Annotated in this window: 184 protein-coding genes, 2 tRNA genes, 9 pseudogenes and 1 CRISPR repeat array (2 of these 196 only partly in view); of the genes and pseudogenes, 76 read left to right on the top strand and 119 right to left on the bottom strand. The window is 71.1% G+C overall.

Going from position 1 to position 230,686, the window contains the following annotated elements; genetic code table 11:
- On the top strand, window positions 1-332 hold the final stretch of the coding sequence (locus BJY18_RS01230) for a quinone-dependent dihydroorotate dehydrogenase (protein WP_184776956.1). It extends 700 nt beyond the left edge of the window; the window shows 332 of its 1,032 coding nt (coding positions 701-1,032); its start codon lies beyond the left edge, outside the window; the stop codon is at window positions 330-332.
- Here the strand turns inward: BJY18_RS01230 and atzF are convergent.
- The 9 genes from atzF to BJY18_RS01185 form a co-directional block, all read right to left on the bottom strand.
- Complete coding sequence (atzF, locus tag BJY18_RS01225) at window positions 301-2,043, bottom strand: allophanate hydrolase (protein ID WP_221457474.1); 1,743 nt, start codon at window positions 2,041-2,043, stop codon at window positions 301-303. The two genes, BJY18_RS01230 and atzF, sit on opposite strands and share 32 nt — an antisense overlap.
- A gap of 635 nt (window positions 2,044-2,678) precedes the next feature.
- Entirely contained in the window at window positions 2,679-3,674 is a 996-nt protein-coding gene (gene pspM, locus BJY18_RS01220) for a phage shock envelope stress response protein PspM (RefSeq protein ID WP_184776953.1), read from the bottom strand.
- Between the two features lie 34 nt (window positions 3,675-3,708).
- On the bottom strand, window positions 3,709-4,569 hold the full coding sequence (locus BJY18_RS01215; RefSeq protein WP_184776951.1) for a PspA/IM30 family protein: 861 nt from the start codon (window positions 4,567-4,569) through the stop codon (window positions 3,709-3,711).
- 229 nt (window positions 4,570-4,798) lie between these two features.
- Window positions 4,799-5,257 (bottom strand): helix-turn-helix domain-containing protein, encoded by a 459-nt coding sequence (locus BJY18_RS01210; RefSeq protein WP_184776949.1) that lies wholly within the window; start codon window positions 5,255-5,257, stop codon window positions 4,799-4,801.
- Between the two features lie 100 nt (window positions 5,258-5,357).
- Complete coding sequence (locus tag BJY18_RS01205; protein WP_184776947.1) at window positions 5,358-5,822, bottom strand: CinA family protein; 465 nt, start codon at window positions 5,820-5,822, stop codon at window positions 5,358-5,360.
- Complete coding sequence (pgsA, locus tag BJY18_RS01200) at window positions 5,822-6,460, bottom strand: CDP-diacylglycerol--glycerol-3-phosphate 3-phosphatidyltransferase (RefSeq protein WP_184776945.1); 639 nt, start codon at window positions 6,458-6,460, stop codon at window positions 5,822-5,824. The genes BJY18_RS01205 and pgsA overlap by 1 nt, the downstream gene beginning before the upstream one ends.
- A gap of 80 nt (window positions 6,461-6,540) precedes the next feature.
- Window positions 6,541-7,980, bottom strand: coding sequence for a 30S ribosomal protein S12 methylthiotransferase RimO (gene rimO / locus BJY18_RS01195; protein WP_184776943.1), 1,440 nt, complete (start codon window positions 7,978-7,980; stop codon window positions 6,541-6,543).
- A gap of 67 nt (window positions 7,981-8,047) precedes the next feature.
- Complete coding sequence (locus BJY18_RS01190) at window positions 8,048-11,692, bottom strand: AAA family ATPase (RefSeq protein WP_184776941.1); 3,645 nt, start codon at window positions 11,690-11,692, stop codon at window positions 8,048-8,050.
- Window positions 11,693-12,592: 900 nt separating this feature from the next.
- Window positions 12,593-14,638: an acyltransferase family protein gene (locus BJY18_RS01185; protein ID WP_184776939.1), complete on the bottom strand. Its 2,046-nt coding sequence runs from the start codon at window positions 14,636-14,638 to the stop codon at window positions 12,593-12,595.
- 147 nt (window positions 14,639-14,785) lie between these two features.
- Between BJY18_RS01185 and BJY18_RS01180 the strand changes: the two genes are divergently transcribed.
- Window positions 14,786-15,304 carry an amino-acid N-acetyltransferase gene (locus tag BJY18_RS01180; protein WP_221457473.1) on the top strand — a complete coding sequence of 173 codons (519 nt, stop codon included), beginning with the start codon at window positions 14,786-14,788 and terminating at the stop codon, window positions 15,302-15,304.
- Window positions 15,305-15,495: 191 nt separating this feature from the next.
- Here BJY18_RS01180 and BJY18_RS01175 read toward each other — a convergent pair whose 3' ends face one another.
- Entirely contained in the window at window positions 15,496-15,903 is a 408-nt protein-coding gene (locus tag BJY18_RS01175) for a hypothetical protein (RefSeq protein ID WP_246458731.1), read from the bottom strand.
- A gap of 44 nt (window positions 15,904-15,947) precedes the next feature.
- Window positions 15,948-18,290 carry a DNA translocase FtsK 4TM domain-containing protein gene (locus BJY18_RS01170; protein ID WP_312873696.1) on the bottom strand — a complete coding sequence of 781 codons (2,343 nt, stop codon included), beginning with the start codon at window positions 18,288-18,290 and terminating at the stop codon, window positions 15,948-15,950.
- On the opposite strand from BJY18_RS01170, the gene BJY18_RS37660 reads away from it, so the two are divergent.
- From BJY18_RS37660 to BJY18_RS37335, 5 genes are all read left to right on the top strand, one after another.
- Window positions 18,280-18,543 carry a hypothetical protein gene (locus tag BJY18_RS37660; RefSeq protein WP_312873695.1) on the top strand — a complete coding sequence of 88 codons (264 nt, stop codon included), beginning with the start codon at window positions 18,280-18,282 and terminating at the stop codon, window positions 18,541-18,543. The genes BJY18_RS01170 and BJY18_RS37660 overlap by 11 nt on opposite strands.
- Window positions 18,544-18,725: 182 nt before the next feature.
- The gene (locus tag BJY18_RS01165) at window positions 18,726-19,553 is read left to right on the top strand and encodes a lysophospholipid acyltransferase family protein (protein ID WP_184776933.1); all 828 of its coding nucleotides are present in this window, start codon (window positions 18,726-18,728) and stop codon (window positions 19,551-19,553) included.
- A 34-nt stretch (window positions 19,554-19,587) separates the two neighbouring features.
- Window positions 19,588-20,202, top strand: a complete 615-nt coding sequence (wrbA, locus tag BJY18_RS01160) for an NAD(P)H:quinone oxidoreductase (RefSeq protein WP_184776931.1) — start codon at window positions 19,588-19,590, stop codon at window positions 20,200-20,202.
- A 48-nt stretch (window positions 20,203-20,250) separates the two neighbouring features.
- Complete coding sequence (locus BJY18_RS01155) at window positions 20,251-21,195, top strand: EamA family transporter (RefSeq protein ID WP_184776929.1); 945 nt, start codon at window positions 20,251-20,253, stop codon at window positions 21,193-21,195.
- Between the two features lie 104 nt (window positions 21,196-21,299).
- Complete coding sequence (locus BJY18_RS37335; RefSeq protein WP_281393621.1) at window positions 21,300-21,422, top strand: hypothetical protein; 123 nt, start codon at window positions 21,300-21,302, stop codon at window positions 21,420-21,422.
- Here BJY18_RS37335 and BJY18_RS01150 read toward each other — a convergent pair.
- The 6 genes from BJY18_RS01150 to thyX form a co-directional block, all read right to left on the bottom strand.
- Window positions 21,409-23,106 carry a ribonuclease J gene (locus BJY18_RS01150; protein ID WP_184776927.1) on the bottom strand — a complete coding sequence of 566 codons (1,698 nt, stop codon included), beginning with the start codon at window positions 23,104-23,106 and terminating at the stop codon, window positions 21,409-21,411. The two genes, BJY18_RS37335 and BJY18_RS01150, sit on opposite strands and share 14 nt — an antisense overlap.
- Window positions 23,103-24,116 (bottom strand): 4-hydroxy-tetrahydrodipicolinate synthase, encoded by a 1,014-nt coding sequence (dapA, locus tag BJY18_RS01145; protein ID WP_184776925.1) that lies wholly within the window; start codon window positions 24,114-24,116, stop codon window positions 23,103-23,105. The genes BJY18_RS01150 and dapA overlap by 4 nt, the downstream gene beginning before the upstream one ends.
- A gap of 103 nt (window positions 24,117-24,219) precedes the next feature.
- The gene (locus tag BJY18_RS01140) at window positions 24,220-25,701 is read right to left on the bottom strand and encodes a serine/threonine-protein kinase (protein ID WP_184776923.1); all 1,482 of its coding nucleotides are present in this window, start codon (window positions 25,699-25,701) and stop codon (window positions 24,220-24,222) included.
- Between the two features lie 85 nt (window positions 25,702-25,786).
- Complete coding sequence (locus BJY18_RS01135; RefSeq protein ID WP_184776921.1) at window positions 25,787-27,019, bottom strand: Nramp family divalent metal transporter; 1,233 nt, start codon at window positions 27,017-27,019, stop codon at window positions 25,787-25,789.
- 111 nt (window positions 27,020-27,130) lie between these two features.
- Window positions 27,131-27,526 (bottom strand): ACT domain-containing protein, encoded by a 396-nt coding sequence (locus tag BJY18_RS01130; RefSeq protein ID WP_184776919.1) that lies wholly within the window; start codon window positions 27,524-27,526, stop codon window positions 27,131-27,133.
- Window positions 27,526-28,278 carry an FAD-dependent thymidylate synthase gene (gene thyX / locus BJY18_RS01125; RefSeq protein WP_184776917.1) on the bottom strand — a complete coding sequence of 251 codons (753 nt, stop codon included), beginning with the start codon at window positions 28,276-28,278 and terminating at the stop codon, window positions 27,526-27,528. Before thyX ends, BJY18_RS01130 begins: the two co-directional genes overlap by 1 nt.
- 130 nt (window positions 28,279-28,408) lie before the next feature.
- Between thyX and BJY18_RS01120 the strand changes: the two genes are divergently transcribed.
- On the top strand, window positions 28,409-28,921 hold the full coding sequence (locus tag BJY18_RS01120) for a toxin-antitoxin system HicB family antitoxin (RefSeq protein WP_184776915.1): 513 nt from the start codon (window positions 28,409-28,411) through the stop codon (window positions 28,919-28,921).
- Between the two features lie 14 nt (window positions 28,922-28,935).
- The gene (locus BJY18_RS01115) at window positions 28,936-30,018 is read left to right on the top strand and encodes a DUF4097 family beta strand repeat-containing protein (RefSeq protein ID WP_221457472.1); all 1,083 of its coding nucleotides are present in this window, start codon (window positions 28,936-28,938) and stop codon (window positions 30,016-30,018) included.
- A 1,099-nt stretch (window positions 30,019-31,117) separates the two neighbouring features.
- On the opposite strand, the gene BJY18_RS01110 is transcribed toward BJY18_RS01115, so the two are convergent.
- Complete coding sequence (locus BJY18_RS01110; protein ID WP_184776914.1) at window positions 31,118-32,332, bottom strand: winged helix-turn-helix domain-containing protein; 1,215 nt, start codon at window positions 32,330-32,332, stop codon at window positions 31,118-31,120.
- A gap of 50 nt (window positions 32,333-32,382) precedes the next feature.
- On the opposite strand from BJY18_RS01110, the gene BJY18_RS01105 reads away from it, so the two are divergent.
- A complete protein-coding gene (locus tag BJY18_RS01105; RefSeq protein ID WP_184776912.1) occupies window positions 32,383-32,943 on the top strand; it encodes a GNAT family N-acetyltransferase in 561 nt (186 codons plus the stop codon).
- On the opposite strand, the gene BJY18_RS36570 is transcribed toward BJY18_RS01105, so the two are convergent.
- Window positions 32,933-33,400 carry a GtrA family protein gene (locus tag BJY18_RS36570; protein WP_312873694.1) on the bottom strand — a complete coding sequence of 156 codons (468 nt, stop codon included), beginning with the start codon at window positions 33,398-33,400 and terminating at the stop codon, window positions 32,933-32,935. The genes BJY18_RS01105 and BJY18_RS36570 overlap by 11 nt on opposite strands.
- Before the next feature lie 156 nt (window positions 33,401-33,556).
- Here BJY18_RS36570 and BJY18_RS01095 point away from each other — a divergent pair, with 156 nt between their 5' ends.
- Window positions 33,557-34,072, top strand: a complete 516-nt coding sequence (locus BJY18_RS01095) for a YqaA family protein (RefSeq protein ID WP_184776910.1) — start codon at window positions 33,557-33,559, stop codon at window positions 34,070-34,072.
- 65 nt (window positions 34,073-34,137) lie between these two features.
- Here BJY18_RS01095 and BJY18_RS01090 read toward each other — a convergent pair whose 3' ends face one another.
- The 12 genes from BJY18_RS01090 to BJY18_RS01035 all read right to left on the bottom strand — a co-directional run bounded on the left by BJY18_RS01090 (window position 34,138) and on the right by BJY18_RS01035 (window position 47,719).
- Window positions 34,138-34,605 carry a tetratricopeptide repeat protein gene (locus BJY18_RS01090; protein ID WP_184776909.1) on the bottom strand — a complete coding sequence of 156 codons (468 nt, stop codon included), beginning with the start codon at window positions 34,603-34,605 and terminating at the stop codon, window positions 34,138-34,140.
- Window positions 34,602-35,351 carry a 4-hydroxy-tetrahydrodipicolinate reductase gene (dapB, locus tag BJY18_RS01085; protein ID WP_184776908.1) on the bottom strand — a complete coding sequence of 250 codons (750 nt, stop codon included), beginning with the start codon at window positions 35,349-35,351 and terminating at the stop codon, window positions 34,602-34,604. The genes BJY18_RS01090 and dapB overlap by 4 nt, the downstream gene beginning before the upstream one ends.
- Window positions 35,348-36,712, bottom strand: coding sequence for a M16 family metallopeptidase (locus BJY18_RS01080; protein ID WP_184776907.1), 1,365 nt, complete (start codon window positions 36,710-36,712; stop codon window positions 35,348-35,350). Before BJY18_RS01080 ends, dapB begins: the two co-directional genes overlap by 4 nt.
- Window positions 36,713-36,844: 132 nt before the next feature.
- Window positions 36,845-39,094 carry a polyribonucleotide nucleotidyltransferase gene (locus BJY18_RS01075; RefSeq protein WP_184776906.1) on the bottom strand — a complete coding sequence of 750 codons (2,250 nt, stop codon included), beginning with the start codon at window positions 39,092-39,094 and terminating at the stop codon, window positions 36,845-36,847.
- A 232-nt stretch (window positions 39,095-39,326) separates the two neighbouring features.
- The gene (gene rpsO, locus BJY18_RS01070; protein ID WP_184776905.1) at window positions 39,327-39,596 is read right to left on the bottom strand and encodes a 30S ribosomal protein S15; all 270 of its coding nucleotides are present in this window, start codon (window positions 39,594-39,596) and stop codon (window positions 39,327-39,329) included.
- 129 nt (window positions 39,597-39,725) lie between these two features.
- Entirely contained in the window at window positions 39,726-40,433 is a 708-nt protein-coding gene (locus tag BJY18_RS01065) for a 2'-5' RNA ligase family protein (protein WP_312873693.1), read from the bottom strand.
- A 6-nt stretch (window positions 40,434-40,439) separates the two neighbouring features.
- Complete coding sequence (locus BJY18_RS01060; RefSeq protein WP_184776904.1) at window positions 40,440-40,913, bottom strand: helix-turn-helix domain-containing protein; 474 nt, start codon at window positions 40,911-40,913, stop codon at window positions 40,440-40,442.
- Window positions 40,914-41,079: 166 nt separating this feature from the next.
- The gene (locus BJY18_RS01055) at window positions 41,080-42,048 is read right to left on the bottom strand and encodes a bifunctional riboflavin kinase/FAD synthetase (RefSeq protein ID WP_184784330.1); all 969 of its coding nucleotides are present in this window, start codon (window positions 42,046-42,048) and stop codon (window positions 41,080-41,082) included.
- Window positions 42,049-42,089: 41 nt separating this feature from the next.
- Window positions 42,090-43,004: a tRNA pseudouridine(55) synthase TruB gene (gene truB / locus BJY18_RS01050; protein ID WP_184776902.1), complete on the bottom strand. Its 915-nt coding sequence runs from the start codon at window positions 43,002-43,004 to the stop codon at window positions 42,090-42,092.
- 427 nt (window positions 43,005-43,431) lie between these two features.
- Window positions 43,432-44,751 carry an MFS transporter gene (locus tag BJY18_RS01045; protein ID WP_246458729.1) on the bottom strand — a complete coding sequence of 440 codons (1,320 nt, stop codon included), beginning with the start codon at window positions 44,749-44,751 and terminating at the stop codon, window positions 43,432-43,434.
- A gap of 495 nt (window positions 44,752-45,246) precedes the next feature.
- Window positions 45,247-46,584 carry an MATE family efflux transporter gene (locus BJY18_RS01040; protein WP_184776898.1) on the bottom strand — a complete coding sequence of 446 codons (1,338 nt, stop codon included), beginning with the start codon at window positions 46,582-46,584 and terminating at the stop codon, window positions 45,247-45,249.
- A 127-nt stretch (window positions 46,585-46,711) separates the two neighbouring features.
- The gene (locus BJY18_RS01035; RefSeq protein ID WP_184776897.1) at window positions 46,712-47,719 is read right to left on the bottom strand and encodes a DHH family phosphoesterase; all 1,008 of its coding nucleotides are present in this window, start codon (window positions 47,717-47,719) and stop codon (window positions 46,712-46,714) included.
- Window positions 47,720-47,744: 25 nt separating this feature from the next.
- Between BJY18_RS01035 and BJY18_RS01030 the strand changes: the two genes are divergently transcribed.
- Window positions 47,745-48,782 (top strand): TRM11 family SAM-dependent methyltransferase, encoded by a 1,038-nt coding sequence (locus BJY18_RS01030; protein ID WP_184776896.1) that lies wholly within the window; start codon window positions 47,745-47,747, stop codon window positions 48,780-48,782.
- 167 nt (window positions 48,783-48,949) lie between these two features.
- Here BJY18_RS01030 and rbfA read toward each other — a convergent pair whose 3' ends face one another.
- The 6 genes from rbfA to rimP form a co-directional block, all read right to left on the bottom strand.
- Complete coding sequence (gene rbfA / locus BJY18_RS01025; RefSeq protein WP_184776895.1) at window positions 48,950-49,426, bottom strand: 30S ribosome-binding factor RbfA; 477 nt, start codon at window positions 49,424-49,426, stop codon at window positions 48,950-48,952.
- Window positions 49,427-49,459: 33 nt separating this feature from the next.
- A complete protein-coding gene (locus tag BJY18_RS01020; protein WP_184784329.1) occupies window positions 49,460-49,753 on the bottom strand; it encodes a DUF503 domain-containing protein in 294 nt (97 codons plus the stop codon).
- Window positions 49,754-50,046: 293 nt separating this feature from the next.
- Window positions 50,047-53,007: a translation initiation factor IF-2 gene (gene infB, locus BJY18_RS01015; protein WP_184784328.1), complete on the bottom strand. Its 2,961-nt coding sequence runs from the start codon at window positions 53,005-53,007 to the stop codon at window positions 50,047-50,049.
- An 88-nt stretch (window positions 53,008-53,095) separates the two neighbouring features.
- The gene (locus BJY18_RS01010) at window positions 53,096-53,485 is read right to left on the bottom strand and encodes a YlxR family protein (protein WP_184776894.1); all 390 of its coding nucleotides are present in this window, start codon (window positions 53,483-53,485) and stop codon (window positions 53,096-53,098) included.
- Window positions 53,486-53,487: 2 nt separating this feature from the next.
- On the bottom strand, window positions 53,488-54,534 hold the full coding sequence (nusA, locus tag BJY18_RS01005; protein ID WP_184776893.1) for a transcription termination factor NusA: 1,047 nt from the start codon (window positions 54,532-54,534) through the stop codon (window positions 53,488-53,490).
- The gene (rimP, locus tag BJY18_RS01000) at window positions 54,531-55,046 is read right to left on the bottom strand and encodes a ribosome maturation factor RimP (RefSeq protein WP_184776892.1); all 516 of its coding nucleotides are present in this window, start codon (window positions 55,044-55,046) and stop codon (window positions 54,531-54,533) included. Before rimP ends, nusA begins: the two co-directional genes overlap by 4 nt.
- A 134-nt stretch (window positions 55,047-55,180) precedes the next feature.
- Between rimP and BJY18_RS00995 the strand changes: the two genes are divergently transcribed.
- Window positions 55,181-56,119, top strand: coding sequence for a ferritin-like domain-containing protein (locus BJY18_RS00995; protein ID WP_184776891.1), 939 nt, complete (start codon window positions 55,181-55,183; stop codon window positions 56,117-56,119).
- Window positions 56,120-56,163: 44 nt separating this feature from the next.
- On the opposite strand, the gene BJY18_RS00990 is transcribed toward BJY18_RS00995, so the two are convergent.
- From BJY18_RS00990 to BJY18_RS00970, 5 genes are read right to left on the bottom strand one after another with little or no spacing between them, the layout of a single operon-like run.
- On the bottom strand, window positions 56,164-56,841 hold the full coding sequence (locus tag BJY18_RS00990; protein ID WP_312873692.1) for a hypothetical protein: 678 nt from the start codon (window positions 56,839-56,841) through the stop codon (window positions 56,164-56,166).
- Window positions 56,842-56,875: 34 nt separating this feature from the next.
- Window positions 56,876-57,883: an aminotransferase class V-fold PLP-dependent enzyme gene (locus BJY18_RS00985; RefSeq protein WP_184776890.1), complete on the bottom strand. Its 1,008-nt coding sequence runs from the start codon at window positions 57,881-57,883 to the stop codon at window positions 56,876-56,878.
- A 23-nt stretch (window positions 57,884-57,906) separates the two neighbouring features.
- On the bottom strand, window positions 57,907-58,698 hold the full coding sequence (locus tag BJY18_RS00980) for an isocitrate lyase/PEP mutase family protein (RefSeq protein WP_184776889.1): 792 nt from the start codon (window positions 58,696-58,698) through the stop codon (window positions 57,907-57,909).
- A 44-nt stretch (window positions 58,699-58,742) separates the two neighbouring features.
- Entirely contained in the window at window positions 58,743-59,339 is a 597-nt protein-coding gene (locus BJY18_RS00975; protein WP_184776888.1) for a GPP34 family phosphoprotein, read from the bottom strand.
- Window positions 59,336-60,811, bottom strand: coding sequence for an ArnT family glycosyltransferase (locus BJY18_RS00970; protein ID WP_184776887.1), 1,476 nt, complete (start codon window positions 60,809-60,811; stop codon window positions 59,336-59,338). The genes BJY18_RS00975 and BJY18_RS00970 overlap by 4 nt, the downstream gene beginning before the upstream one ends.
- Window positions 60,812-60,978: 167 nt before the next feature.
- Between BJY18_RS00970 and BJY18_RS00965 the strand changes: the two genes are divergently transcribed.
- The gene (locus tag BJY18_RS00965; protein WP_184776886.1) at window positions 60,979-62,199 is read left to right on the top strand and encodes a sensor histidine kinase; all 1,221 of its coding nucleotides are present in this window, start codon (window positions 60,979-60,981) and stop codon (window positions 62,197-62,199) included.
- Complete coding sequence (locus BJY18_RS00960) at window positions 62,196-62,846, top strand: response regulator (protein ID WP_184776885.1); 651 nt, start codon at window positions 62,196-62,198, stop codon at window positions 62,844-62,846. Before BJY18_RS00965 ends, BJY18_RS00960 begins: the two co-directional genes overlap by 4 nt.
- Window positions 62,847-62,996: 150 nt before the next feature.
- Here the strand turns inward: BJY18_RS00960 and BJY18_RS00955 are convergent, their stop codons facing one another.
- Window positions 62,997-63,569 carry a TetR/AcrR family transcriptional regulator gene (locus BJY18_RS00955; RefSeq protein WP_184776884.1) on the bottom strand — a complete coding sequence of 191 codons (573 nt, stop codon included), beginning with the start codon at window positions 63,567-63,569 and terminating at the stop codon, window positions 62,997-62,999.
- Between the two features lie 46 nt (window positions 63,570-63,615).
- Here BJY18_RS00955 and BJY18_RS00950 point away from each other — a divergent pair, with 46 nt between their 5' ends.
- Complete coding sequence (locus BJY18_RS00950; RefSeq protein WP_184776883.1) at window positions 63,616-64,383, top strand: oxidoreductase; 768 nt, start codon at window positions 63,616-63,618, stop codon at window positions 64,381-64,383.
- Between the two features lie 88 nt (window positions 64,384-64,471).
- Here BJY18_RS00950 and BJY18_RS00945 read toward each other — a convergent pair whose 3' ends face one another.
- Window positions 64,472-65,224: an IclR family transcriptional regulator gene (locus tag BJY18_RS00945; protein ID WP_312873691.1), complete on the bottom strand. Its 753-nt coding sequence runs from the start codon at window positions 65,222-65,224 to the stop codon at window positions 64,472-64,474.
- Between the two features lie 106 nt (window positions 65,225-65,330).
- Here BJY18_RS00945 and BJY18_RS00940 point away from each other — a divergent pair, with 106 nt between their 5' ends.
- The 9 genes from BJY18_RS00940 (at window position 65,331) to fahA (ending at window position 74,165) form a co-directional block, all read left to right on the top strand.
- Complete coding sequence (locus tag BJY18_RS00940) at window positions 65,331-65,825, top strand: nuclear transport factor 2 family protein (RefSeq protein ID WP_184776881.1); 495 nt, start codon at window positions 65,331-65,333, stop codon at window positions 65,823-65,825.
- Window positions 65,826-65,861: 36 nt separating this feature from the next.
- The gene (locus BJY18_RS00935; protein WP_184776880.1) at window positions 65,862-66,695 is read left to right on the top strand and encodes an SDR family NAD(P)-dependent oxidoreductase; all 834 of its coding nucleotides are present in this window, start codon (window positions 65,862-65,864) and stop codon (window positions 66,693-66,695) included.
- Window positions 66,688-67,482, top strand: coding sequence for an SDR family NAD(P)-dependent oxidoreductase (locus BJY18_RS00930; RefSeq protein WP_184776879.1), 795 nt, complete (start codon window positions 66,688-66,690; stop codon window positions 67,480-67,482). The genes BJY18_RS00935 and BJY18_RS00930 overlap by 8 nt, the downstream gene beginning before the upstream one ends.
- Window positions 67,479-68,897 (top strand): FAD-dependent oxidoreductase, encoded by a 1,419-nt coding sequence (locus BJY18_RS00925; RefSeq protein ID WP_184776878.1) that lies wholly within the window; start codon window positions 67,479-67,481, stop codon window positions 68,895-68,897. The genes BJY18_RS00930 and BJY18_RS00925 overlap by 4 nt, the downstream gene beginning before the upstream one ends.
- Window positions 68,898-68,929: 32 nt before the next feature.
- Window positions 68,930-70,276, top strand: coding sequence for an MFS transporter (locus tag BJY18_RS00920; protein ID WP_184776877.1), 1,347 nt, complete (start codon window positions 68,930-68,932; stop codon window positions 70,274-70,276).
- 36 nt (window positions 70,277-70,312) lie between these two features.
- Window positions 70,313-70,846 carry a MarR family winged helix-turn-helix transcriptional regulator gene (locus tag BJY18_RS00915; protein ID WP_184776876.1) on the top strand — a complete coding sequence of 178 codons (534 nt, stop codon included), beginning with the start codon at window positions 70,313-70,315 and terminating at the stop codon, window positions 70,844-70,846.
- A 129-nt stretch (window positions 70,847-70,975) separates the two neighbouring features.
- Entirely contained in the window at window positions 70,976-72,175 is a 1,200-nt protein-coding gene (locus tag BJY18_RS00910) for a homogentisate 1,2-dioxygenase (protein WP_184776875.1), read from the top strand.
- Window positions 72,172-73,002, top strand: coding sequence for a hypothetical protein (locus tag BJY18_RS00905; RefSeq protein WP_312873690.1), 831 nt, complete (start codon window positions 72,172-72,174; stop codon window positions 73,000-73,002). The genes BJY18_RS00910 and BJY18_RS00905 overlap by 4 nt, the downstream gene beginning before the upstream one ends.
- Entirely contained in the window at window positions 72,999-74,165 is a 1,167-nt protein-coding gene (gene fahA / locus BJY18_RS00900; RefSeq protein ID WP_184776874.1) for a fumarylacetoacetase, read from the top strand. The genes BJY18_RS00905 and fahA overlap by 4 nt, the downstream gene beginning before the upstream one ends.
- Before the next feature lie 22 nt (window positions 74,166-74,187).
- On the opposite strand, the gene BJY18_RS00895 is transcribed toward fahA, so the two are convergent.
- Window positions 74,188-74,817 carry a CoA transferase subunit B gene (locus BJY18_RS00895; RefSeq protein WP_184776873.1) on the bottom strand — a complete coding sequence of 210 codons (630 nt, stop codon included), beginning with the start codon at window positions 74,815-74,817 and terminating at the stop codon, window positions 74,188-74,190.
- The gene (locus BJY18_RS00890; protein ID WP_184776872.1) at window positions 74,814-75,524 is read right to left on the bottom strand and encodes a CoA transferase subunit A; all 711 of its coding nucleotides are present in this window, start codon (window positions 75,522-75,524) and stop codon (window positions 74,814-74,816) included. The genes BJY18_RS00895 and BJY18_RS00890 overlap by 4 nt, the downstream gene beginning before the upstream one ends.
- A gap of 154 nt (window positions 75,525-75,678) precedes the next feature.
- On the opposite strand from BJY18_RS00890, the gene BJY18_RS00885 reads away from it, so the two are divergent.
- Window positions 75,679-76,440: an IclR family transcriptional regulator gene (locus tag BJY18_RS00885; RefSeq protein ID WP_184776871.1), complete on the top strand. Its 762-nt coding sequence runs from the start codon at window positions 75,679-75,681 to the stop codon at window positions 76,438-76,440.
- A gap of 10 nt (window positions 76,441-76,450) precedes the next feature.
- Here the strand turns inward: BJY18_RS00885 and BJY18_RS00880 are convergent, their stop codons facing one another.
- Window positions 76,451-76,822, bottom strand: coding sequence for a winged helix-turn-helix transcriptional regulator (locus BJY18_RS00880; RefSeq protein ID WP_184776870.1), 372 nt, complete (start codon window positions 76,820-76,822; stop codon window positions 76,451-76,453).
- A gap of 135 nt (window positions 76,823-76,957) precedes the next feature.
- Here BJY18_RS00880 and BJY18_RS00875 point away from each other — a divergent pair, with 135 nt between their 5' ends.
- From BJY18_RS00875 to BJY18_RS00850, 6 genes are read left to right on the top strand one after another with little or no spacing between them, the layout of a single operon-like run.
- The gene (locus BJY18_RS00875; protein WP_184776869.1) at window positions 76,958-77,971 is read left to right on the top strand and encodes an Lrp/AsnC family transcriptional regulator; all 1,014 of its coding nucleotides are present in this window, start codon (window positions 76,958-76,960) and stop codon (window positions 77,969-77,971) included.
- Window positions 77,968-78,861 (top strand): polysaccharide deacetylase family protein, encoded by an 894-nt coding sequence (locus BJY18_RS00870; protein WP_184776868.1) that lies wholly within the window; start codon window positions 77,968-77,970, stop codon window positions 78,859-78,861. The genes BJY18_RS00875 and BJY18_RS00870 overlap by 4 nt, the downstream gene beginning before the upstream one ends.
- Window positions 78,858-80,153, top strand: a complete 1,296-nt coding sequence (locus BJY18_RS00865) for an MFS transporter (protein WP_184776867.1) — start codon at window positions 78,858-78,860, stop codon at window positions 80,151-80,153. Before BJY18_RS00870 ends, BJY18_RS00865 begins: the two co-directional genes overlap by 4 nt.
- Complete coding sequence (locus BJY18_RS00860; protein WP_184776866.1) at window positions 80,153-80,950, top strand: SDR family NAD(P)-dependent oxidoreductase; 798 nt, start codon at window positions 80,153-80,155, stop codon at window positions 80,948-80,950. The genes BJY18_RS00865 and BJY18_RS00860 overlap by 1 nt, the downstream gene beginning before the upstream one ends.
- The gene (locus BJY18_RS00855; RefSeq protein ID WP_184776865.1) at window positions 80,937-81,947 is read left to right on the top strand and encodes a ketopantoate reductase family protein; all 1,011 of its coding nucleotides are present in this window, start codon (window positions 80,937-80,939) and stop codon (window positions 81,945-81,947) included. The genes BJY18_RS00860 and BJY18_RS00855 overlap by 14 nt, the downstream gene beginning before the upstream one ends.
- The gene (locus tag BJY18_RS00850) at window positions 81,944-83,095 is read left to right on the top strand and encodes a M20 family metallopeptidase (RefSeq protein WP_312873689.1); all 1,152 of its coding nucleotides are present in this window, start codon (window positions 81,944-81,946) and stop codon (window positions 83,093-83,095) included. The genes BJY18_RS00855 and BJY18_RS00850 overlap by 4 nt, the downstream gene beginning before the upstream one ends.
- Window positions 83,096-83,126: 31 nt before the next feature.
- Here BJY18_RS00850 and BJY18_RS00845 read toward each other — a convergent pair whose 3' ends face one another.
- From BJY18_RS00845 to BJY18_RS00835, 3 genes are all read right to left on the bottom strand, one after another.
- On the bottom strand, window positions 83,127-84,380 hold the full coding sequence (locus BJY18_RS00845; protein WP_184776864.1) for an LCP family protein: 1,254 nt from the start codon (window positions 84,378-84,380) through the stop codon (window positions 83,127-83,129).
- A gap of 155 nt (window positions 84,381-84,535) precedes the next feature.
- On the bottom strand, window positions 84,536-85,216 hold the full coding sequence (gene dprE2 / locus BJY18_RS00840) for a decaprenylphospho-beta-D-erythro-pentofuranosid-2-ulose 2-reductase (RefSeq protein WP_184784324.1): 681 nt from the start codon (window positions 85,214-85,216) through the stop codon (window positions 84,536-84,538).
- On the bottom strand, window positions 85,111-85,482 hold the full coding sequence (locus BJY18_RS00835) for a hypothetical protein (RefSeq protein WP_184785063.1): 372 nt from the start codon (window positions 85,480-85,482) through the stop codon (window positions 85,111-85,113). Before BJY18_RS00835 ends, dprE2 begins: the two co-directional genes overlap by 106 nt.
- Before the next feature lie 261 nt (window positions 85,483-85,743).
- Between BJY18_RS00835 and BJY18_RS00830 the strand changes: the two genes are divergently transcribed.
- Entirely contained in the window at window positions 85,744-86,355 is a 612-nt protein-coding gene (locus BJY18_RS00830) for a TetR/AcrR family transcriptional regulator (protein ID WP_184776863.1), read from the top strand.
- A gap of 72 nt (window positions 86,356-86,427) precedes the next feature.
- Entirely contained in the window at window positions 86,428-87,954 is a 1,527-nt protein-coding gene (locus BJY18_RS00825) for an MDR family MFS transporter (protein WP_184784323.1), read from the top strand.
- Window positions 87,955-88,087: 133 nt separating this feature from the next.
- On the opposite strand, the gene BJY18_RS00820 is transcribed toward BJY18_RS00825, so the two are convergent.
- On the bottom strand, window positions 88,088-88,363 hold the full coding sequence (locus BJY18_RS00820; RefSeq protein WP_184776862.1) for a WhiB family transcriptional regulator: 276 nt from the start codon (window positions 88,361-88,363) through the stop codon (window positions 88,088-88,090).
- A gap of 642 nt (window positions 88,364-89,005) precedes the next feature.
- Here BJY18_RS00820 and BJY18_RS37930 point away from each other — a divergent pair.
- Window positions 89,006-89,053: pseudogene (locus BJY18_RS37930) on the top strand (hypothetical protein); the annotation flags it as partial.
- A gap of 99 nt (window positions 89,054-89,152) precedes the next feature.
- Window positions 89,153-89,830 carry an RNA polymerase sigma factor ShbA gene (shbA, locus tag BJY18_RS00815; RefSeq protein WP_184784322.1) on the top strand — a complete coding sequence of 226 codons (678 nt, stop codon included), beginning with the start codon at window positions 89,153-89,155 and terminating at the stop codon, window positions 89,828-89,830.
- Between the two features lie 187 nt (window positions 89,831-90,017).
- Here shbA and BJY18_RS00810 read toward each other — a convergent pair whose 3' ends face one another.
- The gene (locus BJY18_RS00810) at window positions 90,018-90,866 is read right to left on the bottom strand and encodes a LysR substrate-binding domain-containing protein (RefSeq protein WP_184776861.1); all 849 of its coding nucleotides are present in this window, start codon (window positions 90,864-90,866) and stop codon (window positions 90,018-90,020) included.
- A 97-nt stretch (window positions 90,867-90,963) separates the two neighbouring features.
- Between BJY18_RS00810 and BJY18_RS00805 the strand changes: the two genes are divergently transcribed.
- The 8 genes from BJY18_RS00805 (at window position 90,964) to BJY18_RS00770 (ending at window position 102,617) form a co-directional block, all read left to right on the top strand.
- Window positions 90,964-91,998, top strand: coding sequence for a bile acid:sodium symporter family protein (locus tag BJY18_RS00805; protein ID WP_184776860.1), 1,035 nt, complete (start codon window positions 90,964-90,966; stop codon window positions 91,996-91,998).
- A gap of 92 nt (window positions 91,999-92,090) precedes the next feature.
- Complete coding sequence (locus tag BJY18_RS00800; RefSeq protein WP_184776859.1) at window positions 92,091-93,929, top strand: helix-turn-helix domain-containing protein; 1,839 nt, start codon at window positions 92,091-92,093, stop codon at window positions 93,927-93,929.
- Between the two features lie 103 nt (window positions 93,930-94,032).
- On the top strand, window positions 94,033-95,307 hold the full coding sequence (locus BJY18_RS00795) for a hydroxymethylglutaryl-CoA reductase, degradative (protein ID WP_184776858.1): 1,275 nt from the start codon (window positions 94,033-94,035) through the stop codon (window positions 95,305-95,307).
- A gap of 9 nt (window positions 95,308-95,316) precedes the next feature.
- Window positions 95,317-96,270 (top strand): hydroxymethylglutaryl-CoA lyase, encoded by a 954-nt coding sequence (locus BJY18_RS00790; RefSeq protein ID WP_184776857.1) that lies wholly within the window; start codon window positions 95,317-95,319, stop codon window positions 96,268-96,270.
- 46 nt (window positions 96,271-96,316) lie between these two features.
- Window positions 96,317-98,371 carry a hydantoinase/oxoprolinase family protein gene (locus tag BJY18_RS00785; RefSeq protein ID WP_184776856.1) on the top strand — a complete coding sequence of 685 codons (2,055 nt, stop codon included), beginning with the start codon at window positions 96,317-96,319 and terminating at the stop codon, window positions 98,369-98,371.
- A 25-nt stretch (window positions 98,372-98,396) separates the two neighbouring features.
- Window positions 98,397-100,544, top strand: coding sequence for a hydantoinase B/oxoprolinase family protein (locus BJY18_RS00780; RefSeq protein WP_184776855.1), 2,148 nt, complete (start codon window positions 98,397-98,399; stop codon window positions 100,542-100,544).
- Between the two features lie 31 nt (window positions 100,545-100,575).
- A complete protein-coding gene (locus BJY18_RS00775; RefSeq protein WP_184776854.1) occupies window positions 100,576-101,832 on the top strand; it encodes a CaiB/BaiF CoA transferase family protein in 1,257 nt (418 codons plus the stop codon).
- The gene (locus tag BJY18_RS00770) at window positions 101,832-102,617 is read left to right on the top strand and encodes an enoyl-CoA hydratase/isomerase family protein (protein ID WP_184776853.1); all 786 of its coding nucleotides are present in this window, start codon (window positions 101,832-101,834) and stop codon (window positions 102,615-102,617) included. Before BJY18_RS00775 ends, BJY18_RS00770 begins: the two co-directional genes overlap by 1 nt.
- 44 nt (window positions 102,618-102,661) lie before the next feature.
- Here BJY18_RS00770 and BJY18_RS00765 read toward each other — a convergent pair whose 3' ends face one another.
- The gene (locus BJY18_RS00765; protein ID WP_184776852.1) at window positions 102,662-104,479 is read right to left on the bottom strand and encodes a flavin-containing monooxygenase; all 1,818 of its coding nucleotides are present in this window, start codon (window positions 104,477-104,479) and stop codon (window positions 102,662-102,664) included.
- Between the two features lie 163 nt (window positions 104,480-104,642).
- On the opposite strand from BJY18_RS00765, the gene BJY18_RS00760 reads away from it, so the two are divergent.
- Complete coding sequence (locus tag BJY18_RS00760; RefSeq protein ID WP_184776851.1) at window positions 104,643-105,848, top strand: sigma-54-dependent transcriptional regulator family protein; 1,206 nt, start codon at window positions 104,643-104,645, stop codon at window positions 105,846-105,848.
- 79 nt (window positions 105,849-105,927) lie between these two features.
- On the opposite strand, the gene BJY18_RS00755 is transcribed toward BJY18_RS00760, so the two are convergent.
- The 8 genes and pseudogenes from BJY18_RS00755 to BJY18_RS00725 all read right to left on the bottom strand — a co-directional run bounded on the left by BJY18_RS00755 (window position 105,928) and on the right by BJY18_RS00725 (window position 113,533).
- On the bottom strand, window positions 105,928-106,932 hold the full coding sequence (locus tag BJY18_RS00755) for an SDR family NAD(P)-dependent oxidoreductase (RefSeq protein WP_312873688.1): 1,005 nt from the start codon (window positions 106,930-106,932) through the stop codon (window positions 105,928-105,930).
- 46 nt (window positions 106,933-106,978) lie between these two features.
- The gene (locus BJY18_RS00750) at window positions 106,979-107,653 is read right to left on the bottom strand and encodes a hypothetical protein (protein WP_246458725.1); all 675 of its coding nucleotides are present in this window, start codon (window positions 107,651-107,653) and stop codon (window positions 106,979-106,981) included.
- A 64-nt stretch (window positions 107,654-107,717) separates the two neighbouring features.
- Window positions 107,718-107,948 (bottom strand): annotated as a pseudogene (locus BJY18_RS37925) (DDE-type integrase/transposase/recombinase); the annotation flags it as partial.
- 51 nt (window positions 107,949-107,999) lie between these two features.
- Window positions 108,000-108,323, bottom strand: a complete 324-nt coding sequence (locus tag BJY18_RS00745) for an IS3 family transposase (protein ID WP_184776850.1) — start codon at window positions 108,321-108,323, stop codon at window positions 108,000-108,002.
- Between the two features lie 41 nt (window positions 108,324-108,364).
- Complete coding sequence (locus BJY18_RS00740; RefSeq protein ID WP_184776849.1) at window positions 108,365-108,685, bottom strand: transposase; 321 nt, start codon at window positions 108,683-108,685, stop codon at window positions 108,365-108,367.
- Window positions 108,686-108,823: 138 nt separating this feature from the next.
- Complete coding sequence (locus tag BJY18_RS00735) at window positions 108,824-111,880, bottom strand: non-ribosomal peptide synthetase (protein WP_184776848.1); 3,057 nt, start codon at window positions 111,878-111,880, stop codon at window positions 108,824-108,826.
- Between the two features lie 34 nt (window positions 111,881-111,914).
- A complete protein-coding gene (locus BJY18_RS00730) occupies window positions 111,915-112,280 on the bottom strand; it encodes a VOC family protein (protein ID WP_184776847.1) in 366 nt (121 codons plus the stop codon).
- Entirely contained in the window at window positions 112,277-113,533 is a 1,257-nt protein-coding gene (locus BJY18_RS00725) for a cytochrome P450 family protein (RefSeq protein ID WP_312873687.1), read from the bottom strand. Before BJY18_RS00725 ends, BJY18_RS00730 begins: the two co-directional genes overlap by 4 nt.
- A gap of 208 nt (window positions 113,534-113,741) precedes the next feature.
- Here BJY18_RS00725 and BJY18_RS00720 point away from each other — a divergent pair, with 208 nt between their 5' ends.
- From BJY18_RS00720 to BJY18_RS00710, 3 genes are read left to right on the top strand one after another with little or no spacing between them, the layout of a single operon-like run.
- Window positions 113,742-114,335, top strand: a complete 594-nt coding sequence (locus BJY18_RS00720; RefSeq protein ID WP_184776846.1) for a PadR family transcriptional regulator — start codon at window positions 113,742-113,744, stop codon at window positions 114,333-114,335.
- Window positions 114,332-115,966, top strand: coding sequence for a DHA2 family efflux MFS transporter permease subunit (locus BJY18_RS00715; protein WP_184776845.1), 1,635 nt, complete (start codon window positions 114,332-114,334; stop codon window positions 115,964-115,966). Before BJY18_RS00720 ends, BJY18_RS00715 begins: the two co-directional genes overlap by 4 nt.
- Window positions 115,963-117,153, top strand: coding sequence for a cytochrome P450 (locus BJY18_RS00710; protein WP_184776844.1), 1,191 nt, complete (start codon window positions 115,963-115,965; stop codon window positions 117,151-117,153). Before BJY18_RS00715 ends, BJY18_RS00710 begins: the two co-directional genes overlap by 4 nt.
- Before the next feature lie 10 nt (window positions 117,154-117,163).
- Here the strand turns inward: BJY18_RS00710 and BJY18_RS37655 are convergent, their stop codons facing one another.
- The 10 genes from BJY18_RS37655 to BJY18_RS00660 all read right to left on the bottom strand — a co-directional run bounded on the left by BJY18_RS37655 (window position 117,164) and on the right by BJY18_RS00660 (window position 130,835).
- Entirely contained in the window at window positions 117,164-118,363 is a 1,200-nt protein-coding gene (locus BJY18_RS37655; RefSeq protein ID WP_184776843.1) for a cytochrome P450, read from the bottom strand.
- Window positions 118,360-119,814, bottom strand: a complete 1,455-nt coding sequence (locus BJY18_RS37650) for a prenyltransferase/squalene oxidase repeat-containing protein (protein WP_184776842.1) — start codon at window positions 119,812-119,814, stop codon at window positions 118,360-118,362. Before BJY18_RS37650 ends, BJY18_RS37655 begins: the two co-directional genes overlap by 4 nt.
- The gene (locus tag BJY18_RS00695) at window positions 119,811-120,626 is read right to left on the bottom strand and encodes a hypothetical protein (protein ID WP_184776841.1); all 816 of its coding nucleotides are present in this window, start codon (window positions 120,624-120,626) and stop codon (window positions 119,811-119,813) included. The genes BJY18_RS37650 and BJY18_RS00695 overlap by 4 nt, the downstream gene beginning before the upstream one ends.
- A complete protein-coding gene (locus tag BJY18_RS00690; RefSeq protein ID WP_184776840.1) occupies window positions 120,623-121,489 on the bottom strand; it encodes a class I SAM-dependent methyltransferase in 867 nt (288 codons plus the stop codon). Before BJY18_RS00690 ends, BJY18_RS00695 begins: the two co-directional genes overlap by 4 nt.
- Complete coding sequence (locus BJY18_RS00685) at window positions 121,483-122,730, bottom strand: cytochrome P450 (RefSeq protein WP_312873686.1); 1,248 nt, start codon at window positions 122,728-122,730, stop codon at window positions 121,483-121,485. The genes BJY18_RS00690 and BJY18_RS00685 overlap by 7 nt, the downstream gene beginning before the upstream one ends.
- A 152-nt stretch (window positions 122,731-122,882) precedes the next feature.
- Complete coding sequence (locus tag BJY18_RS00680) at window positions 122,883-125,591, bottom strand: helix-turn-helix transcriptional regulator (RefSeq protein WP_184776838.1); 2,709 nt, start codon at window positions 125,589-125,591, stop codon at window positions 122,883-122,885.
- A 116-nt stretch (window positions 125,592-125,707) separates the two neighbouring features.
- Complete coding sequence (locus BJY18_RS00675) at window positions 125,708-126,010, bottom strand: hypothetical protein (protein ID WP_184776836.1); 303 nt, start codon at window positions 126,008-126,010, stop codon at window positions 125,708-125,710.
- 355 nt (window positions 126,011-126,365) lie between these two features.
- Window positions 126,366-127,007: an FMN-binding negative transcriptional regulator gene (locus BJY18_RS00670; RefSeq protein WP_184776834.1), complete on the bottom strand. Its 642-nt coding sequence runs from the start codon at window positions 127,005-127,007 to the stop codon at window positions 126,366-126,368.
- Window positions 127,007-128,524 (bottom strand): FAD-dependent oxidoreductase, encoded by a 1,518-nt coding sequence (locus BJY18_RS00665; RefSeq protein ID WP_246458724.1) that lies wholly within the window; start codon window positions 128,522-128,524, stop codon window positions 127,007-127,009. Before BJY18_RS00665 ends, BJY18_RS00670 begins: the two co-directional genes overlap by 1 nt.
- A 154-nt stretch (window positions 128,525-128,678) precedes the next feature.
- Window positions 128,679-130,835, bottom strand: coding sequence for a HelD family protein (locus BJY18_RS00660; RefSeq protein ID WP_184776830.1), 2,157 nt, complete (start codon window positions 130,833-130,835; stop codon window positions 128,679-128,681).
- 93 nt (window positions 130,836-130,928) lie between these two features.
- Between BJY18_RS00660 and BJY18_RS00655 the strand changes: the two genes are divergently transcribed.
- Window positions 130,929-131,501 carry a PadR family transcriptional regulator gene (locus BJY18_RS00655; RefSeq protein ID WP_184776828.1) on the top strand — a complete coding sequence of 191 codons (573 nt, stop codon included), beginning with the start codon at window positions 130,929-130,931 and terminating at the stop codon, window positions 131,499-131,501.
- A 60-nt stretch (window positions 131,502-131,561) separates the two neighbouring features.
- Here BJY18_RS00655 and BJY18_RS00650 read toward each other — a convergent pair whose 3' ends face one another.
- The 6 genes and pseudogenes from BJY18_RS00650 to BJY18_RS36555 all read right to left on the bottom strand — a co-directional run.
- Complete coding sequence (locus BJY18_RS00650) at window positions 131,562-132,383, bottom strand: family 16 glycosylhydrolase (RefSeq protein ID WP_184776826.1); 822 nt, start codon at window positions 132,381-132,383, stop codon at window positions 131,562-131,564.
- A gap of 16 nt (window positions 132,384-132,399) precedes the next feature.
- Complete coding sequence (locus BJY18_RS38220) at window positions 132,400-140,205, bottom strand: SDR family NAD(P)-dependent oxidoreductase (protein WP_184776824.1); 7,806 nt, start codon at window positions 140,203-140,205, stop codon at window positions 132,400-132,402.
- On the bottom strand, window positions 140,202-145,568 hold the full coding sequence (locus tag BJY18_RS38215) for a type I polyketide synthase (protein ID WP_446680357.1): 5,367 nt from the start codon (window positions 145,566-145,568) through the stop codon (window positions 140,202-140,204). The genes BJY18_RS38220 and BJY18_RS38215 overlap by 4 nt, the downstream gene beginning before the upstream one ends.
- A gap of 55 nt (window positions 145,569-145,623) precedes the next feature.
- Window positions 145,624-150,237 (bottom strand): annotated as a pseudogene (locus BJY18_RS38210) (type I polyketide synthase); the annotation flags it as partial.
- A gap of 32 nt (window positions 150,238-150,269) precedes the next feature.
- Window positions 150,270-155,420, bottom strand: a complete 5,151-nt coding sequence (locus BJY18_RS00630; RefSeq protein ID WP_184784316.1) for an SDR family NAD(P)-dependent oxidoreductase — start codon at window positions 155,418-155,420, stop codon at window positions 150,270-150,272.
- 233 nt (window positions 155,421-155,653) lie between these two features.
- Window positions 155,654-170,287: pseudogene (locus BJY18_RS36555) on the bottom strand (type I polyketide synthase); the annotation flags it as partial.
- Between the two features lie 281 nt (window positions 170,288-170,568).
- Between BJY18_RS36555 and BJY18_RS00620 the strand changes: the two are divergent.
- Window positions 170,569-171,378, top strand: coding sequence for an SDR family NAD(P)-dependent oxidoreductase (locus tag BJY18_RS00620; protein WP_184776819.1), 810 nt, complete (start codon window positions 170,569-170,571; stop codon window positions 171,376-171,378).
- 10 nt (window positions 171,379-171,388) lie between these two features.
- Here BJY18_RS00620 and BJY18_RS00615 read toward each other — a convergent pair whose 3' ends face one another.
- Window positions 171,389-172,033 carry a hypothetical protein gene (locus tag BJY18_RS00615; RefSeq protein ID WP_184776817.1) on the bottom strand — a complete coding sequence of 215 codons (645 nt, stop codon included), beginning with the start codon at window positions 172,031-172,033 and terminating at the stop codon, window positions 171,389-171,391.
- Between the two features lie 22 nt (window positions 172,034-172,055).
- Between BJY18_RS00615 and BJY18_RS00610 the strand changes: the two genes are divergently transcribed.
- Window positions 172,056-173,315, top strand: a complete 1,260-nt coding sequence (locus BJY18_RS00610) for an IS701 family transposase (protein WP_446680338.1) — start codon at window positions 172,056-172,058, stop codon at window positions 173,313-173,315.
- Between the two features lie 3 nt (window positions 173,316-173,318).
- On the opposite strand, the gene BJY18_RS00605 is transcribed toward BJY18_RS00610, so the two are convergent.
- Together BJY18_RS00605 and BJY18_RS00600 are read right to left on the bottom strand one after the other, a co-directional pair.
- Window positions 173,319-173,948, bottom strand: coding sequence for a hypothetical protein (locus tag BJY18_RS00605; RefSeq protein ID WP_184776815.1), 630 nt, complete (start codon window positions 173,946-173,948; stop codon window positions 173,319-173,321).
- An 11-nt stretch (window positions 173,949-173,959) separates the two neighbouring features.
- Window positions 173,960-174,340, bottom strand: a complete 381-nt coding sequence (locus tag BJY18_RS00600) for a CPCC family cysteine-rich protein (protein ID WP_184776813.1) — start codon at window positions 174,338-174,340, stop codon at window positions 173,960-173,962.
- Window positions 174,341-175,108: 768 nt separating this feature from the next.
- On the opposite strand from BJY18_RS00600, the gene BJY18_RS00595 reads away from it, so the two are divergent.
- Window positions 175,109-175,902 (top strand): IS5 family transposase gene (locus BJY18_RS00595; protein WP_184776811.1). Its coding sequence is split into 2 segments (ribosomal slippage): window positions 175,109-175,448 and window positions 175,448-175,902, totalling 795 coding nucleotides; the frame shifts between segments, so codons are not numbered across the junction.
- Window positions 175,903-176,076: 174 nt separating this feature from the next.
- Here BJY18_RS00595 and BJY18_RS00590 read toward each other — a convergent pair.
- Window positions 176,077-176,906 (bottom strand): annotated as a pseudogene (locus BJY18_RS00590) (transposase family protein).
- A gap of 145 nt (window positions 176,907-177,051) precedes the next feature.
- Here BJY18_RS00590 and BJY18_RS36550 point away from each other — a divergent pair.
- Window positions 177,052-177,242: pseudogene (locus BJY18_RS36550) on the top strand (IS3 family transposase); the annotation flags it as partial.
- Between the two features lie 259 nt (window positions 177,243-177,501).
- Here BJY18_RS36550 and BJY18_RS00585 read toward each other — a convergent pair.
- On the bottom strand, window positions 177,502-178,482 hold the full coding sequence (locus tag BJY18_RS00585; protein ID WP_246458720.1) for a GlxA family transcriptional regulator: 981 nt from the start codon (window positions 178,480-178,482) through the stop codon (window positions 177,502-177,504).
- A 53-nt stretch (window positions 178,483-178,535) separates the two neighbouring features.
- Here BJY18_RS00585 and BJY18_RS00580 point away from each other — a divergent pair, with 53 nt between their 5' ends.
- The 5 genes from BJY18_RS00580 to BJY18_RS00560 all read left to right on the top strand — a co-directional run bounded on the left by BJY18_RS00580 (window position 178,536) and on the right by BJY18_RS00560 (window position 183,717).
- Window positions 178,536-179,816 carry an APC family permease gene (locus BJY18_RS00580; protein WP_312873684.1) on the top strand — a complete coding sequence of 427 codons (1,281 nt, stop codon included), beginning with the start codon at window positions 178,536-178,538 and terminating at the stop codon, window positions 179,814-179,816.
- An 86-nt stretch (window positions 179,817-179,902) separates the two neighbouring features.
- Entirely contained in the window at window positions 179,903-180,400 is a 498-nt protein-coding gene (locus tag BJY18_RS00575; protein ID WP_184776809.1) for a hypothetical protein, read from the top strand.
- Window positions 180,401-181,458: 1,058 nt separating this feature from the next.
- Complete coding sequence (locus tag BJY18_RS00570; protein WP_184776807.1) at window positions 181,459-181,896, top strand: Rv1443c family protein; 438 nt, start codon at window positions 181,459-181,461, stop codon at window positions 181,894-181,896.
- A gap of 355 nt (window positions 181,897-182,251) precedes the next feature.
- Complete coding sequence (locus BJY18_RS00565) at window positions 182,252-183,043, top strand: alpha/beta hydrolase (protein WP_184776805.1); 792 nt, start codon at window positions 182,252-182,254, stop codon at window positions 183,041-183,043.
- Complete coding sequence (locus BJY18_RS00560) at window positions 183,043-183,717, top strand: SAM-dependent methyltransferase (protein ID WP_184776803.1); 675 nt, start codon at window positions 183,043-183,045, stop codon at window positions 183,715-183,717. Before BJY18_RS00565 ends, BJY18_RS00560 begins: the two co-directional genes overlap by 1 nt.
- Window positions 183,718-184,118: 401 nt before the next feature.
- Here BJY18_RS00560 and BJY18_RS00555 read toward each other — a convergent pair whose 3' ends face one another.
- From BJY18_RS00555 to BJY18_RS00540, 4 genes are all read right to left on the bottom strand, one after another.
- Entirely contained in the window at window positions 184,119-184,622 is a 504-nt protein-coding gene (locus BJY18_RS00555; RefSeq protein ID WP_184776801.1) for a choice-of-anchor M domain-containing protein, read from the bottom strand.
- Window positions 184,619-184,849 carry a hypothetical protein gene (locus BJY18_RS00550; RefSeq protein ID WP_184776799.1) on the bottom strand — a complete coding sequence of 77 codons (231 nt, stop codon included), beginning with the start codon at window positions 184,847-184,849 and terminating at the stop codon, window positions 184,619-184,621. Before BJY18_RS00550 ends, BJY18_RS00555 begins: the two co-directional genes overlap by 4 nt.
- A gap of 146 nt (window positions 184,850-184,995) precedes the next feature.
- Entirely contained in the window at window positions 184,996-185,838 is an 843-nt protein-coding gene (locus BJY18_RS00545; RefSeq protein WP_184776797.1) for a helix-turn-helix domain-containing protein, read from the bottom strand.
- Window positions 185,828-186,109, bottom strand: coding sequence for a hypothetical protein (locus BJY18_RS00540; RefSeq protein WP_184776795.1), 282 nt, complete (start codon window positions 186,107-186,109; stop codon window positions 185,828-185,830). The genes BJY18_RS00545 and BJY18_RS00540 overlap by 11 nt, the downstream gene beginning before the upstream one ends.
- A gap of 424 nt (window positions 186,110-186,533) precedes the next feature.
- Here BJY18_RS00540 and BJY18_RS00535 point away from each other — a divergent pair, with 424 nt between their 5' ends.
- Entirely contained in the window at window positions 186,534-187,835 is a 1,302-nt protein-coding gene (locus BJY18_RS00535) for an NsdA family TPR-like regulatory protein (protein ID WP_312873683.1), read from the top strand.
- Window positions 187,832-188,716, top strand: coding sequence for a phosphotransferase (locus tag BJY18_RS00530; RefSeq protein WP_246458715.1), 885 nt, complete (start codon window positions 187,832-187,834; stop codon window positions 188,714-188,716). Before BJY18_RS00535 ends, BJY18_RS00530 begins: the two co-directional genes overlap by 4 nt.
- Window positions 188,717-189,001: 285 nt before the next feature.
- Window positions 189,002-189,397: a CRISPR direct-repeat array (repeat unit 29 nt; unit sequence CGGATCATCCCCGCGTCCGCGGGGAGCAC).
- Between the two features lie 73 nt (window positions 189,398-189,470).
- On the opposite strand, the gene cas2e is transcribed toward BJY18_RS00530, so the two are convergent.
- The 6 genes from cas2e to BJY18_RS00500 form a co-directional block, all read right to left on the bottom strand.
- The gene (gene cas2e / locus BJY18_RS00525) at window positions 189,471-189,881 is read right to left on the bottom strand and encodes a type I-E CRISPR-associated endoribonuclease Cas2e (RefSeq protein ID WP_184776791.1); all 411 of its coding nucleotides are present in this window, start codon (window positions 189,879-189,881) and stop codon (window positions 189,471-189,473) included.
- A complete protein-coding gene (cas1e, locus tag BJY18_RS00520) occupies window positions 189,878-190,831 on the bottom strand; it encodes a type I-E CRISPR-associated endonuclease Cas1e (RefSeq protein ID WP_312873682.1) in 954 nt (317 codons plus the stop codon). Before cas1e ends, cas2e begins: the two co-directional genes overlap by 4 nt.
- On the bottom strand, window positions 190,828-191,127 hold the full coding sequence (locus BJY18_RS00515; protein WP_246459110.1) for a type I-E CRISPR-associated protein Cas6/Cse3/CasE: 300 nt from the start codon (window positions 191,125-191,127) through the stop codon (window positions 190,828-190,830). The genes cas1e and BJY18_RS00515 overlap by 4 nt, the downstream gene beginning before the upstream one ends.
- The gene (locus BJY18_RS00510; RefSeq protein ID WP_184776787.1) at window positions 191,064-191,942 is read right to left on the bottom strand and encodes an IS3 family transposase; all 879 of its coding nucleotides are present in this window, start codon (window positions 191,940-191,942) and stop codon (window positions 191,064-191,066) included. The genes BJY18_RS00515 and BJY18_RS00510 overlap by 64 nt, the downstream gene beginning before the upstream one ends.
- An 11-nt stretch (window positions 191,943-191,953) precedes the next feature.
- Window positions 191,954-192,259 (bottom strand): transposase, encoded by a 306-nt coding sequence (locus tag BJY18_RS00505; protein ID WP_184776784.1) that lies wholly within the window; start codon window positions 192,257-192,259, stop codon window positions 191,954-191,956.
- 1,811 nt (window positions 192,260-194,070) lie between these two features.
- Window positions 194,071-194,144, bottom strand: a tRNA-Ile gene (locus BJY18_RS00500).
- A 202-nt stretch (window positions 194,145-194,346) separates the two neighbouring features.
- Here BJY18_RS00500 and BJY18_RS00495 point away from each other — a divergent pair.
- Window positions 194,347-194,556 carry a hypothetical protein gene (locus BJY18_RS00495; RefSeq protein ID WP_184776782.1) on the top strand — a complete coding sequence of 70 codons (210 nt, stop codon included), beginning with the start codon at window positions 194,347-194,349 and terminating at the stop codon, window positions 194,554-194,556.
- Window positions 194,557-194,591: 35 nt separating this feature from the next.
- On the opposite strand, the gene BJY18_RS00490 is transcribed toward BJY18_RS00495, so the two are convergent.
- A complete protein-coding gene (locus tag BJY18_RS00490) occupies window positions 194,592-194,774 on the bottom strand; it encodes a hypothetical protein (RefSeq protein ID WP_184776780.1) in 183 nt (60 codons plus the stop codon).
- Window positions 194,775-194,935: 161 nt separating this feature from the next.
- Here BJY18_RS00490 and BJY18_RS00485 point away from each other — a divergent pair.
- The 3 genes and pseudogenes from BJY18_RS00485 to BJY18_RS00475 all read left to right on the top strand — a co-directional run bounded on the left by BJY18_RS00485 (window position 194,936) and on the right by BJY18_RS00475 (window position 197,366).
- Window positions 194,936-195,008: transfer RNA gene (locus BJY18_RS00485), tRNA-Asn, on the top strand.
- Between the two features lie 521 nt (window positions 195,009-195,529).
- A pseudogene (locus BJY18_RS00480) lies at window positions 195,530-195,904 on the top strand (LacI family DNA-binding transcriptional regulator); the annotation flags it as partial.
- Between the two features lie 205 nt (window positions 195,905-196,109).
- Window positions 196,110-197,366, top strand: a complete 1,257-nt coding sequence (locus tag BJY18_RS00475; protein WP_184776778.1) for an IS256 family transposase — start codon at window positions 196,110-196,112, stop codon at window positions 197,364-197,366.
- Between the two features lie 194 nt (window positions 197,367-197,560).
- Here BJY18_RS00475 and BJY18_RS00470 read toward each other — a convergent pair whose 3' ends face one another.
- The gene (locus BJY18_RS00470; RefSeq protein ID WP_184776776.1) at window positions 197,561-198,154 is read right to left on the bottom strand and encodes a TetR family transcriptional regulator; all 594 of its coding nucleotides are present in this window, start codon (window positions 198,152-198,154) and stop codon (window positions 197,561-197,563) included.
- A gap of 132 nt (window positions 198,155-198,286) precedes the next feature.
- On the opposite strand from BJY18_RS00470, the gene BJY18_RS00465 reads away from it, so the two are divergent.
- Both BJY18_RS00465 and BJY18_RS00460 read left to right on the top strand, forming a co-directional pair.
- Window positions 198,287-198,664 carry a nuclear transport factor 2 family protein gene (locus BJY18_RS00465; RefSeq protein WP_246458712.1) on the top strand — a complete coding sequence of 126 codons (378 nt, stop codon included), beginning with the start codon at window positions 198,287-198,289 and terminating at the stop codon, window positions 198,662-198,664.
- Window positions 198,661-199,497: an NAD(P)H-binding protein gene (locus BJY18_RS00460; protein WP_184776772.1), complete on the top strand. Its 837-nt coding sequence runs from the start codon at window positions 198,661-198,663 to the stop codon at window positions 199,495-199,497. The genes BJY18_RS00465 and BJY18_RS00460 overlap by 4 nt, the downstream gene beginning before the upstream one ends.
- Here the strand turns inward: BJY18_RS00460 and BJY18_RS00455 are convergent, their stop codons facing one another.
- Complete coding sequence (locus tag BJY18_RS00455) at window positions 199,498-200,193, bottom strand: GntR family transcriptional regulator (protein ID WP_184776770.1); 696 nt, start codon at window positions 200,191-200,193, stop codon at window positions 199,498-199,500.
- A gap of 109 nt (window positions 200,194-200,302) precedes the next feature.
- Between BJY18_RS00455 and mhpA the strand changes: the two genes are divergently transcribed.
- From mhpA to BJY18_RS00440, 3 genes are read left to right on the top strand one after another with little or no spacing between them, the layout of a single operon-like run.
- Entirely contained in the window at window positions 200,303-201,880 is a 1,578-nt protein-coding gene (gene mhpA, locus BJY18_RS00450; RefSeq protein WP_184776767.1) for a bifunctional 3-(3-hydroxy-phenyl)propionate/3-hydroxycinnamic acid hydroxylase MhpA, read from the top strand.
- Window positions 201,881-201,910: 30 nt separating this feature from the next.
- Window positions 201,911-202,783 (top strand): fumarylacetoacetate hydrolase family protein, encoded by an 873-nt coding sequence (locus BJY18_RS00445; protein ID WP_184776765.1) that lies wholly within the window; start codon window positions 201,911-201,913, stop codon window positions 202,781-202,783.
- Window positions 202,784-202,798: 15 nt separating this feature from the next.
- Window positions 202,799-203,728 (top strand): VOC family protein, encoded by a 930-nt coding sequence (locus BJY18_RS00440; RefSeq protein ID WP_184776763.1) that lies wholly within the window; start codon window positions 202,799-202,801, stop codon window positions 203,726-203,728.
- Window positions 203,729-203,926: 198 nt separating this feature from the next.
- Here BJY18_RS00440 and BJY18_RS00435 read toward each other — a convergent pair whose 3' ends face one another.
- A complete protein-coding gene (locus BJY18_RS00435; protein WP_184776761.1) occupies window positions 203,927-204,367 on the bottom strand; it encodes a MarR family winged helix-turn-helix transcriptional regulator in 441 nt (146 codons plus the stop codon).
- A gap of 285 nt (window positions 204,368-204,652) precedes the next feature.
- Between BJY18_RS00435 and BJY18_RS00430 the strand changes: the two genes are divergently transcribed.
- Complete coding sequence (locus BJY18_RS00430) at window positions 204,653-204,838, top strand: hypothetical protein (protein WP_184776759.1); 186 nt, start codon at window positions 204,653-204,655, stop codon at window positions 204,836-204,838.
- A 54-nt stretch (window positions 204,839-204,892) separates the two neighbouring features.
- Here the strand turns inward: BJY18_RS00430 and BJY18_RS00425 are convergent, their stop codons facing one another.
- Window positions 204,893-205,834, bottom strand: coding sequence for an NADP-dependent oxidoreductase (locus BJY18_RS00425; protein ID WP_184776757.1), 942 nt, complete (start codon window positions 205,832-205,834; stop codon window positions 204,893-204,895).
- A gap of 122 nt (window positions 205,835-205,956) precedes the next feature.
- On the opposite strand from BJY18_RS00425, the gene BJY18_RS00420 reads away from it, so the two are divergent.
- On the top strand, window positions 205,957-206,523 hold the full coding sequence (locus BJY18_RS00420) for a TetR family transcriptional regulator (RefSeq protein ID WP_184776755.1): 567 nt from the start codon (window positions 205,957-205,959) through the stop codon (window positions 206,521-206,523).
- Between the two features lie 47 nt (window positions 206,524-206,570).
- Here BJY18_RS00420 and BJY18_RS00415 read toward each other — a convergent pair whose 3' ends face one another.
- The 3 genes from BJY18_RS00415 to dnaG are packed head-to-tail and all read right to left on the bottom strand — an operon-like array spanning window position 206,571 to window position 209,824.
- On the bottom strand, window positions 206,571-207,338 hold the full coding sequence (locus BJY18_RS00415; protein ID WP_184776753.1) for a trans-aconitate 2-methyltransferase: 768 nt from the start codon (window positions 207,336-207,338) through the stop codon (window positions 206,571-206,573).
- 52 nt (window positions 207,339-207,390) lie between these two features.
- Window positions 207,391-207,912 (bottom strand): hypothetical protein, encoded by a 522-nt coding sequence (locus tag BJY18_RS00410; protein ID WP_184776751.1) that lies wholly within the window; start codon window positions 207,910-207,912, stop codon window positions 207,391-207,393.
- A 1-nt stretch (window position 207,913) separates the two neighbouring features.
- A complete protein-coding gene (dnaG, locus tag BJY18_RS00405) occupies window positions 207,914-209,824 on the bottom strand; it encodes a DNA primase (RefSeq protein WP_512699125.1) in 1,911 nt (636 codons plus the stop codon).
- A 52-nt stretch (window positions 209,825-209,876) separates the two neighbouring features.
- Between dnaG and BJY18_RS00400 the strand changes: the two genes are divergently transcribed.
- Window positions 209,877-210,815, top strand: coding sequence for a sigma-70 family RNA polymerase sigma factor (locus BJY18_RS00400; RefSeq protein WP_184776748.1), 939 nt, complete (start codon window positions 209,877-209,879; stop codon window positions 210,813-210,815).
- Here BJY18_RS00400 and BJY18_RS00395 read toward each other — a convergent pair.
- Window positions 210,799-211,161, bottom strand: coding sequence for a VOC family protein (locus BJY18_RS00395; RefSeq protein WP_184776746.1), 363 nt, complete (start codon window positions 211,159-211,161; stop codon window positions 210,799-210,801). The genes BJY18_RS00400 and BJY18_RS00395 overlap by 17 nt on opposite strands.
- 31 nt (window positions 211,162-211,192) lie before the next feature.
- Window positions 211,193-211,978: an oxidoreductase gene (locus BJY18_RS00390; RefSeq protein ID WP_184776744.1), complete on the bottom strand. Its 786-nt coding sequence runs from the start codon at window positions 211,976-211,978 to the stop codon at window positions 211,193-211,195.
- Between the two features lie 101 nt (window positions 211,979-212,079).
- Here BJY18_RS00390 and BJY18_RS00385 point away from each other — a divergent pair, with 101 nt between their 5' ends.
- Complete coding sequence (locus BJY18_RS00385) at window positions 212,080-212,691, top strand: TetR/AcrR family transcriptional regulator (protein ID WP_184776742.1); 612 nt, start codon at window positions 212,080-212,082, stop codon at window positions 212,689-212,691.
- Here BJY18_RS00385 and BJY18_RS00380 read toward each other — a convergent pair.
- From BJY18_RS00380 to BJY18_RS00325, 12 genes are all read right to left on the bottom strand, one after another.
- Complete coding sequence (locus BJY18_RS00380) at window positions 212,654-213,220, bottom strand: carboxymuconolactone decarboxylase family protein (protein WP_184776740.1); 567 nt, start codon at window positions 213,218-213,220, stop codon at window positions 212,654-212,656. The genes BJY18_RS00385 and BJY18_RS00380 overlap by 38 nt on opposite strands.
- 68 nt (window positions 213,221-213,288) lie before the next feature.
- Complete coding sequence (locus BJY18_RS00375; RefSeq protein ID WP_246459100.1) at window positions 213,289-215,028, bottom strand: glycosyl transferase; 1,740 nt, start codon at window positions 215,026-215,028, stop codon at window positions 213,289-213,291.
- A gap of 77 nt (window positions 215,029-215,105) precedes the next feature.
- On the bottom strand, window positions 215,106-216,179 hold the full coding sequence (locus tag BJY18_RS00370) for a serpin family protein (protein ID WP_184776738.1): 1,074 nt from the start codon (window positions 216,177-216,179) through the stop codon (window positions 215,106-215,108).
- A 138-nt stretch (window positions 216,180-216,317) separates the two neighbouring features.
- Entirely contained in the window at window positions 216,318-217,613 is a 1,296-nt protein-coding gene (locus BJY18_RS00365; protein WP_184776736.1) for a deoxyguanosinetriphosphate triphosphohydrolase, read from the bottom strand.
- A gap of 42 nt (window positions 217,614-217,655) precedes the next feature.
- Window positions 217,656-218,309 (bottom strand): YdcF family protein, encoded by a 654-nt coding sequence (locus BJY18_RS00360; protein WP_184776734.1) that lies wholly within the window; start codon window positions 218,307-218,309, stop codon window positions 217,656-217,658.
- Between the two features lie 70 nt (window positions 218,310-218,379).
- Complete coding sequence (locus BJY18_RS00355; protein WP_184776733.1) at window positions 218,380-218,985, bottom strand: response regulator transcription factor; 606 nt, start codon at window positions 218,983-218,985, stop codon at window positions 218,380-218,382.
- Complete coding sequence (locus tag BJY18_RS00350) at window positions 218,982-220,196, bottom strand: sensor histidine kinase (protein ID WP_184776732.1); 1,215 nt, start codon at window positions 220,194-220,196, stop codon at window positions 218,982-218,984. The genes BJY18_RS00355 and BJY18_RS00350 overlap by 4 nt, the downstream gene beginning before the upstream one ends.
- Before the next feature lie 23 nt (window positions 220,197-220,219).
- On the bottom strand, window positions 220,220-220,960 hold the full coding sequence (locus BJY18_RS00345) for an ABC transporter permease (protein ID WP_184776731.1): 741 nt from the start codon (window positions 220,958-220,960) through the stop codon (window positions 220,220-220,222).
- Window positions 220,957-221,883, bottom strand: coding sequence for an ABC transporter ATP-binding protein (locus BJY18_RS00340; protein WP_184776730.1), 927 nt, complete (start codon window positions 221,881-221,883; stop codon window positions 220,957-220,959). The genes BJY18_RS00345 and BJY18_RS00340 overlap by 4 nt, the downstream gene beginning before the upstream one ends.
- A gap of 69 nt (window positions 221,884-221,952) precedes the next feature.
- A complete protein-coding gene (locus tag BJY18_RS00335) occupies window positions 221,953-222,618 on the bottom strand; it encodes an SDR family NAD(P)-dependent oxidoreductase (protein ID WP_281393743.1) in 666 nt (221 codons plus the stop codon).
- Between the two features lie 130 nt (window positions 222,619-222,748).
- Window positions 222,749-224,137 (bottom strand): glycine--tRNA ligase, encoded by a 1,389-nt coding sequence (locus tag BJY18_RS00330; protein ID WP_184784309.1) that lies wholly within the window; start codon window positions 224,135-224,137, stop codon window positions 222,749-222,751.
- 102 nt (window positions 224,138-224,239) lie between these two features.
- On the bottom strand, window positions 224,240-224,902 hold the full coding sequence (locus tag BJY18_RS00325) for a class F sortase (RefSeq protein ID WP_184776728.1): 663 nt from the start codon (window positions 224,900-224,902) through the stop codon (window positions 224,240-224,242).
- A 210-nt stretch (window positions 224,903-225,112) separates the two neighbouring features.
- Here BJY18_RS00325 and BJY18_RS00320 point away from each other — a divergent pair, with 210 nt between their 5' ends.
- Window positions 225,113-226,003, top strand: coding sequence for an IS982 family transposase (locus tag BJY18_RS00320; protein WP_184776727.1), 891 nt, complete (start codon window positions 225,113-225,115; stop codon window positions 226,001-226,003).
- 145 nt (window positions 226,004-226,148) lie between these two features.
- Here the strand turns inward: BJY18_RS00320 and BJY18_RS00315 are convergent, their stop codons facing one another.
- A complete protein-coding gene (locus tag BJY18_RS00315) occupies window positions 226,149-226,799 on the bottom strand; it encodes a class F sortase (protein ID WP_312873679.1) in 651 nt (216 codons plus the stop codon).
- On the bottom strand, window positions 226,792-227,946 hold the full coding sequence (locus BJY18_RS00310) for a hypothetical protein (protein ID WP_246458710.1): 1,155 nt from the start codon (window positions 227,944-227,946) through the stop codon (window positions 226,792-226,794). Before BJY18_RS00310 ends, BJY18_RS00315 begins: the two co-directional genes overlap by 8 nt.
- 573 nt (window positions 227,947-228,519) lie before the next feature.
- Here BJY18_RS00310 and BJY18_RS00305 point away from each other — a divergent pair.
- Together BJY18_RS00305 and BJY18_RS00300 are read left to right on the top strand one after the other, a co-directional pair.
- On the top strand, window positions 228,520-228,828 hold the full coding sequence (locus BJY18_RS00305; protein ID WP_246459095.1) for an ArsR/SmtB family transcription factor: 309 nt from the start codon (window positions 228,520-228,522) through the stop codon (window positions 228,826-228,828).
- Window positions 228,825-229,247 (top strand): Fur family transcriptional regulator, encoded by a 423-nt coding sequence (locus BJY18_RS00300; protein WP_184776726.1) that lies wholly within the window; start codon window positions 228,825-228,827, stop codon window positions 229,245-229,247. Before BJY18_RS00305 ends, BJY18_RS00300 begins: the two co-directional genes overlap by 4 nt.
- 64 nt (window positions 229,248-229,311) lie before the next feature.
- On the opposite strand, the pseudogene BJY18_RS00295 reads toward BJY18_RS00300, so the two are convergent.
- The 3 genes and pseudogenes from BJY18_RS00295 to BJY18_RS00285 all read right to left on the bottom strand — a co-directional run.
- A pseudogene (locus BJY18_RS00295) lies at window positions 229,312-229,902 on the bottom strand (TIGR03943 family putative permease subunit); the annotation flags it as partial.
- Window positions 229,903-230,349: 447 nt separating this feature from the next.
- Window positions 230,350-230,532: pseudogene (locus tag BJY18_RS38205) on the bottom strand (TIGR03943 family putative permease subunit); the annotation flags it as partial.
- Window positions 230,529-230,686, bottom strand: the final stretch of a protein-coding gene (locus tag BJY18_RS00285) for a permease (RefSeq protein WP_184776725.1). 862 nt of this gene lie beyond the right edge of the window; 158 of the gene's 1,020 nt are visible here — the last part of the coding sequence; the start codon falls outside the window, past its right edge; the stop codon is at window positions 230,529-230,531. The gene BJY18_RS00285 and the pseudogene BJY18_RS38205, both read right to left, overlap by 4 nt.

The raw sequence follows: 230,686 nt of genomic DNA, 5'->3' as shown, positions 1-230,686 counted from the left end.
GCCTCGACCACGGCGTCGCCGGGATCATCGCGACCAACACCACGCTCGCCCGCACCGGGGTCGACCCGGCCGAGGCCGCGCTGGCCACCGAGGCCGGCGGGCTGTCCGGCCGCCCGCTCACCCCGCGTTCCGTGGAAGTGGTGCGCTTCGTGCACGAACAGACCGGCGGGCGGCTGCCGATCATCGGGGTCGGCGGGATCCTCGGCCCGGACGACGCTCGCCGGATGCTCGACGCGGGCGCGAGCCTCGTGCAGCTCTACACCGGCTTCGCCCTGCACGGGCCCGGCCTGGTGCGCCGCGTCAGCCGGGGGATCGCGGGCCGTCCGTGCTGACGAACCGCAGGTAACCGCGCCACGACTCGTACCGGTCCAGCCCTTCGGCGCCGTCGGCCGGATCGCACCGCACGGCGAGCGGCGTGCTGCCGTCCTCCAGCTCCACCCGTCCGAGCAAGAACGGTGCCGGCAGCTCCGCGGCGAACCGCCCGAAAGCCGCCGGGGACAGCCGCCAGCGTTCCCCGTCGAGCGTGGCCGCACCGGGCAGCACGCCGGGTTGCGCGGGGACTGTCCCGGCGAGCAGCACCATGCGGTAGCGCTCGGCGGTTCGGACCGGGCCGAGGAACCGGGCGCCACGCAACCGGTCGTGCAGCGGCTGGCCACGCAGATGCGCTCCGAACACCACGACGTCGGCGCCCTCGGCCGGGTACGGCTCGGCGGCCTGCTCGCCGGTCAGCACGGCGGCCAGGTCGATCCCGACCTGGTCCTCGAAGGCCCGGGTGACCACCGTGACCCCGTAGGGGCTCCGGTCCCCCGGCGCCACCGGGACGGTGACCGCGGCGAGATCGAGGACGTTCACGAACGTGCTGTACCGGCCGAGGCGGGCACTGACACCGACCGGATCGGCCAGCGCGTCCACGATGTCCGGGTGATCCGGAACGGTCGGCAGCAGCAACGCCTCGTAGCCGGCCAGCACGCTCCGCGCGGCGGCCCGGAGGCCGGCGACCCGGCCCCAGACGCCGGCCAGCTCGTGCGCCGGATGGCGGCCTGCCGCGGCCACGATCGCCGAAACGGTCGGGTCGGCACCCTCCGGGCCGCCGGCGAGCACCTCTCCCGCCGACGCGTACCGCTCCGCGACCAGCGCGCTGCCGTAGAGCAGCTCACCGGCTTCGAAGAACACCGTGAGGTCCACGGGCTCCAGCACCGCGCCGGACGCCTCCAGCGACGCCACCGCGACGTGGAACGCCTGCCTTGCGGGCGGAGTGAGCGCGGAAAGCGCTGCCGTGTCGGGAATCGCCACCCGCGGCCGGTCCCCCGCTGCCAGCCGGAGATCCGACGGCCACGCGCGGACGGCCGGGTCCTGACCGTCCGGACCGGTCATCGCCGCGAGGGCCCGCTGGCCGAGGGTGAGGCTGCGCGCGAACACCGAAACGCAGTCGAAGGACGGCGAAGCCGGGTACACGCCGGTGCGCGGCACCAAGCCGATCGTCGGTTTGAGACCGACCACCGCGTTGAGCGCCGCGGGGACCCGGCCGGACCCGCCGGTGTCGGTGCCGAGCGCGAGGTCGGCGATCCCGAGGCCGACGGCCACGGCCGATCCGCTGCTGGACCCGCCGGCGACCTTCGCCGGGTCCAGCGCCGAACCGGGCACGCCGTACGGGCTGCGGGTGCCGGTCAGGCCGGACGCGAACTGGTCGAGGTTCGTCTTCCCGAGCACCACGGCACCGGCGCCGGTCAGCCGTGTGACCACCGTGGCACTGGTCACGGGCGTCCGCGAGAAACCCGGGCAGCCCGCGGTCGTGGGCAGGCCGGCGAGGTCGATCAGGTCCTTGACCGCGAGCACCGTGCCGGCGAGCGGGAGGTCCTCGCCGGCCCGCACACGCTCGTCGACCGCCTTGGCGTCGACGAGTACCTCGTCCATGGTGCGCAGGCAGATCCAGGCTTCCGGACGTTCGGCCGCGGCGAGCCGTTCGAACGCGGCGAGCACGCGTTCGTGCGCACTGGGCGGCGGAGCGGCGATCGGCGGGGGTTCCGGCGGGAGTGCGGTCACGGGGCGTCCTTTCCTCGGCGGGAACGGAGGAGTCCACTGTGTACGTCCGGCTCCGCGGAATCAGCCCACGGCACCGGATCTGGCGGGTGCCACCACTGACGTCATGGAAAAAACGTTAGACCGCACGCGTTTCCGCCACCAGCTTCGGATGATTACGCGAGTGTTGCGGTACCCGCCGGAGAATCGGCGGCCATCACGCACTGTCGCCCGCGGCGCGACCGCCGTGGGCTGACCGGTGAACCAAACTCGGCCATCCGGACGGCGTTTCGCCCTGCCGCACCACTAGCGCCGGACCGAGACCACGCACGATGCGCTGATCCGCTGATCTGCGTGGTTTCCGTCAAATTCCGCCAGGCCGGCGCCCGGGAGCCGTGGCAACGGCGCGCCGACGCCGAATGTCCGGGCGCACTGGCGTGAGCCGTCCCGAACCTCCGGGCACACCGCCGTGAGCCGTCCCGAACCTCCGGGCACACCGGCGTACGCCGTCCCGAACCTCCGGGCACACCGCCGTACGCCGTCCCGAACCTCCGGACACCCGCGCACGCCATCCGACCCCACGAGCACGCCCGCGCACGCCGTCCCGAACCCTGGGGCACACCCGCGCTCGCCACCCCGGCCCGGCCGCGCCGTCTGGTTCAGCCGAGGTCTTTCAGCGCCATCGCCAGACCGGCGAGGCGGTCGGTGGCGTCAGTGAGGGATTCGCGGGACGTGCCCATTCCCGTGCTGCTCGCCGCGACCGCCTGACCGGCGGCGGCGACCAGCCCGCCGTAGCCTTCCACGCCGTCGTCCAGCTGCTCCCGCAGCTTGGCCACGGCGGCGTCGAGGGCGGGGCGTTCCCGCTGCGGGGCGGAGTTGCGGCCGCGTTCGATGGCCTGGACCCGGCCGGCCAGCGCCCGCAATGCCAGCGCCGCCTCGTCCGCGGTCCGGCGGGCATCGGCCACCGACACGTCGGACACCGTGGTGGTGCCCAGGGAGCTGGGCACCGACAGCTGCCGCAGCAGCTCGCCGAGGGAGGCTTCCGATTCGGCCAGGTGCTCCATCGGTTCGCGGGCCACCGAACCGGCCGGCGGAAGCGGCGGTGGCGCACTCGGCGCGGCCGGCAGCTCCAGCTTCTTCAGCTGCCGCAGCCGCAACCCGGTCCGCACGCTGAACGTGCCGAACACCAGCGTGCCGAAGCCGGCGAGCACGGTCTGCCCGATCTCGGCGCCGGACACCCCGCCGATCAGGCCGGTGCCGGCCAGCACTGTGAGCACGCCGAGCAGGATCGTGACGAGCACCCACAGCGTCAGCACCCGCGAGGTGCGGCGGATCCGGCGCTGGTGTTTGGCGGACGGCTCGTTCCAGCGCTGCCACTTCGCGCGCGCCTCGGCCATCGCCGGGATCTGCCCGGCGACCGAGGAGAACGTGCTGGGCACGCTGGAACGCCGCGGCACCGGCGGCGGGGTGGGGGCGGGCCGGTGCTGGAACCGGCCCGCCTGCCCTGCGGTGTTCGTGCCGCCCTGACCGCCATTTTCGGACGGGGGGAAGTACCGCTGCAGTTTTTCCTGAGCCCGCTGGGCGTAGTCGGGCAGCCGCTCGACGTACTTCTCGATCCGGGCACCGAACTCGTCGAAGTCCCGCCGTCTGTTCATCGAGCCCCCCTGCGGTGTACTGCCCCTGACCGGGTCAGGCCGGGTTCTTGCCCTGCTCCGCCTGCACGCGAGCCTGGATCTCGCGCTGGATGTCCGGGCTCGCGGGGGCGTTCGCCGCGTCCGCGCCCGCCGCCTTCGCGCCCGCGCCACCGTCGGTGACCTGCGCGACCGAATTGCCCTGCATCGAGGCGCGGATCTGCTCCAGCCGCGAGTGCCCTGCCATCTGCGTGGCCGACTCCTGGACCTCCATCATCCGGCCCTGTACGGAGTTCTGCGCCAGCTCGGCCGAGCCCAGTGCGGTGGTGTAGCGCTTCTCGATCTTGTCGCGGACCTCTTCCAGCGACGGGGTGTTGCCCGGCGCGGCCAGCTGGCTCATCTGGTTGAGCGAGTTGGAGACCTGCTCCTGCATCTTCGCCTGCTCCAGCTGCGAGAGCAGCTTGGTGCGCTCGGCCAGCTTCTGCTGCAGCATCGTGGCGTTGCGCTCGACGGCCTGCTTGGCCTGCGAAGCGGCCTGCAGCGACTGGTCGTGCAGGGTCTTGAGGTCCTCGATGCTCTGCTCGGCGGTGACCAGCTGCGCGGCGAAGCTCTCCGCCGCGGTCTCGAACTGGGTGGCCTTCGCCTCGTCGCCTTGGGAACGGGCCTCGTCGGCCAGCACCAGCGCCTGGCGGGTCGACGCCTGCAGCTTCTCCACCTCGCCGAGCTGCCGGTTGAGCTTCATCTCCAGCTGCCGCTGGTTGCCGATCACGGAGGCGGCCTGCTGCGTCAGCGCCTGGTGGTTGCGCTGCGCCTCCTCGATGGCCTGCTGGATCTGTACCTTCGGGTCGGCGTGCTCGTCGATCTTCGACGAAAACGCCGCCATCATGTACTTCCAGAACTTCACGAACGGGTTGGCCATCTCCTCCGCCTGCCTTCTTGCGTCCCACGGGCCTTGAATGATCTCGGGGTGGGGCGTCGCTCCCCAGCTACACAACGTTCCGACCCCGGCGTCGGGTTCCATCGTGTCAGGTCGGGCCCGGGCGTTCCAGGCGACCCCGGGGGAATTCAGGGACGACCCTGAGCGGACCCCGCTCATGCGCCGACGGCCCCGGGTCACTTCCCGGGGCCGTCGGACTGCGCGAAGCTCGCTACGCGGCGATCGTGGACGCGAGCTTGGGCGCCCCGATCGTGGTCCGCAACGTGGTGTTCATCCGCGGCGCGGGCTGCAGCCGCAGGTCGGAGAGGTCGTCGCCGACCAGCTCGGACACCAGCCTGCCACCCTCGAACCCGGCGGACCCGGCCGGCTCGCGCTCCGGCACGGACTCACGCGAGGTGGCCTCCACCTCCTCGACCGGGGTGACCTCGACCGTGTCGAGAGCCGACACATCGGCCGCGACCTTGTGCAGCAGGTCGCCGAGCGGAAGCTCCAGCGCCTCGCAGATGGAGGCCAGCAGCTCGCTGGAGGCTTCCTTCTGACCGCGCTCGACCTCGGACAGGTAGCCGAGGCTGACCCTGGCGGCGCGGGAGATGTCACGCAGCGTTCGACGCTGGTTGGTGCGGGCATGACGGAGCCGATCACCGATCGCCTCACGCAACAGCACGGTCATCACGCGCCTCCCTTCCCGAACTGGTACCTCCTACGTTACCCAGAGCGGCGGCCCGGGCGCAGGACTTGGAGCATGCGTACGCCAAGGGCGAACGCTCCGATCAGTGTAGATGTTCCCCGAGCAAGGCGAACGCGGCGCGCACCGCGGCCGCCCTGATCGACGGCCGGTCACCGGGCAGGGCCAGCTCGCGGACCACCGCGGTGCCCGGCCCGCACAGCCCGGCGTACACCGTGCCGGGTGCGGCACCGTCCTGCGGATCCGGCCCGGCCACGCCGGTCAGGCCCAGCCCCCAGGTGGCCCCGCAACGGTCGCGGGCACCGGCCGCCAGCTGGGCGGCCACCTCGGGGTGCACGGCGCCGTGCTCGGCCAGCAGCCGCTGGTCGACCCCGGCCAGCACGGTCTTCAGCTCGGTGGCGTACACGACCAGCCCGCCCCGCAGCACCGCGCTGGCGCCGGGCACCTCGGCCAGGGTGGCGCACAGCAGCCCGGCGGTCAGCGATTCGGCGGCGGCGACGGTTTCCCCCCGCCGGGTGAGAGTGGCGACCAGTTCCCGTGCGCCGGTCATCAGGCGCCCGTCACGCGGCGCCCCGCGGCCCGCAGCCGGAGCGCGCGGACCAGGTAGTCCACGCCGGTGACCACGGTCAGCGCCACGGCCAGGCCCATCAGCACCCAGCGCACCGGATCGGCACCGGCCGGCAGCGGCAGCAGGTAGACCACGATCGCGAGGATCTGGGTCATCGTCTTGGCCTTGCCGCCGCGGCTGGCCGGGATCACGCCGTGCCGGATCACCCAGAAGCGCAGCAGCGTCACCCCGATCTCACGGACCGCGATCACGATGGTGACCCACCAGGACAGCTCGCCGAGCACGCTCAGCCCGATCAGCGCGGCACCGATCAGCGCCTTGTCCGCGATCGGGTCGGCGATCTTGCCGAAGTCGGTGACCAACCCGTAGCGGCGGGCCACCCAGCCGTCGACCTGGTCGGTGGCCGAGGCGATGGCGAACAGCCCGGTCGCGATCGCGCGCCACGTGGTGTCCACGCCGCCGCCCAGGAACAACGCGACCACGAACAGCGGGACCAGCACCAGCCGCGAGATGGTCAGCAGGTTCGCCAGGTTCAGCGTCGGCACCGGGGTGGTCGCGGGCACCTGGGCACCGGCCTCGGCCGCTCCGGAAGCCGACGGGGCTGCGGAACCTGAGGGCACCGGGGACTCCGGCGGCACAGCGGAGCCGGACGTCGCCGAGGCGCGGGGCAAGCCCTCGCCGGCGTCGCTCGGGGCGGCATTCACCGGTCCGCGTCCGATACCGGCCGCACGATCAGGTCGACACCGGCGGAGTCGACGACCTCGCAGCGGACCAGCTCGCCCACCGCCACCTTCGGCGCGTCGAGCAGCACGCATTCGCCGTCGACCTCGGGCGCCTGGTGCGCCGCGCGGCCGACCGGATCCTCGCCGTCCTCGCCTGCCTGCTCGACCAGGACGTGCACGACGGTGCCGATGCGGTCCTCGGCCCGCTGGGCGGTCAGTTCCTCGACCAGCGCCGAGATTCGCGCGACCCGCTCGGCGACCTCGGCCGGTTCGAGTTTTCCGTCGAAGGTCTCGGCCTCGGTGCCGTCCTCGTCGGAGTAGCCGAACACGCCGACCGCGTCGAGCCGGGCACCGGTGAGGAACCGCTCCAGTTCGGCCAGGTCCTCCTCGGTCTCCCCCGGGAAGCCGACGATCACGTTGGTGCGGATGCCCGCCTCCGGCGCCCGTTCCCGGATCTGCTCGGTGAGCGCGAGGAACGAGTCGGTGGAGCCGAACCGGCGCATCCGGCGCAGCACCCGCTCGCTGGAGTGCTGGAACGAGAGGTCGAAGTAGTCCGCGACCCCTGGCGTGTCCGCGATGGCCTGGACCAGCTGCGGCCGGGTCTCCGCCGGCTGCAGGTAGGACACCCGCACCCGCTCGACGCCCTCGACCTCGGCCAGCCGGGGCAGCAGCCGCTCGAGCGCGCGCGTGCCGTCGCGGCCGAAGTCCTTGCCGTAGGAGGTGGAGTTCTCGCTGACCAGGAACAGTTCCTTCACGCCGTGCTCGGCCAGCCAGCGGGCTTCGGCGACGATCTCGTCCGGCTGCCGCGACACGAACGAACCGCGGAACGACGGGATCGCGCAGAACGAGCAGCGCCGGTCGCATCCGGAGGCGATCTTCAGCGCGGCCACCGGTGCGTCGTCCAACCGGGTGCGCAGCACGCGCGGGCCCCAGCCGTGCTGCGCGTGCCCCGGCACCTCGACCTCGGGGGCCGCGGCGGGCCGCTGCACCGGGCTGATCGGCAGCAGCTTCCGGCGGTCGGACGGCGTGTGCGAGGCGAGCGCGCGGCCGGCGACCACGTCGTCGAGACGGTCGGACAGCTCGGCGTAGTGATCGAAGCCGAGCACCGCGTCCGCCTCGGGGAGGCTTTCGGCCAGCTCGGTGCCGTAGCGCTCCGCCATGCACCCGACCGCGACCACCTTGCGGCCGGTATCGGCCGCGGCGAGCAGCGTGTCGACCGAGTCCTTCTTCGCCGACTCCACGAACCCGCAGGTGTTCACCACGACGACGTCGGAGTCCCCGGGATCCCCGGACAGCTCCCAGCCTCCGGCGGCGAGCCGGCCGGCCAGTTCCTCGGAGTCGACCTCGTTGCGGGCGCAGCCCAAGGTCACGAGGGAAACTCGTCGGCTGCCGGCTGGCTCAGTGGTGGGAGAAGGCACGACGTTCAGGGTAGCCGCCGCTTCCCGGCACCCCGGCGACGGCGTCACCCACCACCCGCCGCGCTGCTCACGAGCCGGTGGGGACGTCCGCGACGGTCAGCAGGGTCAGCTCGGCGTCGGTCAGGGAGTCCATGTCGACGTCCGGTCCGGCCAGCCGCATCGCCTGCGCGCGGATGGCCCGTTCGAGCAGGCCACGGGCGGACCGGCCGTTGGCGAAACCGGAGCCACGGTCCAGCCCCGCCAGCAGACCGGGCAGCGCCTCGGCCAGATCGGGTGCGAGCCGGTAGCCCTGTTTGCCCGCCATCGCGGTGAAGATGGCCGCCAGCTGGGTGTCGTCGTAGTCGGCGAAGTGCACCGTGGCACCGAAGCGGGACCGCAGGCCCGAGTTGGCGTCGAGGAAGCGGTCCATGTCCGCCGGGTAGCCCGCGGCGATCACGATCAGGTCCTCGCGGTGATTCTCCATCTGCACCAGCAGCTCGGCGATGGCCTCGGTGCCGAAGTCGCCGCCGTTCGAGTAGCTCTGCACCAGCGTGTAGGCCTCGTCGATGAACAGCAGCCCGCCGATCGCCCGCTCGCACACGTCGCGGGTCTTCGGCGCGGTCTGGCCGATGTACTCGGCGACCAGGTCCGGCCGGGCCACCTCGACCAGGTGCCCCGACGGCAGCACACCCAGCTCGCGGTAGACCTGGCCCATCAGCCGCGCGACCGTCGTCTTGGCGGTGCCCGGATTGCCGGTGAACACGAGGTGGCGGCTGCGTGCCCCGACCGGCAGCCCGGCCTGACGGCGGCGCGCGTCCAGCCGGGTCTCCGCGACCAGCGCGCGGACCTGCGCCTTGACCTCGTCCAGGCCGATCATGCCGTCCAGCTCGTCGAGCAGATCGTCGAGACCGCGCCGTGGACCGGACTCGTCGGTGACCGCGACCCCGGCCTCGCCGGGCAGGTCGGCGGCCACGAGCACGGCCAGCTCGTCGGCCGGGGTGTCCGGCGCGGCGGCCAGCCGGGTGGACTGCTTGCCGATGGCGGCCTCGAGCAGCCCGCGAGCGGACCGGCCGTTGGCGAACCCACGGCCACGCGGGATCCGCCGGATCGCCTCCGGCAGCGCCGCGGCGAGGTCGTCGGCGAGGCGATACCCCTGACCGCCGGCCATCAGGGTGAAGATCCCGGCCAGCTCGTCGTTGGAGTAGTCCGGGAACTCGATCCGTCCGGCGAAGCGCGAGCGCAGGCCCGGGTTGGACTCCAGGAACTCGTCCATCTGCTTCGGATAGCCGGCGACGAAAACCACCAGGTCCTCGCGGTGGTTCTCCATCTGCACCAGCAGCTCGGTGACGGCCTCCCGGCCGTAGTCGTCGTTGTCGTCGCGCACGAGGTTGTAGGCCTCGTCGATGAACAGCACGCCGCCCGCGGCCCGCTCGCAGACCTCGCGGGTCTTCGGCGCGGTCTGGCCGGAGTACTCGGCCACCAGATCGCCCCGGCCGACCTCGACGAGGTGCCCGGACGGCAGCACACCCAGCTCCCGGTAGATCTGCCCGACCAGCCGCGACACGGTGGTCTTCGCGGTGCCCGGGTTCCCGGTGAACAGCAGGTGCCTGCTGCGTACCGCGACCTTCATGCCCGCTTCCCGGCGCCGCGCGTCCACGGCCATCTCGTCCACCATGGACCGCACGCGCTGCTTGACCGAATCGAGGCCGATCATCGCGTCCAGCTCGGCCAGCAGCTCCTCCAGGCTCCGCCGCGGACCGGCGTCGTCCACTGCGGACACGCCGGACTGCCCCGGCCCCGGCAGGTCCGCGGCGACCAGCACGGCCAGATCCTCGGTCCGCGCACCCGGCTCGGCGGTCAGCCGGCTCGACTGCTTCCCGATCGCCGCCTCCAGCAGCACCCGCGCGGACCGGCCGTTGGCGAACCCACGGCCACGCGGAATCCGCCGGACCGCCTCCGGCAGCTCGGCCACGAGGTCGTCCGCCAGCTCGTAGCCCTGGCTCTTCGCCATCGCGCCAAAGATCTTCGCCAGCTCGTCGTTCGAGTAGTCCGGGAACTCGATCCGCCCGGCGAACCGCGAGCGCAGCCCCGGGTTCGATTCGAGGAAGGTGTCGATCTCCTTCGGGTAGCCCGCCGCGAACACCACCAGGTCGTCGCGGTGGTTCTCCATCTGCACCAGCAGCTCGGCGACCGCTTCGCGGCCGTAGTCGTCGTCCTCGTCGGTGACGAGGTTGTAGGCCTCGTCGAGGAACAGCACCCCGCCGACCGCCTTCTCACAGGCCGCGCGGGTCTTCGGCGAGGTCTGGCCGAGGTACTCGCCGACCAGGTCGGTGCGGGTCATCTCGACGACGTGCCCCTTGGGCAGCACGCCGAGCGCCTGGAAGATCTTGCCCAGCAACCGGGCCACGGTCGTCTTCGCGGTGCCGGGGTTGCCGGTCAGCAGCAGGTGCCTGCTGCGCACCGCGACCTTCATGCCCGCTTCCCTGCGCCGCGCGTCCACGGCGAGCTCAGAGGTCAGCGCACGGACCCGCTCCTTCACAGCGTCGAGCCCGATCATCGCGTCCAGCTCGGCCAGCAGCTCCTCGATCGGGGTGCCACCGCGGGTGCCGGCCGCGGCGACCAGCGGTTCGATGTCCTCGTGCGTGATCACGACCCGGCCGCCGGCCGCGCCCCGCGCGATCGCCTGCCGGGACGCGGCGTCCAGCAGCGCCTCCACCCCCCGCGCGCTGGGCTCCCGGGACAGCTGCGCCAACCGGTCACGCACGTCCGGCAGCACGCTGAAGGACCGTTCTCCGGCCAGGACGTCCAGCAGCGCCGCGGCATGCGCCGCGTGGTCGAACCGGGGCAGCCGGTACTGGAGCACGTTCTGCAGCACGTCCGGCGCCTCGGTCGCCAGCTGCTCGAGCACGCGCTCGGTACCGCCGAGCACGATGAGCCGGCAGCTGTCTTGATCGTGCGCGTAGTTGCGCAGCACGCGCGCCATCCCGGCGGCGTCCTCGGCGAAGAGCGCGTCGGCCCGTTCGGCCAGCAGCAGGGTGGGGCCGTCCTCCAGTTTCGCGATACGGCCGGGCACCACGTGTTCCAGCGGATCGTCGCCGGCGTCCGCGAGCAGCCCGTGGCTGTCGAGGAATTCGGTGCGGTCGAACTCGACCTCGGCCTGCTCCAGCGCGTGCTCCAGCGACCGCGTGAACCGGCGCTGCCCGGTGTTCGGCTCCCCGACGAGCAGGACGATCGGATTCGGCTGTTTGGTACCCGCCGACGTGCGCGCGGCCTCCCGCTGCTCCCACTCCGCGTGCGCGATCTTCCAGGCCGCGCGGGCCTGTTCGTACTGGGCGTACTCGCGCTCGTACTGCTCCCGCTCTTGGCGGTCCTCGCTGCGCTGGCGCATCCGGTTGCCCGCCGCGAGCAGATCGAGCGTGACCGACCGGCTGTGCCGGGCCAGATCGTCCAGCACACCCTTTTTCTTCTTGCCGGACGAAGGTTTCTCGGGCGGCTCCGGTTCGACCGGCGCGGGTTCCCCCGGACCGTTCTGCGTACCGTGCCGGCTCGCGTCCGCCCAGGCGATCACCCGGGAAGCCCGGGACAGGAACTCCGCGGCGGACTCGGCACCGCAGACGAACGCACCCTCCCGCCCGGATTTGTCGACCCGGACCGGCGGCTGCGGCGCGCGCTGGTCCGGCGAAGGCGCCTGCCCGCGGGCGACCCCATCCGCCGACGCGGCGGCGGGCGGCATCGTGGTGGGCGGCGCTTGGGTTGGCGGTGCCTGGGTGGCGGGCGCGGGGGCGGCGGGTGCCGGAGCGGACCAAGGACCGCTTGGCTGGCCGGGATTTCCCTGCGCAGCTGGAACTCCCGGTGCACCGGGGCCGCCCTGCGGGCCGGACGTGTAGCCGGCGGCCGGGTACTGACCGGCTTGCCAGCCCGGGTAACCCTGCGGGACCGGTTGCTGCCCGCCCGGCGGCGGGCCGCCCTGCGGAATCGGCGACGGGCCGCTCGGAGGGGCGCTCGGCGGCCCCGGCTGTTGCCCACCCGGCGGCATCGGTGAGCGGCCACCCTGTCCCGGCACACCCTGTCCCGGCACACCCTGTCCCGGACCGCCCTGCCACGGATGGCCCTGGGCCGGACCACCCTGACCTTGAGTGCCCGGGCCCTGGTTGCCCGGCCACGGAGTTCCCTGACCCGGATATCCACCCCGCTGGCCCGGCATGGAACCGCTGTGCGGCCCGGGATACTGCCCGCCCGGCCCGGGTTGCCCCGGTTGCGCGCCATAACCGTCCGGTCCCGGCTGCCCTGGTCCTCGCGGGCCCGGCTGCGCGTTGTACCCACCCGCGCCCGGTGCCGGAGGCGGCGGCGGGACCGGGCGCGCCGCCGCCCGGTAGGCCGGATCCGCGGGTGGCTGGGTGTACTGCCAGGTTCCGTCCGGCGCTCGCCGTTGCCAGGGGCGGCCCGGCAGCAGCAGCCAGGGCGCCCCGTCCGGACCGGCCAGTGCTGCCGTGCGGCCGGCCGCGGCCTCGGACTGTGCGGCCAGGAATGCGTCCCACCCTGCGCGCGTCATGGAAATCCGCCTCCCCCTCAGTACGTCACGGGCAGGCGGCCTGCCCGTACCCCATTGTGCCGGACCCGGGACTGACCGTGATCACCACCGCAGAGCTTGCTGCATGTCCCGCTGGACGATCGGCGCCAAGGTGGTCTGGAAGGTCGCGGTGACGTGGTTGTCGTCCATGTAGACCAGGACGTTGCCGACGACCGCGGGGCAGGTGGTCTTCTCGCAGAAGTAGTCCGAGAAGTCCAGGAAGGACACGTTACGCGGCACGTCGCGCACGGCGGTGTAGGACGGCGTTCCCGGCAGTGCCGAGGCGCGCGCGGGAGTGCAGGAAGGGTCCTCCGGACTGCGCTGGGCCACGCAGGCGGCCATGTTGAACCCGAAGCGCGGGTTGTCGCGCAGGGCGACCACCGGGATGCCCGCCCTGTCCATCGCCGACCACTGGTCCACGAAGCCCTTCGGCGTGGTCTCGGTGATGCCGGCGTGGGTGTTCACGCTCGCCAGCGTGACGACGGCGTCCGGGTGCCTGGCCACGATCTCGTCCGCGGCCGCCTTGTTCCAGTCGATGCACCCCTGGTTGCCGGGCATCAGATCGGCCGTGACGGAGAACGGGCAGGCCCCCTTGAGCATCGAGGTGACCTCCCAGCCCGCCGACTGCACCAACGGCAGGTACGCGGCGATGTACTGCTGGATGTGCGAATCACCGACGAGCACCACGCGTTTCTTGGGCGTGCCCTGGGGCTTCTGCGTGCAGACCTTCAGTTCCTGGTTGCGCGGCGAGATCGTGCACTTGTCGTCGGTGATGCCCGCCCAGTCCTCGGGCAGCGCGAGCGTCGGCGGCACGATGGACGGCGTGGCCGAGCCGCGGTAGACGAAGTCCGGCGCCTGCGCGACCGCGCCCGGGTGGTCCGGATCGTCCAGTGCGATCTCGAAATTCGCCTGTGCGCTGGTCACGCCCTGCCAGATCCCGCTGCCGATCAGCACCGGCGCCAGCGCGAGCACGCCGAACCGGTAGGCACCCCAGCGTTTGGCCGTGCCGATCTTCGACAGCCGGATCGGGTTCTCGATCAGGTGGTAGGTCAGCACCGACAGCACGAAGGACACCCCGAGTACGACCGCGCCGCCGAGCAGCCCGACCGCGACCCGGTCGCGGGCGACCAGGTAGAACACCAGCACCGGCCAGTGCCACAGGTACAGCGAGAAGCTGATGTTGCCGAGGTAGCCCAGCGGTTTCGAGCTGAGCCAGCGGTCCGCGCCGAGCCGGCTGCCGGTCTGGCCCGCCACCAGCACCAGGGCCGCGGACAGCGTCGGCCACAGCGCGATCCAGCCGGGGAACACCGAGTCGACGCGCAGCACGATGCCGCACAGCACCAGCCCCGCCACGCCGATCCAGCCGAGCGCGATGCGCAGCAGCCGCGGCAGCGTGACGTAATCGAGGAACATCGCCATCAACCCGCCGAGCGCGAACTCCCACACCCGCGTGAGGCCGTGGAAGTACGCCAGCGGCTGGTCGACGGCGGTCAGGTACACCGAGTACGCGATCGACGCGGCGAAGAGCACCACCAGCAGCACGTTGATCGTGCGGCGCAGCGACCAGCCCAGCCGGCGCACGAGCAGGCCGAGCCCGACGAACAGGATCGGCCAGAGCAGGTAGAACTGGCCCTGGATGGACAGCGACCAGAAGTGCTGGACCACGCTCGCGCTGTTGTGCTGGGCGAAGTAGTCCACCGAGTCCGCGGCCAGCTGCCAGTTCTCGTAGAACAGTGCCGAGGCGAAGACCTCGCGGATGGTCTGGAACCAGCGGTCCGCGGGCAGCAGCAGCTGCGAGACCACCAGCACCGTGAGCAGCACGGTCATCGCGGCCGGGAAGAGCCGTTTGATCATCCGGCCCCAGGTGGCCCGCAGCTCGATCCGGCCGCGCAGCAGCGCGCGGTAGAGCTGGCCGGTGATCAGGAACCCGGAGACCAGGAAGAACACGTCGACGCCGCCGGAGATCCGGTCCAGCCAGACGTGGTAGACGACGACCAGCAGCGAGGCCAGCGCGCGGACGCCCTGCAGTTCGGGGCGGAACCGGGCCTGGGCGTCCCGCGGGGCCGGCCGCCCGGGCTGTTCGGGCGCGACCACGGTGGTCCCGGACATCGACTTCCTCCCAATGCCGGGGGCGGACCGGCGTGCTCGGACACAGGGGCGTGCGGCCCCTACCTATACGTGACCGCACGCGACGACGGGCGTCCGGGGTCCCCCGGAAGGAGCCGCCACGTTCACCCGGGCGCGGTCCTGGATATCTTGACAGGTGTGCCCCACGAGTCCACGCCCCCGGCGGTCCGGCGCGCCCGGATCGCCGACGTCCGCAAGATCAAAGCCCTCGTCGACGCCGACGCCGGCCGCGTCCTGCTGGAAAAAGACCTGGTCACCCTCTACGAGGCCGTGCAGGAGTTCTGGGTCGTGACCGACGCCGACGCCGTGCTCGGCGCCGCCGCCCTGCACGTGCTGTGGGAGGACATCGGCGAGCTGCGGACCGTCGTGGTGGACAAGGCCGCGCGCGGCCGCGGCATCGGGCACGCGCTCGTCGGCCGGCTCGTCGAGGAGGCCCGTGAACTCGGCCTCCGGCGCTTGTTCGTGCTCACCTTCGAGACGTCGTTCTTCGCCGGCCACGGTTTCGCGCAGATCGACGGCGCCCCGGTGCCGCAGGAGGTCTACGAGGAGATGCGGCGTTCCGCCGACCCGGGTGTCGCGGAGTTCCTCGACCTGCCCTACGTCAAGCCCAACACCCTGGGCAACTCGCGCATGCTCCTCGAGTTCTGAGGAACCGGAAACCTGAGGGACACCGACCATCTGCTCAGCACCACCCAGGCGCGCGGGGCTGCCGTCGCGGATCACCAGCCAGCGCCAGGCCTGCTGGTTGCCCGGTGTCGGCGCCAGCTCGGGGCAGTCGGCGAGCACGGCGTCGGCCACCGTCCGGTCGAGTGTGCGGGCGTACCGCTGGGAAACTCCGCTCACTCCGTCAGGCGAAGCGTGATCCGGTCCCCCGCCGGGCTCACGTCGACCAGCCGGACGGCCGTCGCGGAATAGGTGGTCTCGCGCGGGCCCGGCCGCCCGGTGTGCAGCTGCACGCTGGTGCGTTCGCCCTGCCCGGGCTCGGCCAGTGCGACCGTGACGACGGCGTCCCCGGGCGCGAAACACTGCAGCTGCGGCGGGCACCGCGAGTCCGAGACGAGCCCGGCGTAGCGCACCGTGAAGTCGCGCCCGGCGAGCCAGGCCTCCTGTCCCTGGCCGAGCACCACGTTCCGCCCGGGTTCGGCGGTGAGCTGCTGATGCGTCTGCGCGAGCGCGACGGAGCCGCCCGCACCCGCGACGAGCACCGCGGTCGCACTGACGAACAGAGCGAGTCTCCTGGCATCCATGAGGTCAGGACGGGACGCCGGCAGCGATGGGTTGCACGGCCGGTTCAGCCGTCCTCTTCGTCGCCGGCCGACGGCGGGTCGCCGCCGCGGATCATGAACAGGACCGATTCCAGTTCCTCGGGTTTGATCAGGACATCGCGGGCCTTCGAGCCTTCGGAGGGGCCGACGATGGCGCGGCTTTCCAGCAGGTCCATCAGGCGACCCGCCTTGGCGAAGCCGACCCGCAGCTTGCGCTGCAGCATCGACGTGGACCCGAACTGGGAGGTGACCACGAGCTCCGCCGCCTGCAGCAGCACGTCCAGGTCGTCGCCGATGTCCGGGTCGATCTCCTTCTTCTCCCCGGCCTTCGCCGCGGTCACGCCCTCGGTGTAGTCCGGCTGGGCCTGGTCCTTGGCGTAGGTGACGATCGAGGCGATCTCGTCGTCGCCCACGAACGCGCCCTGGATGCGGACCGGTTTCCCGGCACCCATCGGCAGGTAAAGCGCGTCGCCCATGCCGATCAGCTTCTCCGCGCCGGGCTGGTCCAGGATGACCCGCGAATCGGTGAGCGACGAGGTGGCGAACGCCAGCCGGGACGGCACGTTGGTCTTGATCAGGCCGGTCACCACGTCCACCGACGGGCGCTGGGTGGCGAGCACCAGGTGGATGCCCGCGGCCCGGGCCTTCTGGGTGATCCGCACGATCGCGTCCTCGACGTCCCGCGGGGCGGTCATCATCAGGTCGGCCAGCTCGTCGACGATCGCCATGATGTAGGGGTAGGGCTGGTACTCGCGTTCGCTGCCCGGCGGCGCGGTGATCTCCCCGGATTTCACCTTGGCGTTGAAGTCGTCGATGTGGCGCACCCGGTTGGCCTGCATGTCCTGGTAGCGCTGCTCCATCTCCTCGACCAGCCAGGCCAGCGCGGCGGCCGCCTTCTTCGGCTGCGTGATGATGGGCGTGATCAGGTGCGGGATGCCCTCGTACGGGGTCAGCTCGACCATCTTCGGGTCGATCAGGATCATCCGGCACTCGTCCGGCGTCGAGCGCGCCAGCAGCGACACCAGCATCGAGTTGACGAAGCTCGACTTACCGGAACCGGTCGAACCGGCCACCAGCAGGTGCGGCATCTTCGTGAGGTTGGCGGTGACGAACTCGCCCTCGATGTCCTTGCCGAGGCCGATCACCATCGGGTGGCCGTCCTTGGCCGCCTTGGCCGAGCGCAGTACGTCGCCCAGGCGCACCATTTCGCGGTCGGAGTTGGGCACCTCGATGCCGACCGCGGACTTGCCCGGGATCGGCGCGAGCAGCCGCACGTTGTCGGTGGCCACCGCGTAGGCGATGTTCTTGGTCAGCGCGGTGATCTTCTCGACCTTCACGCCGGGGCCCAGCTCGACCTCGTAGCGGGTGACCGTGGGGCCCCGGGTGAACCCGGTGACCTGGGCGTCGATGCTGAACTGCTCCAGTACGCCGGTGATCGCCTCGATCATCGCGTCGTTGGCCTTGCTGCGGGACTTCGGCGCGTCGCCCAGCTGCAGCAGATCCGGCGGCGGGAGCTGGTAGTCGCCCTCGACGGTCCGGGTGACGGTGAGTGCCGGTTCGGGCTCCTTCTTCGGCTTCTTCTCCGGCACCTCGGCCGGCTTGGCCGCGGGTTTCGGCGGCCGGATCGGCTGGGGCGGTTCGGCGAGTGCCGCGTCCAGGTCGAGCTGCTCGGCACCATCCGAGCTGTCCGCGCCGGCCTGACGCCGCCGTGCCGGCTTGCGCAGCCGCACCGGCTTCGGATCGGTCTCGGTGATCTCGTCCGGTTCGGCCGCGGCTTCGCCGTGGGCGGCCTCGTAGTCGGCCAGCTCCTCCTCGTCGAGGCCCCAGGTGCGCAGCCGGTGCGGGATCTCCCGCACCGGCGTGGCGGTGAACACGAGCACGCCGAAGATCAGCGCGAGGATCAGCAGCGGCACCGCGACCCACATGGTGACGCCCTTGGTCAGCAGCCCGCCGGAGAACGCGCCGAGCGCGCCACCGGCGTACATCCGGGCGTCGTTGGTCTCCGGGAGCGCGGTGAAGATGTGCAGCATCCCGAGCACGGACAGCACGACGAGCAGGGTGCCGATGACCATCCGGGGCCGGGTCTCCGGCCGGGGTTCGGACCGCATCAGCGCGACCGCGACCACGATCAGCACCAGCGGCAGCGTGACCGCCCCGGCGCCGAGCACGGTCCGGGCGGCCACTTCCACCGCGCCGCCGATCGGCCCGGCGGCCCGCCACCACACGCCGACCGCGGCGACGATGGCGAGCGCGATCAGTCCGAGGGCCAGGCCGTCCCGCCGGTGCGCGGGTTCGAGCTCCCGGGTCCGCCCGACCGTGCGGGCGAGCGAGCCCAGTCCCCTGGCCGTCAGGTTCCAGGTGCCGCGCACCCCGCGTCCGAACGCACCGGACGACCGCCCGCGCCGAGCCGCCGGACGACGCGCCGACGTACGCGGACGGCTACCCGACGACCGCGCCCCGGACCGGCTTCCGGACGACCGGGCGGCCGACGACTTCGACGCCCCCGCCGAACGCCCCCCGGACGCCTTCGCCGGCGTCCGCGAACCACGCGCCGACGCCTTCCCGCCGCCACTGCCCGTGCTCCGCTTCCTCGTCGCCGACCCAGCCATACCCCCACGGTAACCGGCGAACCGCAATAGTCCCATGCGCCACTCGCACCGCACGCGAAACAATCGTCCCGATCCGGACCGGCGTTGCGCAGCTCCCGGCTGCGACCTGCGACAACAGTCGCGGAAGCTTCCTTCTGTGCAGACGGTGCGAACCAGGTCGTTCGCAGTGATCTGCCGCCATGAAATGCTTTGCGCATGTTCGCGCTGCATCAGGACGATTCTCCGGCTCCGCGCCGGGCACCGGCGATCTGGCGGACCATGCTGAACGTCGACCGCGGGCTGGTGAACCTCGTCGGGAAGCTGTCCGTCTCCGGGGCGGTGCCGTCGCGGTTGCGGGGGCGGCCGCTGCTCATGGCGGCGAACCACATCGGCGTGTTCGACGCGATGGTGCTGATGGCCGCGTGCAAGCGGATCGGCATCAATCCGAGGTTCATGCTGGCCGGCGGGATCCTGGACGCGCCGGTGATCGGGCCCGCCCTGCGGGTCAGCGGGCATCTGCGGGTGGATCGCGGCCAGGCGACCACCGCGGTCGGCCAGTTCGCCGAGGCCGTCGACGCGCTGCGTGACACCCGGGAGCCGATCATCGTCTACCCGGAGGGCCGGATCAGTCACGATCCGGGACTGTGGCCCGAGCGCGGCAAGACCGGCGCCGCCCGGCTCGCGCTCGCCGCCGGGGTGCCGGTGATCCCGATCAGCCAGTGGGGTGCGCACGAGGCGGTCTACTGGGGCACCGAAACCGTCAACGGACCCGCCGATCTGGTGCCGCTCGCCCGGTCCGGGCTCAGTGCCCCGCTGCGCCGGCCGCGGTTCCGGGTGCACTTCGGCGAGCCGGTGGACCTGTCCGGGGTGGAGCCGGAACGGCCGGGGGCCGGGGTGCGCGCGCACGCGAAGATCATGCAGGCGATCACCGACGGGCTGGTGCCGCTGCGGCGCGACGAACCGGTCCGCCCCCGGTTCCACGATCCGACGCGGCCCACCGACACCGTCAGCCCCTGGAAACCCGGGCCGGCGTCCGGATCCTGAGACCACCCGGCGTCCCTCGCTAGAGTCGCACGACGTGAGCACCCGCATTCTCGTCGTCTACTACAGCGTCACCGGCAACACCGCCGCGCTGGCCACCGCACTCGCCGAGGGCGCAGGCGAGACCGGTGCCGAGGTCCGTGTCCGGACCGTGCCGGAAACCGCGCCGCCGGCCGCGGTGGCCAGCAACCCGCGCTGGCAGGCGTGGGTCGAGGACGGGCCGCACCACGACCTCGCCACGCTGTCCGACCTGGAGTGGGCGGACGGGATCGCGGCCGGCAGCCCGACCCGGTTCGGCGGCCCCGCCGCCCAGCTGAAGTCCTTTTTGGACAGCACCGGCGGCCTGTGGGCGCAAGGAAAACTGGCGGACAAGGTGGCGACGTCGTTCACCACGGCGTCCACCGCGCACGGCGGCCTGGAGGCGACCGTGCTGGCCACGAACAACATCTTCTACCACTGGGGCGCGATCGTGGTCCCGCTCGGCTACGGCGATCCGCACCTGAAGGAGTCCGGCAACCCGTACGGCGGCTCGTTCGTCTCGCGCAGATCGGCCGCGCCCGACGAGCTGGCGCTCGGTGCGCTGCGGCGCCAGGGCCACCGGCTGGCGACCATCACCACCCGCCTGGTCGCCGGGCGTGATTCCCTGGAATAGCGGGGAAACGGTTTCGGCGCCGGGCCGGGGAGCCGTACCGTCGCCCCGGTGACCACCGAACTGCCTGTCACCGCCGCGCCCGGGGAGGATCACCGCGGCCGCGGCATACTGCTCGTGCTGCTGGCCGCGGTCTTCTTCAGCACGTCCGGTTCGCTCGGCAAGCCGGCCATGGTCGCGGGCATGACGCCGGAACAGGTGGCCGCCATCCGGATCGGCGGCGCCGGGCTCCTGCTGGCGGCGGGTACGGCGATCCTCGCGCCGCGTTCGCTGCGTGTCCGGCGCGGGGAATGGCCGATGCTGCTCGCCTACGGGTTGCTCGGCGTGGCCGGCACGCAGCTGATGTACTTCATCGCCACCGACCGGATCCCGGTCGGCATCGCGATCCTGCTGGAGTTCATGTCGCCGGTCCTCATCGCGCTCTGGGTGCGGGTGGTGCGCCGGACCCGGCTGCCCGGCGCGCTGTGGGGCGGGATCGCGCTGGCCATGGCGGGCCTGGCCCTGGTCGCGCAGGTGTGGCAGGGCGCGGTGCTGGACGCCCTCGGGCTGCTCGCCGGGCTCGGTGCGGCGGTCTGTTCGGCGGGGTACTTCCTGATCGGTGAGCGCGCCGTCGCGCGGCGCGACCCGCTCGGCCTGGTCACCTGGGGCATGGTGATCGGCGCGGTCATCGTGGGTGCGCTCGCTCCACCGTGGACGGTGCACTGGTCGCTCGCCGCGCGCAGTGTCCCGTTCGGGCCGTGGACTCCCCCGGTGTGGCTGCTGCTGGCCGCACTGGTGCTCGCGCCCACGGTGATCTCTTATCTGCTGGGCATCTCCGCGCTGCGGCACCTGCCCGCTTCGGTGGCGAGTGTGCTCGGGCTCGTCGAACCCGTCGCGACCGCCGCGTTCGCCTGGGCACTGCTGGGTGAATCGCTGGCCTGGCCGCAGGCCTTCGGTGCGCTGCTGCTGCTCGCGGGGGCTTACGTGGTCCAGCGGAAGTCCGCCGGGATCACCTGACTCATCCCTGCGGAGGAGACCGGAACCAGTCTCGCGCCGGATGTGCGCACCGCCGCGGCACGCCACACTCGAGTCCTACGCCCGATCCCGGACAGGAGGCCACCGTGCTCCAGCAGAACCGCTCCGAGCAGCGCCGCGCCCGGCGCGCGCTCGCCCGCCAGACCGCCATCGTGGTGTTCGCTCTCGCGCTGGCGGCCGGGCGGGGAGCCCGCGTCAGACCGGGATGACCGTGGGCACGATCATCGGGCGGCGGCGGTAGGTGTCGGCCACCCAGCGCCCGACCACCCGGCGCACAGCCTGTGCGATGCGGTGCGTGTCGGTGATGCCCTCGGACTCGGTGCGGGCCAGCTCCATCTCCACGAGCGGGACCACGCTGTCGAGAGCCTTCGGGTCGTCGGAGAATCCACGCCCGGAAATGGTCGGGCTGCTCACCGCGCGGCCGGTGCTGGAGTCGACCACGACGGTGATCGCGATGAAGCCGCCCTCGCCGAGCACCAGCCGGTCCGACAGTGTCGACTCGCCGACGTCACCCACGGACAGGCCGTCCACGTACACGTGCCCGACCTCGACCCGCCCGGTGCGGGAGGCCTTGCCGTCGACCAGGTCCACGACCACGCCGTCCTCGGCGATCACCACGTTCTCCGGGGCCACCCCGGTCCGCGCCGCGAGCTCGCCGTTGGCACGCAGGTGCTTCCACTCGCCGTGCACCGGCATCACGTTGCTCGGCCGCACCGCGTTGTACAGGTAGAGCAGCTCCCCCGCCGACGCGTGCCCGGACACGTGCACCTTGGCGTTGCCCTGGTGCACCACGTTCGCGCCCAGCCGGGTCAGGCCGTTCACCACGCCGAAGACCGCGGTCTCGTTGCCCGGGATCATCGAGCTGGCGAGCACCACCGTGTCGGCGGCCCGGATGGAGATCTGCCGGTGCTCGCCGCGGGCCATCCGGGACAGCGCGGACAGCGGTTCGCCCTGCGAACCGGTGGAGACGAACAGCACCTTGCTCTCCGGCAGGGTGCTCGCCTGGTCCATGTCCACGAGCAGGCCCTCGGGTACCTCCAGCAGGCCCAGCTCCGCCGCGATGCCCATGTTGCGCACCATCGAACGGCCCACGAACGCGACCCGCCTGCCGTGCCGCTCGGCGGCGTTCAGGACCTGCTGCACCCGGTGCACGTGGCTGGCGAAACAGGCCACGATCACCCGCTGCCCGACCCGGCGGATCACGTCGTCGAGCACCGGGCCGATGTCCCGCTCCGGCATCACGAACCCGGGCACCTCGGCGTTGGTCGAGTCCACGCAGAACAGGTCCACGCCCTCGTCGCCGAGCCGGGAGAAGCCGGCAAGGTCGGTCAGCCTGCCGTCGAGCGGCAGCTGGTCGAGCTTGATGTCACCGGTGTGCAGCACGACTCCGGCCGGGGTGCGGATGGCCACCGCCAGCGCGTCCGGGATGGAGTGGTTGACCGCGAAGAATTCCAGGTCGAACGCGCCGACCTTGCGCCGTTCACCCTCGCGCACCTCGATCAGCTTCGGCCGCTGGCGGTGCTCCTTGGCCTTGGCCGCGAGCAGCGCGTTGGTGAACCGTGACCCGTAGATCGGCAGGTCCGGGCGCAGCCGCAGCAGGAACGGGACGGCGCCGATGTGGTCCTCGTGCCCGTGCGTGAGCACGAGCCCGTCGACGTCGTCGAGCCGGTCCTCGATCGCACGGAAGTCCGGCAGGATCAGGTCGACACCGGGCTGGTCGTCCTCGGGGAAGAGCACCCCGCAGTCGACGATCAGGAGCCGGCCGTCGTATTCGAAGACCGTCATGTTGCGCCCGACCTCGCCGATGCCGCCCAGCGCGACGACGCGCAGCGCGCCCTCGGGCAGTGCGGGCGGAAGGTGGGCCGGACCGGGTCCGGGGGGAAGTGAGCTCACCGGGGCAAGGTCCCAACGCTGGTGTGTGAAGTGGGGGCCACGTAGGCCGCCTGAGAATCCGCTTGTGCCACCCGTGCACCATGCCAGTCCGAGGCCGCGGTGTCCTCCAGCGGCACGCCGCCCTGGGCGAGATCGGCCGTGATCAGCTGCTGCTGCTCGTCGGTCGCGGGCACGACCGGCAGCCGCGGATCGCCGATGTCCAGCCCGCGCAGCCGCAGCGCCGCCTTGACGAAGGTGACCCCGCCGACCCGCGAGAACGCCCGCAGCACCGGCAGCATCCCGCGGTGGTTGGTGCGCGCGGTGGAGGTGTCGCCGCTTTCGTAGGCGTCGATCATCGCCCGGATCCGGCCGGCCACCACGTGCCCGATCACGCTGACCACCCCGGCCCCGCCGACCGAGATCCACGGCAGGTTGAGGCCGTCGTCGCCGGAGTAGTAGGCCAGCTGGCTGTTGGCGATCACCTCGGAGCCGGCGATCAGGTCGCCCTTGGCGTCCTTGACCGCGGCGATCCGCGGGTGCTCGGCCAGCCGCAGCAGCGTGTCCACCTCGATCGGCACGATCGAGCGCGGCGGGATGTCGTACAGCATCACCGGCAGCTCGGTGGCGTCCGCGACGGTGGTGAAGTGCGCGTACACCCCGGCCTGGCTGGGCCGCGAGTAGTACGGCGTGACCACCAGCAGGCCGTGGGCCCCGGCTTCGGCGGCGGCACGCGCCTGCTCGACGCTGTGCGTGGTGTTGTTGGTACCGGCCCCGGCGACCACCGTGGCACGCTCGCCGACCGCCTCCACGACCGCGCGGATCAGCGTGGCCTTCTCCGCGTCGCTGGTGGTCGGGCTCTCCCCCGTGGTGCCGTTCACGACCAGGCCGTCGTTGCCCAGGTCCACGAGGTACTCGGCGAGTTCCTGCGCCCGCTTCACGTCCAGCGCGCCCTCGCGGTCGAAGGGCGTGGCCATCGCGGTGAGCACGCGGCCGAAGGGGCGGCCCGGCGCGGCGGAGGGTGGGGTCGGCATGGTCATGACGGTACCTCGTCCGGCCGGCGAACCCGGCCCGGACCTGGCGGGTCCGGAGAATTTCCGTTCCCCGCGGGCGGGGGACGGAACATCTCGCGCGCGGCTATTCGACCTGGGTGGTGATCTGCGCCGGGATCTGCCCGTTGTCCTGCCGGGTGAGCACGCAGTAGAACCCCCGGCTCGGGTCGGTGGTCTCGTCCTGGGGCTTGAGCTCCCATTCCTTCTGGGTCGGCACGATCGCCCGGTAGGTGAGGCTCCCGCGCTGCTGCTCCGGCACCACGTCGGAGTGGAAACTGAGCCGGCAGCGCGCTTCCGCGGCCGCGCTGGCCTCGTCGAGTCCCGGGTAGGCGGCGACCTTCGCGTCTTCGCTGCCGAACCCGCTCGAGCTGTCGACGGGCAGCAGGTTGTGCGAGTCGTACACCTCGAGCGTGTGGTTCTTGTCGCAGTCGCCGGTGCTGTCGCTGCTGATCACCACACCGGGCTGGACCACGACGTTGTAGCAGAGGTCCGTGGTGGAGATGGAGAGCTTGAGGTACCCGTCCGTGCCATAGGTCACCGTGTCGAGCTGCTGCGCGTCCTCGGACGGCGACCAGACCGGCAGGCCCAGGAAGAACCCGCCGACGAGCGCGACGACCGCGAGTACCGCGCCCGCGACGACCCACCGGCGGGTGTTGCGCGGACGCTGCGGCGACTGTGCCATAGCGGGCAGCGCGACAGTGCCCGGAGGGGGTGTACGCCGGTCGTTCCCGGACGCGGTGGCCAGCAGCGCACGGGCCTGGCCCGCCGTGAGCCGCGCTTCGGGCTGTGCCACGAGCAGCCCGGCGACCACCGCGGCGAGCGGGCCCTGCACCCGGGTCGGGTAGGGCGCCTCGGTCATCACCGCGTGCAGTGTCGCGGCGGTGGTGGGACGTTCGAACGCGACGATGCCCTCCACCGCGAAGAACAGCGTGGCGCCGAGCGACCAGAGGTCCGATTCGGGCATCGCTTCGCGGCCCTCGACCCGCTCCGGGGCCATGAAAGCCGGGGAGCCGACGAGGGTGCCGGTGGCGGTGAGCCGCGGATCGTCGACCGCGTGCGCGATGCCGAAGTCGGTGAGCTTCACCCGGCCGTCGGGGGCGACCATGATGTTGGCCGGCTTCACGTCGCGGTGCACGATCCCGGCGGCGTGCGCGGCCTGCAGCGCGGACAGCACCTGCTCCCCGATCACCGCGACCTGCGGGGCCGGCATCGGGCCGTACTGGCGCACCAGGTCCGCGAGCGTGGGTGCCTCGACCAGCTCCATCACGATCCACGTGGCGCCGCCGTCGGTGACCACGTCGAACACCGTGACGACCGCCGGGTCGTTGAGCCGCCCGCCTGCCCGGACCTCGCGCAGCACGCGCTCGGAGATCGCCGCCCCGTCCCCGCCCCGCTCCGGGGACAGCCGCAGTTCCTTGATCGCGACCGGCCTGCCGATCACCTGGTCCTGCGCTCGCCAGACCACTCCCATGCCGCCCCGGCCGAGTTCGGCGAGCAGCAGGTAACGGCCGGCCACCACACGGGCGCCCGCGGCCGGGTCGTAGGGGCGGGTCTGTTCGTCAGTCACGGGGTGGGGCTCCTCAGTCGGGTTCGCGCAGATGCTAGTCCGACCGCACGGCCGCGGTGCGGGTTCCGCCGGATCCGCCCCGGGTTCAGCCGGCGAAAGTGAGCCCGATCAGCACCACGTTGAGCACGATGATCACCGCGGCGACCACGCCGGCCAGCACCGTGGTGAGGCGCCGGTTGACCTGCTCCCCCATCAGCGCGCGGTCCGCGGTGAGCCGGATCAGCGGCACGAGCGCGAACGGGATGCCGAACGACAGCACCACCTGCGACACCACCAGCGCGGCACTCGGATCGGCCCCGGCGGCGAGCACCACCACCGCGGGGATCAGCGTGACCAGCCGCCGCAGCAGGATCGGGATCCGCTTGCGCAGCAGGCCCTGCATGATCATCGCGCCCGCGTAGGCACCGACCGAAGTGGACGCCAGCCCGGAGGCCAGCAGCCCGATCGCGAACAGCAGCGCCACACCCGGGCCGAGCGCGACAGCGACCGCCCCGTGCGCCCCCTCAATTGTGTCGACCCCTTGCTGTCCTTGCAGATTCGCCGCGGCGACCAGCAGCATGCCGAGGTTCACCGCGCCGGCGAGCAGCATCGCGAACCCGACGTCGTACCGGGTGGCGCGCAACAAGCCGCGCCGGCGTTCCGGTGGCACCGCGCCGTGCCGGTCGCGGACCAGCCCGGAGTGCAGGTACACCGCGTGCGGCATCACCGTGGCGCCCAGCATCGCCGCGGCGATCAGCACACTGCCGCTGCCGCTGAAGCGGGGCACGAGCCCGTGCGCGATCCCGGCAGCCGACGGCGGTGCCACGAACAGGCTCGCCAGGAACCCGACCGCGATCACCGCGAGCAGGCCGGTCACGACGCGTTCGAACGGGCGCTGGCCACCGCGGTCCTGCACTGCCAGCAGCACCAGCGAGACCAGCCCGGTGATCAGCCCGCCGGCCAGCAGCGGAAGCCCGAAGAGCAGGTGGAGCGCGATCGCGCCGCCGACCACCTCGGCCAGGTCGGTGGCCACCGCGACCACCTCGGCCTGTGCCCAGTACGCCAGCCGGCCCGGACGGGACAGCCGCTCACGCAGCGCCTCCGGCAGCGACCGGCCGGAGACCAGCCCGAGCTTCGCGGAGAGGTACTGCACCAGCACGGCCATCAGGTTGGCCGCGACGATCACCCAGACCAGCAGGTACCCGTACCCCGCGCCGGCGCTGATGTTGGCGGCGACGTTACCCGGGTCCACATACGCGATGGCGGCCACGAACGCCGGGCCGAGCAGTGCGCTGCCCGCGCGCAGCCGGGACAACCGGCCCGCTTGCGCCACCGCCATTCCGCCCCCACCCCACTACTGTCGCGCTGCCTAAACCAAAGTTTAGGCTTGCCGAACTTCGGCGGGCAAGGGTGTGCTGCGCCACCGCTACGGGTGCTGTCGTGGAGGCGGTCAGCCGGGGAGGGCCACGTCGTGGCCGGAGTCCCGGAACGCTTGGACGGCGCGGTCCAGCTCGTCCGCCCGGACGAGGATGTGGTCGGTGTCGAATGTGGACAGTGAGAACAGCGCGACCCCGGCGGCGGCCAGCTCGGACGCGAGCGCCGAGATCACGCCGGTGAGCGTGAACCCGAGCGGCCCGCGCACGCTGAGCAGCCGCCAGCCGCGCTCGACGGTGCCGCCTTCCGGTTCCCGCTCGGCGTGGCAGATGACCGACAGCTCGTGCGGCGTCCGCGTCACGGAGACCAGGAACGGGCCCGGGGCGAGCAGCTCGGCGGGCACCGGGGCGTCGGCGGGCAGCCGGACCACCGAGTACGCCCCGCGCTGGACATCGATCGCGAGGCGCTTCATCAGCCTTCGAGAACCTTCGGGCTGGAGGCGACCTCGGTGCCGTCGGGCAGGGTCGAGATCGTGAAGTCGGCGAACACGTTGGCCGCCGCCTTCTGCAGCTGCCGGAGGCATTCCACGGCCAGCGCGCGGATCTCGACGTCGGCGTGCTCGGTCGCGCGCATGGCGACGAAGTGGCGCCAGGCGCGGTAGTTGCCGGTCACGACGATGCGGGTTTCGGTCGCGTTGGGCAGCATCGCGCGGGCGGCCTGGCGCGCCTGCTTGCGGCGCAGCGTGGCACTCGGCGCGTCGGCGAACTTGTCCTCCAGGCCGGCCAGCAGCTCGGTGTAGGCGTCCACGCTCGCCTGCGCGGCCTTGACGAACTTCTCGTGCAGCTCCGGATCGTTCGCGATCACGTCCGGCTCGACGAACGCGGCGTCCCGCTCGGGCACGTACCGCTGCGACAGCTGCGAGTAGGAGAAGTGCCGGTGCCGGATCAGCTCGTGGGTCAGCGAGCGCGAGATGCCGGTGAGGTAAAACGTCACGGAACCGTGCTCCAGCACGGAAAGGTGCCCGACGTCGATGATGTGCTCGAGGTAGCCGGCGTTGGTCGCGGTCTTCGGGTTCGGCTTCTTCCAGGACTGGTAGCAGGCGCGGCCGGCGAACTCGGCGAGCGCCTGCCCCCCGTCGGCGTCGGTCGACCACGGCACTTCCTCCGGCGGGAAGAACTCCGTCTTCGCGATCAACTGCACTTGGGGCGACACGGTCTCGGCCACGACACCACTCCCTCTTTCCTCGGCGACTCCGCGGGCAGCCTAACCGCCGGGACGGCCACGGTCCGGGAGCGGGGCGGCATGACACCACGGTGACTTGACATGGCGTCATATGTGACGTCATAGTGGCGTCATGGACTTGACGCCGTACCTCTCGAACCTCCGCGAGGACCTCGCGAACACGGCCTCCGCCGGGGATGAGCAGACCCGGCGCGCGGCCACCCTGCTGTCCTCGGCTCTGGAACCCTCGGCCCGGCTCGTGCTGATGAACGCGCTGTCCGATCTCGCCGCCGAGGTGACCGCGGCGCTGCCCGGCCAGGTCGTGGACGTCCGGCTGGACGGCCGCGACGTGCGGGTGGTCGTCACCGGCGCGGAGGAACCGCCGTCGCCGGGTCCGCACCACTCCGCACCGCCTCCGCCGCCACTCGACGGCGGCGACATCTCGCGGATCACGCTGCGGCTCGTCGAGCAGATGAAGGCCCAGGCCGAACAGGCCGCGGCCGCGCAGGGTATTTCGCTGAACACGTTCGTCGCGCAGGCCGTGCAGGGGGCACTCGGCCAGGCGCAGCAGCACCAGCAGCGTCACGAGCGCTGGAACCAAGGCAGCCGCACCGAGACCAAGCTGCACGGCTGGGTCGAAGGCTAGAAGGGGGCACCACCATGGGCGAGAACCGGGAAGACCAGGGGAACGACACCGAGGCGGCCGCGGACGCCGCCGAACCGCGGGCCGGCGAGACCACCGGCAGCACCGCGGCGGGAGACGAGCCGAGCGACGGAGCGCGGGCGGAGGACGCGTCCGGAACGGCCTCCGTCACCGAAGAGTCCACTTCGGACAGTGGTGGCTCCACTTCGGACGCGGGACCCTTTGTGCGGCTTCAGGACTTCGACGCGGGCGGTCCGCTGGAGCTGGACCTGGGCGTCACGATCGGACGGGTCGAGGTGCTGCTCGACCGGGAGTCCGGGGCTTCGGTCCGGCTGCAGCACGACACCGGCGAGCAGCCGTCGTGGGTGAACGGGGTGAGCACCCTGCTGTCGTGGGTCGGTGAGCGGTTCGGGGACCAGCTCGGGGTCGCGCCGCAGACCTCCGCGGGCGACGCGGTGCGGCAGGCACGGATCGAGAAGACCGGCAACCGGCTCGTGGTCCGCGCGGCCAAGGCGTGGCAGCTGCGGAACGTACCGGTCTCGGTCACCGTGCACGCGCCGGTCGGATCGCACGTCGAGGTACGTGCAGGGTCGGCGGACGTCGTCGTGTCCGGAACCGCGGGCCGCGCGGACCTGCTCACCGGCTCCGGTGAGGTGTCACTGGAACGCGCCGACGGCACGGCGATCGTGCGCACCGGCACCGGTTCGGTGAAGCTGGGCCCGACGCTGGCCGGTCTGCAACTGCGCACCGGCAGCGGTTCGGTGGAGGCGACCTCGGTCGCCGGCTCGGTGACGGTCGCGACCGGCACCGGCAGCGTCTGGCTCGGCACCGTCGCGGGCGAGGTGATGGCGCGTACTGGCAGTGGTGACCTGTCGGTGGCCGACGGAGCGTCCGGCTCGCTGGAACTCATCACCGGCTCCGGCGAGGTGCGCGTGGGCATCCGCGAAGGCGTACGCGCCGAGGTGGAACTGGCCTCCGCGACGGGCCGCGTGTCGAGCGAACTGGACGTGACGAGCGCACCCCCGGAGGGCGACGTCGCCCTGCACGTCCGCGCCCGCACCGGCACCGGCAACGCCGTCGTGACGCGCGCCGCCGGCTGACCACCACCGCCACCACCACGCCCGGCGACCACCCCGCCCGCAGCGACCGGCACCCGAACCACGCCCGGCACCCGCGCGGACGGCCACAGGGGGAGGCGGCGGGCCACACCGGACGGCTCGGTGTGGCCCGCCGCTTCGCACCGTCGTGGGGTCGGTATAGGCGGGATCGGTGCAGGCGGATTCGACACCCGCGGGGCTCGGCACCCGCGCACCCGGGAACCACGGACCCAGCACCCGCGGGGCTCGGCATCCGCGGGACTCGGCAACCACCGGACCCGGCACCCGCGCACCCAACCCACCGGGCTCGTCACCCGCACACCCAGCACCCGCGGACTCGGCAACCACACACCCAGCACCCACCGGACCCAGCACCCGCGCACCCAACCCACCGGGCTCGACACCCGCACACCCAGCACCCGCGGACTCGGCAACCACACACCCAGCACCCACCGGACCCAGCACCCGCGCACCCAACCCACCGGGCTCGACACCCGCACACCCAGCACCCGCGGACTCGGCAACCACACACCCAGCACCCACCGGACCCAGCACCCGCGCACCCAACCCACCGGGCTCGACACCCGCACACCCAGCACCCGCGGACTCGGCAACCACACACCCAGCACCCACCGGACCCAGCACCCGCGGACATCCTGCCGGTGCTCACGCAGGATGCCCGCGCGAAGCCCCGCCGCACCATGCCGGTTCACACCGTCGCCCGCTCGGCTTCCGCTCAACCACCCGGTTCACGCTGCCGCCCACCGGACACGCACGTGACGCCACCCGCCCACACGGCTTTCGCGGCAGCCACCACTTCATGCCACCCGCCTGCTCGGCGTTCGCAGCCACCCGCCGATTCACGCTGTCACCCCACGGACACGAACCTGAGGCCATCACCCACACCGCTATCGCAGCGACCTGCCACTGCGTGTCACCACCCGCACGCAACACACCACCTCGTGCCGCCACTCGCAGCGGCCCGGAGATTCGTGCCGCGCCCTGCCGTCCGGAGTGCGCGCCGCTTCCGTCGTCCCGCCCGAGTCATCCGGCGTTCTCGCCCCGAGCCGAACCAATCCGGGACCGACCCGTGGCCGCTGGATCAGGAGACCAAACGTCGCAACGATGTGGCCAGGTTTCCTCGGTTCCCCACCGTGACGGTGTCCAGGCCCAGCCACTGCGCCATGTGCCGGAGTTCGCCCGCCAGTTCGGTGGTGACCCGGGGGACGTCGATGTCCGGTTCGCCGAAGGCTCCCTGTACGCGCAGCGTTCCGGCGGCGCGGTCGGACTTCAGGTCCACCCGGGCCGGCAGCGCGCCGTCGAGCAGGAACGGGAACACGTAGTACCCGTACTCCCGCTTCGGCTCGGGGACGTAGATCTCGATGCGGTACCGGAAGCCGAACAGCCGCTCGGTGCGGCCGCGTTCCCAGATCAGCGGGTCGAACGGGCACAGCAGCGCCCGCCCCGGCACCGCCCGCGGGGTGCGGGCCTCGGCGTGCCGGTAGGCGGTCGCCCGCCAGCCCTCGACCCGGACCGGTTCCACAACGCCTTCCGCCACCAGTTCGCCGACCGCGTGCCGCGTCACGTCCGGCCCCAGCCGGTAGTAGTCACGCAGATCCGGTTCGGTGCCGATGCCCAGTGCGCGCGCGGACCGCTCGATCAGGCCCCGCGCCCCTTCCTCCACGCTCACCCGCCGGGACAGGACCTCCGGCGGAACCACCCGTTCGGTGAGGTCGTAGAGCCGCTCGAACGACCGCCGCGTGCCGGTGGACAGCTCGCCGAGCCCGAACAGGTACTCGCACGCCTTCTTGACCACCGAGCGTTCCCACCACGCGCCCGGCCCGCGCCGCTCCCCTTCGGTCTCCAGCGCCCGCTCGATCGCACCGGCGCCGATCGGCCCCCGTTCCTTGACCACCGCCAGCACGTCCTCCAGCAGGCCCGGCACGGTCTCCACGACCTCGGTGTAGTGGCGCCACCAGCCGTCCCGCTTCGCACCCGAGCGCAGCAGCGGCCAGTCCTCGACGGGCAGCAGGCTCGCCTCGTGCGCCCACGATTCGACCAGCATCCGCGGCCGCCGGGGCCGGTGCGCCCAGGCCGCCTCGTCGACGAGTGCCGGATCGTAGGCGCCCAGCCGCGAGAACAGCGGCATGTAGTGCGCGCGCACGGCGACGTTGACCGAATCCAGCTGCAGCAGCTGAACCCGCGACAGCACCCTGGACAGGTGCCGCCGCGTCGGGGCCGAGGCGGGTCGGGGGTCGGCGAACCCCTGGGCGGCCAGCGCGCTGCGGCGGGCCACGGAAAGGCTGATCGTCTGCATGGTGCCGCCATGGTGCCAGCCACCCCCGACAGTTTCGGTACATTGCCCGCGTGAGTGCCGCCGAAGTCCGTCCCGCGACCCCGTCCGACGCCGTGGAGATCGCCCGCATCCAGAGGCTGACGTGGCGGGCGGCCTACACCGATCTGCTCGGCGCCGACGCCCTCGCCGACCTCGACGCGGCCGACCTCGAAGGCACCTGGGCGGAGACGATCGGCTACCCGGACTCCGCGGTGTACCTGGCCACCGAAGGTTCGTTCACGGTCGGCTACTGCGTGGCCGGTCCCGCGCCACACGACGAAGCCGCCACCGCCGCCGGCACCCTGCCCGAAGACGCCGGGGCGACCGGCCTGATCGCTTCGCTCGTCGTCGAACCGCGCTGGGGACGCCGGGGGCACGCCGGTCGCCTGCTCGCCACCGCCGCCGAGGGGCTGCGCGCCGAGGGCCTCACCCGGGGAATCACCTGGGTCGCCCAATCGGATCACGCGACGCTCGGGTTCTACCGGCGCGCGGGCTGGACGCCCGAAGGCACCGTCCGCACCCTCGACACCGGACGCGGCACGCTGCGCGAGGTCCGGCTCACCGGCACCCTCGAGCTGGAGCTCACCCGCTGACCGGCTCCGCGAACACCACCCAGCGCATCACCGCGTACATGAACACGCCCTCGCACGCCCCGGCGATCAGCCGCGACAGGTGGTATTCCACGCCCAGTGCGGAAAGCCCGGCGCCCAGCCCGAGCAGGAATGCCGCGTAGTTGATCCCGATCGCCACGCCGTACCGCACCGCCTGCCGCCCGACCGGTGCGTGCGAACGGAAGTTCAACGCCCGGTTGAGCACGAAGCTGAGCCCGAAGGCCAGTACGTAGGACAGGCTGATGGCCAGCCACAGCGGCCAGCCGAGCCCGCCGTGGAACAGCGTGAGCAGCAGCAGGTCGACGCCGAAGGTGCAGCCGTTGATGACCGCGAAACCCAGGAAGCTCGGTGCGACGATCCGGGACAGCCCGAACGGGAGGATCCCGACGACCGCCACGCAGTATCCGGCGAAACGATCGGCGGAACGGAGGTCGGGCACGCCCCCGATCCTGGCAGCGGAAGGTGTCCGGGATCGGTCCGGCAGGTGAGCACCGGTGGTCGGCACCCGCGGGAATACGGGGGCTAACCCCCGTGACCTTTTCGTGACGGCTGCTAGCGTGGAGACCAGGATCACTCGACCGGGGGGGGAGGCGCGATGGGCTGGCTGCTCGTGACCCTCGGCGTCGCCTTCGGTTCCGCCATCGTGCCCCTGGTCAACGCCGAGCTTTTCGTTCTCACGCTGTGCGCGAGCCAGCAGAATCCGCACTGGCTGTGGCTCGGTGGCGCGGTCGCGATCGGACAGATCGCCGGCAAACTGCTGTACTACCTGGCCGCACGCGGCAGCATCCGGCTGCCGAAGTTCCTGCACGACCGGGTGCACGCGGAGCGTCCGCTCACCCCGCGCCGGGTGCGCTGGCAGCAGCGCACCAAGCTGATCCGCTCGAAGGTGGAGGCCCTGCGCGAACGCTGCCAGCGGCATCCGCACTGGATGACCACCACCTACGGGATCAGCTCGGTGGTCGGGCTGCCGCCGTTCATGGCCACGAGTGTGCTGGCCGGCGTGGTGCGGATGCGGCTGGCCACCTTCCTCGCCGCCGGGCTCGCCGGCCGCTGGGTGCGGTTCAGCCTGCTCGCGGCGGCACCGGCGGTGTTCACCGGCTGGCTGCACTGATCCGCTGACCAGCGGCATCAACCCGATCCGACGTGCCGTGCAGGCCTCGCGGACCGCGTCAACCCCTACTTCGGGGACGACCCCTGTTTTCGCTCGGCTCCTTCGAGTTCCACGGCCTTGCGCATGGTCGCGCGGGCACGGCGGCGGTCGCCGGCGACGTCGTAGGCGTAGGCCAGCCGGTACCAGCCGCGCCAGTCGTCCTGGTCGGCTTCGACCTCGGCACGACGTTGGTCGAACCAGCCGTCCGCCGCGTCGCGGTCCACCCGGCCGGACGGCCGGCGCGGCAGGTCCGACACGTCCGGCAGCCCGCCCTCGGCGTCCAGCCGCCGCGACAGGCGCTGGATCTGCGCGCCGGAACGCCACGTCACGACGATGATCCAGACACCCAGCAGCGGAAGCAGGAAAACCCCGATGCCGAGCGCGATTCCGGCCGCGGTGCCGGTGCCGATCAGCGCCACCGCCCGCTCGGCCAGCAGCACCAGGTACACCACCAGCGCCGCGGTCAGCAGCAGCGCGAGATTGCGGGCCTTCACAGGTCGAGCACGTTCTCCAGGCCGACCGTGAGGCCGGGGCGGGACACGACGGTACGCACACCGAGCAGCACGCCGGGCATGAACGACGAGCGATCGATGCTGTCGTGCCGGATGGTCAGCGTCTCCCCCTCGCCGCCGAACAGGATCTCCTCGTGCGCCACCAGCCCGGGCAGTCGGACCGAATGCACCCGCACGCCACCGACCTCCGCGCCGCGCGCACCGTCCACTTCGGACGTGGTGGCGTCCGGACCCGGTTCGAGACCGGCAGCGGCGCGGGCCTCTCCGATCATCCGCGCCGTGTGCGCCGCGGTGCCGGACGGGGCGTCCGCCTTGCGGTTGTGGTGTAGCTCGACGACCTCCGCCGAGGCGTAAAACCGCGCCGCCTGCGCCGCGAACCGCATCGCGAGCACCGCGCCGAGCGCGAAGTTCGGCGCGATCAGCACCCCCAGCTGCGGTTTCGCGGACAGCAGCTCCCGCAGCTCGGCCAGCCGTTGCTCGGTGAAGCCCGTGGTGCCGACGACGACGTGCACGTCGTGGGCGATCAGGTGCCGCAGGTTGCCCATCACCGCGTCCGGGTGGGTGAAGTCCACGACGACCTGGGCGTCTCCCAGGCCGGCGAGGTCGTCGCCGGCGTCGAGTGCGGCCGCCAGCTCCAAGCCCTCGGCTTCTTCCACGGCGTTCACCACCGTGGCGCCCATACGGCCGCGCGCGCCCAGCACGCCGACGCGGATCGGGGACTCGGTCATGACGCAATCACCTCGTGCAGTTCGTCGGGCAGGTCGTCGGCGTGAGCGTACGGCCCGACCACCGCGGCGGCAGGCGCACCGCCGGGACGGCGCAGCAGAGTGCGAGCGAGCGCACACACGTCCTCGGTCGTCACTGCGTCGATCCGCGCGATCGTGTCGTCCACGCCGAGGTACCGCGCGTAGTTCAGCTCGTTCTTGCCGATCCGGGACATCCGCGAGGCGGTGTCCTCCAGGCCGAGCACGATCCCGCCGCGCAGCTGGCCCTGGGCACGCGCCACCTCGGCGTCGTCGAGGCCGTCGGTGGCGACCTGCTCAAGCAGCTCCCGGATCACGCCGGCGACTTGGCCGAGACGCTCCGGCTGGCAGCCCGCGTACACCGACAGATGACCGGTGTCGGCGTAGCTCGCGACCGACGAGTACACCTGGTAGGCGAGCCCTCGGCGTTCCCGGATCTCCTGGAACAGCCGGGAACTCATGCCGCCGCCGAGCGCGGCGTTGAGCACCGACAGCGTGAACCGGCGTTCGTCGTGGCGGGGCAACGCGGGGAAGCCGAGCATCACGTGCGCCTGCTCGGTGTCGTCCGGGTGCAGCGCCAGCTTCGGCGCGGTGCGCAGCCGGGCGCGGCCGGAGCGCGGGGCCACCGGCGTGCCGGTTCCGCCGAGCCGGCCGGCCAGTGCCCGCCGGACCAGTCGCAGCACCTGCTTGTGCTCCACGTTCCCGGCGACCGCGAGCACCATCCGCGGCAGCGTGTAGCGGCGGCGGTAGAACCCGCGCAACGCCACCGGGGACATCTCGGTGATCGACTTCTCGGTGCCCAGCACCGGACGGCCGAGCGGGTGATCGCCGAGGATCGCGCCGACGAACGTCTCGTGCAGCAGGTCCTCGGGATCGTCGTCCCGCATCGCGATCTCCTCGAGCACGACGCTGCGTTCGGTGTCCATGTCCCGGTCGGTGCACAGCGCTTCGAACACCACGTCGGTCACCAGGTCGAGACCGAGCGGCAGGTCCGCGTCGAGTACCTGCGCGTAGTAGCAGGTGTGCTCCTTCGCGGTGAACGCGTTGAACTCACCGCCGACCGCGTCGATCTCCTCCGCGATCCGGGTGGCGTCGCGGGTGCTGGTTCCCTTGAACAGCAGGTGTTCCAGGTAGTGCGCGGCACCGGCGACCGCGGGCGGCTCGTCGCGCGAGCCAACCCCGACCCACAGCCCGACGGTCGCCGAACGGGAGGCCGGAACGTGCTCGGTGATCACCCGCAGACCGCCCGCGAGGACACTCCGCCGGACGACCGCACCGTCCGCGGTGGACTCGAGCGTGCGGGTGGTGCCGACGGGCTGCTCGTGCCCGGAAACCTGCCGTGCCATGGATTCCTTTGCATCGCGTACACCGAAGGCCCCCACCCCCGCGCCCCGTGAGTGGCGAAGCCGGTTCTCACCGGCCTCAGCACTCACGAGGCACGTACGGGTCAGGGGCCTTCGTGGGGTTCTTCGGTCGGACTACTTGGCCTCGGCCTTGTCCGCCTGCTCGGCACCGCCTCCGGCGGGCTTCTCGGCGTCCTCGTCCTGCACGACGATCAGGCTGATCTTGCCGCGGTTGTCGATGTCGGCGATCTCGACGCGGAGCTTGTCGCCCACGTTGACCACGTCCTCGACCTTGCCGATCCGCTTGCCGTTGCCCAGCTTGGAGATGTGCACCAGGCCGTCCTTGCCCGGCAGCAGCGAGACGAACGCGCCGAACGCGGCCGTCTTCACCACGGTGCCGAGGAAGCGCTCCCCGACCTTCGGCAGCTGCGGGTTGGCGATCGCGTTGATCTTGCCGATCGCGGCCTCCGCGGACGGGCCGTCCGCCGCGCCGACGTAGATCGTGCCGTCGTCCTCGATCGAGATGTCCGCGCCGGTCTCCTCGGTGATCGAGTTGATCATCTTGCCCTTCGGGCCGATGACCTCGCCGATCTTGTCCACCGGGATCTTCACCGACGTGACGCGCGGGGCGTACGGGCTCATCTCGTCCGGGGCGTCGATCGCCTCGGCGAGGACCTCGAGGATGGTGTAGCGGGCGTCCTTGGCCTGCTTCAGCGCACCCGCGAGCACCTCGGACGGGATGCCGTCGAGCTTGGTGTCCAGCTGCAGCGCGGTGATGATGTCCTTGGTGCCGGCGACCTTGAAGTCCATGTCGCCCAGCGCATCCTCGGCGCCGAGGATGTCGGTGAGCGCGACGTAACGCGTCTCGCCGTCGACCTCGTCCGACACCAGGCCCATGGCGATGCCCGCGACCGGTGCCTTCAGCGGCACACCGGCGTTGAACAGCGACATGGTGGACGCGCAGACCGAGCCCATCGAGGTGGAGCCGTTGGAGCCCAGCGCCTCGGAGACCTGGCGGATCGCGTACGGGAACTCGTCCCGCTTCGGCAGCACCGGCAGCAGCGCGCGCTCGGCGAGCATGCCGTGGCCGATCTCGCGCCGCTTCGGCGAGCCGACGCGGCCGGTCTCACCGGTGGAGAACGGCGGGAAGTTGTAGTGGTGCAGGTACCGCTTCGTGGTCTCCGGCGACAGCGAGTCGATCTGCTGCTCCATGCGGAGCATGTTCAGCGTGGTGACGCCCAGGATCTGGGTCTCGCCGCGCTCGAACAGCGCCGAACCGTGCGCCCGCGGGATCACCGCGACCTCCGCGGACAGCTGGCGGATGTCGGTGAGCCCGCGCCCGTCCATGCGGATCTTCTCGGTGAGCACGCGCTTGCGCATGATCTTCTTGGTCAGCGCCTTGAACGCACCGCCGACCTCCTTGTCGCGGCCCTCGAAGACCTCGCCCTCACCCAGGCCGAGCTTGGCCAGCACGGTGGCCTTGACCTCGTCGGTCGCGGCGTCCCGGTCCTGCTTGCCGGGAATCTGCAGCGCCTTGGCCAGCTCCTCGTCGGCGATCGCCGCGACGGCCTCGTAGAGGTCCGGCTGGTAGGCCGGGTAGACCGGGAAGTCGCCGGTCGGCTTGGCGGCCTCGGCGGCCAGGCGCTGCTGCGCCTCGCACAGGGCCTTGATGAACGGCTTCGCGGCTTCGAGGCCCTCGGCGACCGAAACCTCGTCCGGCGCCTTGGACCCGGCGGCGATCAGGTCGAGGGTGTGCTCGGTGCCCTCGGCCTCGACCATCATGATCGCGACGTCGTCACCGACGATCCGGCCGGCGACGACCATGTTGAAGGTCGCCTTCTCCAGCTGCGGCCAGGTCGGGAACGCCACCCACTGGTCCTCGATCAGCGCGACGCGCACGCCGCCGACGGGACCGGAGAACGGCAGGCCGGCGATCTGCGTGGACGCGGACGCGGCGTTGATCGCCAGCACGTCGTACGGGTCGTCCGGGTTCAGGCTCTGCACGGTGATGACGACCTGGATCTCGTTGCGCAGGCCGTCGGCGAAGGACGGGCGCAGCGGCCGGTCGATCAGCCGGGCGGTGAGGATCGCGTCGGTGGACGGGCGGCCCTCGCGGCGGAAGAACGCGCCGGGGATGCGGCCGGCGGCGTACATCCGCTCCTCGACGTCCACGGTGAGCGGGAAGAAGTCGAAGTGCTCCTTCGGGTGCTTCGACGCCGTGGTCGCCGACAGCAGCATGGTCTCTTCGTCCAGGTAAGCGACCACGGAACCGGCGGCCTGACGGGCCAGCCGGCCGGTCTCGAACCGCACGGTGCGGGTGCCGAACCGGCCGTTGTCGAGCACGGCCTCGGTTTCGTGCACGGTGACTCCGGTGGAGTCGGTCATAGGGTCTGTCTCCTCTTTGTTGCCTTCGTTGGGCGCGAGTCTCCCACCCTGGGACCCGGTTCACCCGAGGACGCTCGAGGATGCTGGCCGGTCTTCGATCGAAGCCCCCGGGTCCGCACCCGGGAACCACTACCGAGGACCGGCGGAGTAGGTCCTCCAGCGCGCTCGCGCCGTGGGGTGGTGCTTGCGGCGAGGGGGAGCGACCGGACCGGTCACTCCCCCTCGCGGCGTGCTATCGACGCAGGCCGAGCCTCTTGATCAGGTCACGGTACCGCGCCACGTCCATCTTCTCGGTGTAGTTCAGCAGCCGGCGGCGACGGCCGACCAGCAGCAGGAGACCACGCCGGGAGTGGTGATCGTGCTTGTGCATCTTGAGGTGTTCGGTGAGGCCGGTGATGCGCTTGGTCAGCAGGGCGACCTGGGCCTCGGGGGATCCGGTGTCCGAGTCGTGCAAGCCGTACTCGGCCAGGATCGTCTTCTTCTCATCGGTGGACAGCGCCACTGGTGTTGCTCCTCGGGTTGATCAGTGCCGTGGGGCCCGCACCGCGCCACGCGGCCGGGTAGCCGGTCTCGGCCGCCACGGACTGCAGCCGGACCCGTTCGTCGAGGTTACCAGCCGTGCGGGGCGCTCTTACGCGCGGTGCAGGCCGAACCGGCCGACCGTGCGGTACGGCCGCCCACCGCTCGCCATCAGGACGACCTCGCCTGCCGTCCAGGTCCGGCTGCGGAAGCCGGCCAGCCGCTGTGCCCACTGCCGGGCCGGGCCCGGATGTTCACGGGGGTGGCGCGCCAGCGTCAGGTGCGCGCGGTAGGGCCGGTCGTCCCCTGCCCCCGCCGCGAGCGCGAGAGCGTCGAGGCCTTCGCCAGCGGCGGCCAGCCAGAGGACGCCGGGGAAGGTGCCCGAGCCCCGCAGCCGGACCTCGACGGCCGGGCGCCCGTCCAGCACCCGGGCGAGCCAGGCGGTGACCTCGGCGGGGTCGGCCTCGCCGTGGAAACCGAGGGTGATGTGCCATCCGGCCGGATCGGTCCAGCGGAGCCGCCCGGAGGTGGCGGGGCCGGGAGTGCCGAAGTCCGGAGGGCCGGGGTGGGGTGGAGTGCCGCGGTCAGACGGGCTGTCGGCTTGCGGTGGGGCGTCGGCATGCGGCGAAGCACTGGAGTGCGGCGATGTGCCTGCGCGTGGTGGGCCGCTGGGGCGGGACGAAATACCGGGAGACGGTGCGACGGCCGCACCGTCTCCGGCGTTCGCCGGTCCGTTCTCCGCTTCCCCGGCTTCGCGCAGTGCTGCCTGCACCGACGCCGCCACGTCGAGCGGCAGGCGCAGTGCGGAGAACAGCAGCACGGGGGGCTACTGGCCGGCGCCGGCCCGGCGCAGCAGGTCGGCGATCGCGGGGAAACCATCGTCGAGCAGCTTCGCGGCTTCGCTCAGGTTCTCGTCCTCGGCGACGTCGCGCAGGACCGCCAGTGCGGCCTGTTCGTCCGAGCCCACCGGGATGTTGTCGCGGCCGACCGTGGGCCGCGAATCACGCACGTCCTCGAGCGCGACCTGCATCGCGTCTCGGTCGCCCGCGGCGACCTCGGGCACCAGGATCTTGCGTTCGAGCATGATCATCCGGGCCAGCACCACCGGGTTGCCGATCTTCGCCCGCCTGCCGCTCATCACCTGGCTCAGCATCGGCGCGCTGATCCCCAGCACCTCGGCCAGGAAAGCCTGGGACACGTCGAAGGCCACCACCAGCCGGCGTACCCGATCACCCAGCGGCTCGCCGTACCACTCCCGCTGCAGCGCGATGTTCCGCTGGACGATCTTGTGGTCCTCCACCAGTTCCGCTCCCCTAGCCCCGTGTCCGGCCTCGACACGCCCCTCGCACCGGCTCGGTGCCGTCGGCGGCCGCCCGGGTCATCTTGCCATCCGGATCGCCCGCGGCGGGCCGGAACGTCCCTTTCCACCCCTCGGTCACGCCCTTCCGGCCCGACCGGGGGACGGTTCACCCGAGTGCGTCGCGCGTGCGCGCCACGTCGTCGTCGATCTGCTTCACCAGGTCCGCCGACCGGCCGAACCGCTCCTGGTCGCGCAGCCGGGTGACGAAGTCGAGTGCCACGTGCCGTCCGTAGAAGTCCTCGTCGACGTCCAGCACGAACGCCTCCACGGTGCGTTCCCGGCCGGAGAAGGTCGGGTTCGTGCCCACCGACACCGCGGCACGCAGCCGTCTGCCCGGATCGGACAGCCGGCTGAACCACGCGGTGTAGACGCCGTCCGCCGGAACCGCGGCGAACCGCGGCGTGGACAGGTTCGCCGTCGGGTAGCCGAGTTCGTGGCCGCGACGGTCACCGCGGACCACGATGCCCTCGAGCCGGTGCGGCCGGCCGAGCGCGTCCGCCGCGGCCACCACGTCGCCCGCGTCGATGCACGAACGCACATAGGTGGAGGAGAAGGTGATGTCGGTGCTGCTCCGCGCGTCCCCGCCGGACTCGGCGAGGGAACGGCCCTGCAGCTCGGCACCGTAGGCGACGAAACCGAACCGGCGGCCGAGCTCACGCAGCAGGGCGACGTTGCCCGCCGCCTTGGCGCCGAAGGTGAAGTTGTCGCCGACCAGCACCGCGGCCGCGTGCAGCCGGTCGACCAGGACCTCGTGCACGAACTCGTGCGGGCTCAGGCGCGAGAGCTCCAGGGTGAAGGGCAGTACGCAGAACACGTCCGCGCCGAGCCCCTCGACCAGTTCCGCCTTGCGCCGCAACGAGGTCAGCTGCGCGGGGTGGGTGCCGGGGCGCAGCACCTCGGAGGGATGCGGGTCGAACGTGACCACCACGCTCGGCAGGTCCCGCTCGGCGGCCGCGGCCACCGTGCGGGCGATCAGTTCCTGATGCCCGCGGTGCACGCCGTCGAACACGCCGATGGTGACCACGCACCGTCCCCAGCCGCCCGGAAGGTCCCCGAGCCCACGCCACCGCTGCACTGCCGTCAACTCTCCCCGCACCGGTACCCTTTGGCCCCACCCTAGGCGGGCAGCAGGACCACCACCGAACGGGTCACTCCCTCGGTGTCCGAGGCCAGGGCCAGCACGTGCCCGTCGGGGGCGAACAGGCCGTAGGTGCCGTCGATGCCGGCGGCCGGGATGCGCCGCCCGTACTGGATCGCGCGCGCGGTGGCCGCGTCGAGATCGCGGCGGGGAAAGGCCGCGGCGACCGCGGCGTCGAGGTCCAGCGACAGCTCGGGCGTGTCCTCGAGCTGGTCGAGGGTCCGTGCCCTGGCGAGCGTGAACGGCCCGACTGTGGTGCGGCGCAAGGCTTTCAGGTGTCCTCCGACGCCGAGCGCGGCGCCGAGGTCGCGGGCCAGCGCACGGACGTAGGTGCCCGAGGAACACTCCACGACGGCGTCGAGTTCGATCCGGTCGTCCTCGCGGCGCACGGCCAGCACGTCGAAACGGTGCACAGTCACCGGCCGCGGCGGGAGGACCACGTCTTCCCCGGCACGCACCCGGGCATAGGCCCGCTTGCCGTCGATCTTGACCGCGGACACGGCGCTGGGCACCTGCTGGAGCTCACCGGTCAACGCGGCGACGCCGTCGGTGATCCGCGCGTCGGCGACCGCGGCGACGTCCTCGGGGGTGGCGGTGGACAGGGTCTCGCCCTCGGCGTCGTCGGTGGTGGTGGCCTGGCCGAGCGAGAGGGTGGCGAGGTAGGTCTTGCGGTCGAGCGCGAGGTGGCCGAGCAGTTTGGTGGCGCGTTCGATGCCGAGCACCAGCACCCCGGTGGCCATCGGGTCGAGCGTGCCGGCGTGGCCGACCTTGCGCGTGCCCATGATCCGCCGGGCCCGGGACACCACGTCGTGCGACGTCATCCCGGCCGGTTTGTCGACGATGAGCAGTCCGGGCGGCGGAGCGGGGCGGCGCGGTTCCTTCGGGCGAGACACGGGCGGCACCCTACCGACCGGCTGGTGCGGCCCCGATCGGTGACCGTCCGTCACCCGATCGGCGGCTGCCGGGTGCTGCTTCCGACTGTGACGATCCTGCTACGGGCTGCAAGGAGGGGCAATGGCGCACTGTTCTTACTGTTGTCTGCCGGTCGCGCTGACGAAGACGCGCAGGCTGCCGAAGCACTATTCCGATTCAATCGAGTTCCTGGGCTGGGCGCAGGTCGAATGCAAGGGGTCCGGCACAGCCAGATACGACTCCTCCGTCCGCGCGTGTCGCCGGAGAAGAAGCCGCCAGGCCTGTCCGCATCCCCACTGCGGCCGAAAGCTCACCTTGAAGAAGAACGGCAAATTCCCCGTGCACGACAACCTGTCCGGAAAGGAATGCCGGGTGTCGGAAGACAACCGGACCTGACCGACCCGGGTCTCAGGCCGCCAGCCGGACGGGTTCCGGGAGCCGGTCCCAGCGGTGCCGCCGGATGCGGACCGGGACCTGCTCGCCCCGGGCCTCGGCGGCGAACAGGTGCGCTCGGGCACGCCGCCACCAGGTCAGCATCCGCCAGGTGCCCAGTGCCAGTACCGCGACCACGGCCAGCAGCGACAGCCGGAAGTCGCCGCCGGTGAGCTGGAGCAGGACGCCGACCAGCAGGGCGGTCACCGTGGTGGCCACGAAACCCCCGACGTTCACCACGCCGGTCGCGGTGCCGACGCGGTCGAGCGGGTTGTAGTCGCGGGCGAGGGCGAACCCGATCATCGACGCCGGACCGCCGAGGGCCAGGAACGCGAACGCGGGCACCAGCACGCCGACCGGCAGCGGGCCGCTCCAGCCGAGCAGCACCGCCCACACCACCGTCGCCCCACCGAGGTAGCCGCCGACCAGCGGCATCCGCAGCGACGGGCGGCGGCCGATCAGCGCGCCCAGCACCGGGCCGCCGGCCATCGAGCCGAAGACGAACACGGTGAGCAGCGCGCTCGCGGTCGCGGCGGGCAAACCCTGTCCCTGCACCAGAAACGGCACACCCCACAGCAGGGTCAGCACGTTCGGCGCGAACATCGTGCTGAAGTGCACCCAGAAACCCAGCCGGGTGCCCGGCACCGACCAGGCGGCACGGACGGCCCGGCCCAGCTGCGCCGGCCGCACCGCTTCCCGCACCGGTTCAGGTTCGCCGGCCGGGGTGTCCCGCACCCGCAACGCGACCGGCACGGCGTACAGCAAGGTGACCGCACCGACCGCGATGAAGGTGAACGTCCACCCCGGACCGTCGAGCAGCAGGGTGAGCGGGACGGTGGCGGCGAGGTTGCCGACGTACCCGATCGCGGAGGTGAAGGAAGTCAGCAACGCGTACTGCCGGCCAGGGAAGTGCGCGGCGACGAGCCGCAGCACACTGACGAAGGTGAGCGCGTCGCCCAGCCCGAGCACGCCGCGGGCGAGCAGGCCGAGCCCGTAGGTGTCCGCGACGCCGAGCAGCAGCTGCCCGCTGCCGAGCACGAGCACGGCGGTGAGGAGCACTCGCCGCGGCCCGTACCGGTCCACCAGGACGCCGGTGGGGATCTGCATGGCGGCGTACACGCCCACTTGGAGCACGGTGAAGGTGCCGAGCGCCGCGGCCCCCACCCCGAACCGGTCCGCCGCCTCGAGCCCGGCGACGCCGAACGAGGTCCGGTGGAACACGGCAAGCAGGTAGACCAGGACAGCGGTGAGCCAGATGAGCCAGGACCGGGCAGTAGCACGACCGGCGGGCGACAAGGGTTCCTCCACAGGGCAGACAGGCGTCGGACAGTCGTCGGGTACGGGAATCGGGTACGGAGACCGGGCAGGAAAAGACGACGACGCTGCCGCCCCGTTGGTTGTATCGCCTTGACCGGCCCGATACATAGCCGTTATCCGGGTGGCATTCACCACACGGGCCGGGACGGTGCCGCGGCTTTCGCGCCGGCTGGAGCGGCGCCGTTGTGGAGCAGCCGGAAGCCTCCCGGCGAACGCGCGCAAGCCACCACGCGGAACCACGTCCACCGCACCGCGGCAGGTAGCTACGGCGCACAGCCACTTCCGGCGAAGCACCGATGCACTCGGACGCCCGGTGGCCTACCGGGCAGGCGGGCCAGCTACCCGCACCCAGCTGCAACAGCACCGATCTACCCAGACACCCCACCGGCCCACCGAGGCAGCCCGCCACCTACCCACACCCGACCGCAACAGCCCGGGACCCGGCGTGCGTCACGGCCCGGTGGCCGGGTCCGGTCAGGTGGCCCGGATCGCGCCGGTCACTGCCCAGTTGCCGGAGCGCCAGCGGGCCACCACGGCGGCCAGGCGGAAGACCATGAACAGCGAAAGCCCGCTCCAGATGCCGGTGAGGCCCCAGTCGAAAGCCAGCGACAGCCAGATCAGCGGCAGGAACCCCAGACCCGCGCTGACCAGCGTCGCGGTGCGGAGGAAGGCGGCGTCGCCGGCGCCGAGGAGGACACCGTCCAGGGCGAAGACGACTCCGGCGATCGGTTGCAGTGCCACGAAGAACCACCACGCGTGCGGTATTTCGCCGAGGACTCCGGGATCGGAGGTGAACGCATGCGGCAGGGTGCTCCACAGCGCGGCGAACACCACGCACAGGAAACAGCCGAAAACCAAGCCGTAGAGGGCGATCTGCGTGGCGATACCCCGCGCCTGCCGTGCCGCCCCGCCGCCCAGCGCGGCGCCCACGAGCGACTGCGCGGCGATCGCGACCGAGTCGAGCACGAGCGACAGGAACGTCCACAGCTGCAGCACCACCTGGTGCGCCCCCACCGCCTCGGTCGAGGTGCGGGCGGCCACCGCGGCGGCCGACACGAAACACGCCTGGAACGCCAGGCTCCGCAGCACCAGGTCCCGGCCGAGACTCAGCTGTGCCCGCATGACCCCGAAATCCGGACGCAACGGCACGCGTTCCCGCGCCAGCGCGACGAAGAACAGCGTGGCCGACACGATCTGTGCGACGACGTTCGCGATCGCCGAGCCTTCCAGCCCCAGCCCCGCCACGTACACCAGCAACGGGCACAGTACGGCGGAAATCCCGTTGCCCGCCAGCACATACCGCAACGGGCGCGCGGCGTCCTGCACCCCGCGCATCCAGCCGTTGCCCGCCATCGTGACGAGGATCAGCGGCGCGCCGAACAAGGCGATCCGCAGCCATGACACGGCGGCCGCGGCGATCTCGTCGCTGCCGGACAGCGCACGTGCGACCGGCCCGGCCAGCGCCTGCCCCGCGACCAGCAGCACCAGCCCGACGAGCACGGCGAGCCAGGTGGCCTGCACGCCCTCGCGCACCGCGTCGGGCCGCCGCCCCGCACCGTGCAGCCGGGCGGTGCGCGAGGTCGTGCCATAGGACAGGAACGTGAGCTGGGTGGAGATCTGCGACAGCACCACCCCGCCGAGCGCGAGCCCGGCCAGCGGCAACGCGCCGAGGTGGCCGACCACGGCGGTGTCGACCAGCACGTACAACGGCTCGGCGGCGAGCACGCCGAGCGCGGGCACGGCGAGCCCGAGCACACGGCGCGCCGGAACACGCTCGGCAGGTTCCACGACGGACGGGACGCTTTCAGACACGGGACGAGCCTAACGACCACCTCCGACAATTCCCGCCACGCGGACGCCAGGGAAGCCGGATTCGCAGGTCTCGGAGGTCTCGGAGGTCTCGGAGGTCACAGGCCGGGCAGGACCGGCACGGCGCGAATCACGGCAGGCGCAGCAGCGGTGCCCGGTCCAGTGCCTTCCGGAGCCGGTCCAGCACCTCCTCGGCACTGCCCGCCACCGTGCAGCCCGCCGCCATCCGGTGTCCGCCGCCGCCGAGCTCCGCGGCCGCCGCGGACACGTCCACGTCGCCTGCCGAGCGCAGCGAGACCGTCCACACCGGACCGTCCCCGGTGGACGCGGTTTCCTTCAGCACGGCCGCGACCCCGGCTTCACGGGTCGTGCGGACCACGTCGATCACCGACTCGACCTCCTCGATGCGGACGGTCGCCACGGAGGCGGCGCCTACGACCGTGTGCACGAAACCGAAGCCCTGTGCGGCTTCCGGTTCGAGACGGGCCTGCGCGAGCACGGTGGACAGCATCGGCAGCCACGCGAACGGGTGGTCGTCGACGATCCGCCGCGCCACCTCCGCCGGGTCGGCGCCTGCCTCCAGCAGGTGGGCCGCGATCCGGTGCGTTTCCGGGCTCGCACGACGGAAACCGCTGGTGTCGGTGACGATTCCGGCGTACAGGCTGCGCGCGGCCGCTTCGTCCAGCTCGGCACCCATCGCCTCGATGATCCGGGTGACGAGCACTGCCGTCGCTTCCGCGGTCTCGTCGACCACGTGGTGGGTGCCGTAACGGGTGTTGGTCGCATGGTGGTCGACGACGAGCACAGCGTCCGCCGCCGTCACCCGTGGCGCCAGCCGGCCCAGCCGTGCCGGGGTCGGGGTGTCCAGTGCGACCAGCAGGCGGTCTGCCGGGGGCAGGTCCGCGACGCGGGTCAGCAGGCCGTCGACGTCGAGCCAGGCGAGCGTTTCCGGGGTCTCGTCGGGCTCGCCGAAGGCGACGCGGACCCGGGCGCCGCGGCGGTGCAGCACGTGGCCGAGGGCCAGCGCACTGCCGAGTGCGTCCGCGTCCGGCCGCACATGGCCGAGCAAAGTCACGTCCGTGGCCCCCGCCAGCAGCGCGGCCGCGGCCTCGATGTCCTGCACCAGAGAAGCTGTCACAGCGCGTCACGCTACGCTCTGCGGGATGCCTGAGTACGTGATCCTCGTTCTTCCGTCCGCCAACCGGGTCTACGCCGCGTCGGCGCCTGCGCTGCTGCGTGCCGAGCTCGAGCTGTTCGGCACGGCCGGCCTGCGCGCCTCGGTGTCGGCGATCGAGGAGGTCGAGCTGGGCGGTGTCGGCTACGTGAAGTTCGCTTGTGCCGAACCGCTGGACGAGCCGGACCTCGCGCTGCTGTCGAACCTGTCGTCGCTGTACGCGTTGTTCGAGCTGCGCGACGGCCTGCTGGCTCCGGTGCCCGTGCGTCCGCTCGCGGAGACGGACTCGGATCTGCTCACGATCCAGAAGTACGCGGGCAAGACGAACGAGCAGTTCACCAAGCTGCTGCTCAACCTCACGCTGCTCGCCACCGCGGCTCCCGCGGACTGGCCGGGCCGGCCGCTGCACGTTCTCGATCCGCTGTGCGGCCGCGGAACCACGCTCAACCAAGCGATGATGTACGGCTTCGACGCGACCGGCCTCGACGTCGACAGCCGGGATTTCGAGGCGTACGAGCAGTTCCTGAAGACCTGGTTGCGGACGAAGCGGGTGAAGCACACGGCCGATTCGGGACAATTGCGTCGCAACAAGACCAGGCTCGGCCGTCGCCTCGACGTCGAGTACGCCTTCGACAAGGCTGATTACAAGGCCGGCCGCACCCGCCGTCTCACCTACTTCAACGCCGACACCCTCACCACTGACGAGCTGCTTCGGCCGTCTTCGGTGGACCTGGTGGTCACCGACGCGCCGTACGGCGTGCAGCACGGCAGCCACCGCGACGCGGGCCTCGCTCGCAGTCCGCGCGATCTCCTCACGGCCGCAGTGCCGGTCTGGACACGCGTACTGCGACCAGGCGGTGCCATGGGGATCTCGTGGAACACCCATGTGCTGCCTCGTGAGGAACTGGTGACGATCCTGGCGCGCGCGGGTCTCGAGGTGCGCGAAGGTGGCGCGCACGAACAGCTTGCGCACCGCGTGGATCAAGCGATCGTGCGTGATCTCGTGGTGGCGGCCAAGCCGGCCTGACCGGCGTACCGCGCCCGGGGAGGGTCACGGCCGGCCACCGGGCGGACGGGGCATCCGGGGGTGGCGCACCCATCGGGGTGGTGCGCCGGGGGCGGGCGGCGACGCGCGCCGCGGCACCACTCGGCAGGGTGTCGCGTCGCACGACGGTGGAGCTGTGTTGCGGTCCTTCAGCCCCGGGTCTCCTCTTCGGCGGGTTCCTCGTCGTCTTCCTCGGTACGCGGGGGCTTGTACGGGTCTGCTTCGCCGGCGTGCTGGGCGCCCGTCGCCTGGCGCGCCACTTCGGCGTCGGCCTCGCGGGCCTTCGCGAGCAGCTCTTCGATGCGGCGTGCGTCGTCCGGGATGCTGTCCGCGACGAAGGTGAGCGTGGGGGTGTAGCGGACGCCGGTGCCGTGGCCCACCTTGGTGCGCAGGACACCGCGGGCGGCTTCGAGGGCGGCGGCGGCGCTGGCGAAGTCCGGTGCCGCGTCGACGCTTTCGCCCAGCACCGTGTAGTAGACCGTGGCGTCGTGCAGGTCCGCGGTCACCCGGGCGTCGGTGATGGTCACCGCGCCCAGCCTCGGGTCCTTGACGTCGTGTTCGATCGCCGAGGCCACGATCTGCGAGATCCGCTTGGCGAGCTTCCGGGCCCGAGCGGGATCGGCCATGGCTGAGGTCTCCTTCTTCGAAATCCTGTGGTTCTAGTCGTCCGGGCCGAGCAGCCGGCGGCGTGCCGAGAGGAGTTCGAACTCCGGCCGCGAGGCCACGAACCGCTCGCACGAGTCGAGCACGTCCCGGACGTGGTCGCCACCGGCGGCGACCGTGGCCACCCCGATGAGGGCGCGCCGGTGCAGGTCCAGGTGTCCGGCCTCGGCCACCGACACCGTGAATCGTTTGCGCAGTTCGGCCACCACCGGGCGGACCAGGGATCGTTTCTGCTTGAGCGAATGCACGTCGTCAAGCAGCAGATCGAGTTCCAACGCCCCGACGAACACACTCACCTCACAAGCACACTCGGCCACGGCCGAAGCCAGCAGCACTCCCCCCGGCCCACCACAACGGCTCCAGCGAACACCTGGCCCACCACGACCGCGGTCAACCAGGAGACTTACCTCCCTGCCCAACCACGCCGGCAGTCGGCCGGGAGGCGCACCCCCTAGCCGACCACGGCGGGGGTCCAGGGGGCTTGCCCCCTGGCGGGGGTTTGGGGATTCGACCCCCAAGAGACACCGTAGAGGTGGGAGGGGTGAGCGCTTTCCGCGAACACACCCCTCCCCCAAACCAACCTCTACGCCCGCGGCTTTTCCCGCTGTTCGTAGGTCTCGATCTGGTCGTCGACCTTGATGTCGCCGTACGAGCCCAGCGTGAGGCCGCACTCGTAGCCTTCCCGGACCTCCACCACGTCGTCCTTGAACCGCCGCAGCGAGCTGATCGGCAGGTTCTGCGCGACGACGGCTCCGTCGCGCAGGAGGCGGGCCCTGGCGTTGCGCCGGATCTCCCCGGACATCACCAGGCACCCGGCGATCGTGCCGATCTTGGAGGACTTGAAGACCTCGCGCACCTCGGCGCGGCCCAGCTCGACCTCCTCGTACTCCGGCTTGAGCATGCCCTTGAGCGCCTGCTCGATCTCTTCGATCGCCTGGTAGATGACCGTGTAGTACCGGACGTCGACGCCTTCGCGGTTGGCCCGTTCGGTCGCCTTGCCCTGTGCCCGGACGTTGAACCCGAGCACGATCGCGTCGGACGCGGTGGCCAGGTCGATGTCCGATTCGGTCACTCCGCCGACGCCGCGGTGCACGATGCTCAGCTCGACCTCTTCGCCGACGTCCAGCTGCAGCAGCGCCGCTTCGAGCGCTTCGACGGTACCCGAGTTGTCACCCTTGATGATCAGGTTGAGGCTGCTCGTCTCCTTGAGCGCGGAGTCGAGGTCCTCGAGGCTGACCCGCTTGCGGCGTGCCGCGTTGAGCGCGTTGCGGGTGCGGGCCGACCGGCGCTCGGCGATCTGCCGGGCCACGCGGTCCTCGTCGACCACCAGGAACGTGTCGCCCGCACCGGGCACCGAGGTGAACCCGATGACCTGGACCGGACGCGAGGGCAGCGCCTCGGTGACGTCCTCGTTGTGCTCGTCCACCATCCGGCGGACGCGGCCGTAGGCGTCGCCCGCGACGACGGAGTCGCCGACGCGCAGCGTGCCGCGCTGCACCAGCACCGTGGCCACCGGGCCGCGGCCGCGGTCGAGGTGCGCCTCGATCGCGACACCCTGGGCCTCCATGTCCGGGTTGGCCCGGAGGTCCAGTGCGGCGTCCGCGGTCAGCAGGATCGCTTCCAGCAGGCCGTCGATGTTGATGTTCTCGCGTGCGGAGATCTCCACGAACATCGTGTCGCCGCCGTACTCCTCGGCGATCAGGCCGTACTCGGTGAGCTGCTGCCGGATCTTGTCCGGGTTCGCGCCCTCCTTGTCGATCTTGTTGATCGCCACCACGATCGGCGCCTTCGCGGCCTGCGCGTGGTTGATCGCCTCCACCGTCTGCGGCATGACGCCGTCGTCGGCCGCCACCACGATCACCGCGATGTCGGTCGAGTTGGCACCGCGGGCACGCATGGCGGTGAACGCCTCGTGACCCGGGGTGTCGATGAAGGTGACCAGCCGCGGGTTGCCCTCGAGCTCGGTCTCGATCTGGTAGGCACCGATGTGCTGGGTGATGCCGCCGGCCTCGCCCTCGCGGACCTTGGTCTTGCGGATCGTGTCCAGCAGGCGGGTCTTACCGTGGTCGACGTGACCCATGATGGTCACCACCGGCGGACGGATCTGCAGGTCCTCCTCGTCACCGGCGTCCTCGCCGTAGGTGATGTCGAAGGTCTCCAGCAGTTCGCGGTCCTCCTCCTCGGGAGAGACGACCTGAACCCGGTAGTTCATCTCGCCGCCGAGCAGCTCGAGGATGTCGTCGGACACCGACTGCGTCGCGGTCACCATCTCGCCGAGGTGGAACAGCACCTGCACCAGCGAAGCCGGGTTGGCGTCGATCTTCTCGGCGAAGTCGGTCAGCGAGGCACCACGCGGCAGCCGGATCGTCTCGCCGCCACCCTTGGGCAGGCGGACGCCGCCGACGCTGGGCGCCTGCATGTTGTCCATGTACTCCTGGCGCTTCTGCCGCTTCGACTTGCGGCCCCTGCGCGAGGGTCCACCGGGACGACCGAAGGCACCCGCGGTGCCACCGCGGCCACCGGGACCGCCACGGCCGCCGCCGCGGAAACCGCCGCCGGCCGGTGCGCCACCGCCGGGACGGAAGCCGCCGCCACCGCCGCCGCCACCGGGACCGCCACGGAAACCGCCGCCGCCACCGCCACCGGGGCCGCCGCGGAACCCGCCGCCGCCACCACCGGGACGACCGCCGCCACCCGGACGGCCACCGCCGCCGGGGCCACCACGGCCGCCGCCGCCCGGTCCGCCCGGACCGGCCGGACGGGCACGGCCCGGCATCATGCCGGGGTTCGGCCGCGGGGGCATGTTGCCCGGGCTCGGCCGGTTGCCACCGGTGCCGCCGGGACGCGGGGCCGGCCGGTCGCCGCCGGAACCGCCGCCGGGACGCGGCCGGGCGTCACCGCCCTGACCGGGGCCGGGGCGCTGGGCCGGGGGACGCGGGGCCGGGGAACCGGACCCGACGCCGAACGGGTTGTTGCCGACCCGCGGGGTGCGCGGACCGGGCTTCGGGCCGGCGGGCTTGGGACCCTGCGGCTTCGGGGGCACGACCGAACCGGGCGCTGCGCCGGACTGGCCGTCCTGCGGCTTCGGCGCCGGCTGCGCGGCCGGGGCCTCGTTCGCGCTCGCGGCCGGGGCCTGCTGCGCCGGGGACGGCGCGGCGGGCCGGGGGCCGGGACGCGGGCCCGGGCGGGCGCCCGGTCCGGCCGGCTTGGGTGCCTGCGGTCCCGGCTTCGCCGCGGGTGCCGACGGCGCGGCGGACGCGGCGGGCTGGGCCGCCGTGTCCTGCTGCGGGGCCGGCGTGCGCGGAGCGCTCGGGGCCGCCGGTGCCGCCGGAGCCGGCGGCGTGGGCCGCGGACCGGGGGTGGGACCGGACTTCTTCCCGCCCTTGGCGGGGTACGCGTCGCGCAGCCGTCGGGCGACCGGCGCCTCGACCGTGGACGACGCGGATTTCACGAATTCGCCCTGCTCCTTGAGCTTGGCGAGAACTTCCTTGCTGGTGATGCCGAGCTCCTTCGCGAGCTCGTGTACACGGGCCTTGCCTGGCACAGCTCTCCTCATCCAGGGGAGGCCAGGCGGTGACCCGCTGACCTCGTCCTTACCGTCGCGCGTTCATGGCTTCAGCTTCACGGCTGACTCATGACGGGTCGACCTGCTTCCTTGTTTCCTGCGATTGCGGGGTGGTCCCGCAATCGTTGTCCGCGGCGAACGCCGCGTGCTCGCGGAGGCCGGCGGCGTCGAGCGCGCCCGGGGCCCGCAGGGCCCGGGGAAACGCTCGCTTCCGCTCGGCGCGGGCCAGGCAGCCCGGTTCGGGGTGCAGCCATGCTCCCCGGCCCGGCAGCCGCCGACCTTCGTCGGCGACCAGCCGCCCGTCCACCGCGACCACGCGCAGCAGTTCACCGATCAGTGCCCGCTGCCGGCAACCGACACACGTGCGTACCGGGAAGGACCGGTCACGCTGGTGCTCGGCTGTGCTGACGCTTGCCCGCCGCGGGCGCTGAACCACTGATGAGTCTAGCGCCTGCATCCTCACTCGGAGGAACCGGTGGCCGCGGCAGGCCGCGGTTGCCCGGCGTGGTCTTGCTCACCCTGCGGTTCGGCGGGGGCGGCATCACTGCGGATGTCGATCCGCCAGCCGGTGAGCCGGGCCGCGAGCCGGGCGTTCTGGCCCTCCTTGCCGATGGCGAGGGAGAGCTGGAAGTCCGGCACGACGACGCGGGCGGTCTTCGCCCGTTCGTCCACGACCGTGACCGACACAACCTTCGCGGGCGACAGCGCATTCCCGACGAACCGGCCCGGATCCTCGGACCAGTCGATGATGTCGATCTTCTCGCCGGCCAGCTCGCTCATCACGTTGCGCACGCGCTGGCCCATCGGGCCGATGCAGGCGCCCTTGGCGTTCAGGCCGGCCACGGTGGAGCGGACCGCGATCTTGGACCGGTGCCCGGGTTCCCTGGCCACCGCCGAGATCTCGACCGACCCGTCGGCGATCTCCGGGACCTCGAGCGCGAACAGCTTGCGCACGAGGTTCGGATGCGACCGCGACAGCATGATCTGCGGACCGCGGTTGCTGCGGGACACCCCGACCACGAACGCCTTGATCCGGGCACCGTGTTCGTAGGACTCGCCGGCCACCTGCTCGGCCTGCGGCAGCACGCCCTCGGTGTCCCCGACCTGGACCATGACCATGCCGCGGGCGTTGGCGCGCGCGTCGCGCTGCACCACGCCGGCCACGATCTCGCCTTCCTTGGCGGAGAACTCGCCGAAGGTCTTCTCGTGCTCGGCGTCGCGCAGCCGCTGCAGGATGACCTGGCGGGCGGTGGTGGCCGCGATCCGGCCGAACCCCTCCGGGGTGTCGTCCCATTCCTCGTCCACCTCGCCCTCGGCGGTGAGGCTGTGCGCGAGGACGCGGACCAGCCCGGTCTTGCGGTCGACGTCGATGCGGGCGTGCGGCTGGTGCCCGTCGGTGTGCTTGTAGGCGGTGAGCAGCGCGGTCTCGATGGCTTCGATCACCGTGTCGAAGGGGATGTCCTTGTCCCGTTCGATCGCCCGCAGTGCGGCGATGTCGACGTTCACTTCGGCTCCTCCCCCGGCGTTCCGGCCTCGGTCAGCAGTTTCAGGTCTTCGGCGGGAGGCTGCTTGAACTCGACCTCCACCACCGCGGTGGCCACCGACTGGTAGGCCAGGTCACGCAGCCGGCCCTCGGCCAGCACCCGGACGCTGCGTTCGCCCGCGGACCCCACGCGCGCCAGGTACTCGGCGCCCTCGACCGGGCTGATCCGCACGAGCCGGAAGCGGGCGCGCCGCCAGTGCCGCGGCCGGGTGAGCGGCCGGTCCAGGCCCGGTGAGGTCACTTCGAGCGTGTAGGCGCTCGCGAGCACGTGCTCGTTCTCGTCGAGGGCGGCCGACACCGTGCGGCTGACCTCGGCGACCTCGTCCAGTCCGACCCCGTCGTCGGAGTCGACGACGACCTTCACCAGCTGCCGGCGGCCGGCATGGCGCACCTCGAGCGAGTCGAGGTCGAAACCCGCGGTCGTGACGGCTGCGGCCACGATCGGCTCCAGCCGGCTGGCGAGTTCGTTGGGCACGTAAAGCACTCCTGTTCGGCCGGGGTGACGCGGGCTGGTCACGACGGTGGTCGGTGAGGGACCAGCTTATCCTGCGTCCCCGCCGGGACGCGCGAGCGGCAGTGCCCCGGGCGGGCCTGGCAGGATGGGCCGACGTGACCGCAACACCGACCGAGCGCTCCCGGCGCGGCGTGCTGCGCCTGGGTGCACTGGGTGCACTGGCCGCCGCCACCGTGCCGCTCGCCGCCTGTTCCGGCGGCTACGACCAAGAACCCGATCCGCTCGCCCCGCTGCTGGCCGCCGCGGACGCCGACGCCACCGCCGCCCGGAAGCTGGCCTCCGGCGCCGGCGGGCAGCTCGCGACCCAGGTCGCGGACGCGCGCGCGGCACAGGCGGCCGCGCTGAAGACCGAGGTGGACCGGCTGAACCGGCCGAAGAAGGAAGCCACGCCCGCGGCCCCGCCGGACGAGCTGGGCGGATTCAAGCAGCGACTGGCGACCGCCCGCACGCAAGCGGAGAACCTCGTGCCGGGGTTGCCCGCCTACCGGGCCGGGCTGGTCGCGGCGGTCGCCGCCGGCTGCGCCAGCCTGCAGCGGCTCGGCGCGGCCCTCGGGCCGGGCAACGATGCGAAGCCGGTCACGGCGCCGTCCGGGACGGTGCCGGAGGACGCCGTGGAGTCGCTGCAGAAGGCGCTGTCCAGCGAGCACGCCGCGCTGTGGGTGTACGGGCTCGTCACGGCGTTCCTGCCCGGCGACTTCGGCGAAGCGCTCAAGGCGGGGCGCGCCGAGCACACCGCGCGCCGCGACCTGGTCACGCAGATGATCACTTCGGCCGGCGCCACGCCGGTCGCGCCGGAGGCGGCGTACGTGCCGCCGAAGCCGGTCACGGACACGGCGTCGGCGGCCGCGCTGGTCGCCAGCGCGGAAGCGGATTCCGCGGCCGCGTGGCTGGGCGTGATCACGCACACCGATGACAGCGGGCTGCGCGGCATGGCGGTGCAGGCCCTCGTGGCCGCTGCCCGCCGCGGCACGCCCTGGCGCCAGGAAGCGGGCGAAAGCCCGGCTGCGGTCGCGCTCCCCGGTCAATCCTCGTGAGTGGTTCGTGATCTGACCGGCTCGCCACTCACGGGTCAGCCGAGTCAGCGTTGTTTGGCGGAGAGTTTCAGTGCGTCCTTCGCGATGCGCTGGAGCAGCGCCGGATCCTGGTGCCCGGCGTAGAAGTCGGCGAGCACGATCGTCACGTCGGTGCCGGTGGCCTCGGATTCGTACTCGGCCTTGTCGCCGCTGAGCTTCGGCGCGCCGGACCCGTGGTAGGTGCCGTCGCGCACGAGGTCGCTCACGTTCCCGGTGCCGTCGGTGTCGGTCAGCTGCTTGAGCGCGGTCGCCTGGGCGGCGGTGGGCATGGTCACCACGGCGACCGAGACGAGTGCCTTCGCGCTGCCGGACGGCGCCGTGTACAGCGCGCGGGACAGCGAGGTGCAGGGGTTCTCCTGGAAGTACTTCTTGGCGCCGCTGTAGGAGTTGTCCGCGCAGTCGGTGGCCTTGACCGGCCCCTCCACGAGTTCGAAGGCGAACCCCTGGCTCTGCGCGGACGGCTGGGCGACCGGCTGCTCCGGCGTGCTGTCGTGCCGGACCAGGTACCAGACCAGCCCGGCCACCACGGCGATCACGACCAGCCCGCCGCCACGCAGCAGCAGCGTGCGACGGTCGGCGGGACGCGAGCCGGGCGGCGGACCGGACGGCGGGCCCGGCCGGGCGGGCACCGCCGCGAGCGGTGCCGTGTCCGAGGGGCTGGCGGGATAGTGCGGGTTGGCCACGGGCCCATACGGTAGTTCACCGCCCCAGGCGGGCTCAGCCGAATGCGCCGAGAACGCGTTCGACGTCGTCAGGGCTGTTGTAGAGGTGGAATCCGATCCGGACGCGGCCGTCGCGCACACCGGCCACGACGCCCGCTTCGGCGAACCGCGCGGCGTCGGCCTCCAGCGCCACGATCGCGCTCCCCCGCTCCGGCAGCCCCAGCTTGCCGAGCAGGGTGTCGGCGAGGGCGACGTTGTGGTCCCGGACCGCAGCGAGGTCCAGCGTGTCGACGTAGTCGAAGGCTTCGGCGGCCCCGACGTGCGCCAGCCAGATCGGCGAGAGGTCGAACGCGCGGGCGTCGGCGGCGAGCCGCAGCGGCATCCCGTACACCGTGGTCCACGGATCTTCGCCCGCGTACCAGTTCGCCGCGACCGCGGTGGTCCGCTCGTGTGCCCGCGGGTGCACGGCGAGCCAGGCGCAGCCGCGCGGGGAGAACAGCCATTTGTAGCCCGCGCAGACCACCCAGTCGGCCCACGCGACGTCGAGCGGCAGCCATCCGGCGGCCTGGGTGACGTCCAGCAGCACCGGCACGCCGGCCGCTTCGGAAGCGGCCCGCAGCGCGGCGAGGTCGGCGACCCGCCCGTCCGCGGACTGCACCACGCTCACCGCCACCAGGTCGTGTCCCTCGACGTGCCGGGCCAGCTCTTCCAGCGGCACCTCGGTGACCTCGGCCCGCTGCGCGAACGGGAAGGTGACGCTGGTGAACTCGCGTCCGGCAGCCAGCACCCGGGCCCCCGGCCGCAGCCCGCCTGCGACGCAGGCGACGAGCTGGGACACCGACGCCCCGATCGCGACCCGCTCGGCCGGCACCCCGGCCAGCCGCGCGAATCCCTGCCGCGACCGCGTGACGACGTCGTCGAACCCGCCCGGAGTGTCCTGGCCGCTTCGCCACCGCCGCACCGCCCGCTCGACCGCGTCGGCGACGCGCGCGGGCGGCACTCCGATGCTGGGCGTGTTCAGATATCCGGCGGGAACGGCGAATTCGGCTCCGAAGGCAAGCATGCCGCCGACGTTACCGGGGTGCGTCAGCGATGCCCCGGGTGCTCCGGGTGCTCCGGCAGCAATGCGGCGACGTCACCGTAAGCCGGTGGCGGCACCGGCAACGGCTCGTCCTCTCGTACCGCCGCGACGGTCGCCAGCGCGGCGGCCAGAGCGACCCGGTACGGCGTCGACCCCAGGCTCACCCGCGCGACACCGAGCGACGCGAGCCCGGCGAAGGTGGTTTTTCCCGGCAGGTGCAGGACATTCAGCGGTACGTCCACCGCGGCCACGACGGCGGACACGTCCTCCGGCGCGGCGATTCCCGGGACGAACACGCCGTCCGCGCCCGCGTCGGCGTAGGCCCGGGCACGGGCGATCGCGTCGGCGACGGAACCGGCGTTCAGCCACAGCGGATCGGTGCGCGCGTTGAGGAACACTCCCGGGACCCGCGCCCGCACCGTTCGCAGAAGGGCGCACTGGAGCGCTACCGGCGCGAGAGTGCCGTCGGCGCGGCCGTCCTCGAGGTTCACGCCCGCGACCCCGGCGTCGGCCAGGTCCGCGACGAGTTCGGCGACCTCGCCAGAGTCGGCGCTGAAGCCGTCCGCGAGGTCGACGCTCACCAGCACGTCCAGCGGGGTCACGGCACGGGCCAGGGAGACCGTCGCCGCGCGGGAATCCGGTGCCCCGTCGGCGAATCCGCCGGCCGCGGACACGCCGAGACTGCTCGTCCCGATCGCCGGGTGGCCGGCGGCGGCCAGCGAGGCGGCCAGTCCGAACTCCCACACGTTCGGCAGCAACAGCGGATCACCCGGCACATGGAGGGACGCGAAACTCATGGGAGTGACGCTACCGCCGGGACACTTCCATCACGATGGAAGTATCACCCGGCCATCATCGCCCACCGCCCGCGTACCACTTTCCGCAACGCCGGGACCACCGGAACGGCGAACTCCGCCAGCCGCGCCGAATGTCGACGTGCTGTCCGCCGGGACACCCCGACGCCGGCAACCGCGGCGAGCGCCAGCAGCGCGGCGGACGCGGCGTCCACTTCGGACAACGGGCTCGTGAGCGCCCGCTCGGCCCGTTCGTGCACCGTACGGACCAGCTCCGCATCCGCGACGGTGCGGGTGTTCCGGCGCAGCACCGCGGTGGTGTGTGTGGTCAGCACTCCGGCCGCGGACAGCTGGAGTTCCACCGACCGCAAGGTGTCCATGGTCGCGTGCCGCAGCAGCGAGCGCCACGGCCAGGCCCCGCGCCCGCGGACTTCGGTGAGCAGGTCGTCGAGCACGAGGTCGCCGGTCGGGCCCTGGCCGGCCGGCTCGGCGTGGCCATGGGCGTCGCGAAGACGGCCCCGGAACACCAGGTCGGTGGCCGCCGCCGCACGCACCAGCAGCGCGGTGCGGCGGCGGTTCCCGATCCGGCCTCCCTCCGGAGCGCAGGCCAGCAGATAACCACTGGCGGGCAAGGAAAGGTTCATCGGCTCCGGACCTCCGGCCAGATCGTGTCCCAGGACGGCCCGCGCCCGCTGCACAGCCAGATCAGGCCGGGCGCCACTTCGGTCACCGAGGAGAAGTACCGGCGCAGCACCGCCGGGTCCTCCCCCACGTACAGCACGTTCCGCGCGGAATCCGGTGGCCGGTCGAAGTACCAGTACCCTCGGTGTCCACTGTAGACCTCGTGGATCCCGTACCGCGGACCGTAATACTCCACCGACGCAGCGAACGGGTAGATCCCGGCGAACACCGCCGTCTGCTCGCGCACCGGTGTGCGGAGGGAGAGGTAGGCCTGCCCGACTCCGTCGGCCAGCTGCTGTTCCACGGTCTCCCCCTCGGCGAACACCGTGCCGAGCGGAATCGGCCCGAAGGACGTGGCTTTCACCGAGGACGGCCAGACCGGCAGCCCGGCCACGGTCACCACCGCGGAGACCGCGAACGCGAGACCGACCGGGGTTTTCCACCAGCGCACCAGCTTCCGCCGTGACAGCTCGGTCGCGGCCGCCGCGAACGGCAACGCGTAGAGGCTCATCAGGTAGTACGCCCGGCCGTGGGTGAGCACCACGACGGCCACCACGAGCAGCAGCGCCACCGCGAGGTAGCGGTACGGCCTCAGCTCCGGCGACCGCAGCAGCCGCCACATGCCGTACACCAGGGCCAGGGCCCCGATGCCGATTCCCGCGCCGAGCAGCCCGTCGCGGGCGAAGGCGAGGTAGCCGGGGAACTCGGCCGCGACGACGCTGCCCATCTGCGTGTACGGCCAGCCGTGCGTCGCCTGCCAGACGAGCGCCGGGATCGTGGCGACGAGCGCGATCAGCGCACCCAGCCACAGTTTCGGGCGGCCGGCCAGTCCTCGCGGGCCGAGCACCAGCGCGGACGCCAGTACTGCGCCCCACAGCCCGGGGATGAGGAACTTCGTCTCCAACGAGACCGCCGTGACCACCCCGGCCCAGATCAGCAGCCCGTCCCGCCGGGTGCGGGTCCAGCGCACCAGCAGGAACACCACGAGCGTCCAGAAGAACGGGTCCAGTCCGTAGGTGCCGACCCAGTGGCTGATGATCACCAGCCCGGACGTCGCGTACGCGCCGGCGGCCATCACCTGTGCCGCGCGGCCGCCACCCAGTTCGCGGGCGATCAACGCGGTCACCACGGCACCGGCGGCGGCCGCGAGCGCCATCGGCAGCCGGAACGCGAGCAGGGAACCGGGGAACCAGCGGTCCAGCGTGCCGGCCAGCAACGGCACGAGCGGTGGCTGGTCGAAATACCCCCAGCTCAAGTGATCTCGACCGGCCACCAGGAAGTACAGCTCGTCGAACCCGTGCGCGTAGCGGACACTCGTGGCCACCAGGACCGCGGCCAGGCACGCCGCGACGGACAGCACCGGCAGCCGGGCGAACGGCGGGGCGCCGCGGGCTTCGGCGACGACTTCGACGGGGTGGGTCTCCTGGCTCGTCATGGCTGCCAGTGCACCGCGGCGGACCGGTGCGGGATAAGCGTGCCCGGTAGCCATCCGGAGCGACGAAAGTGGACAGCCGCACGGCTGTCCGCAACTTTCGTCGACTCCGGAGGTCCGGCCGGTGGCATTCGCCCGCGACGACCCGCGCCGGCGGCTACCGTGAGCGGATGACCGGATCCACGGGCGAGGGCGGGCTCTGGCGCAAGCCGTCCGACGCGATCTGGCTCGCGGCCACCGCCCTGGTGTTCATCGGCATCGACGCCGGGCTCTTCCTCGCGTCCGGACCGACGACCGGAGCGCTCGGCCCGTACGCCGCGCTGGTCCTGATGATCGGCTGCGATCTGGCGCTGCTCCTGCTGATCCGGTTCCCGAACCTGGTCGCCGGGCTGCTCGTCGCCGGATCGCTGGCGATGCTGGCCTCGGACCTGTTCTCGCCGGGCCTGCTGCTCCCGGCGGAAAAGCCGACGTTGATGACCGTGCCCACGGTCACCCCCGTGGTGCTCAGCCAGCTGGCCTGCCTGGTCGACCGGCGGCGGCTGCTGTGGATCGCCGGAGTCCTCGCGGTGCTGGCGACGCGGCCGTGGGACCCGGCGTGGAACACCACCCCGTTCGGTCTGCTGAGCACCGCGCTGCCGGTGGCGATCTCGCTGTACTTCGAGGCGCGGAGGCAGCTGCTGCGGTCGTTGCGTGACCGGGCCGAACGCGCCGAACGCGAGCAGCATCTGCTCGCCGAACGAGCCCGCGCGGAGGAACGACGCCGGCTGGCGGGCGAGATGCACGACGTCGTCACCCACCGGCTGAGCCTGATGGTGCTGCACGCGGGAGCGCTCGGCGTGGCCTCCGGGGACGCGGCGGTCCGCTGCGCGGCGGAGGACATCCGACGGGAAGGCGCGCACGCGCTCGACGAACTGCGCGACCTCGTGGGCGTCCTGCGCGACAATGCCGCCGCCGAGCCGAAACCGCCGGCTCTCTCGCCCGCGGGTGACGTAGCCGATCTGGTCGCGGAGTCCGCCGCGGTCGGCATCACCACCGAGCTGTCGGCGACCGGGGATCCGTCCGTGCTGTCGCCGACCGTCGCCCGGACCGCCTACCGGGTGGTGCAGGAGGCGCTGACCAACGTGCGCAAGCACTCGCCGGGTTCCTCGGTCACGGTTTCGCTGCGCTACCACCCGGGCGGGCTGGACGTGTGCGTGAGCAGCACCCGGTCCGGGCGGGCACCGGATCCGGCGCTCGCGGGCAGTGGCTCCGGGGCCGGGCTGAGCGGGTTGCGCCAGCGGGTCGAGCTGGTCGGCGGGGTCTTCGAAGCGGGTCCGTTGCCCGGCGGCGGGTTCCGGACGGGTGCGATACTGCCCGCCTACGTCCCGACCACGGAAGGTGCTGCCCGGTGATCACGGTCGTGGTGGCCGACGACGAGCCGATGGTCTGCGCGCACCTGCGCACGATCCTCGGTTCCTCCGGAGACATCGAGGTCGTCGCGCAGGCCCAGGACGGCGCCGAGGCGGTGGAGGCGGTGGTCCGCCACCGTCCCCGGGTGGTGCTGATGGACCTGCGCATGCCGGGTGTCGACGGGCTCACCGCGATCGGGCGCATCACGGCGCTGCCGGACCCGCCCGCTGTCGTCGCGCTCACGACGTTCGACGCGGACACCTACGTGATCCGTGCGCTGCGCGCCGGCGCCGCGGGGTTCCTCGTGAAGTCGACGCCGCCGGAAGACCTGATCGGGCTGGTCCGGGTTGCGGCCGACGGGCACACGGTGCTCTCGCCCACGGCGGCCCGCCGGCTGGTCACCCTGTCCGCGGGCACCCGCGAACGCGGCGAAGACGCCCGCCGCCGCACCGCGGCCCTGACCGAGCGCGAACGTGACGTGCTGTCCTGCCTCGGCGAAGGACTGTCCAATGCGGACATCGCAGGCCGCCTGCACCTCGCCGAGGCGACGGTGAAGAGCTATGTCTCGCGGATGCTGGTCAAACTCGGCTGCACGAACCGCACCCAGGCCGGCCTGCTCGCGCACGAGGCGGGACTGGTCAGCCCCTGACGCAGGACAGCGCCCTCCCGGCTGCGAGCACCCCCACCGCACCCGGAATCGAAGCACCCCGCCGCCCTGTCCGAGCCGCGCCCCCGCTGATCACCTCGTGAGTGGCGAGCCGCACTCGCCACTCACGAGGACGAAGGGGCCGGAGGTCGTTCACGACTTTCGTAAGCCGAAGAGGAGGTCGTGGGCGACGTCTCGGGCGGCGCGGTGCCGGTCCTCCTCCGTGCCGCCCAGGTGAGGGGCACGGGCGGCGGGCATGGTCAGGGCGCTCAGTGCCAGCCGCGCGCGCATGCGGCTCTCCACGTCCTGGGCCGGGGCGAGCAGCTGGGCGAGCTCGTCCAGCCGGGTCAGGACCTCCGCGGCGGCGGGAAGGCCGCGGAGCGCGTGTTCGTTCACCCGTGCGCACACCAGCACCGCGCCGTCGGCTCCGGCGAGCAGGGTGGCGAACCGGTCCAGCGCCGTCCGGCGGGTCCGCCGCGGGGCCGGGGCCGGGCGGAGGCTCGCGGCCAGCGCGTCGAGGTCCGGGACGAGCCGGTCGTAGGCGCTGGTGAGCAGGTCTTCCTTGCTGCGGAAGTGGTGGTAGACCGCCGGCCGGGTGATGCCGAGACGGTCGGCGACCTGGGCCAGCGTGGTCCGCTCGTAGCCCTGGGTGGTGAACATCTCCAGCGCGGTGGCGTGAATGCGGTCCCGGGTGCCGGTGCGCCGGCCGTCCGCGGAGGGGGTCATGTCCCGAGGATAGCTGACTTACACGAAAGTAAGGTACCTTGCCGGCATGGACACTGATCAGCTCACCGGGCGCCGGGTTCTGGTGACCGGCGGAAGCCGGGGTCTCGGCGAGGCGGCCGTGCGGCGGTTCGCCGCCTCGGGCGCCACTGTGCTGGCCGCCGCGCGTTCCGAACCACCCGCCGACCTGCCGGCCACGTACGTGCGCGCCGACCTCTCGACCGCGGCCGGTGCCGCCGACCTCGCCCGCGACGTCACCGATCTCGTCGGCGGCATCGACATCCTGGTCGACAACGCCGGTGCGGCCTCGGCCCCGGCGACCGCGCTCGAGCGGCCGGAGGACTCCTGGACCGCCGACCTCGACCTCAACCTGCTCAGTTCGGTCCGGCTGGACCGTCACCTGGTCCCGGGCATGGTCGAACGCGGGGAAGGAGTGGTCGTGCACGTCTCCTCGATCGCTTCGCACTATCCGCAGCCGAGCCAGGCCTCCTACGCAGCGGCGAAAGCGGCGCTCAACTCCTACAGCCGCGCACTGGCCGCCGAAGTCGGCCCGCACGGGGTACGGGTCGTGTGCGTACTGCCCGGATTCATCCCCACTCCGGGCGCGCTCGCGCACCACCGCGAGATGGCCGAAAGCCGTGGTGTGAGCCTGGAGGAACTACACCGCGAGCTGGCCGCCACCCTCAACGTCCCGATGGGCCGCCCCGGCACCCCCGAGGACGCGGCCGAGCTGATCGTGTTCCTCGCCTCCGGCCGGGCCGGCTGGCTGACCGGGGCACAGTTCCGGGTGGACGGCGGGATCATCCCCACCGTCTGACGTTCTCCTCGAGCAGCGTTCCGGGCCGCCGCCTACCTGAGCAGCGTTCCGAGCCGACGCCTACCTGAGCAGCGTTCCGAGCGGCCGCCTACCTGAGCAGCGTTCCGAGCCGCCGCGCCGCGCCGACCACCAGCTCGCCGAGGCGGTCGGCGTCCGGGGCCTCGAACAGGGACAGCCCGATGCTCGTCGCCGCGGCGTCCCGGCCGGCCGGGACCACCGCGGAGATCCCGGTGATGCCCGGGGCGATCTCCCCGGTCGACACCGCGTAACCGCGCGTGCGGGCGCGGGCGATCTCCTCGCGTTCCCCCGCCACCGGCGCTTCGGCGGCGAGCATCGCCAGCCCCGCCGAGCCGCGGCCGATCGGATCCAGCTGGCCACTGCGGAACGACACGTGCATGCGTGCCTGTCTCGGTTCCACGATCATCAGCATCCGCACCTGCTCGCCGTTCTCGCGGACCACCAGGTGCGCCGAAGCGCCCCCGGCGTCGGAGAGCTCCTCCAGCACCGGCCGCGCGAGCGTGCGCAGATCCTGCTCCACCGGCTCGGCCAGGCGCACCAGGCCGGCGCCGAGCGAGATCCGCTTGAACCGATCGCGCCGGCACAGGTGGTGCGCCTCCAGCGTGCGCACCAGCCGGTGGGCGACCGTGCGGTGCACCCCGATGCCCTCGGCGATCTCGGTGAGTGTGAGCCCACGGGGATGATCCACGAGCAGCTCCAGCACCTGGAGGCCGTGGTGCAGGGTCTTGGACTGCCCACTGCGCGGCTGCCCGTTCTCGGACAGCCCCTTCTCGGACGGCCCGTTTTCGGACAGCTCGGCCTCGGCTTCCCCGGTCCCGGACACACGACTCCCTTGACGACGGCTCGGCGTGCGACCTACTGTTTCTCCATATCGCACGATGCGTGCGAATATAGCACGCACATCCGGACGGGACAACGGAGGTTCCGGCATGGCAGACAGTCGCCCCACCGGATCTGCGGCTGGGGTCCCGGCCGAAGTCTCGGCAGAGGTCCCGGCCGAAGTCCCGCCCGAGGTCCCGGTGGCGGACGTGCTCGCCGTGCACCAGTTGTACGGGCGGCAGAGCCACGCGATCGACTCCGGCCGGGCCGCCGGCTGGGCCGCCACGTTCACCCCGGACGGGCGGTTCCGGTCGCCCAGCTATCCGGAACCGGCGACCGGTACCGCCGCGCTCACCGCGTTCGCCGAGCGATTCCATGCCGGCTGTGCCGAATCCGGCGAACGGCTGCGGCACGTCGTGTCCACAGTGGATGTCCGAACCGGACAGAACCCGGACACGGTGCACGCGCTGGCCTACCTGCAGATCGTGGGCACCCCGGCGGGCGGCGTGCCCCGGCTGCACCGGATCACCGTGCTGGACGACGAACTCGTCCGCACCGCTGCCGGCTGGCGAGTCCGTCGCCGCACCGTCCACCGCGACAGCTGATCCCGCACCACCGTCACGGAAAACGCAAGGAGCACCATGAGCAACACCGAAGCGACCGGCCCCGGCCGGGTGCTGCACCAGCCGATGACCGCGCACTACCCGGAGATGGCGGGCAAGGTCGCGGTGATCACCGGCGCCGCCCGCGGGATGGGTGCCCGGTTCGCCGCCGGACTGGCCACCCGCGGGGTACACGTGGTCGCGGGCGATCTCGACGACGCGGCGATGACCGCCACCGCGGACGAGCTGAGCGCCGCGCTGGCCGCGGAGTCCGTCGCGGACGAGCCCGGCCGGATCGTGCCGTCCACACTGGACGTCACCCGCGCCGAGGACCACGTGGCGCTGGCCCGGCGGGCGATCGACGAGTTCGGCCGGATCGACTTCTGGGTCAACAACGCCGGGATCTTCCCGTTCGCCGAGGTCCCGGACGTCACGCCGGAGCAGATCCGCGCCACCCTCTCGGTCAACGTGGAAGGGGTGCTCTTCGGCGCGCAGGCCGCCGCCGCGCGAATGCGTCCGGGTAGCGCGATCGTCAACATGGCCTCGGTCTCGGCCGTGCGCGTGCGCCGGGGACGCGCGGCGTACTGCAGTTCCAAGGCCGCCGTCGCCCACCTCACCGAATCGCTCGCGGTGGAACTGGGCGACCAGGGCATCCGGGTCAACTCCATCGCACCGGGCTACATCGACACCGAGATGACCCGCTGGATCCAGGACGACGCCCCGGCACTGGAGAAAGCGCTGGCCGCGGTGCCGCTGCACCGGATCGGCTCGCCGGAAGAGGTGTTCGGCGTCCTGCTGTTCCTGCTTTCCGACAGCGCACGGTACGTCACCGGGCACAGCCTCGCCGTCGACGGCGGCTCGCGCCATGTCTGACGCCGTCGAGACCGTGCGCTACCCGGACGTCGTGCTCGTCACCGGTGCGGCGAACGGGATGGGCCGGGAGCACGCGCGCGCACTCGGCGAACGCGGGGTGCACGTGTGCGTGGCGGATCTCGCCGACGCCGGTCCGGTCGCCGAGGAGATCGTCGCAGCCGGCGGAAAGGCCACCGCATATCGACTTGACGTCACGGACCCAGCACAGTGGACGGACGTGGCCGGCCGGATCCGTGCGGAGCACGGCGAACTGGGTGGTCTGGTCAACAACGCGGGCATCTCGCGGCGGCTGGAATTTCTCGACACCACCGCCGCGGTCTGGGACCAGGTCCTGGCGGTCAACCTGTCCGGACCGTTCCACGGAATGCACGCGATGGCGCCGCTGATGCGCGAGTCCGGCGGCGGATCGATCGTCAACATCTCCTCGGTCTCCGGCCAGATCGGCTACTTCTCCCCCGCCTACTCCGCCAGCAAATGGGGCCTGACCGGACTGTCCAAATCCGCCGCAGGCAATTTCGCGCGCTGGGGCATCCGGGTCAACTCCGTCCACCCCGGACTCGTGGACACCGGCCTGCTCGGCGGAGCCGATTCCTTCGTCGCGTCCGCACTGGACAGTGTCCCGTTCGGACGGATGGGCACTCCGCGGGAAATCACCGACGTGGTGTTGTTCCTGTTGTCCGGCCGTTCGAGCTACCTGACCGGCAGCGAGGTCACCGCGGACGGCGGGCTGGTCTCCAACGGGCTCTACCACCGCATCGTCGCCGGAGCCGGAGGTGACCTCGGATGAGCACGGACGCGACGGCCGACGTCGTGGTGATCGGCGGCGGCGGAGCGGGCCTGGCCGCCGCGGTGTCCGCGGCCGAGCACGGGGCTTCGGTCCTGCTGTTCGAGGCCGAACGGGAGATCGGCGGCTCCACGCAGCTGTCCGCCGGAATGCTCACCGCCGCAGGCACCAGCGTGCAGGCGGCGCTCGGTGTCGAAGACAGTCCGCAACGGTTTCTCCAGCACTACCTCGATCTCAACCACTGGCAGCTGAAACCCGGGCTGGTCAAGGCGTTCTGCCGTCAGGCCGGGGCCGCCGTGGAGTGGCTGATCGAGCTCGGGGCGGACATCCCGGCGAAGTTCTCCCACGACGCGCACACGCCGGGACTCACCCGCGCGGGTGTCGAGGACGTGTGGCGCGGGCACGTGCCGAAGGACCAGGGCTACGGACTCGTACAGGTGCTCGACCGCGCCCGGCGGCGGGCCGGGGCCGAGGCGGTGCTGAACACGCGCGTCGAGCGGCTGCTGGTCGAGCACGGACGGGTGACCGGCGTCGTCGCCGACGGCGTCGAGGTGCGGGCAGGCGCGGTGGTCGTCGCCAGTGGTGGGTTCGCGCAGGATCCGGCACTGCGCAGCCGCTACTATCCCGACGCCGACGCCGCGGGCGAGGACCTTTTCGTCGTCGCCGCACCCGGTTCCCGCGGGGACCACTTCGCGTTCGGCGACCAGGTCGACGCCGCGATCACCGGCGAGGGCTGGGGTCTTCTCCTGCCCACCGCGTATTTCCAGCGCCTGCACCACTGGCAGTCCGGTTTCCCGCCGCGGTCGCGGGTCCTGGTCGGCTCCCACGGCCGACGGTTCATGGACGAGGACGCCTCCTACGCGGTGTCCAGCGGGATCATCTCCGCACAGGACGGTCCGGTGTGGATGGTCTTCGACGACCGCGCCCGCCAGGGCCTGCCGCCCGGTTACGCGCACTGGAACGCTGGGCACGTGCGGTCCGAAGCGGACTCCGGCCGCACGCTCCGCGCCGGCACGCTCGAAGAACTCGCGGGGAAGATGGCCGTACCCGCCGCCGCGCTCCAGGCCACTGTGGACCGGTGGAACGGTCAGCTTCCCGCCGGCGGCGAGGATACGGAGTTCCTGCGGCACGAAAGCCTCGCCGCCAAGGGCGCGACCGAGCCGCCCACCGAGATCGCCACCGCACCGTTCTACGCCGCGCGCACCCTGCCGGCCGAGCTGGTCTGCACGCACGCCGGGCTGGAGATCGACGCCGGCGCCGCGGTGCTCGACGCGCTCGGCAACCGGGTACCCGGGCTCTTCGCCGCCGGCGAGGCCGGCGCCGGGGTGCTGGGCCTTCGTTACGTGGGTGGCGGCAACGCCGTCGCGAACGCCGTCACCATGGGCCGGATCGCCGGCCGCGCCGCCGCCGCGGGCTGAGCCCGCCCGTCTTCCGCTCTGAGGAGAATCCGATGACCGTCCCCGCCGGGGCCCCCGCCGTCACCGCGGCGGACTCACCGCTGGCCCGCCGCACCGTCCGCAAGGTCGGGCTGCGCGTGATGCCGCTGATCGGCCTGCTGTACGTGTTCAACTACATGGACCGGGCCAACATCGGCTACGCGCAGCTCGGCATGGCCACCGAGCTGACCATCACCGCCGCCACGTTCGGTGTCGCGTCGGCGATCTTCTTCCTCGCCTACGTCGTGTTCGAGATCCCGAGCAACATGGTCATGAACAAGGTCGGCGCCCGGCTGTGGCTCGGCCGGATCGCGGTCAGCTGGGGCATCGTCACCGTGCTGACCGGGTTCGTGGCGAACGTGACGCACCTGATCCTCGCGCGGATCCTGCTCGGCATCGCCGAGGCCGGGCTGTTCCCCGGGCTGCTGCTGTACCTCACGTTCTGGTTCCGCGGCCGCGAGCGTGGCCGGGCGATCGCCACGCTCGCCCTCGCCCAGCCGATCGCGCTGATCCTGGGCAGCCTGTTCGGCGGTTGGATCCTCGACCACGTGCACTGGTTCGGGATGAGCAGCTGGCAGTGGGTGTTCATCCTGCAGGGCGCGCCCGCGGTGCTGATCGGCATCGCGACCTTCCTGTGGCTGCCGAACAAACCGGCCGACGCGAAGTTCCTCACCCGCGAGGAGCGCGGCTGGCTGCAGGCGGAGATCGACCGCGAATACGTTCCGGAGCAGAAGGAGACCTTCCTCGGCCAGCTGCGTGCCGTGCGCGACGGAAGGGTGCTGCACCTGGCCGTCTCGAACCTGTTCATCGCGTGCGGGCTGTACGGGCTCACGTTCTTCCTGCCCCTGATCGTCAAGCAGCTGGATCCGAAGTACTCGTCCACGAACATCGGGCTGCTGGGCGCGATCCCGTACCTGGTCGGGGCGGTGGGCATGGTGCTGCTGGCGCGCAGCTCCGACCGCACCGGGGAACGGAAGGGGCACGTCATCGCGCTGGTACTGGTGGCCGCGCTCGGCTTCTTCGGCGCGATCCAGTTCACGTCGGTGCCGGTGCTTTCGCTGATCAGTCTTTCCCTGGCGGCGGTCGGGGTGCTCGGCTACCTGGCGCCGTACTGGGCGATGGCCGCACGCGTGCTGTCCAAGGAACACACCGCGGTCGGGCTGGCGGCGATCAACTCCATCGCCGCGCTGGGCGGGTTCTTCGGCCCGTACGCGATCGGGCTTGCGGCCACCGACACCGACGTCACGATCGGCCTGTACTTCCCGATCGGCTGCCTCGTCCTGTCCGCGGTGATGCTGGTGTTCCTGAAGGTGCCGCGCGAGGCGGGTACCCGGACCCGGACCCGGAAGAAGCAGTTGTGACTGTGACACGGTGCCCGGCCGGTTTAGGGTGCCCGCATGGACCCCGACCGGCCGGACCCGGACTCGCTCGACTTCTGGTCGTTCATCGCACTGGCCAACCGCAGGCTGTCGCGGGAGTTCGGCTTCCGCCACCAGCTGGCCACCGAGGTGCTGCTCACCCTGAACCGGGCCTCGACCGTGGTGACCTACGACCTGGAGGCCGCGGTGCACCGGCCGCGCGGGCGGTCGTGGGCGGCGTTCCGGGTGCTGTTCGTGGTGTGGCTGGCCGGACCGCTCGAGCCGTCGGCCGCGGCGCGGCTCGCCGGGATGAGCCGGGCGGCGGTGTCCAATCTCGCCAAGACCCTCGTCGCGGACGGCCTGCTGGCCCGCTCCCCCGGCGAACGCGACGGCCGGTCCGTGCGGCTGTCGCTGACCGAGGCCGGGCAGCGCGAGATGCTCGAGGTCTTCGAGACGCAGAACGAGCGCGAGGCCGGCTGGGTGGAGGTTCTCACCGAGGACGAGCAACGGGCGCTGGTCCTGTTGCTGGGCAAGCTGATCAGCGCACGGGCGGGCTTCGCGACCCGGCGCTGACCCTTCCGCCCCGTCCGGCCCCGGGCTAGGCTGAGCCGGAAAATTAGTACACACATTGATCAGTTTTTCCGGCCGGTTCCGGTCGCACCCACCGGCTTTCCGCGCACTTCCCTCGTCAGGAGGCGATCCATGGCCTACTACCGCAGCGTGGGCAGCGTGCCACCGAAGCGGCACACCCAGCACCGCACCCCCGAAGGCACGCTCTACTCCGAAGAACTGATGGGCGAGGAAGGCTTCTCGTCCGATTCGTCGCTGCTCTACCACCGCGGCGTTCCCTCGGCCATCGTCGACGCGACCGCGTGGGAGCTGCCGGACCAGACCCGCACCGAGAACCGGCCACTCAAGCCTCGGCACCTGAAGCTGCACACGCTCTTTCCCGGCCAGGACTGGAAGTCCGCGGACGTGGTCACCGGGCGGAGGCTGGTACTGGGCAACGGTGACGTCCGCATCTCCTACGTCGCCGCCGGCGCGCCTTCTCCCTTGTATCGCAACGCGATCGGTGACGAGTGCGGATACGTCGAGTCCGGCGAGGGGAAGGTGGAAACGGTCTTCGGCGCTTTGTCCGTGCGGGCCGGCGACTACGTGCTGCTGCCCCGCGCCACCACCCACCGCTGGATTCCGGCCGGTGCGGAGCCGTTGCGCGTCTACGTGATCGAGGCCAACTCGCACATCGCCCCGCCGAAGCGGTATCTGTCGCGCTACGGCCAGCTGCTGGAACACGCGCCGTACTGCGAACGCGACCTGCACGGCCCGGCCGCACCACTGCTGGCCGAGGGAACCGACGTCGAGGTCCTGGTGAAGCACCGCGGCGCACGAGGCGTGACCGGCACCCGCTACGTGTACCCGACGCACCCGTTCGACGTCGTGGGCTGGGACGGGCATCTGTACCCGTACACGTTCAACGTCTCCGACTTCGAGCCGATCACCGGGCGCGTGCACCAGCCGCCGCCGGTGCACCAGGTGTTCGAGGGCGACAACTTCGTCATCTGCAACTTCGTGCCACGCAAGGTCGACTACCACCCGCTGGCCGTACCCGTGCCGTACTACCACTCCAATGTGGACTCCGACGAGGTGATGTTCTACTGCGGCGGCAATTACGAGGCACGCAAGGGTTCCGGCATCGGCCAGGGCTCGATCAGCCTGCACCCTGGCGGGCACAGCCACGGCCCGCAGCCCGGCGCGGTGGAACGCTCGCTCGGCGCGGAGTTCTTCGACGAGCTGGCGGTCATGGTCGACACGTTCCGCCCGCTCGAGCTCGGCGAAGGCGGATCCGCGAGCGAGGATCCCGGTTACGCCTGGACCTGGGCCGGGCGAGGGCCGCTCTCGTGACCGGCGAGCCGTGGACCCGTGGCTTGTTCGACGACGCCGCGGTGTTTCCGCCCGGGCTCGCCCCGCTGCCGGACGCCGTCGCCGCGCACGATCACCACACCACCGCGTGGTACGCGGACATGGTCGGCCCGCTGGTGGTCTCCGCATCCGCGCTGGACGAACTCGCCGCAGTGCTCACCGGCCGAGGACCATCGCCGGCGATCGTGGTCACCGTGCCCGCCGGTCCGGACGGAATTCCGGACGTACTCGCGAAAACCGCCGACCTGCCGGTCACGTTGGAGGGGCTGGAGATCGCTGTGCCGCAGGGAGTCGACGCATCCACACTTCGGTGCGCTGTGGACAGTCTGCCCGTTCCGGTCGCTGTCGAAATCCCCCGCGACGAACGACGTGTCCCCTTGCTGCACGCGCTGTCCGGCACGGGCCACCGCGCGAAGTTCCGCACCGGCGGCACATCCGCCGAGGCCTACCCGGACGAAGCAGAGCTCGCCACCGTGATTCGCGAAGCCGCGAAGGCGGGCGTCGCGTTCAAGGCGACCGCCGGACTGCACCACGCGATCCGCAACACCGACGCGGAGACCGGATTCGAACAGCACGGCTTTCTGAACCTGCTGCTCGCCACCGAAGCCGCCGCACGCGAAACATCGGACGAGGAAGTCCGCTCACTGCTTGCCGAACGCGACGCGGCGACGGTCGCTGCCCGAGTCCGCGAGCTGCCGCCGCAGCGGCTGCTCCTCGCCAGGAAGCGGTTCACCTCGTTCGGCACCTGCAGCGTCACCGACCCCCTCACCGACCTGACTGACCTCGGCCTGATCGGAGCCCCCGCATGACCGTGCCCGCCGACTCCTTGTTCGGCCCCGAAAACCTGCCCTACGGCGTGTTCTCCCCCGCGGGCGGCGACCCTCGGGTCGGCGTCCGCGTCGGCGACGACGTGCTGGACCTCTCCGTCGCGCTGGGCGAGGCGGTGTTCGCCGAGCCGACGCTGAACGCGTTCATGGCGCAGGGCTACGAACGCTGGGTCGCTGTGCGCCGGCGCATCCAGGACCTGCTGGCCGGCGAGGTACCCGCCGCGGCGCTGCACCCGGTCGGCGAGGTCAGCCTGCACCTGCCGTTCGAGGTCGCCGACTACGTGGACTTCTACGCCTCGGAACACCACGCGTCGAACGTCGGGCGGCTGTTCCGGCCGGACGCGGAACCGTTGCTGCCCAACTGGAAACACCTCCCGGTCGGCTACCACGGCCGGGCCGGGACGGTGTACGTCTCCGGTACCGACGTCGTGCGCCCGAGCGGGCAGCGCACAGGTCCGGACGGACCGGCGCCGGTGTTCGGCCCGAGCACGCGGCTGGACATCGAGGCCGAGCTGGGCTTCGTGGTCGGCACCGGCACCCCCGCGAACACCCCGCTGTCGCCGGACGACTTCCCCCGGCACGTGTTCGGCGCGGTCCTGCTCAACGACTGGTCCGCGCGCGACATCCAGGCCTGGGAGTACGTGCCGCTCGGACCGAACCTGGGCAAGAGCTTCGCCACGTCCGTCTCGCCGTGGGTGGTGCCGATCCTCGCACTGGCCGAGGCCCGCGTCCCGCTGCCAGGGCAGACCGATCCGGAACCGTTGCCCTACCTGGCCGAGAGCGCACCGTGGGGGCTGGACATCGAGCTGACCGTGCGGTGGAACGGCCAGGAGGTCTCGCGCCCGCCGTTTCGCGAGATGTACTGGTCGCCGGCGCAGATGCTCGCGCACCTCACCGTGAACGGCGCGTCCGCGCGCACCGGCGACCTGTACGGCTCGGGCACGATCTCCGGCCCCGGCCCGGCCGAGCGCGGCTCGTTCCTCGAACTGTCCTGGGGCGGGCGCGATCCGCTCACGGTCGGCGGCGAGCCCCGCACCTTCCTGCAGGACGGCGACGAGGTCGTCCTCGAAGGCACCGCCACCACCCGCTCCGGGGCGAAGCTGGGCTTCGGCGAGGTCCGCGGTCGCGTCCTCCCCGCGCGCTGACCCCGCCGTTGCCGCGGCGGGGTCAGGCGGCGAGCGGGGCGCCGGTACGGGACCGGACGTCGTCGGCCGAGACGCCCGGGGCGGTCTCCACGAGGCGGAGTCCGGCGGGCGTGACGTCGAGGACGGCGAGGTCGGTGATGATCCGGTTCACCACGCCCGCGCCGGTCAGCGGGAGCGTGCAGTGCTCGACGATCTTCGGGCTGCCGTCGCGTGCGGTGTGGTCGGTGAGGATCACCACGCGGCGGGCTCCGGCGACCAGGTCCATCGCCCCGCCCATGCCCTTGACCAGCGCGCCCGGCACCGTCCAGTTCGCCAGGTCGCCGTTCGCGCCGACCTGCAGCGCACCCAGCAGCGCCAGGTCGAGGTGCCCGCCGCGGATCATCGCGAACGATTCGGCGGAGTCGAAGAAGCTGGCGCCGGGCCGCAGGGTCACCGTCTGCTTGCCAGCGTTGACCAGGTCGGCGTCCTCCTCGCCTGCCCACGGGAACGGGCCGAGGCCGAGGATCCCGTTCTCACTGTGCAAGGTCACCCGCAGACCGTCCGGCAGGTGGTTGGCCACCTGCGTAGGGATGCCGATGCCGAGGTTCACGTAGTCGCCGTCCCGCAGTTCGCGGGCGCCGAGCGCGGCCATCTCATGGCGGGTCCAGCTCATGCCGCGGCTCCTTCCCGTTCCCGGACGGTGCGCTTCTCGATGGGCTTTTCCCGCTTCGTGGCCGCGATCAGGCGTTGCACGTACACGCCGGGCGTGGCGACGTGCTCCGGATCGAGGTAGCCGTCGAGGAGGACCTCGGCCTCCACCGCCGTGACGCGGCCACAGGTGGCCACGAGCGGGTTGAAGTTGCGGGCGGCGTAGCGGTATCCGAGGTTGCCCGCCAGGTCCGCGGTGTGCGCGTGGACGAGCGCGAGGTCCGCGACGATCCCGCGCTCCTGCACGTAGGTCACGCCGTCGAACTCGGCGTGAGGCTTGCCTTCGGCGACCGGGGTGCCCACGCCGGCCTTGGTGTAGAACGCCGGGATGCCCGCGCCGCCTGCCCGCAGCCGCTCGGCGAGCGTGCCCTGCGGCGCGAACTCGACCTCGACCGTGCCGTCGAGGTACTGCTGGGCGAAGAGCTTGTTCTCCCCGACGTAGGAGGCCACGACCCGGCGCACCTGCCGGCTCTCCAGCAGGATGCCGAGCCCGAGACCGTCGACGCCCATGTTGTTCGAGACGATCGTCAGCTCGCGGATGCCGGAGTCCCGGACGGCCTCGATCAGGTCGAACGGGTTGCCGGTCAGGCCGAAGCCGCCGACAGCGATGGTCAGCCCGTCCGCGAGGACCCCGTCGAGCGCCTCGGCGGCGGCGCGATACTTCACCGGCACAGCATCCGCTCCTTCGTCCGTTGAATGGTCGGTACCGCGATCCAACCCAGCGGCCCGGAAAGCCGTCAACTCACTGCGGAAAACGCTGCGGAAACCTCTCGTACACCGAACACCGGCGCTGCCGACGTTCACTGAGTGGACGTATCGTGACGGGATGCCCCCGGATCACGTCGTCGGCCGCGTCTCGGCGGTGCTGCGTGCACTGTCCACCCACCGGGGCGGCGGGTCGACCTCCGAGCTCGCCCGGTCGTGCGCCCTGGCCCGCCCGACCGTGCACCGCCTGCTCTCCGCGCTGGCCGACGAGGGCTACGTGGACCGTGACCGGCACACCGGACGCTGGTACCTGGGACCCGAGCTGTATCTGCTGGGCGAGGCGGCCGCGCCGCGCTACGACGTGACCCAGCAGGCGCGGGCGAGCGTGCACCGGCTGGCCACCGCGACCGGCGAGAGCGCCTTCTTCTCCGCCCGGCGCGGCAGCGAAACGGTGTGCCTGCTGCGTGAGGACGGCGACTTCCCGATCCGCTCGTTCGTGCTGTACGAGGGTGCCCGCTTCCCGCTCGGCGTGGTGTCCGCCGGACTGGTCGTGCTGGCCATGCTGCCCGACCGCGAGGTGGCCGACTATCTGTCCACAGTGGACCTCGCCGCGGACTGGGGAGCGGCACACCGGACGAGCGAGATCCGCGCCCGGCTGGACCGGACCCGCGAGGACGGCTACTCGACCAACCCCGGCCTGGTCGTGGAAGGCAGCTGGGGCATGGCGGCCGCGGTGTTCACCCCGGCGGGCGAGCCGGGCTGGGCGCTCACCCTGACCGGGGTGGAGTCGCGGTTCCGTCCGGACCGGCGCCGCGAACTCGGTGCCTTGCTGCTGAAGGAAGCGCACCTGCTCACGAACCTGCTACACACCCGGCACGGCTGACCGGCGGAGCTCACGCCGAAGCCGGAGTGTGCTCCGCGTCGAACGCGGCCCGGGCGGCGGTCACCTGGTCCATGTGGTGGCGGGCCCAGCGGTCGAGCATGTCGAGCGGTTCGGCCAGGTCGCGGCCCAGCGGCGTCAGCTCGTACTCCACCCTCGGCGGGATCACCGGATAGGCCGTGCGCACGAGGATGCCGTCACGGACCAGGCTGCGCAGCGTCTGGGTCAGCACCTTCTGCGAGATACCCTCGACCCGCTTGCCGACCTGGGTGAACCGCAGCGGGCCGGCCCGCAGGGCGCCGACGATCAGCACCGTCCACTGGTCGCCGATCCGGTCGAGCAGCTGACGGGTCGGGCAGTCCCGGTCGTACGGATTTCCCAGCACGGTGACCTCCTCGCTTTCCAGAGGAGAGTAACAGTCGCGCCTGCACCCACGCAGCTGCGGGGAGTCAGCGCGAATGCAGCTTTCCTGCAAACCAGACCCTTGACATGACGATTTCCGCCACCAAAGATGGGTCGCATGCAGAACGAGGGCAGAAGCAGCGATCTCGACCGGCGGATCGTCGCGGCGTTGCAGCTCAACGGGCGGGCCTCGTGGGGTGCCGTCGCCCGGCATGTGGGCGCGAGCGAGTCCACGGTCCTGCGGCGGGCCGGGCAGCTCACGGAGAGCGGGCAGCTGCGGGTGATCGGCGTGGTCGACGTCCTGCGCTGCGGCCTCGGCGTACCGGTGCTCGCGCGGCTGCGGTGCCGGCCGGGCACCGCGGCCGCGGTCGCCGACACGCTGGCCGCCCGCCCGGAGGTGCGCTACGCGAGCGTGCTGTCCGGCAGCGCCGACTGCTCGGCCGAGTTCGTGCTCCCGTCCTACCGCGACCTGGCGCGGCTGCAGGTCACCGGGCTGTCGTCCGCCGAGAACGTGCTCGACGTGGAGACGTTCGCGGTGATGCGCACGTTCACCTCCAACCACGACTGGGATTCCGGCGAGCTGGCCCCCGGCGCGGCGGCCGACCTGCGGGGCGGCGAGGTGCGGCCGTTCGAGGAACAGCACTGGGAACATCCGCCGGAGCAGCTCGACGAGCTGGACCTGGCGATCTGCGCCGCGCTCGGCGAGGACGGCAGGCTGTCGTTCAAGGAGGTCTCCCGCCAGGCCGGCACGAGTGAGTCCACGGTGGCCCGGCGGGTGGATTCCCTGGTCCGGCGCGGCTGCCTGCGCTTTCGCACGCTGGCCGAGCCGGCGATGTTCGGCTACGCCGTCGAGTTCATGCTCTGGCTGTCGGTGCTGCCCGCCGAGCTGGACCGCGCCGGACAGCAGCTGGCCGCGCACCCGGGCACCAAGTACCTGTCCGCCACCACCGGGCGATTCAACCTCGTCGGACAGCTCGTGCTGCGGCACTACGGCGAGCTGTACCGGCACACCACCGATGTCGTCGGCGCGCTGCCCGGGCTCCGGGAGGCCGACGTCACCTTGCAGGTTTCGACGCTCAAACGCGCGTGGGCACCGACCCCCGCCTCCGCACCCAGCATGGAGGAGACATGACCGACCAGCCCTGGCTGTGGGACGAGGCGACCTGGCGCGGGCACGTGGACCACGTCCGCGCCGGCCGTCCGCTGCGGCCTTCCGCATGGCCCGGCGGCGCGAAGGTCGCCGTCGCGCTGTCGTTCGATTCCGACCACGAGACGCCCGCGCTGCGCGACGGCGAGGTGCTGCCCGGCAAACTCGCACAAGGCGAATACGGCGCCCGCGTCGGCGTTCCGCGGCTGCTGCGGCTGCTGGCCCGCTACGAGGCACCGGCGTCGTTCTTCATGCCGGCCGTCTCCGCCTTGCTGCACGACGGCGAGGTAGAGTCCTATGTGGACGCCGGACACGAGGTGGCGCTGCACGGCTGGATCCACGAGCGCAACACCGCGCTGACCGAGACCGAGGAACGCGATCTCGCCTTCCGCGCGGCCGACGTCCTGGAACGACTCGCCGGCACCCGACCGGTCGGCATCCGCACGCCGTCCTGGGACTTCTCCGCCAGCACCCTCGCCATCACCCGCGAACTGGGCCTGCGCTACGACTCGTCGCTGATGGCCGACGACGACTGCTACGAGCTGCTGGAGCACGGCGAGCCGACCGGCGTCGTGGAGCTGCCGGTGGAGTGGATCCGCGACGACGCGCCGTACTTCATGATGGACCGGTTCGCCTCGCTGCGGCCCTACACCCCGCCGCGCGGGGTGCTCTCGCTGTGGCAGGACGAGTTCGACCAGGCCTACGCCGAGGGCGGGCTGTTCCAGCTCACCATGCACCCGCACATCATCGGGCACCGGTCGCGGATCGCCGTGCTCACCGAACTGCTCGACCACATCAGTGGCCACGATGGCGTGTGGTTCGCCACCCACGCCCAGGTCGTGGACCACGTCCTCGCCTCCGCGGAGCAGCCATGACCACCGCTTCGTCCACTTCGGACGCCGCAGTCTCCCATCGGCTCACCACACAGCAGCGCAAGGCGATCGTCGCCGGCGCGGTCGGCAACACGGTGGAATGGGTCGACTGGGCCGTCTACGCCACGTTCGCACCGATCTTCGCGAGCCAGTTCTTCGCCAGCGGTGGGCAGACCACCGCGCTGCTGTCCACTTTGGCCGTGTTCGCGGTCGGTTTCGTGATGCGGCCGATCGGCGGTGCGGTGCTCGGCGCGTACTCCGACCGCTACGGCCGCAAGAAGGGTTTGACCCTCACCATTTCGCTGATGGCCGCCGCCTCGATTGTCATCGCGGTGTGCCCGACCTACGCGCAGATCGGGGTGGCCGCGCCGATCGTGCTGCTGCTGGCCCGGCTTGTGCAGGGCTTCTCCGCCGGTGGTGAGTTCGGCTCGTCCTCGGCGTTCCTGATCGAGTCCGCGGCACCGGGACGGCGCGCGTTCGCCGGTTCGTGGCAGCAGGTTTCGGTGGGCCTGGGCTCGCTGATCGCGGCGCTGCTCGGCACCATCCTGAACAGCACGCTCTCGGAGCCCGATCTGCACGGCTGGGGCTGGCGGCTGGCCTTCGCCGTCGCCGGGCTGCTCGGGCTGGTCGGGCTCTGGCTGCGCCGTTCGGTGCACGAGACCGAGGCGTTCGGCAAGCTCGGCTCCGCGCCACGGCGCAACCCGCTGGTCGCGATGATCCGCGACTATCCGGGTGCCGCGTTGCGGGTGGCCGGGGTGACCATCGCGGGCACGCTGATCTACTACGTGTGGGTCACCTACATGCCGACCTACGCCCACCTCGCCACCGGGATCCCGCTGAAGACCGCGTTGCTGGCCAACACCCTGGCCATGGTCGTGTTCATCGTGCTGCTCCCCTTCGGCGGGCTGCTGTCCGACCGGATCGGCCGCAAGGCGACGATGACCGCGTTCGCGGCGGGTTTCGTGGTGTTCGCCTGGCCCGCCTTCCACTTCCTGGCGAACGGGTTCTGGAGCGTCTTCGTGATCGAGCTGATCGGGCTCGTGCTGATCGTGGGCTACTCGGCCAACTGCGCGGTGATCATGGCCGAGCAGTTCCCGGCCGAGGTGCGCACGACGGGGATCGGGCTGCCGTACGCACTGGCCGTGGCGATCTTCGGCGGCACCGCGCCCTACGTCACGACGTGGCTCAACGCCAACGATCTCGGCGATCTCGTGTGGGTGTACGTGGCGGTGGCCGCAGTCATCGGGGTCGCGGTCTACCTCACCATGCCCGAGACCAAAGGGAAGGAACTGTAGTGCGCACAGTGCTCGTCACCGGCGCCGGCGGCGGCATCGGCGCGGCCATCGCGGCACGGTTCGCCGCGGCCGGCGATCACCTGGTGCTCTCCGACCTCCGTTCGGCCGAGCTGTCCACTGTGGCCGGTGAACTCCGCGACCGGCACGGCGCCGAGGTCACCGAGCTGCCCGGGAACCTTGCCGACGCGGAGTTCGCCGAGGAGCTGGTCCCGCGCGCGGGAGCGGTGGACGTGCTCGTGAACGCCGCCGGTATCTACCCGGCGACTCCGTTGCTGGAGATGACCGCAGCCGTCTGGGATCAGGTGCAGGACGTGAACGTACGGGCGGCGATGCTGACCACTGTCGCGTTCGGACGGTCCCACGTGCGGGCCAGGAGTACCGGCGCGGTGGTCAACGTCTCCTCGGGCGCGGCCACCCGGGCTCGTCCCGGCGCCTCGCACTACGCCACGTCGAAGGCCGCGCTGGAAATGGTCACCAAGGCCTGTGCGGTCGAGCTGGGCGCACACGGGATCCGGGTGAACGCGGTCAGTCCCGGTTTCGTCACAGTGGACAGTTCCGCGAACCCGGTCACCGAGGATTACGCCGCGGCGGTTTCGGTGAACCCGTTGGGGCGCCGCGGTGAGCCGCGGGAGATCGCCGACGCGGTGTTCTGGCTCGCCGGTCCGGAAGCAGGCTGGATCACCGGCGCCATCCTGCGCGTGGACGGCGGTTCCACCGCGGGCGCGGCCGGACTGCCACTGCACTGGTCCGGTGAAACCTCCGTGCAGCAAGGAAAGGAAACGGATGCCCGAGTCTGAAGCCCGCCGCCCCTACACCGTGGTCGGCGGGGGCGCGATCGGCGGGACGATCGCCTTCCACCTCGCGCGCGCCGGCCATCCGGTGTCCATTGTCGACACCGATGCCGCCCATGTCGCCGCGATCACCGACCGGGGTATGACCCTGCGCGGCCCCGAGGGCGAGGAAAGCGTGGAACTGCCCGCGTTCCTCCCCGGCGAAGCACCACCTGAGCTGGGACGCGTCCTGCTCGCGGTGAAGGCACAGGCGACCGAGGACGTCCTGCCCTGGCTCGAATCCCGGCTGGCGCAGGACGGGTTCGTGGTTTCCCTGCAGAACGGCCTGAACGAGCGGCTGATCGCGTCGTTCGTCGGCGAGAACCGTACTGTCGGCGCGTTCGTGAACCTCTTCGCGGACGTGGTGGAACCGGGGGTCGTGCGAGACGGCGGGCTGGGCGCTCTTGTGGTCGGCGAACCCGCCGGCCGGATCAGCGACCGGGTCGAACAGGTCGTCGCCGATCTTCAGGCCTGGGGCCCGGCGAAGGCGACCGCCAACGTCGAGGGCTACCTGTGGGCGAAGCTGGGGTTCGGTGCCATGCTCACCGCCACCGCGCTGGCCGACGCGCCGATGGCCGACCTGATCGACCGGCACCGCGGGGTGATGTACGCGCTGGCCGCGGAAGTCTTCGCGACCGCAGGCGAACGGATCCTCGAGCCGTTCGACCAGTTCGACCCGACCGCGTACCTGCCGGATGCGGCCGGTCGCGAGGAGGCGACCGACCGGCTGGTGGCCTGGTTGCGCACCCAGCCCAAGGACCGCAGCGGCATCTGGCGGGACATCGCGGTACGCCACCGCCCGGTCGAAGTGCACCACCACTACGCGCCGGTGCTGGCCGAGGCCGAAAGCCGCGGCGTGGCGGTTCCGTTGCTGCGCGCGATGCTGCAGCGGCTGCACGAAGTCGAGACCGGTGCCGTGACGATGTCCGAGAGCCACCTGGCGGAACTGGAGCGTGGACTGTGACCGGGATCCGCGAGCTGCACGAGTGGGTGCAGGACCATCGCGACGAGCTGCTGGCCGACCTCGCCACGTACGTGGGGATCGAGACTCCCAGCGACGACAAGGAAAGCCTCGACCACGGACTGTCCTGGCTGGACGGTTGGCTGCGGGATCGGCTGGGAGAGCCCGCGAACACCCGGCACGTCGACGGCGGCCCGCACGGCGACATCAAGGTCTACGACCACCCCGGCAGCGGCGAGCAGCCCATCCTCCTGCTCTGCCACTACGACACGGTGTGGCCGCTGGGCACGCTCGCCGGCTGGCCGTTCACTGTGGACGGTGACCGTGCCACCGGGCCGGGCATCTTCGACATGAAGTCCGGCCTCGTGCACGCGGTGTGGGCACTGCGGGCGCTCGATGCGGCCGGGCTCCCCCGTCCGGCGGTACGGCTGGTCCTCAACGGCGACGAGGAGCTGGGCAGCCCGGCCTCCCGACCGGTGATCGAAGAAGCCGCCGCCGGCACCCGGGCCACGCTGGTGTTCGAAGCGAGTGCGGACGGCGCGGTGAAGACCGCGCGCAAGGGCGTCGGCCTGTTTCAGGTCCACACCACCGGCGTCGAGGCGCATGCCGGTCTGGACCCGGCCAAAGGCGCCAGCGCGATCGACGAACTCGCGCGGGCGATCCTGGCCCTGCACGCCTTGTCCGACCGCGACGCGGGCACGACCGTCAACGTCGGCGTGATTTCCGGTGGCAGCAGGCAGAACGTGATCGCCGGCGCCGCCTCCGGCGAGATCGACGTGCGCGTGTCCAGCGCGGACGAGGCCGACCGCATCGATGCCGGGCTCGCCTCGCTCACCGCGCACGACCCGCGCTCCACGGTGCGGGTGGAAGGCGGCTGGAACCGGCCGGTGATGGAGCGTTCCGAGGCCATCATCGAGCTGTACGGACTCGCCAGGGACCTCGCCGCCGAACTCGGCGTCACGCTGCGGGAAACCTCCGTCGGCGGGGCGAGCGACGGCAATTTCGTGGCCGCACTGGGGTATCCGGTGCTCGACGGCTTCGGCGCGATCGGCGACGGCGCACACGCCCGGCACGAGCACATCAGCGTGACCGGGATGCTGGAGCGGACCGCGCTGGCGGCTGCCGTGCTGCACCGGCTCGGCACCTCCTGACCGGAGCGGACCGCTTCTTCCGGCGGGCCGGTCAGTGCACACAGCCGGTGGCACCCGAGGCCACCGGCTGCTGTGGGGTTCCGGATCCAGGTGTGCCGGACCCGGAGGTTCCCGAACCGGGCGTGCCGGACAGGGCCGCGACCGGCGTTTTCGTCACCGCGATCGGCCGCACGCCGCCACGGGCCGGGCTGCCGGTCTTTCCCGAGGCGGACGCGCCCGGCGAGCTGAGCCGTTCCTGCACGAACTCCCGCACCCGGGCCGGGTCCACCTGCACAGCGTCGCCGTCGGCCGGGGTGGCCAGCGACAGGCTCTGCACCGGAATGGTCGCGAACGCGATCGACCCCGAACCGAGCCCCTGCAGCTGCCGGGCGAAACTCAGCAGGTCCCAGCCGTCGTCCAGCACGAGCGACCCCTGCACCGCGCCGATCAGCCCGGAAAGCCGCCCGGGGTCGGTGAACGTGCCGGTGTCGAGCACGTTCTTCGCCATCCCGGCCAGGAACGCCTGCTGCCGCGCGATGCGGTCGAGGTCGCCGTTCGGCAGCCCGTGCCGCTGACGCACGAACGCCAGCGCCTGCGCACCGGTGAGCGTCTGCTCCCCCGCCGGGAAATACGCACCGGAGTACGCGTCGTGCACCGGCTCCTGCAGACACACCTGCACGCCGCCGACGGCCTGGCTCAGCGCGGCGAAACCAGCGAGATTGACCGCGGCGTAGTGGTTGATGCTCAGCCCGGTGAGCTTCTCCACGGCGCCGATCGCGGACTTCGCGCCCTCGGCGTCCGCGGCCACCTCCAGCTGCGGTCCGCTCAGCCCACTCGCCTGCAGCTGCCCGCGAGCCTCCGCGCGGGCCCGGCTGTACGCGGAGTTGATCTTGTGCTTGCCGTACCCCGGGATGTCCACATAGGAATCCCGTGGTATCGAGATAGCCGTCGCCGCGGCCCCGCCCGCCGGCACGTGCACCACGATCATGGTGTCGGTGGTGTCCCCGCCGTCGTCTCCGCTGCCCGCGTGCAGGGCATCGAGCACGTGCTGTGGCAGCGGCCGACCATGGGGGTCAGTGCGTGAGTCGAGGCCGGCCAGCAAGATGTTCTGGGCGACCGGCAGCGGTTCGCCGGTCGGTGCCTCGGGCAGCTGCGCGGACGGCGGGATGACGTCCGCCGTGGCCAGGCCCGCGTCGAGCCGGTGCAGCTGCGCCCACGCGTACCCGGTCACCCCGAGTACCACCGTCGACACCACACCCAGCACGACCCGTCCGCTCACGCGGCGACCACGGGAGGTGAGCAGCACGACCGTTTCCCCTTGCTTCCCGCCGGATTTTCGGTTCCCTCTTTCGAGGATCACCGCGTTGGCTGGGAAAACCCTGAGAAACCTGTCGTGAAGGTGTGATGGTGCCCATTCGGCCGAGCGTTCGCGACAGCAGGTGCTCCCGCGGGCACGGGCGGCTACCGCGGCATCCGGCGCCAGATCGCGCGCGGCACGAAGCGCAGCGCGGCGAACACCGGGCGCAACACGGCCGGCACCCAGACGACCCCGCGACGGCGGCGGAGAGCAGCCACCGTCGCGTCCGCGACCTGATCGGGGGTGCTGGAGAACGGCGCGGGCGTCATGCCCTCGGTCATCCGGCCGATCACGAACCCGGGCCGGACGAGGAGCAGGTGCGCCCCGGTGCCGTGCAGCGCGTCCGCGAGACCGGAGGCGAAGCCGTCGAGCCCGGCCTTCGCGGAGCCGTACACGTAGTTCGCACGCCGCACCCGCACCCCGGCGACCGAGGAGAACACCACCACGCTGCCCGAACCCTGTGTGCGCAGCAGTTCCGCCGTGTGAGTGAGCACGGAAACCTGGGCCACGTAGTCGGTGTGCACGATCGCGGCGGCGTGCGCGGCATCGGCCTCGGCGCGCGCCTGGTCACCGAGGATGCCGAAAGCCAGCACCACCACCTCGAGCGGCCCGTGCGCAGCCACGACACGATCGAGCAACCGACGATGCGCGGCGAGGTCGTCGGCGTCGAAGTCCTCGGTCACGACGGCTCCCGCACCGGCCTCCCGCAACCGCGCAACCGGCCCGGCCAGGTCCGCCCCAGGCCGCGCAGCCAGCACGAACGTCTTCGCACCACTCGCCCGCACGTCACGGGCTTGACCACCATCGCCGCGCGGTCCGCTGCCCCGCCCGCCACCGTCGACGGCTTGCCCACGGTCACCACCCGCGCCGCCGTATCGCCCGCCGTCTGCGCCACGCTGACCACGGTCGCCGACGAGCTCGCCACCAGCGCCACTGCCTGACCCACCAGCCGCACCGCTCGGCCCACGGTCACCACCCGCGCCGCCGGCCAGCCCGCCACCCCCGCTGCCCTGGCCACGGTCACCGTCCCCGGCGCCGACCACCCCGCCATCCGCACCACTGGACGCCGGACCGTCGCCGAGCGGTGCTGCGGCTCGCCGCGTCTTTGTTTCACCGCCGTTGTCCTGCCGTGCCGATTCGTGGGCCAGCCTGATCGCCACTGCCAGCCCGATTTCACTGCGTCCGCCGAGTATCAGCACCGTTCCGCTCACGGGCGGTGAGTCTGCCAGTGGGCTCCGGCCGCACCTCGGCGTGTCCTGCTTCACAGTCTGCAATTTTGCAGTTCATGCAAGATCATCGGTAGCCTGTCCGTATGTCCACGCCTCCGGCCGGCCTGCGCGAGCGCAAGAAGCTCGAGACCCACCGCACCCTCTCGGCCACCGCGGTACGGCTGATCGGCGAATATGGTCTGGACCAGGTCACCGTCGACGACATCGCCGCGGAAGCCGGGGTCTCCACCCGCACCTTCTTCAACTACTTCGCGTCCAAAGAGGACTCCGTACTGATTCCGCACGCGGACCGCGAGCAGCGGATGACGCGGATGCTGGAGCGGTTCGCCGCCCAGCCGCCGGAGCTGGGCTCGCTGGCCGCGCTGCTCGCCGCGAGCCGCGCGGACCTCGTGGAGATCGACCGCGACCCGCGGGAATGGCTGACCCGGCTGCGGATCGTCCTGGACAACCCCGGGCTCACGCTGCGCGCGCTGGCGCTGGACGCGGAGACGTTCGCACCGCTCGCCGCGGCGGTCGCCCGGCGCAGCGGGACCGATCCGGCGAAGGACGTGTTCCCCACGCTCGTGCTGTCCCTGCTGGGCGGCACGATCTCCGCCACCCTGCGGCTCTGGTCCGAATCGGACGGAACCCGGCCGCTGGTGGAGCTGTTCGACGAGGCCGCGGCACTGGCCACCGGTCTCGCCGGCCCCGCCTGATCCCCCACCTCACCACGTTCGGAGAGAACCGCGATGACCGTTTCCCAGGAGAGACCGCCCGCCCCGGCCACGATGAGCCGGGGGCAGGTGTTGCAGGCGATGTCCGGGCTGATGATGGGCATCTTCGTCGCCATCCTGGCCGGCACCGTGGTGGCCAACGCGCTGCCGCGGATCGTCTCCGAGCTCGGCGGCTCGCAGTCCTCCTACACCTGGGTCGTGACCACCGAACTGCTCGCGATGACCGCCACCGTTCCGTTGTGGGGCAAGCTCGCCGACCTCTACAGCAAGAAGCTGCTGATCCAGGTGTCCCTCGGGCTGTTCGTGGTCGGTTCGCTGATCGCCGGGCTGGCGCCGAGCATCGAGGTGCTGATCGGCAGCCGGATCGCCCAGGGCATCGGCGGCGGCGGGCTGACCGCGCTCGCCCAGGTGATCATGGCGGCCATCGTGTCGCCACGCGAACTCGGCAAGTTCTCCGGGGTGTTCGGCGCGGTGTTCGCGGTGGGCACGGTGGCGGGCCCGCTGATCGGCGGCGTGGTCGTGGACACCGCGTGGCTCGGCTGGCGCTGGTGCTTCTTCCTCGGGATACCGTTCGCGCTCGCCGCCATCCTGCTGCTGCAACGCACGCTGAAGCTGCCGACCGTGCGCCGCGAGGCCACAGTGGACTACCTGGGGGCGTTCCTGATCATGCTCGGGGTGTCCACCCTGCTGGTCTGGTCCTCGCTCGCCGGGTCGCAGTTCGCCTGGGGCTCCTGGCAGACCGCGGTGCTCGTGCCGGCCGGGGTGCTGGTGCTCGCGCTCGCCGGGTGGGTCGAGTCGAAGGTGCGCGAGCCGGTCGTCCCGCTGGCGTTGTTCCGCAACCGCACCGTCTCGCTGGCCACCCTCGCGAGCTTCCTGGTGGGAGTGGCGATGTTCGGCGGTACCGTGTTCCTGTCCCAGTACTTCCAGCTGTCACTGGGGAAGTCGCCGACGGTGGCCGGGCTGATGAGCCTGCCGATGATTTTCGGCCTGCTGGTGTCCTCGACCGTGTCCGGCCAGCTGATCAGCCGGACCGGCCGGTGGAAGCCGTTCCTGCTGGCCGGCTCGGTGCTGATGGCGGCGGGGCTGGCCCTGCTCGGCCTGGTCGACGCGCACAGCAGCGTGCTCGAACTGAGCCTGTTCATGTTCGTGCTCGGGGTCGGCGTGGGCATGCTCAACCAGAACCTCGTGCTGGTGACCCAGAACGACGTGCCCGCCGCGGATCTGGGCGCGGCCACCTCGACCCTGTCGTTCTTCCGCAGCCTCGGCGGATCGATCGGGGTGAGCGCGCTCGGCGCGGTGCTGGCCAGCCGGGTCGGCACGCTCATCACCGAGGGCCTGGGCCCGGCCGCGGCGCTGCCCGGCGGTGGCAGCGGCAAGGTGCCGGAGCTGAGCACGCTGCCGGAGCCGATTGCGGCGGTGATCCGCGAGGCCTACGGCGTGGCGACCAGTGATCTGTTCCTGATCAGCGCGCCGATCGCACTACTGGTCGTCCTCGCCGTGGCGTTCCTGCGGCACCAGCCGTTGAAAACGCGCAGCGGTATGGAACGGCTCGCCGACGAGGCCGCCGGAGCACCGCGGTAAGCACAGAGAAAACGCCCGGGCGGCGATCGTGTGCACGATCGCCGCCCGGGCGCGTACCGGGCCGGTTTCGAATTCCGGTTTCCGGTGAAAGTAACGCTCGCCCTCGCCGCCGGGAATGGTCACCGGCCGGGTTTCAGGCGGCTCGATGTCCGGCGGTTCGCTCTCCGGTGCCGGTACGGACCAGCTTCCGGCGCTCCAGCTCGGTGGTGCCCCCGAAGATGCCGTTGGCCAGGCCGTTGTCGAGAGCGTAGGAAAGGCACTCCTGGCGGACCGGGCAGCGCGCGCACACCGCCTTCGCCTGGGCGACCTGCCGGGCCCCGGGGCCCACATCCGAAATCGGGAAGAACAGTTCCGGGTCCTCGTCCTGGCACGCCGCACGGGCGAGCCAGCTGGTGGTCGTGAGTTCCATTGTCGCGTTTCACCTCCTCTCTCATTGTCGGAGCACGTCAAACAAGTTGTCCGGGCGCGCGACGAACCGCGGTTCGTGATGCGCTCGGTGGTTTTTCGGCCGGACCGCCCCGGGCAGGGGGCAGCGCCTCGACCGACTGCCCAAGTTACCACCGATCGCCGCCGCCGCGTGGATTTTCGATTCAGGTCACATCGTGTCGGCACGGCGTGTGCTTGTCCGTCCACCCACCCCGCACCCACAGCGGTTACTCGGGTAGTTCCGGCATCACACACGGTGTCGAGATCGGATCGTTACATCTCGCCGCCGGTTCGGCGCACCTGTCTCTTCGGGTCAATCAGGGGAGGTGTGCGTGGCGGGGTTCGACGAGTTCTTCCGTGCCGAGTACCCGCGGCTGGTGGCGTTCCTGTGCGCGGCAGGCCTGCTCCCGGACCCGGCGTGCGAGGCGGCGGCCGACGCGTTCGTCCCGGTCGCCGCGACGTGGCCACCATCGGGTGATCCGCGGGTCACGGTGCGGCTGGCCGCACTGCGTCTCGCCGACGGCGCCCCGCCCGGGAGCTCGCCGTCGGGCCGCCTGGCAGCGGTCGTCGAGCAGCACGCCCTGGGGTCGAGCTGCTCGCGACGCTGCCGGGCACGCAGCGCCTGGTGCTGGCCTGGTCACTCGGCGGGTTCGGGAACGCCGCCATCTCCGCCGCGCTGGACATGCCCGGCGCGACCGTCCGCTCGAACCTCCGGCACGCACGGGAGCGGCTGAAACGCCGTCTCGGTCCCGCCCATCCGGAGGAGGCCCTGATGGCCGCGCTGAGGGAAGCGGACACCGCACTCACCGACGCCCTGCGCGCCGCGATCGACCTGGAGGGCACGCTTTTCCGGGTCCACCGCGATGCCGCGGTACCGCGGCCGTCGGACGGCTGGCCCCGCCTCGACGGCCCGGTGGACGCCGCGGTGGCGGGCGACCCGGAGGCGGTTTCCCGGTTGCTCGCCGCGGTGCACCCCCTCGTCGTGCGGTACTGCCGGGCCCGGATCGGCGGACTGGCCCGTGGTTACGCCGCCGCCGACGACCTCGCCCAGGAGACGTGCCTTGCCCTGCTGACCGCGTTGCCCGGCTACCGCAGGCAGGGAAAGCCGTTCCTGGCCTTCGTCTACGGCATCGCCCAGCACAAGGTCGCCGACGCCCACCGCACGGCGGCCCGCGACCGCACCGAGCCGATCCCCGATCCACCGGAAGCGGCCGACCCGGCGGACGGCCCGCAGGAGCGGGCACTGCGCGGGGAACTGAACACCCAGCTGGCGCGGTTGCTGCGCGTCCTGCCGGACCGCCAACGCGAGATCGTCCTGCTGCGAGTGGTACTGGGCCTGTCCGCGGAGGAAACCGCGGAAGCAGTGGACTCGACCCCCGGCGCGGTCCGGGTCGCGCAACACCGCGCACTGTCCCGGCTGCGAACGGAACTCCCGCGCGGCGGGCTTTAGTGCCGGCGAAGCGGAGTGGTCGCAGCAGAGCGGAGCGCGCGGCAGTGCGGAATCGCGGCAGCAGAGCGGAATCGCGGCAGCAGACGAAAGCCATAGCGAGCGGCCCCGCACTACCGGCCCCACTCCACCCACCCCGCCACCGGTCAGGCCCCGATTCCCCGGCAGGGGCATCACCTCGGCGCTTTCCCTAGTCGTCGCCGAGTCGTGCCGTCACGAAGTCCGCCAGTGCGGCCACCGGGCCCTCCACGAGGTCGCGGGACAGCAGCACGAAATCGACGTCACCCGGGTCGGGCAGGCCTTGTCCGACGGGCAGTTCGACGAGGTCGTCGGGGACCAGGCTGCGGGCGTGCACTGTGATGCCCAGTCCGGCGGTGGCCGCGGCGCGCAGGCCGGTCAGGCTGGAGGTGAGGCAGGCCGCGCGCCATTCGAGGCCCGCGCGTTCCAGTGCCTCGACCGCCAGCCGCCGGGTCACCGACGGCATCGGGTACTGCACGAGCGGTACCGGCTGACCGGGCTCCAGCGTGGTCGCCGGGGAGCCGATCCACACCAGCGGCTCGCGGTGCAGCACCCGCCCGGGCCCTGACACGCCCGGGCGGCGTTTGCCGAGCACCAGGTCCAGCCGGCCTTCGGTGAGCCGCTCGGCCAGCACGTCGGACAGCTCGACGTGCAGCTCCACATCGACGAGCGGATGGCTCTGCCGCAGCCGGCGCAGGATCTCCGGCAGCACCCCGAGCGCGAAGTCCTCGGAGGCGCCGAACCGGACCCGGCCACGCACTTGCGTGCCCCGGAAGTGCCGGGCCGCGCGGTCTTCGGTGTCCACAATGGTCTGCGCGAAGCCGAGCATCGCCTGCCCCCGCGCGGTCAGGTCGACCGCGTGCGTGTCCCTGGCGAACAGCAGTCCGCCCGCCTCGCGCTCCAGCCGCCGGATGTGCTGGCTGACAGTGGGCTGGCCCACCCCCAGCCGCCGCGCGGCCGCGGTGAAACTCCGGGTTTCAGCGACGGCGAGGAAGGAGCGGCACAACCGGGGGTCCAGCATGCGGCCGAGGTTATCGGATTTCGCAATGGCAGTCAGTACGGTCATCGGTGTTCCGAATGACCGGGCGGCACCGGACAATGGCGGGGAAAGGAGCTCCATGACCACCGTGCTCGCGTCACTCACCCGCCTCGTCACCGCCGTGCTGGCGAAGCTGCGGATCGACCCGTTCATCGCGGCGATCCTCGCCACCGTGGGCATCGCGTCGCTGCTGCCGGCCACCGGCGGGGCCGCGACCGGCTTCGGGATCGCCTCGAAGATCGCGGTCGGGCTGCTGTTCTTCCTCTACGGCGCCCGGCTTTCCGGGCAAGAGGCGCTGGACGGGATCCGGCACTGGCGGCTGCACGTCACGGTCCTCTGCGCGACGTTCGTGCTCTTCCCGCTGCTGGGTCTGGCCGCGTCGGCGCTCTCCCCCGGCCTGCTCACCTCGCCGCTCTACACCGGCGTGCTGTTCCTCTGCCTGCTGCCCTCGACCGTCCAGTCCTCTATCGCGTTCACGTCGGTCGCGAAAGGCAATGTGGCCGCGGCGATCTGCAGTGCGTCGCTGTCGAATCTGCTCGGCATCGTGGTGACCCCGCTGCTGGTCGCGCTGCTGCTGTCGACCGGCGGTCCGGGTGTGAGCGGTTCGGCGGTCCTCGACATCGTGCTGCAGCTGCTGGTCCCGTTCGTCGCCGGCCAGCTCGCCCGCCGCTGGATCGGCCCCTGGGTGCAGCGGCATTCGGCCCCGCTGAAGCTGGTCGACCGCGGCTCGATCCTGCTGGTGGTGTACACCGCCTTCAGCGCGGGCATGGCCGAGGGTATCTGGCACACGCTCGACGTCGGCCCGCTGCTCGTCCTGGCCGGGGTCTGTGTGGTCCTGCTGGCGGTGGTGCTCGGGGCGACCGGCGGCGGTGCGAAGCTGCTGGGCTTCGACCGCGCCGACCGGATCACCATCGTGTTCTGCGGTTCGAAGAAGAGCCTGGCGAGCGGCCTGCCGATGGCGACTGTCCTGTTCGGACACTCGGAGGTCGGGCTGATCGTGCTGCCGCTGATGCTGTTCCACCAGATTCAGCTGATCGTGTGCGCCGCGATGGCCCGGCGGTACGCCCGGCGGGCTCCGGCCGAGGAGCCGGAGGGGCTGGTCGCCGCGGGCTGAGAGCATCGCCGCGGCAACGCGGCCCGGCCGCGCGGGCCGGCTGGGTATCGTGCATACACGGCAAAGACGGTACGGCGACGAGGTGGACGGACATGACGAGCGCGATCCCGGCCGACGTCGTGGTCGCCCTGCTCGGCGCGGCCTCGGCCGAGCGTCCCGAGCGGGCCGGAGAGGTGGGCGAGCTGCTGGCCGGGGCCGGACTGCCGGACGAGGACGTCGCCCGGATCTCCGCCGAGGTGCGCAGGCTGAAGGCGGGTTCGGCGCGCTGGCGGCGACGCGGCCAGGAGCTTTCCGCACTGTTCTCCTCGGCCCGGGAGCTCGCCCAGCTGCGTGACGTGGACGAACTCCTTTCCCGCCTTGTCGAACGGGCGCACGACCTCGTCGGCACGGACGTGACCTACCTGTCCGAGTTCGACGCCGGCAGCCGCGAACTGCACGTGCGGACCACGCTCGGCACGGTCGCCCCGACGTTCCCCGGGCTGCGGGTGCCGCCGGGCATGGGACTGGCCAGCATGGTCGTCGAGGGCCGCAGGCCGTGCTGGACCTCGAGTTACGCGGGGATGACCCAAGCGCCGCACGAGTCCGGGATCGACGCCGCCGTGCGCGCCGAAGGTCTGGTCTCCCTGCTCGGTGTCCCGTTGCTCGCCGGCGAGGAAGTGATCGGGGTGCTGTTCGCCGCGAACCGGTTCGAACACGCCTTTTCGCCGGAAGAGATCTCGCTGCTGTCGGCCTTCGCCGACCACGCGGCAGTCGTCCTGCAGACCGCACGGTTACTGGCCCGCACCCAGGCGGCCGCGGAAGAAACCCGGCGCGCGTACGGCGAACTGGCCCGGCACGTCGAGGCGATGGAGCGGGCGAGCGGCGTGCACAGCGACCTGACCAGTCTGGTGCTGCAGGGTGGAGACGCCGGCGAAGTCGCGACCGCGCTGGGCCGGGCACTGCGCTGCCGGGTGTCCATTCTGGACGAAACCGCCGCGGCGAAGGACGAGGCGGTACGGCGGAGCCGGCGCAGCGGCCGGTGCGTGACCGCCGACGGCGGCGCGGTCGCTGTCGCCGTGATGGCCGGTTCGACGCTGCTCGGTGCGCTGGTGCTGGAAAAGGGCGAGGTCGAGTTCGGTCCGGTCGAACGCCGTACCGCCGAGCGAGCCGCCCAGATCACGGCGCTGCTGCGGCTGAAGCAGGACGCGCTGAGCGAAGCCGAACAGCGGGTCCGCGGCGATCTGCTCGCCGACCTGGTGTCCGGCGATCCCGATCGCCTCGCCGACGTCGCCGGCCGGGCACGGGCCCGCGGGATCCGGCTCGAGGACCTGCGCTCGGTCGTCGTGCTCGCGGTCCCCACCGACCAGCAGCGGCAGGCGGCCCGGGCCGCCCGGCGTGGCGCGGCGCTCGTCGGCGAGCATGCCGACCACATCGTGGCGCTGACCGTGGACGAGGATCCCGCGGCAGCCGGGCGCGCGGTGCACGCCGTGGTGCGCGAAGCGCTCGGCGCGCCGGTGCTCGCCGTGGCCGGCGCGGTTCGCGAACTGCCCGCGGGCCTGGGTGCGGAAGTCGAAGCGGCTGAGGCCTGTGCGAGGGCGCTGCCCGCGCTCGGGCTGTCCGACACCGCGGTCACCACCGACGAGTACCTGCCCTACGCCGCGATGTTCGGCCCGGACAACGCGCGGGTGCCCGCGTTCGTCCGCCGCGTCGTCGGCCCGGTGCTCGACTGGGACGCCGAGCACAGCGGCACCCTGCTGCCGACGCTGGCCGCCTACCTCGGTCACCGGATGAGCCCGGTGGCCGCCGCGCGCGCCCTCCACGTGCACAAGAACACCGTGCTCCAGCGGCTGGAACGAGTGGGCGAACTGCTCGGCACGGACTGGCAGGACGCGGACCGGCTGTTCCGACTGACCGTCGCGGTCCGGCTGGCCCACCTGACGGTCGGTACATAGCCAACCCTGCCAGTATGGACGGTCGGTCCGTTCCGAACCGGACGGTTCGCCCTTAGCGTCGTGCCCCGTATCCACCAGCCACAGCGAAGTGGGAAGGGGTGCCATGACGCGCACCAGCCGTATCCCGGGACTGCGTGACCTCCCGGTCGAGTCCCGGCGCGGGCGGGCCGCTGAAGCGGCCGGCCTCGCCCCGGGGGTTCTCGCGGCTCTCGATCCGCAGCAGGGCATGGGGCTCGGGCTCGCCGACCAGATGATCGAGAACGTCATCGGCGTCCTCGGCGTACCGCTGGGGGTGGCGACCAACTTCGTCGTCAACGGCCGGGACGTCCTGGTGCCGATGGCCACCGAAGAGCCGTCCGTGGTCGCCGCGGCCAGCAACGCCGCGAAGCTGGCCCGGGAGCACGGCGGGTTCCACACCTCCTCGACCGCGCCGATCATGCAGGCACAGATCCAGCTGCTCGAGGTCGCCGATCCGGAAGCCGGCCGGGTCCGGCTGCTCGAGGCCCGCGAGGAGCTCATCGCGCTGGCGAACGCCCAGGACCGCAAGCTCGTCGAATTCGGCGGCGGAGTCCGGGACCTGTCGGCCCGCGTGGTGACCTCGCGCGCCGGCCGGTACGTGGTCGCGCACCTGCAGGTCGACGTGCGGGACGCGATGGGCGCCAACGCGGTCAACACGATGGCCGAGGCGGTCGCCACCCGGGCCGGTGAGATCGCCGGTGGCCGTCCGCTGCTGCGGATCCTGACGAACAAGGCCGATCTCCGGCTTTCGCGGGCCCGTGCGGTGTTCGACGCCGACCGGCTGGGCGGCCCGGCGGTGGTGAACGACCTGGTGCACGCGGCCGCGCTCGCGGAGGCCGATCCGTACCGGGCCGCCACGCACAACAAGGGCATCATGAACGGCATCAGCGCCGTGGTGCTGGCCACCGGCAACGACACCCGCGCGGTCGAGTCCGGCGCGCATTCGCACGCGGTGTCCCCGGGAGGGCAGTACACCTCGTTGTCCCGCTTCGAAAAGGACACCGAGGGCAACGTGGTCGGCACGCTGGAGCTGCCGATGCCGGTCGGACTCGTCGGCGGCGCCACCAAGGTGCATCCGGTCGCGCAGGCCTGTGTCGCGCTGCTCGGGGTCACCACCGCGGCCGAGCTCGCGGAGATCGTGACCGCGGTCGGGCTGGCACAGAACTTCGCCGCCGTGCGGGCGCTGGCGACCGAGGGCATCCAGCGCGGGCACATGTCGTTGCACGCGCGGACGATCGCCACCACCGCCGGTGCGACGCCGGAGGAGGTACCCGCTGTCGTGGCCCGGCTCGTCGCGGACCGGGCCGTGCGGGCCGAGCACGCCGAACGGGTCCTCGCCGAACTGCGCGGAAAGGCCTGAGGGGGCGCGATGACGAGCGCACCCTACGGCGTCGACGCGCTGCCGGGGCTGCCCGGCGCGGTCACGATCTGCGAGGTCGGACCGCGGGACGGGCTGCAGAACGAGCAGCTCCTCGTCCCGGCCGAGGTCAAGGCCGAGCTGGTGGAACGACTCGCCGACGCGGGCCACACGGTGATCGAGACGACGAGCCTGGTGCACCCGAAGTGGGTACCGCAGCTGGCGGACGCGGAGGAAGTGCTCGGCCGGATCCGGCGGCGGCCGGGGGTGCGGTACCCGGTGCTGGTGCCCAACCGGCGCGGCCTGGAGCGGGCGCTCGACCTCGGCGTCACCGACATCGCCGTGTTCGCCTCGGCCACCGAGACCTTCGCCAAGGCCAACCTCAACCGGACCGTCGACGAGTCGCTGGAGATGTTCGCCCCGGTGGTCGCCCGCGCCCGCGAGGCCGGGCTGCCGGTCCGCGGGTACCTGTCGATGTGCTGGGGCGATCCGTGGCAGGGCGAGGTGCCGATCACCCAGGTCGTCGCGGTCGCCACGCGGTTGCTCCGGCTCGGCTGCACCGAGCTGAGCCTCGGCGACACGATCGGCGTGGCGACCCCCGGCCGGGTCGTGGCGTTGCTGCGCGCGCTGACCGCGGCCGGCGTCCACATCGGACAGATAGCGGTACATTTCCACGACACCTACGGACAGGGCCTCGCCAACACACTGGCCGCGTTGCAGAACGGCGTGACGACCGTCGACGCGTCGGCCGGCGGGCTCGGCGGCTGTCCGTACGCGAAGAGCGCGACGGGCAACCTCGCCACCGAGGACCTGGTGTGGCAGCTCGACGGTCTCGGCATCCACACCGGAATCGATCTGGCCAAGCTCGCGGAGACGAGCGCCTGGCTGGCGCAGCGGATCGGCCGCCCGGTCACCGCCCGCAGCGTGCGGGCACTGACCGGCGCCGGTTCCCCCGCCGGGCACTGAACCCGTCCGCAAGCACATCTCGAGGCAGTCAAAGGAGACAGCGACCATGACCCTTCACGTGGGCATCGACGTCGGTGGCACGTTCACCGACGCGGTGGCGATCGCCGACGGACGAGCGATCCGCGGCAAAGCGTTCTCCACCAAGGACGTGACCACCGGCATCCTCGACGCGCTGGCGGTGCTGCAGGAGCGCGCGGGCCTGGACGAGGACGAGTTCTTCGCCCGGGTGGACCGGTTCGTCCTCGGCAACACCATCGTCACGAACGCCGTGGACGAGCAGAAGTACGCGGCCGTCGGGCTGCTGACCACCCAGGGCTTCCGCGACACGCTGCGGATCGCGCGCTCGGCCCGCACCGACGAGCGCGACCCGCACCGGATGGCTCCCCCGCCGGACATCGTGCAGCGGCGCCGGATCGTCGAGGTCGCCGAGCGGATCGACGCGCACGGCGAGGTGCTCGTGCCGCTCACCGAGGACGCCATCGGCACCGCGGTGGACGCGGTGCTGGCGACCGGCGCGGAAACGCTGGCGGTCTGCCTGCTGTGGTCGTTCCGCAACGCCGCGCACGAGAAAGCGATCGGCGACTACCTGGACAAGCACCATCCGGACCTGCCCTACACCCTCTCCAGCAGCCTGACCCCGGTCTACCGCGAGTACGAGCGCATGGTCACCACCTCGCTGGACGCGGCGGTGAAGCCGATCGTGGCCTCGCACTTCGAGCAGCTCGCCGAACGGCTGCGCGGCAAGGGCCTGCGGACCCGGGTGCAGATCATGCAGGTGCACGGCGGGTTCCTTTCGGTGGAGGAAACCGGCAAGGCGCCGATCTCGATGTTCAACTCCGGTCCGGTCGGCGGGGTCACCGGCGCGCGGCTGCTGGGCAAGCAGCTCGGCCGCCGCCGGGTGCTCACCGCCGACATGGGCGGGACGAGCCTGGACGCCGCGGCGATCCTGGACGAGGAATTCCGCCTGCTGCCCCGTGCCGAGATCGGCGGCCTGCCCACCAGCCTGACCGCGGTGGACATCGAGACCATCGGTGCCGGCGGCGGCAGCCTCGCCTGGGTGGACGGGCGTAACCTGCTGCGCGTCGGCCCGCACAGCGCGGGTTCGGTGCCCGGGCCGGCCTGCTATGGCAAGGGCGGCACCCGGCCAGCGGTGACCGATGCCGCGCTCGTGCTGGGGCTGATCAACCCGGACTACTACCTCGCCGGCACGGTGCCGCTTTACGAGCAGCAGGCGCGGGACGCCGTGCGCAAGGAGGTGGCCGAACCGCTCGGCCTCACCGAGGATGCGGCCGCGGAAGGCATCTACCGGCTGGCGACCTCGCAGATGTCCAACGCGCTGCGCAAGATCACCGTCAACCGCGGGCACGATCCGCGCGAGTTCACCCTGGTCGGCTTCGGCGGTGCCTGCGGGCTGTTCGCGGCCGCCATCGCCGCCGAAGCCGGGGTCCGCGAAGTCGTGATCCCGCGCAATGCCGCGGTGTTCTCGGCCTACGGCCTGATGCACGCCGATTCGGTGTTCTCCGCAGTGCAGACCAGCCCGTGGACGATGGACCAGCCGGCCGCCGCGCTGGACAAGGAGTTCGCCACCCTCGAAGAGCGGGCGCACGCCTGGTTCGAAGCCGAGGGAATCCCCGGGGACCGCCGGGAACTGCACCGCGAAGCCGACATGAAGTTCCTCGGCCAGATCTTCGAGGTCACCACGAGCCTGCCCGCCGGCACGTTCGGCGAGGGCGACAAGGACGCCCTGCGCGCCCGGTTCGTCGCCGACTACGAGGAGGAGTTCGGCGCGGGCACCGCCTGGACCGAGGCGGAGATCCTGCTGGTCAACTCCCGGGTCCGGGCGATCGGGCGCAGCGAGGCGCAGACGGTGGAAGCCGGCGGCGACGGCGACGAGCGGCACGAACTCAGCCGCCGCAGCGTGATCGAGCCGCTCACCGGCGAACGCACCGAAATCGACGTGCACCGCGGCTTCGGCGCGCTCGGCCGGGCCGAGGGTCCCTGCCTGCTGGAAGAGCCCGACACGACCGTCTACGTGCCGACCGGGGCCACCGTCGAGCTGACCGGCGCCGGCGACTTCCTGCTGCGCCTCGCCGACCGCTGATCCCTCGCCGCGAAGGAGAATCCGAATGACCACCCACCAGCTGCCCGAGGGGTACGACCCGGTCACCCTCGAAGTCATCCGCATGCGCCTGGACTCCATCGTCGAGGAGATGGGCATCGCGATGATCCGCTCCTCCGGTTCCCCGGTGATCACCGAGGCCGGGGACTTCAACACCGCGCTGTTCGACCCCTCCGGGCGCATCTACGCCTACTCCGACTACGTCCAGTTCCACATCGGCTCCGGCAGCGTCGCCGTGCAGAACCTCGTCAAGGCCATCGAGGGCGAACCACTCGCCCCCGGCGACGCGTTCATCTCCAACGATCCGCACACCGCCGGCGCGAGCCATCCGCCGGACACCAACGTCATCTCGCCGATCTTCCACGGCGACGAGCTGATCGGCTGGGCGCAGTCGCAGGCCCACCTGGTCGACGTCGGCGGCATGACGCCCGGCGGGTTCGCCCCCGGTGCGCACGACTGCTACGCCGAAGCGCTGCGGCTGCCGCCCGGGGTGAAGGTCTTCGAACGGGGTGAGCCGGTGGAGTGGGTCCGCCGGATCCTGCTCAACAACGTCCGGGTGCCCGCGCTGTTCTGGAACGACGTGCGCAGTCTCGTGGCGAGCAACAACACCGGGATCCGCCGGCTGCTCGGCACCGTGGAGGAGTTCGGCCTCGCGCGTTTCCGCGACTACACCAGGCTGTCGTTCGAACTGGCCGAGCAGGTCGTGCGTGACCGGATCGCCCGCATCCCGGACGGCACCTACACCGCCGAGGAGTGGACCGAGCACAACGGGCACGTCGACGGGCTTTACCGGATCGCCTGCTCGATGACCAAGCGGGCGGACGGGATCTCCTTCGACTTCACCGGTTCCAGCGAGCAGACCGACGGCTTCGTCAACTGCAGCTACGGTGCGCTCGTCGGGAGTGTCGCGAGCGCCGTCGTCCCGATCCTCGCGTGGGACGTGCCGTTCAACGAGGGCGTCATGACCGCGTTCGACATCGTCGCCGAACCGGGATCGATCGTGAACCCGCGTCCACCGGCCCCGATCAGCAACGGGCACCTCACGACCGGGGCACGCGTCAGCCGTGTCATCACGAAACTCATGAACCAGGCGTGCCGCGGAAGCTCCGACGAAGCGGTACGCGAGCGCACCCAGGGCGTGTGGGGCGATTCGTGGACCGGCGGCATCTCCGCGGGCACCACCGACGAGGGCGACTACTTCGTGCTGTTCAACATGGACGGCGGCGGGATGGGAGCCGGTGCCCAGCCCGAACGCGACGGCCTGGACTGCGCCGGGATGATGACGCAGGTCAACAACATGCTGCCGGACGTCGAGATGAACGAGATGCTGTACCCGGTGCTGTACCTGTGGAAACAGCTCAACATCGACAGCGCCGGGCACGGGGCCCACCGCGGCGGTCTCGGACTGCGCTTCGCCTGGACCCTGCACGGTGCGCAGGAGGTCACGCAGACAGTCTTCGCTCCCAGCGCCCAGGTCGTCGCCGACGGCTTCGGCGGCGGGCTGCCCGGCGGCGGCAGCGGCCACGAGGTCTGGCGTGCGACCGACGTCGCGCGCCTGTTCTCCGCCGGCGAGGTCCCCACCCGGGATTCCGTGCACACCGACGAACGGGAGCTGCTGGCGATCAACCAGCAGTCGGTCACCATCAGCCGCGGCGACGTGCTGGTGGAGTGGATCGCCGGTGGCGGCGGATACGGCGACCCGCTGCTGCGTGACCCGCGACTCGTCGCCGCCGACGTGCGCGACGACTACGTCACCGACGAAACCGCGCGGCACACCTACGGCGTGGTCGTCACCGAGGACGGCGGCGTGGACGAAACCGCCACCCGGCAGGCCCGCGCGGCGGTGCGTGCGGCGCGCGTCGGCGGCACGCCCATCCAGCAGGTCTCCGATGCCGTGGCGGCAGGGGCTTCCGCACCCCGCCGGGACGCCGACGGATGGTACGTCCCGGCGAGCGGTGCTCGGCTGGGCACCGGCGACGACTGGCGCGGCGAGGCACGGAAGGTCACCCACGTCGCTGCGGAGCGGCTCGCCGAGCACGGCGTCCGGATCCGGCCCCGTGAGGAAGGCGCGCGCGTGCTGATCGACGAGTACTACAGCCCGGCCTGCGGCACACTGCTCGAAGCCGGCGTCCGGGTGGACCCGGCGGCGAGCTGACGACCGGCACCTAGGAGATCAAGAGGCGAAGATGACCATCAACGAAGACGCGCTCGCGGGCGCGCTGCCCGGCGGTTCGCTGCGCGGCATCGTGGTCCTGGACATCACGCGGGTCGTGGCCGGACCGTTCTGCTCGATGCAGCTGGCCGACCTCGGGGCCACGGTGATCAAGATCGAGAACCCCCGGGACCCGGACTACGCCAGGGATTTCCCGCCGATGCTCGGCGGTGACGGCGGTGCTGAAGAGGGAGCGGAGTTCAGCGCGTTCTTCGCGCAGTTCAACCGCAACAAGCTCGGGCTGACCATCGACCTGTCCACCGGCGAGGGCAAGGAGCTGCTGAAGAAGCTGGCCCGGCGGGCCGACGTGCTGGTGGAGAACTTCCGTCCCGGCACGATGGACAAGCTCGGCGTCGGCTATGACGTCCTGCGGCGGGAGAACCCGCGGCTGGTGTACACCGCCATCTCCGGGTACGGGCAGACCGGCCCGTACCGGCGCCGGCCTGCCTACGACAACAGCGCGCAGGCCACCGGCGGGCTGTGGTCGATGAACGGCTTCCCGGACCGGCCACCGGCCCGGGTGGGCACCATCATCGGCGATCTGTCCGCCACGCTGTACGCAGTCATCGGCACCCTCGCCGCCCTTCGCCACGCGGAAAAGACCGGTGAAGGCCAGCTGGTCGACGTCTCGCAGCAGGACTCGGTGCTGAGCCTGACCGAGAACGCCGTGGTGTCCTACACCGTCGAGGGCAAGGTGCCCGGACCGCTGGGCAACGAGCATCCGTTCGTCAAACCGTACGAGCTGTACCCGTGCAAGGACGGATTCGTGTTCTTCGGCGGGTACACCGACAAGTTCTGGCGGTTGTCCTGCGAGCTGTTCGGCACCCCGGAACTCGCGGAGGATCCGGAGCTCGACACCATGGCCAAGCGGTTCACCGCGGAGGTCTACGAACGCCGGGTCCGGCCGATCCTGCACGAGTGGTTCGCGGAGAAGACCAAGACCGAGCTGGAGGAGATCGCCGGGGACGCGGTCCCGCTCAGCGCGGTCCGGAACATCGGCGAGGTCGTCGAGGATCCGCAGATCGCGGCACGGGACATGATCGTGGACGTGGAGTACCCGGAGTTCGGCGAACTGCGGATGTTCGGCTCCCCGATCAAGCTCGGCGCCACCCCGGCGCGGCCGCGCGGGCTCGCGCCCCGGGTCGGCGAGCACACCGCCACGGTGCTGCGGACGCTGGCCGACGTCGACGAGCAGGGGCTCGCCGACCTCCGCGCGAGCGGGGCGGTCTGATGGCCGGCATCACGCTGGAGCGGGACGGCGCGGTGGCGGTCATCCGGTTCGATCGCCCGGACAAGCTGAACTCGCTGACGCTGGCGATGTACGAAGAACTCGGCGCGGCCTTCGCCGAGGTCCGCGACGACGACGCGCTCGCCGTCGCGGTGCTCACCGGCCGGGGCGAGCGGGCGTTCTGCGTCGGAGCCGACCTGACCGAATCGATTCCCGCGCTCGCCGAGGGCCGGTTCGACATCTCCGAATGGGACCCGGCGCACCAGAAGCACACGCGGCTGTTCAAACCCGTGATCGCCGCGGTGAACGGGCTCTGCCTCGGCGGCGGTTTCGAGATCATGCTGTCCACGGATCTGCGCGTCGCGGCCGACACCGCGGAGTTCGGGCTGCCGGAGAGCGGCGTCGGCGTGGTACCCGCGGGCGGCACGCTCACCCGGCTGCCCCGGCAGATCCCGTACGTGTGGGCGATGGAGCTGATGCTGCAGGGAGACCGGATCCCCGCGGCACAGGCGTTGCGGTACGGGCTGATCAACGAGATCGTCCCGGCGGCACAGCTGTTCGACTCCGCGATGGAACGCGCGCACCGGCTGGTGGCCAGGAGCGGCACCGCGCTGGCCACGATCAAGGAAGCCGTCCTCCGGCTCGGCGATCTCCCGCAGGAGCAGGCTTTCCACAGCGAAGCCCACTACGGGCAGCAGGCGTTCACCGCGCCGGACGCACGCGAGGGGCTGGCCGCCTTCGCGCAGCGCCGGCCACCGGACTTCCCGTCCCGGCGCGGCGCGCGCTGACCACGGTGGTGGCCTGCCCCGGCAGGCCACCACCGTCTGTCCACTCAGGACAAGTGGTGGACTTCCTGCGTGCCGTACACCGGCGTCGGCAGGCCCTCGTAGCGCGCCTTGAGCTGCAGTGCGAGGTAGAGCGAGTAGTGCCGGGACTGGTGCAGGTTGCCGCCGTGGAACCACAAACCCGGCTGCTGGGTGGGTTTCCACATGTTGCGCTGTTCGCCCTCCCACGGTCCGGGGTCCTTCGTGGTCTCCGAGCCGAGACCCCAGCACTTGCCGACGCGGTCGGCCATCTCCTGTCCGCACAGGTCGGCCACCCAGCCGTTCATCGAGCCGTAGCCGGTGGCGTAGACGACCAGGTCGGCGTCCAGTTCGGTGCCGTCGGCGAGGACCACCCCGGTGCGGGTCAGGTGGTCGACCTGGCCGTGCGCGAGCTTGATCCGCCCACTGGCCACCAGCTCCGCGGCACCGACGTCGATGTAGTACCCCGAACCGCGGCGCAGGTACTTCAGGAACAGCCCGGAGCCGTCGTCTCCCCAGTCGTGCTCGAAACCGGCCTCCTCCAGCCGTGTGTAGAAGTCCGCGTCGCGTTCGGCGATCCGCCGGTAGATCGGGATCTGGAACTCGTGCATGATCCGGTACGGCAGCGAGGCGAACGTCAGATCCGCCTTCTCCGTGGTCATCCCGCCCTGCACGGCCCGCTCCGAGTAGAGGTCGCCGAGGCCGAGGTCCATCAGGGAGTCCGAGCGCACGATGTGCGTGGACGAGCGCTGCACCATGGTCACGTCCGCGCCGTGCTCCCACAGCGCGGCGCAGATGTCGTGCGCCGAGTTGTTCGAGCCGACGACCACGGCCTTCCTGCCCTCGTACGCCTCCGGTCCGGAGTGCTGCGAGGAGTGGTGCTGCTCCCCCTCGAACTCGTCCATCCCGGGGAACGAGGGCAGGTTCGGCTTGCCCGACATCCCGGTGGCGAACACGACGTGCCGCGGCGTGAGCACGACCTCCACCCCGGCCCGGTCCACCACCACCCGCCACTGCCGCGCGGTCTCGTCATAGGTCGCGGAGGTGACCGCCGAGCGCGTCCAGTACGGCACCTCCATCACGCGGGTGTACATCTCCAGCCAGTCCGCGATCTTGTCCTTCGGCGCGAACACCGGCCAGTTGTCCGGGAACGGCAGATAGGGCAGGTGGTCGTACCAGACCGGATCGTGCAGGCACAGGCTCTTGTACCGCTTGCGCCACGAGTCGCCCGCCCGGTCGTTGCGCTCGACGACCAGCGCGGGCACGCCGAGCTGGCGCAACCGCGCACCCAGCGCGATACCGCCCTGCCCACCACCGATGACCACGACGTAGGGCTGGCGCTCGTAGCCGAGTTCGGCTTCCTCGGCCTCGCGTTCGTCGGCCCAGGAACGGCGGTCCTCGACCGCACCGTGGCGCGCGCCCCGGGGCCGCAGGTCGCCTCGCGGTTCGGGGAAGTCCTTCAGCTCACGCAGGGTTGTCAGCAGGGTCCAGGCACCCTCCTCCTTGAGCCGCAGATGGCCCTTGCCACGGCCGGCGGCCGTTTCGAACTCGATCCACGCCTCGACGACCCCGCCGGCCTCCGCCGGCGGCTCGGTGGTGCGGAAGCCGGACGGGTCGACGCCGTCCAGGCAGGTGGTCAGCAGGTCGGCGACCCCCTCCCGGCCTTCGACGGTCTTGAGGTTCCAGGTGAAGGAGACCAGGTCCCGCCAGAAGCAGTCGAGCGCGAACAACGCGGCCGCGGCCCGGACGTCACGTGCCGCGAGCGCCGCCTCGAAGCGGCCGAGCCAGGCGTCGACGCGGGCCTGGGGCGAGCGCTCCAGCTCCACGGGATCCAGCGTGTGGGTCATCGCAACTCCTCACCGACGGTGTTCGGGCTGGTGCTCCGATGACACGCCCGCGGCCCGTCCGGCGGCAAAGGTTGCACCGAATTGCACGAGCCGGGCCCTTCTCAGGGTTCCGGCCCGCGATTTATGCTGGTCCGGCTGACGCGACGGTGCGGGAGGTGAGGCGATGCGCAGCGCCGTCCCGCCGGGCCGGAACCTGTCCACCCACGCGCGTGACCTGGTCCGCATGCACGAGGCGGTGCTGGGTGGCGGGCAGCCACCGGTGCGGCCGCGCGCGGTGGTGTCGCAGTCCTGGTCGCGCATGCTGCGGCTCGGCCTCACCGCCGACGGAGTGAACCGGCGCGCATGCCTCGGCGAGGAGGAGATCGTGCGCCGTCGCCACGGGTCGCCGCTGCGCGACGTGGTCGACGGGCTGGGCCAGATCATCGGCGCGACTTCGGATTCCGCGCACACGCTGTTCGTGGTCACCGACGCCGACGGGGTGATCCTGTGGCGCTCGGGCACCTCCGCGGTGCGCCGCCGCGCCGACGCCCTCGGTTTCGCCGAGGGGGCGGAGTGGACCGAGTCGAAGGTCGGGACGAACGCAATCGGCACCGCACTGGCCGAGGCCGCCCCCGTCGAACTGCTGGCCGGTGAGCACTTCGAGCAGGGCCAGCACCCGTGGTACTGCAGTGCGTCGCCGATCCACGATCCGCGGACCGGGGAGCTGCTCGGCATCATCGACGTGAGTGGTCCGGCGCTGGCCCTGCACCCCGCGGTCGGCGCGCTGGTCGAAACCGGCAGGCGGCTGGCCGAGGCCGAGATCTGGCGCGTACACCGGCAGCGGCTCGACGCGTTGCGCCGCGTCGCCGAACCGCTGCTGACCGGCGGTACCGGCGCCGCCCTCGTCGTCGACGACGACGGCTGGATCGCACACAGCACCGGGGTCGCCGCCGGCACCCGGATCGCCGCACCGAGGGAAGGCCAGCCGCTCGCGGTCCCCGGTCTGGGCACCTGCCTGCCCGAACGCCTCGCCGACGGCTGGCTCGTCCGCCCGGCCGACCACAGCCGCGTGCTGGCGCTCGACCTGGAACTGGGCGCCACTCCCCTGCTGCGCGTCCGGACCGGCGACACCGGCTGGCGCCGCACGATCACCCGCCGGCACGCGGAAATCCTGACCCTGCTCGACAAGGCGGGCCCGGCCGGACTGTCGGCGGAGGCACTGAGCCGCAAGCTGTTCGGCGACGCCGAGCACATCGTCACCGCCCGCGCCGAGATCTCCCGCCTGCGCAGACTCCTCGGCGCCGTGGTCGACACCCGCCCCTACCGCCTCGCCACCGGAGTGCTCCTCACTGTCCACTTCGGAGAGTACGCGGACCCGTCGTCCGGCTGAGTGCCGGATCCCGAGCCGAGGATGCGGCTCGAGAAACCAGTGGTGGTACGCGTTCGGCAAGAAACGCCGTGACCGTGCGTCAGCGCACGAGCTGTTCTGATCGATCCCACAGGCGGCGCGCGAGATCGGCGTCGTACGCTTGCGAGTTCGTGCGCTTGATCGTGCGCTTCTCGTAGTAGTTGCCCGGCTCCCAGTCGACACCGGGCCGGCTCTCGGCGAACCAGGCCAACCGGCTGCCGCCCGTGTCGGGTGTCGCCAGGACGACCGCGCGAGAGATCGGGTTGGTGGTGATGAACCGCATCAGCCGGCTGTCGGAACGGGTGCCGAAGCCGGAAGCGATCGAGCCCGGGTGAAAGGCAACCGCGGAGACGCCCTCGCCGTGAAAGCGACGGTGGAGCTCCTTGGTGAACAGGATGTTCTCGAGCTTGGCCGCACTGTAGGCCCGGACCGGGCTGAACCGGCGATCGTGATCGAGATCGTCGAGGTCGAGCTTCCCCGCCATCCGGGCGCCGACGCTCGAGGTCTGGAGCACGGTCGCGCGAGAACTCACCAGCCTGTCGAGCAGCAGCCGGGTGAGCAGGAACGGTGCGAGATGGTTGATCTGGAAGGTCTTCTCGAAACCGTCGACAGTCTTGGCGGGATCACCGAAGACACCTCCGGCGTTGTTGGCCAGTACGTCGATCCGTGGGTACGCGGCCGACAACGTGGCGGCGAGACTGCGCACTTCTTCGAGGCGGCTGAAGTCGGCCACATAGTAGTCCGCCCCGAGTTCGTGACCCATCGCCCGGGTCTTGTCCTCGGATCGCCCGACCACGACGACCCGGTGACCGTTCGCCTGGAGCCGCCGGGCGGCAGCCGCCCCGATGCCGTCGCTCGATCCCGTGATGATCATGACCTTCTCGGCAGTCACTCCGACCTCGTCTCTTGTAGGTGGCACTGTGCTCCACTTATGATACTCAGTTTCACTTTCGGCGTGAAGTACCACACCGCCGTGATCGATCGCGGAGACGGACGGGGCGGCGGGGCGCGCAAGCATCTGTGCAGTCGCAGGAATCTCTCGTTGCACCTTCTCTCGGTACTTCACTCCCGGAGATTCTTTCCGCGGTGGCGCTGGGGGTTCGTTGACGGGTTCAGGGCTTGGTTGACGGGTTCAGGAGTTTCTTGGCGTTGGGGTTCGTTCGGCTGCTTGCTCGCAGGTGGGTGATGGGCTTGTCGGTCTTGCGGACGTGGGTGCTGAGTTCGATGTCGTTGTGCAGCACCCGGAACACGTCGTCCTCGGGCACGATCACGACGGTCTTGCCGGCATGGGCCCGGCCGATGCGCAGACGTTGGCCGCCGACTTGGGTGATGCCGTCGGCGGGGATGGTGCGCAGGACGCGCACGGGTCCTGGAGGCGGCGGTGGCAGCGGGCCTGCTGCGGCGCGTGAGCCGTTGAGCCGGGCGACGGCATCGGGCATGACGGGCGCGGGCATGGTCTTGACCACGTGGTCGTCGGCGATGACGTGAAGCAGGTGACGGTCGAGGCGGACCGTGACGCGTTGACCGGACAGGGGGACGCCGACGAGGTGGCGGTTGCCGGCCAGCGTGATGTTTCCGTCGCGGTCCACGGTCCGGTCGACCTCGATCGCTACGGCGGCGACGGCGGGTCTGCGCGGTGCGGCCGAGGCTGCGGGTTCCGGTCCGGCAGGGCGTCCCCGCAGGCGCATGTGGTCCAGGTCCTCGGCGCTCAGGCGCGAGTGGCGGGTCCGGATGAGTTCGCCGGCGAGAGCGACGTGGATGCTGCGCAGGTCCGCCCAGATGGTCACCGGCCGCCGGACGCGTCAGACGAGCGCTTGCCGGGACAACCACTCCTTCGCCACGTCCTCGATCGTGTCTCCGTCCACGTCCACCTGCTCGTTTTCGCGCCCAGATTCCCATCTCCAGAGCGTCGAGGGCGAGGTTTGTGTGCAGGGAAGTCGATACCTGCCAGCCCACGACCATTCGGGAGAAAACATCGATGACGAACGCGGCATACACCCACCCCGAAAACGTCCGGATATAGGTGATGTCCGCGACCCAGAGCTGGTTCGGCCGATCGGCGGTGAAGCGGCGGTCGACCAGGTCCGCCGGCGAAGGCGAGGCTGCAGCGATGGTGGTCCTGGGCCGCTTGCCTCACCGTAGTCCCTGCAGGCCCTTCTGGCGCATCAGCCGCTCGACCGTGCAGCGGGCCACGCGGATTCCCTCTCGGTTGAGCTGGGCATGAATTTTCCGCGCCCCGTAGACGCCGTAATTCTCGCGGAACACGCGCTCAATCTCAGTGAGCAGTTCCGCGTCCCGCGCAGCACGTTTCGACGGTGCACGCTTCTTGGCTGCCCAATACGTTCTCGGGGCGATCTGCACGCCCGCGTCGTTCAAGACCGCGCAGATCGACTCGACCCCGAGCTTCTTCCCCTCAACAACCCGCTCGCGATGGCCGTCGACATAATCGACGACCACCGCGAGCGGAACCTCCCGCCAATGCGCGGAATCGTCCGGAGTTACGTGATTGTGCGGTCGAGCTCCGCAGCGGCGAAAAACGCCGAAGCCGTCTTCAAGATCTCGTTTGCCCGCCGCAGCCCACGCACCTCGCGCTCCAGCTCGGCGATCCGCGCCGCATCGTCGCTGGTGCGACCGGGCACCGCGCCGGCGTCGATCTCGGCGCGCTTGACCCACGTCCGCAAGGCCTCCGGGTGCACGTCCAACTGGCCCGCGACCCGACGGACCGCCGCCATCCGCTGACCCTCGGCCGCGATCGCGTCCAACGCCATCCGCGTCGCCCGCTCACGCAGCTCGTCGCTGTACCTCTTCGGTGCCGGCATCCTCTGCATCCTCCCTGAGATCAGAGCCTGCACAAAACCCGGGACGCATCACCTGGACCAAAGCATTGTCAGACACGCCCTGGAACTACCAGCCGGGCCAGCCGACCCTCTGACCATGCGGTGCGCCGGACGGTCCGGTCAGGGTTGGCTCTGTGCAGCGAGTACGAAGTCCGCCAAGGTCGTCGGGGTCGGTTGGGCGAAGATGTCGGCAAGGCGGACGCGGACGCCGGTCAGGTGCTTGATTCGCTGCGCCAGCTTGGCGGCCAGCAGTGAGTGCCCACCGCTCAGGAAGAAGTTCGTGGCCGGGCCGATGTCGCCGCGGTCCAGTAACTCTTGGAACAGTGCCAGCACGCTCGCGGTCAACGGGTCCAGCTTCAGCTCCTCGCCGGTAGTCGTGGGGTGCTGCACGGTGCGGGCCGCCGCGCGCCGGGTCAGTTCGGGGTAGTCCGCCTTGTCGTTGCCGGTCAGCGGAATCCGATCCACCACCACGAATTCCTGCGGTACCGCGGACTTCGGCAGCTGGGCACCCGCGTGGGCCCAGAGCCGGTCCACCATGCCAGGTTCTGCGGTCGCCTCGACGAAGGCGACCAGTACGGCGTCGTCGCTCGGGTCGCCTGCCACGACCACCGCCGCCGCAGCGACCTCGTCGTGGGCCAGCAGCACCGACTCGACCTCGGCCAGCTCGATCCGGTTGCCCCGCAGCTTGACCTGTCGGTCGGCCCGGCCGAGCAGCTCCAGCGTGCCGTCCTCCAGCCAGCGGGCCAGGTCACCGGTCCGGTAGTAGCGGCCGTGCCGGGGGTGCACGGCGAACCGTGCGGCGGTGAGCTCCGGCCGCTGGTGATAGCCGGCGGCCAGCCCGGCGCCCGCGATGCACAGCTCGCCGGTCACCCCGACGGGCAGTTCCTGGCCGCTCGGGCCGGTCAGGAACACCGTCGTATTGCCGATCGGGCCGCCGGCGGTGATCAGGCCGGTCCCGTCGGCGTGTACCCGGCCCGCCGCGGACCAGATCGTCGTCTCCGTCGGGCCGTACACGTTCCACAACTCGCACCCGGTGTCCACCAGCTGCCGCGCCAGCGTCGCGGGCAGCGGTTCGCCGCCGCACAGCACAGTCCGGCCCGCCAGCTCGCCAGAGACGTCGCCGATCACCATGCGCCAGGTGGTCGGGGTCGCCTGCAGGGTCGAGACTTCGTGACGGCCCATCAGTCCTTTCAGGACACTGCCGTCGACGCGCGCCTCGTCCGGCGCGACGACGAGCCTGCCGCCGGTGGCCAGCGGCAGGAACAGCTCGAGTGCCGAGATGTCGAAGGAGAACGTGGTCAGCCAGAGTGTGCCGGCTTGGCCGTGGTGGTCCAGTTCGCCGGCGAAGTGGCTGATCAGGTTGGCCAGCGCCGGATGGCCGATGACCGTCCCTTTAGGACGGCCGGTGGAGCCGGACGTGTAGATGAGGTAGGCCGGCGCCCCGGTGCCGGGAAGCGGGCCCGCCGGCCGGGACGGGACCGAGCCGATCGGCGCCAGCGCGAGCGCCCGGCAGTCCGCCCCGGCCGGGAGCGGCACCTCCGCCAGCGCGACCTTGGCGCCGGAATCCGCCAGCTGGTAAGCGATGCGCTGCTCGGGGTGGTCCGGATCGAGCGGCAGGTACGTGGCGCCGGCCAGCCAGACGCCGAGCGCGGCCGCGGCGAGTTCCGCGCTCCGCGGCGCGATCAGCGCGACGACCTCACCCGGCGCGACGCCGGCCTCGCGCAGCCGCTCGCCGGTCACGGCCGCGGTGTCCCACAACTGCAGGTAGGTCACCTTGCGGTCGCCGTCCTCGACCGCGATCGCCTCCGGCCGCTCCTCGACCGCCGCGGCGACGGCCGCCGGAACCGACGGCCACCGGACCGGTTTGCCGGTGCGGTTGGCTTTCCCGAGCACCGCGTCGTCCTCGGCGCTGAACACCCGGACGTCACCGACCGGGCGATCGAGGTCGTCGGCCAGCGACACCAGCAGCGCTTCGTAGCGCCGCACGAACGCCTGCACGTCCGCCTGGCGGAGCACCTCGGTGTAGTGCGCGGCGCGCACCCGGATGCCGTCCGCGCTCGGCAGCAGGAAGAACTCCAGGTCGAACTTGCTGAAGCCGGCCTCAGCCGCGAACGGCTCCGCGGGCAGGCCGCCCAGCCGGAACGCCGGCCGGCCGGTGTCGGGGACGTAGTTGAACACGTGCCGGAACACGGTGTGCCGCCAGGATGAGCCCGTCCGCGGGATCTCGGCGAGCAGGTTGTCCACCGGGACGTCCAGGTGGGTGAGCGCGCCGAAGAACACGTCCCTGGTGCGCCGGACCAGCCCGCGGAAAGCCTCCGCCGGGTCGACCCGCAACCGCAGCGGCGTCACGTTGACGTGGTAGCCGACCGCCCTGGCCGTCTCCGGCCCCCGGACGTTCATCGGCGAGCCCACGACGAGGTCGGGGCCGGCGCCATGCGCGTGCAGCAGCAGGTAGTAGGCGGCGAGCAGCACCACGGCCTCGGGCACCCGCAACGCTTTCCGGAGCTCCCTCACCACCTCGACGGTCTCCGCGGCGAACGACCACGTCACCTGGGAGCCCGCCAGGTTCGGTTCGGCCACATCCGGCCGGCCGCAGGACAGCTCCAGCTCGGCGGGCCGGACGTCGCGCAACTGGTCACGCCAGAAGGCAAGGCCGGCCGGTGTCGGCTCAGCTTCGTCGAGGGTCACCGCGGTGCCCGCCAGTTCCGCCGGCACGGCTTCGCCGGCGGTGAAAGCGTCGTAAACCGCGACGAACTCCTCGTGCAGCACCCCCGCGGACACCGTGTCGAAGTTCAGGTGGTGCACGACGACGCAGCACACGTCCTCGTTCCCGCACCGCAGCCGCAGCGCACGCAGCAAGGCCCCGCCGTCGAGCTCGAACGGCGCGGCGACGAAGGCCGCGAGCTGCGCGTCCGCCTCGTCTGCCGGGCACTCCCGCTCTTCGAAGGCGACCGGCAGGTCCGCGAGGATTTCCTTCGACAGCCCGGTTTCGCCGTCCCGGAAGACGGTGCGCAGCGCCGGGTGCCGGCGCACCAGCACCGACAGCACCCGGTCCAGCCGGGCGAGGTCCAGCTCGCCGGCCACCCGGAAGGCCAGGTGCAGGTTGTTGACCCCGGTGCCCGGCACCAGCCGTTCGAGCAGCCAGAGAGCCTCTTCCTTGCGGGTGGCCGATCGCATCACACGGGTTCCTTCACGGTGGTCGGTGCGGTTCTCAGAGCTCGGCCAGCACGTACAGGTTGCCGAACGGATCCTTGAAGTGGGCGAACCGGCCGCCGGCCGACTCGGTCGGCGCCAGCTCGAACTCGACGCCCTTGGCCACCAGCTCCGCGTGCAGGGCGATCAGGTCCTGGCACTCCAGGACGATGCGGGTGAAGACGCCGACCTGGTCGTCATGGTGGTCCAGCCAGGTGTAGGGCGTCAGCACGGTTTCCGCGCCCGGTGGCGCGACCTCGATCCACCGGCCCCGCTCAGCGGGCACGTCCACCCGCTTTTCGAAACCCAGGACGCCGACGAAGAACTCGAGTGCCGCTTCCTGGTCCGTGACCGGTACTCCGATGGAGGCCGTCCTGGTGATCACTGTGTGTCCTTTGCGGTGAGGCGGACCGGCAACGACCGGAGTCCGTGGATGAGCGTGCTTCGGTTCCAGGACAGGTCGTCCTCGGCGACCGCCAGCGCGAGATCGGGGAAGCGCTCCAGCAGCCGGCCGAGGGCGATGCGCCCTTCCATCCGGGCCAGCGGCGCGCCGACGCAGTGATGAATGCCGTGCCCGAAGGCGAGACTGGAGGTCTGCGGCCGGGACCAGTCGAGCGCGTCGGGCCGCTCGAACCGGACCGGGTCGCGATTGGCCGCGATCAGCGAGACGAGGACCAGCTCGTCCGCCGGGATCACCACGTCGCCCAGCGGGAGATCCGCCGTGGTCGACCGGAAAGTGCCGTGACTGCTGGGACTCTCGTGCCGCAACAGCTCGTCGACAGCCCGCGGGAGCAGGGAGCTGTCGGCGCGGAGCCGCTCCAGCTGCGGACGATCCCGCAGCAGGGCGTAGACGCCGTTGCCGATCAGGTTGATCGTCGTCTCGTGCCCGGCGATGAGCAGCACGAAGGTGATCGGCACCAGCTCCGCGTCGGCGAGCTGGTCGCCGTCCTCGTTGGCCCGGATGAGCTCGGAGAGCAGGTCGCCGCCGGGGTTCGCGCGCTTGCGCGCAACCAGGTCGGTCAGGTAAGCGCCGATCTCCTCCGAGGCGGTGGCCATGTCGGCGGGTGAGGCGCCGGAGACCAGGCCCTTCGTCCACGACCGGATGGCGTCCTCGTCGCTGGCCGGAATGCCCAGCAGCTCGCAGATGACGATGATCGGCAACGGCGAAGCGTACGTGACCAGGAGGTCGGTCTCGCCGACGCCGGCCAGGCGATCGAGCAGGTCCGCGGTGATCTGTTCGATCCGGGGTTCCAGCCGCTGCACCGCGCGCGAGGTGAACGCCTTGTTGACCAGCTTGCGCAGCCGGGTGTGGTCGGGCGGGTCGGCGTGCAGCAGGTTTTGGGACAGCGCAACGGAGAACGCTCCCCGGCTGTGTCCGGCGCCGCCGCCGAAGAAGCGGGCGGTGCGCTGCAGGTCGTTGCTCAGCCGCGGGTCGGCGAGCGCGGCGCGGGCCTCGCGGTAACCGGTGACCAGCCACACCGGCAGACCGCTCCATGGCCCCGCGCCGGGCGGCATGATCACGCGCCGCACTCCGGCGCCCGACGCGTGCAGGTTCCGGTACAGCTCGTGCGGCCGCTGGGACAGCGAGTCGTCCAGCTGCAGCGCCGGTTCAGGGGGGCGCCCGGGGAGTGCCGACACAGTCAGGAACCACCTTCCTCAACCTGCGGGTGCGTGCTCGTCCTCCAGCGCGTTTACACAGCTCAGAGCCCCAGGGAACAGCTCGACGCTAACAGCGGGCGGCCACCGCCAGGCACCCCTAGCGTGCCCTTACCGAGGCCGTCTGCGCCCCGCCTCGGCGTAATAGTCTTTTTGGACTATACTGAACGGACTTGATCGGAGAAGCATCATGCGAACCCTCACCATCCTCGGACTGGCTGTGCTGCGGCTGCTCAGCCAGCAGCCCCAGCATCCGTACGAAGTCCGGCAGCGCCTGCGGGAGCAGGGACTCGATCACTTGATCAAGGTCACCCACGGCGCGCTGTACCACACGTTCGACGTGCTCACCAAGGCCGCGCTGATCGAAATGGTCGAGACCACCCGGGAGGGTAAACGCCCGGAGCGGACGGTCTACGCGATCACCGACGAGGGGCGCGCGGTCGCGCTCGAACGGCTGCGAGAGCTGCTCGCCACGCTGCAGCCGGAGTACCCGACCTATTGCGCCGCACTGGCTTTCATGTCGCTGCTCCCCAAGGCGGACGCGGTCGCACAGCTGGAGCACCGGGCCGTGCTGCTGGAGGCGGAACTGGCCTCGGCGACGACCGGCAGCGACGCGCTGGTGAAGCGGGGAGTCGCGGCCATCGACATCGTCGAAATCCGGCACCTGCAAGCACATCTGCGCGCCGACCTTGACCTGACGCGCGCGATCGTCGAGGACATCCACGCGGGCCGCCTGGACTGGCAGCCCGGCGAACAACCAACCGAGGGGAAAGCGGACGGATGAGTAACCTGCGGGGGAATCCCTGGGCCGTGCTGGTGGCCCTGTGTCTCGGATTCTTCATGACCCTGCTCGACACGACCGTCGTCGGCGTCGCGATTCCGAACATCGTCGAGCGGCTGGGCACCTCCTACAACGAGGTGCTCTGGGTCAGCAACTCCTACGTGCTGGTGCTGGCCGTCTTCCTGATCACCGGCGGCAGGCTCGGCGACCTGTTCGGCAAACGCGGTATGTACCTGGGCGGCGTCGCGGTGTTCACGGTGGCGTCCCTGCTCTGCGCGCTGGCGCAGGACCCCGGCCAGCTCATCGCGGCCCGCACGGTGCAGGGCCTCGGCGCCGCGATGCTGATCCCCCAGACGATGTCGATCATCATGAGCGTGTTCCCGCCCGAACGGCGCGGCGCGGCACTGGGCGTGTGGGGCGCGGTGGCCGGGGTCGCCACCATCGCCGGGCCGCCGCTGGGCGGCTTGCTCGTCGGCGCGCTCGACTGGCGCTGGATCTTCACCATCAACGTGCCACTGGGGATCCTGGTGCTCGTGGTCGCGCCGATGATCATCCCGGCGGGCGCCAAGCCGCCGCGGACCGGACGGTTCGACGTGCCCGGCGCGCTGCTGGTGATCCTCGGCCTGTCCTGCCTGGCCTTCGGCCTGCAGGAAGGGCAGCAGTACAACTGGGGAACGGTCTGGTCGTTCGTGAGCATCCCGCTGCTGCTGGTACTCGGCGTGCTGCTGCTGATCGCGTTCGGCTTCAGCCAGCGCAGGCCCGGCACACGCGCGCCCATGGTGCCGTTCACGCTGCTGACCAACCGTAACTTCAGCCTGATGAACGCGGGCGCCGTCGGGCTCTCGGTCGGCATCATGAGCATGGCCATCGGCTTCCAGCTCTACGCGCAGTCGGTGCTGGGTTTCTCGGCGCTGGCCGCGGGGATGATCAGCCTGCCGATGTCGGCGATCTCGGTGGTGCTCGGCCCGTACGCCGGCCGGCTCAGTGACAAGGTGGGCGGCAAGCCGATCCTGGTCACCGGCATGCTGCTGTTCGGCCTCGGCCTGCTGACCTTCTCCTTGACCTCCACTGTGGACAGTACGGTGTGGACATTGCTGCCCTCGATGGTGGTGATGGGCCTGGGACTCGGCGCGACCTTCGCGCCGCTGACCACGGTGGCCATGTACGACGTGCAGCCCATGATGGCGGGCTCGGCGGCCGGGGTGCTGAACTCCACCAGGCAGATCGGGGCGGTGCTGGGCACCGCCGGGTTCGGGGTACTGCTGCAGAACCAGCTGGTCGGCAACCTGGTGACGCGCGCCGAGTCGGCGGCCGCAACGCTGCCTCCCGAGGTGCGCGCCAAATTCGTCGACGGGGTGCGGCGCGCCACCGGCAGCGGCCTCGACCTCGCCGACCTGCAGGCGGGCACCGCGGTGCCGGTCCCGGCAGGGACCACCCCGGCTGTCGCCCGGCAGATCGCGGCCGCGGCGAACGAGGCGTTCTCCGGCGGCTACGTCGCGGCCATGCACGGCGCGATGGTCCTCCCGATCACCGCCGTGCTGCTCGGCGCGGTCTGCGGGCTGCTGGCCAAACGCCGGCAGCCACCGGCTCCGGTCGCGCCGGTGGCCGAGGAACAGCTGGCGTCCGGGGCATGACCGAGCTCGTGGACGAGCTGCTGCAGCTGCCCCAGGCGAGGACCTGTCCCTACGGGCCGCCGGCGGCCTATCGCGAGCTGCACACCCGCCGGCCCGTCTCCCGGGTCACCTTGCCGAACGGTGACCAGGGCTGGCTGGTCACGGGTTTCGCCGAGACCCGTGACCTGCTGGTGGACCTGCGGGTCTCGGCGGACCGGACCAGGCCGGGCTTTCCCGCGCTGCTCCCCTCTCCCGCCGAGGGCACGCCGCTGCGGACGCTGGCCGGGATGGACGACCCGGAGCACAACCGCTTCCGCCGGATGGTGACCTCCTGGTTCACCATCCGGCGGGTGCGGGCCATGCGCCCGGCGTTGGAGCGGCTGGCGGGCACACTCGTCGACCGGATGGCCGGCGAGTCCCGGTCCGCGGACCTCGTGCCCGCCTACTGCCTGCCGCTGCCGTCGATGGTGATCTGCGAACTGCTCGGCGTGCCCTATGCGGACCACGAGTTCTTCCAGGACCGCACCCGCACGATGATCACCGCCGAGGACCAGGCCGAGGTGGTGCGGGCCGCGACGGAGCTGATCGGCTATCTCACCGGGCTGGCCGCGGACAAGACCCGCGGTCCCGGCCCTGACCTGATCAGCTACCTGCTGGCCGGCCAGGTCGGGCCCGGCCGGATGACCGTGGCGCAGCTGGTCAACATGGCGGTGCTGCTACTCGGGGCCGGGCACGAGACGCTGTCGGGCAGCATCGCGCTCGGCGTCGCACTGCTGGCCGGGGACACGGAGCGGCTGGCCGCGCTCCGCACCGCGCCGGAGGCGGCGGTGGAAGCGCTGGTGCGGCACACCTCGGTGACCGACACAGTCGTCAACCGGGTGGCGACCGCCGACATCGACGTCGGCGACGTCCGGATCCGGGCCGGGGACGCACTGGTCTTCTCCACCGCGGTCGCCAACCGCGACCACCGCGTGCACCCCGATCCGGACCGGCTCGACCTGAGCGACGGCCACCGCAGGCACGTCGCCTTCGGGTTCGGGGTGCACCAGTGCCTCGGGCAGAACCTGGCCCGCATCGAGCTCGAAGTGGCGTTGACGGTGCTCTTCGATCGGTTGCCGGGACTGCGGGTGGCGATCCCGGAGGCCGAGCTGCCGGTCAAGTCCTCCCCGCTGGTGAACGGGCTCAAGGCACTGCCGGTGCGGTGGTGACCTGCTCCGGTCACCACCGCACCGGCAGCTTCCGCAGGCCGCGCACGACCCGGTCGGTATGCCAGTGCAGTTCCCCGGGCGGAAGAGCAAGCCGGAGGCCGGGCACCCGTTCCAGCAGGGCGGTCAGTGCCACCACGAGTTCCATCCGGGCCAGCTGCGCGCCCAGGCAGAAATGCGGGCCGTGCCCGAAGGCCAGGTGCGGCTGCGCCTCCCGGTCCAGCCGCAGCTCGTCGGTGTCGTGGTACACCGCCTCGTCGCGGTTGGCCGAGTCCAGGTCGATCAGCACCGCGTCACCCGCGCGGACGGTGACGCCGCCGAGCAGGACGTCCTCGGTGGCCACCCTGGTGAACCCGGCGCTGGTCGCGATCGGGGTGAACCGCAGCATCTCCTCGACCGCGCCCGGCAGCCGGGTGAGGTCTTCGCTCAGCCAAGCCACCCGGTCCGGGCGGCTGAGCAGGTGCCAGGCGAAGTTGCCGATCTGGTTGGTCGTCGTCTCCAGACCCGCCAGCAGCAGGGTCACGCCGATCCCGACCAGCTCCTGCTCGCTGAGCCGGTCGTCCTCGTCGCGGGCGGCGACCAGGACGCTGAGCAGGTCTTCCCGCGGTTCCCTGCGGCGCTCGGCGACCAGATCGGTCAGATAGCTGTCCAGCTCGCCAATGGTGGCGAGGATCTCGGCCGGGGCCAGGCCTGCGCCGCTGACCATGATCTCGGCCCAGCCGAAGAACTTCTCCTGATCGGCGGCCGGCAGCCCGAGCAGGTCCGACATGACCGCGCTCGGCAGCGGCTTGGCCAGGTCACGCACCAGGTCGGCCGGTGGTCCCGCGTCGAGCAGGCGATCCACCAGCTGCTCGGCCAGCCGGACGACACGGGGCCGGAGCGCCTCGATGGTGCGCGGGCTGAATGCGGGCGCGACCAGCCGCCGCAGCCGGGTGTGGTCCGGCGGGTCCATGGTCAGGATGGTGGTTTTCGTCAGCATCCGCGGGGTCATCCTCGGCACGTCGGCGCCGACCAGCGCGGCCCGGCTGAACCGGCGGTCGGACAGCACGGTCCGGGCCTCGTGGTGCCCGACCACCAGCCACCCCTCGCCGCCGTACGGCAGCGTGACCGGGCTGACCGGGGCCTCGCGCCGCAGCACCGCGGCCCGCGGGTCCGGTTCGAGCCGTTCCGCGGGCTGGAACGGATACGGGCAGGCCTTAGGCTTCCCGGTCACCGACGGCCCGCTTCCGTGGCGGCCAGCACCGCGGCCCGGATCAGGTTCACCGGCGCGTACAGGTCCTTGCCGACCCACAGCGCCGGGTGCGGCTCAGCCGTGCCGACGCGTTCGAGGTGCGCCACCCCGGCCGCGATCGCATCCTGGTGATCGCCGGGCACCGCGGCCAGCAACAGCACCGCGTAAGCGGTTTCCTCGGCCGTGCCGCCGCGAACACCCCACGATCCGTCCGCGTGCTGCCCCGCCCGCACCATCGCCACGGCAGGGTCGAGCGGCTCGCCGATGCCGGCGGCCGACAGCGCCGCCCCGCAGGAAAGCGTGGCGTAGTAAGGAGATACGTGCCAGCGGTCGTGCCAGCTGCCGTCGGGTTGCTGCTTTTCCGCCAGATAGCGCGCTACGCGCGCCACGGCGTCGGTGTAGCGGCCGGCGTCCGGCGGATCCTGCCGGCGGTACCGGTCGAGCACCTCGAGCACCCGCGCGTTGCTGATCACCGAGGGCGCGCCGACCGGCACGGTGGTGAGGAAGTGCGTGTCCCGGTCGTACTCCCACAAGCACTGGGGCTCGGCCAGCCGGCCGGTGCGGTCGGCCTCGGCGAGCAGCAGCAGCGCCGCGGATTCGGAGTCGGCCGCCGCTCCCGGCGCCGAGGGAGCGCCGGTCCGGCCCACGTCTGCGGGCAGGCCGGCCAGCAGCGGCGCGAGGACCGCCGGCGCCACGCCGGCCGCGGCCAGCACGCGGTAGGACCACGCTCGCTCGAAGTACGCCATCGACGTCAGCCCGGCGACCGGACCGTCCAAAAGGGACTGTGTGTGCCGCAGGAAGTCCGCGGACGCCTCGCCGGGGCCGCCCGGCGTGGGGGCTTCGGGGCCGAGCCAGGCCGCGGTGGCCGCGGCCGAGCACCCGATCACGCCATGCACCGGGGTCACCGCGTCCGAGCCCACCGCGGCGGGGCCGATGATCTCCAGGTAGAACGCCGACACCGGATTTCGCCAGCCGTCTGTGCGCAGCGCGGTCAGCGCCGCCGGGTCGAGGCTCGACGGCAGCACGAGACGTTCGTGGCCGAGGCGCGCGTTGATGTCCGCGACCAGCGCGGGCACGATCAGGAAGGGGATCAGCGTCGCCGGCAGGCCGTCCCGCGCCACCTCGGCCAGCAGCGCGGCGGCGGCGGCCAGTCCGCGGTCGACGACGTCGCCGGTCCGGCCCGCGGTGAGCAGCGCCTCCACCGCGCTGAGCGTCGGGACCAGCGCGACCGTGCCGGGCCCGCTCCACGTGCCGTCCGGCCGCTGCGCGGAGCACAGGAACTCGACCCGCCGGTCGTGCCCGGCCAGCCACGGCGACAGCGAGACCAGACGTCCCGTCTCGTACACCGAGGGGTACAGACCGCCGCCGGGATCCGCGACGAGGTCCGCAACCACCCGGCCGGCGGTGTCGGCCGGCACGTCGACCCCGGTCACCGCGACGCCTGCGCCTTCGCGAGTACCTCGGTGACCGCGGCCGCGACCGCCGGGGTGCGCAGCAGGTCGGCGTGCTCGACGTCGAAGCGCAGTTCCCGGTCGGTGAGTTCCGCCCGCGCGGCGGGGGCGAGGGGGTTCAGGCCGCTGGTCGGCGTGGCCGAGCTGAAGACGTACGCGCCCGTCCAGCCCTTCAGGTGGTCGGCCTGCGACGCCGCGGTGAGGTAGCGGACGAACGAGCGGTAGGTGCCGGTGAGCTCGTCGACGTACTCCTCCTCCAGGCCCGCCTCGGCGCACGCCGCCCGGGCGGCGCCGACGAAGATCCGGGCGAGCGCCGCGCCCGCCTGCTCGACGCCGTCGGCCTCGGCCATCGCCCGGTCGCCGTCGGCGACGGCGGCCGCCGTCCGCTCGGCGCCGAGCACACCGGCCAAGCTCTCCACCACCTTGCGGTACTGGTAGTACATCGTCAGCGGCGTCGGCGACTCCGGATCGAACAGCAGCAGCGGCGCCGCCCGGCCGGTGCGCTCGGCCAGCCGGGCGACCAGCTCACCCGCGAACGCGCCGCCCGCGCAGTACCCGAGCACCGCCTCGACGGGACGGTCCGGGACCGCCGCGAGCCACCCGTCGACGTAGTCGGCGAGTTCGAAGCCGGCCTCCGCCCCCAGTGGCGGCTGCACCGTCTCCCACACCGGGTGCTCCACGGCGAGGTCGCCGAACGCGGCCTCCGGCCGGCCGGAGGCCGCGTAGTCCACCGCGAGCACCAGCGGCCCGCCGGGGTCGGCGCCGAGGCTCCGCCATACCGGCATCGTGGTCATTTCACTCCTCCGGTCCGGGGCAGCTGCCCCAGGTAGTGGTAGACGGGGTACATCGCGGTCACCGGCCCGTCGCCGACGCGCGCAGTCAGCTCCTCGGTCAGCTCCGCGGCCACCTGCTCCCGGCGGTCCGCCGGCACGAGTTCCCAGTACACGCGCAGCCCGTTGGACCAGGTCCAGTCGATGAGTGCCTGTGCGGTCGGCGCTGCGAGCACGACGTCGTGGCGTTGTTCGGCGACCTCGGTGAACCCGGCGGCACGCAGGGCGTCGCACATCCGGCCTGGCCGGCCGAACGGGTACTCGCCGTAGAGCGCCGCCACCCGGGGATGCGCGGCGGCGAGCGCCGCCGGGTCGGCCGCGGCGATGATCCGGTCCACCCGCAGCGCGCCCAGGTCCCATTCGGACAGTGCGCGGGGCGGCACCGGCCCGGTCACCCCGATCCGGCCGCCCGGCCGCAGCAGCCGCGCGTAGTGCGCCGCCGTGGCGAACGGATCCGGGAAGTGCGCGGCGCTCATGCTCGCCGTGATCAGGTCGAACGACTCGGCCGGCAGGTCGGGGGCTGCACCGTCGAGCACGCGGACCTCGACGTGGCCGAGTGCGCGCGCCGCCACGTCGGCGGCGGTCGCGGTGACCATCGCCGCCGCGATGTCGATCCCGAGCACGTACCCCTCCGGGCCGACGGCAGCCGCGGCCGGGAACAGCACGGCGCCCCGGCCGCAGCCCACGTCGAGCACACGCTCACCCGGCCGCGGGCCGAGCAGCTCGAGCAGCTGGTGCGCGATCGGGCCGAAGAACTCGACGCCGGTGTTGTCGTACTGGCCGGCCAGCTCGTCGAACACGATGGTGCGCTCGGTGGACTTCACCATGCGACCGGCACCTCGTGCACGCCGTAGATATTCGCGCCGACCTTGTACCGCAAGTCGTCGACCGGCGCTGTCACCCGCAGGCCGGGCAGGCGCCGGAACAGCGTGCCGAACACGACCTCCAGCTCCAGCCGGGCCAGGTGCAGCCCGATGCACTGGTGGGCGCCGTGCCCGAAGGCCAGGTGACCGCGCGCCTTGCGCCGGATGTCCAGGCGTTCCGGCCGGTCGAAAACCTGCGGGTCCCAGTTGGCGGCCCCGGCCAGCGCGATCACGCCATCGCCGGCCGGGATCCTCACGCCGCCGAGTTCGATGTCCTCGGTGGCCACCCGGGAACCGGCCGGGTCGGAGACGCTGAAGTAGCGCAGCAGCTCGTCGACCGCGCTGCCGGCCAGGCCGGGATCCTCGGTCAGCAGCTCGAGCTGGCCGGGGTTCTCCAGCAGCCCGAGGGTGCCCATCGCGATCATGTTGGCGGTGGTCTCGAACCCGGAGATGAGCAGGAATGCCGCCACGCCGACGATCTCGTCGTGGTCGAGCACGCCCAGCTCGACGTTGCGCCGCACGATCCGGCCGAGCACGTCGTCGGCCGGATCGGCCTCCTTGGCCCGGATCAGCCCGTCGAGCTTGGCGAGCACGTCGATGTTGGCCTGCTGACGCTGCTCGACCGTGGTGGACTGGTCCACCATGGTGGTAGTCCGGTCGAGGAAGTACTGCCGGTCGGCCAGTGGGACGTCCAGCAGCTCGCAGATCACTCGCGAAGGCACCGGCAGCGCGAACGCCGACATCAGCTCCGCCGGGCTGCCGGCCGCGGTCATCTCGTCCAGCACGTCGTCGACGATCTCCTGGATGCGTGGCCGGAACGCCTGTACCCGGCGCACGGTGAACTCCGGCACGACCAGCCGTTTGCGCCCAGCGTGCTCGGCGCCGTCGACCCCGAACGCCCGCCCGATGACCGCGGAACTCTGCTTTGTCTGCTCGGCCTGCTGGGCCGCGGTCTGCACCCGGCGGAATTGGTGCGGGAAGCCACTGTGGAATCGATTGGAGCTGACCCGCGGATCGGTCAGGATCTCCTTGACCAGCTCGTGGCTGGCGACCAGCCACACCGGCTTGCCCGAGGGAAGCACCGCTCTGCTGACCGGTTGCTGCGTGCTCAGCTCCGCGTATTCCGCGGGCGGGTGCAGTGGACAGCCCCGGGCCATCGGGTACGCGGGTAATTCCGCCGGGTCGACGTTGTCGGTCGTGCTCACGCGGCAAAGCCCCCAATTCAGGAAAATGAAGCGCGCCAGATATTCATGGGCAAGGGAAAACCGGCGCAGCGGTAATTCCCATGACGATTATGTCGCCGCCACCGCGTCATCGTCACCATTACCGCCGCCCCTAGGCGACCCCTATCCGGCTCCTACCGGTCTTGCGCCGACACGGCGGAGCGGGCGTAGGCCTCCACCCGGCTCTGCAGCGCCCGCCGGGTGGCCGATCCCGCCTGGGCCGGCATGCCGAGGTCGGCGGGCAGATCGCTGCGGCGCACGTTCAGCTTGCGGTAGACGCGGGTCAGGTGCTGCTCGACCGTGCTGATCGTGACGTGCAGGCTGCGCGCGATCTCCCGGTTGGTGTTGCCCCAGGAGGCCAGCTCGGCCACCAGCCGTTCGGCGTCGCTGAGCGAGTCCAGCCCCCGCTCGGCGCCGGTGCCCGCGGCGCGGGCAGGCCGTTGCTGGCCGGTGAGCCCGGAAACCAGCGGTTCGGCCCGGCACAGCGTGGCCAGGTGCAGCGCCCGGCGGATCACCATCCGGGCCCGGCGGCCGTCACCGGAGGCCCGGTGGACGTCACCCAGCACGGCCAGCGCCTTGGCCAGCTCCAGCCGGTCCTGCCCCGCCTCCAGGTGCTCCACCGCGACCGCGGCGGTCCGGGCGCGGCTGCGGTCCCGCCGGTCCGTGTTGCTCGCGCGGATCCGGGCTTCGACGCCGCGCAGCTTGCCGCTGTCGCCGCCGGGCAGGCCGGCCTGCTCGTCCAGTAGCCGCACCACCTCGTCGCCCTCGCCGAGCTGCAGGTGGACTTCGGCGGCGTCGGAGCGCCACGGCAGCAGAACCGGGCTGTCCAGGTTCCATTCGGCCATCAGCGAGCCGATCGACCTGAAGTCGCCGAGCGCGGCGCGGGCACCCCCGGTGTGGAGGTAGTAGTAGCCGCGCGAGCGCAGGTAGCGCAGGCCCCACACGGTGCGGAACATGGCCGCGGGCACCGGCCGGCCGAGTTCGGCGGCCGCGTCCTCGAACCGGCCCATGCCCACCAGCGCGCCGACGAGCACGCTCAGCGGCGCGCCGACGGCGGTTCCCCAGCCCTCGGCGGGCAGTACGTCGAGGGCGCGCCGGGCGTACAGCTCGACCGCGGGCAGGTCGCCCGCGGTCAGCGCGATGTGCGCCCGGGATTCGAGCAGGGTCGCCTCCAGCGCCACGATGCCGCGCCGCGCCGCCTCCTCGAGCAGCTGGTCGCACCAGTGCGCGGCGCTCTCCAGCTCATCGGCGTAGATCAGGGACAGCAGCGCGAACAGGCTGGGCTCCAGCGGCATCCGGCGCAGCGCGCAGACTTCCAGTGACCGCAGCGCCTCGCGCACCAAATCCGGGCTCGGGCTGGTGACGATCACGGCCCGCAGGACGTGCATCGAATGCAGCAGCGCGTCGCTGGCCCTGGTCACGACGTCGCTGCGCGCATGCGCGGTGCCGGCGGGCTCGAGGTGCCTTGCCATCCCCGGATAGGTGATCGCGATGTGCAGCGAGAGGGTCTGCACATCCTCGGCGTCGTCCGGGGCGAAGGTGGACCGGTTCGCGGCCAGCCAGGCCAGGGTCGGGACGGCCTCGTCGTGCCAGCCGTGCCAGAGCAGCTGCCCGGCCAGCACGATCGCCTCGTGGGGAGTGAACCCGCCGCCCGCGACGGCGTCGACCGCGCCGGCGAGCCGGCGCGGCACGGCCGCCGGGTCGAGCAGCCAGCCGAGCGAGACCGCGCGGGTGTCGGCATGGGAGCACTCGCGGCCGGGGCGGGGCAGGGCCGCCAGGCACAGGTAACGGCGGGCCCGCTCGACGTCGCCCTCGTGCAGGCAGCGCTCCGCCGCGTCGAACAACGCGGCGACCCCCCACTCGTCCGGCGCGCAGCCCGCTTCCAGCAGGAGCGCGGCGACTTCGCTCGCCTCCGCGCCGCGCGAGCGCAGCGCGGAGGCCGTGCGGACCCGCAGGTCGGTGGCACCAGCGGCGCTGACCACGGAGCGCACCGCGGCCCCCAGCCCGGGCGACCGGAACGCGGGATCGGCCCGATCGGCGAACAGGCCGATGCCGGCCAGAGTGCGCACGAGCGGGGGCAGCCCCGCTTCGTCGACGCCGACGACCGCGGCGAGCACGGCGGGGTCCGTCGCGTCGCCGAGCACCGCGACGCACTCCGCGAGCTGGGCCGCCTGCGGCGCGATCCGGCTGAGGCACACCGACATCACCTCCTGGAAGGCGTGTCCGGTCGACATCGGCAGCCGGTCGGCCGCGTCGACCGCCAGCAGGTCTTCCACGAGTGCGCGCACCAGCAGCGGGTTGCCCGCGGTCAGGGCGCAGACCTCGGCGACGAGCTCCGGATCGCAGGGACCGTCCAGGTGGCCCGAGAGCACCTCGCGCACCCCGGACCGGGTCAGCGGGGGCAGCCGGATCGACCGGAAACAGGGCAGCCGCAGCAGTTCCGCGTAGATCGCGGCCCACGCCGGGGTGGCCTCGACATCGTCGGCCAGTACGACCAGCACGCCGGCGGCGCCCAGCTGCGCCACCGCGGCCGTCAGCTCCGCAGGCGCGGCTCCCAGCCGCTGCAGATCGTCCACCAGCACAGCCAGCGGGCCGGCGGCGGCCAGTCCGGCGAGGGCCGCGGCCGGGTCGGCCTCGCGGTGTCCCACAGCGGCAAGGACTTCGTCCAGCAGATTCCAGCAGTTCGCCCCCTCCGCACCGGCCGTGACGGTGATACAGCGGATGCCGCGAGCGGCGGCCAGCCGGGCGAACTCGGTCAGCAGGACGGTCTTGCCACTGCCGACGGAACCGCGCACCGTCACGACACCACCGATGCCGCTATTAATCATCCCTTCCCAAGTCATTATTTGCCGATTACGTTCGACCAGCGCAATCACAAGACCCCCAGGCCAGTTTTTTGCACAACGAGTCAAGCCGGCATGACAACCGGACAGACCCCCCAGTCATCGGAAAACAAGTCTCAATCCCAGTCCCAGTACTTTGCGATGATCACGGTACCAGGGGGATGCGGGAATGTCAGGTCACGCAGAGCAGCATGGCATGTCACCCATTTGACGGGTTGATATGCGGTCGCCAGCCGAATAGCTCCACCCTCCGTTGTCACCGGGTCGACCGAAGGGCACACCTGACTCCCCTCGGTCAGCTGACCGGCCAGGTTCCCTGGCGCCAGGGAACCATGTCTGGCATTCGGGTCATCGCCGGTCCCGATCGCGGCGTCCAGCCGATCCACCTTGACGATCTGCCCCCAGGTGTCACTGACCACCTCGGCAACGTGGTGGACCTGCGAAATCAGGGCCGCGGCGACCGGGAATCCCCGACATTCCGGATGTATGTCATATCTCTCGCCGAGGGTGCGAATCCCGCACCCGTCCGGAGAAACAGAATTCGATTCCGAACAACTGTCATCATTAGTTTGACAACGGCCGAGCGCTTTTCTTGTTCTCGATCCTTTGGAGGTTGTGCACAAACCCAACAGAACGTGAACACGCCCGGACGTGCGTGCCGGTCCGGCCAGGCCCCTGGCTACGCACCTCCGGCGCCGATCACCACCACCCGCGCCCACGCCGGCCGGACAGCCATCCCCGAGCCGCCTCGGCGGCGCGGTTACGCGCACCTCTTCAGGAAAACTTGGGAAACGGGTTGTGCTGTTCCAGCGAATCGGCCATGCGCAGCGAGCTCTCGGTCCCCCGTTCCCGGAACGCCTTCGCCTGGGCGGCCATGTCACGCGGCGTCTTGTTCTGCCCCAGCTTGAAGATGCCGTCGATCCGGCCGATGAAGATCTCGAACCCTTGGATGAGCTGCAGGTACTCGTCGAACAGCTCCGAGGACTGCCGGGGCAGCACGAACGGCTCCTTGGGCGCCAGGCGGGCCTCCTGCTCGGCGATCAGGTCGGTCAGCTGGCGCACGGTCCGGGCGTCGTCGAGCAGCCGCGGCCGTCCCTTCACGTGCACCGCCGCATAGGCCCAGGTGGGGAAATGCGGCTGGGTTTCGTAGTGGTCCGGTGAGATGTACGAACTCGGCCCGGTGAAGGCGACCAGCACCTCAACGTTCTCGGACAACGCTTTCGCGATGGGGTTGCCCCGGGACAGGTGCCCGCGCAGCTTGCCGTACGGCCAGGAGTCGCGGTCGAGCACGAACGGGAGGTGCACGGCGGCGGGCGAGCCGAACATGGACAGGGTGAGCAGGCCGAACGGGTACTCCTCGATGAGGTCGTGCTGCGCCTGCAGATCGGGGGCGCGGAAGTACTCGGGCCGGTACATCAGTCCTCCACCAGTACGAAACTGTCCACTGTCGCCAGGTAGTCGAGTACGGCCTGCGGGTCGTCCGCGGGCGCGATGAGGCCGATGTAGCCGTCCGGCCGCACCAGCACGAGCCGGTCGTCCGGGCCGGCGTACGCCTCGGGCTGCTCGGTCAGCAGGACCGTCCGCACGTCGCCGCGCCGCCGGTCGGCCACTGCGCCGAGCGCGGCGGCGGTACTCGCGCCGACGCCCACCAGCGTCAGGTGCGGCCCGCGGAAGACGTCGAACAGCGTCGCCGCCTCGTCCGCGGCGCCGGGGCACGGCGAATCGGGCGCCCGGTCACCCGCGCGGAGCGCGCCCCGGCCGACGAGGTCGCGGCTCAGCGGGCCTTCCCGGTAGTGCAGGCCGAGCTGCAGCGAGTCCTCGGTCAGGCCCTTCTCGGCGCCGCCCTCGCCCGCCACCATGGCCTCGACGATCAGGTCACCGGCGTCGCACGCGGTCTTGAGCGTCCACTCGGCGATGGGCACCCGTTCGCGCTCGTAGGTGTCGAGCAGCCCGTCCTCGGCGCCGCCGAGCACCCTGGCCAGCTTCCAGCTCAGGTTGTACGCGTCCTGCACGCCGGTGTTCGCGCCCAGCGCGGCGGTGACCGGGTGCACGTGGGCGGCGTCCCCCGCCAGGAAGACGCGGTCGACGCGCAGGGTGTCGACCATCCGCACGTTCCGCTTCATGGTCGACATCCAGGTCGGGTTGCCCAGCCGGATCGGCATCCCGGTGATCCGGTCCACCGAGGCCTGCAACGCCTCGAGCGAGGGGCCCATCGGCAAGCCGTCGGCGTCCACCGGCGGCGACGCCTGGATCTGCCAGGTGCCGGTGTCCGCGAGCGGGCACAGCAGGAGAACGCCGCGCTCCATGTCGTACCACTGATACCAGGCGTCCGGCTCCAGCCCGTCGACCTCGACGTCCCCGACGAGCAGCTTGCGGTCCTCCTCGGTGAACCCGCGGAACTCCAGCCCGAGCGACTTGCGCACGGTGCTCGCGCCGCCGTCGCACCCGACCAGGTAGTCGGCGGTGATCTCCTCCGCCCCCTCGGCCGAGCCGAGCGTCGCCGTCACGCCCTCTGCGCCCTGCTCGAACCGGAGCAGTTCGACCCCGGACCCGACCGTGTGCCCGGTTTCCGCGAGCCGGTCCCGGAGGATCCCCTCGACCAGGGACTGCCGGACGAACAGCAGCCGACGGTACGGCGCGTCCGGCCGCGGGTCGTTGGCCTCGTAAGGGATCGCTTCACTGACGATCCGGTCGCGGTGATAGCGCCGGAACGGCAGCCGGGTGGTGCCTGCCCGCAGCACCTGGTCGACGACGCCGAAGTCGTCGAACACCTCCTGGGTGCGTGGCTGGATTCCGGCTTTGCCGCGGGAGGCGGTGGTGAACTTCACGTCCCGGTCGATGATCCGCACCGAGACGCCCCGGCGGGCGAGGTCGTAGGCGAGGGTGAGCCCGGTGGGACCAGCGCCCACGACAAGAACATTGACGGAATTCATTATTCGTCCACATCCAGAATTCATGAGATCGCCGACAAGGAGAATCGCCTCAACGATTTACTCACGTTATCCAGCCGGTGAATCTTTCCCCACCCCTAGCCGACCCTTACGGTCGTCCCGGGAACCCGCACCGTCGTGAATTCCATGGTAGGGCCTAACGGATGTCGGTCAGCGCGTATTCGGGCGCGAGCGCCACCGGCAGCGGCTGGGCGTGCACGACCTGCAGCCGGCTCACCGCGCGGGTCAGTGCCACGTACAACCGCTGCAGCCCACGGGGTTCGGCGTCGACGATCCGGCTCGGCTCGACCACCAGGACCGTGTCGTACTCGAGGCCCTTGGCCAGGGTCACCGGGGCCAAGGTGACGCGCTCCGCGTCCAGGCCCTCGCCGCCGAGGACCGTGTGCTTGATGTCGTGGGCCGTCAGGGTCTCGTGCAGTTCCGCGACGTCGTTGTCGGCGGCGATGAGGCACACGGAGCCTTCGCGGACCAGCGCGGTTTCGCAGGCTTCGACAATCGTTTCGGTTCGCCGGTCCGGGCTGGTCCGGGTCACGTGCAGCGCGTCCGCGCTGTGCCGGATGGAGGTCGGCCCGGTCAGGTCCGGGGCGATGTGCGGGAGGAGGCGGGCCGCGTAGTCCAGCACCTCCGCGGGCACCCGGTAGCCGCGGTCGAGGACTTCGATCCGGCCGCGGGGGCGATCAAGGTGGGCGAGCACCTCCGACCAGTCCCCCACCGCCGACGGGCTCGTCGCCTGGGCCAGGTCGCCCAGCACCGTGCAGGCTCCCGCGACCCGGCGCGCGATCGCGCGGAAGTGCATCGGGCTGAGGTCCTGTGCTTCGTCGACCACGATGTGCCCCAGCCGGTCCGGCCTGCCGACCAGGCCCGCGGCTTCGTCGAGCAGCGCCAGGTCGAGCGTCGACCAGGTCATCGTCTTGACGCTGCGCGGACGAGGACTCACCAGGATGGCCTGCTGCTGCTCCGCCGACAGGATCCCGTCGGCGGCCGCGGCCAGGTGGTCTGAGTCCGTGAGCAGGTCGAAGGCCAGGCGGGCCGGGTCGACGGCGGGCCACATCCGCCGGACGGCCTGGCCGATCCCCCGGTTCCGGCAGAGCTGGGTCAGTGTGGTCCCGGCCCGGCCGACCCGTTCCATCTGACGCAGCACGCAATGCGCCAGGCGCTGGACCAGCAGTTCGCGGCCGGCGCTGTAGCCGGTTCCCCGGCCGAGCACGTCCTCGAGCTCCGCGGCCTGCTGCTCGACGGACACCCGCCAGGTGCGGTGCTGATGCGTGAGTTCGAGCGTCTCCTCCGGCTGGCAGATCTGCGACCACAGGTGGCGCCGGACGACCTCAGCCATGTCCAGGCTGCCTTTGATCCGCGCCGCCGCCAGGTCGTCGACGCGGCCGGCGGTGCGGCCCTGACCGGTGAGGTCGTCGATGGTGGCCTGGGAGACCTCCACCTCGCCGAGCGCGGGCAGGACGTTGCGGATGTAGGCGAGGAAGGAGCTGTTGGGCCCGATGACGGCGACGCCGCCCCCCTTGCGCAGCCGGTCCCGCTCGGAGAAGAGCAGGTACGCAAGCCGGTGCAGGCCCACCGCGGTCTTGCCGGTGCCCGGCGCGCCCTGGATGCACAGCGTCTGGTCGACGGAGGCGCGCACCAGGCGCATCTGCTCGGGCTGGATCGTGGCCACGATGTCGCGCATCGGGCCCTGGCGGGGCCGCTCGATCTCCGCCGTCAGCAGATCGCTGCCGCCGCCGGAGCTGTCCGCACCGGTGAAGCGCTCGTCTTCGAAGGCGGTCAGCACGCCGTGCTGGTCGAAACCGTACCGGCGGCGCACGCGCACGCCCATCGGGTCCCATGAGGACGCTTCGTAGAACGCGCGGGAGAGCATGGCGCGCCAGTCGATGACGATGGGTTCGCCGTCTTCGTCGCGGACTCCGCGGCGGCCGACGTAAACGAGGTCGCTGTCGTCCCGGCGCGTGTGGGAGCCGTCGCCGCGAACGGCGTCGGCCTTGATGTCGAAGACATCACCCGCCGGGTAGTCGAGGCGGCCGAAGAACAGTGGCACGTCGTCGAAGCCGGACAGGTCCTTGACCACCTGCTTGCGGAACTCGCGCAGCGCGTGGTTGAAGTACTTGTCCGTGACGGCGTCGCCTTCGGCCGCCCCGCTGTCGAGCATCGCGGTGGCCTCGCCGCGCATCCGGATCAGCTTCGCGCGGCAGTGCTCCATGAAGTCGCGCTCGACGCGGATCTCCGGCTCGACGGGCTCCGGACCGGCTGGGAGGCCGGCGGCGAGCTTCACGTCCGGCGCAGCCATGTTCGTCGCCCCCAGTATTCGTCGGCAGTATTCGTCCGTACGTAATAGTACAATAAGACTATCACTTGCCGGACCGAGTCGTAGGGAGCAGGAGTGCGGAGTCTCACCGCGCTGGGCCTCGCCGTGCTGCGCTTGCTCACCGACCAGCCACAGCACCCGTACGAACTGCAGCAGCAGCTGCGGGAACAGGGACTGGACCGGGTCGTCAAGGTCACGCACGGCGCGCTGTACAACACCGTGGGCACCCTGGCGAAGGCCGAGCTGATCGAGCCGGTCGGGAGCAGCCGCGACGGCCGGCGCCCTGAGCGCACCGTCTACTCGATCACCGCGACGGGCCGCGACGTCGCCCGCGACCGGCTGCGCGAGCTGATGGCCACCCTCGTCCCCGAGTACCCCGCCTACTGCGTCGCGCTGGCGTTCATGTCCCTGCTGACGGCGGAGGACGCCGTGGGCCGCCTCGAGCGCCGATGTGTGCTGCTGGAGGGCCGGCTCGCGGCGGCACAGGCCGAGTACGACGGGTCGGCCGGGCGCCACGTGCCGCGAGTCGGGCTGGTGGAGATCCTGCACCTGCGGGCCCACCTGCAAGCGGACCTCGACCTCACCCGCGCCCTCATCGAGGAAATCCACAGTGGACGGTTGGAGCTCAGCGCCGCGGCGAGGCCGTGAAGGCCACCTCGAGACGCAGCCTCGAGGTGGCCTTCGGCGATCCGGAGGAGCGGGCACGGGTCAGGCGGGCGGCCTCAGCTCCGCGACCGTGACGCGGTCGACCAGCATCGTCGTCGGGAAGGCGGCGGGGTCGGGCTCGCCGGGCATGACCGGCCCGCCGGGGCTGCCGACCACCAGCAGCAGGCCGAAGAAGACCTCCTGGGTGAACAGCCAGCCCTGGGGCGTGGTGTCCTCCGGCGTGAGCCGGAGGTATTCGCGGCCGTCGAGGTACCAGGTGATCGAGTCCGGATCGCGGGTCCACACCACGGAGTAGGTGTGGAAGCCCTCGCTCAGCGGCCGTCCGTCCGGCGTGGCCGTGGCGGAGCCCAGCCCCAGCGACGGCAGCTGGTGGCACTCCGGTGAGTGCACGACGCCGTAGACGTCGGCGGGCTCCGAGTTGACCACCTCGAAGACGTCCAGCTCGCCGGAGAGGTACCAGCCCTGCAGCGGCTCGGTGTCCCCGAGGTGCCGCATCCGGTTCGCCCACGCGAACATCGCGCAGTCGAGGCCCAGCCCCGGGGCGGTCTGAACCACCGATTCGACCTTGAGCGCGCCGCCCGGCGCCGGCACGAAGTCCTCCCGCACCGTCTCGATCCAGGCTGAGACGTAGCCGTCCTGCTCGCTGTGTGTGGCGGTCAGCCGCAGGTGCCCGTCGCCGTCCAGGCTCAGATGATCGGTGTCGTCCGCGTAGGACTCGATCCCGGCGGCCCAGGGCTTGCCGGTGATCGTCTTCCACCGGCCGCGGTCCAGTGGTGCGCCGCGCGGTCCGGCGAAGTCGTCCTGCCACAGGACCTGCCAGTCCGGCGAGGTGAGCTGCGGGCTCTGCGAGCCGAGCGTGTCCATGGTTGCTCTTCCCTTCTTACGGTGTGGCCAGCTCCGCACGCAGGTGGCGCATGAGCTCGATCGGGGTCGGATGGTCGAAGACCAGCGTCGGCGCCAGTTCCAGGCCGGTCGCCGCGGTCAGCCGGTTGCTCAGCTCGACCGCGGTCAGCGACGCGAAGCCGAGGTCGAGCAGGTCGGCCTCCGGCGGCACCTCGTCCGGTGAGTCGTGGCCCAGCACGGCCGCGATGGTGGCCCGCAGCAGGTCCAGCACCGCGGTGTCACCGCCGGCCTGGTCCAGTGCACCGAGCTGCCGGCGGAGGTCGACGGGGACGGTTTCGTCCGGCTCGTCGGCCGCAGCGCCGGCCGGGCCGGTCTCCAGCGGGGTGGCGTCCAGCCAGAAACGCTTGCGCTGGAACGGATAGGTGGGCAGGTCGATGTGCTGGGCCGCGGTCCCCTCGAGCACCGCGGGCCACCGCACGCCGGCGCCGCGGACGTGCAGGCCGCCGAGCGCGGCCAGCACCGACTCCGGCTCCGGCCGGTCCGCCCGCAGCAGCGCGGTGGAGCCCGGCGTCAGCCCGGACAGCGCGCCGTCCGGGCCGAGTTCCACGAAGGTCGTCACGCCGGCGGCGCGGGCCGCGGCCACCCCGTCGGCGAAGCGGACCGTCTCACGCACGTGGCGGACCCAGTACTCGGGCGAGCGCAGCTCCCCGCCCGCCACCCGGCCGGTCAGGTTCGACACGACGAGCTTCGCCGGTTCGCCGAACTCGACCTCGTCGAGCACGCGGCGGAACTCGTCCAGCATGGGCTCCATCAACGACGAGTGGAACGCGTGGCTCACCCGCAACCGCTTGGTCCGGCGGCCCCAGCCGCTGACGGTCTCGGCGATCCGGGCGACCTCCTGTTCCAGCCCCGAGACGACCACCGACGACGGCTGGTTCACCGCGGCGAGGCCGACCCCGCCGGTGAGCAGGGGCGCCAGCTCGGCTTCGGTGGCCTCGACCGCGGCCATCGCACCGCCTCCCGGCAGCGCCTGCATCAACCGGCCGCGAGCGGCCACCACCCGGCAGGCGTCGGCGGTCGACCAGAGCCCGGCGACGTGCGCCGCCACCAGCTCGCCGATCGAGTGCCCGACCAGCACCTTCGCCGTCACGCCCCACGATTCGAGCAGCCGGTACAGGGCCACCTCGAACGCGAACAGCGCGGGCTGGGCGAACTCGGTGCGGTCGAGCAGCCCGGGTTTCTCCCCCACGATGTCGGCCAGCGGGCCGAACCCGGCGCAGATCTCGTCGAAAGCCTTGGCGAACACCGGGAATCGGGCGGCCAGCTCCCTGCCCATCCCGGCGCGCTGGGAACCCTGGCCGGAGAACAGGAACCCGACCGCGCCGGGTTCGGCCGCACCGACGCTGACGTGCGCGGCCGGGGTGCCGGTCGCGATCGCGGTCAGGCCGCGCTCCAGGTCCGCGCGGTCCCTGGCGAGCACCACCGCCCGGTGGCCGAAGGCGGCCCGGGTGGTCACCGACGACCACGCGAGCGCGGCCAGGTCCTGGCCGGCGACGAGCCGGAACCGCTCGGCCTGCGCCCGCAGGGCCGGCTCGGTCTTGGCCGACAGCAGCACCGGCACGGCACCGTCGTGGCCCGGCTCCGGTGCCGCGGCGGGGCAGGCCGGCGCGGCTTCGAGGATGACATGCGCGTTGGTGCCGCTGATGCCGAAGGACGACACCGCCGCGCGACGCGCCCGGCCGGCTCGCGGCCACTCCTGCTGCCGGGTGAGCAGGGCGACGTCACCGGCCGTCCAGTCGACGTGCGAGGAGGGCTCGTCCACGTGCAGCGTCCGGGGCAGCACGCCGTGCCGCATGGCCTCCACCATCTTGATGACGCCGGCCACGCCCGCGGCCGCCTGGGTGTGCCCGATGTTCGACTTCACCGAGCCCAGCCACAACGGGTGCTCGCGGTCCTGGCCGTAGGCGGCGAGCAGCGCCTGCGCTTCGATCGGGTCGCCCAGCGTGGTGCCGGTCCCGTGCGCCTCCACGGCGTCCACGTCGCGGGCGGCCAGGCCCGCGGCGTCGAGTGCCTGGCGGATGACCCGCTGCTGGGACGGCCCGTTCGGCGCGGTGAGCCCGTTCGAGGCGCCGTCGGAGTTGATCGCGCTCCCCCGCACGACCGCCAGCACCGGATGACCGAGGCGCCGGGCGTCCGACAACCGCTCCACCAGCACGGCGCCGGCGCCTTCGCCCCAAGCGGTGCCGTCGGCGGCTTCGGCGAAGGACTTGCAGCGGCCGTCCGCCGCGAGTCCCCGCTGCCGACTGAAGTCCACGAACGCCGCGGGCGTGGCCATGACCGTCACCCCGGCGGCGAGTGCGGCTTCGCACTCCCCCTGCCGGACGGCCTGCGCCGCCAGGTGCAGCGCCACCAGCGACGACGAGCACGCCGTGTCGATCGTGACCGCGGGGCCTTCGAGACCCAGGGTGTAGGCGAGCCGGCCGGAAGCGACACTGCCCGCGTTGCCACTGCCCAGGTAGCCCTCGACGTCCTCGGGGACGACCAAAAGGCGGGCGGCGTAGTCGTGGTACATCACCCCGGTGAACACACCGGTGCGGCTGCCGCGCACCGAGTCCGGGTCGATCCCGGCCCGTTCGAACAGCTCCCACGTGATCTCCAGCAGCAGCCGCTGCTGGGGGTCCATCGCGACGGCCTCACGCGGGGAGATACCGAAGAACGCGGCGTCGAACTGGGCCGCGTCGTGCAGGAATCCGCCTTCGCGGACGTAGGACCGGCCCCGGCGGTCCGGGTCCGGGTCGTAGAGCCCCTCGACGTCCCACCCGCGGTCCGCCGGGAAGGGCGTGATCGCGTCCCGGCCCGCCGAGACGAGGTCCCATAGCTCCGCCGGTGACGTGACCCCGCCCGGATAGCGGCAGCTCATGGCCACGATGACAGCCGGGTCGTCGTCGGCGGGTGCCTGCCGCTCCGGCACGAGGCGCTCCGGTGCGGCGCCGTGCAGTTCCCTGCGCAGGTGCTCGGCCAGCGCGGCCGGGGTCGGGTGGTCGAAGACCAGCGTCGCAGTCAGCCGCGTGTCGAGGGCAGCGTTGAGCTGGTTGCGCAGTTCGACGGCGGTCAGCGAGTCGAAGCCGAGTTCCTTGAAGGCGCGGTGCGGGTCGACGGCCGAGGCGTCGCCGTGGCCGAGGACCGCCGCGACTTGGGCGAGCACCAGGTCCATCAGCTCGGCTTCGCCGGGGACTCCGGTGGCGCGGGGCGCCGGAGTCCGGGCAGGCACCCGGGCCAGGTCGCGCACCAGCCGGTGGGGGTCGGCCTGCTCGCGCAGGACGGTGAGGTCGAGCTTGATCGGAACGACGGCCGGGTGGTCCGCGCCGCGGGCGGCGTCGAACAACGCGAGGCCTTCTTCGGCCGTCAGCGCGGCGGTTCCCCCTCTGGTCATCCGGGCCAGGTCGGTGGTCCCGAGGCCACCGGCCATCCCGCCGTGCTCCCACAGGCCCCAGGCCAGGGACGTCGCTGGGAGGCCGCGAGCGCGGCGGGCCGACGCGAACGCGTCGAGGAAGGCGTTGGCCGCGGCGTACCCTGCCTGGCCCGCTCCGCCGAAGACACCCGCGGCCGAGGAGAACAGCACGAACTCGGTGTCGTCGCCGGTGAGCTCCTGCAGGTTCACCGCGCCGTCGACCTTCGCGCGCAGCACCCGGTCGACCTGGTCGGCGGACAGTCCGGCGACCACGCCGTCGGCCAGGATCCCGGCCGCGTGCACCACCAGGCTGGGACGCCCCACCCGGTCCAGCGCGGCGGCAAGGGCGGCCCGGTCGGCGACGTCGCAGGCGAGGACGCGGACGTCGGCGTCGATGCCTTCGGGCACCGTGCCCGTGCGGCTGAGCAGCACGAGGTCGCGGACGCCGTGTTCGGCGGCCAGGTGCCGGGCCACCAGCAGGCCGAGGCCACTGGTGCCCCCGGTGATCAGCACCGGGCCGGCCGGGTCGCGCCCGGCCGGGTCGCGCGGCCGGGCGGGCGCGGCGGCCCTGGTCAGGCGGGGCGCCAGCACCGCGTCGCCGCGGACCGCCAGCTGCGGTTCGGCCGAGGCCGGCACGGTCCCGTGCTCGTCGAGGTCGACGAGCTGGAAGCGGCCAGGATGCTCGGTCTGCGCCGACCGGACCAGGCCCCAGACCGCGGCGTTGGTCAGGTCCGGCTCGGCACCCGGCTCGGTGGCGACCGAGCCCCGGGTGGCGAACACGAGCCGTTCCGGCCGGTCCTCGGACAGCCAGGCCCGGACCAGACCCAGCGCGCGGCGGGTCGCGGCGTGGATCTCCTCGACGGTGCCCGCGCCGGCAGGGAACTCTTCGACAACCGTGTCCTGCGCCGCTGGTTCGCCGTGCCGGGCGGGCGTCCACTCGAGGACGAACAGCGAGTCGTGGCCGGCCGGGAGCGGCCGCGGGACCAGGGAGCGGATCTCCAGCACCGGACGTCCGCCTTCGTCGGTCGCGAGCAGCGAAATCCCGTCCTGCTCCGACGGCGCGATCCGGACCCTGAGCCGGGTGGCGCCGGTCGAGTGCAGGCCGACCCCGCGCCAGGCGAACGGCAGCCCGCTGCCCGCGTACTCAGCCAGGGCCGCGGCGTGCAGCGCGGCGTCGAACAGCGCCGGGTGCAGGGCGTGGCCGCCGCTTTGCCCACCCGGCAGCCGGACCTCGGCGAAAACCTCGTCGCCACGCGTCCACACCGCTTCCGCGCCGCGGAACGCGGGCCCGTACTCGATGCCGTGGCCGGCGAACCGGTCGTAGAGCGCGTCGAGGTCGGCGGGCTCCGCGCCGGACGGCGGCCACTCGGCACCGGAAGGCACCGCATCGAACGGCGAGGGGCCGCCGGCCACCGTCAGCGAGCCGGTCGCGTGGCGGGTCCACGGCCCGTCGCCCTGGCGCGAGGAGAGGTTCAGCTCGCGGCGCCCTGAGCCGTCCGGCTCGTCCGCAGTCAGCTGGAGCTCCACCGCGCCTTCGGCGGGAACGACGAGCGGGGCTTCGAGCACGAGGTCGTCGAGATGGCCCGTGCCGATGCCGGCCGCGGCCTGCAGGGCGAAGTCGACGAGTGCCGTGCCGGGGGCGATGAGCCGGCCGTGCACGGCGTGGTCCCCCAACCAGGGCTGCCCGGCGACGCCGAGCTCGCCGGTGCACACGAAGCGGTCGCGGCCGGCGATCTCCACCACCGAGGTGAGGGTGGTCTGCCCGGCCGGGCCGTCCCGGAGCCAGTAGCGCTCGCGCTGGAACGGGTACGTCGGCAAGCCGACCCGGCGGGCGCCGTCGAACAGCGGCGCCCAGTCGATCGATACCCCGCGGACGTGCAGCCGCCCCAGCGCGGACATCAGGGCGGTCTCCTCCGGACGATCGGCGCGCAGTGCCGCGACGGCGCCCTCGTCCACCATGGCCGTCAGTGCGCTGTCGGGCCCGATCTCCAGGAATGTCCCCACACCCCGAGCCCGCGCTGCCGCCACCCCATCAGCAAACCGCACCGGCTCACGCACATGCCGAACCCAATAATCCGGAGAACACAACTCCCCACCAGCCACCACACCCGACACATTCGACACCACCACCTTCGACGGTGAATGAAACTCCACCCCCGCCAAAACCTCACGGAACTCCGCCAGCATCGGCTCCATCAACACCGAATGAAACGCATGACTCACCCGCAACCGCTTCACCTTACGGCCACGCCCCGCAAAAACCTCCCCCACCGCCACAACCTCGTCCGCCACACCCGACACCACCACCGACGAAGGACCATTCACCGCCGCAACACCCACACCAGCAGGCAACAACGGAACAACTTCCGCCTCCGCCGCCTGCACCGCCACCATCGCACCACTTTCCGGCAGCCCCTGCATCAACCGACCACGAGCCGCCACCACCCGACACGCATCCGGCAACGACCACACCCCAGCCACATACGCCGCCACCAACTCACCAATCGAATGCCCCACCACCACATCCGGCACAACACCCCACGACTCCAGCAACCGATACAACGCCACCTCAAACGCGAACAACCCCGGCTGCGTGAACTCCGTCCGATGCAACCGATCATCCGCAAAAATCACCTCCCGCAACCCACCAAACTCCGCACACACCTCATCAAACACAGCCGCAAAAACCGGAAAACGCGCCCACAACTCACCCCCCATACCCACCCGCTGCGAACCCTGACCCGAAAACAAAAAACCCACCCGGCCATCGGGAATCGCGGTGCCGACGAGCCCGCCGTCGACGATGGCGTCGAGGCCCCGCATCAGCTCGTCCCGGTCGGCGGCGACAAACGCCGCCCGGCGTTCCATGCCCGCCCTCGTGGTCGCCAGTGAGAAGGCCAGGTCGGCCGGCTCCAGGTCCCGCGCGGCCGCGCGCACCTGCCGGGCCGACGCCCGGACGGCCGCGACGTCGCGGCCGGACAGGACCACCGGCAGCGGCACCGGGGAAGCGGGCTCCCTCGGCTCGACGGCGGGCTCCTCGACCGCTTCGAGGATCACGTGCGCGTTGGCGCCGCTCACCCCGAACGACGACACCCCGGCCCGGCGCGGCTCGGCGGTCTCCGGCCAGTCGCGGGCTTCGGTGAGCAGCCGGACCGCCCCGGCGGACCAGTCCACGTGGGTGGAGGGCCGGTCGACGTGCAGCGTCTTCGGCAGCAGGCCGTGCCGCATGGCGAGCACCATCTTGATCACCCCGGCCATGCCGGCAGCGGCCTGCGTGTGACCGATGTTGGACTTCACCGACCCCAGCCACAGCGGACGCTCGCGCCCCTGGCCGTAGGTTTCTAGGAGGGCCTGCGCCTCGATCGGGTCGCCGAGGGTCGTGCCGGTCCCGTGTGCCTCGACCGCGTCGACCTCGCCGGCGCTCACCCGCGCGTTCGCCAGTGCCTGCCGGATCATCCGCTGCTGCGACGGGCCGTTGGGCGCGGTCAGCCCGTTCGATGCGCCGTCGGAGTTGATCGCCGAACCACGCACGACCGCCAGCACCGGATGCCCGTTGCGCCGGGCGTCGGAAAGGCGTTCCAGCAGCAGCATGCCGGCGCCCTCGGCCAGGCTGGTGCCGTCGGCGGAGTCGGCGAAGGTCTTGCACCGGCCGTCCGGGGCGAGTGCCTGCTGGCGGCCGAACTCGGCGAACGTGCCCGCCGTCGCCATCACCGTCACCCCGGCGGCCAGCGCGAGGGTGCACTCGTCCTGCCGCAGGGACTGGCAGGCCAGGTGCAGCGCGACCAGGGACGACGAGCACGCGGTGTCGACGGTCAGCGACGGGCCTTCGAAGCCGAAGGTGTAGGCGACCCGGCCGGAGGCGATGCTGCCCGCGCTGCCGTTGCCGACGTACCCGGCCACTCCCGGCGGAATCGAGTGCAGCCGCGAGCCGTACTCGTTGTTCAGCACGCCCGCGAACACCCCGGTCCGGCTGCCTCGCAAGGTGCGGGGATCGATCGCGGCGCGTTCGAGCACCTCCCACGACGTCTCCAGCAGCAGCCGCTGCTGGGGGTCCATCGCGAGTGCCTCGCGCGGGGAGATCTCGAAGAAAGCCGGGTCGAAATCGGCTGCGTCGTAGAGGAATCCGCCGTGGCGGACCTCGCCGGTGCCGCGCCCGTCTCCCACCCAGCCACGGTCGTCCGGGAAGACCGAGATGGCGTCGGTGCCGGCTGCCAGCAGGTCCCAGAACTGCTCCGGGGAGCTCACCCCGCCGGGGAACCGGCAGCTCATCGCCACGATCGCGATGGGCTCCGCCGCCGCGTCGGTGAGCTGCCGGTTCTGTTGCCTGAGGCGGTCGGTTTCCTTGAGCGAGGCGCGCAGGGCCTCGACGACCTTCTCCTGCGGTGTGGTCATCGGTCCGCTCCCGCTTCCAGTGCCAGGTCGACCAGACCGGCGACGTCCAGCTCGTCGATCTGCGCTGCGGCACCCGGCCCGGGCGCCGGCGCATGCCCGGCGACGCCCATCAGCGGCTCCAGCAGTCCGGCCGCACGCAGCTTCGCCACCGGCACGGTGGCGAGCACCCGGCGGACGTCCGCGTCGTCCCGGCCGTCGGTGGGCTCGCCGGGCGGCTCAGCCGCGGGGAACAACCGGTCCCGCAACAGACTGGCCAGTGCCGCGGAGGTCGGGTGGTCGAACACGAGGGTCGCCGGCAGACGCAGTCCGGTGGCCGCGCTGAGCCGGTTGCGCAGTTCGACGGCGGTGAGCGACTCGAACCCCAGGTCCTTGAAGGCGCGTCCGGACTCGATCTCCTGCGGTGACGAGTGCCCGAGCACGCTTGCGACGTGGCCGCGCACGAGGTCGATCAGTGCCCACTCCCGCTCGGCCGCGGGAAGCCCGGCGAGCCGCTGCTTCAGGCCGCCGTCGACCGGTGCGGCCGCCGCGGCCCGGCGCACCGGCACCCGCACGAGGTCGCGCAGCAGCGGCGGGACGGTGTCCGGGTGGGCCCGCAGCTTGGCCGTGTCGAACTTCACCGGCACCAGCACCGGGTGGTCCGAGCCCAGCGCCGCGTCGAACAGCGTCAGCCCGTCCGCCGAGGCGAGCGGGATCATGCCGCCCCTGGTCATCCGCGTGACCTCGGAGTCGCCGAGGTGCTCGGTCATGGAGCTGCGCTGCTCCCACAGTGCCCACGCCAGTGAAACGGCGGGCAAGCCCTGTGCGCGGCGGTGGTGCGCGAAAGCGTCGAGGAACGCATTGGCCGCGGCGTAGTTCGCCTGCCCCGCGCTGCCGAACGTGCCGGCCGCCGAAGAGAACACCACGAACGCAGAGAGCCCGGCGTCCTTGGTCAGCTCGTGCAGGTTGACCACGGCGTCGACCTTCGGGGTGAACACCCGGTCCACCCGGCTGTCGGTCTGGGCCGTGACGACGCCGTCGTCCAGCACGCCGGCGACGTGCACGACCGCCGACAGCGGAGTGTCCAAACCGGACAGCACGCCCGCCAGATCCGCGCGGTCGCCGACGTCGCAGGCAAGGACCCGGGCGGACGCCCCGAGTTTCTCGAGTTCCCCGGCCCATTCGGCGGCCCCTTCGGCGGCCTCGCCGTGCCGGCTGAGCAGCACGAGGTTCCGCGAGCCGTGTGCCTCGACGAGGTGCCGGGTGACGAGCCGGCCCAGCGTCCCGGTGCCGCCGGTGACCAGCACCGTGCCGGTCAGGTCGACGGGCCGGTCCTGGTCCGGTGCGGTCGCGCGGGCCAGTCGTGGGCAATAGGTCTCGCCGGCGCGGATGACCAGCTGGGGCTCGCCGGTCGCCAGCACGGCCGGGAGCGCCGCCGAGGACGCCGGGTGGTCGTCGAGGTCGAGCAGGACGAACCGGCCGGGGTGCTCGGTCTGCGCGGACCGGAGCAGGCCCCACACCGTGGCCGCGGCCACGTCCTGGTCCGGGTCAGCGGTCCCGGCGGGCACCGCACCGCGGGTGCAGAGCACCAGCGTGCTCTCGGCGAGCCGGTCGTCGGCCAGCCAGGACTGGACCAGCGCCAGCGCGCGCCCGGTCACCGCGCGAGCCGCGGCGGGCAGGTCCCCGGTCTCGCCCGCCAGCGTGGCGAACACAAAGGCGGGCGGGGATTCGGCCAGCTCCGCCGGTGCGCCGTAGCGCTCGATGCGCAGGCCGGTGTCCGCGGCGAAGAGCCCGAAGTCGTCGCAGAGCAGACCGGCCGCCTGGCCGGCAGGCGCGCCGTCCGGCGCAATCGGCTTCCACTCGACGTGAAACAGCGAGTCGCGGCCGGTGTGCAGCCGGTCCCTGGTCACCGGCCGGACTGTCAGCGACTCGACGGTCAGCACCGGGGCCCCGCTCTCGTCGGTCAGCGCCACCCGGTAGGTCTCCGGTCCGGTCACCGCGACCCGCACCCGGACCGCGGCCGCTCCGGCGGCGTGCAGCGTCACGCCCTGCCACGAGAACGGCAGGTGGGCCTCGCCCGGCTGGGACGAGGTGAGCGCGACCGCGTGCGAGGCCGCGTCGAGCAGGGCCGGGTGCAGGCCGTACTGCCCGGCGTGCCCGGCCTGTTCCCCGGGCAGACGGACCTCGGCGAACACCTCGTCGCCGCGCCGCCACGCGGCGCGCAGGCCCTGAAACGCCGGCCCGTGGCCGTAGCCGCGCTCGGCGAACCCGGCGTAGAAGCCGTCCACCGGAATGGGGTCCGCGCCCGGCGGCGGCCAGGCCGCGGTGGTGTCGAAGGCGGGCTCGCCGGGGCCGGGGCTCATGACACCGGTGGCGTTGCGCACCCATTCGCCCTCGTCGCCGGTCCGGGAGTGCACCCGGAACGCCCGGCTGCCGGCCGCGCCGTCCGGCTCGACCACCACCTGGACCTGGACCCCGTCGCGCTCCGGCAGCACCAGCGGCGCCTCCAGCACCAGCTCGTCGATCCGGCCGCAGCCGGCGAGGTCGGCCGCGCGCACGGCGAGCTCGACGAACCCGGTGCCGGGCAGCAGGACCGAGTCGAAGACCCGGTGCTCGGCCAGCCAGCTGTGGTCGCGAAGAGAGATCCGGCCGGTGAGGACCAGCGCACCGTCCGGCGTCTCGACGGCCGCGCCCAGCAGCGGGTGGCCGACCGGCCGCAGCCCGGCCGACTCGAGGTCCGCGCCGTTCGATCCCGCCGGCGGGAGACGGTGGCGCTGCCGCTGGAACGGGTAGGTGGGCAGGTCGACGCGGTGCGCACCGGCGAAAGCCGGTGCCCAACCGACGTCGACGCCTCGGACGTAAGCCTCACCCAGCGACAACAGCACGCGGTCCAGGCCGCCTTCGTCGCGGCGGAGCGTGCCGACCGCCACCGCATCTTCGACTGTCTGCTCGACCGCCATCGTCAGCACCGGATGCGCACTCGCCTCCACAAACACACCAAAACCCTGCTCCGACAACGACCGGACCGCGCCCTCGAACTCCACCGTCTGCCGCAAATTCCGGAACCAATACTCAGCATCCAAACCCGAGCCGTCGACCAATTCCCCGGTCACCGTCGAAAACAACGGAACCCGCCCGGACACCGGACCAACCTCACCCAACACCTCCAGCAACTCATCACGAATCAGCTCAACCTGAACCGAATGCGACGCATAATCCACCGGAACCCGCTTCGCCCGAACACCATCCCGCTCACACGCCGCCACCAACTCATCCAACGCACCAACATCACCCGACACCACCGTCGCCCCAGCACCATTCACCGCAGCAACAGACAACCCATCGCCGATCCGCTCACGCACCTCAACCGCAGACAAAGCAACAGAAACCATCCCACCCTTACCCGCCAACGCCGTAATCGCCCTGCTGCGCAACGCAACCACCCGAGCACCATCAACAAGAGACAACGCACCACTCACACACGCAGCCGCGATCTCACCCTGCGAATGACCAACCACCACACCAGGACGAACACCGTAGGACTCCCACACCGCAGCCAACGACACCATCACCGCCCACAACACCGGCTGAACCACATCAACCCGCGCCAACGCCACCTCATCACCAAGCACATCCAACAGCCCCCAGTCCACAAAGGACGAAAGAGCCGACGCACACTCATCCAACCGAGCCGCAAAAACCGCAGACGACTCGTACAGAGCCACACCCATCCCAACCCACTGCGAACCCTGACCAGGAAAAACAAACGCAACCTTGCCGACCTCACCGGCCACGCCCTGCACCACACCCGGCGCACCGTCGGCGATCGCCTGCAGTTCCCGCGCGGCCGAGCGCTCGTCGCGGGTCACCAGGAGAGCGCGGTGCTCCAGGGCGGAGCGGGTGGTCGCGAGCGAGAAGCCGACGTCGGGCAGCCCGGCGCCCACGACGGCGGCCAGCTGCCCGGCCACCGCGCGCAGTGCGGGTTCGGTCTTGGCCGAGAACACCAGCGGCAGCGCGGAGTCCGCAGTAGACGGTTCCGGGATCTCGGCCGGGACGTGTTCCAGGATCACATGGGCGTTGGTGCCGCTGACCCCGAACGACGACACACCGGCCCGGCGCGGGCGATCCGCCTCCGGCCACGGCCGGGCCTCGGTCAGCAGGGACACCTTGCCCGCCGACCAGTCCACGTGCGAGGAGGGCTCGTCGACGTGCAGCGTCTTCGGCAGCAGGCCGTGCTGCATCGCCATGACCATCTTGATCACCCCGGCGACCCCGGAGGCGGTCTGGGCGTGGCCGATGTTGGACTTGACCGACCCCAGCCACAACGGCTGTTCCCGCCCCTGCCCGTAGGTCGCCAGCAAGGCCTGCGCCTCGATCGGATCACCCAGCGTCGTACCCGTGCCGTGCGCTTCCACGGCGTCGACCTGGTCGGCCGAGAGCCGGGCGCTGACGAGGGCCTGCCGGATGACGTCCTGCTGGGCGGTGCCGTTCGGTGCGGTCAGCCCGTTCGACGCACCGTCGGAGTTGATCGCCGAACCACGCACGACCGCCAGCACCGGGTGCCCGTGGCGGCGCGCGTCCGAGAGCCGCTCGACGAGCACGAGGCCGACGCCCTCGGCAAGGCCCATCCCGTCGGCGGCGTCGGCGAAGGCCTTGCACCGCCCGTCATGGGCGAGGCCGCGCTGCCTGCTGAACCCGGTGAACGAGGCCGGGGTGGCCATCACCGCGACCCCTCCGGCCAGCGCCCGCTCGCACTCGCCGTTGCGCACCGCCTGGACCGCCAGGTGCAGTGCGGTCAGCGACGACGAGCACGCCGTGTCGAGGGTGACCGCCGGGCCTTCCAGCCCGAGTGTGTAGGCGATTCGGCCGGACACCACGCTGGGATTGCTCGCGGTGACCACGTAGCCCTCGTAGCTGTCCGGCGCCTGCCTCAGCAGCGTGCCGTGGTCCTGGTAGTGGCAGCCGACGTAGACGCCGGTGCGGCTGCCCCGGAGCGACAGCGGGTCGATGCCCGCGCGTTCGATGGTCTCCCACGCGGTCTCCAGCAGCAGCCGCTGCTGCGGGTCGGTGGCAGCCGCTTCCCGCGGTGAGATCCCGAAGAACCCCGCGTCGAATTCGTCCACATCGGACAGGAAGCCGCCCTCGCGTACATACGTCCGGCCCGGTGTGTCGGGGTCGGGGTCGTAGAGGGCGTCGGCGTCCCAGCCGCGGTCGGCCGGGAACCCGGAGACCAGGTCGGCCTCGGCCACCAGCAGCTGCCAGAGCTGCTCCGGCGAGCGCACCCCGCCGGGGAAGCGGCAGCCCATGGCGACCACCGCGACCGGGTCGGCGGCACTGTCCTGCACCTCGGCCAGCCGGCGGCGGGTCTGCCGCAGCTCCGCGGTCACCCGCTTGAGGTAGTCCCGGAGTTTCTGTTCCTCAGCCATTTGCGTGGATCCCCTGTCAGGCACTGCCGAACTCGGCGTCGATCAGGTCGAATATCTCGTCGTCGGTGGCGATGTCGAGGCCGTCGTCGGCCGCCGGGTCCGCCGTGCCGGCGAGGTCGTTCCACTTCCACACCATCGACCGCAGCCGGCCGATGATCCTGGCGCCCGCCTCGGCCCCGGTCTCCGCGCCGAACAGCGCCGCCTCGATCCGGTCGAGCTCGTCGAGCGCGGGTGTGGTGCGCGGGACGAGCTGGGCGTGGACGTAGCGGGCCAGCGCCGCCGGACTCGGGTGGTCGTAGACCATCGTGGCGGGCAGCCGGATCCCGGTCGCCGCGGTCAGCTTGTTCCGCAGTTCGACCGCGGTCAGCGAGTCGAACCCCAGCTCCTTGAACGGGCGGCCGGGCGCCACCGCGTCCGGGGCGGTGTGCCCGAGCACGACCGTCACCTGGGCGCGGACGAGGTCGAGGACAACGCGTTCGCCGTCGGCCGCGGCGGCCACGCGCCGCACGAGATCGGACCCGGCCGTCTCGGCCACGGCGCCGGCCTGACCGGAGAGCTGGGCCTCGGGCAGATCGTCGAGCAGCGGGCGCGCCCTGGTCGAGGTGAAGACCGGCACGAACCTCGACCAGTCCACGTGGGCGACGGTCAGGGTGGTCTCGTCGTGGTCGAGTGTGTGCTGGAGCGCGGTGAAAGCGAGCTCCGGATCCATCAGCGGCAGGCCGCGAAGGCGGAGCTGATCGTTGTCGATGCCTTCGATGGTCCGGTCAGTGTCCCACGGGTTCGCCGCGGCCCATACGCCCCAGGCGATCGAGGTCGCGGTGCGCCCGCCGGCGCGGCGGCGCGCCGCGAGCGCGTCGAGGAAAGCATTTGCCGCGGCGTACGCACCGTGGTCGCCGCTGCCCCACACCCCGGCGATGGAGGAGAACAGCACAAACGCGTCCAGATCGTCGTCACGGAAGATCTCGTCGAGATGCGCCGCACCGGCGGCCTTCGCCCCTACGACGTCGGCGAAGTCGGCAAGCGTCGTTTCATCGAGGGAGCCGAGCCCGATCTGGGCGGCGGCGTGGATGACGGAGCGAATCGGCGGGCCGCTGTGCCGTATCCGCGACACGAGACTCTCCAGCGCCGCCCGGTCCGCGACGTCGCACTCGGCCGGGAACAGCTCGACACCCTGCTCGGCCAGCTCCGCGGTCAGCTCGGGCATGCCGGGCGCGGCCGGTCCGCGGCGGGACGGCAGCACGATGCGAGTGGCGCCGTTGCCCGCGAGCCACCGCACGATGTGCGTGCCCAGCACGCCGGTCCCGCCGGTGAGCAGGATGGTGTCCCGCGGCTGCCAGGTCCGTGCCGCCTTGCCCGGCCGCCCGGCCCGGGCCAGCCGGCGGACCAGCACCCCGGCCGGCCTGATCGCGAGCTGGTCCTCGGTGCCCGCGCCTGCCAGCACCGCGCACAGGCGACCGGCGACCGGCGCGTCGAAATCGGCGGGAAGGTCGACCAGGCCACCCCAGCGGCCCGCGTGCTCGAGCCCGGCGACGCGCCCTGCGCCCCAAGCCTGGGCCTGCACCGGACTGGTCAGCGCGTCGCGCGGCCCAGTGGTCACGGCGCCGCGGGTGAGAATCCACAGTGGAGCGTCGAGTGCGGCGTCGCCGAGTGCCTTGACCAGTTCGACGGTCCTGGCGAGGCCGTCGGCCAGCGCCGGGGTGGCGTCGTCCGGTCGCTCGTCGAGGGCCAGCAGGCTGACCACGCCGCTGAGTTCACCGAGTCCGCCGAGCTGCTCGGTCAGTGCGGCCCGGCCGGCGCCGACGGGCAGGACGCGGGTTTGCGCGCCATGGGCTTCGAGGCACTGGACGACCGGGTCCGCGAGATCGCAGCCGGTGCCCGCGGGGACGGCGATCAGCCACTGTCCCGCCAGCGACGGCTCGGGGAGGTCGCCGATCGTCTTCCAGGTCACCCGGTACCGGATGTCGTCGAGCGGGTCCGCGGCCGCGCGGCCGGTGGTCCGCTGAAGCCAGAACCGCTCGCGCTGGAAGGGATACGCAGGCAGGTCGACGCGGTGCGCACCGGCGAAAGCCGGTGCCCAACCGACGTCGACGCCTCGGACGTAAGCCTCACCCAGCGACAACAGCACGCGGTCCAGGCCGCCTTCGTCGCGGCGGAGCGTGCCGACCGCCACCGCATCTTCGACTGTCTGCTCGACCGCCATCGTCAGCACCGGATGCGCACTCGCCTCCACAAACACACCAAAACCCTGCTCCGACAACGACCGGACCGCGCCCTCGAACTCCACCGTCTGCCGCAAATTCCGGAACCAATACTCAGCATCCAAACCCGAGCCGTCGACCAATTCCCCGGTCACCGTCGAAAACAACGGAACCCGCCCGGACACCGGACCAACCTCACCCAACACCTCCAGCAACTCATCACGAATCAGCTCAACCTGAACCGAATGCGACGCATAATCCACCGGAACCCGCTTCGCCCGAACACCATCCCGCTCACACGCCGCCACCAACTCATCCAACGCACCAACATCACCCGACACCACCGTCGCCCCAGCACCATTCACCGCAGCAACAGACAACCCATCGCCGATCCGCTCACGCACCTCAACCGCAGACAAAGCAACAGAAACCATCCCACCCTTACCCGCCAACGCCGTAATCGCCCTGCTGCGCAACGCAACCACCCGAGCACCATCAACAAGAGACAACGCACCACTCACACACGCAGCCGCGATCTCACCCTGCGAATGACCAACCACCACACCAGGACGAACACCGTAGGACTCCCACACCGCAGCCAACGACACCATCACCGCCCACAACACCGGCTGAACCACATCAACCCGCGCCAACGCCACCTCATCACCAAGCACATCCAACAGCCCCCAGTCCACAAAGGACGAAAGAGCCGACGCACACTCATCCAACCGAGCCGCAAAAACCGCAGACGACTCGTACAGAGCCACACCCATCCCAACCCACTGCGAACCCTGACCAGGAAAAACAAACGCAACCTTGCCGACCTCACCGGCCACTCCTCGCACCAGACCGGCGACTTCCTGATCGGCGGCAAGAGCGGCGAGTCCGGCGGCGTGATCCGCTGTCACCACTGCCGCGCGGTGCTCCCACGCGGAACGTGTGGTGGCCAAGGAGAGTCCGACGTCCGCCACACCGTTGCCAAGCACCGGAACGAGCTGCCCTGCCGTCTCCCGAAGCGCAGCCTCACTCTTGGCCGAGAACACCAACGGCACAACCGGACCCGCCGGAGTCGGCGCAGGCTCCTCGACCGAAACCTGCTCCAGGATCACATGCGCATTGGTGCCACTGACCCCGAACGACGACACACCAGCCCGACGCGGACGATCCACCTCCGGCCACAGCTGAGCATCGCTCAGCAACGACACCTTCCCCGCCGACCAGTCCACATGCGACGAAGGCACATCAACATGCAACGTCCGCGGCAACAACCCGTTCCGCATCGCCATGACCATCTTGATCACACCCGCGACACCAGCCGCAGCCTGCGTATGACCCAAATTCGACTTCACCGACCCGAGCCACAACGGCCGCTCACGACCCTGCCCATACGTCGCCAACAACGCCTGCGCCTCAATCGGATCACCCAGAGTCGTACCCGTGCCGTGAGCCTCCACCGCATCGACTTCCGCGGCGGAAAGACCAGCATTAGCCAACGCAGCACCCATCACCCGACGCTGAGAAGGACCATTCGGCGCCGTCAAACCATTCGACGCACCATCCTGATTCACCGCCGAACCCCGCACCACCGCCAACACCCGGTGGCCATTACGACGCGCATCCGACAACCGCTCCAACAACAACACACCCACGCCCTCGGCCAGCCCGGTGCCGTCCGCGGCGTCCGCGAACGCCTTACAACGGCCGTCCCCGGCCAGTCCGCGCTGCCGGCTGAACTCGACGAGGAACCCCGGTGTCGACATGACCGTCACGCCGGCCGCCAGCGCCGTGGTGCAGTCCCCGTGGCGCAGCCCCTGACACGCAAGGTGCAGGGCGACCAGCGAAGCCGAGCAGGCGGTGTCGATCGTGAGGGCCGGACCCTCCAGTCCGAAGGTGTACGCGAGCCGGCCGGACGCGACCGAGGCGGCGCTGCCGATGCCGAGGTACCCGGCAACGCCGTCCGGGGTGTCCTGCAAAACCTCGGAGTAGTCGGTGCCGTTGCCGCCGACGTAGACGCCGGTCCGGCTGCCGCGCAGGGCGGCAGCGGCGATGCCGGCGCGCTCGAACGCCTCCCAGGCTGTCTCGAGCAGCAGCCGGTGCTGCGGGTCCATGGCGAGCGCCTCCCGCGGGCTGATCCCGAAGAACCCGGGGTCGAACTGGTCCGCGTCGTGCAGGAAGCCGCCGTGCTGGACGTAGCACTTGCCGGGCTTGTCCGGGTCCGGGTCGTACAGCGATGCCAGGTCCCAGCCCCGGTTGCCCGGGAAACCGGACACCGCGTCCCGGCTCTGCACCAGCAGTTCCCACAGGTCTTCCGGGGACCGCACGCCACCGGGGAACCGGCAGCCCATCCCGATGATCGCGATCGGCTCCCGGTCCCGCTGCTCGTGGGCCCGGATCCGGTCCTGCGCGTCGTCCAGCTCGGTCGTGACCCGCTTGAGGTAGTCCCGCAGCCTGCTTTCGTTCGCCGTCACAGCGTGCCCAACTTCCGGTCGATGAGGTCGAACAACTCGTCGTCGGTGGCCACTTCGATCCGGTCGGCCGCCGGGGAGGACCCGGCACAGGCCGACGCGGCGCCGCGCAGCCGGGCGGCGGCGTCGGCTCGTTCGCCGGCACTCAGCTCGACGGCCGCGAGCGCGCTTTCGAGCTGGTCGAGCAGCTCGGTCAGCCGGGCAGGCTCGTCGGCGACCAGCTCCTCGCGGAGCCGGGCGGCCAGCGCCCGTGGCGTGGGGTGGTCGAAAACCAGCGTCGCGGTCAGCCGCACCCCGGTCGCGGCCGCGAGCCGGTTGCGCAGGTCGACCCCGGTGAGCGAGTCGAACCCCAGCTCCTTGAATGCCTGCTCCGGGGCGATCGCCCGGGGGCTCGGGTGCCCGAGCACCGCCGCGGCGTGCCGCCGGACCAGGTCGAGCAGCTGGCTCTCCTGGTCCGGTCCGGCCAGCCCGGCCAGGCGCTGGGCGAAGCCGGGGTCGTCCGCCGTGGCCGCCTCCGCCCGCCGCGTCCGGCTCGGCGCCAGCCCGCGCAGCAGCAGGGGCAGGTCGTCCGCCTGCTCACGCAGCACGGTGGGGTCCAGCCGGATCGGCAGCACCACGTCCGCGCCCGACCGGCAGGCCGCGTCGAAGAGCGCGAGCCCCTCGGCCTCGGACATCGGCGTGACGCCGTCCCGGCCCATCCGCGCGAGGTCGGCCGTGCCGAGCCGGCCCGCCATCCCGCCGGTCCGTGCCCAGAGCCCCCACGCCAGCGACTGGCCGGGCAGGCCGGCGGCGCGGCGGTGCCGCATGAACGCGTCGAGGAAGGCGTTGGCCGCCGCATAACTGCCCATCCCCGGCCCGCCGAGGGTGCCCGCCGCGGAGGAGAACACCACGAAGGCGTCGAGATCGCCGGCCAGCTCATGGAGGTTGAGGACGGCGTCGGCCTTAGCGCGCAGCACCCGATCGAGACCTTCGGCGGTGAGCGAGGTGAGCAGGCCGTCCTCGAGCACGGCCGCCGTGTGCACCACGGCGTTCAGCGGCCCGGTCCGCTCGAGCAACGCCGCCAGCGAGGCGCGGTCCGCGACGTCGCAGGCCGCCATCGTCACCTGCGCGCCCATGCCGGTGAGTTCGCGGCGTAACGCGATTGCGCCTTCGGCCTCCTCGCCCCGGCGGCTGGTGAAGACCAGGCGCCGCACCCCGTGCTCGGCGACCAGGTGCCGGGCGACGAGCCCGCCGAGGCCTTCGGCGGACCCGGTCACCAGGACCGTGCCGGTGATGGGGACGGCCTCGTCGGACTGTCCGGCGCCGGCCAGCCTGGGCCGGAACACCGTGCCGGCCCGCAGCGCGACCTCGGGCTCGCCCAGTGCCGCCGCGGTGGGCAGCAGCCGGAGCGAGTCCTCGTGGCCGTCGGTGTCGATCAGCACGAACCGCCCGGGGTGCTCCCGCTGGGCGGAGCGGACCAGGCCCCACACCGCCGCCGCCGCGGGGGCGGGGGTGTCCAGCACCGAGCCGCGGGTGACGACGGCGAGTGTCCCCGGGCGGTCCGCCGCGAGCCAGTCCTGCAGCAGCCGCAGGGCCTGCCGGGCGACCTGGTGCGTGATCGTGCCCAGGTCGCCGGGTGGCTGGTCGCAGGAGGCGATGGTGATCTCCGCCGGGAACGCCGCGTCCGCCCGCGGCTCGGCGAGTTCGGTCCAGTCCAGGACGAACAGGCTGTGCTGGCGATCGAGCGCCTCGCCGGCCGAGACCGGCCGGGACACCAGCGAGTCGACCGTGGCGACCGGCGCGCCGGTGACGTCGCTGGCGACGATGGCCAGCTTGTCCACCCCCGCCGGGCTCAGCCGCAGGCGCAGTGTGGCCGCGCCCGTGGCGTGCAGGGTGAATCCGTTCCATTCGAAGGGGCGCCGGTCCTCGTCGCCGTTGACCGCGGCCATCGCCACGAGGCCGGCGTCGAGCAGCGCGGGGTGCAGCCCGAACCGTTCCGCGGCCGCCCGTTCCTCGCCCGCCAGCGCCACTTCCGCGAACACCTCGTCCCCGCGCTGCCACAGCGCGCGCACGCCGGCGGGCGCGGTGCCGACCGGCAGCCGGGCCGCGCCGGGCGGAGGCCAGTCTTCGGCCGCAGGGGCGGGCGGGCCGCCCTCGCTGAGCACACCGGTGGCGTGCCGGGTCCACCCGTCGAGGCCCGGCCGCCGGGAGCGGACCTCGATCCGCCGGGTCTCGCTTTCCGGGCCGACCACGACCTGCACCTCGACCGCGCCGTGTTCGGGCAGCTCCAGCGGTGTCTCCAGGGTGAGTTCGGCGACCCGGCCGCACCCGGCGGCGTCGCCGGCCCGCACCGCCAGTTCGAGGAACGCGGTGCCGGGCAGCACGACCGAGCCGCCGAGCACGTGCTCGGCGTACCAGTCCTGGACGCCCAGGTGGCAGGCCAGCACGACGCCACCGTCGGGCAGTTCGGCGACCACGCCGAGGCTGTCCACGTCGCCGCCCGAACCGGTGGGCCAGAACCGCTCGCCCTGGAACGGATAGGTGGGCAGGTCGACGCGGTGCGCACCGGCGAAAGCCGGTGCCCAACCGACGTCGACGCCTCGGACGTAAGCCTCACCCAGCGACAACAGCACGCGGTCCAGGCCGCCTTCGTCGCGGCGGAGCGTGCCGACCGCCACCGCATCTTCGACTGTCTGCTCGACCGCCATCGTCAGCACCGGATGCGCACTCGCCTCCACAAACACACCAAAACCCTGCTCCGACAACGACCGGACCGCGCCCTCGAACTCCACCGTCTGCCGCAAATTCCGGAACCAATACTCAGCATCCAAACCCGAGCCGTCGACCAATTCCCCGGTCACCGTCGAAAACAACGGAACCCGCCCGGACACCGGACCAACCTCACCCAACACCTCCAGCAACTCATCACGAATCAGCTCAACCTGAACCGAATGCGACGCATAATCCACCGGAACCCGCTTCGCCCGAACACCATCCCGCTCACACGCCGCCACCAACTCATCCAACGCACCAACATCACCCGACACCACCGTCGCCCCAGCACCATTCACCGCAGCAACAGACAACCCATCGCCGATCCGCTCACGCACCTCAACCGCAGACAAAGCAACAGAAACCATCCCACCCTTACCCGCCAACGCCGTAATCGCCCTGCTGCGCAACGCAACCACCCGAGCACCATCAACAAGAGACAACGCACCACTCACACACGCAGCCGCGATCTCACCCTGCGAATGACCAACCACCACACCAGGACGAACACCGTAGGACTCCCACACCGCAGCCAACGACACCATCACCGCCCACAACACCGGCTGAACCACATCAACCCGCGCCAACGCCACCTCATCACCAAGCACATCCAACAGCCCCCAGTCCACAAAGGACGAAAGAGCCGACGCACACTCATCCAACCGAGCCGCAAAAACCGCAGACGACTCGTACAGAGCCACACCCATCCCAACCCACTGCGAACCCTGACCAGGAAAAACAAACGCAACCTTGCCCCGCGCGCCCGCAACGCCGCGCACCACACCCGGAGCCTCCTGCCCCGATGCCAGCGCACTGAGCCCGCCGGCCGGACCGTCGGCCACGACCACCGCGCGGTGGTCCCACTCCGAACGGGTCGAGACGAGCGAGAAGCCGACGTCCGCCAAGCCGTTGCCGAGCACCGGAACAAGCCGCCCCGCCATCTCCCGAAGCGCAGCCTCACTCTTCGCCGAGAACACCAACGGCACCGAAGAATCCATAGTAGACACTTCTGGGATATCCGCCGAAACCTGTTCCAGGATCACATGCGCATTGGTGCCACTGACCCCGAACGACGACACACCAGCCCGACGCGGACGATCCACCTCCGGCCACAGCTGAGCATCGCTCAGCAACGACACCTTCCCCGCCGACCAGTCCACATGCGACGAAGGCACATCAACATGCAACGTCCGCGGCAACAACCCGTTCCGCATCGCCATGACCATCTTGATCACACCCGCGACACCAGCCGCAGCCTGCGTATGACCCAAATTCGACTTCACCGACCCGAGCCACAACGGCCGCTCACGACCCTGCCCATACGTCGCCAACAACGCCTGCGCCTCAATCGGATCACCCAGAGTCGTACCCGTGCCGTGAGCCTCCACCGCATCGACTTCCGCGGCGGAAAGACCAGCATTAGCCAACGCAGCACCCATCACCCGACGCTGAGAAGGACCATTCGGCGCCGTCAAACCATTCGACGCACCATCCTGATTCACCGCCGAACCCCGCACCACCGCCAACACCCGGTGGCCATTACGACGCGCATCCGACAACCGCTCCAACAACAACACACCCACGCCCTCGCCCCAGCCGGTGCCGTCCGCGGCGTCCGCGAACGCCTTACAACGGCCGTCCCCGGCCAGTCCGCGCTGCCGGCTGAACTCGACGAACGTGCGGGGGGTCGCCATCACCGTCGCACCCCCCGCCAGTGCGAGGGAGCACTCCCGTTGGCGCAGCGCCTGTCCGGCCAGGTGCAGGGCGACCAGTGAGGACGAGCAAGCGGTGTCGACGCTGAGCGCCGGGCCCTCCAGGCCGAGGCTGTAGGCGACCCGGCCGGAGAACACGCTCGCCGCGTTGCCGGTGCCGGCGTACCCCTCGACCTCCTGCGCGACCCCGTCCAGCAACGCCGGGTAGTCCTGGCCGTTGGTGCCCGCGAAGACGCCGGTCCGGCTGCCGCGCAGCGACCGCGGGTCGATCCCGGCCCGCTCGATCGCCTCCCACGCGGTGGTCAGCAACAGCCGTTGCTGGGGGTCCATGGCGAGCGCCTCGCGGGGCGAGATCTCGAAGAACGCGGCGTCGAAACCCGCCACATCGTCGAGGAAGCCGCCCTCCCGGACGTAGGAGGTGCCCGGGCGGCCCGGGTCGGGGTGCTGCAGCGCGCCGGTGTCCCAGCCGCGGTCCGCCGGGAACCCGGCGACGGCGTCCACCTCACCGGCGAGCAACCGCCACAGGTCCTCCGGGGACCGCACGCCGCCGGGGAACCGGCAGCTCATCCCGATGATCGCGATCGGCTCCCTGTCGGCGGCCTGTGCCGCGCGCAGGCGCTCCTTCGCCGACTGCAGCTCGGCGGTGACCCGCCGGAGGTACTCGAGCAGCTTCGGGTCTTCCATCAGTCCGACACCCCGAGTTCGTTGTCGATGAGTTCCAGCAGTTCGTCCCGTCCGGCGCCCCACACGCCGCTCGCGGCCGGCGGCGCCCCCGACCACCTGGCCAGCAGGCCGTTGAGGCGGGTGGCCACCCCCGCGCGGACTTCGTCGCCCGCGGCGGCCATCGCGGCCTCCAGCCGGTCCAGCTCGGCGAACGGGTCGGGCGGCCCGCCGTCCTCGTCCGGCAGCAGCGTGACCCGCAGGTGGTCGGCGAGCGCCTCCGCCGTCGGGTGGTCGAAGACGAGCGTGGCCGGGAGCCGCAGCCCGGTCGCGGTGGCCAGCCGGTTGCGCAGCTCGACCCCGGTGAGCGAGTCGAAGCCGAGGTCCTTGAACGCCCGCTCGGCCCGCACCGAGTCCGGCGAGTGGCCGAGCACGGTGGCCGCGCTCTCGGTAACGAACCGCACGAGGATGGCCGACCGGTCCGTGGCCGGGGCCGCGGTGAGCCGGTTCAGCAGCGACTCGGCCTGGCCGTCGCCGTGCGCCGCCCGCACGTGCGGCAGGTCCACCAGCAGCCGGTTCGGGCGAGGCAGGCCGCCGGCGAGCCGCGCCCAGTCGATGTCGGCGATGACGGCGAACGGGTCGTCCTGCCCGACGGCGCGCCACAACGCCGCGAGGGCCCGGTCCGGATGCATCGGGGACACGCCGTCGCGCCGCAGCCGCTCGGCCGCGGTGGCGTCGGCCGCCATGCCCGCCCCGGCCCACGCCCCCCACGCGACGGTGGTCGCCGGCAGTCCCAGCCCGCGCCGGTACTGGGCGAACGCGTCCAGGAAGGCGTTCGCGGCGGCGTAGTTGCCCTGCCCGGCGTTGCCCAGCGTGCCCGCGGCCGAAGAGAACAGCACGAACGCGGACAGGTCGAACCGGCGGGTCAGCTCGTGCAGGTCGGCCGTCGCGGCGACCTTGGGAGCGAGCACCTCGTCGAACCGGGCCGGGGACAGCGTGTCGACGACGCCGTCGCCGAGCACCCCAGCCGTGTGCACGACCGCGTCGAGATCCGGCAGCCGTTCGACGAGCGCGGCCAGCGAGCCGTGATCGGTGATGTCGCAGGCGGCGACGGTGACCCGGACGCCGAGGCCGGTGAGTTCGGCGGTCAGCTCCGCCGCGCCGGGCGCGTCCGGGCCCTGCCTGCTGGTCAGGACGAGGCGCTCGGCCCCATGGGCGGCCAGTGACCTGGCGACCTGGGCGCCGAGCGCACCCGTGCCGCCGGTGACCAGGACCGTGCCCCGCGGCCGCCAGCTCTCGCCGGCCGGGGAGGTGCCGGGGACGAGCCGTTTGGCCAGCACCGCCGACCGGATCGCGACTTGGTCCTCCTCGCCGCCGGCGACGACGGCGCGCACCCGGTCCCAGGTCCGCTCGTCCGGCTGCTCCGGCAAGTCGATCAGGCCGCCCCAGAGCTGGGGGTGCTCCAGCGCGAGCACGCTGCCGAGCCCCCAGACCGCCGCCTGGCCCGGGTGCGGCGCCGGCGAGCCCGCCGCGGTCGCCCCGCTCGTGACGCACCACAGCGGGGCCTCGGTCCCGGTCGCGCTCAGCGCTTGGACCAGTGCGGTGGTGAGGGCGAGCCCGGTGGACAGTGCCCGGTGGCCCGGCAGGGTCTCCCCCGCCAGTGCGAGCAGCGAGACCACGCCGTCGAGGCCGGTCCCGGCCGCCGCCGCAAGCTTGGCGGCGGCCGATTCGCGGTCGGCGTCCGCGGCGGTGAGCACCACCTCGGTGAGCCGGGTGCCGCCGAGTGTGCGCCGCAGTCCCGCCACGGCGGGGTCTCCGGTGTGCCCGTCCGGCACGACCAGCAGCCACGCCCCGGTCAGGTCGCGGTCGACCGGTTCGGCCAGCGGCTTCCAGGCCACGCGATGGGTCCATTCGTCGGCGCCCGCCCGGGCGGGCGTCCCGGCCGTGAGCCAGAAGTGCTTACGCTGAAAGGCATATGTGGGCAGGTCGACCCGGTGGGCGCCGGTGCCGTCGAAGAGCCGGTCCCACGCGACGGGGACGCCGCGCACGTGCAGCCGGCCCAGCGCGGCCAGCAGTGTCTCGACCTCGGGACGGCCGGCCCGCGACACGGTGATCACGTCCGCCTCCGTCGCGACGCCGCCCAGGACGCCGCCGGGGCCGATCTCGACGAACACCGTCACGCCGTCCGCTTCCGCCGCCGCGATCCCGTCGCCGAATCGGACCGCCTCGCGGACGTGGCGCAGCCAGTACTCGGCGGTGCACACCTCGTCCGTCGCCACGCGGCCGGTCAGGTTCGACACGAGCACCTTGCCGGGTGCGTGGAATTCGACCTGTTCGAGCACCGCGCGGAAGTCGTCGAGCATCGGCTCCATCAACCGGGAGTGGAACGCGTGGCTCACCCGCAGCCGTTTGGTTTTGCGGCCCGCCGCCTCGAGCGTCGCGGCGACCGCGAGCACCTCCTCCTCGTCGCCGGAGACGACCACCGAGTCGGGGCCGTTCACCGCGGCGATGTCGACCGCGCCGGTAAGCAGCGGCAGGACCTCGTCCTCCGCCGCCTGCACGGCGACCATCGCGCCGCCTTCCGGCAGCGCCTGCATCAACCGGCCGCGCGCGCCCACGACCAGGCAGGCGTCCGCCAGCGACCACACCCCGGCGACGTGCGCCGCGGCCAGCTCGCCGATCGAGTGCCCGGCCACCACGTCGGCCGTGACGCCCCAGGACTCCAGCAGCCGGTGGAGGGCGACCTCGAAGGCGAACAACCCTGGCTGGGTGAACTCGGTCCGGTGCAGCCGGTCGTCGGTGAAAACCAGCTCCCGCAACGCTTCGAAGTGCGCGCACACCTCGTCGAACGCGGCGGCGAACACCGGGAACCGGGCCGCGAGTTCGCGTCCCATGCCGACGCGCTGGGAGCCCTGACCGGCGAACAGGAACCCGATCCGGTGCTCGGCGCCGGTCACGGTGCCGGCGACGACGGCCGGGTGCTGCTGCTCGCGCCCGATCGCCTGCAGCGCCTCCTGCGCCGGCTCCGCCGAATCCGCGACGACGACCGCCCGGTGCTCCAGCGACGCCCTGGTCATCGCCGCGGAGAAGGCCACGTCGGTCAGGGCGGATCCGGGCTGCGCGGCGAGGTGGGCACGGAGCCGGTCAGCCTGCTCGCGCAACGCGGCCGGGTCCGAGCCGGACACCAGCAGCGGGAGCGCGCCCGTGTCCGGCGTGGGCTCCGGCTCGGCGGTCTCGACCGCTTCGATGATCGCGTGCGCGTTCGTCCCGCTCACCCCGAAAGAGGAGACACCCGCCCGGCGCGGCCGGCCGGTCTCCGGCCAGTCCTCGGCGGCGGTCAGCAGCCGGACGTCACCGCGGGACCAGTCCACGTGCGGGGTCGGCTCGTCCGCGTGCAGGGTCCGGGGCAGGACGCCGTGCCGCATCGCCTGCACCATCTTGATCACGCCGCCGATGCCGGACGCCGACTGGGTGTGCCCGATGTTGGACTTGAGCGAGCCGAGCCACAGTGGACGGTCGCGGTCCTTGCCGTAGGTGGCGATGATCGCCTCGGCCTCGATCGGGTCGCCCAACGTGGTGCCGGTGCCGTGGGCCTCGACCGCGTCGACGTCGGTGGCGGACACCCCGGCGGCGGCCAGCGCCTGGCGGATCACCCGCTGCTGGGACCCGCCGTTCGGCGCGGTCAGCCCGTTCGACGCGCCGTCCTGGTTGATCGCCGAACCGCGCAGCACCGCCAGCACCGGATGCCCGTTGCGGCGCGCGTCGGACAACCGCTCCAGCAGCACCATGCCCGCGCCCTCGGCCCAGCTCGTGCCGTCGCTGCCGGCGCCGAACGACTTGCTGCGCCCGTCCGGCGCCAGGCCGCGCTGCCTGCTGAACTCGACGAACACCCCCGGCGTGGCCATCACGGCCGCCCCGCCGGCCAGCGCCAGCGAACACTCGCCCTGCCGCAACGACTGAGCGGCGAGGTGCAGCGCCACCAGCGACGAAGAGCAGGCGGTGTCGATCGTGACCGCAGGCCCCTCCAGGCCGAAGGTGTAGGCGATCCGGCCGGAGGCGACGGCCGACAGGTTGCCGGTCATCAGGTAGCCCTCGACCCCGTCGGCCGCCTCGTGCATCCGCGGGCCGTAGTCCTGGCCGACGGCGCCCACGAACACGCCGGATCGGCTGCCCCGCACCGTGCCGGGATCGATCCCCGCCCGTTCCAGTGCCTCCCACGCGGTCTCCATGAGCAGCCGCTGCTGGGGATCCATGGCGAGCGCTTCCCGGGGCGAGATGCCGAAGAAGTCCGGGTCGAACTCGGCCGCGTCGTGCAGGAAGCCGCCGTGCCGGACGTAGGACTTGCCCGGCCGGTCCGGGTCGGGGTCGTACAGCCCGGACAGGTCCCAGCCGCGGTCGACGGGGAATTCCGAGATGGCGTCGCGGCCGTCGGACACCAGCTGCCACAGGTCCTCCGGCGACCGCACGCCGCCCGGGTAGCGGCAGCTCATCGCGACCAGCGCGACCGGCTCGTCGGTGGCGCCGGCCGTGGTGACCGCCTGGTCCGCCGCGCCGCCCGCCAGTTCGGCTGCGAGGAACGCCGCCATCGCGGCCGGGGTGGGATGGTCGAAGACCGCCGACGTGGGCAGCCGGAGGCCGGCGGCGGCGCCGAGCCGGTTGCGCAGTTCCAGTGCCATCAAGGAGTCGAAGCCCGCGTCGGCGAAGGCCCGTGTGGACCGGACCGAATCCGGCCCGGCGTGCCCGAGAATCGCGGCGGCCTCGGTGCGGACCACGTGCAGCAGCCGGCGTTCCCGTTCGACGGCCGGGGCCCCGGCCAGCTGCCGGGCGATCGGCGTGAGCGCGGCCTCGGGCCGGCGCGCCTGCGGGACGACCGTGGGGGTGGCGGACGAGGTCTCCAGCCAGAACCGCTCGTGCTGGAACGGATAGGTGGGCAGCTCCACCCGGCGGCCGCCGTCGAACGTGTCCGCCCAGTCGATGTCGACACCCTGCACATGCGCTTCGGCCAGTGACAGCAACAGCCGATCCAGGCCACCCTCGTCACGGCGGAGCGTGCCGACCGCGACAGCGTCCTCGGCCGTCTGCTGAATGCTCATCGTCAGCACCGGATGCGCACTCGCCTCGACAAACACACCAAAACCCTGCTCCGACAACGACCGGACCGCGCCCTCGAACTCCACCGTCTGCCGCAAATTCCGGAACCAATACTCAGCATCCAAACCCGAGCCGTCGACCAATTCCCCGGTCACCGTCGAAAACAACGGAACCCGCCCGGACACCGGACCAACCTCACCCAACACCTCCAGCAACTCATCACGAATCAGCTCAACCTGAACCGAATGCGACGCATAATCCACCGGAACCCGCTTCGCCCGAACACCATCCCGCTCACACGCCGCCACCAACTCATCCAACGCACCAACATCACCCGACACCACCGTCGCCCCAGCACCATTCACCGCAGCAACAGACAACCCATCGCCGATCCGCTCACGCACCTCAACCGCAGACAAAGCAACAGAAACCATCCCACCCTTACCCGCCAACGCCGTAATCGCCCTGCTGCGCAACGCAACCACCCGAGCACCATCAACAAGAGACAACGCACCACTCACACACGCAGCCGCGATCTCACCCTGCGAATGACCAACCACCACACCAGGACGAACACCGTAGGACTCCCACACCGCAGCCAACGACACCATCACCGCCCACAACACCGGCTGAACCACATCAACCCGCGCCAACGCCACCTCATCACCAAGCACATCCAACAGCCCCCAGTCCACAAAGGACGAAAGAGCCGACGCACACTCATCCAACCGAGCCGCAAAAACCGCAGACGACTCGTACAGAGCCACACCCATCCCAACCCACTGCGAACCCTGACCAGGAAAAACAAACGCAACCTTGCCGACCTCACCGGCCACGCCCTGCACCACACCCGGCGCACCCTCACCGTCGGCCAGCGCGCGTACCCCGGCGAGGAACCCGTCCCGGTCGCCCGCCGCGACGGCGGCCCGGTACTCGAAGTCCGGCCGGCCGGTGACCAGGGACCAGCCGACGTCCAGCACCCGCTCACTGGTGACCGACGAGCCGAGCCGGGCCGCCTGATCCCGGAGCGCGGCCTCGGTCTTGGCGGAGAGCAGCCACGGGACCATCGCCTCGCCGGCCGGGGGCTCGGCCGCTTCGGCGGGTGCCTGCTCGATGATGGCGTGCGCGTTGGTGCCGCTGACCCCGAATGCCGACACCCCCGCGCGGCGGGCCCGGCCGGTCTCCGGCCACGGGCGCGCCTCGTTCAGCAGCGAAACCTTCCCCGCCGACCAGTCCACATGCGACGAAGGCTCGTCGACGTGCAGCGTCTTCGGCAGGATGCCGTGGCGCAGCGCCAGCACCGTCTTGATGACGCCGGCCACGCCGGCCGCCGCCTGCGGGTGGGCGATGTTGGACTTCAGCGAGCCGAGCCACAGCGGCCGCTCGCGATCCTGGCCGTAGGTGGCCAGCAGCGCCTGCGCCTCGATCGGGTCGCCCAGTGTGGTGCCGGTGCCGTGCGCCTCCACCGCATCGACGTCCACTGTAGACAGACCTGCGTTCGCCAGCGCGTCCCGGATCACCCGCTGCTGGGACGGCCCGCTCGGCGCGGTCAGCCCGTTGGACGCGCCGTCGGAGTTGATCGCCGAACCGCGCAGCACCGCCAGCACCGGGTGTCCGTGACGGCGCGCCTCGGACAGCCGCTCCAGCAGCACCATGCCCGCGCCCTCGCCCCACGACGTTCCGTCGGCCGTCGCGGCGAAGGACTTGCACCGGCCATCGGGGGCGAGCCCGCGCTGCCTGCTGAACTCGATGAACATGCCAGGCGCGGCCATCACCGTCGTGCCGCCGGCCAGCGCCAGCGTGCAGTCGCCCTGCCGCAGTGCTTGCGCGGCCAGGTGGATGCTGACCAGCGAGGAGGAACAGGCGGTGTCGACCGTGACCGCGGGGCCTTCCAGGCCGAGGCTGTAGGCGACCCGGCCGGAGACGACGCTGGACGATTTGCCGGTGACGAGGAAGCCCTCCAGGCCCTCGGGCGCCTCGTGCAGGCGGGAGCCGTAGTCCTGGTACACCATCCCGGCGAAGACCCCGGTCCGGCTGCCGCGCAACGACACCGGGTCGATCCCGGACCGCTCGATCGTCTCCCAGGACGTCTCCAGCAACTGCCGCTGCTGCGGGTCGATGGTCAGCGCCTCGCGCGGGGAGATCCCGAAGAACTCGGCGTCGAAACCGGCCGCGTCGTAGAGGAAGCCGCCTTCGCGGACGTAGGACTTGCCCTGCCGGTCCGGGTCCGGGTCGTACAACCCGGCCACGTCCCAGCCGCGGTCGCCCGGCAGGTCGCCGACGGCGTCGCGTTCGGCGACCAGCAGCTCCCACAGCTCGTCGGGGGTGGTGACGCCGCCGGGGAACCGGCAACCCATCCCGATGATCGCGATCGGCTCGTCGACGGCCCCTCGGCTGACCGCGACCGGCGCGGCGGCCGGCTCGGCGCCCACGAGCTCACCGCGGAGGTAGCCGGCCAGCGCGGCGACCGTCGGGTGGTCGAACAGCACGGTTGCCGGCAGGCGCAGCCCGGTGGCGGCGGCCAGCCGGTTGCGCAGCTCGACCACGGTCAGGGAATCGAAGCCGATCTCGCGGAACGCGCGGGTGGTCTCGACGGACCCGGAGTCCTGGTGCCGCAGCGTCGCCGCCGCGTGCGCGCGGACCAGGTCGACCAGTACCCGGAGCTGCTCCGCCTCGCCGAGCCCGTCCAGCTGTCCCGGCAGCCCCGCCTCCGGCCGCGCGCTCAGCTGTGCGGCCACCTCCGGCAGGTCGGCGATCAGCGAGCTCGGCCTGGCCGCGGTGAAAGCGGGCGTGAAGCGGTCCCAGCGCACGTCGGCGATGACCACGCAGTCGTCGCCGCGGCTCAACGCGTCCTGCAGCCCGGCGATCGCGTGCTCGGGCGCCATGCCGGGGAGACCGCGGCCGCTCATCCGGTCCTCGACGGAGCCGTCCACCATGCCGCCGCCGGCCCAGATGCCCCAAGCCACCGACAGCGCGGGCAGGCCGAGGCCGCGGCGATGCCGGGCGAGGGCGTCGAGGTAGGCGTTGGCCGCCGCGTACGCGGCCTGGCCGCCGTTGCCCAGTACTCCGATGACGGACGAAAACAGCACGAACGCGTCGAGGTCGAGGGGCGCGGTGAGGTCGTGCAGGTTCTCGGCCGCGGTGACCTTCGGCCGGGCGACCCCGGCGAGCTGCTCCGGGGTCAGCGTCTCGAGGATGCCGTCGTCGAGCACGCCCGCGGTGTGCACGACCGCGTTCGGGGTGACCGTGTCCAGCAGCGCGGCGAGCGCGTCCCGGTCGGCCGCGTCGCACGCGGCCAGGGTCACCCGCACGCCGAGCGCGGTCAGTTCGTCGCGCAGCTCCGCTGCGCCGGGCGCGTCCGGTCCCCGCCGGCCCGCCAGCACGAGGTGCTCGGCGCCGGAAGCGGCCAGCCAACGCGCCACGTGGCCGCCCAGCGCGCCAGTGCCGCCGGTGACGAGCACCGTGCCGCGCGGGACCCAGGGTCGGGCCGCGGCCGGTGTCGTGGCGTGCGCGAACCGCCTGGCGAACACCCCGGAGGAACGCACTGCGACCTGGTCTTCGCGCCGCCAGGCCAGCACCGAGCGCACCCGCCGCCAAAGCCGGTCGTCGGCGTGCGCCGGCAGGTCGATCAAACCACCCCAGCGTTCCGGGTGCTCCTGGGCGACGACCTGGCCGAGCCCCCACAACCGGGCCTGGGCCGGCGTGGTCACCGCATCGTCGGGGCCGGTGGACACCGCGCCGGTCGTGACGCACCAGAGCGGCGCGGCGACGCCGCTGTCGCCGAGTGCCTGGACCAGTGCCACGGTGTCGGCCAGGTCTTCGAGCACGGACAGCACACCGGCCACCTCGCGTCCGGCGAGCTGCCTGGCCAGCCGTTCCCGGCCTGTGCCGGGCGCCACGACCATGACCTCGGCGGCGTCGAGTGGCGGGGTGGGGTGCCCGGGCGGCGCCACGACCAGCCAGGGGCCGGGCAGTGCCGCGGCCGCGGGCTCGGTGACCGGCTTCCAGGTCACCACGTAGCGCCACGCGTCGGTCGTGGACCTCGTGGACCGGCCGCGAGCGCGGCGGCGCCAGGCCGCGAGTACGGGCAGCGCGGCCGCGAGCTCGTCTCGGTCCTCGTGCCGGACCGCGGCGGCCAGCGCGTCGAGGTCCGCGTTGTCGACCGCGTCCCACAGCTCGTTGTCGGCGGTGGCCGGGGCGGGCGCCTCGAGCCAGTACCGCTCGTGCTGGAAGGGGTAGGTGGGCAGCTCGACGCGGTTGCCGGACTGCACCGCGGTCCAGTCCACCGCGACCCCGGTGACGTGTGCTTCGGCCATCGAGGTCAGCAGCCGCCGCCGTCCGCCGTCCTCGCGGCGCAGCGAGCCGATCACCACCGCGGGCGCGCCGTGGTCGCCGACCGTCTCCTGCACCCCGACGGTGAGCACCGGGTGCGGGCTGGACTCGATGAACGCGTCGTGCCCGTCGTCCAGCAGCGCGCGGACCGTCTCCTCGAAGCGAACGGTGTGCCGCAGGTTCCGGAACCAGTACCCGGTGTCCAGTTCCGCGGCATCGATCCGGGCGGCGGTCACGGTGGAGTAGAAGGGAATCTCGCCGGGGCGCGGCGTGATGCCTGCCAGCGCGGTGGCGAGCGTGTCGTGGATGGCGTCGACCTGCGGCGAATGGGACGCGTAGTCCACCGGAATCTGCTTGGCCTGCACGCCTTCGCGCGTGCACTCGGCGAGCAGCGCGGACAGCGCTTCCTGCTCGCCGGCGACCACGGTGGAGGCCGGGCCGTTGACCGTCGCGACGCAGATGCGGTCCTCCCGGCCCGCGATCCGGGCGCGCACCTCGTCGGCCGGGAGCGGGACGGAGACCATGCCGCCCTTGCCCGCCAGCGCGGACAGCGCCTGGCTGCGCAGGGTCACGATCTTGGCCGCGTCGGCCAGGCTCAGCGCCCCCGCCACGTGCGCGGCCGCGATCTCGCCCTGCGAGTGCCCGACCACGGCGGCCGGGCGGATGCCCAGCGAGCGCCACAGCTCGGCGAGCGACACCATGATCGCGAACAGCGCGGGCTGCACGACATCGACCCGCTCGAGTGCCTCGGCGCTGTGCAGCACCTCGGTGAGCCGCCAGTCCACGTACGGCGCGAACGCCGCCTCACAGTCCGCGAGCTTGCCCGCGAACACCGGCGAGGCCGCCATCAGCTCGACGCCCATGCCGCGCCACTGCGAACCCTGGCCGGGGAAGACGAACACCGGCTTGTCGCGACGGCCTGCGATGCCTTCGACGGCCGGGCCGCCGGGCTCACCGGCGGCCAGCGCGCGCAGTCCCGCTTCGAGTTCGTCGCGGTCGCCGACGACCACCGCGCGCGTGTCGAACGCCGGCCGGGCCGCCAGCGACACCGCGACGTCCGCCGGGTGCGCGCCGGTCGCGCCGAGCAGCCGCGTGGCTTGGTCGCGAAGAGCCTGGCCGGTGCGCGCGGAGATCGGCCACGCCAGCAGGCCGCCCGTCCGCGGCATCGGCTCCGGGGGCTCCGGAGCGGCTTCGAGGATGAGGTGGGCGTTGGTGCCGCTGATGCCGAACGACGAAACCCCGGCCCGGCGGCTCCGGCCGGCGTCGGCCCAGTCGCGGTTCTCGGTGAGCAGCGACACCGCGCCCGCCGACCAGTCCACGTGCGGCGACGGCTCGTCCACGTGCAGGGTTTTCGGCAGTGTGCCGGCCCGCAGCGCCAGCACCATCTTGATCACCCCGCCGACGCCGGCGGCCGCCTGCGCGTGGCCGATGTTGGATTTCAGCGAGCCGAGCCACAGCGGCCGCTCGCGGTCCTGGCCGTAGGTGGCCAGCAGCGCCTGTGCCTCGATCGGGTCACCGAGCGCGGTTCCCGTGCCGTGCGCTTCGACGGCGTCGACGTCGGCGGCGGTGAGGCCCGAACGCGCGAGTGCCTGGCGGATCACCTGTTCCTGCGCGGGTCCGTTCGGCGCGGTCAGCCCGTTGCTCGTGCCGTCCTGGTTGACCGCGGAGCCGCGGACGAGCGCCAGCACCGGGTGGCCGTTGCGCCGCGCGTCCGACAGCCGCTCCAGCACGACCATGCCGGCGCCCTCCGACCAGGCGGTGCCGTCCGCCGCGGCGGCGAACGCCTTGCAGCGCCCGTCCGCGGCCAGCCCGCGCTGCCGGCTGAACTCGACGAACATGCCCGGGGTCGCGAGCACCGCCGCGCCGCCGGTGACCGCGAGGGAGCATTCGCCGTCGCGCAGGGCCTTGGCCGCCAGGTGCAGGGCGACCAGGGAGGAGGAGCACGCTGTGTCGACGGTCACCGCCGGACCGGAAAGCCCCAGAGTGTAGGAAATCCGGCCCGAGGCGACGCTGACCGTGCTGCCCGTCAGCGAGTAGCCCTCGTACCCTTCGAGACCCTCGTGCAGGCGGGGGCCGTAGTCCTGGGCCATCGCGCCGACGAAGACCCCGGTGTCGCTGCCACGCAGGGCGCGCGGGTCGATACCCGCCCGTTCCAGTGCTTCCCATGAGGTCTCCAACAGCAGCCGCTGCTGCGGGTCCATCGCGGTGGCTTCGCGCGGGCTGATCCCGAAGAAAACCGGGTCGAAGTCACCGGCGTCGTAAAGGAAACCGCCTTCGCGCGTATAGGTTGCGCCGCTGCGCTCCGGATCCGGGTCGTACAGGCCGTCGAGGTCCCAGCCGCGGTCGGCGGGGAAGCCGCCGATCGCGTCCCGGCCGTCGAGCACGAGCTGCCACAGCTCGTCCGGAGTGCTCACCCCGCCGGGGAACCGGCAGCCCATGCCCACGATCGCGATCGGCTCGTCCACGGACCGGCGGACCACCGTGGTCGCGGCGCGCGAGGTCTGGGTGAGTTCGGCCCGCAGGTGGCCGGCCAGCGCGGCCGGCGTCGGGTAGTTGAACAGCAGCGCCGCGGGCAGCGGCAGCCCGGTCGTGGCGGCCAGCGCGTCCCGGAGTTCGACCGCGGTCAGCGAATCGAAGCCGAGGTCCTTGAACGGCAGCGCGGTGTCGACGGTGTCCGTCGCGGCGTGGCCGAGTACCGCGGCGGCGTGGGTGCGGACCTGGTCGAGCAGCAACCGGTCCTGTTCGGGTTCGGACAGCCCGGCCAGCTGCCGCCGCAGCGGCGAGCCGTCCTCGGCGGGCTGTGGCAGCGGCGAGCCGTCCTCGGCGGGCTGTGGCAGCAGCGCGCTGTCCTCGGCGGGCCGGGGAGCGGTCGTGACCGGGCTGTCGAGCCAGTACCGCTGCCGTTGGAAAGCGTAGGTCGGCAGGGCCACCCGCCGGGCGCCGCTGCCGTCGAACAGTTTCGCCCAGTCGACGGTGACGCCGCGAACAAACAGCCCGGCGACCGCGGTGACGAGCGTCCGAACCTCCGGCCGGTCCGCACGCAGACCGGGGTGAATCGCGACGTCGGCGCCGGCGAGGCACTCGCGTGCCATCGAGCTCAGTGCGCTGTCGGGCCCGATCTCCAGGAATGTCCCCACACCCCGAGCCCGCGCTGCCGCCACCCCATCAGCAAACCGCACCGGCTCACGCACATGCCGAACCCAATAATCCGGAGAACACAACTCCCCACCAGCCACCACACCCGACACATTCGACACCACCACCTTCGACGGTGAATGAAACTCCACCCCCGCCAAAACCTCACGGAACTCCGCCAGCATCGGCTCCATCAACACCGAATGAAACGCATGACTCACCCGCAACCGCTTCACCTTACGGCCACGCCCCGCAAAAACCTCCCCCACCGCCACAACCTCGTCCGCCACACCCGACACCACCACCGACGAAGGACCATTCACCGCCGCAACACCCACACCAGCAGACAACAACGGAACAACTTCCGCCTCCGCCGCCTGCACCGCCACCATCGCACCACTTTCCGGCAGCCCCTGCATCAACCGACCACGAGCCGCCACCACCCGACACGCATCCGGCAACGACCACACCCCAGCCACATACGCCGCCACCAACTCACCAATCGAATGCCCCACCACCACATCCGGCACAACACCCCACGACTCCAGCAACCGATACAACGCCACCTCAAACGCGAACAACCCCGGCTGCGTGAACTCCGTCCGATGCAACCGATCATCCGCAAAAATCACCTCCCGCAACCCACCAAACTCCGCACACACCTCATCAAACACAGCCGCAAAAACCGGAAAACGCGCCCACAACTCACCCCCCATACCCACCCGCTGCGAACCCTGACCCGAAAACAAAAAACCCACCCGGCCATCGGGAACGACCCGGCCGCGCACCACCTGCGCGGCGGGCGTCCCGGCCAGTACCGCCGCCAGTCCACTGTCCAATTCGGACAGATTCGTGCCGAGCACGACGGCGCGGTGGCTGTGCGCCGAGCGCGTGGTGGCCAAGGACAGGCCCACGTCCGCCGGGTCAAGCGTCCCGACGTGCTCCCGCAACCGCCCGGCCTGGGCACTGAGTCCCGCGTCCCCGACCCCGGAGACCAGCCAGGGCACGATGTCCATCCCGGTCCTCGGCTCGTCGGGGCGCTCGGGCAGCGAGACGTCGGACAGCACGACGTGGCAGTTCGTGCCGCCCATGCCGAACGACGAGACCCCCGCCACCAGCGGCGCGTCGGGCCGGGGCCAGGCGGACAAGGACCGGTGCACGGCCAGGTTCAGCCGGTTGAGCGGGATCGCGGGGTTCGGCGTCTCGAAGTTCAGGCTGGCCGGCAGTTCCCGGTGCCGGATGCTCAGCGCGGTCTTCACCAGCCCGGTGATGCCCGCGCCCGCCTCCAGGTGGCCCACGTTCGTCTTCACCGAGCCGACGAGCAGCGGTGCTCCGGCCGGGCGGTGCCGGCCCAGCGCCGCGCCGAGTGCCGAGGCCTCGATCGGGTCGCCGAGCCGGGTGCCGGTTCCGTGCAGCTCGACGTATTGGACCTCGCCCGGGCGCACGCCGGCGCGCTCGCAGGCGAGCCGGACGGCGTCCTCCTGGGCGGAGGCGTCCGGCACGGTGAGACCGGGGGTGGCGCCGTCGTTGTTGACCGCGCTCCCCCGGATGACGCAGTGGACCTGGTCGCCGTCGGCGATCGCGGCGGACAGCGGCTTGAGCACGACGACGGCGCCGCCCTCGCCGCGGACGTAACCGTTGGCCCGGGCGTCGAAGGTGAAGCACCGGCCGTCCGGGGACAGCGCGCCGAACTTCTCGGCACCGATCGTGCTCTCCGGCGCCAGGTTCAGGTTCACCCCACCGGCAATGGCCACAGTGGACTCACCGCGGCGCAGGCTCTCGCAGGCGAGGTGCACGGCGACGAGCGAGGAGGACTGAGCGGTGTCGACGGTCAGGCTCGGACCGGTCACGCCGAGCATGAAGGAGATCCGGTTGGCGAGGATCCCGCGATTGAGTCCGGTCAGGGTGTGCGGCCCGATGGCCGCCGCGCCGCGCAGGCCCCCCAGGGTGGCGTAGTCGCTCGCGGTGGCGCCGACGAACACGCCGGTCTTCGTGCCGGCCAGGCCGGCGGGCACGATCCACGCGTCCTGGAGCGCCTCCCAGCTCAGTTCGAGCATGAGCCGCTGCTGCGGGTCCATTGCCGCGGCTTCCCGTGGTGAGATGCCGAAGAACGCCGGATCGAACTCGTCGACCCGGTCGAGGTAGCCGCCCCGCCGGCCGGCGGTCTCGTCCGCGTCGTCCCGCCGGCCCGCGGGCACCTCGGCGATCGCGTCCCCGCCGTCGCGCAGCAGTTGCCAGAACTCGCGCACTCCGGCCGCACCGGGCAACCGGCAGGACAGCCCGACAATGGCGATCGAATCATCAGTACCGGCACCGACGTGCGTCAGAAAGTCCATCTGCCCCAGTCTTTCGGAACGAATTGGCAAAATATTGCCGCCAGGCGTCCTCGCACAGCTCTCGAATTTCGAGACTACTGGCGCCCGCCGGGGAGGAATCACCCCAACTTCACCCCACAGGCACCCCTAGAGCGCTACTGGGGTACCCCTACGAGACCGTGGCATAGCCTCTTCACCAGCACTTTTGCCGAAGATGACGGCTATACGGAACCATTTCCCCGTCTCGCCGCTTGTGGCAGGATCACCGCCTGGAGGGTTCGCGTCAATCCACAGGAGAAATCATGCGGGAATTACGGGAAAGAATTGCCGCCGTCACCGGCGCAGCGAGCGGAATCGGACGGGCGCTGGCCGTCGGGCTCGCCGCGCAGGGGATGCACGTGGCGATCGCCGACGTGGACACCGCCGGCCTCGCCGCCACCGCCGACGCCGTGCGGGCCTCCGGCCGACGGGCGCTGGCCGTGCCCACCGACGTGCGGGACGCCGCGGCCGTGGCGCGGTTCGCCGACGCAGTGGTGGCCGAGTTCGGCGCGGTGCACGTGGTCTGCAACAACGCGGGCGTCTCACGGATGGGCCTGTCCTGGGAGGTCCCGCTCGAGGACTGGAACTGGGTCCTCGACGTCGCTTTCTGGGGCGTGGTGCACGGAATCCGCGCCTTTGTGCCGCACCTGCTCGCGCACGACGAGCCGGGCCACGTGGTCAACACCTCCTCCGTCGGCGGCCTGGCGCAGGTGCCCTACATCGCCCCGTACACGGCGGCCAAGCACGCGGTCGTCGGGCTCACGAGGTCGCTCCGGGCCGAGCTCGCCGGGACTGCGGTCGGAGTGAGCTTGCTGTGCCCCGGCCCGGTGGTGAGCAACATGGACCCGCACACGCCCCGGCCCGGCGAGGTCGAGCACCTGGCCGACGGCCCTGCCGCGCTGGCCGAGCACGCGCGCGGATCGCACGGCGAGGGCATGCCGGCCGAGCACGTCGCCCGGATGACGGTCACGGCCATCCAGGAAGACCAGTTCTACGTGCTGCCCAACCTCGCCGGCTTCCTCCCCGCACTGGAAAGCGACTTCAGCGCGCTGCTTTCCGCACCGACGCGTTAGCCCGGGGCTTTCATGGGGTGTGGGTTCGACCGGCGTGCCGTGAAAGGAGAATGGTGCTCTGGTCGGACCCCGCCAACGCTGTCGCCGCGGCCGCGACCAGACGGGGCCGCATCCCGCCGTTCTCCGCGCGGGCCTTGATCTCCCTCGTCACCTGCCGGTTCTCCGCGGCCTTCTGCTCGTTCTCGATCGCAACATCACGATCCCGCGCAGCGTAGATACCTGTTGCGAGGTAGGCCTTCCAGTCCGCCGGCTCCGCGCTGTTCAACGCGTTCTGGGCGGCGATCGCGATCTGGGTACCGGGGGTGGCCTTCTCCAGGATCTTGCGGATGAAAAAGTCATCCGCCAAATCCAGCATCACGTCCGTGGTCTGCAGGCCGACGACCGTGGCCGCGTTCTGCCGCGCGTCCCGCGCCGCCAACCACGCTTTCTCCGCCGCGTCGTGCTCCAGATCCGCGTCGATCGCGTCCTGCTGATCCTGCCGCTTCGCCGCCAGCAACCCCTGCGCGAGGAAGACCTTCTGCTCCGCCTCATACTCCAGCCGGACTTCGTGATCGGGGCTGGTGGGGGGGTGCCTGGAGATGGGTGCGGCCGACAGTTGATCATGGTTGGTTGTGTGGACTTCCCAAGATCGCCTGACGGCCGCAGGTGTGAGCATAGACCCTGTCCGGTGGCGGGCGATGTTCGATGAGCTCATGGGGCGGATCGCGGGCCGGTTCGGGCGGGTCGAACCGCGTCGTGGGGCGGAGAAGTTGTTGCTGGGGTTGATGTCTGAGTTGCCGCGGAAGAATTGCTGGACCATCGCCGAGTATGTCGGGGACCCGAGCCCGGACAGGTTGCAGCATGTGCTGGCGCGGGCGGTGTGGGACGCCGACGCGGTACGCGACGACCTGCGTGACTACGTGGTCGAGCACCTCGGTGAGACTGACGCGGTCCTGATCGTGGACGAGACCGGGGATGTGAAGAAAGGCAGCCACACGGTCGGGACGCAGCGCCAGTACACGGGCACTGCTGGGCGGATCGAGAACTCCCAGGTCGCGGTCTATCTGACCTACGCCACCACCGCGGGACACGCCTTCGTGGACCGGGCCCTGTATCTGCCGAAGTCCTGGACCAGCGACCCCGAACGCTGCCACGCGGCCGGAATCGACGAGAACATCGCGTTCGCGACCAAACCGGCGCTGGCCACCGAGATGATCGCCCGCACCCTCGACGCCGGAATCACGGCGTCCTGGGTGACCGGCGACGAAGTGTATGGCGCCGACCCGCACCTGCGCACGGAACTGGAACACCGTGGTGCCGGCTACGTGCTGGCCATCGGACGCGACCGCCGCGTCGCGACCGGAGTCGGCACCTTCCGCCCCGACGACCTCGCGGGACGGCTGCCGAAACACGTGTGGCAACGCTTCTCCGCCGGTGCGGGCGCGAAAGGACACCGCTACTACGACTGGGCCCTGATCGACATCGACCCTGACACCACACCGGCGGGACACCGGTGGCTGCTGATCCGGCGCAACCGCCGCACGAAAGAACTCGCGTTCTACCGCTGCTTCGCAGCCACTGCCACCGCGCTGCCCGTTCTGGTGCGGGTGGCCGGAACCCGATGGCGCGTCGAGGAATCCTTCCAAACCAGCAAAGGACTCACCGGACTTGACCAGCACCAAGTCCGCCGCTGGACCTCCTGGCACCGCTGGACCATCCTGGCGATGCTCGCCCACGCCTTCCTCACCATCGTTGCCGCCACCGAGCGCACCCGGCAAGCGACCTCGACCGACTGGATTTCCTTGACCTGCAACGAAGTCCAGCACCTATTCGCCACACTCGCCATCACACCGATCACCGACATCGCGCACCGACTACGCTGCTCGATCTGGCGCAGACAACACCAATACCGAGCACGGCAGGCCCACTACCAGCGACAAGCCACCCGAGAACCATGAACATCACGATCTACGGCTGGAGTACTCAGCAGCCCCATAGGCCTCCAACGCAGCAGCCTTGACCTTCGGATAACCGGTGACGAAACGCCACAGTTCGTAAATGAAATCCCGGTACCCGAGATCGAGCTGCTGATCGGTCACCGGCATCGCGACCAGCGCCGCCGCGCTCTGCTTGAGCTTCCGCGCCTGATCCCGCTCCAGCTGCCCGCGCGCATAATTGTCCCGATCCCGCCCCGCCAACTCGCTCACCCCGGACCGGATGAACACCGTCGACGCCGCATCCCCATCCCGGTACGCCTGCAGCGCACCCTCTTTCACCAACGGGAACCGCACCGGATCGGCCGTGTCGAAAATCTTGAACACGAAGTCGCGGTCCCGCAGCACGAACCAGCTGTTGTCGACGTCCAACCCCAACGACCGGATCGCCTCGACCTTCTCCTCCGGCGTCGCCTCCGGCACCTCCGTCGCCGCCGGAACCGCCGGATCCGCAGGCGCCTCAGCCAACGCCCCCACCGGCGGCGCTGACGGCACAGTCTCCGCCGACGCCAGCGACGACACCAGACCACTCACCACCGCCGCCGAGATAGCGGTCACCACCACCCGTCTCAGCAAGCCAGGTCTCTTCTCATTCATCCCAGACACTCTCATTCGTTTGTGGATCCCCCAGGCAGTCGGTTGTTCACATCGCCGGATGCTTTTCTCCAGTAACCCGACCTCCACCAGTACAGGCTCGTCCGGTCCTCGGGCCAAGGCGTATGGACCGCTTCGGGAGGTTCGAAACCGTCTTTCCGCAAGTCGATCGGTCGCCATTCCGGATCCCTCCGGTAGCGGCTCGCAGCGGGCGTACCGGTCACCGCGAGTTGGGCTTCGACCAGGCTGTTCCGATTCGCGCCAGGGGCGAACGTCGGCCACCTGAGCTGGACCAGGTCGTCCTCCCACCCACAGACCGCGCAGATGGCCGAGGAACCGGGCGGTTCGTGGTGGACCAGGTGGCCGCAGCACGGACAAGGATATTCGAGACTCATGGAATCAGTACTCCAGGTTGCCGCTCAAAGTACTCCGCGGTGGATTTGTAGAAGGTGATGATGCCCCTCGTGCCAGTCATGGCGTATTCACCGGTCGCCGGGTCGAAGTAGTACTGAGGTTCACCCCGGGTAGTGGACACCGAGTTAGCAGGACCAACGAGGCAAACCCAGGTCAAGCTGTGTCGCGGACCCGCTTGAGCACAGCAGGAAGAACGGAGACATAACGGAGACCAGACCAGCCGTTAGCAACCGCAAACATGATCTTGAAACCGGCGAAACCGCAGGTAGAAGCATGTGAAATCGGTGGGCCGGGCGGGGCTCGAACCCGCGGCCAAGGGATTATGAGTCCTCCTGGACTCAGCGGTGTGCTCACCTGCGAAAACGCAGCTCAGCGGTGAGTGTTCCGTCCATAATCCCTTGGGTTTGACTGGATCCCCCAAATCGGGGATCAGAGCCGACGCTCACCGTTCCCCTCGGCGCGGCAGTCCGCCGAGCGTGAGCAAACCGCAGCCCATCGTGAACGGCCCGACACGGGCCATCGAACGCTGTGCTCGCGACCCATCAGCACCCTGCAAGAATCAGGCTGGCCGCTCGCCCCGACGCGGAGCACAGCGCCGCAACCAAACCCTTGTCGCGGTATAAAATCACGACTCCTCGCTGACCGCTGGCCACACCACTCACGCAGAGCACCCAGCTAGTAGTGTGTCGCTGCTTAGAGCGTGTCTCACTTGGTTGTTGGTTGAGGTGTGGGCATGATCATGAGCTGTGATGGACGAGTTGTCGCGACGGCTGGTGCCCGACGAGTTGTGGGCGCTGGTCGAACCGTTGATCCCGCCGGGAAAGACGCGCCCGCAGGGTGGCGGCATGTCACGAGTGGGCGACCGGGCGGTGTTCACCGCGATCGTGTTCGTGCTGACCAGCGGCTGCGCCTGGCGACATCTGCCGCCCAGCTTCGGGGTCACCGTGCCGACAGCGCATCGGCGGTTCACCGAGTGGACCAAGGTCGGCCTGTGGCGCGATGTGCACCGGGCGGTGCTGGACAAACTTGGCGGCAAGGGCATGATCGACTGGTCGCGTGCGGTCCTGGACGGAGCATCCGTCAGGGCCAAAAGGGGGGCGGTCTGACCGGTCGGAGCCCGGTCGATCGCGGCAAGCCCGGCTCGAAGATCCATGTGCTGTCCGACCGGGCCGGACTTCCGTTAACCGTTGGGATCTCCGCGGCCAACACTCACGACAGTCACGCGCTCAGACCCTTGGTCAACGCGCTGCCGCCGATCCGGTCTCGCCGCGGACCGCGCCGCCGGAAACCGGCCAAGCTCCACGCCGACAAGGCCTACGACATCCCAGCCCTACGCGACTGGCTCCGCCGGCGCGGGATCATCCCGCGCATCGCCCGCAAGGGCATCGAATCCACCGAGAAACTCGGAAGACACCGGTGGGTGATCGAACGGTCCATCGCCTGGCTGACCAGCTACCGGCGCCTGACCATCCGCTACGAACGCAAACCCAGCCACTACCTCGCCTTCCTCACCATCACCTGTTACAAGAAACTCGCCAAATGAGACACGCTCTTAGTGGATCGCCCCGGGTCGGTTGGAGGCTCTGCTACCTGGAAGGCTGAGGGGCTATGGCACCACCGAGGAAATAATCGTCTGAGTGCGGCAATCCGGGATCGATGGCGGGAAACGAGCCGGCACGTCGTCAAGTGATATTCAGCGAGGTGATCTCATCGACTTTCATGGGAGTCGGCCGTGTTCGAAGTGGGTGAGGACGAGTGCGGCTTTGACGATGTCGCCGATTTTGCGGGGGCTGGTGGTGATGTGGCGCAGTGCGTGCCAACGGCCGGTCAGTAGGGCGAAGCCGCGTTCGCCGAGGCAGCGCAGTCCTCGGAGCAGGGCGTTGTAGGTGCGGGTGTGTACGTCGAGGACCTGGCCTTCGGCGGGTTGTTTGACCGGGTGTGCACGCCGATCCCGGCTCCGTCGTAGCCGCCGTCGGCCAGGGTTGGCAGATCCAGCTGCGATGCCGCCCAGTACACGGCAGCGAGGACGTGTGCGCGGGCTGCGGTCAGATCGTGGGTCGAGCCGGGTTCGACCTCGGAGACCCACAGCGGGAAGCCGTCCGGTGCCGACAGCGCCTGGACATGGCCGCCCTGCGCACGGGATTTCCCGGAATACCAGGCGTCGATCTGTTTGCCCTTGACACTGATGATCTTCTCGCCCAGCCGGTCGGTGGCGAACAGCTTGCCGTCCAGAATCAGGTGGGTCGCGCCGTCGTCCTTGGCGCGTCGCAGGGCGTCGTGCAGGTCCGGCGCCTGCGCGGCGAGCACCGTGATGACCTCGTCGAGGTAACGGTAGCCGGTGGCCCGGGAGATGCCGTGATCGCGGGCCAACGCGGGAATGTCGCGGTTCTCCCGGAATCAGCGCAACCCAAACACCGCCTGGTGAAAGCAGGTCAGCGCCCTGCTGCGGCGTCGGGTACCGCGCTCACGGCGTTCGGCCTGCAACAACCGGCCCAGGTACCGGGCGAGTTCGCGGGGCACGTCGAGCATGGCACGATACGGGATCACGTGGAGTCCTTGGCTGGCGTGAAGATCATCTTTGGCGAGAGTTCTTCTACCAAGGACTCCACGCCCGTCTTCCACCAGATCCCCGCACCAGCACGCAGATCAGATGCAGTCTCCGCCTGCCAGCCCGATCTTGATGAGACCACCTCAGCGGATCGCGGGCCTGGAGCGGGAGAATCGTGAACTGCGACGGTCGAACGAGATACTGGCGGCCGCGTCGGCGTATTTCGCCCGGGAAGTCGACCCGAAACCACCGCGCTAGTCGAGTTCATCGATACCCACCGGGATCAGTTCGGCGTCGAGCCGATCTGTGTCGTGCTGGAGATGTCGCCGTCGACGTAGTGGGCAGCGAAGAAACGGGAGTCGGCCTCCCAGAGGCTTCGTTTGCTGCACGTAGCGGTTCGGGCTGTACCAGGCTGTCCAGCTCCCGATCATGCTGGAGCTGCTCCCGACTCGCGTTCGCCATCGCGTCAGCGCTGTCCGGGGGCACCGCCCCGATTTTCGCCGTGTGACTGGTCGGACGCACCGGGCCCGGGACGAGCGCGGCCGCGGCCGTCAGTTTCATCGCGACCGCACTCACCAGCGAAACCGGCCGCAGTCAACTGGCCGCGTAGTCCGCCCCGCCACCCCAAGTTCTACGGTAATCGCTGGGGGCGATGTGGAGATGTTTCGCGAAGGCTGCGCGGAGGCCGGCGGCGGTGCCGAATCCGCTGTGATTCGCGACGAGGTCGACGGTGAGGTCGGTTTGCTCGAGCAGTTCCTGGGCACGGCGGAGCCGCTGCCGGGTGAGCCAGTCGCCGGGGGTGCGGCCGTGGATCTCGAGGAAACGACGGGTGAGCTGACGTTCGCTCAGGCTGGCCTGTGCGGCGAGGTCACGCAGCCGGATCGGCTGATCGAGGCGAGCCATCGCCCAGCCGGTGACCTCGGCCAGCTGCGTGCCGTTCGTGGCCGGCAGCGGGGTGCGGATGTATTGTGCCTGGTCCGAATCGCGGTGGGGTGGCGTGACCATGCGGCGGGCGAGGGCGTTGGCGACGCTGGTGCCGTGGTCCTGACGGACGAGTTCGATGCACAGATCGATCCCGGCGGCGGTGCCGGCGGAGGTGTGGATGCGCCCGTCGTGCGCGTAGATCACGGTCTCGTCGAGATCAACGCGGGGAAAGCGGTGGCGCAGTTCCGCTGCGTGCATCCAGTGCGTGGTGGCGCGGCGTCCGTCGAGCAGGCCTGCTTGGGCGAGCACGAACGCTCCGGTGCAGATCGCCGCGATCCGCGCTCCTCGCTGGTGTGCTTCGGCGACAGCGGCAACCAGGTCGGCGGGCTGCTGCACGCAGACGTTCGCGCAAGCAGGTACGACCACAGTATCCGCCGCGGCCAGGTCGTCGAGTCCATGCGGGGTGGTGGCGGTGAAGCCGCCGCTGACCTCCGCACCGGGTTCGGTGGCACACAGCTGGAACTCATACCACGGATCCGCCAGCTCGGGGCGGGAGATGCCGAACACTTCGCACGGGACCGCGACCTCGAACAGCGGTGCACCGGGCATGACCGCGACAGCGACCCGATGCATGTCGGTTTTCTTGCGCATGATGACAAGTATGACACTCGCGCTTGGTCGCAGGGGCACCGCAAACTTGGACGGTGACCACTGAATCCACTCCATCGACCACCCACGTCCGGCCGGGGATCGGACTCACCCAGGGCGTTGCACTCTACGTTTGCGCGATACTCGGCGCCGGTGTGCTCGTCTTTCCCGGTCAGTCTTCCTCCCTCGCGGGTCCTTCGGCTCTTGTCGCGTGGGCGTTCAGTGCGTTACTGGGCCTCCCGCTGGCGTTCACGTTCGCCGCGTTGGCATCACGGTTCCCGGACGCAGGTGGGGTCGCCACCTTCGGGGAAAAGGCATTCGGGCCGACCGCGGGCGGGATCGTCGGCTGGTGGTACTTCATCGCCGGCTCGGTCGGGCAAACCATCGTTCCGCTCACCGCCGGCTACTACGTCACCAGCGCGATCGGATTGGAGCCGCGCTGGGCGCCGGTGCTCGCCGCAATCGTGCTCGCGATCGCCGTGGCCGCGAATCTTGCGGGCTTCAAGGTCGGCGCTCGCGTGCAGGTCGCGCTCGCGATCGGAGTCACCGCGATATTGCTCGCCGTCATCCTCGTCGCACTCCCTCAGATCGACTTCGAGCATTTCACCCCGTTCGCCCCGCACGGCATCTCCGGGATCGGGCAGGCAACCGTCGTCTTGTTCTTCGCCTTCGCCGGCTGGGAAGCGATCGCGCACCTGTCCGCGGAATTCCGGGACGTCCGACGTACTCTGCCCCGCGCGACCTTGCTGACGATCGTGATCGTCACCGTCCTCTATCTGGGAGTCGCCTTCGCGGTCGTGGGCACAGGTGCCTACGGCAATCGCACTCTCGACCGGATTTCGCTCGGGGTGATCATCGAGCGCGGCATCGGCTTCTCGGCTGTCGGCGTTGTCGCCATCGCCGCCGTCGTCATCTGCCTCGGCACAACCAACGCCTTCGTCGCATCAGTCTCCCGCCTCGGCTACGCGCTGGCCCGAGACGGTTGGGCGCCGAAGTTGCTCGTTCGCCGGAATCGCCATGGCGCACTGCAGTATTCGGTTCTCGCCGTGGGAGCCATCGGTGGCGCGGGCCTCGTCGGCGCGGCCCTGTTCGGCTGGGGCACCGACGACATCGTCTTCATTCCCGCTGTCCTCGTCCTGGCCACCTATCTACTCGGCACCATCGCCGCCGCCCGGCTGTTCACCGGCCGGCTACGGCTCCTCGCCCTGGTGGCAACCGCATTGCTGCTCATCACAGTGCCATTCGCCGGATGGCATCTTCTCGTCCCCCCGGTGATCGCCGTGCTCGCATCGGCCGCGCACCGGTTGCGTCGGGCCAGGAACGACAACGGGACATGACGGGTACTACGACACATCACCGCTTGGCCGCCGCACCCGGTAAAAGCAGCTGTCCTGACCACCCACTACGGAAACGATCGAATCATATGAGCGAGCCGACCAGCAGCCATCCACGTCGCACCGGTGTGATCACAGCGCGAAAATCTTCGCACTACCTCGCCGCCGCGGTGGGCATCAGCCTGCTGCTCTCCGGATGCGCGGGCGCGGCCGACGCGGACCGGACCAACATCGACAGCTCCCTGCGCGGATACCTCGACCTGCTCGAAGACAACCCACAACCAGCTCCCGACGACGTGCTCGCCTGGGTATCGAACGAGGACGGCGGCAAGGACAAAGCACGTTCCTGGCTCACCAGGCACCCAGGCGCACAAGCCAATGTCGAGCGCTACATCGTCAGCGACCCCTACGAAAGCGACAGCAACGAACCAGAAGCACACCTGTCGGTCCAAGGCCAAGCCTGTCCGGAACCGGGCCGATGCCGGCCCTATCCCACCGACGCGGGAACGATCAATCTCAAGCGAGAGGGCGGCCAGTACCTCCTCGACGAAGACACCGCCCTGAAATTCTTCGGCTACGAAAAATGACGCGCCCATCGATGGCGTCCCGCATGCCAAGGCACTCTCGACCAGCTCCGTCAGGGTTCGACATCGGGGCGCAAGCGAGACAGTCCAGACGCGTCATCGCCGAATGGTGAGGGTGACAAACAGCCTGGCGACGCCAGTGAGCACGCCGAAATCTCAACCCAGTTTCATGGCGCAGGCAGTGCTCGGCCGTGCGTTGGTCGGCCGCGCGAAGGGCAAGCAGTGCCACATCCAGCCGCGCGTGCACGGGCTCGAGCCTGAGCCTGAGGTCAACCACGTAAGTCAGTTTTGGATCAAACTCCGGCAACGGCCTCGACACCACCAACTCCCACCGCCCGCACGGCAGGCTCGACGGCCGACCGGCCATACGAAACTGTGGCAGAAGACCCACGCCGAGGACCCCGCACAAACGACCGACGTCGACCGCGCACAGCGGGAAACAGCTGGCCGTTTGCGGAGAACAAGATCCGGCCGGTCGTCGGCAGGCTCGCGGCCACCTTCTCGTCAAGCTGCTCGAAGCTGGGTGTCCAGGATGCGGTGCAAGTCGCTTCCACGCTGCGAGGTTCGGGTCGCTTCGGTGGTCGCGCGGTTTGAAGGTGTGGGTCAAGGCGGCTTTGCGCATGCTCGCCAGCAGCACGGGCGCAAGATCGGGAAAGTCGGGGTGGGCCACGTGCTCCGGCCCGAACAAGCCGGTGAGCAACTGGCGAATGCGGTGGCCCAGCTGGTGTTCGTGCGGCCGCAGCGCCTCCACGAGTTGCGGGTTGTGCTGAGCCGCCGCCCACAGTTGCAGCGAGGCCCGGTACAGCGGCCCGTGGAAGGTCAGCCAGATCTGCTCCACCGCGTCGTCGATAGTCCCGGCGCACTTCGGGATGTCGATCTGGCCGGTGCGCTCGATCGCCAGGTGCTGCACTGCCGCTATCAGCAAGTCGTCGCGCGAAGGGAACTGGTGCAGCAGTCTGCCACGCGAGCCCGTTCGGGCCGCCCTTCGGTCCAGGCCCCACTGGAGCGACATGGGTATGATAATCACTCGCAACTAGGGCAGGCGTCGGAAGGTGGAGGGCATGGCGAGTACGGCGCGTACCACCGAGCTGCCGCTCTCCGCCGACGTCGCGGCACAGCTCGCACGCAGTCCGGAGGTGATGGCCTTCGTGATGAGTCCGGTGCTGCGGCTGTATCGCATGGACGTGCCCGAGCACATCGAAGCGGGTACTCGCGGCAAGGCCCGGCTGTGGTGGTTCGGCATGTTCCCGTCCTGGACGCACCACATCACGGTCGAGCGACTGGACCCGCTGGAGATCCGCACCGACGAGCACGGCGGACCCGTGCACACGTGGCGGCACCGTCTCACTTTCGTTCCGCTCGGCGAGCACCGATGCCGCTATACCGACGAAATCGTGACCGACGACGGATGGCGCGGGGCACCGACACGGTTGTTCGTCCGGTTGATGTTCCGCCACCGGCACCGCCGGTGGCACCAGCTGGCCCGGATGCTGACCTGAACCGGCCCCACGCCCAGCCGACCCCCGACCACTCCCGAGCGGCACCGACCTGCCGTAACGACACCTTTCCACCGCGATCGACGATGCCGCACCGCCGGCCCCGACCGGCAGTAGCCGCGGTCTCGCCCCACACCCCATCAGCAACAGGCTTCGCGCACGGCTCGCGCACCATGCAGTACCTGGTTCCCGCTTCTGTTGTGACCGTGGAGTTCACTGGCAGCAGTCTTGCCAGCCCGCCGGTGCGGATCCTCGAGGCCTTGCGCATCGAACGGCGGGCAGCTTCCCCCACGCCCTGGCGCACACAACACTGAGCCAGCCATTGTTAATTGCACCGATTGTCATTATCATGTGCTCGGTGTCCCCGCCCACACTCACGCTCGAATACGCCCGCAGCGGTGGGCAGCCGTTGCTGCTCGACCTGTATCTCCCCGCCGGGTCCGGACCGCATCCGGTCACCTTGTGGATCCACGGCGGTGCCTGGTTCCTCGGCGACCGCGCCGACGACGCTGTGCTGTGCGCGGGGCTGGCCGACCGCGGCATAGCCGTCGCCAGCATCGACTATCGGCTCGGCGAAGCAGGCGCGTTCCCCGCCTCGGTCGACGACGTCCGGGCCGCGGTGCGTTGGCTGCGCGCACACGGCCCCGAGCACCGGCTGGCCACCGGCAAGGTCGGCAGCTGGGGCGCGTCGGCCGGCGGCCACCTCTGCCTGATGGCGGCCCTCACCACTGCCGACGGGAACGACCGGATCGACGCCGTGGTCGACTGCTACGGGCCGACCGATCTCGTGGCCCGCCTCGCACGGACCAGCATGGAATGCGCGATCGTGCGCACTCCGCCGGACGTCGACTACCTGCGCACCGACATCGAGGATCCCGACCTGGACCGGGCACGCCACGCCAGCCCGCTGCATCAGCGGCTCGACCACGCGCCGCCGGTGCTGATCCTGCACGGAGACCGGGACCAGCAGATGGCACTCGACCAGAGCCGGCGGCTGCACGAAGCGCTCGTCGCCGCCGGCCGCGAATCGCACCTGCTGGTCCTCGGCGGCGCCGGGCACGGCGACCCTCGCTACCACTCCCCCTGGATCCTCGACACCACCGCCGCTTTCCTCAAACAGCACCTCGGCGACTCGGAGAAAAAACCCTGATGACACCGCGACCAGCCGCGAACCCGGCAGCTCCCACCGGCGACGAGGACCCCGCCGAGTTCTGGGAAAACCTGTACCGCCAGCAGCGCGACAATCACGACCTCTGGGGCGCCAGGGGCAACCCCCAGCTCATCGACGCAGCCGCACAGCTCCGGCCCGGCGCCGCACTCGACCTCGCCTGTGGCGCGGGTGGCGACACCCTCTGGCTCGCCCGACACGGCTGGCAGGTCACCGCCATCGACATCTCGGCCACCGCAGTCGAAAAAGTGCTGTGCCTGGCGCAAGAAGCAGGATTCGGTGAACTCGTCACGACCGAACGGCACGACCTCGCCGAGACTTTCCCCCGCGGCGCTTTCGATCTGGTGTCCGCGCAGTACTTCCACACTCCGTTCGAGCTGCCGCGCGCTGCGGTTCTCCGCAAAGCAGCGGAAGCGCTGCGCCCCGGCGGCCGCCTGCTCGTCGTCGATCACGGGTCGATCGCTCCGTGGTCATGGGACCAGAACCCGGACAAACACATTCCCGCCCCGCACGAAGTCGGCGCCGAACTCGGCCTGGACCCGGCGACCTGGACCGTGGAGCGTGCCGACACCCCGCGCCGCACGGCGACCGGCCCCGGCGGACAGACAGCGGTCGTCACCGACAACGTGCTGCTGATACGCCGGACCGGAGGCTAGCGAGCGGCCGGCTACTGTCCCGCCGGGAAATGCAGCGTCGCGAGCTTCGGGAAGTCGTTGGTGGTCTTGCCGACGAGCCGGTCCGGCGCGTAGTCCGCCAGCAGCGGGGACCGCGCTCCCTAACGCACTGCCGTGGCTGCGCGAGGAACTGGGCAGCTGATCGGCTCGGCTCAGCCGGCCCGCGGGCGCAGCACCGCGATCCCGACGCCCGCCAGCCACCACGGCAGGGCCGATCCGTCGTCGTCGGGCGTCGCGTCGCCGACGAGGAACCGCACGGTGGACGACACGGTGATCGGCGCCCCGCCCTTCGGAGCGATCCCCGCGGTGAAGCTGGTGCGGTACTCACCTGGCTCGCTGAAGGCCAGTCCGCGTGCGTGTGCACGTTGGGCGCGACGGGCAGCTCAGCTGGCGACCCGGCGCTGTCCCAGACCACCTGGGAGGCCGGAACCCTCCGTAGTCGAGGAACACTTGCAGCACGCCCGGGCCTTCGGTTCCTGCAGAAAAAGGGGAATCGACTCGAGCAATGCCGCGAGTAGCCCGGGGTGCTGCGTGTTCCAGCCGATCCAGACCACCCCGGGCGCCTGCGTCTGCGTCTGCGGCACGAGGTAGACCGTGCTCCCGGCAGTCCCCAGGAAGCCGTAGCTCGCGGGCACCCCGGACTTCGCCGCGTCGCTCACCCGGAGGACGACGTCGTCGAGGTCGCGCCATCTGGCGGTGCCTGAGGAGTCGTCCTTGAGGCGGATGCTCCAGCGGCCGCCGGCCAGCGCGGGCCCGAGGTCGAGGTGCCCGTCGCGGATTTCCACCGGCTGTCCGGCTTCTTCGGCGGCCGCCGTTCCGGTGAGACAGCTGAGAAAACCGAGCACGGCGAACACGGCGACCAGGGCCGCGGCGGGCCTGAGCTTCACGCCTTGACCTTGCGTCGCGAACGGACCAAGAACACACCACCGTCGATCAGCACCACGAGAATCGCCACGCCGCCGATGACAAGTCCCGCTGGCACGCCGCCCGGGGCGTCTTCTCCGGACGGGGCCGCTGAGTTCTCGACGCGCACGACCGGCACCGTCGCTTCACCGACCCACGCGCCAGAACCGTCACGAACGACCGCGGATTTCGCTGCCGTGCCAGGCAGCATCCACCTTCTGACTCAGCCTGCTGTTGTGACTGCTGCCAAGCACGGCGTACCCGTTCTCGCCGTTCTTGCGCACCGACCAGTCGATGACGCTGTCCGGCGCGACTCCGGCAGCGGCGAATGTCGCGGTCTCTCCCGAGGACGGAGAACTACGTCGTGTCGAAAGCGGCGAACCTACTGGCGATGTCTTCGATGATCATGACGGATTCGATGGGTGTTTTCGCGTTCTTGTCGAGTCGTTCGATGACGTCCCGGTACTCGTTGCGGTCATCGGGAAGGAAAATTCCGGCATTGCGGTGGGAGAAGTAAGCAACCGTCGCTGCGGGAGTGTCATAGAGCGTGAAGGGCCCGGACCGGCCGGGGTGCTCGCCGACGTCGTCCGGCTCGACGCGCAGGGTGATTCCGGTCGAGGCCACCACGAGGATCTCCAGCTGCCGGCGCATGATCTCCGGAGTACCGACAAGGTTAGTGAGCGCAGCAGCTCCGACGAAAGCGGTGATCGGTGTGGCATCGAAGCCCATGATGACATTGCCGCTCTCCGCCCGGACAGTGGCCAGCTCGCGGACGTCCGAGGCGAGGAAACCTTGCGCGAAAAGAGCTGCCATCGAGTAGTCCGGGATCTGCAAGAGGTCGGGAATCTGCAGGGGATGCCACACCCTGATACTGCGAGCCATGGCTTCACAATCGCGCAAAGCTGCCAGGTGGTCGCGGTGACTCTGATTCCCGGGGACGATCAAGCCGGGACCGGTGAGCCGAGCCAGATGCAGGATTCGCTGCTTCTCCTCGCCAACGACACCCAGTGCACCGAGAATCCCCGCCACGTCGGTCACCTTCGGTGTGCGCTGGCCGAGCTCCCAATTAGAGATCAGAGCAGGGTTCGTCCCGATCCGGCGGGCCAGCTCCCGCACGCCATACCGCGCGTGCTTCCGCGCCGCGCGCAGAGCAATACCCAGCAACCGGTTCCGAAACGGCCCCCTGTCCTCAACGTTCACGTGCCATGCCCTGTTCCTCGTCATCCTCGACAACGACCTCGCCGGTATCGCCGTCGATCAGAACCTCGGTACCGTCATCCCCGATCCAAACGCTCATCACGACCTCCGCAGTGGTGTTCGCAGGCAAACGCCCGGACGGTCCAGCAGGGAATCGCAGCCCAACGACTTCCGACAAACCGGGCCGCTGCGCATAAGCCACCACCGCCGTCGTCTCGCCACACGATGCCCCGAGCACTTCACCCGCTGCTGGAACCGTTGCAACAGACCACATGCCAAGCACCGTGCCGTCATCGCAACTTGCCCTGCTGCCTCAGGCGACGAGTGCACGCACTCAGATTCCGAGCAGCGGAAGCATTTCCCCCGAGCGGCAACGCCAATCACGGTCAGCAGCCGCGTTAAATTCCGGGACCGAGAAGCAGGGGTCCGGACGGCCTTCGAAGTGCTGTCACCCACCGCGCCGTAGACTGACGGTCCGGCCATGCTGACGACCTCTCCCCCCTCGCTTCGAGCATGGATCTCTGACTGGGCGCCAGCGGCGTCCGAGGAACCTCGAGAACAAGCCGTACCGACTACCGGGTATGAGCTTGAGGTCTGCCAAGTACCCAGACCAGGGCGCCTAAATAGGCGTGACTAGGCGTCATCAGCCATGACCTGCGCGTATCTGTTAGTTTTGATGGCGAATGCAGGGAGACGATGTGGCAAGTTCACACGAATGGTCGCCTCAGCCGCGGACGCGGCTGAAGGTTGCGATCAGGCGTTCCGGCCGCACTCAGGAACGACTCGCCGAAGAGCTCAACGTCGACCCCGGCACGATCAGCCGCTGGGTTCGCGGGATCCAAGATCCTGACCCGGCTCGCCTGGAGGCGCTGGCGCAAGCGCTGGGTATCAGCCGTGCTCAGCTTGGTGACCTGCTGGCCGAAAGCGGTGGTCTCACTGCCGAAGCCCGGGAGTGGCTGTCGACATCCGACCCTGTCCTACCGTCGGCGCCGGACCGCGTGACGCGCACCGGCCGGGGCACTCGCCCCGCGGCCGGCTACTCGCTGGCTGGAGTCGGCGCTCCGCGCGGTATCGGCTGGGGCGACGTGTCCCGGATGCGTGAGGTCACGCGCAAGCTGGCTTCGGCGGAGAACAGCTTCGGCGGTGCGTTCGCACGCGACGATGCACAGACGAAGCTGCGGTGGGCGCTACAGTTCACAGAATTCTCAGCATCGAACGACGTGGCCAGAGCGATGACGGAAGCAGTCGGCAACCTTGCCTCCGTGGCCGCATTCTGCGCATTCGACGCCGGTGACCACGAGGCCGCCGACGACTGCTTCGCACAGGCCATCGAGTGCGCCGTGAAGTCCGGTTCATGGGCGCTACGCGCGAACACCTATGCCGAGATGTCGCGGAAAGCGGCGTGGCTCGGCGAACTCGATGACGCGCTCACCCTCATCGAGCTCGCGCTGGTACGCGCCGACCGGCTGACCGCCACGGCCCGTGCGATGCTCTGCACGATCCACGCCCGGCTGCTAGCCCAAACCGGCCGGCACGCGGAAGCCCTCGATGAGATCGAACGGGCCGACGCGCATTTCGCTGAACGCATCCCAGCTGCAGACCCACCTTGGCTCTGCTACTACGACGACGCCGAGCACAGCGGCAGCACCGGCAAAGCACTCATCCCGATCGCCCGCGCCACGTCCAGGCCGGAACTTGCGGTCGGTCGCCTGACCACCGCGGTGAGCCTGCAAGGCGACGAGTACCCGCGGTCACGCACCTTCTCCCGGATCCGCCTCGCCTCACTGTTGATGACCACCGGACACCCGGACAACGCCCTGGGCCACGGTGTCCAAGCCCTCAACGACGTCGCAACACTGCAGTCCGCCCGCCTCCGCGATGAACTGGCCGGCCTCGCGCGCGCCAGCATCCCTTACACCGGGCACGATGACATCGCCCAGCTCCATCACGGTATCCGCCAACTCGCCACTTCCGACGCCACGCCACGAGGCACCTCATGACCGCGGGACCTGCTCATGAGGTACTCATCCGCGCGGCCCAGCAAGCAGGAATCAACGTAGCCAACGCGGAACTGATCCGTGACGGTGCCAACGTCATGTACCGGCTTCCCCACCACATCGTCGCCCGCATCGGCCCCGCCGGAAGTGAAGCTTCCGCACGCCAACAGGTTCAGGTCGCCCGCTGGCTCGCCGGCTCCGGCATCCCCGTGACCACACCGCTCGGCGACGTACCTCAGCCGGCTGTTGCCCACGCACGCCCGGTGACCTGGTGGCGCGAGCTACCCGATCATCGTGCCGCGACCCCGGCCGAACTGGGTTCCATGCTGCACGCGATACACCAGCTGCCTATCCCGCCCCAACCACAGCTGCCCGAATTCAACCCGTTCGACGGTATCGAAAAGCACATCGAGGCAGCCGGCCACATCGCGCGAGCGGACCGCGAATGGCTGCTCCAGCGAGCAACGCAACTACGCACCGATCTCAGTGCGGCGAACCGAAACACCGAGCGCGCTGTGATCCACGGTGACGCTTGGCAGGGCAACGTAGCCGTGCCCTTCGACGGCAACGCTGAAGCAGCGCTGCTCGATCTCGACAGATTTGCCGTCGGCGCCCCGGCCTGGGACCTCATCCCGCTAGCGGTCGACTACACAGACTTCGCCCGAATACCCGCGCACGACTACCACCAGTTCGTCACCGCCTACGGTGGCCACGACGTCACCACCACACCGACCTTCCGCCCCATGGCGGATCTCCAGGAACTACGGTGGGTCGCGTTCGTCCTCGGCAAGGCCGACAACCCCTCCGCAAAAGCCGAAGCCCAACACCGCATCGCCTGCCTCCGCGGCGACATCGACCGCCCCTGGCTCTGGACCGCGTTCTGACCTGACTTGGCTCACGTTTCATGATCGTTCTGGTGGTCAGTGGGGCGTGTGGGTCGAGCCTCGATTGCGGGCATTACTGTAGGAATGCCCGCTGTGGCCGCCGCTGGCGAGGAGCACCAGCCTGGCGGCAGCGGTACGGGCCGCAGTCGTGGATCATCCCCCCGTCCGCGGGGAGCACTCGCGGGGAGCACTCGCGGGATGGCGCGAGAACGACGTCCCAGCACGGATCATCCCCGCGTTCCGCGGGGAGCACTCCTCGTCCAGGCAGCGCGCGAGCACGATCTCCGGATCATCCCCGCGTCCGCGGGGAGCACACCGATGCCTTTGGCTGTTCTGCTTCGCAGAGCGGATCATCCCCGCGTCCGCGGGGAGCACGTGAGCCGGGCGCTGGAGACGTTGGTGCCGGCGCGGATCATCCCCGCTTCCGCGGGGAGCACGCGAGCGGGAAGAGTTCCGCAGAGCTGGAATTCGGATCATCCCCGCGTCCGCGGGGAGCACGGGTGAGCGTCGATTGGTCCGAGGTCGAGGCACGGATCATCCCCGCGTCCGCGGGGAGCACGCGGCCGTCACCGGTCGCATTTGCTCCGCAACCGGATCATCCCCGCGTCCGCGGGGAGCACTGGAAACCTTCACCACTGATGCCAACCAACGACGGATCATCCCCGCGTCCGCGGGGAGCACACTTGTTGACCTGCAGCGATTCGCCGAACATGCCTTACTTTGCTTCGGTTTCGTCCGGCGAACCTTGATGCATTCATTCCTTCTTGCGGAATTTGCGACGTGCGTTGCGTCGCTTCCAGACTGTTTCGTCGCGGGTCGTGGCGCCTTCGGCCGGTTCTTGGGCTGGCGCCGGGTTGGCGCGGCTGCGGGTCTTTCCTGGCACGTAGGTGGGTACGGTCTGCCGACGCATGAGGGTGATGCCGTCGTAGTCGACGGGTGTCCAGTCGTGTCCGTGCACTTGAAAATCAAGTCGTTGCTCGCCTTGAGTGGCGTGCACCATCAGTGCCCGGCCGTCGGCCAGGTATTCAGTGATTCTGTCCCAGATGAGTTCTCGTACCCGGGTGGAGACGAACCCGACGTAGACGCCGGGGCTGATTTCGAGCAGCCATCGGGTGAGGTGTCCGCGAAGGCCCGGAGGTACCGCGGTGAGGATGATGACGGTCACGGTTCATCTCCGTACGAGACCCCGCCGGCGACAGGGCTGTGCCGATCGTCCCACAGGGATGCGATCGCCTCGATTTCGAAGTATTCGAAGGTGTTCAGATCGTCGGTGTCTTCGCCGAGGAGAAGACGCTGGATGTCGTGGGCGCATCGCGGCAGCAGTTTGCCGCCGTGGAGCGCGTCACGCATGCGGCGCCTGGTTTCGCCGGCGACATCAAGGCTGGAATCAGCGGCGATGTCGAAGGCGGCGGGAATCGTGAGCTCGGCTTTGTATAGGTCTGCGATGTCGTAGACGAACGAGCGGTGGTGTCCGGTATGGACGAATCCGAGCGCCGGTGAGCAGCCGAGTGCGACGATCACGGAGTGGACGACTCCGTACAACGCGGCGTTCGCCGCGGAGAGGGCTTGGTTGATCGGGTCGCCGGTGTCCCAGTCTTGCCGGTCGTAGTTGCGGCCGGTCCATTCGATTCCGGTCCGCTCGGCATGTTCCCGGTATATGCGGCGCACGCGGGTTCCCTCGCGACCTCGCAGCTGCTGCATGGTCAGCTCCGAGACGTCTTCGTCGGGAAAGCGCATCTCGTACATGGCTCGTGCGATTCGTAACCGGGTGCGTGTGCTGCTGATCGCCTCGGCTTGCGCTTGTATCAAGCGTGAGGTGCGGGCCAGCGAGGCGCCGTGCGCGTAGTAGCGGACACCACGCTCTCCGACCCAGACCACGGTGGATCCGCTGTCGGACATCAGCGCGACCGCCTGGTGTGTGATGGTAGTGCCGGGGCCTAGAAGGAGGACGCCCACCGCGGCTGCTGGAAGGTGCACGGTGCCGCGTTCGTCCGTGGCGGTGATGGCGTTGCTGTCCCGGTTGACGACACAGCGGTCCAAATACACGAAGGAGATTCGGTCCGCTGCACGGACGAGTTCCTTCGGGGTGGTGGGCCGGCGACCGATGGTGCTCACGACGTCTCGTTCGGCGCCGGTCGGGCCAGCGTCAGCAGGCCGCATCCGTAGGACTTCGCACGGCCGATCCCGAAGGTCAGCGACCGTTGCATCACCGACGTATCGAGAACCTGCAGGTGGCCTTCGAAGGTCACGGTCGAGATGGTGACCTGAGCGCCGCCGCGGCCGAATCGGCGGATCTGACGATCGATCACGGCCACGTTGAGGTTCCCCCGCTTGGCCGGAGAGCGGATTATCTGGTTCCGGCGGGGGCCGGTTGATGGTAGCTGGCCTCGTACTCGGTGGGCGAGTGCCAGTCCAGCTTCTTCTGGATCCGCTGGGTGTTGTACCAGCCATCAATGTAGGCGAACAGGGCGTTCTCGGCTTCTTCCCTTGTCCGCCAACTGTTCCGGTAGACCAGCTCGGTCTTGAGCGTGGAGAAGAAGTTCTCCATCAACGCATTGTCGTAACTGTCACCGACCGAGCCCATCGATTGTACGATCCCGTTGTCCGCCAACCGGTTCGAGAACCGAAACGCCGTGTAGGTCGATCCCCTGTCCGAATGATGGATCAGCTGGCCTTCCCGGACCTGCCGCGACCACACCGCATACTCCAACGCGCCCAGCACCAGCTCGGTGTCGCAGCGATCCGAGCACTTCCAGCCCACGATCCGGTTGGAGAACGCATCGCGGACCGCAGCGAGCCACAACACGCCCTGACCAGTCACAATCCGGGTAGCGTCAGCTACCCACAACCGGTTCGGCTCGACCGCGGTGAAGTCCCGGTTGACCAGGTCCGGCGCCGGCGTGGCCCGCGGATCCTGCCGAGTAGACCCGGTTCGCCACTTCTTGCGCAGGAACGCGCCTTGCAACCCGGCACGCCGCATCAGCCGCTCGACACGTTTACGACCCACCTGGATGCCTCGGCGGCGCAACATCGCGTGCACCCGCGGCGAGCCATAGGTACCGCCCGAGCAGGTGTGAATATCGACGATCTCAGCCACCAGACCATCGTCGGCTACCCGCCGCGCCGAGGGCTGTTTCGCCTGCTTGAGCCATCCGTAGAAGGTCGAGGACGCGATACCCAAAACCCGCAATACGAGATCGACCGGGTGCTGCGGATGCTCACGCACGAACCGCATCATCACCTCCGGGTCGGGCCGATCTCGGAGGCGAAATACGCGCTCGCATCACGCAGCACGGCGTTGACCCGCTCCAGGTCCGCGACCCGCTTGCGCAGCTGCTTGTTCTCCTCGACCATCTCACTGGTCGGCCGGTCGGCTCGCTCACCACGATCGGCCTCGTCCTGGCGAATCCAGTTCCGCAACGCCTCGTGATGCACGCCGAGCTGCTCGGCCAGCTTCCGGATCACCGGCTTCGGGTCAGACTCCCGGTACAGCCGGACCGCCCGGGCCCGCAACTCGTCGGAGTACTTCTTCGGTGCCGCCACTGATGTCCTCCTTCCGGCCCTATCGGACCATGGCTTGGAGCTCTCCGTCAAAGCGGGGGAACCTCACCCGCCAGCACGAACGGCCCACTACCAACGTCGTAGCCCCACCGCGAATTAGCCACCACCTCCAAGCCACGAAACACCAGAACGGGCAATGAGCCCCACCCGGTGGCACCGCCGAAGCATGGACCGCGACAACCATCACGCGGACCACCTCAGCCAGCCCGGCCTCATCCGCCGGCAGGCGCGCCCTGGTTCCTGGCTCCCAACATCGACCTTTCACGTCCGGCGCGCATCACCCGAACCCGTACGGAAACAAGTTGATACGTGCAATCGAGGCAGTCCTCACGCTTACCTCCTGACGGCAGACCCCGACTGCACGATGGCCCTCTCCTTGCCCAGAAACCTGACTAATAACCGCCACGAGATGCGCACGCGATGCACATTCACGCGAATTACCCTGGAGCAAAACTGGAGCAAACCCATGATTCCAACAACGCCCACCGGCATTGAACTCCACTCAACCGCAGCCAACGACAGCGTCCGCCCAGTAGATTCTCGATAATCGCAGGTCAGACACATATCCGGACCATTCTGGCAGTGAGGGGGTCAGCAGTGCTGTTCCCGCAGGTCAGGACACCCAGCCACGCGACCCCTGCAGTACAGGACAGTGCCGCAACACGACCAGCTGAATAGCTCGGCGGAAGCGCTGCCTCAACCACTTTGACGCTCTTTCGAAGAATGCAGCCCAGCAGATCATTCTCCGCCCACTTTCGCCACACCTATTGACACCGGAAAAGAAGGCTCCGGCAGCAATTAAACTAAACTTCGCATCTTTAGCTCGACCACAGCGCCCATACGGCACAAGCCGGCACCCGATCGCGGTTCGCCACACGATGATTGACGTCCGAGCGCAGGATCTCCGGATAACGCACCAGACCGGGGCACCACGCCTTTGCGACCGGCCCTCCTCATCGCTGCAATGTTTCACCCGCAGCCCACATTGATCACCTCAACCGCAACGAACTCGACGCCTGCATGACCCGAACCGCGCAGCGATGCCTCGAACACGCGCGGCAGCAGCCTGCCCGCGCACACCAACGCGGCCCCAGGGCTCGATCGTCAAACCTGAAGGCACCACAGGCGCGGGCAAGCACGAGTCATGCGACGAATCGACAGAACGAGCAGGAACAGCGCACCAAGATCGACCGCGGCCAACGCAGCACCACCCCACGACTTCGAACCGCCACCCGACACGGCAGCGGACCACCGGCGGCCCCGACAGCCGACCGCTTGGACGACCGTCAAAATCGACACTAAGTCGCCCCTACTTACGGGTAGCAAAAAAGCCCAGGTCTCTGACCTGGGCTTTGCTCCCCCGCTTGGACTCGAACCAAGAACCCTCCGGTTAACAGCACCCCACCAACTCTCAGGATCGTCCTCAGCCGAAGCCACCGGCTGCCAGGAAGCCATCCGGTCCGGCGCCCCGCAGGTTCACGGAACGAGGAGGTTGACACTTGTCCGCAAAGCCAGATCAAGATCATGATCCCTGGTGGAGCGACAGCCATCCCCGGACGACCGGGCACACAGTGCACCGAGATGGCCCGCACCCTCTGGCTCATCTGAACATGCAAGACGCCCCTGCCGTGGCGGCCACATGCCCATCGAGACAGTCGCGGTCTCGGACCGCAGATCCATCACCGGCCGTCCACAACACAGGAGCACCGAATGAGCACCGCACTTACTGGCAGACAGACAACAAAACCACCGATAACGACGGAATCCGCAGGTGAAGACTACATTCCTGTCAGTGGGCCGGGCGGGGCTCGAACCCGCGGCCAAGGGATTATGAGTCCCCTGCTCTAACCAACTGAGCTACCGGCCCGAGACCGGCGCGCGCGTTTGCACATGCACATTCGTCTCAGTTCGATCCAACCTATCACAGTGCGGCGTCTGGGCCGATGCGTGCTCCGAACAGGGCGTGAGCGGACCCGGGAGTGTCCGGTTCGCCCGGATTGTCAGGGGGACGACGGCGAGGAGGCGGGCTTGACGGGTGCCACACCGCACGTCCGGCTGGCGATGCGACCGTGCTCACCATCGGACTCGCAACGGGGTACCTCCTGCGCGAGTACCGCGATGCCCTGATCCACCATCCGGCGACGCGCGCCTTGGCCGACATCGTGGCGATGGCGGTGGTCGCGCTGGCGCACACGGCGTGCCGGGCACTCCAGCGTGCACGACGGCGGCTGGCCGCGATTCTCGACGACGAACTGGGGCGGCGTCCACGGGCTCGGTGACCTTCGCCCGGACGAGCCCCACAGGACGGTGACACTCAGGCCCCGCGGCCCCGGCCGAACTGCTCCTCCACCTTCGCGCGGGCGACCCCGGCCGCGCCCTGCACCATCGGGTGATCGGCCAGCCGGCGGTAGGTGCGCACGATCTGCTCGTACCGTCCCCGGCCGGCCTTGGCGCCCAGCACGTACCCCAGGCCCACACCCAGCAGGAACTTCTTCACGGCGGCCACACCTCTCGTCAGTCGGACTTCCGACTCTCCATTGTCCAGCAAACCACCCCCGCGCGCGGGACGCCGACGCACCGACCCCCCTTCACGGGGATGGCGGGGCATGCGTTAAAGTTCTTCCATCAGCCGGAGCGGTCCGGCTGAACGAGCGACATTCCCCTGTAGCTCAATTGGCAGAGCATTCGGCTGTTAACCGGAGGGTTCTTGGTTCGAGTCCAAGCGGGGGAGCACAAAGTCCAGGTCAGCGACCTGGACTTTTTTCATGTCCACCGGCGACGCGGCACCCTCTCCCAGAAGCAGTGCGCAGCCCGCGCTTCGCGGTGACCGGCTCGCCGCGTGCTCACCTCGTCGTCGACCGCGCGAGTTGTTCTTCGGCGGCCGCCCAGTCGCCGCCGCGTGGCCGGTAGTGGCGCCGAGCAATCCGTAGTCGACCGCCCACGAATCGATGCCGATCGCGGCCAGCGGGGCGTCCCGGTGTGCCCGCCGCACACCGGTCGGCGTCTCGCGGAGAATACTCAGCGCGTCCCAGTGCACCGTGCCGCCGGCACGGACTCCGCCGTTCGGGAACCGATGCACCTCGGACAGGTCGAGCCGCCCCGACCTGACCTCCCCCGCCATCACACTGGACGCCTGATCGGTCCAGAGTGGACAACCACAGGTCCGCTGTGGACACTTCCCGGCCCGGGCCAGGCGGCGACCGGCGTCCGGCCCGGGAAACAGGCTCCGGGGCCCTCAGCCGGGCTGCCGGCATCAAGGACGTCGCCGCCGCGGGCGGCTCGCTCGGCACGGTCTCCAACGTGCTCGACCGGCCGGACCGGGTCAGCCCGCGGACCCGGGCGTGGGTCGAGGCTGCGATGGCCGAGCTGCGGTTCGTGCGCAACGAATCCGCCCGGCAGCTGCGCGCCCGGCACAGCCGGTTTCTCGCCTACGTCATGCTCGACGGACACAACCCGTTCTGCTCCGACGTCGCGGCCGGCATGGAAGAAGCCGCCGACGAGGCGAGTCTGTCGCTGTTCATGTGCAACAGCGCGAACCTGGCCGAACGCGAAGCGGCCTACCTCCACCGGTTGGAACAGCAACGAGTGCAAGGCATCTTGATCACGCCCGTCGACCTCGGCTCGCCGGGTTGCCCGCCGCCGCGACCGTCCCCCTCACCTCCGTCCGGCAGCCGCGGCTCGGTCTCGGCCGTACCGCGGCGGCACTAGGTTACGTCCGCGGAGGTGGTGTACGGGTTCGTCGCTGGTGAGCGGCGTGGCGTCGTGACGTGAGACGGCCACCGCGTGATCTTTCTCGAGTACCGACCAAGGAACTCCAGGAAGGACCACCACGATGGCCGCACCACACAGTGTGGACCCTGCCCAGCTTGTCGAGGAGCTCGCCTCGGCGGGTGTGTCGCCGGATCTGTTGCAGACGATGATCGCGACGATGGCGAACGCGTTGATGTCGTCGCAGGCCGATCAGCAGTGCGGGGCCGGCTATGGCGAGCGCAGCAGCGAGCGGACGAACCAGCGCAACGGCTACCGGGCCCGGGAGTGGGACACCCGAGCGGGCACGATCGAGTTGGCGGTGCCGAAGCTGCGCCAGGGCTCCTATTTCCCGGACTGGCTGCTGACCCACCGCCGCCGCGCCGAGCAGGCCCTGGTCACCGTCGTGGCCACGGCCTACCTACTCGGTGTCTCCACCCGGCGGGTGGAGAAGCTGGCCGAACAACTCGGGGTGAAGTCGCTGTCGCGTTCGCAGGTCAGCGAGATGGCCACGCACCTCGACGGGCAGGTCGCCGCGTTCCGCGAGCGCCCGCTCGACCAGGGCCCGTACACGTTCGTGTGGGTCGACGCGCTCACGGTGAAGGTCCGCGAAGACGGCCGGGTGGTCAACGTGCACGCGCTGCTCGCGACCGGGGTGAACGCCGACGGGCACCGCGAGATCCTCGGCCTGGATGTGGCCTCCAGCGAGGACGGAGCGGGCTGGTTGGCGTTCCTGCGCGGTCTGGTCGCCCGCGGCCTGTCCGGGGTCCAGCTCGTCATCTCCGACGCCCATCCCGGCTTGGTGGCGGCGATCGCCTCGGCGTTGCCGGGTGCGGCGTGGCAGCGGTGTCGCACCCACTACCTGCGTAACCTGCTCTCCCGTGTTCCGAAGTCGGCGCAGCCGCATGTCGCTACGCAGGTGCGCACGATCTTCGACCAGCCCGACGCCGACGCCGTCACAGCCCAGTACGGACGCGTGGTCGACACTCTCACCGCGCGCTGGCCCGACGCAGCCGAGCACCTCGACAACGCCCGCGATGAGCTGCTGGCGTTCACCGCATATCCGCGCGAGGTCTGGCGCCAGATCTGGTCGAACAACCCTCAAGAGCGACTGAACAAGGAGATCCGCCGTCGCACCGACGTGGTCGGGATCTTCCCCGGCCGCGACTCCCTGATCCGCCTCGTCGGCGCCGTCCTGGCCGAACAGAGTGATGAGTGGACCGAGAACCGCCGCTACATGGGCCTCGATCTACTGGCCCGCTCACGCATCCGCATCGTCACCACCGAAGCCGCACCGACCGGCAGCGAGGCACTCATGACAACCGAGGCAATAACCGCCTAGAATCCCGAACCAAGATCACGCGGAGTCGATCTCATACACCACTCCGCCGGACGTGACCCGGCACTACTGATCCGAGAGACGACCGACCCGCACCACGACCATCAGCACGTCCCGAGCTGGCGGTGCGCGCCTCCACGCTGCCGGCCGCCGCACCTGACCGCGCACGCCATCCGGCAGCAGAGGAACCCCCTGCGTCACCGTGGAAGTGGTCGCGAGTCCAGGACCTGACTGACGAAGCCGGCCAGGTCCGCCCGCATCGTTTCGCGTGACTGTCCTTCGTGGGCGGCCAGATGTTCGACGAGGTCGGCGCGGACCGCGGCGAGCAGGGCGTGGGCGGTGAAATCGCTGTGCGTCACCCCGGAAATCCGGCTCAGCAGGGTACGCAGCAGGGTGTGGCACCAGTCGTAGTTGGCCGCCGTGTAGGGGCTGGCACTGTCGGTGCCTTCCAGCGCCAGCATGAGACCGCGGTTGTCGAGTTTGAAGCACAGGAGTGCATCGAGCAGGGCGGGGACGCGGTCTCGCGGCGGGGCGGCCGCTCCGAGTGGCGGCGGACCCGTTTCCACGGCTTCCACCAGCGGTTCGAGCCGTGACTCGTACAGCGCGCGGATCAATCCGGTGCGGTCACCGAAGGCCCGGAACAACGTTCCTTTGCCGACGCCGGCAGCCGCGGCGACGTCGGCCATCGTGATCTCCTCGGTGCTTTCGCGAGCCACGAAAAGCGCGTCCGCGGCCGCCAGCACCGCCGCGCGGTTGCGGACGGCGTCCTTGCGTGGTTTGCGCTCCGGCACGAGCCCTCCCGTTGCAATACGGACCGCGAGTCCGTATCTTCGATACCGGACCAAGGGTCCACTACTGACGTTACGGAGGATACCGTGCACCCAGACCGCACTCCAGCCGAGTTGTACCGCCACAGTCTGCGATTGCTGCTGGACAAGGACATTCCCGCCTGGATCGACCTGTGGGCACCGGAGGGCACGATGGACTTCCCGTTCGCTCCCCCCGGCTGGCCGAAGCACCTGGCGGGCAAGGAGGCGATCGCGGCCTACCTCGACGGCTACGACAAGCACATCGACCTGCGGGAGATCCCGGACCTGCGGATCCACCAGACCACCGATCCGGAGACCATCGTGGCCGAGATGCGTGGCGTCGGCAGGCTGGTGGAAACCGGCAATCCCTACGACATGACCTACATCGCCGTGGTGACCGTCCGGAATGGACAGTTCACCGGCTACCGCGACTACTGGAATCCCCTCGGAGTCCTCGAACCCGGCGCGGACTTCACCGGCAGCAGCCGGTGAACGTGCTGGTCCTCGGCGCCACCGGCACCACCGGCAGCCGCACCGCCGCCCGGCTGATCGCCGCCGGCCACCGGGTCAGGGCAGCGAGCCGCGCCGCGACACCGGTGCCGGATGCCGAACCGGCGCGCTTCGACTGGTACGAGCCGGCCACCCACGGCCCTGCCCTGGACGGAGCCGACCGCGTCTACCTGATACCGCCGGTGGGCGAGCTGGATCCGGCGCCGGTCATGCTGCCCTTCCTGCGTCAGGCCCGCGACGCCGGCGTGCAGCGCGTGGTGCTGTTGAGCTCGTCGGCCATCCCCGAGGGCGGCCCCGCGGCGGGGACAGTGCACAGTGCCCTGCCCGCCCTGTTCCGGGAATGGGCCGTGCTACGACCTTCCTGGTTCATGCAGAACTTCACCGGCGGGCATCCGCACGCGGTCAGCGTCCGGGAGAGCAGGGAACTCCAGACCGCCACCGGTACCGGACGGATCGGCTTCGTCGACGCTGAGGACATCGCCGCCGTCGCAGCAGACGCGCTGACCGGCGGCCAAGCCCCCAACACCGATCTCGTGCTCACCGGACCGGAGACCCTCAGCTACGACGACGTCGCGGCAGTACTCAGCGATGTCACCGGCCGGCCCGTGGTGCACCACCACGTTTCCCACGAACAGATGCGGGACCGGCTGGCGGAAGCGCTACCGCCGGAGTTCGCCGAATTGCTGGCCGACCTGGACCGCGCCATCGCCGGCGGCGCCGAGGACCGCGTCACCGACACCGTCGAGCGCGTCACCGGCCGGCCTCCGCACGCGTTCCGCGCCTGCCTGGAACGGGAAAGCGCGTACCGCATCTGATCACGCGGTACGGCTGGGGTTCGGCTCGTCCGGCGCGCCGCGGATGACGAGCTGGGCGGTGTGGGCGATGTGGTCGCGCAGGAGCTCCGCGGCGCGGTCGGCGTCGCGGGCCGTGGCGGCCTCGACGAGTGCCCGGTGCTCCGAGGCGACGTCCCGGTCGGGCTCGTGGCCGAAGGACACCGACCAGTGCAGGTAGAGCTCGGCCTCCTCCCGCAGGCCGCGCGCGGTGCTCAGCAGCCGCCGGTTCGGGCAGCCGGCCAGCAGCGCCCGGTGGAAAGCCGCGTGCGCCTCGGACCACTCGTCACTCGGGTGGTCCGGGTCGCTCCGGTTGCGGTACGGGGTGCGCTCGAGCAGGTGGTGCGCGGCCACGGCCTGCGCCTCCCACTGCAGGTCTCCGTGCAGCACCGACAGCCACAGCACGCGGGACTCGACTTCCACGCGGGCGAGCGTCAGATCGGCGAGATCCTCGTGTGACAGCGGGGTGACCGTGTAGCCCTGGTTGGGCTGGCTTCGGACCAGCCCCTCACCGGCCAGCCGGGTCAGCGCCTCACGGGTCGCGCCCACACTGGACGCGTAGTGCTGCGGCAGCTCGGGAAACTTGAGCCGTTGCCCTGGCACGAGCCGGCCGCCGAGAATGTCGGCGCGAAGCCGCCCATAGACGCTTTCCGTGCGGGTGGTGCCGGCGGTCCTGCTCATGACCAGCACCCTAGCAGGAGACGATTGTCGTCCTGACTTTCGAAAGTTTCTTGTCAGGTCGAACATGCGGGTGTAGACAGGGTTCAGCAGCCTGAGGTGGAGAGCAACGATGCAGGAGACACTTCACGACGTGGTGATCGTCGGCGCCGGGCCGGTCGGTCTGACGCTCGCCCGCGCACTCGGTCTCCGCGGGCACGACGTACGCGTGCTCGAACGGTGGCCGGAGCCCTACGCACTGCCCAGGGCGGTGCACTTCGACGACGAGATCGGCCGGATCTTCCAGTCCCTGGGCCTGTCCGACGAGATCCGGGCGGTCTCCGCGGCCGTCCCCGACCATTACGAGTGGCGCAACGCCTCGGGTGAACCCCTGGTGCGCATCGACTGGTCCGGGATCGGACCCAGCGGCTGGCCGACCGCGAGCTTCTTCTCCCAGCCCGAGCTCGAACAGGTGCTCGCGGACGCGGCCGAGGCGCTGCCCGGGGTGAGCGTGACGCGCGGGGCCGAGGTCGTGGGCATCGAGGAGAACGCCGACGACGTCCTGGTGACGTTCGCCGGGCCGGACGGCGACCGCGGCCGCGCTCGGGGCCGGTTCGTCGTCGGCTGCGACGGCGCCAACAGCTTCGTCCGCGAATGCCTCGGCGTCACCATGCACGACCAGGGTTTCTTCTTCGACTGGCTGATCGTGGACACCGTCCCGCTCGACGATCGGGAGTGGTCGCCGCAGAACTGGCAGCTGTGCGACCCGGCGCGTCCGACGACCATCGTCTCCGGCGGCCCCGGACGGCGCCGCTGGGAGTTCATGCGGCTGCCCGGCGAGGACCGCCACGAGCTCGACTCCGTGGAGAAGGCGTGGGAACTGCTCGCGAAATGGGAACGCACGCCGGACAACACCACGATCGAACGGCACGCCGTGTACACCTTCGCGGCCCGCTGGGCCGACCAGTGGTGCCGCGGACGGCTCGCCATCGCGGGCGACGCAGCGCACCAGATGCCGCCCTTCGCCGGGCAGGGCATGTGTTCCGGTCTCCGTGACGTGGCCAACCTGTCCTGGAAGCTCGACCGGGTGCTGCGCGGTGCCTCCGACCGCACGCTGCTGGACTCGTACACCCCCGAACGCAGCGCGCACATCCAGCACGCGATCGCCATGTCCGTGGAGCTGGGTCGCGTCATCTGCGTCCTCGACGAACAGCAGGCCGCCGAACGCGATGCCCGCATGATCGCCGGTGGCGCCGATCCGCAGCGGGTGCTGCCGGTGAGCGCCAAACCGGTGCTCGGCAAGGGAATCACCTGCGACGCCATCGATGTCGAGGCGGTGCGTGGCACGCTCGCGCCCCAGTTCCCGGTGCAGCGGGCGGGCACCCGGGACCTGCTCGACGAGCTGACCGGCTACGGCACGGTGCTGCTGATCAGCGTCGACGCCCCCGCCGCGGACCCCGCGGTCCGCGACCTGGCGGACGCGGCCGGGATCCGGGTGCTCAGCGTCGGAGCGGCCGGGACGCCCGAGCTGGGCGATCCGACCGGGGCCTGGACCCGGTGGTTCGGCGCGCACGGCATCAGCGCGGTCCTCATCCGGCCCGATCACTACGTCTTCGGCGCCATCGCCGACCACAGCGACCTCACGCGGCTCGTCACGACGTTCCTGGACCGGGTGCGCACCACCGGTCCGAGGCACGCCGCCACGGCCTGAAACCGATTCGATCCAGGAGGAGACCACCGCATGCGTATCGCGAACCTCGACGGCCGGGCCACGCTCATCGTCGGCGAGCGGGGCACCGAGAAGGCCATCGACCTCGCCACCGCCTCGGACGGACGCTTCGGACCCGATCTGCCGTCGGTGTATCCCGCGTGGGACGACGTCACCCGATGGGCAGCCACCTTCGACCCGGCCGGCTTCGAAGCCGCCGAGGTCGACCGCGCACGCCTGGGGCCGCCGTCGCCGGCACCCCGTCAGGTCTTCGCCATCGGGCTGAACTACGACGCGCACGCCGCCGAATCCGGATTCGACCGGCCCACCGATCTTCCGCCGGTGTTCACCAAGTACGTGTCGAGTTTTTCCGGACCCGACAGCGAGGTCGTGCTGCCCCCGGGTGGCCACGTCGACTGGGAGGTCGAGCTCGTCGCGGTGATCGGGCACTGGGCGAGCGGGATCGCCGAATCCGAGGCCTGGGCGCACATCGCGGGGCTGACCGTGGGCCAGGACCTCTCGGAACGGGTCTCGCAGCTGCGCGGACCGGCCCCGCAGTTCGGCCTCGGCAAGTCCTTCGCCGGGTTCTCCCCGCAGGGTCCCTGGCTGGTGACGCCGGACGAGTTCCGGCACCGCGACGACCTCGAACTGGGCTGCAGCCTCGACGGCGAAGAAGTCCAGAAAGGACGGACGCGGGACCTGATCTTCCCGGTGGCCAAGGTGATCGCCGGCCTGTCGCAGACCGTCACGCTGTACCCGGGCGATGTCGTGTTCACCGGCACACCGGCCGGCGTCGGCGTGGGGCGCGAACCGCAGCGGTTCATCCAGGCCGGCGAAAAGCTCGACAGCTGGATCGAAGGGATCGGCGAACTGCACCAGAGGTTCGTCGCCGCGGACCGGAAGTAGGAAGGACCACCAGCCATGGCACTGCACGGATTGGGCAAGGTCACCATCGGCGTCCCCAATGTCGAGGAAACCATCGCCTACTACACCGACTTCGGCCTCGACCACCGCGGCGACGGGAGGTTCGCCACCCGCGACGGCGGCGAGCAGCTCCGGATCGTCCACTCCCCCATGCGGCGGCTCGCCGAGCTGACCGTCGCGGCCGACGACCGGGACGACATCGCCGCCATCACCCGCCGTCTGCAGAAGCTCGGGGTCCCCGTCGAGCACGACGGGGACTCGCTGCGCGCCACGGAGCTGATCACCGGCACCACCGTGCGGGTCGCGGTCCGGGACCGGATCACCGTCGATCCGGTGCCGCCCGCGACGCTCTACAACGGACCGGGCCGGATCGACCGGTGGGGCCGGGCGCCGTTTCTCACCCGCACCGAACCGGTCCGCCCGCGCAAGCTCGGCCACGCCGTGCTCGGCAGCACCGATCTCGAGACCACGATGAAGTTCTTCACCGAGGGCATCGGGTTCAAGGTCAGTGACTACATGGGTGACCGGGCCGCGTTCCTGCGCTGCTCGGTCGAGCACCACAACGTGCTCGTGATGGCCGCGCCGGTCGACTTCCTGCACCACACCAGCTGGCAGGTCGACGACATCGACGAGGTCGGCCGGGGCGCCCAGGCCATGCTCGAGGACAACCCCGAACGCCACATCTGGGGTTTGGGCCGCCATCACGCCGGCGCGAACTTCTTCTGGTACCTCAAGGATCCGGCCGGCAACTTCTCCGAGTACTACTCCGACATGGACACCATCCCGCAGGACGAACTGTGGAGCCCGGAGGTCCTCCACGGCCTCCAGGGGCTGTACGCCTGGGGTCCGCCGCCCCCGCCGTCGTTCCTGCACCCCGACGATCTCGCCGCCCTGATGACCGGCGCGCATTCGGTGAAGGGCGGATGACCGCTCCACGGTGACGCGTATTGCAGGTACCATATCCTGCATGGCAGGAGCATCAGCGTCGCGCACGTCGGGCTACCGCGAGCGGAACTCGACCGCGGACCGGGCCCTTGTACCCGGACGGATCGAAATCCACTGAGGACAGTGCGCGCACCGCCTTGACCGATGGTCTGCAGCCCACGGTTCGACCTGGCCGGTACCTCATCGTGGCCACGCGCGCGTCAGGCCGGCGCGCAACTCCGTCAGTCCTGCGGGACCCAGCCGGCTCTCGAGATCTTCTTCCAGGTCACGAAGGACGTCAGACGCGACCTGAGAACGCCGGCAACCCGCGGCGGTCAATCCGATGAGGGTGCTGCGCGGGAACCCCGGCCCCGGCGTACTGGTCAACAGGCCTTCTTCGACGAGCTGTGTGACAGCGCGATGCATTGTCTGGCGGGTGACGCCGGCACGGCGCGCGAGCTCGGCGATGCTCAGCGATGTCTCGGGGTTCAGGTGCGCGAGCACGGCCGCGTGCGCCGGAGTGATGGGTGCCACGCCTGCGGCGTTCAAGCGCTCCTGCAACTCCTCGGAGAACCAGCGGGCACCTCGCTGCAGCAGCGTGATGAGCGGCAGGTCCACCTCCGCGTGATCCTCGGCGTTCATTGCTTGCGCTCCTTTCGCACGGGGCGCAGCGTCCTGCGTCAGCAAAGCTGACACAGAGAGGCAGTAATGCCATGACAGGCTATGACGTGGACGTCCTCATCGCGGGCGCCGGTCCGGTCGGGCTCACCGCGGCCTTGCGGCTGGCCCAGTCGGGGGGACCTTCTCGCGGGACGCGGCAACCCCGATCCCCGGCATGACTGTCGACGCGGTGGCCTGGATGCGGCGCCGCGACGTCTCGGTCTACGCCGGCGACATCGGGGACGCGCATCCCGGGTCGACCCGCAGGTGGCGTTGCCGCTGCACCTCATCGGGCTGGCCCGCCTCGGCCTGCCACTGATCGACGGCGCCGAGGTCGAGGAGCTGGCCGCGGTCTGCGCCGAACTCCGGCGATACGCGTTCCTGCTCACCATCGCGCCGCCCCGGCTGCGCGGTGGCACCGGGGTGCCGGTGAACCCGCAGGCGATCTTCTAGGCGCGGCCGAAGGGGCCGCCCGCCGAGCCGGTGCCCGGTGGCGGCGGGGCCCCGTCAGCCGGTCGTGATGACCAGCTTGCCACCCTTGGGAGTGCCCTTGAGCTCGAGTTCGGTCAAGGCCGCGATCGCCTCCGTGAGCGGCACGGTACGGGCGATCGGCAGCCGGAGCGTGCCCTGCCCGGCCGCTCGCGCGACTTCCTCCAGGTCCTTGGTGACAGTGCGGGTGATCTGCACCTTGAAGGGCCCGGGCAGCGCGCTCTTCGCGATGTTCGCCGGCGTGGGGTGCACGCCGACGAGGTGACCGCCAGGCTTCAGGAGCTTCCGTCCCGCCGCGGACGGGAGCTTGCCCGCGGTGTCGACCACGACGTCGAACCGGTTGCTCAGCGGCTCCGGATCGAAGTCGAAGTCGACCACCGGGGACAGACCCAGCTCGCGCGCCTCGGCCGCGGCGGACGCCCGGCAGCTCCCGCCCACCGAGGCACCCCGCGCCAGCGCGAGCTGGGTGACCGACCGGCCCACGCCGCCCAAGCTTCCGTGCACGAACACAGCCTGCCCGGGCTGCAGCTTTCCTTTGTCGTACAAGGCTTGGTAGGCAGTCAGCGCGACGGTGGGAAGCGCGGCGGCCTCCTCCCAGGAGAGGTTCGCCGGCTTGCGCACGACCCCCTTCGCCTCGGCGATGACCAGCTCAGCGAACGCGCCGGACGTGCTGATCGGTGCTCCGCCGAGCACCTCGTCCCCGACGCCGATCCGGTCGACACCCTCGCCGACCGCCTCGACGACGCCCGCGAAGTCGTGCCCCAGCCCGCGCGGGAACTTGCGGCCGGTCACCATCTTCATGGCGCCACCGCGAATCCCCCAGTCCATCGGATTCGCCGCGGCCGCCCGCACGCGGACCAGGACCTCGCCGGCCCCGGGCCGGGCCGGTGCGAACTCCTCGAGCCGCAGGACCTCGGGCCCGCCGTACCGGTGGTACTGGATGCGCTTCATCGTGGTCATCGAAATCCCTTCCTGCAGTGACGCCTGTCCAGTGATGTCACCTGATGACATCACTGTAGCACGGCGATGTCATCAGGTGACATCATTGCCCGCGATCGAGTGACGTCCCGTAAACTCGCGGCGTGGCACGATGGGAGCCCGGCGCCAGGGACCGGCTGCGCGACGCGGCGCTGACGCTGTTCCTGGAGCGCGGCTTCGAGCAGACCATGGTGGCCGAAATCGCCGAACGGGCCGGCGTCACCGCCCGTACCTTCTTCCGTCACTTCGCCGACAAGCGCGAGGTGCTCTTCGACGGCTCGTCCGGCCTGGAGGAGACCGCTCTTGCCGCCGTGGAAGAGGCACCGGCCTCGTCCTCGGCGATGGACGCTGTCATGACCGCGCTCGACGCTGTGGCCGCCGCGATCGGCGAAAACCACGACTTCGCGCGGAAGCGGCAGACGGTGATCACGGCCAACGCCGAACTTCGCGAACGTGAGCTGATCAAGCACGCATCGATTTCGCGCATCCTGGCTGACGGACTGCGTCGCCGTGGCGCCGACGCCTTCGAGGCGGCTCTGGCCGCCGAAACCGGGGTCGCGGTGTATCGCGTCGCTTTCGAACAGTGGACCGGGTCCGCGGAGCCGGGCGCTTTGCCCGACGTCATCCGCGCTTCACTGACGCGGCTCCGGGCTCTGACTTCCGCCGGTTGAGCCAGCCGGCAGCGAACCGGACCGGGCACGCGGCGGGGGGCGAAGTCTTACCCGGGGGTACGGGCCACGAAGAAGATCCGCCGGAACTCGAACCACGTCGTACCGTCCGGGCGGGTCGGATAGGCCTCGTCGAGAAGCGGGGCAAGTTCCTCACGGAAGGCGGCCCATTCGGCGTCCGGCAGCGCGGCCCGGACCGGGCGCAGCGCGGTGCCGGTGATCCACTCCAGTACCGCACGCGGGCCGGTGAGCGGTTGCGTGTACGTGGTTTCCCAAGCGTCCACGGCACATCCGGCGTCGGCGAGCAGATCGGCGTAGGCCCGCGGCGTCGCCACGGCGTCTTCGGCACGCAGATTCGCCGAGCCGAGTTTCGACCGCCAGGACGGCGAAGCCGCGAGGTCGCGCACGATCCGGTGTGACGGCGCGCCGAAGTTACCCGGCACCTGGACCGCCAGGTGCGCCCCGGGCGGGAGCTGGGTGACCCAGCGGCGCAGCAGCTCGTCGTGACCCGGCACCCACTGCAGGACCGCGTTCGACACCACCACGTCGGTGTCCGGGCGCGGTTCCCACGAACGGACGTCCGCGACCTCGGCGGTCACTCCCCGTTCGCGGGCCGCGGCCACCATCTCCGGCGAACTGTCCACCGCCTCCAGTACCGCGTCCGGCCAGCGGCGGGCCAGGTCCACCGTCAGGTTTCCCGGTCCACAGCCGAGGTCGGTGACCCGGCGCGGCGACACAGCCGGAATCCGGCCGACCAGATCGAAGAACGGCCGCGCGCGCAGGTCCGCGTAGTCGAGGTACTTCGCCGGATCCCACATCGCAGCCTCCCGGATTGCTCGCAGTACGCTCGTACCGAGTACGAGCGTACTGCTACTGCCCCGGGTCGGCCAGCTTGTCCGCGGCCTCCGCCGCGACCGCCTCGACCAGCGCCGGATCGGTACCCGGATCCGGGCGGACCTGCAGAACCGTGCCGTCGCGGCCGGGCACCTTGCGCTGCACGAACCACGCGCCGCCGTCCGGGAACTCCTGGCGATGCCGGGCACGGATCGACCCGTCGACGCGCAGCCGCACCTGGTGCGGAACCCTGCCGGGCTCCGGCAGCCGGAACCGCACCGGTTCCCGGTCGGCCAGCACCACCACCCCGCCGGCCCGGCTGGTCTCCTCGGATTCGGTGAGCGTGAAGCCGTCCTCGCCCCAGCTCGCCTTGCCCACGAGGTGCCAGCCGACCCGCCGCGCGCCCGTCCCGGACGGGATCCACAGCCCCAGCGTCGTGACCACGAGGTGGCCGCCGCCCTCGACTGCGGCCGCGGCGATCACCTCTTCGCCGTCGGCCAGCTCGCCGCCGAACCCCTCGGGCAATCCGCGGCCGAAGAAACGGCTCAGCAGCCCCACGTCAGTCCCATCCGCTCGAGGCCTGCTCGCGCAGCGCCTTCCGGTACTGCTCCAGCGCGACCAGATCGCCGAACAGCGCGCGGTAGTCGTCGGGCGCCTCGACCGGCGACAGCCGCTGCAGCTTCGACTTGATCTCGCCGATCTGCCGCCCCACCAGGCTCTCCTGCACCCCGGCGAGCACACCGGAGATGTAGCGCGAGTCCACTTCTCCCTTGGCGTGCAACGGTTCCACCGCCAGCTCGCTGAGTACCCGGCGGACTGTCCCTTCCGGACAGTGCTGCTCCGCGGCGTCCAGCAGCGCCGGACCGGTGAGCCCGGAAGCGGCACCGCCCGCCTTCAGCACCGCCAGGTGCACTGCGACGTACACCGGATGTGTGAACGCCTCTTCAGGCAAGGAGTCGTACTCCGGACCGGCGATCGACGGCTGCTGCAGCGCGGCCTTCAACGCCTCGCGCTGCGCGTGGAACCGCGGGTCCTTCGGCGCGGGCCGCGGCAGATCCTGCTGCTGCGGCGCGGGCTCGGGCGCCTCCTGCCGCGCCGCCGGACGTCGCGCGGGCTCGGCCGGGCCCCGCCGGGCCGCCGCACCGGCCGCCCCGCGCACCCGGTTGACCACCTGCGCCACGTCCTGCCAGCCGACCCACCAGGCCAGCTTCGAGGCGTAGCCGTCCCGGCTGGCCCGGTCCTTGATCGCGGCAACCATCGGCACCGTCTTCTGCAGCGCGGAGACCTGGCCGTCGACCGCGTCGAGGTCGAACTGCTTCAGCATGCTCTTGATCACGAACTCGAACAGCGGCGTGCGGCGGGCCACCAGGTCGCGCACCGCGCCGTCGCCCTTCGCGATGCGCAGCTCGCACGGGTCCATCCCGTCCGGGGCGACCGCGATGTAGGTCTGCCCGGCGAAGGTCTGGTCGCCCTCGAAAGCCTTGAGCGCGGCCTTCTGGCCGGCCTCGTCGCCGTCGAAGGTGAAGATCACCTCACCGCGGAAGGCGTCGTCGTCCATCATCAACCGGCGCAGCACCTTCATGTGGTCCTCGCCGAACGCGGTGCCGGACGAGGCGACCGCGGTCGGCACACCGGCCGCGTGCATCGCCATCACGTCCGTGTAGCCCTCGACGACCACGACCTGATGCCGCTTCGCGATCTCGCGTTTGGCCTGGTCGAGGCCGAACATCACCTGGGACTTCTTGTAGATCTGCGTTTCGGAGGTGTTGAGGTACTTCGCCGAGATCCGGTCGTCGTCGAACAGCCGTCGGGCGCCGAAACCGACCACATCATTGCCGACGTCGCGGATCGGCCACACCAGCCGCCGGTGGAACCGGTCCATCGGCCCGCGCTGGCCCTCCTTCGACAGCCCGGACGCGAGCAGCTCCTTGACCTCGAACCCGCGGTTGAGCAGATGCTTGGTGAGCTTGTCCCAGCCGCCGGGGGCGTAGCCGCAGCCGAACTGCTTGGCCGCCGCGGCGTCGAACCCGCGCTCGGACAGGAAGTCCCGCGCCGCCCGCGCCTCGTCGGTGACCAGCTGCTCGATGTAGAACTCGCCGGCCGCGCGATGCGCCTCGATCAGCCGCGAGCGGGTGCCCCGGTCGCGCTGCACGGTGGCGCCGCCACCCTCGTAGTTCAGCCGGATGCCGACCCGGTCGGCCAGCCGCTCCACCGCCTCGACGAACGACACGAGGTCGATCTTCTGGATGAACTTGATGACGTCGCCGCCCTCGCCACAGCCGAAGCAGTGGAAGGTCCCGTGGGTGGGGCGCACGTTGAACGACGGGGTCTTCTCGTTGTGGAACGGGCACAGGCCCTTCAGGCTGCCCCCGCCCGCGCGCCGCAGCGCGACATACTCCCCCACGACCTCGTCGATCCGGTTGCGCTCACGCACCTGAGCGATGTCGCTCTCCCGAATCCGTCCTGCCACGGTGACCACCATAGTTCTCCCCCTCCCGCGGCCGTGCGGCACACTCGGGCTCATGCGCGCCAACCCCGCACTGGAGCACTACGCCGGCGAGTTCACCGGGCATCGGCCCCATCTGGTCGGCGTGGCCTACCGGCTCACCGGCAGCCGGGCGGACGCCGAGGACGCGGTCCAGGAGGCCTGGCTGCGGCTGGCCGGACTGGACGACGCCGGCCGCGCCGCGATCCGCGACCTGCGTGGCTGGCTGACCACGGTGGTCGGCCGGATCTGCCTGGACCGGCTCCGCTCGGCGACCGCGCGCCGGGAACGGTACGTGGGCCAGTGGCTGCCGGAGCCGGTCGTCACGCCCTTCGGCGCTCCGCCGGGCGAGGATCCGCTGGAAGCCGCGGTGCGGGACGACGGCCTGCGGATGGCCGCGATGGTGGTCCTCGACCGGCTCTCCCCGGAGCAGCGGGTGGCCTTCGTGCTGCACGACGCCTTCGGCGTGCCGTTCGCCGAGATCGGTGGCATCCTCGGCTGCACCCCGGCCGCCGCGCGCCAGCACGGGTCGCGCGGACGGCGGGCGCTGGAGCAGGCCGACCCGCCGCCGCGCGCCGGCTTCGCCGAACAGCAGCAGGTGCTGGAGAAGTTCGTCACCGCGCTGCTGGCCGGCGACATCGCCGCGGTCACCGAACTGCTGCACCCGGACGTGGTGCTGATCGGCGACTCCGACGGCAAGGCCCGTACCGCCCGCCAGCTCGTGGTCGGCCCGGACAAGATCGCCCGGTTCTTCCTGGGCCTGCTGCGCAAGTACGACCCGGAAATGCTCACCCGCGGCGCACCGGTGCTGGTCAACGGCGACCTCGGCCTGTGGCTGCCGCCCATGCCCGGCCGCGGGGGTTTCCTCGCGCTCGACGAGCACGTGCAGTCCATGAGCCTGCGCGACGGCCGGATCGTCGCCGTCTACGACGTGGCCAACCCGGACAAGCTGACCCGCGTCACCCGGCCTTCCTGAGACAGAAGGGGTGACCTGCCGGATCGCGGTAGACGCGGAAGCGGTCCGGTTCGCGCTGCTGCGGTTCCTTGGCCGCACCGAGCGCGAGCGCTTCCGCCTCGGCGGCGTCGAGGTCGGGCGTCGTCAGGTCGAGGTGCAGGTATTGGGGACGCGCACCGGTCGGCCAGGTGGGCGGCCGGTAGTCGTCCACAGCCACGGCGGACAGGTACAGCGCCGGCGTTTCGACCGCGCAGAACCGCGGGCTGCTGAACGTGACCTCCCCGCCGGTCATGCCCGCCCAGAAGGCGGCCAGCGGCACGGGATCCGCGCAGTCCATGGTGACCGAAGCGAGGCTCGTGGTGGTCATCGGTATTACTCCTTTTCGGACGGTGCTTCTTTCAGACGGTCGGCAGGATGCCGCCGTCGACCCGGTACTCGCCTCCGGTCAGCCACTTCGCGCGGCGGGAGGCGAGGAAGGCGATCAGCTCGGCCACGTCCTCGGGGTCTCCGGGACGGCGCATCGGGATCTTCAGCTCCTCGGCGAGGTCCAGCCGCACCTGGCCGACCTCGACACCCCGTGCCTCGGCGATCCCGCTCAGGTGCTCGAGCGCGCCGTCGGTGACGACGAACCCGGGAACGACGGTGAGCACCCGCACCCCGTGCGGGCCGACCTCGGTGGCCAGTCCCCGGCTGTAGACGTTGAGGGCGGCCTTGGCCGCGGCGTAGGAGACCTCACCGGGTTGCGGCAGGTGGCTGGCGACCGAGGAGACGTGGACGACGACCCCGCTGCCGCGTTCGACCATCCCGGGCACCAGGTGCCGGTCGAGCCGGACCGCGGCGAGCAGGTTGGCGTTCAGATCGGCCAGCCACGATTCGTCGTCACGGCGGACCGTCTCGATCGGCGGGGTGGCGCTGCCCGCGTTGTCGACGAGCACGTCGATGCCACCGGCGTGCTCGAGTGCCTGCCGGGCCACGGCCGCGGCACCCTCCTGCGTACCGAGGTCGCCGGTCAGGAAGTGGATCCGCGGATCGGGATCGGCGGGTGCGCTCCGCGCGGTGGCGAGCACCTGGGCGCCCGCATCGACGAACCGGGCGGCTGTGGCCGCGCCCAGGCCGCGGCTGCCGCCGGTGACCAGGACCCGGAGATCATCGAGACCGTCGACGGAAGAGGGTGAGCTCGGCACTGGCTGCTCCTGACACGGTAAGGTGAACTTGACTCCGGAAACTATACGGAGTCGGGTTCACCTTTGTCGCGCACCCCGGTGCGGAGTCGGAAGGAAGCACGATGACGGACCCGTCCCGGCGGTCGGGCGCTTCGGGCCGCCCGCTGCGCGCCGACGCGCGACGCAACCGCGACGCGCTGCTCGCCAGCGCCCGCGAAGCGTTCCGCGCCGGAGAGACCGAGATCCGGGTCGAGGAGATCGCGCAGCGGGCGGGCGTCTCGGTGGGCACGCTCTACCGGCACTTCGAAACCCGGGAAGCGGTCCTCGCCGAGGTCTACCGCGGTGAGGTCGACGAACTCTGCGCCGCCGGGCTGGCCAAGGCCGGCGAGCACGGCCCGGCCGAAGCACTGCGGCTGTTCCTGCTGGACCTCGTCGACCACGCCGCGGCGAGCCGCGGCCTGGCCGTCATCTTCGAAGCGATCATGGCCACCGCGTCGCCCGTCTTCGACGAGGCCCGCGCCGCCATGGAGTCGACGATGTCGGAGCTGCTCACCGCGGGTGCCACGAACGGCGCGCTGCGCGGCGACATCAGCGGGCGAGCCCTGCTGCGCGCGCTCAGCTCGATCTGCGGGGTCCAGGCCACACCCGAGTGGTACGACGACAGCCGCCGCATCGCCGGTCTGCTCCACGACGGGCTCACGGCATCGGCACCCGGCACGCCTCGCCCGAGGTGAAACCCTGGTCGACGATGCCGAGCGCGTTGTTCATCCTGGCGCGCGAGTTCTCCAGGGCGATCTGGTAGGTCAGTTCCACCACGCCTGCCCGGCCGAACTCGGTCTCCAGTTCGGCTATCTGCTCGTCGGTCACGGTGACCGTCTCGCCGGACATCGCGTCGGCGAGGGCGAGGGCGAGTCGTTCCCCGCGGGTGAACGCGGGCGAGGTGGCGTAGTCGTCGATGTGCTTGAGGCGGTCGATGTCCAGGCCCTCGTGAAGCTGCAGCATGGTGCCGAAGTCCACGCACCACGAACAGCCGATCCGGGTGGCCACGCGGTACACCGCGAGCTCCCGCACGTTCCCCGGCAACCGGGTGGACGCCTTCTGCGCCATGGTTTCGTGCACGATGCTGGTCCGCATCAGCGCGGGGTGGTGGGCGGCGACCGCCAGCGGTTCCGGGACCGCGCCGTAACGGCGTCCGGCGATCCGGTAGACGAGCTTGAGCACCGGGCCGGCTTCGGCGGCCCGCTTGACCGGGATACGGGGCATGTCGGGTCCTCCTTCTCGGATGGTTCGCAGGGAGGACGTGGCGCGCGGCGAGGATGTGACAGCGGACCTCAGCGCGGCTCGGTGATCGGCCGCACGTCCCAGACCCACACCCCGTCCACGTACCGACCCGGCTTGCGCAGCAACAGATCCACCGTGGCGCGGTAGGCGTCCGCGCCGTCCCGCGGAGTGAGCACCAGCACGCTGGCGTGCCAGTAGCGCAGATCGGCGATCGCCTGGTCGCGGTCGGCCTCGGAGACCCCTTGCGCTTCCCCGGAATCGCGGACGCGGTCGAACAACACCGACGTCGGACGCTGATAGGAGCCGTAGCGGCCGCGTTTGTCGTCCGGACCGCTCGGCCCGACGAAATAGCCCTCCGGCATCGGGTACTCGAGTCCGGCGTCGACCTGCCAGTGCAGCGGTTCCGACTCCCCCGAGCTGGGCAGCGGCACCGGGACCACGGTCCCGCCCGGGGCGACGTAGCCGCGCCAGGTGCCGTCGGCGAAGAACGCCGGGGTGGCCGGGCGGTCGTGCACCACCAGCTGGGTCGGCGCGATCGGCATCAGCACCGCGGCCACCGCGCCCAGCCAGATCAGCCGCACCGGCAGCCGCTTCTCCCCCGGCAGCGGCCCGGCCGCCGCGAAGACCCGGTCGGTCGCGATCGCCAGCAACGCGCCGACCGCGGGCACACAGGCCATGGCGAGCCGGGACTCCAGCAGGGACTCGAACAACGGCAGGTTCGCCAGCAGCCGCCACGGCCCGGGCACGCCGCTGTCCTCGCCCAGCACGGTCAGGTCGGAGCCGAGTGAAAGCCACGCCATGAGGAGCATGGTGATCGCCAGCGAACGCGCGACGACCTCACGCCACAGCCAGATCGTCACCACGACCATCAGCACGATCAGCGGCCAGCCGAAGAACGCGTTCTCCTCGGTGCGGTTCATCGACACCGCGGCCGCCGCCTCCGGCTGGCCGGCGACCGACTGCGTCGCGAACCGGGTGAAGGCGGCGGTGTCGTTGCCGACCTTCCCGTGCTCGAGGCCGGTGTAGCTCTGCGGACCGAAGAACTGCCACCACAACGGGAACGCGACCAGCACCAGAGCCAGCACCACGGCGATCCCGCCGCCGAGCGCCAGCGGCCGCACCATGGCACCGACCTCCCGCGGCCGCGACAGGCAGTAGGCGGTCGCGAAGATCACGAAGCCCAGCGCGAAGATCAGCAGCGGCTCTTCGCCGAGGAAGATCTGGTAGGCGCTCAGCACGCCCAGCCAGATCCCGTTGCGTACCGGACGGCGACCCTTGGCGAGGTGGATCACCTTGAGCGCCAGGAAGGGCAGCACGAACCAGGCGACGAAGTTCGGGTGCGCGTTCGCGTGCGAGACCATCGGCGGCGCGAACCCGGCGAACGCCCCGCCGACCGCGGCCGCCCACCGGTGCGCCACGAGGTGCCGGGAGAACACCCAGTACCACGCGGCTGCCGTGCCGGCCAGGCTGCCGGTCAGCGCGATCGCCCAGGTGAGCGTGGGCCCGAACACGAGCGTGAGCGGGGTCAGCGGCACGGAGACGCCGAGCATGGCCGTGTTGGCCATCATGTTCACGCCGAGCGGATAGTTCTGCAGCCCGCTGCTGAGCGGGTTCTCCAGGTGCACCACCGACCTGGCGGTCACCGAGAAGAACCACTCCCACAGGTTCTGGTCCGAGGCGCTGTTCCACAGGTAGCCCTGGCCGAGGTCCGCCCAGAGCCCGCCGAACAGCAGGATCGCGAACAGCAGGTAGGCACCGATGATCCCGGCGTCCGCCCAGGACCGGCGCATCCGCGGCGCGGCGGCGAGGGGTCCGGCAGCGGGGACGGTGGGAATCAGCTCGGTCCTCGCTTCCGGGCGGAACAGGCTCACGCCGGGCGCACCACCCGCGCGAAGAAGTACACCGCACCGCTCCCGGCGTGGCGGACGAGCAGCAGGAACGGCCGGTCCACGGTGACCACCACCGGATCGGCCACGACCAGCGCCATGGTGCGCATCTGGACCGCGGTGGCGGCAGCGCCTTCCAAGCCCTCTTCGTCGAGCCTCAGCACGGCCTGGTGCAGCACACTGTCCACCCACAGCGGACGGTCCGGGCTGAGTCCGGTGAGGTCGGCGTCCTGAGTGAAAAGCTCGTGCACGCCGAGCCGCTGCAGTGCCGGATCGAGGTCGGTGCGCACGTCGAGGGAGATCTTCGGCAGGGCGAGCCGGACCTTCTGCCGCTTCGGGCTCTCCAGCAGCCGCCGCAGGAGGCGGGCGTCGAGGGCCGGCTCGGCGGTCGCCAGGCCCTCGTCGGGCAGCAGAACGGCCGCTTCGACGCCACCCTGCGCCGGGAGCGTGACGACTTGCCAACCGTCCTCGTGGGCGTACCCGACCGTCTCTTCCAGGTGCATGGTCGGCACTTCGCGGACGCCGTCCGGGGTGTGGAACTCCGCGGGCGCGGTGGCGGATCCGGCGAACGGACGCCGCCAGGCGGTCTTGAGGTAGAGCGCGTTCACGAGGCTGGCGCGGGTGTCCGCGTGCACCGCACCGTCCGGGAGCAACCGCGGAATCAGGCCGTGGGTGGTGCGGTCCACGTCGTTGTTGATCAGCTCGCGAGCGGCACCCGGATCGGTGGCGAACGGCGCGGTCTCGGCCTTGCCGCCGGGCCAGCCGGCCAGCTCGTCGCGGAAGGCGGCTTCGACAGTGATCCGGTCGGAGGCCCACAGGGTGTTGGCGACGGCGAGCTTCGCCTCGTCACCGACTTCGGCGGCAGCGCGCAGCAGCTCACCCTGGTCGTCGCCCAGCAGGGCGCCCAGCTCGTCGCCGGTACGTCCACGAGCGGCCCGCGCCACGAGCCCGAGCGCACTGGCGGCCGAGTACGGCGAGAAGCACGCGTCGGCGCCCTCGGCCGACGCCGCGCGGAGCAGCGCGAGCGTGAGGTCGAGATGACTGTCGAGACCCATGCGGCGACCGTACCGGAACACCCGCGCCCGGCGGGCCGGACGGCGATTCCGGCTACCGTTCGGCCCCGAGCCCGCAGTCGTGACCTGCCGCGTTGCCTCGGCCGGCCCGGCGGTCCGCCGTGACCACGGGGAACGCGGTCAGCCCCCGGCCGGTGGGATGCCGTGCCGGCCGGTGTGCCAGCGGTGCCATTCGTGGGCCTGGGCGTCGGTGAGGGAGGCGACCTGGTCGAGCACCACCCGCAGCCGTGCCGGGTCGTCCGGGGCGCTGTGCCAGGCCGGGGTGAAGAGCGGGTCCAGCGCCTCCGGGGCCCGCCGCAGCAACGCGGCGACCAGCTCCGTGATCACCTCGCGCTGGCCGTCCTGCATGGCCAGCCGGCGGCGGTCGCTCATCACGTAGCGCAGGGCCAGTGCTTTCAGCAGCGCGACCTCCGCGGCCACCTGGTCGGGCACCGCCAGGCGGGCGCCGTACCGGGTGAGCGGACCCTCGCCGTAGACGCCGCGGGTGCCGGTGACCACCGCGGAGGCGAAGCGGCCCACCAGTTCGCTCGTCAGCCGCTTCAGCGCCACCTGTGCCCGCAGGGAGCCGTCCGGGGGCGCGTGCACCAGGTCCGCGACCACCGGCAGGTCGAGCAGTTCCTTCGCCGCACCCTCCAGAGTGGACGGCGAAAGGGTGGAGAAGTGCCGGGCCGCGGCCTCGGCCACCGCCGCGCGTTCGTCCGGATCGGCCAGCACCCGCAGCCGGATCCGCCCGGCCAGCACGCCGTCCTCGACGTCGTGCACCGAGTAGGCCACGTCGTCGGACCAGTCCATGATCTGCGCCTCCAGGCAGCGGCGCAGCCCCGGCGCCCCGTCCCGGATCCAGCCGAACACCGGCTGGTCGTCCGGGTACACGCCGTACTTCGGCTCCCCGCCGCGCCGCGTCCACGGGTACTTCGTGGTGGCGTCCAGGCAGGCGCGGGTGAGGTTCAGCCCGGCAGGGGCGCCGTCGGCGGCCAGCACCTTGGGTTCGAGCCGGGTGAGGATCCGCAACGTCTGCGCGTTGCCCTCGAAGCCTCCGCACGGCTGCGCCACCAGGTCCAGCGCCCGTTCCCCGTTGTGCCCGAACGGCGGGTGACCGATGTCGTGCGCCAGGCCCGCGGTGTCGGCGAGGTCCGGATCCGCGCCCAATTCCTCGGCGATGCCCCGGCCGATCTGCGCGACCTCCAGCGAATGCGTGAGCCGGGTGCGTGGAGCACCGCTGACCTCCGCACCCTCCCCCGGCCCGACCACCTGCGTCTTGCCCGCCAGCCGGCGCAGAGCTGCCGAATGCAGCACGCGGGCGCGGTCGCGGGCGAACGCACTGCGCTCGTCGGGCCGCGCACCGTCCACCGTCGCGCCCTTGGGGGCCTCGGCCAGCACCCGGGCGCGGTCGTGCTCGCGGTAGCCATCGCTCACCCGGCCAGCTTAGGCGCGGGAACCGACAAATCCCGGCAGCGTTCAGCCGAGCATCGCGGCGAACAGGTCGTCCGCCGGCGACTTGGTGAGCTCGTAGAACAGCAGTGCACCGGTCTCGCGGAAGATGTAGCGCACCTGGGTGCTGCGTTCCTGCACGATCGGGCCGCTGTGCGTCGGCGCGGTCCAGGCCTCCAGACCCAGGTCCTGCGCCATCGTGCGGGACCGGAACGAATGCCACGGATCGCTCACCAGCACCGCCGAACTCCAGCCGTGCGCCTTCACCTGGCCGGCGACCGCGCGCAGACTGCGCAACGTGTCGCTGCCCTCGCCGACCGGCAAGGTCGCCGAAGCCGGCACGCCGTGCCGCGTCAGCCACCGCGCGCCCGCCTGCGCCTCGGTGAAGTTGTCCGCGGCTTTCTTGCCTCCGGCCGTGATCACGGTCTTCGCCACACCGGCCGCGTACAGCTGGCGCGCCTTCTCCAGCCGCGCCGTGAAGATCTCCGACGGCTTGCCGTTGTACTGCGCGGCGCCCAGCACGACGATCACGTCGGCGGGCTCGCGGTCGTTCTCCCGCGCGACCTGCCACACGCGAAAGCCCGTTCCGGCCACGAGCAGCACCAGCACCAGCACGACGCCGAAAACGATCCGGCGTGCCCAGTTCACCCCGGTGGGTCCGCTCCGCTCGGCCGCGCTCATGCCCGTCATCCTGGCAGGCGCACCGCGGAGAGTCCGGGAAGGGGCCCTCACCGCGGCGGCGACCGCGGAGCTAGAGCCAGCCCCGTTCCTCGGCCATCCGGACCGCTTCCGCGCGGGTGCGCGCGCCGGTTTTGCCGATCGCGGCGGACAGGTGGTTGCGTACGGTGCCCTCGGACAGGAACAGCGCCTTGGCGAGGTCCGCGACGGTGCTGCCGTCGCTCGCCGCATGCAGTACGTCGCGTTCCCGGCCGGTGAGCGGGCTGGCACCGGTGGCCAGCGACTCCGCGGCGAGCGCCGGATCCACCACCCGGAGTCCCTTGTGGACTCTGCGGACGGCCTCCACGAGCTGTTCCGGCGGGGCGTCCTTGACCACGAACCCGGCCGCGCCCGCGGCCATCGCCCGCGCCAGGTAGCCGGGCCTGCCGAAGGTGGTGCAGATGATCACCCGGCAGCCGGGCAGCTGCGACCGCAGCTCGGCGGCCGCGGTCAGCCCGTCCGTCCCGGGCATCTGCACGTCGAGCAGCGCGACGTCGGGCGTCGACTCCCTGGCTGCCGCCGGCACTTCGTCGCCGCTGCCGACCTGGGCCACCACCTCGATGTCCGGCTCCAGATCGAGCACCGTGGCCAGTGCCCCGCGCACCATCGCCTGGTCGTCGGCCAGCAGGACCCGGATCACGCGAACCCTCCTGCCGGCTGCGCGCGGACCACGGCGCCGGTCTCGTCCGGTTCCGGAACCTCGGCCCGTACGCGCCATCCTCCGCCGGACCGAGGATGCGCACGCAGCGTCCCCCCGGCCGCGCCCATCCGCTCGGTGAGCCCGCGCAATCCGTTGCCCAGCGCCGCGTTTTCCCCCGTCTTGCCGTCGTCGTCGATCTCCAGCCACTCCTGCCCGAGGCGCACGCACACCCGGGTGGCGTCGGAATGCCGCAGCACGTTGGTGATCGCCTCACGCAGTACGTAGCCGAACGTGCTTTGCAGCTCCGCTCGCACGTGGTCCACCGCGTGCGGCAGGTCGGCCTCGATCTCCGCCGCCCGCAGCGCGGCCCGCGCCCCCGCGATCTCCGCGGGCAGCGACACCGTGCGGTACTCCGACACGGTGGCCCGCACGTCGGTCAGCGCCGTGCGGGTGAGTCCTTCGACCTCGCGGATCTCCCGCACCGCCCGCGGAATGTCGGCGGAGGCTTCGAGCACGCGGCGGGCCGCCCCCGCCTTCACGCTGATCGTGGTGAGGCTGTGCCCGAGCAGATCGTGCAGGTCGCGGGCCACCCGTTCCCGTTCGTTCGCCACGGCCAGCGTGGCGATCTCCTGGTTGGCCAGCTTCAGCCTGCGGACCGCCCGCACCAGGTTGGCCATGAAGAACATGGCCGCGGTGACCGAGACGACCGAGACCAGGTCGCCGCCGTCACCGGCCTGCCAGCCCCGGGCGAACAGGACGAGCGCGGCCACCCCGAGTGCCGTGCCGTCGAGGATCAGCGCCCAGGCAGGCGGGAAGACGAACACGAGCGTGGCGGTGGCGTAGAGCAGGATGTACGGGCTCATGCCCGGCAGCAGCGCGGCCGGCAGACCCAGCGCGAGCATGCCGCAGCCGAAGACGTACCTGCCCCGGCGGGACCGGCCGAACACCAACGGGAACAGCAGGTAGCAGGCCGCGTAGGTGTAGCTGAGCAGGGCGAACAGGACCCGGGGCAGCAGCGGACCCGGGTCCTCGGCGATCGCCTGGGTCGCCGGGACCAGATAGGGCAGCAGGAACAGCACGCCGAGCACCGGCCAGCGGGACTTGTTCGGCCCCTGTTCTCCCAGCGCGGACTCCTCCCACCAGGAAGCCCGGTCGCCGAAACCGAACCGGAAGCTCCCGTGCCGGCCCGCGGCGGTCTCCGTGCTCGCCACCCTGTCCTCCCTGTCCCGTCCGGTCAGACCCGGGCGCTGTTCCTACGGTAGAGCCGGACCACCAGCCCGCCCAAGCCCACCGTCCAGCCGGCGAGCGCGACCAGCGCGGCCGGGAAGCTCACCAGCATCTCGTTCGTGACCGCCGGGCGGACCAGGCCGATCATCCAGTAGGTCGGCAGCGCCTGCGCCACCTCGTGCATCCAGGCGGGCATGCCCTCCAGCGGCAGCCACAGGCCGCCGAGGAAACCCATCGCGAGCACCACGATCATGGTCACCGGCTGCATCGACTCCGGGGTGCAGAGCAGCCCCAGCACCAGTCCCAGCAGGACCACCGGGATCGCGCCGAGCCAGATGCCCAGCACGACCCGCAGCCAGGCCAGCGGGTCGAGGCGCACGCCTTCGGCGAGAAACCCGATCAGCGGCACCAGGATGACCGCGGGCAGCGCGACGAACATGCCCGCCAGCGCCTTGCCGCCGAGGTACTGCACGCCGCTCAGCGGGGTCAGCCGCAGCTGCCGCTGCCAGCCGGACGCCCGTTCCACGGTGAGTTTGGTGCCGTTGGTCAGGCCGGCGCCGAACGCGCCGAACGCCATCATGTTGACCATCACCACCGCCACCGCACGGGCGTGGCCCGGATCGTTCGCGGAGGTGAACAGGTTGGCCTGCAACAGGAACATCAGGACAGGGAAGGCGACGACAAGCATCAGGAACCGCGGCGACCGCAGCAGCCGGCGGATCTCGGTGGACAGATACGCGGAGTTCATCGGATCGCTTCTTCCGTTTCGCCGGAGGTGAGGGACAGGAACGCGCCTTCGAGACCGACCGCGCCGACCTCGATCTCCCGCGCGGCGGGAGCGGCCTGCAGCAGTGCCCGGAGTGTGCGGTCGGAATCCGTACTGGACAACGAGATCCGGTCGCCACGCTGGGCGAAGTCGGTGAGCGCGGGCAGGGTGCGCAGCAATTCGGGGCCGGCGCCCGGCAGCACCGCGTGGATGGTGCGCCCGCCCGCCAGTGCGCGAACCTCGGCCACCGACCCGTCGGCGACCACCCGGCCGTCCCGCATCAGCACCACCCGGTCGGCGAACTCCTCGGCCTCCTCGAGGTAGTGCGTGGCGAACAGGACGGTCCGGCCGGTTTCGGTGAAGGAGTACATCGACTGCCAGAACTCCCGGCGGCTGCCGACGTCCATCGCCGCGGTCGGCTCGTCCAGCACGAGCAGATCGGGATCGGCCACCAACGCGATCGCGAAGCGCACCCGCTGCTTCTGGCCGCCGGAGAGCTTGCTTGCGCGGCGGCCGGCAAGATCCTCGATACCCGCCTGCCGCAACGCGTCCGCGAGCGGCAGCGGCCGGCGGTGCAGCCTGCCGACCAGTCCGACGGTTTCGCGCACGGTCAGGTCGTCGAGCAGGGTGCCGCTCTGCAGCATCGCCCCGATCACGCCGTCGGAGACCGCCTGGTGCGGCTCCCGGCCGAACACCGACACGGTGCCGTGATCGGGAGTGCCGAGTCCGAGAATCAGGTCGACGGCAGTGGATTTGCCCGCCCCGTTCGGTCCGAGCAGGGCCACGACCTCCCCGGGCGCGATGGTCAGGTCGACCCCGTCGACCGCATGCACGTCGCCGTAGTGCTTGCGCACCCCCGCCATCCGTACCGCGGCACCGGCCGCGACCTCATCGGTGTTGTCCATACGGTGCAGCCTGCCGCCACACCGGCCGCGATCCCCGGGCCGCGCGTCACGTCGTGACCGTGACAAGTGTCAGGGGCGCGCCCCGGCGCGCCGGGGCAGGCCGACCGCCCTGGTCAGCAGTGCGTCCATCGCCCCGGTCGGCAGGAGCCTGCTCAACGCCACTGTCACGCGTGAATCGGCGCCCACCAGGTAGCGCACCCGCGGGCGGCTCGTGGTGAGCGCACGCTCGACCACTTCGGCGACGCGGGCCGGATCCCCGGCGCGGGCCTCGGTCTTCCGACCGAACTCGAGGAAAGCGTCCAGCGCCGCACCATAGCGGGACTCGGCGTCCGCACTCAGGCTCGTGCGGTCCGCTCGCACGGCGGTTTCGGTCCCGGCCCGGTTCCTCGACGTGAAACTCCCCGGCTCGACGATGACGACCGGCACGCCCCACGGGCGCAGTTCCTGGCGCAGCGTGTCCGAAAGCACTTCCACGGCGAATTTCGAGGCGCTGTAGGCACCGAGGAAGGGCGTCGCGACCCGGCCGGCGGTAGAGCTGATCATGACCACCCGGCCACCTCCGGCCCGGATCGCGGGGAGGAACGCCTGCGTCGTCGCCACGAGCCCGACGACGTTGACCTCCAGCTGTGCGCGCAACCGGTCGAGCGGCAGATGCTCGACCGGGCCGGCGAAGGTGATCCCGGCGTTGTTGACCAGCCCGCTCAGCGTCCCGATGTCGTCCGCCGCCGCGGCCAGCCCGGCGGGGTCGGTGACGGAACTCCGTGTCTACCGTTATGCCACCGAATCGGGTGATGTGCCCACACGGACAAGCGAACGGCCGCTTTCCCGGCCGTAACCGGAAAAGGGCCGTTCGTCCGCGGGCAGGTCAGCAGCCGAGCAGGCGACCGGCCAGATAGGACTCCACCTGGTCGAGCGCGATCCGCTCCTGGGTCATGCTGTCGCGCTCGCGGATCGTGACCGCCTGGTCGTCGAGGGAGTCGAAGTCCACCGTGACGCAGTACGGGGTGCCGATCTCGTCCTGGCGGCGGTAGCGGCGGCCGATCGCCTGCGCGTCGTCGAAGTCGACGTTCCAGTGCTTGCGCAAGCGGGTGGCGAGGTCGCGCGCCTTCGGCGAGAGGTCGGCGTTGCGCGAGAGCGGCAGCACCGCGACCTTGAACGGCGCCAGCCGCGGGTCGAGGTGCAGGACCGTGCGCTTGTCGGTGCCGCCCTTGGCATTCGGCACCTCCTCCTCGTCGTACGCGTCGACCAGGAAGGCCATCATCGAGCGGCCGACGCCCGCGGCGGGCTCGATCACGAACGGACGGTAGCGCTGCCCCGAGGCCTGGTCGAAGAACGACAGATCCACGCCGGAGTGGTTGGAGTGCGTGGTGAGGTCGAAGTCGGTGCGGTTGGCGATGCCTTCCAGCTCACCCCACTCCTGGCCGGCGTTGAAGGCGAAGCGGTACTCGATGTCCACAGTGCGCTTCGCGTAGTGCGACAGCTTTTCCTTCGGGTGCTCGAAGTGGCGCAGGTTCTCGGGCTTGATGCCGAGGTCGGTGTACCACCCGGTGCGCGCGTCGATCCAGTACTGGTGCCAGGTCTCGTCCTCGCCCGGTTCGACGAAGAACTCCATCTCCATCTGCTCGAACTCGCGGGTGCGGAAGATGAAGTTGCCCGGCGTGATCTCGTTGCGGAAGGACTTGCCGATCTGGCCGATGCCGAACGGCGGCTTCTTGCGCGAGGCCGTCTGCACGTTGAGGAAGTTGACGAAGATGCCCTGCGCGGTCTCCGGACGCAGGTAGGTCAGACCTTCCTCGGACTCCACCGGGCCGAGGTAGGTCTTGAGCATCATGTTGAAATCGCGGGGTTCGGTGTACTTGCCGCGGGTGCCGCAGTTCGGACACGGCACCTCGGACAAATCGTCCTCGGTGGTGGTCTTCCCGGTGCGTGCCTCGAAGTCCTCGGCCAGCTGGTCGGCGCGGAAGCGCTTGTGGCAGGAAAGGCATTCGATCAGCGGGTCGGTGAACACGTTCACGTGGCCCGAGGCGACCCACACCGGCCGCGGCAGGATCACCGACGAGTCGAGACCGACCACGTCCTCCCGGCCCTGCACCACGGTCTTCCACCACTGGCGCTTGATGTTGTCCTTCAGCTCCACGCCGAGTGGCCCGTAGTCCCACGCCGACCTGGTGCCGCCGTAGATCTCTCCCGACGGGAAAACGAAACCACGGCGCTTGCACAGACTGACGACGGTATCGATGGTGTTGGCGGGCACTCCACGCTCCGGACGCATGCGGGGACGGTTATCGGACTAGAACGTCCAGCCTATCCGGCCGCCCCCGCGCCGCTGCGCGCAGGCCGCGCCTTTCCGGCCGGGTCAGGGACGGCTGACCAGCGAGGCCGTCACGACGCGGTTGTCGTCGTAGCCCTCGGTGCCGCCGACGTAGTCGCCACCGCAGGTGACGAGCACCAGCCGGTGCGGTCCGTCCGGCGAGAACAGCCCCGCGGATTCGGCGGCCAGATCCGTTTTGTGGATCGTGCGGACCTCGGCGATCCGGTAACCCCAGTGCGCGCCCCCGGCGTCGGTGACGGTGACGGTCTGCCCCTGCCGGACCCGCCACAACTGGTCGAACGGGCCGGTTTCACCCTTCCAGTTCACGTGCCCGGACAACAGCGTCACCCCCTGGGCGGCGCCGACGCCGGATCCCCACCAGGCGGCCTCGGCGAGGCTCTGCGGGATCGGCAGCGCACCGTCCTCGCCGACCTCCTCGGGGACCAGCTTCGCGGTACCGCCGGTGGGCAGCCGCACGGTCCCCGGGGTACGCCCGGGATCCGGCTGAGCCTGCTGGTTCTGCCCGATTGTCCCGCCCGGCTGAGCCTGGTGGTCCTGCCCGGTTGTCGCGCCCGGCTGCGGCGCGGCGGAGGTCCCGTCCTTGCCACTGAAGATCAGCACGGCAGCGACAACCGCCACCACCACTACACCCACGACGACGGTCAGCACCCCACGGGTGCGCGCGGTCCGGTTCTCTGTGCCCTGCATCGTGCTCCCTGGTCCGGCGGGTTCTCCGGGGAAGGACATGCCGCGGAATCCGGGCCGGGTTGCATCGAGTTTTCGCATCCGGGGCGGCGGGCGGGCCTCGCGCCGAGCGGATGGGTCGCCGCGAAGTTCTGGGCTAGATGAGTGATTCCGTGAAGGTCATGTGAAGGGACCGCTGTGCAGGCATGGGAGGAGGGTGTCCAAGATCAAACCGTGACGAATGAGTTAGACACCCTCCTGACCGCACTGTACGTGCTGGTTGACGACCATGTTGTGCCGCCCCGCGTCGGCCGTGGTCGACGACCGGAGCTGACAGACAGTGAGCTGATCACGATGGCCGTGGCGCAGGTGCTGCAGCGATACGACAGTGAGCGGCGCTGGATCCGGCACATCCATGCCGATTCCGGGTGGCGTGCGATGTTTCCTGCGATGCTGGGTCAGTCCGGTTATCACAAGCGGCTGAAAACCGCGCAGCCGTTGCTATGCAAGGCGATTCTTGCGCTGGCCGCGTGTTGCCCCTCGTGGTTCGACGATATGTGGATCACCGACGCCACCCCGGTACCGTGCGGAATGTCGCGGGAAACCGTGAAGCGCTCAGACCTGGCCGGGCACGCCAGCTACGGCTACTGCGCGTCACACTCTCGCTGGTACTGGGGCCTGAAGCTGTACCTGGCCTGCGCCGGCGACGGGATGCCGGTCATGTGGTGCCTGGCCAACCCGAAACTCGGCGAGCGCGAGGTGCTGGCCGCTCTGCTCGCAGACAACCGTCACTTCATCCGAAACGGCCAGGTCTTGTTGGCGGACAAGGGCTTCGCCGGCAAAGAATTCAAGCAGCTGACCGAGACGATGGGACTTGAACTGCTGCGCCCCGACCGCAAGGACGAGACCTACCGCAACGGCAACCTCGGCAGCGTCCGCCAGCGCATCGAATCGGTCAACCAGACACTCAAAGCCCAACTCGATCTCGAAGCGCACGGCGGACGCACCCCAGCCGGCGTGTTCACCCGGGTCACCCAGCGGCTGCTAGCCATGGCCACCGCCATCTGGCACAACTGGACCACCGACCTGACCAGCAAACGATCACTGATCGCATTCGACCACTAACACCAACTTCACGGAATCAACCATCTAGGAGGTTCGCGCACGCGTTCTCGATGGGAAGCTCCGCATCGGCCGGCGCGCGCGTACTCGCAGCGGGCCTTCCTGGCAGAGCCGCGCGTCCGTTTCCCTGCCCGGGGTGCGTGCCCGGTCAGGCCGGGCGGGAGACCAGGTTCGCGGTGACGAGCCGGTTCTCGTCGTAGCCTTCGGTGCCGCCGACGTAGTCGCCACCGCAGGTGACGAGCACCAGCCGGTGCGGGCCGGTCTGTGAGAACCAGTGCGGGGCCTGCGCGGGCAGCTGGTGCTTGCCGACGGTGACCGCGCCGGTGACCCGGTAGAGCCAGCGGCCACCGGAAGAGTCGACGACGCTCACGTTGTCCCCGGTGCGCACGCGCCACAGATCGTCGAACGGCCCTTTCGTACCGGCCCAGTTCACGTGCCCGGACAGCACCGCGGCGCCCTGGGGCGCGCCGAGCCGGGCACCCCACCATGCTGCGTCACCGAGCCCGCGCGGGATCGGCAGCACCCCGTCGGCGGTCACCTCGGTGCGGCGCAGCTGCGCCTCGGACCCGTCCGGCAACCGCACGCTGCCCGGCCGCTGCCTGCCCACCGCCTGCCCGTCCACCGGGAGTTCGGCGGGCGCGCCGCTCTCCCCCGGCAGCGAACCCGGCGGCGGATCGGCCGCGGCGACCGGCGGCGGGGCAGGCACCCACGTCAGCACGATCACGCCCGCCGCCAGCGCGAGCACGGCGATGACCGCCGAGACAGCCGCCAGGACGCGATGCCGCACGATGCTACTCACCGCGCGAACTGGCTGAGCGGACCGAACGGGCCGAACGTCGCCGGCCGAGCACGATCGCGAGCGCGCCGAAGACGACGCCTCCGCCGAGCAGGCCGGCGCCGAGTGGCACACGCAGGTCGTCCGCCGGGGCGGCGGCCGCCGTGCCGAGGTAGCCGGCCGGAACCTCGGTGGGCACCGACGGCTGCTGCGTGGTGGCGCCGGTCCCGGTGCCACCCGCGGCGTTCGGCTTGAAGTCCTTCGGGATCGAGCAGCTGACCCCGCCCAGTACGATGCCGGTCTGCACGTCCTGCAGCTCGGTGTTGTCGGCGGCGCGGACGTGTGTGGTGATCTGCAGCCGCCAGCCGCCCTGGGCCGTGAGATCGCCGGAACGCCAGCCGTCCTGCTTGACCAGCTGGTCGAACGCCGTGACGCGGGAAATCTCGACGTCCGAACGGGTCGTGCCGTGGTCCGCCTCCGGCACCTTGCCGGGCGCACCCATCTGCAGGTTCGTCACGCGCAGCGCCGAGCCGTCGCCGGGCATGGCCACCTGGCGGAGGCGGCCGTCCTCGCCGCGCACCCACACCCGGGTGACCGAACTGGAGCCGGTCACCTTGCCCGGCGCGGCGCAGTCGACCGCGCTGCGGGCACCCTCGAGCACCAGCATCGTGTTGTCCACCGGCTTCGCGCCGCCGCGGGCGTTGTCGCGCAGCGCGTAGTTGGTCGCGGCCGAGGCGGTGGGCACGTTCGTGGCCTCCAGCGTCGCGACGACCTCGTGGTCACGGCTCGCGATGCCGGCCGGATAGGGGCTTTCCGAAGCACGCGCGTACTTGCCGAGGTCGATCTCGTAGTTGCCGCCGAAGGTGGTGCGCTCGCTGTCGTTCTTCGGCACCGCGAGCCGGTCGCTGCCGAGCCGGGACTGCCCGGGCGTGAGCGGTGACCGCTGCGTCTCGGTGATCAGCGCCCCGCCGTGCTGCGGATCGCCCCCCAGCCGCACCGACGCGATGTTGGCGAACGACACCGGTCCGCTCTTCTCGTCCACCGCCTGCGTGCCGGGCGCGGTCTGCGCCTCGGCGCCCGCGGCGGCGAGGGCCAGCACCGGCAGCGTGGCGAACGTCGTCACCAGCACTTTCGCCGCAGTCCTGGCACGGGTGGCCGCCACGGTTTTCATGCCGGCCCTCGTCGCGGCCTTGGTCCCCAAGCGATTCATGCTCTCCCCACTACCCTCCGCCACGTCCCGAGCGGGTCGCCGGCGTACGAGAAGCGGCGAAACGCCCCGCGACCACCTTGCCCGCTTCCCCCCGGCTTGCGAAGCCGACGGGCCAATTCACCCCGAACTCACCCGATCGGGCGAGTACCGTCGTCGCGTCGCCGACCCGGTGACCCGGTGACCCGCCGGCCCGGCGACGGGGAACACTACGATGGGCCGAACCGTTGACGGAAATGACATCCGCCTTCGGAAACGGCAGCCGCCTGTGCGCACCGCCCGGGCGTGACGGCAGGACGCGAGTGGAGGCAGGCGATGACACCGGCGACCTCGGGAGCCCTCTCGACAGACCCGGTCGCGGACCCGCCGGGACCCACCGCTCACGCGCAGAACACCGTCACCGAGCACAACGCCGCGGAGCACAACGCCGCTGGGCACAACGCCGCCGGGCATCGCGCGGCCGACTGTGACACTGCTGCGGGACACGGCGCTTCTGTACACGCTGCTTCCGGACACAACGCGCCCGGAAGCGGTGCGCTGGTGAGCGGTGTCGCCGCGGTGCCGGCGGACGCACTCGCCGACGCGGGCGAACTGCTGCGGGCACTCGCCGCGCCGGTGCGGATCGCGATCGTGCTGCAGTTGCGGGAAGCGGACCGGTGCGTCCACGAGCTGGTGGACGCGCTGGACGTGGCGCAGCCGTTGATCAGCCAGCACCTGCGGGTACTCAAGACGGCGGGCGTGGTGCGCGGTGACCGGCGTGGCCGCGAGGTCGTGTACCGGCTGGTGGACGATCACTTGGCGCACATCGTCGTCGACGCGGTGACCCACGTGCAGGAAGGAAAATGACGATGTCGCAGCTCTCCAAGACCGCCCCGGTGCCCGGCCGCCGCGCCACGAAGCAACGTGCGGCGGTGGTCGACCTGCTCAGCACCGTCAACGACTTCCGTTCCGCCCAGGAACTGCACGACGAACTCCGCAAGCGCGGCGACGGCATCGGCCTGACCACGGTGTACCGCACCCTGCAGTCGCTGTCCGAGGCGGGCGAGATCGACGTGCTGCGCACCGACTCCGGCGAGGCGATCTACCGGCTGTGCTCCTCGCACCACCACCATCACCTGGTGTGCCGGGTGTGCGGCCGCACCGTGGAGGTCGAGGGCCCGGCGGTCGAGCGGTGGGCGGAGAAGATCGCCGCCGAGCACGGCTTCAGCGAGATCAGCCACACCGTGGAGATCACCGGCACCTGCGCGGAGCACACGGCGGGCTGAAGCGCGCCGATCCCACGGCGCCGGAAGAGTCCGTCCGCCCACTCTGTGCTCGTCATCGAGCTGCTCAGTACTCATACGGGTCCTTCGGCGCGGTGATCCGCTCGACGGTCGCCGGGACGAGGTCGGGCGTGTAGCTGTTCGTCGCGTCCGCGGTACCCGGCACGACCTGGCCGGTGACCCGCAGCCAGGTGTCGCTCGGGAACCGATCCGCGCCGCCGCCCTTGAGACGCACCGTGACCGGCGACGCGTCGGCCGCGCAACAGCTGATCACCAGACGGGCCAGCAGCGTCCGGCCGCCGGTGTGCACGACGAAGCCGGAGATCCCGACGGTGCGGCCGTTCAACGTGCCGTTGGAATCCCAGCCGGCCCGCGAGACGAACTCGTTCATCGCCATCGGCACCACCGAACCGGCAGGCAACGGCGGGAACGCCGACGCCGCCGTGGTCGCCGCGCTCTGCGGCACCCGCGCCACGGTCCGGGTGACCGAATCCGCCCCGAGCGCAGGAGGCGCGACGAGGAACACCGCGAGCACCGGCACCACGAGCAGCCACGCCGACCGCGCCGCGTGATGGTGGCCGTGCTCATCCCCTGCGGAATGTGCGGGATGCCCAGCGGCCGGGCTGCCCTGGCTGTCCGGCACCGCGGCGACGGCGCCCGGCCGACCGAGGGGATCATCGTCCGAACCAACCGACCGGCCCGGCGAGCCGTCGTCCACGCCAAGCGGCCGACCAGGCGGCCCAGCGTCCAGGCGAACCGGCCGACCAGGCGGCCCAACGTCCAGTCCAACCGGCAGGCCCGGCGAGCCGTCGTCCACGCCCAGCGGCCGACCAGGCGGCCCAGCGTCCAGGCGAACCGGCCGGCCCGACGGGCCATGCGCGCGACCGCCCGGACCACCCGGCGCGTGGTCTTGACCACCGGCGGCCTCTGCGACCTGACCGGCACCGTCCGAGGCGACAGCGTGGTCACGAGGCACCTCGTCCGCATCGGCAGGTGCGTGGTCGCGAACGTCGGCGAGTTCCGCGTGGCCGGTCCGGTACGTCGCATGCCGGTGTGACGCCGCCACGAGGTCCGGACCGGGTTGCGCGGCTGCCTTCGCCACGGTCCGGGCGCGTAGCAGGTCGACCGCGATCGCGACCGCTCCGAGCAGCACCATCACCGCGCCGCCCGCGATGATCCACGGTTGCTGGGCCGGTTTGACGTACCGCAGGTAGTCGCCGTTGAGCGCGATCTTCACCAGCGCTCCGCCGAGGAGGATCAGCAGGACGTTCTGGGTTTCCCGCCTCATTGCCCACCGCCAAGGAAGATCAGGCCGGCGGCGGTGCCACAAACGATCGCCACCACGAACGTGACCGGGGCGAACCGGGCCGCGAACGACCGGCCGAAGGTGCCCGCCTGCAGGGCGAACAGCTTCACGTCGATGGCCGGGCCGACCACCAGGA

The sequence above is a fragment of the Amycolatopsis jiangsuensis genome (genome assembly GCF_014204865.1).
GTDB classification, from domain to species: Bacteria; Actinomycetota; Actinomycetes; order Mycobacteriales; family Pseudonocardiaceae; genus Amycolatopsis; species Amycolatopsis jiangsuensis.
This window is presented reverse-complemented; position numbering and strand designations above follow the sequence as displayed.

What these genes read in the sequence shown, in the direction of transcription:
- BJY18_RS00940 (WP_184776881.1), top strand. Translation starts at nt 65,331, where the DNA reads ATGGCAGACAGTCGCCCCACCGGATCTGCGGCTGGGGTCCCGGCCGAA.
- BJY18_RS00300 (WP_184776726.1), top strand. Translation starts at nt 228,825, where the DNA reads ATGACGATGTCGCAGCTCTCCAAGACCGCCCCGGTGCCCGGCCGCCGC.
- BJY18_RS00790 (WP_184776857.1), top strand. Translation starts at nt 95,317, where the DNA reads ATGACGAGCGCACCCTACGGCGTCGACGCGCTGCCGGGGCTGCCCGGC.
- BJY18_RS00785 (WP_184776856.1), top strand. Translation starts at nt 96,317, where the DNA reads ATGACCCTTCACGTGGGCATCGACGTCGGTGGCACGTTCACCGACGCG.
- BJY18_RS01010 (WP_184776894.1), bottom strand. Translation starts at nt 53,485, where the DNA reads ATGCAGGCGCTAGACTCATCAGTGGTTCAGCGCCCGCGGCGGGCAAGC.
- BJY18_RS00975 (WP_184776888.1), bottom strand. Translation starts at nt 59,339, where the DNA reads ATGAACCTTTCCTTGCCCGCCAGTGGTTATCTGCTGGCCTGCGCTCCG.
- BJY18_RS00400 (WP_184776748.1), top strand. Translation starts at nt 209,877, where the DNA reads ATGCGCGCCAACCCCGCACTGGAGCACTACGCCGGCGAGTTCACCGGG.
- BJY18_RS00715 (WP_184776845.1), top strand. Translation starts at nt 114,332, where the DNA reads ATGAGTAACCTGCGGGGGAATCCCTGGGCCGTGCTGGTGGCCCTGTGT.
- BJY18_RS00310 (WP_246458710.1), bottom strand. Translation starts at nt 227,946, where the DNA reads ATGAAAACCGTGGCGGCCACCCGTGCCAGGACTGCGGCGAAAGTGCTG.
- BJY18_RS00670 (WP_184776834.1), bottom strand. Translation starts at nt 127,007, where the DNA reads ATGTACCGGCCCGAGTACTTCCGCGCCCCCGATCTGCAGGCGCAGCAC.
- BJY18_RS00660 (WP_184776830.1), bottom strand. Translation starts at nt 130,835, where the DNA reads ATGGCTGCGCCGGACGTGAAGCTCGCCGCCGGCCTCCCAGCCGGTCCG.
- BJY18_RS00550 (WP_184776799.1), bottom strand. Translation starts at nt 184,849, where the DNA reads ATGCTGCCTGGCACGGCAGCGAAATCCGCGGTCGTTCGTGACGGTTCT.
- BJY18_RS00765 (WP_184776852.1), bottom strand. Translation starts at nt 104,479, where the DNA reads ATGACCCACACGCTGGATCCCGTGGAGCTGGAGCGCTCGCCCCAGGCC.
- BJY18_RS00720 (WP_184776846.1), top strand. Translation starts at nt 113,742, where the DNA reads ATGCGAACCCTCACCATCCTCGGACTGGCTGTGCTGCGGCTGCTCAGC.
- BJY18_RS00440 (WP_184776763.1), top strand. Translation starts at nt 202,799, where the DNA reads ATGGCACTGCACGGATTGGGCAAGGTCACCATCGGCGTCCCCAATGTC.
- BJY18_RS00810 (WP_184776861.1), bottom strand. Translation starts at nt 90,866, where the DNA reads ATGCTGGACCCCCGGTTGTGCCGCTCCTTCCTCGCCGTCGCTGAAACC.
- BJY18_RS01165 (WP_184776933.1), top strand. Translation starts at nt 18,726, where the DNA reads ATGTTCGCGCTGCATCAGGACGATTCTCCGGCTCCGCGCCGGGCACCG.
- BJY18_RS01130 (WP_184776919.1), bottom strand. Translation starts at nt 27,526, where the DNA reads ATGAAGCGCCTCGCGATCGATGTCCAGCGCGGGGCGTACTCGGTGGTC.
- BJY18_RS00575 (WP_184776809.1), top strand. Translation starts at nt 179,903, where the DNA reads ATGAGCGAGCCGACCAGCAGCCATCCACGTCGCACCGGTGTGATCACA.
- BJY18_RS00445 (WP_184776765.1), top strand. Translation starts at nt 201,911, where the DNA reads ATGCGTATCGCGAACCTCGACGGCCGGGCCACGCTCATCGTCGGCGAG.
- BJY18_RS00925 (WP_184776878.1), top strand. Translation starts at nt 67,479, where the DNA reads ATGAGCACGGACGCGACGGCCGACGTCGTGGTGATCGGCGGCGGCGGA.
- BJY18_RS00885 (WP_184776871.1), top strand. Translation starts at nt 75,679, where the DNA reads ATGCCCCCGGATCACGTCGTCGGCCGCGTCTCGGCGGTGCTGCGTGCA.
- BJY18_RS00455 (WP_184776770.1), bottom strand. Translation starts at nt 200,193, where the DNA reads ATGAGCAGGACCGCCGGCACCACCCGCACGGAAAGCGTCTATGGGCGG.
- BJY18_RS00950 (WP_184776883.1), top strand. Translation starts at nt 63,616, where the DNA reads ATGGACACTGATCAGCTCACCGGGCGCCGGGTTCTGGTGACCGGCGGA.
- BJY18_RS00340 (WP_184776730.1), bottom strand. Translation starts at nt 221,883, where the DNA reads ATGGACAACACCGATGAGGTCGCGGCCGGTGCCGCGGTACGGATGGCG.
- BJY18_RS01135 (WP_184776921.1), bottom strand. Translation starts at nt 27,019, where the DNA reads ATGGCGGTGGCGCAAGCGGGCCGGTTGTCCCGGCTGCGCGCGGGCAGC.
- BJY18_RS00910 (WP_184776875.1), top strand. Translation starts at nt 70,976, where the DNA reads ATGGCCTACTACCGCAGCGTGGGCAGCGTGCCACCGAAGCGGCACACC.
- BJY18_RS00805 (WP_184776860.1), top strand. Translation starts at nt 90,964, where the DNA reads ATGACCACCGTGCTCGCGTCACTCACCCGCCTCGTCACCGCCGTGCTG.
- BJY18_RS00855 (WP_184776865.1), top strand. Translation starts at nt 80,937, where the DNA reads ATGCCCGAGTCTGAAGCCCGCCGCCCCTACACCGTGGTCGGCGGGGGC.
- BJY18_RS00560 (WP_184776803.1), top strand. Translation starts at nt 183,043, where the DNA reads ATGACACCGCGACCAGCCGCGAACCCGGCAGCTCCCACCGGCGACGAG.
- BJY18_RS00395 (WP_184776746.1), bottom strand. Translation starts at nt 211,161, where the DNA reads ATGACCACCACGAGCCTCGCTTCGGTCACCATGGACTGCGCGGATCCC.
- BJY18_RS00585 (WP_246458720.1), bottom strand. Translation starts at nt 178,482, where the DNA reads ATGCGCAAGAAAACCGACATGCATCGGGTCGCTGTCGCGGTCATGCCC.
- BJY18_RS01115 (WP_221457472.1), top strand. Translation starts at nt 28,936, where the DNA reads ATGGGCGAGAACCGGGAAGACCAGGGGAACGACACCGAGGCGGCCGCG.
- mhpA (WP_184776767.1), top strand. Translation starts at nt 200,303, where the DNA reads ATGCAGGAGACACTTCACGACGTGGTGATCGTCGGCGCCGGGCCGGTC.
- shbA (WP_184784322.1), top strand. Translation starts at nt 89,153, where the DNA reads ATGGCCGCGCTGAGGGAAGCGGACACCGCACTCACCGACGCCCTGCGC.
- BJY18_RS01185 (WP_184776939.1), bottom strand. Translation starts at nt 14,638, where the DNA reads ATGTCCGGGACCACCGTGGTCGCGCCCGAACAGCCCGGGCGGCCGGCC.
- dapA (WP_184776925.1), bottom strand. Translation starts at nt 24,116, where the DNA reads ATGCCGACCCCACCCTCCGCCGCGCCGGGCCGCCCCTTCGGCCGCGTG.
- BJY18_RS00820 (WP_184776862.1), bottom strand. Translation starts at nt 88,363, where the DNA reads ATGGAACTCACGACCACCAGCTGGCTCGCCCGTGCGGCGTGCCAGGAC.
- BJY18_RS00935 (WP_184776880.1), top strand. Translation starts at nt 65,862, where the DNA reads ATGAGCAACACCGAAGCGACCGGCCCCGGCCGGGTGCTGCACCAGCCG.
- BJY18_RS00665 (WP_246458724.1), bottom strand. Translation starts at nt 128,524, where the DNA reads ATGAATTCCGTCAATGTTCTTGTCGTGGGCGCTGGTCCCACCGGGCTC.
- BJY18_RS00690 (WP_184776840.1), bottom strand. Translation starts at nt 121,489, where the DNA reads ATGGTGAAGTCCACCGAGCGCACCATCGTGTTCGACGAGCTGGCCGGC.
- BJY18_RS00895 (WP_184776873.1), bottom strand. Translation starts at nt 74,817, where the DNA reads ATGAGCTGGACCCGCCATGAGATGGCCGCGCTCGGCGCCCGCGAACTG.
- BJY18_RS00800 (WP_184776859.1), top strand. Translation starts at nt 92,091, where the DNA reads ATGACGAGCGCGATCCCGGCCGACGTCGTGGTCGCCCTGCTCGGCGCG.
- BJY18_RS00415 (WP_184776753.1), bottom strand. Translation starts at nt 207,338, where the DNA reads ATGTGGGATCCGGCGAAGTACCTCGACTACGCGGACCTGCGCGCGCGG.
- BJY18_RS01075 (WP_184776906.1), bottom strand. Translation starts at nt 39,094, where the DNA reads ATGACCGACTCCACCGGAGTCACCGTGCACGAAACCGAGGCCGTGCTC.
- BJY18_RS01095 (WP_184776910.1), top strand. Translation starts at nt 33,557, where the DNA reads ATGGGCTGGCTGCTCGTGACCCTCGGCGTCGCCTTCGGTTCCGCCATC.
- BJY18_RS00830 (WP_184776863.1), top strand. Translation starts at nt 85,744, where the DNA reads ATGTCCACGCCTCCGGCCGGCCTGCGCGAGCGCAAGAAGCTCGAGACC.
- BJY18_RS00375 (WP_246459100.1), bottom strand. Translation starts at nt 215,028, where the DNA reads ATGCGCCGGTCCTGGGCGGACGCCGGGATCATCGGTGCCTACCTGCTG.
- BJY18_RS01210 (WP_184776949.1), bottom strand. Translation starts at nt 5,257, where the DNA reads ATGACCGTGCTGTTGCGTGAGGCGATCGGTGATCGGCTCCGTCATGCC.
- BJY18_RS01205 (WP_184776947.1), bottom strand. Translation starts at nt 5,822, where the DNA reads ATGACCGGCGCACGGGAACTGGTCGCCACTCTCACCCGGCGGGGGGAA.
- BJY18_RS00680 (WP_184776838.1), bottom strand. Translation starts at nt 125,591, where the DNA reads ATGACTTGGGAAGGGATGATTAATAGCGGCATCGGTGGTGTCGTGACG.
- BJY18_RS00380 (WP_184776740.1), bottom strand. Translation starts at nt 213,220, where the DNA reads ATGCCCCGTATCCCGGTCAAGCGGGCCGCCGAAGCCGGCCCGGTGCTC.
- BJY18_RS00475 (WP_184776778.1), top strand. Translation starts at nt 196,110, where the DNA reads ATGGCCGCACCACACAGTGTGGACCCTGCCCAGCTTGTCGAGGAGCTC.
- BJY18_RS00540 (WP_184776795.1), bottom strand. Translation starts at nt 186,109, where the DNA reads ATGTGGTCTGTTGCAACGGTTCCAGCAGCGGGTGAAGTGCTCGGGGCA.
- BJY18_RS01175 (WP_246458731.1), bottom strand. Translation starts at nt 15,903, where the DNA reads ATGGATGCCAGGAGACTCGCTCTGTTCGTCAGTGCGACCGCGGTGCTC.
- BJY18_RS01120 (WP_184776915.1), top strand. Translation starts at nt 28,409, where the DNA reads ATGGACTTGACGCCGTACCTCTCGAACCTCCGCGAGGACCTCGCGAAC.
- BJY18_RS01030 (WP_184776896.1), top strand. Translation starts at nt 47,745, where the DNA reads ATGCCTGAGTACGTGATCCTCGTTCTTCCGTCCGCCAACCGGGTCTAC.
- BJY18_RS00980 (WP_184776889.1), bottom strand. Translation starts at nt 58,698, where the DNA reads ATGAGTTTCGCGTCCCTCCATGTGCCGGGTGATCCGCTGTTGCTGCCG.
- BJY18_RS00710 (WP_184776844.1), top strand. Translation starts at nt 115,963, where the DNA reads ATGACCGAGCTCGTGGACGAGCTGCTGCAGCTGCCCCAGGCGAGGACC.
- BJY18_RS00875 (WP_184776869.1), top strand. Translation starts at nt 76,958, where the DNA reads ATGCAGAACGAGGGCAGAAGCAGCGATCTCGACCGGCGGATCGTCGCG.
- fahA (WP_184776874.1), top strand. Translation starts at nt 72,999, where the DNA reads ATGACCGTGCCCGCCGACTCCTTGTTCGGCCCCGAAAACCTGCCCTAC.
- BJY18_RS00385 (WP_184776742.1), top strand. Translation starts at nt 212,080, where the DNA reads ATGACGGACCCGTCCCGGCGGTCGGGCGCTTCGGGCCGCCCGCTGCGC.
- BJY18_RS00695 (WP_184776841.1), bottom strand. Translation starts at nt 120,626, where the DNA reads ATGACCACGATGCCGGTATGGCGGAGCCTCGGCGCCGACCCCGGCGGG.
- BJY18_RS00650 (WP_184776826.1), bottom strand. Translation starts at nt 132,383, where the DNA reads ATGGACACGCTCGGCTCGCAGAGCCCGCAGCTCACCTCGCCGGACTGG.
- BJY18_RS00780 (WP_184776855.1), top strand. Translation starts at nt 98,397, where the DNA reads ATGACCACCCACCAGCTGCCCGAGGGGTACGACCCGGTCACCCTCGAA.
- BJY18_RS00970 (WP_184776887.1), bottom strand. Translation starts at nt 60,811, where the DNA reads ATGACGAGCCAGGAGACCCACCCCGTCGAAGTCGTCGCCGAAGCCCGC.
- BJY18_RS00425 (WP_184776757.1), bottom strand. Translation starts at nt 205,834, where the DNA reads ATGACCACGATGAAGCGCATCCAGTACCACCGGTACGGCGGGCCCGAG.
- BJY18_RS00735 (WP_184776848.1), bottom strand. Translation starts at nt 111,880, where the DNA reads ATGCGATCGGCCACCCGCAAGGAAGAGGCTCTCTGGCTGCTCGAACGG.
- BJY18_RS00740 (WP_184776849.1), bottom strand. Translation starts at nt 108,685, where the DNA reads ATGCCGGCACCGAAGAGGTACAGCGACGAGCTGCGTGAGCGGGCGACG.
- BJY18_RS00930 (WP_184776879.1), top strand. Translation starts at nt 66,688, where the DNA reads ATGTCTGACGCCGTCGAGACCGTGCGCTACCCGGACGTCGTGCTCGTC.
- BJY18_RS00835 (WP_184785063.1), bottom strand. Translation starts at nt 85,482, where the DNA reads ATGGCGGGGTGGTCGGCGCCGGGGACGGTGACCGTGGCCAGGGCAGCG.
- BJY18_RS00600 (WP_184776813.1), bottom strand. Translation starts at nt 174,340, where the DNA reads ATGAGTCTCGAATATCCTTGTCCGTGCTGCGGCCACCTGGTCCACCAC.
- BJY18_RS00915 (WP_184776876.1), top strand. Translation starts at nt 70,313, where the DNA reads ATGGACCCCGACCGGCCGGACCCGGACTCGCTCGACTTCTGGTCGTTC.
- BJY18_RS00325 (WP_184776728.1), bottom strand. Translation starts at nt 224,902, where the DNA reads ATGCAGGGCACAGAGAACCGGACCGCGCGCACCCGTGGGGTGCTGACC.
- BJY18_RS01190 (WP_184776941.1), bottom strand. Translation starts at nt 11,692, where the DNA reads ATGCCGCCCGCCGCCGCGTCGGCGGATGGGGTCGCCCGCGGGCAGGCG.
- BJY18_RS00775 (WP_184776854.1), top strand. Translation starts at nt 100,576, where the DNA reads ATGACCATCAACGAAGACGCGCTCGCGGGCGCGCTGCCCGGCGGTTCG.
- BJY18_RS00985 (WP_184776890.1), bottom strand. Translation starts at nt 57,883, where the DNA reads ATGCTTGCCTTCGGAGCCGAATTCGCCGTTCCCGCCGGATATCTGAAC.
- BJY18_RS38220 (WP_184776824.1), bottom strand. Translation starts at nt 140,205, where the DNA reads ATGACCACACCGCAGGAGAAGGTCGTCGAGGCCCTGCGCGCCTCGCTC.
- rbfA (WP_184776895.1), bottom strand. Translation starts at nt 49,426, where the DNA reads ATGGCCGATCCCGCTCGGGCCCGGAAGCTCGCCAAGCGGATCTCGCAG.
- BJY18_RS00865 (WP_184776867.1), top strand. Translation starts at nt 78,858, where the DNA reads ATGACCACCGCTTCGTCCACTTCGGACGCCGCAGTCTCCCATCGGCTC.
- dapB (WP_184776908.1), bottom strand. Translation starts at nt 35,351, where the DNA reads ATGACCGAGTCCCCGATCCGCGTCGGCGTGCTGGGCGCGCGCGGCCGT.
- BJY18_RS00620 (WP_184776819.1), top strand. Translation starts at nt 170,569, where the DNA reads ATGCGGGAATTACGGGAAAGAATTGCCGCCGTCACCGGCGCAGCGAGC.
- BJY18_RS00530 (WP_246458715.1), top strand. Translation starts at nt 187,832, where the DNA reads ATGACCGCGGGACCTGCTCATGAGGTACTCATCCGCGCGGCCCAGCAA.
- BJY18_RS00605 (WP_184776815.1), bottom strand. Translation starts at nt 173,948, where the DNA reads ATGAATGAGAAGAGACCTGGCTTGCTGAGACGGGTGGTGGTGACCGCT.
- BJY18_RS00610 (WP_446680338.1), top strand. Translation starts at nt 172,056, where the DNA reads ATGTTCGATGAGCTCATGGGGCGGATCGCGGGCCGGTTCGGGCGGGTC.
- BJY18_RS00795 (WP_184776858.1), top strand. Translation starts at nt 94,033, where the DNA reads ATGACGCGCACCAGCCGTATCCCGGGACTGCGTGACCTCCCGGTCGAG.
- BJY18_RS00570 (WP_184776807.1), top strand. Translation starts at nt 181,459, where the DNA reads ATGGCGAGTACGGCGCGTACCACCGAGCTGCCGCTCTCCGCCGACGTC.
- BJY18_RS00345 (WP_184776731.1), bottom strand. Translation starts at nt 220,960, where the DNA reads ATGAACTCCGCGTATCTGTCCACCGAGATCCGCCGGCTGCTGCGGTCG.
- BJY18_RS00870 (WP_184776868.1), top strand. Translation starts at nt 77,968, where the DNA reads ATGACCGACCAGCCCTGGCTGTGGGACGAGGCGACCTGGCGCGGGCAC.
- BJY18_RS00760 (WP_184776851.1), top strand. Translation starts at nt 104,643, where the DNA reads ATGCGCAGCGCCGTCCCGCCGGGCCGGAACCTGTCCACCCACGCGCGT.
- BJY18_RS00770 (WP_184776853.1), top strand. Translation starts at nt 101,832, where the DNA reads ATGGCCGGCATCACGCTGGAGCGGGACGGCGCGGTGGCGGTCATCCGG.
- BJY18_RS00615 (WP_184776817.1), bottom strand. Translation starts at nt 172,033, where the DNA reads ATGCTCACACCTGCGGCCGTCAGGCGATCTTGGGAAGTCCACACAACC.
- BJY18_RS00920 (WP_184776877.1), top strand. Translation starts at nt 68,930, where the DNA reads ATGACCGTCCCCGCCGGGGCCCCCGCCGTCACCGCGGCGGACTCACCG.
- BJY18_RS00435 (WP_184776761.1), bottom strand. Translation starts at nt 204,367, where the DNA reads ATGAACGCCGAGGATCACGCGGAGGTGGACCTGCCGCTCATCACGCTG.
- BJY18_RS01110 (WP_184776914.1), bottom strand. Translation starts at nt 32,332, where the DNA reads ATGCAGACGATCAGCCTTTCCGTGGCCCGCCGCAGCGCGCTGGCCGCC.
- BJY18_RS00955 (WP_184776884.1), bottom strand. Translation starts at nt 63,569, where the DNA reads ATGACCCCCTCCGCGGACGGCCGGCGCACCGGCACCCGGGACCGCATT.
- BJY18_RS01215 (WP_184776951.1), bottom strand. Translation starts at nt 4,569, where the DNA reads ATGGCCAACCCGTTCGTGAAGTTCTGGAAGTACATGATGGCGGCGTTT.
- BJY18_RS00370 (WP_184776738.1), bottom strand. Translation starts at nt 216,179, where the DNA reads ATGGGTCTCGACAGTCATCTCGACCTCACGCTCGCGCTGCTCCGCGCG.
- BJY18_RS00825 (WP_184784323.1), top strand. Translation starts at nt 86,428, where the DNA reads ATGAGCCGGGGGCAGGTGTTGCAGGCGATGTCCGGGCTGATGATGGGC.
- BJY18_RS00360 (WP_184776734.1), bottom strand. Translation starts at nt 218,309, where the DNA reads ATGAGCGCGGCCGAGCGGAGCGGACCCACCGGGGTGAACTGGGCACGC.
- BJY18_RS01080 (WP_184776907.1), bottom strand. Translation starts at nt 36,712, where the DNA reads ATGGCACGGCAGGTTTCCGGGCACGAGCAGCCCGTCGGCACCACCCGC.
- pspM (WP_184776953.1), bottom strand. Translation starts at nt 3,674, where the DNA reads ATGAACAGACGGCGGGACTTCGACGAGTTCGGTGCCCGGATCGAGAAG.
- BJY18_RS00965 (WP_184776886.1), top strand. Translation starts at nt 60,979, where the DNA reads ATGACCGGATCCACGGGCGAGGGCGGGCTCTGGCGCAAGCCGTCCGAC.